Source organism: Streptococcus sp. ALY_208 (assembly GCF_058314295.1).
This window is the reverse complement of sequence record NZ_JBZFUI010000003.1, coordinates 1-211,243: the sequence shown is the minus strand read 5'-3', so window position 1 is coordinate 211,243 and position 211,243 is coordinate 1. Positions and strand designations below refer to the sequence as shown.

Below are 211,243 nucleotides of genomic sequence, written 5' to 3'. Positions count from 1 at the left end.
ACTGTTTCCCAGCTAGAGTTAACCTTCCACCCTAGAGGGAGTTTAGCTCAGCTGGGAGAGCATCTGCCTTACAAGCAGAGGGTCAGCGGTTCGATCCCGTTAACTCCCATTAGATTAAGTAATGAAACGTTAAGGATTTTAGTTTGAGTAGACTTACTTAATAAGGTCCCGTGGTGTAGCGGTTATCACGTCGCCCTGTCACGGCGAAGATCGCGGGTTCGATTCCCGTCGGGACCGTAGACTCGTTAGCTCAGTTGGTAGAGCATTTGACTTTTAATCAAAGGGTCACTGGTTCGAGCCCAGTACGGGTCATTCTAGCGGGTTTGGCGGAATTGGCAGACGCACCAGATTTAGGATCTGGCGCTTAACGGCGTGGGGGTTCAAGTCCCTTAACCCGCATCATAATAGGCCGGCTTAGCTCAGTTGGTAGAGCATCTGATTTGTAATCAGAGGGTCGCGTGTTCAAGTCATGTAGCCGGCATTTGCGAACGTGCTTTAATATTATTACTAAAAAGAGAATCGATCGTCGATTCTCTTTTTTATTTGTATATAATGCAGTCTTTCTTTAATCTTTTAGATATTCCTGATAAATTGATAACTTATTGTCTAGATTTTGTATGTAATCTTGCAACTCTGATGTTTTATTGATTAAGTACTGTCGGTGCTCTTGCAAGAGTTTGAACCGCTTATCTATAGTTTGTGGTCCCTGATATCTCAGATCCGCATATTGTTTAATGTATTTTAAAGGCATTCCCATTGCCTTTAGGCGCTTGATGAAGTTAGCGAATTCTAAGTCCTGTTCCTCAAATTCTCTAATACCATTGATTCGATTTGCTTTCAGAAATCCTTGTTTTTCATAATAACGTATAGTTGATTCTGTAAGCCCTGTTTTTTTAGCAAATTCTCCGATTTTCATTTAATTGTTGACTTAAACCTCACTTTAAGTTTTACAATTACTATATCACAATTATATGGTATTGTGAAATTAGCAGAAAAGAGAAAAAACATGGTACAAGATCGCTTTACTATTGGGCTTAGGAAACTAAGAGAGATTGATGGCTCTCTTGGATTAGAATTTAAAGAGAGTTTGGATAAGATATCACCAGATTTATCTAAGATGGTAATTGAATTATTTGGTGATGTTTATACTAGAGAAGGTTTGTCGCTTAGAGAGAGGGAGTTGATCGCCATTTCAACATTACTGGCTATGGGGGATTGTGAAGGGCAATTACGCATGCACACATCTGCGGCTCTAAGAGCTGGTGCTACCAAGAAAGAAATTACTGAAATCCTTCTTCAAGATATCAATTATTGTGGTATTCCTAGAGTGTTAAATGCTGCCAAAATCATTCTGGAAGTGTTTGAAACATTTTAAATTATTATAAGACTAGTGGTAGATAACGATAACTGGGTATCAATATGGTTTAACGGTTAATATTTATAGCTTTATTATGGGGGAAGGTAATGAGTAAATAAAGTAAAAGCCAGAGCCTTATAGGCCCTGGCTAATATTATAGACTAATAATAACAAAGAATTTATTAGTCTTATTTTAAATAATGGGTGAAGCGACTAATTAGAGACTTTATCGACTTTTGAGTTCTAAGTATCTCTTGTACCAGATTTTGATATAAGACTCTGAGAAAGGTCCTTTTTCGTTATTGATCCAATCTACTAAAATTTTAACATTCTCTTTTAATATAAAATCTATATCTTCAGAGTAGTGCATCTCTTTTTTATGCTCTTCATATTCATCGACATCTAAAAGTTTTTTTTCATGATTTTCAAAAACTTTAACATCTAGATCATAGTCGATATATTTAAGAGCCTCTTCATCCATAACGTAGGGACTGGCAAGATTACAATAGTAAGAGACTCCATTGTCTCGTATCATTGCTATGATATTAAACCAAAACTTCTTGTGAAAATAAACTATAGCAGGCTCCCTGGTAACCCAGCGCCTACCATCGCTTTCTGTTACCAGAGTGTGATCATTAATGCCAATGATTGCATTTTCGGTTGTTTTTAAAACCATTGTATCTCGCCAAGTTCGGTGTAAGCTACCATCATGCTTATAACTCTGAATAGTGATAAAGTCGCCCTCTTTTGGTAATTTCATGGCAACTAACCTTCTAATAAAATTTATTCCTTATTAGTGTAACATAATTTGAGGGAAAAATCATATTTATAGATATTCCCTGAGGGCTGAGTTTATCGCATCAAAGTCAAAACCTTTTCGTGCTAAGGCTTGAGTTACCATTTGTTTTAGTTTATAGCCATCATATTTTTTTTGGTACCTTGGCAGTAATTTTTCAATTTGCTTATAGAGTAATTCTACCTCAGTTTCATGATCCTGATTAATATCAAGGCTTGTTATCATCTGTTTAATCTGAGAAGAATTAAAGCCTTTATGATAAAGTGTTTGACTGATTTTTTCAATTAAGGCATGGTGAGGAAGTTTGTTTTGATATTTTTTGATAAGTTTTTTAGTTAATTTATTGAGTAAAACGTCAAAATCTTCCTCCTCTAAGAGGTCTTGTGTAATAGTTTGAGGGATCCCTTTTTCCTTTAACTTTTGGACAAGAATTAAAGGGCCTTTATCACCGTTATAGCTATTTTGCTTAATATAATATTCAGCATAGGCATGATCATCAAGCCATTTATCAGCTTGCAAACTAGTAATTATTTTTTTAATAGCTTCTGAATCAATTTCATGTTTATCTAAATAGTCTTGAACTTCTTTTTTTGTGCGTTGTTTAAAAGAAATATAGTATAAAGCTAGATCTTTTCCATATGAGAATTGTGCGTAAGTCTGAATTTCTTCTAACTCTTTTTCACTGATTTCTTTTCCCTTAGATAGCATAAAGTGTACCAGAGTATCTTCTGTAATATACAAGACAATCTGGGTATCTGTTTCCATCTGAAAGAGACGCTTTTTCTTTTCCAATTTGGTTATTTTCATAGGTTTATTATATCAAAAATGATAAAATATAAGGTACTGAGCTTTTAGAGTTAATGAGGGTGAATAGTGTGAATTTGAAAGTAAAGCAAAGAGTACCCCTGAAAATCAAGCGTATGGGGATTAACGGCGAAGGTATTGGATTTTATAAAAAAACACTAGTGTTTGTTGATGGGGCATTAAAGGGAGAAGAGGTTTATTGTGAAATAACAACTATCCGTCGAAATTTTGCTCAAGCAAAAATTATCTCTATCAACAAACCTTCACCCTTTAGAGTTGTACCAGAGTGCCCAATCTATGACCAGTGTGGTGGCTGTCAGATCATGCATCTACGCTATGATAAACAGTTAGAATACAAGGATGATGTGATTAGACAGTCCTTGAAAAAATTCAAACCAGAAGGATTTGAAGCATTTGAAATTCGCTCCACAAAAGGCATGGATAATCCAACCCATTACCGTGCTAAGTTACAGTTTCAGACACGTGCATTTGGTGGAAGCGTGAAAGCGGGGCTGTATGCGACGAATTCCCATAGACTTGTCCCTTTAGAAAACTGTCTGGTTCAGGATGAGCTTACTCAAAATGTCATCAATACGATTACTGAGTTGCTTGATAAGTACAAAATCCCAATTTATAATGAGCGTAAAATTCCTGGTGTCAGAACGGTCATGGTACGTAAGGCAGAAAGAAGTTCTCAGCTGCAGGTCATTTTTGTTACGAGCTGTGATATTCGTTTAAGTGGTCTAGTGAAGGAACTTCGCATAATCTATTCACAGCTTGTAACGGTGGCCGTTAATTATAATAACTCAAGGTCTAGTGAAATCTACGGTGATAAAACAGAGATAATATGGGGACGTGATAGTATCGAAGAAGGAGTTCTTGATTATCATTTTTCGCTATCACCTCGTGCCTTTTATCAGCTTAATCCCGAACAAACCCAAGTGCTGTATAGCGAAGCTGTTAAGGCTTTGGATGTTTCCTCAGAAGATGACCTGATAGATGCTTATTGTGGAGTGGGTTCTATTGGTTTAGCCTTTGCAGGTAAGGTGAAATCTGTCCGTGGCATGGATATCATTCCTGAAGCCATTGAAGATGCAAAAAATAATGCCTTAGCTATGGGATTTAACAATACCTACTATGAAACTGGCAAGGCTGAGGATCTGATTCCTAAGTGGTATGAAGAAGGATTTAAGGCTTCTGCTTTAATCGTTGATCCTCCTCGCACTGGCTTAGATGAAAAGTTACTAAAAACTATTACAGTATTCAAGCCGGCTAAAATGGTCTATATTTCGTGTAATGTATCAACCTTGGCCCGTGATCTAACCGTTCTATCAAAAATTTATGACCTGCATTATATTCAATCGGTTGATATGTTTCCTCACACAGCCAGAACGGAAGCTGTTGTAAAATTAACCCTGAAACAAGGGAATTGAGCTAGGCGGAAATCCTAACAAATCCTTATTTGACAAGGGTTTTGAGGGGACAGATTTTGACACCATTGTGATTTTGTGATATGATGAGGCGAGAAAGTAGAGTAAAGTATGTATCGCGTATTAAGTATAGATGATGAGGTCGTCGTATTAGCAAATTCAGATGGCCAGGTCAAAAGAATTAATCGCTCCTCTTTCAACTTTGAGCCTAGGCTAGGTGATCGAGTCGATTTATTTTTCGATGACTATAATGATGTCATAGCTACTAGAGCCAAGCTGGTAGAAGATGGAGCGTCCTCAAGAGGTGTCCGTTCAGCACTCTTGCAAGGAATTTTTGATTTATTTACTGAGGTTTTATCCATTCACAATGATCAAGTGGGAAATTTGAAAAAGATCATTTCTCAGTTGTTTATCGCTTTTTTCATGTCTTGGGCTCTGATTGGCGTTGTTATAGTAGAAGTCATCATTTTTATTGAATCAGTAATTTTGTTAGCCTATCAGGCCTTTCTAGTAGTAGTGCGATCTCTGTTTGCTTGGATTTCAAAGCGATTAGATGGTCATGATAATAAGCCATCTGAAGATCATTCTTATCCAAATAGGAATTATGATGCCGGTTATGATAGAGATGACGAAGATAATTACATTGTTGATTTAGATACCCTCGAGTTATCAGCAGATGACAGGGATCATATGAATGATGATTATTAAGGCGATTGGAGTGATCCAATCGTTTTTTACAGCCTGCCTTAACCTTTCTTTATGGGGGAAATTTTGCTAAAATGGTAAAGAAATAAACATTAATAGAGGTAAACTATGTCTAAATTTTTAGTTTTTGGTCACCAAAATCCTGATACGGATGCTATTGCATCGTCCTATGGGTGGGCTTATTTGGAACGGACAGCCTTTGGGCGTGATGCTGAGGCTGTTGCCCTTGGTGAACCAAATGAGGAAACAGCATTTGTTCTCGATTATTTTGGTGCAGAAGCACCACGTGTGGTTGAATCCGCTAAAGCAGAAGGCGTTAACCAAGTTATCTTAACAGACCACAATGAATTCCAGCAGTCGATTTCAGATATCCGTGAAGTGGAAATTGCCGCTGTTATCGATCACCATCGTGTAGCTAACTTTGAAACAGCTAATCCCCTTTACATGCGTGTTGAGCCAGTTGGATCAGCTTCTTCGATTGTTTATCGTGCCTTTAAAGAAAACAATATTGAAGTGCCAAAAGAAGTGGCAGGCCTTCTCCTATCTGGCTTGATCTCAGATACACTCTTGCTCAAATCTCCAACGACTCACGAGTCAGATCCCCAAGTGGCTAAGGAATTAGCTGAAATTGCTGGCGTCAACTTAGAAGAGTATGGCTTAGCCATGCTCAAAGCAGGGACCAACCTTTCAAGTAAGTCAGCAGAAGAATTGATTGATATTGATGCCAAAACCTTTGAGTTAAATGGCAACAATGTGCGCGTGGCACAAGTCAATACAGTAGATATTGCCGAAGTTCTAGAACGCCAACCTGATATTGAAGCTGCTATCAAGAGTTCCCAAGAAGCTAATGGTTACTCTGATTTTGTTTTGATGATTACAGATATCCTCAATTCAAACTCAGAAATTTTAGCCCTGGGTAGCCATATGGATAAGGTTGAAACCGCCTTTAATTTCAAATTAGAAAATAATCATGCCTTCCTCGCTGGAGCAGTTTCTCGTAAGAAACAGGTGGTGCCGCAGTTGACAGAAAGTTTTAATAACTAATAAGAATCCCCAAAGGTAGATTACCTCTGGGGATATTTTTATGGAGATAACTATTGCTAGAAATACGAGTCGTGATTGCTAATAGGATAGTCGGGATCACCTTATGCTATAGGATGTCTAAAAAAGCCTTGTGCATACGATAAGTGAAATCAGTAAGATCTTCACTGGGACCGTGTTCAATAGTCCATTTCATCAATGAGCGAACAATAGAGGCATAGAGTTGAGTTAAGAGATCTAAAGGAATCTTACTAGGAACATTCTCTGAACGTAAAAGCTCATTGATATAGAGCTGGCAGAGCTGATCAAACCGATCTTCAAAGCCTTGTTGATTTTCCAAGGGTGTTTTTAACAAAGCCTTGAGGAGGTCTGTATGCTCTTGATAAAACTGGTAAATATCTTCTAGAAAATATCTTAATCCCTTATTGCCAAGAGAGTCCTCGTACTTGGCAGCGAATTTTTCCTGAAGCGGCTCTAAAGTCTTTGTAATCAGTTGTTCCAATAGGTCATACTTATCTAAATAGTGGCTGTAAAAGGTAGAACGGCTGATTAAGGCTTCTCGGCAAATGTCTTGAACAGTTAAAGTATAAAAGCCCTTATCCAGAATTAGAGTGACAAGTGCGGACTCGATGTCCCTTTTGGTCTTGAGAATACGGATATCTTGCGTCATATAATTGTCTCCTGTTTGTTGCTTATCAGACAGTTTTCATACATAATGTACGATTTCCTACAAATTATAGGAAAGTATCCCTTGCCTGTCAACCTTATTCCCCTTATACTAGTGGTATTGATGAGGAGACATCGTATGAATATTTTAGTGGTTAATGGGCATCCTGATAGAGAAAGTTTTAGCCAGTCTATCTATGAAACAGTGATAGCAAACCTAGATTCTGCCCAACATCAGGTAAAAATGTTAGAGCTTAGTCGATTGCACTTTGATCCTGTTTTACGTTATGGCTATCGCAAGCGCATGCCAGAGGATGAGACCATACTTTTATCGCAAGAGCTCATTCAATGGGCTGATCATTTCATCTTTATCTACCCCATATGGTGGAGCGGCATGCCTAGCCTCATGAAAGGCTGGATTGATCGTACCTTTACTCCGGGTATTGCTTATTCTTCTAATACCGAGGGGAATTTCATCTGGAACTACCTGCGTGGCAAACAATTTCGTAAACTTCTAAAAGGAAGAACGGCGGATATTTTTGCGACCTCTATGGCTCCCAGTTGGTGGTATAAACTCTTTTCAGGATGGATCAGTGTACCAGATAGTTATGGAGTAGCAGCCCTAAAAAGTGCTGTTCTCAATCATTGCGGTATTAAGACACGCCGAGTGATGGTGCTGGGCAATATGGGACGTGCAACTTGTACGATGGAAAAGCGTCAACACTTTTTAAAAGAAGTTGAACAAAATATACAAAAATTATAGCTTGAAAATTGTCATAAACGACCGAAGCAGTCCTTGCTTCGGTTTTTTCTTGCTAAACATAGAGGAATGAGATATACTTTCCTCAACAACTAACCACTGGTTAGTTGTTGAGAGATCAATGTTCCATAAGAAAGCAGAAACGATGATGAAACAGACTTTTTACCAAGTGGCAACAAAATATACAGCTAAAAAATATCATATCAGTCCTCATATTTTTAAAGTGAGGTTTGATTTATTAATCTTTCCAGTTAGTATCTAGATTGTGGAAAATCAGGGATCCTACTTTTTAATCGATACAGGCATGGGGAATATGGCACCGTATGCTGTGGAGACTTATTTGGGTAGTAAGCCATTGGCAGCGGTCTTTTTAACACATGGTCATTCGGATCATGTGGGAGGAATTGCCCAGCTCAGGGATCTATATCCAACCCTACCTCTGATGATAGACAAAAGAGAGCTGCCTTACGTTTCGGGGCAAAAGCCTTATCCAAGACGTAAAAAGGTGGAGTCCGTAGCTTTTAATACCAATTGGCTGGAAGATTTGAACAGTGAGAGAGCAAATTATCTCTTAGCAGATGCAGGGCTGATACCCATTTTTACGCCTGGACACTCACCGGGTCATACCTGCTACTACCATGCAGAAGATGATGTTTTAATTGCGGGAGATTTACTGACAACTAGCCGATTGGGACGTCTTAAACCGCCGATGAAAGCCTTCACGGCAGATATGCCTCAGGCTCTAAAGACAGCTCATGATCTTTTGCAGACCTATTCACAAACCTTGATCAGTGTCTGTCACGGAGGAGAGGTTGCCAATGCCCTAGAAGAAATGGAGAAGCGTAAATGGTATCAGAAAAAATAAATCAGACTAAGGAGAGTATTCTGGCTGCTGCCCAAAGCTTATTTCAAGAAAAAGACTATCAAAACGTGGGGATACGAGAGATTGCTAAGCGTGCAGGTTGTTCACACACAGCCATTTACCTCTATTTTAAAAATAAGAGTGAGATTCTCTATGAGGTGGCCCATAAGCCCTTAGAAAAGCTGTATCATACCTTATTGGCTCTGGAAGATCAAGACTTGACACCCAGTATAAAATTATTGAAAGGAAGCCATATCTTCATACAGTTTGGCTTCGACCACTATAATTCTTTTTCCCTGCTTTTTCTGGATGATGGTGAACGTGTGGATCAAGAGCAATTTACCTATCCCATTAGTGAGCTGCGGATGAAGAGTTTTCAACTTTTGAAAGAGACTGTTATGAGTTTACTGAGTCCTGATTTGACGCAGGAGCAGATCATCAATATTGTACGTGGTGTCTATCTTTTTCTCCAAGGCATGGTAACTAATTATGCAGATGGTAAGACCCGTTATAATGAACGTCTGCGCACTATCGTAACAGACTATTTAACCTACACGATTATTCAGAAAAGGAAAGAATAATATAAATGACTCATTCTTATTTATTAGTTATTGATATGCAAACAGATTATGTTGGAAAGGGAAGATATCGCTCCAATCCCCAATTACTGTCGGCGATTAATGATAAAATAGCCAGCTATCCTGAAGATCATGTGATTCATATTGTCAATCGTTTCTGGTGGGAGCTGAGTAGGAAGCCCAAGGTATTTGCTCAAGGTTTGTCGCTTGTATCAGATCACATATTTGAAAAACGTCGGGCATCTTGCCTCAGCAATACCGCCCTCTTGGCTTTCTTAAAGGAAAGAGAGGTCAGAAAGCTGGAAATTGTCGGTGTCGATGGTAATGATTGTGTTAAAGCATCTGCTCTAGCAGCAGCTCGTTCCGGGTTCAAAGTAACTTTAGATGTAAAATGTATTGGGGTTGCCAATAAAACCAAATTCACAAAAACAAAAGAAAAATTGCTGGCAGCAGGAGTTTCTTTTGCGAACTAGAAAGAAGACAGGCTTAATGTCCAGTATTATGATTAGCCTTCGCTTTCTGCTAAAAGTGCTAACACTTACGGGCTTACTAGGCGGTATTTTAACTGGAAAACCTTGGGCAGTCAAAATCGGTTTTGCCTTTTTAGGATTACTAGTGGTACTAGTCTGGAGCTGCTATAGTGCACCTAAATCACCACAAGTATTGACTGGGATTCCTAAGCTAGAACTGGAAATTTTTATTTTTGGACTTGGATCAGTAGGAGCCTTCGTACTTTATGGGAAAGAAGGGATGGGTTACTGCTATATGCTGACTGCTTTATGTGATCTGCTGGGTATCTATCTGCTAGGCCTAAATCAGTATTGAAATTAAAAAACACCCTTAATCCTTTTTACGGATTAAAGAGTGGTTTTTAGGAGTCATGGACTAGTTTTTTAAATAATTGTTGCGGTAATACGAAGATATCCTTGGCGACAATCTTAAAATAGAGAGAAAAGAAGTGGCCTATAATTGCTAGAAGAAATTTGCGCTTAAATTTTGATAAGGCCATAAATTGCCTGAGAACAGCTATTAAGGTTTTGGGAGATAAATCTCCCAAGTTTTCAATATTTGAGTGGAATAGAAGATCGAAAGAGTCATCGAAAGATTTCTGCAGGTACCGTGGGTTTAAATTGTCCAGCCATATATTGAGGGCACGATTGACCTGCAGGCTTCCCTTGGTGACACTTGCAAGGCGGCTAAATGCTTGATTCCCAATCTGCCATGTGAAGGTATCGTGCTGAAAGAGACCAGGCCCCCAAGTTTTGCTGTGAACAACGATAGTTCTATAAGGATTTTCGAGTAGCTGGCCGACAACAGAATCTTGAGGAATAAAGGCTGTGATGCGCTGCTGAAGCGTGTCAAATGACTTTTTGGGGATCATACTTGGATGAAGACCAGGAGAATCATAGGTGTGGATTGCAATAAGTTTATTTTGATCCTTTGGGGATAAGGAACTGCCTGCAAAGATAGCAAGACTACCGCCTTTAGAATGCCCTGATAAGATATAGTGACCATTTAAATGGTTGATGGCCTGCTGCAGATACTGAGAAGCTGCAGTTTGGGCAGGAATTTCTGCCTTGTAAGTCATATAAAAACTTTCTTTCCAGCCAATTAGACTATCATCTGTACCTCGAAAGGCAATCAAAAATAGCTTGGACATGAGCTGAAAAGTTATAGCTGAGAACTGCTTTTCTTCTTCTTTATCGACATCATCAATAAAGGCACAGGCGATAATATTTTGATAGCGTTTGGCCGTCATGACTTTTTTCAAGAGATTAATACGATTTTTACAAGCAGTGGGAGAAAAAGGTTTGGAGCCATATTTTTTGAAAAAGGCTCTGGCTAACTCTCCTAAAGCTATGCCCTTTGATAAATCAAAACTCTGGCTTAGCAGTTCATTGAAAGGGAGGTAGCCTACTTCCGTGAGGACTAGGTAATCTATCTCATTTAGTGGACAATCATCAAAAGTTTGATCATGGATAGTATCAAGATAATTAAGCAAATTAGCCATCGTCTCTCCTCCTTTTATAAAAGGAATTATATCATACTTTTACCTAATCTAAACCTGATAACCCCAGCCTTTCTAACCAGCATTTGAATGAGTCGATTGTGATTTGATATAATTGATAACAGCTAATAATAAGCTAATGTTCTTACCCTTTTAAGCGCTTCTCTGTCTGAATGCTTAGAAGGTTATGCTGCTTAATAAGTTTAAAAGAGAAGAGGAAACTCATGATTCGTGTTTTTAATCCAGACAAGCTGACTGCTCAGCCGTTTTTTCAGGAGTTGATAAATTACCTTGATAAGCACAATCAGGTAACTCTGAGGCAAATCAAGAAGGACTTCTACCAGGTAAAGCATTTGGAGCGCCATTTAGAAGAGTATATACAAGCTGGTTATATTAGCCGGTATGAGCGTCGCTATGATCTGCACCTACAGCTGATAGAAAGTGAAGATCAGCTGCAAAATATCCAGTTAGATGATCTTTTAATGATTGATACGAATAGCCCTGCTTATGAGAAATTATTGACCTTTGAGTTTCCCACCTATCTAGCAAACACTACTAATCAAGCTGTTGTAGTGGAGCAAACTGATTTTGCTAGGGAGCGTTTGACGCTGTCTAATTATTTTTACAGGCTTCAAGCGGGTTATCCCCTGTCTTCAGCTCAGCACGTTCTCTATAACGTTTTAGGAGATGTTAATCCTGAGTATGCCCTCAAGTATATGACAACTTTTCTTTTAAAATTTGAGCGTAAGGACAGGGTCAAGCAAAAACGACCAGATATTTTTGTCAAAAGCTTGGTGATCTTAGGCTATATAAAAGAAGTGGGGCCGCAGACCTATGCGCTCATGATAGACTTTGATCATGAGGACTTGAAGTTTTCGGTCAGTTAAAAAACGGACACTTGTACTGAGCCGCAAAAGTTAAATGTTTCTACCTAACTTTTGTGGCCCAAGTCATTTCCAGTCCGTTTTTCTTTATTTTATTCTTTTTCAATAAACATAAGATATAAAAAGTAAGGCGCCCCGATAATAGCAGCAATAATACCAGTTGGGATACCAGTACCGATAAGGAGGAGACGGCCAATGGTATCAGCAATCAGTAGAAGAATCATACCAACCATCATAGCGGCAGGGAGATTGATTTGATGCTGACTGCCCAGCCAACGTTTAGTTATGTGGCCTGAGATCAGGCCGATAAAGGTAATATTTCCAATCAGAGCAACACTGAGAGAAGCCAAAATAGTAGCCATTACTAGGGTGATCAGACGTTCTCTCTGAAGGTTTAAGCCGAGGGCTAGAGCAGTTTGATCATTGAGATTCATGATATTAAGAGAACGGCTGCGGCTAAATGTGACTCCCCATGCTAACAGCAGCAAGGGCGAAAAAATAGCTAGACTGGCCCAATCATTACCAGTGATCTCTCCACTGAGCCAGGAGATAATATACTCCATCTTATTGTTATCACTTTTACTAATAATAGCAATCATGATTCCAGATAGCATGCTGGACATCCCAACACCTGTAATAATCAATCGAGTTGGACTGATATTCCGATTCCGATTGAGAGAGATCAGGTAGACGATAAGGATGGCAGACAGACCACCTACGATGGCTAAAAGAGGTAAACTCCTTGATGTTGTCAGATCATTTTGATCCAAGACACTGATAGTGATAACCATGGCTAGACCTGCTCCAGCATTGATCCCTAAAATACCAGAATCCGCTAAGGAATTCTTAGTTAGAGTTTGCAGTAGACTGCCGGCTAGAGCGAGTGATCCGCCCCCAATAATACAGGCTAGGATACGAGGCAGTCTAATCTGAGTGATAATAAAGCTAGCAGCAGAATCACCCTGTCCTACTAAGAGTTTGAAAATATCTACAGGACCCGTCTGTGTATAACCTAGTGAGAGGGCTAGTAAGATTATCAGGACTAAAAGAATCGTCAGTAGTGCAAAGTTTTTGATAAGGCTAACCTTTGGCGTCATAGATTACCTCCCCTTCGGACTAACCATAAAAAGCAGGGTAAGCCGATGATACTGGTGAGCGAGCTAATAGGGACTTCTGTTGGTGGATTAAGCACTCGGCTGACCAGATCGACATAGAGCATAAAGGTAGCCCCAGCTAAGGCAGATAGAGGCAGTAAACTGCGATAATTTCTAGCGATAAAGACCCGCATAAAGTGAGGAATAATGAGGCCAATAAAAGCAATCGAACCTACTAAGGCAACAGCTCCTGCCGAAAGTAGGAGCACAATACCTAGTAGACAAAAGCTGATGATATTGGTGCGCTGTCCAAGCGATCGAGAGACCGTTTCGTCGAGGCTGAGGATAGTTAACTGGTGAGATAAGCCCTGTGCTAGAAAGAGTCCCGCAATAATAACTGGAGCAATGATTGTCAACATTTTCCAATTAATCTGAGCCAGACTACCAGCCTGCCAACCAATAACACTGGTCTCTAAATTGAAATAGAGTGTTAGAGCCTGTCCGATCGATGAAAAGAGCATAGAGACCATAGCCCCAGCTAGGATGAGACGAATAGCATGGTATCCCTTGCCTGGCTGATAGGCAAGACCAAATACGAGAAAGGCGGTCAGAAAAGATCCCAATAGGCAAAGGACAAGGATGAGACTATAATGCAGACTACCAAAAATAGCATAGCCTATAATAAGTGCCAGACCAGCTCCAGCATTGATCCCTAAAAGACCGGGATCGGCGATTGGATTGCGTGTAACCCCCTGCATAATAGCCCCCGATTGTGCCATAGCAGCTCCCACTAGGGTCGCAGCCATTAAGCGTGGTAAACGAAGGTCTATAATAACATCTTGATCAGCTGAATCGGTCAGGGGATGTATCAGGACTTGCAGCACTTGATCTTGAGAATAGTTAATAGCCCCAAAGCGCAATGAGAGATAACTGGCACAGATAAATGCCAAGAGCATAACGAAAAAAACAAGCCACACTTTACTTGGCTTATTTTTTAGCTTTTTTCGATGGATAAGATGAATCGAAAACATGGGCGGGTTCCTTTTAGTTTTGTACCTTCTTGACAGCCTCCACAAAAGCAGGGAGTTGTTTATCTAAAGACATAGGATCAGAGAAGTAAAAGAGTGATTCATCCACTTCAAGGACGTGGTTATTTTTGACCGCAGGAATATTTCTCCAAACATCGCTTTCCTTGAGTGAGCTAGCTGAATTTTTAGTAGACTGACTGACATTAAGGATAGCGTAGTCGCCAATATAATCACCAAGTACCTCTTGTGAGACACCATAATAACCTGTAGAAAAGACATCGTTCTGAACTTTTTGTGGCGCTTTATAGCCGAGAGCATCATAAATTAATTCACCGCCACGGCCCCAGTTATTACCGTAAAGATAGATATCCTTGTCATAAAAATCCATAACGGTAAAGGTGCTAGATTTCGCTAAATAAGGATCTAGCTCTTTTTTAGCTTGGCTAACTTTGGTTTTCCAGCTGTCCAGCCAAGATTTAGCTTCTTTTTCCTTATCAAAAATCTTTCCTAAATCTGTCATGACTTGTAGGTAATCCCGTTTACCGTATTCAATGACAAGAACAGGCGCTATTTTCTTGAGCTGCTTAATATTCTTATCTGTTGAAAAGACTATGATAAGATCAGGATTTTCAGCTGCAATGGCTTCCGTATCCTCTGAAGTTAACTTCTTAGCTTTTTTTAGCTTATCACCGAAAGCAGGATTGTCAATCTCATTGTCTAGTGAATAGCTGGAAACATCAACACCGAGTTTGAGGAGATAGCCGGTATAAGAATAAGCAAAATTAACAACCTTCTTAGGGTTCTTAGGAATATCACCGCTATAACTATAACCAGTGATTTTAGGCATGGATGAGAGTTCAGCTTGCTTATCTTGCTTGTTCTTACCGCAAGCGACAAGAACAATAATAGCAAGTAGAGCAAATGCAGTCAGTAATGTTTTTTTCATGGCAGCTCCTTCTTTATGATTTAGCTAATTGATAGGTTAATAATATAGGACGTTGATGAACAGGATCTTGGGCTAGCTGGACCTCAATATTGAAGATATCCTTGAGAATATCTGGTGTCATGATAGCTTCAACCTCACCTCGATATTTTATCTGTCCTGCCTTCATGGCTAATAAATAATCGGAAAAGCGGGCTGATAAATTGAGATCATGCAGCACCATGATAATGGTTTTCCCCATCGTCTGATTGAGTTTTTTCAGAAGCTCAAGGATTTCCAACTGATGGTTCATATCTAAATAAGTCGTCGGTTCATCTAAAAAAATAGTATCCGTATCTTGTGCGAGAGCCATAGCAATCCAGACCCGCTGACGCTGTCCACCAGAGAGGTTGTCCACCAGCTCATTAGCATAGGTAGTGACGTCAGTAGCTTCCATAGCCCAATGAATCTTGGTGAGATCCTCTTGAGTCAAGCTACCGAGATAACGTTGGTGGGGGAAGCGACCGTAAGAGATCAAATCATATACAGTGATACCTTGGGTAGCTTCTAAGACCTGAGGGAGGAGCGCTATCTTTTTAGCGATAGCCTTAGTAGGTAAAGATGCAATATCTTGACCATCTAAGAAAATATGACCGCTTTTAATACCTTGAATGCGAGTTAAGGACTTGAGTAAGGTAGACTTACCACAACCATTAGCACCGATGATGGTAGTAATCTTTTCTGGTGCAATCGATACAGAGAGGTCTTCGATAATGCTTTTTTTATCGTAAGCGACCTGAATATGATCTGCCTTGATTGTAGACATAGACCTCTTCTTTCTAAGGCCACTCTAGCGACTAGATAACGCTAGCAGCCGTCTATTTTAAAAGCAATAATAACTAAAATAACTTGATTTTCAAGGCTTATAAAACTGAAAATCTTTTCACATTATAGCATAGATGACTGAATTTTTAAACGATTTTTATAAATGATCAAGGAACAGGAAAAGCTAATCCCCGCAAGGGATTAGCTTAATTAGAATCATTCTAAATAGAGAGATTATGGATCATATTTATAAATATTTTTTAGCTACTGCCAAGTCACCTTCATAGGCTTCACGTCTGCCATTGATGATCTGAAAAGCATCGGCCCCCTTACCAGCAATAATGACCGCATCCTGATTATTGCTGGTTTGGCTCATGGCCTGCTTGATCGCCAATTCTCGATCCACTGTGATAGTGACGGGTCTGCTGATATAGCCAGCAATTTCTTGAGCGATAGTGTAAGGATCTTCCTTGTTTGGATCATCAGCTGATAAGATCACCTGCAACTCAGGATAGGAGTTGATGACGGCTCCAAAGTCAGCTCGTCGGCTTTCGCCCTTATTGCCAGGTGCTCCTAAAATCAGAGTAACCTGGCCGGTTTGATGCTGAGTGACAACCTCTAGGAGTTTTTGCAAACTATCTCCATTGTGGGCATAGTCTACAAAGATCTTGGCGCCATTAGCTTGAGTGAGGACCTCCATTCGTCCTGGAACCCTAGTAGCAGAGATCGCTTGTTTAATATCAGCAGGACTAACGCCTAGACGCAAGCAAGCTAAGCCAGCTGCTAAGGCATTTTCTTGATTGAACTCCCCAATTAGTTGGATGTCATAGTGGTCAGCTAAAAGCCCGCTGGCTTGAAATGAAAAGGCATGGCTTTCTATGATCTGATTATCAGACAAAGGACCATAAAAATCATGAGGTTGATTTGCCACTTGATCACGAACGATAGCAAAGTGACTCATGCCAGCATTCACCACAACTGCCTTGCTGTGCTTCATCAGTAAACGCTTGTGATAGAAATAATCCTCAAATGTAGGATGCTCGATAGGACCGATATGGTCAGGACTGATATTAAGAAAAACACCAACATCAAACGATAAACCATAAACACGCTTAACCAAAAAGGCTTGACTAGAGACCTCCATGATCAAGTGCGTACGCCCATTATCGACTGCCTCGGCCATCATCCTAAAAAGATCCAAACTCTCTGGAGTCGTCAAGGTAGATTTAAAAAAATTTTCCCCATCTAATGTGGTATGCATGGTTGACAGCATGGCAGGCTTGTGACTTTGCTTAAGCATGTTAAAGGCAAAATAGGCAGCCGTTGTTTTTCCCTTAGTCCCTGTAAAGGCGAGGAGTTTTAACTTATCTTGTGGATTGCCGTAAAAAGCCATAGCAATCAGACTCATAGCCTGCTTGACATCATTGACTAATATAGCTGGAATACCAACCTCATAATCTTTCTCAGCGATATAAAAGGTAAGCCCAGCTTCGACAGCTCCTTCCAGATATTCCTTCTTAAAGGTAGCACCTTTGACAAAAAAGAGGGTGTCTGGCTGGCACTCACGGCTATTGTAGCTGATGCTAGAAAAAGTCCGTGATTCCCAATCATAATAAAACTCACCATTATGACTAATATCTCTAAAATTTTGATCTTGCTTGAGAATATCAAGCACTTGTTTTATGCTAATCATAGCTTCTATTTTAGACTGAATGCTCCAGTTTTACAAGTCACTGGCAAAAGTTTATAATAAAACGAATCCCTTTTTAAGAAAGAAGAGAAATGTCTGAAACAAAACAATTAACCCAGAGTCAAAAGATGGTCAGTGGGACCCTATGGTCGACTATTGGAAACACCAGCAGTCGTCTTCTAGGGGCGCTCTACATCATCCCTTGGTATGCCTGGATGGGAAACTATGGCAGCCAGGCCAATGCTCTCTACGGTATGGGCTATACGATCTATGCTTATTTTCTACTCCTATCGACTACAGGGCTGAATGTTGCCGTATCTAAGCAGATTGCCAAATATAATGCTCTTGGCAAAGAAGACCATTCGATTCACTTAATCAAGAGTTTCTTAAAGGTTATGGTGATTGTTGGTCTGATTTTTGCGGCGATTATGTATCTAGGAGCTCCCTTATTTGCAGCATTCTCAGGTACAGGGAAAGAATTAGTACCGGTTATTCACAGTTTGTCCTTTGCTGTTCTGGTTTTTCCAGCCATGAGTGTTATTCGAGGAATATTTCAGGGATATAGTGACTTCAAGCCCTTTGCCATGAGTCAAATGTTCGAGCAGATTATCCGGGTGATCTGGATGTTGCTGACGACTTATATGATCATGCAGATGGGATCGGGCGATTATATCAGTGCAGTGACCCAGTCTACGTTTGCAGCTTTTATTGGGATGCTTGCAAGCATGCTTGTCCTAGTTTATTATCTAAAAAAAGCTGGTCTCTTAACCAAGATTCTTGCGAAAACTGACGAGACGATTGCAATAGATACCTTGGGACTGATGAAGGAAACACTCATTTCTGCCGTTCCTTTTATCGTGACAGGCTCAGCTATTCAGACTTTGCAGTTGATTGATCAAGGTACCTTTAGCAACACCCTAGCTGCCATTACAGACTTAACCAGAACAGATCTTAAAGTACTCTTTGCCTACCTATCAGCTAATCCTAGCAAGATCAATATGATTCTAATTTCTGTTGCGACTTCTATCGGTGGTGTAGGAATTCCAATTTTGACAGAATCTTACGTCAAAAAAGATAGCGATGGCTTAAAGAAGCTGGTAGTCAATAACCTTCAGATGGTATTGGTTTTCATGTTTCCAGCTGTTGTGGGAAGCTTGATCTTAGCTAAGCCAATCTATATTATATTTTACGGACCATCCGAGCAGATTGCTCTCAATCTCTTTATGGGGGTCATGGCTCAGACGATTTTTTTAGCCATCTATTCCCTTTTAGCTCCGATGCTTCTCGCTCTTTTTGAAGGCCGTGCAGCTATACGCTATTTCTTGCTAGGAATGGCGATTAAGCTGGTCTTTCAATTTCCAACACTTTATGTCTTTGGGGTTTATGGGCCTATTTTATCGACGATTATTGCCCTCTGGGTGCCTATTGTCCTTATGTATTTCAAGGTTCAAGAAGTCACAGAATTTAAGCATACTGACGTCTGGCAATCAGTTAAGACAATTAGTTGGATGACAGCTGCTATGGCGGCGGCCGTTCTATTCGCTTATCTGCTTTTGAATCTCTATTATCCAGCTCAAGGTCGTCTCTTGAGCTTGATCCATCTGGTTCTTCTAGGAGGCATGGGAGTTTTGATCTATGCCTACCTTTCTCTCAAAACGAGACAGATTGATGGTATTATTGGTAGCCGTGCAGACAGCTTAAGAGCACGTCTACATATCAGATGATTAAACCGATTAAGAAAATACAAGAAAAAGATTGCAACAGAAAGCTGCAATCTTTTTTGTTATAGGGGGCGTTTATAGCTGATTATCAGAAATAAGTTAGTCAGCACCTCTATTTTTGGCCATGAAATCGTGCTAGAATATTAGGAAATGAGGAGGTCTTTTATGACAAAAAGAGATTTTAAGTTGGCAACCCTACTAGCCCATGCTGGGATCAACTCTGACCACGAAACGGGAGCTCTGGCTTCTCCAATCCATTTTTCAACGACCTATCAGCACCCAGAATTTGGACAATCGACAGGTTTTGACTATACTCGGACCAAAAATCCCACACGAGCAACCTTGGAAAGCACATTGGCTGTGATTGAGAAGGCCAACTATGCTATTGCGACAAGTTCAGGAATGAGTGCCATCGTCTTAGCTATGGAAATTTTTCCGGTAGGCAGCAAGGTTGTAGCGGCGCGTGATCTATATGGGGGATCTTTTCGTTGGTTCAACGACAAGGAAAAAGAAGACCGCTTTTTCTTTACCTATACTAATTCACAAGAAGAAATGCTAGAGGCGATCAGTGAGGATACTGATCTTGTCTACATCGAGACACCGACCAATCCCCTCATGATTGAATTTGATATTGAAAAGATAGCGAAATTAGCCCATGAAAAGGGAGCTAAAGTTGTAGTAGATAATACATTTTATAGTCCTATCTACCAAAATCCAATCCCATTAGGGGCAGATATTGTTGTTCACTCTGCGACGAAGTATCTAGCAGGACATAATGATGTCTTAGCGGGTGTGGTGATCACTGATCAAAAAGAACTCTACGAAAACCTCCTCTATAATCTCAACACAACTGGTCCTAATCTTTCTCCATTTGACAGTTATATGCTGATGAGAGGGTTAAAAACTCTGAAATTGCGTATGGAGACATCAACAGAAAATGCCAGACAGATTGCGAACTTTCTAGAGAGCTCACCAGCTGTTAAGGAAGTCCTCTATACGGGCAAAGGCGGTATGATTTCTTTCAAGGTCGTTGATCAAAGTAGGATTCCCACTCTTATCAATCGTTTAGAGGTCTTCACCTTTGCAGAAAGTCTAGGCGGTGTTGAGAGCTTAATTACCTATCCTGCAACTCAAACCCATGCGGATATTCCAGCGGAAGTCCGCCAGTCTTATGGGTTAACAGATGATCTATTACGATTATCCATCGGTATCGAAGACGTTGAAGATCTGATTGCAGATCTCAAGCAAGCACTAGGAGGATATGATGACTAAATATGATTTTACAACCCTTCCCAATCGCTTAAACAATCACTCGGTCAAATGGAAGGAGGTTGAAGCTGATAAAGACTTGCTACCTCTTTGGGTGGCTGATATGGATTTTGTAGCCTTTCCAGAGATGATAGCAGCTATACAAAACTACACAGATTTTGGAGTCTATGGCTATCCCTACGTCTGGGACGAGGTGCTCGAAGCTATTGAGAATTGGGAAAAAAATGAACATGCCTATCATTTTGATCGCAGTGCCCTAGTTCTTGTTGAAGGAGTTGTCCCAGCTATTTCAATAGCTATACAGGCTTTTACCCAGGAAAATGATGCGGTTCTCATCAATACTCCTGTTTATCCTCCCTTTGCACGCTCTGTCAAGCTCAATAATCGTAACCTCATTGAAAACCCTTTGGTAGAGCGCAATGGCCACTTTGAAATTGATTTTACCCAGCTAGAAAAAGATATCCTAGAAAACGATGTTAAACTCTATGTTTTCTGCAACCCCCATAACCCGGGTGGCCGTGTTTGGTCGGCAGAAGAAATCGCCAAGATCGCTGAGATCTGCAAAAATCATGGCGTCTTGCTCATATCAGATGAAATTCACCAAGACCTAGCACTCTTTGGCGCCAAGCATCATAGCTTTAACACAGTGGGTGATTACGCTGATTTCACGGTCATCCTCTCTAGTGCAACAAAGACCTTCAATGTTGCAGGAACCAAGAACAGTTTTGCCATCATTGAAAATCCTGAGTTACGTGCCCAGTTTAAACAACGTCAACTCGCTAATAATCAGCACGAAGTACCAACGATCGGTCTGATTACGACACAGACAGCTCTGACTAAAGGAAAAGCATGGTTGGAGCAATTAAAGCAAGTCCTCGAGCAAAATATTACACTAGCTGTGGATTACTTACAGGACAATACTAAGATTAAAGTCATGAAACCAGAAGGAACCTATTTGATTTGGTTAGATTTCTCAGATTATGGCTTATCAGAGGAAGAACTACACCGCAAAATAAAGGAAGAAGCAAAGTTGATTTTGAATGTGGGAACCACATTTGGACCAGGAGGAGAGCAGCGTGCCCGCCTAAATGTCGCAACACCAAGGGCAGTGGTTCAAGAAGCTGTAGAGCGCCTAGCAAAAGTCTTCCCTAAATGATTAAGGGATAAGGCTACCCAACTACTGCATCAATTTTGTAAATCTTGAATTATGTTAATGAGTCTGGACTTTTGTCTCAGACTCATGATTTTTTCTGCACTACCTTAAAAATGACACAGGATTTGGTATAATAGAGAAAACATAGAAAGAAGAGACTAATTATGGGAAAATTTCAAATCATTGCGCACCCGCTTATCCAACACAAGTTATCAATTCTTCGCAGGGAGGATACTTCGACCAAGCATTTTCGTGAATTAGTAGATGAGATCGCTATGCTTATGGGCTATGAAGTCTCCCGAGATCTCCCCTTAGAGGATGTGGAGATCCAGACCCCCATTACCAAGACAACGCAAAAGCAACTAGCTGGTAAAAAGTTGGCCATCGTTCCTATTCTCCGTGCAGGTATCGGAATGGTCGATGGGTTAGTGAGTCTTGTTCCAGCTGCTAAAGTTGGACATATCGGGATGTACCGTGATGAGGAGACCCTGCAACCAGTTGAATATCTTGTGAAATTGCCAGAAGATATCGATCAACGTCAAATTTTCTTAGTTGATCCTATGCTAGCAACAGGTGGCTCAGCTATCTTGGCCGTTGATTCTCTGAAAAAGCGTGGTGCGACAAATATCAAGTTTGTCTGCTTGGTTGCAGCACCAGAAGGGGTAAAAGCGCTTCAAGAAGCTCATCCAGATATTGATATATACACAGCAGCTCTAGATGAAAAATTGAATGAAAATGGCTATATTGTCCCAGGACTAGGAGATGCAGGGGATAGACTGTTTGGTACCAAATAACCCCAAGTAAAAGAGACTGAGAGTCTGGACTTTGGTTCCAGACTCTTTTCGTTCAAAGATTTTGATAGGACGAACATAATCGGTACTTTTTCTTTCTTGCTTGATCTCATTTACATTTCTATTTTCTTAAGGAATAATAGTTTTTATTTGACCAAAATTGACCATTTAGGTATAATGTGACTAATCATTTAGACAAAAGGAGATTACATTACTATGATTCCTGTAGTTATTGAACAAACCAGCCGTGGTGAGCGCTCTTATGATATTTACTCACGCTTATTGAAAGATCGCATTATCATGGTGACCGGTGCAGTTGAAGATCAAATGGCAAACTCTATTATTGCCCAACTACTCTTCTTGGATGCTCAAGACAATACAAAAGACATTTACATGTATGTCAATACACCTGGTGGTTCTGTATCGGCTGGTCTTGCGATTGTTGATACGATGAATTTTATCAAATCAGATGTTCAAACTATCGTGATGGGGATGGCGGCATCAATGGGAACTGTCATTGCTTCGTCGGGGGCTAAGGGAAAACGTTTCATGCTTCCTAATGCAGAGTACATGATTCACCAACCAATGGGAGGTACTGGTGGAGGTACGCAACAATCTGATATGGCCATTGCCGCTGAGCATCTATTAAAAACCCGTAATAATTTGGAACAAATTTTAGCGGATAACTCAGGTCAATCCTTGGAAAAAGTCCATGTTGATGCTGAGCGTGATAATTGGATGTCAGCTCAAGAAACTCTTGAATACGGTTTTATTGATGAAATCATGGAAAATAATGCCCTGAAATAAAAAGGCATTCCAAGATTGACAATATAAGCCTTCTTATAGCAAAATGACCTAAGACGATCAAGTAATAGGTCATTTTTTGTTATAATGGTAGCATGTTAAAAATCAATGAGGACTTATTTGCGATTGATGATCAGATTGATCAGCTAGTGGCTGCCCTTTTAGAAACCCCTCAATTTAGGCGATTTCAAGAGGCTAAGCGAGCTTTTGAAGCAGACAACATGCTGCAACAATCCTTAGAGGAATTCAAACAGTTAAAGAATAGCTATGAAGAGGTGGCTTCTTTTGCCCAGTATCGACCGGAGATTGGGCAGCTAAAGCGCCAAATGTTACAGAAAAAAAGAGCCTTGGATCTGGCGCCTCTGACGCAAGAATTGAGAAATAGTGAGCTGGACCTGCAGGAGCTACTAGCAGAGATTACCAAGGCGTTAACAAAGGCTGTCGCAAAAGATATTTTTGTCGATACAGGATTACCTTTAGTGCCTAGAAAGCGACCGCATGGCTACAACCCAGACCAACATATAAGGGAGAAAGGAGGGAAATGATGTTCCAAAAACAAGAAAGACGAGGGATCTTTGTCTATCTTTACTATAATAGAGAAGCCAAGAAGCTCCAGCAATTTGGTGATATTATCTATCATTCTAAACGCTTTCGTTATGTGCATCTTTACTGTGATGCCTCGGATCTGAAAGCTAGTATTGCCAAGCTAAAATCCCTCAAATATGTCAAGCGTGTTCGAGTGTCAAACTTAGACGGAATTGATCAAAATTTTGTGGGCAACTTATATCGAGCGGATCAGGAATTGCAGCAGCAAAACTCCTAGGGCACGCCCTTGGCTGCCTGCTCAGATCAGTGCCTCCCGCTTAATAATCTATCAGTAAATGACAAAATGTCTGAACCTAGGAAGATTGACCTAGGTTTTTTAATGCAAAATTCTATAGTTTAGCAAAAAGAGCAGACCTCTTGACAATTGTCTGATAATTCTGTATTCTATGAAAAGACTTTTAACATCAAGCTTAGGCTTTCTAAGCCCCTGTTTTTCACCCCTCTAGGCTATCTTAGCTGAGGAAAGTATATAGAAGTGATAAGGAGAATAATCTAATGTATAAAAAGATTATCGCTACAAGTGCCCTTCTTTTAGCGTCGATCATCTTGGTAGCCTGTGGGAAAACACCAGATGTCACAAGCAGTGCTGAAGGGACTAAGATTGGAGATACCATTAAGATCGGTGTCGATATGGAGTTGACTGGTCCCGTATCTGCCTACGGGGCAGCTGAATACAACGGTATCAAGCTTGCTGCTAGCGAGATCAATAAAGCTGGTGGTATTGAGGGTAAAAAGATTGAACTTGTCGCCAAGGACAATAAATCTGAAAATGCAGAAGCCTCCACAGCTGCGACCAACTTGGCTGTTCAAAGTCAGGTCAACGCTATCATAGGCCCGGCAACATCAGGTGCCGTAGCGGCGGCCTCGCTCAATGCTCAAAAAACGGGTGTTCCCTTACTATCGCCAAGTGGTACCCAAGATGATCTTACAGTTGAGGAAAAAGATGGCAAACAGACAGCTAAACAATTTGTTTTCCGCACAACTTTCCGTGACAGTTTTCAAGGTGAAGTTCTAGCTCAGTATTCTTATCAAGATATGAAGGCTAAGAAAGTCGTTCTTTTTTACGATAACTCCAGTGACTATGCCAAGGGTATCGCTGATGAATTCAAAAAGACTTACAAAGGGAAGGTCGTAGCGACCAAGACATTTGCTGCCAAAGATACAGACTTTCAGTCTAGCTTGACCAGCATCAAAAATCTTGATTATGATGCTATTGTTATGCCTGGTTATTATACGGAGACAGGACTGATTACCAAACAGGCTCGTGATATGGGGATTGATCAACCAATCTTAGGACCTGATGGATTCAGTGATGCAACCTTTGTAGATCTAGCTGGTAAAAAGAATACAACTAATGTCTACTATGTCTCAGGTTACTCAACTAAGGTCAACTTATCAGACAAGGCTGGATCCTTTATCGATAATTTTAAAGAGAAAAATGGCCAAGATCCAAACATGTTTGCAGCCCTAGGCTACGACTCAGTTTATATGATTGCAGAAGCAGCCAAAGGTGCTAACAATTCTGTTGAGTTAGCTAAAAATTTATCGAATTTAAAAGACTTTGAAGGTATCACTGGTAACATGACAATTGATAAGCTCCACAATCCTATCAAGTCAGCTGTTATGGTAAAACTAGAAAACGGAGCTGAAAGCTCAGCAGATGCTGTTACCGTTAAATAATCGTCACTACTAATTGACTAAAAACACTAGAAAGTTTGGTATATTATGTTAGAACAACTGGTTAATGGTCTAGTCTTGGGGAGTATTTATGCTCTCTTGGCACTAGGATATACCATGGTCTATGGGATTATTAAACTCATTAACTTTGCTCATGGGGACCTTTTTATGATGGGAGCCTTTATCGGCTATTATGCCATAAATGGGCTTCACATGAACTTTTGGCTGGCCTTGATTTTTTCAATGATCGTCACCGCTATTCTTGGGATGTTGATCGAATTTTTGGCCTACCGACCACTGCGTAATTCGACGCGCATTTCTGCCTTGATTACAGCTATTGGGGTATCCTTCCTTTTGGAATATACCATGGTTTATTTCTTTGGTTCCAATACCCGCTCTTATCCTGAAACTATCCATAAGGTTAATTATGATTTCTTGGGTATCTTCCAAATTTCAAATATTCAAATCTTGATCGTGGTTGTCGCTATTATTTTAATGATCGCACTACAATTAATTGTCAAGAAAACTAAGATGGGGAAAGCCATGCGAGCTGTATCTGTGGATAGCGATGCCGCTCAGCTAATGGGAATTAATGTCGATACCACTATTAGCTTTACCTTTGCGCTTGGCTCAGCCATCGCTGGTGCCTCGGGTGTCCTATTTAGTGTCCTGTATGGATCCATGGAGCCACTCATGGGAATGATCCCAGGAATCAAAGCCTTTGTTGCTGCAGTTCTTGGCGGTATTGGTATCATTCCTGGTGCAGCACTTGGTGGTTTTGTAATCGGTATTTTGGAAACCCTAGCCAATGCTCTGGACCTATCAACTTATCGAGATGCTATTGTATATGCTGTTTTGATTATCATTCTTTTGGTTCGTCCAGCGGGTATCCTTGGTAAAAATGTGAAAGAGAAGGTGTAAGACATGAAAAAGACTCTAAAATTAAATCTTATCTGGCTTGCCCTTATTGTTGCAGTTTTTGCAGTTCTCCAAATCTTAGCCAGCACTGGTATTTTAAATCTCTACTATATTCAAATTTTGATGGGGATAGGTATTAGTATTTTGATGGGATTGGGGACCAATTTGGTCCTTGGATTCTCTGGTCAGTTTACCTTGGGTCAGGCTGGTTTTATGGCTATAGGTGCCTATTCGACAGCCATTATCACATCCAAATATCCCACCTATGATGGCTTTTACTGGTCTATGTTGGTAGGAATTATTATTGCCGCAGTAGTGGCTGTGATCTTTGGTGTACCAACCCTACGCCTCAAAGGGGACTATCTTGCTATTGCGACCTTGGGTATGGCAGAGATTATCCGTATAGTAATTATCAACGGTGGCACACTGACCAATGGTCCCGCAGGACTGACAGGGATTTTGCCCTATACATCTTGGCAAGTGATCTTCCTATTTGTTGTTGGGATTACGATCTTAGTGCTCAATTTCTTAAGATCGTCTACAGGACGTCAGATTATCGCAGTTCGTGAGGATGAAATTGCAGCTGAATCTATGGGCGTCAACCTTACTCGTCAAAAAGTCCTGGTCTTTGTCATGGGGGCTATCATTTCAGCGATTGCTGGTTCTCTCTATGTTAGCTATATCGGAACTGTAGTTCCAAAAGATTTCACTATTATGAAATCTATTGATTACCTCATCATCGCTGTTATGGGAGGACTGGGCTCTATCACAGGTACCATCATCGCTGGTATTGTTCTGGGAATCTTAAATATGTTCTTGCAAAATTTCTCAGACCTCCGCATGATTATTTACTCATTGGCTCTGATTTTGGTCATGATTTTCCGCCCAGGCGGTCTGCTAGGTACAAAAGAATTTATGCTATCACGCTTCTTTAAAAAGGATAAGGAGGGCAAACACTAATGGCACTTCTTAATGTAAAAAACTTGACCAAAAATTTTGGTGGTCTGACTGCTGTTGGTGATGTGACCATGGAGCTCAATGAAGGAGAGCTAGTAGGTCTTATCGGGCCCAACGGTGCTGGGAAGACAACCCTTTTCAACCTTTTGACTGGTGTCTATGAGCCAAGTGAAGGGACGGTTACTCTCGATGGTGTTTTACTCAATGGGAAGGCACCTCATAAGATTGCTTCACTAGGGTTATCACGTACCTTCCAAAATATTCGTCTCTTCAAAAACATGACGGTTTTGGAAAATGTCTTGATTGGTTTTGCCAATCATAATAATCCTCATCTTTTGGCCTCCTTCCTACGGTTGCCAAAATTCTATCAAAGTGAAGAGAAGCTCGAGCAGAGAGCCTTAGAATTGCTCGATATTTTTGATCTAGCAGATGATGCCCAAACCTTGGCTAATAATCTTCCCTATGGTCAACAAAGACGGCTGGAGATTGTCCGTGCCCTAGCAACTGAGCCTAAAATTCTATTTCTCGATGAGCCTGCTGCAGGTATGAATCCACAGGAAACAGCAGAGCTAACGGCTTTGATTCGTAAGATCAAAGAAGAATTTGGCATCACTATTATCCTGATTGAGCATGATATGAACCTAGTGATGGATGTGACAGAGCGCATCTATGTTCTTGAGTATGGACGTTTGATTGCCCAAGGAACACCAGAAGAAATCAAAACTAATAAACGTGTTATTGAAGCTTATCTCGGAGGTGAAGCCTAGTGTCTATGTTGAAAATTGAAAACCTCTCAGTTAGCTACGGTGCCATTGAAGCCGTCAAGGATGTTAGCTTTGAAGTCAATGAAGGTGAGGTTGTTACTCTTATTGGTGCCAATGGTGCGGGTAAAACGTCTATTTTACGCACTATTTCAGGCTTGGTTCGCCCGACGTCAGGGACTATTACTTATCTTGACAATGATATTAGCAAAACACCTGCTCGTAAGATTGTAGCAGATGGTCTAGCCCAAGTTCCTGAGGGACGCCATGTATTTTCAGGTCTAACCGTCTTGGAAAATTTAGAAATGGGAGCCTTTCTTAAGAATAATAAGGAAGAAAATCAGCGCAATTTAGAAAACGTTTTTGAACGTTTTCCGCGCTTACAAGAACGTAAGAATCAAGATGCTGCGACCCTCTCAGGAGGTGAGCAACAAATGCTAGCCATGGGACGTGCTCTCATGAGTCAACCCAAATTGTTGCTGCTAGATGAGCCATCCATGGGATTAGCACCCATCTTTATTCAAGAGATATTCGATATTATCCAAGATATTCAAAAACAAGGCACTACTGTTCTTTTGATTGAGCAAAATGCCAATAAGGCTCTTTCAATAGCTGATCGTGGCTATGTTCTAGAAACAGGAAAAATCGTCCTTTCAGGAACAGGCCAAGAACTGTTAGAATCTGATGAAGTCCGTAAAGCCTATCTCGGAGGCTAGTCGTAAAAGCCAAGGGCAATGCTCTTAGGCTTTTTTCTTACCTTCAAATGGGACGTGTCCTAAGAATAGTTTGCCCTCTTGAATATTTAGTAAAATAAGCTATAATGAAAATAAGTGAAATAAAAGGGAGTATATAAAAGTATGAGAGAAAAGAAAGCTAGACTGAGTAAGAGTGAAACCTTCTACCTTATAGCGAGTATTGTATTAGCCATGATGATTGCAGGCTTGTTTTTTATGGTGAGAGGTGAAACCGAAGTAGCACCAGCTAGCTCAACCTTAACATCCTCTCAAACCTTAAGCACGTCATCAAGTGCAGAAAAGGTCAGTAAAAAAGATATCGAAAAAGATTTAAAGGATCTAGAAAACAATCCAAGTAGTAAATCAGCTGAAGCTCTTCAAAAAAAGATCGATACTATTGAAGACAAAAAGCTTAAAAAAGAGATGCAAGGCAAGCTAGACCTAGTGCTGGCAGAGATTGCGGTATCTGATGCAAGTAGCAATCCAACCCAAACGAGTATTCAAGAAGCTCAGGAAGCCATCGATAAGTTAGCATCATCCGATGAGAAGACAGACTTGCAAGGCCAGCTGGATGCCATTAGCGGTGCGGGAAGTACCTCAGATCCAGCAGCCAACTATCAGGGAGAAGTGCCTCAAGAATCTCAAATACCTGTCGAATAGTCCTGCATCTCAATGAAAAATTGTAAAAAAGTGACCAAGATTGGTCACTTTTTTACTCGATTTTAACTCTATTTTATACTTCTTAAAGTAATATTATTATTAGCCCAATTATACTGGTACGAAGTACTGGGGTAACTACTTGGAGTAGATGAAAATTTCAGGTATAATAAATACAATATCCTATGGAAGCCGGAGAAACGTAATGTCTAATTACCGCCGTCGTAGTCGTCAGACTCAGAAAAAAAGAAATTTTAGTACACATTTCTTTATCAACTGTTTACTGTTTGTCATCTTTACCATGATCTCTGCCATCACTATTTATACAATATTCAAGTATAAATTCTTGGCTGTTAACTTTCTCAATATCATTATCACCCTATTTTTAGTCTTAATAGTGTGTCTGACAGGCTATCTCCTATTGAAAAATAAGAGACCAACTTTGAATAGTTTTTTGTTGGTCATTTTTACTGGTATAGTAGCAACTGCGTTTTTAGGCATGAACTCTCTAGTAGGCTTTGTTGGCAATTTGAATAATTCAGCAAAATACTCTGAGGTGACCATGCAAGTAGTAGCCCTAAAGGGCAGCGGTATTGATAGTCTGGATGATATTAAGGAGGCTGAAGCTCCTATTCAGACAGATGGGACCAATATTGATGAGTTTGCTAAGCAGATTAAGACAGATACCAATAAAAATCTAACAATGACGCATGTAGATTCTTATGCCAAAGGCTATGAACATCTGACAGATGGATCTGCTAAGGCCATTGTTCTAAATAGCGCCTATGCCGAACTTCTCAAAGAACAAGATAAAAATTACAAAGATAAGATCAAGGTTATCTATGAAGCCAAGGTTCAAACAGCAACAGCAGTAGATACCCAACAACTTAAAGGAGATTCCTTCAATATCTATGTATCTGGTATTGATACCTATGGTCCCATCAACTCAGTTTCACGATCAGATGTCAATATCATTATGTCTGTCAATCTCAAGACCAATAAAGTTTTGCTGACCACCACACCTCGTGATGCTTACGTGACGATTCCAGACGGCGGTCAAAATCAAAAAGATAAGCTGACGCATGCTGGTCTCTATGGCGTTGAAACGTCCATGAAAACCTTAGCTAATCTCTATGATACAGACATTGACTACTATGCTCGCCTCAATTTCACTTCTTTTATCAAACTAGTCGATGTGATTGGAGGTATTGAAGTCTATAATGATCAAGCCTTTACCGCTCATACTGATAAGGACTATACATTTGAAAAAGGCAATGTTAAGCTAGACTCTAAAGGAGCTCTCGCCTTTGTCCGTGAGCGTTATAGCCTAGAAAATGGAGACAATGATCGTGGTAAAAACCAAGAAAAGGTTATTTCTGCTATCATCAATAAATTAGCCAGCGTTGACTCAGCCTTTAATGCGGGTACCATTGTTGAAAATCTGCAGGATTCCATTCAGACCAATATGCCTGTTCAAGATATTATGACCATTGCCAACAATCAGCTGGGTTCAGGAACAAAATTTCAAGTGGACTCTCAAGCAGTGACAGGTACAGGCTCCACAGGAAAACTACAGTCCTTTGCTATGCCTAATGCTTCCCTCTACATGATGGAGCTGGATCAAAACAGCCTTTCCTCTGCTAAATCAAAGATTACCGATGTTTTAGGAGGTAAATAAAGGTGATTGATGTTCATTCACATATTGTCTTTGATGTCGATGATGGTCCAGATACATTGGAGGAGAGTCTGGCGCTTATTGCAGAGAGCTATCGACAAGGTGTCCGAACCATTGTATCAACCTCTCACCGCCGAAAAGGAATGTTTGAGACCCCAGAGGAGATTATCAGAGCCAATTTTAAAACAGTTGAGAAAGCAGCCTTAGAGCGCTTTCCTGATCTGAAGCTCTATTTCGGCGGAGAGCTCTACTATACTGAGGACCTCCGACAAAAATTAGAAGATGGGGAGGTTCCTACCATGGCTGGAACACGCTATGCCTTGATAGAGTTCAGCCTAACAACTCCCTGGCGTGATATCCATACTGCCTTGACCAAGGTGCTCTTGCTAGGAATTACTCCGATTGTGGCTCATATCGAACGTTACAATGCCTTAGAAAAGAGAGAAGATCGCGTTCAGGAATTGCTGGACATGGGCTGCCTGACACAGGTCAATAGTAATCATGTGCTCAAACCAAAATGGTGGGCAGATCCAGAAAAGCAATTTAAAATTCGTGGTCGCTATTTTTTGGAAAAGAACCTCATCACCTGTATCTCCAGCGATATGCATAATCTAGATAAGCGACCTCCCTATATGGCACAGGCCTATGCAGAAGTCGAAAAAAATTATGGATCGACTAGAGCTCAAGTCCTCTTTCACGACAATATGTCTGCCCTACTAAAGGACTTAACAAATTAAAGGAGTTTTTATGAATTTAAAAGACAATGATGCATCGTTTGAGATTGATGTATTCGGACTAATACGTAAGCTGTGGGAACGCAAATTTTTCATTATTTTTATTGCCCTCTTATTCGGCTTCATTGCCCTCTTTGCCAGTGCCTTTATTCTTCCCAAAGAATATACGGCTTCAACACGTGTTTATGTTGTTAATAATAACAAACAAAACGAGTCGACCGTCAATTATCAGGATATTCAAGCAGGAACTTATTTGGTCAATGACTATAAAGAAATCATTCGGTCTCAAGATGTCCTAGATGAAGTGATTAGCGAGCAGCATTTAGATATGAGTGCAGAAGAGTTAGCAGACCGCATCACTGTTGATGTACCGACAGATACACGTTTGATTACGATTTCCCTCAAGGATCACAATCCCCAAGAGTCTAGCCGCTTGGCCAATGCTGTTCGTGACGTTGCCATCAAAAAAATAAAAGAGGTGACCAAGGTTGACGATGTCACTGTTGCACAGATGGCAAAAGTTCCTGATGCACCGACCTCACCAAACATCAAACGCAACCTTGTTATCGCCGTCTTTGCAGGAGCCTTCCTGACGATCCTTGTCTTGATTGTATTTGAAGTGCTAGACGATCGCATTAAATCTGGAGATGATGTTGAAAAAATGCTTGATCGTACCCTTCTTGGTGTTGTCCCTGTTGTATCAGATCTATAAGGAGAAAACATGGCCTATTTAGAATTAACGAGTAAAAAAGAAAAATTAATCGATGCAGCAGAAGAGTACTATAACTCTATTCGTGCCAATATCCAATTTAGCGGTAGTCAGATCAAGGTGATCACCCTGACATCTGTTCAACCTCAAGAAGGAAAATCAACCACAAGCTCAAGTCTAGCGGTATCTTTTGCACGTGCTGGCTACAAAACCCTCCTCATTGATGCAGATACCCGTAATTCGGTGATGTTTGGTTCTTTTAAGCCAGACGGGCCTGTAAAGGGACTGACTGATTTTCTAACGGGTTACTCAAACTTGCAAGAGACCATCAGCCGTACAAGTGTCAAAAACTTATCTATGATCCCAGCTGGACAAGTTCCTCCCAATCCCACAGCGCTTTTCCAAAGCGAAAACTTCAAACGAATGATTGCAGCTGTAAAAGAGAACTATGATTACATTCTCATTGATACCCCTCCTATTGGAAAGGTCGTTGATGCTGCCATTATTGCCCAAGAGTGTGATGCCTCAATTCTTGTCACTGAGGCTGGTGCTATCCGCGCTCGCTTCGTGAAAAAAGCCATCGAGCAGATGGAAAAAAGCGGCTCACAATTTCTTGGTGTGATTTTAAACAAGGTTGATGAACGCTCTGAAAACTATGGCGGCTACGGTAACTATGGTAGCTACGGAGATTACGGCCAAAGCTGAGCAGCAGATGATTAAGCTATTCTTAGCTTCTATAGAAAAAATAAGGGCAGTGTCCTTTATTTTTTTGTGCTTAAAGACTTTCCGCCCTCCTATTTTTTGATATAATGAGTGACAATAAAAGATGCCAAGGCATCGAGATAAGGAGATCTAATATGGAGCGTGCGATATTTGCAGGAGGATGTTTTTGGTGTATGGTGGCTCCCTTTGAAGAGCTAGAAGGGATTTTATCTGTCCGATCTGGCTACACGGGTGGTCATGTTGAAAACCCATCTTATGAAGACGTCAAAGCGCATAAGACGGGGCATACTGAGGCTGTCGAGATTATTTTCGATGGGACTCAAGTATCCTACAACGATTTGGTAGAGCTCTATTGGGCTCAGACTGATCCGACGGATGCCTTTGGACAGTTTGAAGACCGAGGAGACAACTATCGTCCGGTAATCTTTTATACAACGCAGGAGCAAAAAGAGATTGCTGAAGCATCTAAGGCTAGACTAGCAGCATCAGGGCGCTTTAGCGATCCGATTGTTACCTCGATCGAGCCAGCCCAGCCTTTTTATTTGGCTGAGGATTATCACCAAGAATTTTATAAGAAAAATCCTGAGCGTTACGCCGAATCGAGCAGAATTCGCCATGAGTTTTTGGAGGCCAACTGGAAGTGAGAAAATCATTTTATACCTGGCTTATGACCCAGCGAAATCCCAAATCAAAGGAGCCTGTAGCTCTCCTAGCGGATCTAATTTTTGAGGAGTCCACCTTTCCCAAACATACAGATAATTTTGAGGAAATCAGCCGCTATCTGGAAGACCAAGCAAGTTTTAGCTTTAATCTTAGTGACTTTGACCGCATTTGGGAGGATTATTTAGCGCATTGATACTTGCAGCGACAAAAATCGATAACTGAAATAGCGATGCCGATTTTGTTGCCTAGCACTGTTGCATCAGTCTGGTAAATTGATAGCAAGGACTAGAGAGCCTGAGATTTTGTCTCAGGCTCTTTTGTATCAGCGCTGGCGCGTGATTTTTCATATGAAATAAGGTATAATGTGACTTAATAATCATAGTGAAAAGAGGTCCCGTATTTGCAAGAGCATTCTGTTGACATCAAGCTAGATCATCCTGATGATGCCATGTCTTTATTTGGAAGTAATGAACGTCATCTCAAGCTCATTGAAGAAAATACTGGTGTTGTCATCCATGCTGGAACGGAATGGATTCAGATACTTGCTGATAGTGAGGAAGCGCTCGAGCTAGCAAGGCTGACCATACAAGCCCTTCTGATACTAGTGGGAAGAGGCATGTTGATCAATACCTCAGATGTTGTGACAGCTTTAACCATGGCCCAAAATGATGAGATTGATAAGTTTGTCGCCCTCTATGAGGAAGAGATCATTAAAGACAATTATGGTAAACCAATCCGTGTCAAGACACTGGGGCAAAAGGTTTATATAGACAGTGTCAAAACACATGACGTAGTCTTTGGTATTGGACCCGCTGGGACTGGTAAGACCTTCTTGGCAGTCACCTTAGCTGTCACAGCACTCAAGCGAGGGCAGGTTAAGCGAATCATTCTGACACGCCCGGCTGTTGAGGCAGGTGAGAGTTTAGGATTCTTACCAGGAGATCTGAAGGAAAAGGTAGATCCTTATTTGCGTCCTGTCTATGATGCCCTGTATCAAATTCTTGGTAAGGAGCAAACCAGTCGTCTTATGGAGCGTGATATTATTGAGATTGCGCCTTTAGCTTATATGCGTGGCCGTACCCTAGATGATGCCTTTGTTATTCTCGATGAGGCTCAAAATACGACTGTTATGCAGATGAAGATGTTTCTAACCCGGCTAGGTTTCAACTCTAAGATGATTGTCAATGGAGATACCAGCCAGATCGACCTTCCCCATCGTGCTAAGTCAGGATTGATTGATGCCACTGAAAAATTGAAAGGTATTAGCCAGATAGACTTTGTCTATTTCTCAGCTAAGGATGTCGTCCGCCACCCAGTCGTCGCAGAAATTATCAATGCCTATGAGGCCCCAAGTGCAGGCAATACCGATGCAAGTGCCGAAAATGTATAAGACTAAAATCAAATCACATACTAAAAATTTATTAATTAAGAGATGCAGTTAAAAATAGAGATGATTTTAATCATCTCTATTTTTTGTTGCACTTTATTCTGTATGGAAAAACTTCTAAAAATCGGTTTATTATGATTTTTTTCCGAAAATTTTTAAATATACTGTAGGTTATATCAAGGGATTGTGTTGTAGGTGAGCACACCGATTATCAACAATTTTAGATTCAGATCAGATTTTTGTCCTAGAGCATGGAAGATTAGTTGGACAAGGGACTCATCAAGAATTATTGGAATCTGTACCCTTATATAGGGAATTGGCAAAAGAACAATTTTTAGTTTGAGGTATATTATGTTGAAAAATATTGAAATAAAAGGAATAACAAAACATTATAAATTTGGAGATATTTTAAAAAATGTCACATTTACAGCAGAAGAAGGTAAAGTTACAGCCTTTTTAGGACCCAATGGTGCTGGAAAAAGTTCCACTCTAAGAATTCTTCTTGGCTTGGATAGAGCTACTTCAGGGTCAGCGCTAATTGGCGGAAAAAGATATTCTGAAATTTCTTTTCCGCTTCTGACAGTGGGAGCTTCGTTTGATGGCGTAGGCGCTCCAGGAGATCGCACAGTAAAACAGCACCTAAAAATTGCAGCAGTTAGTAATGGTATTGAATTGTCAAGAATATCAGAAGTATTAAAAATGACAGATATTACGCACAAAGCTCAGGCGAAGATTAATAGTTTGTCTTTAGGAGAGGGACAGCGTTTAGGAATTGCTACAGCCTTATTAGGAGATCCCCAGTACCTTATTTTAGATGAGCCGACTAATGGGTTAGATCCCAGTGGTATTCGCTGGTTTAGAAATTTTATTACTGAGCAGGCAAACAGTGGTAAAACGGTATTATTATCCTCTCATATTCTTTCTGAAGTAGAAGCTGTAACAGATCAGGTTGTATTTATTAATAAAGGTTCTATTGTGGCTAACGGAGAGTTACAGGAACTGCTTGAAGGACACAGTAGTTTAGAAGAAGTGTTCTTTAGTTTAATAGGAGGAGACTATGAAAGATAATATTATGAAATACAGTCTTCTTGCAGAGTTTTGGAAGATTATCTATAGTAAGGCGACAATGGTTGTATTACCGATTATTTTGATTGTACAGCCCCTTCTAGCTTATATTAGTTCTAGACAATTGTTATCCGTCGGTTTGGATGCGAAGCCTGAAGCACAGAATGGTTTACTGGAAGCCGTTCCTCCAATTGAATTTTTTGGATTTGATTCTATTCTAATAGGATTATTTGCTATGATTATTTTGGGTGCAGTGTTAGGTGGCTCAGAGTACCATAATAATAGTTTACGCACTACCCTATTACAACAACCAGATAAGAATACATTTTATTTATCAAAATTGATAGCTACCCTATTATTTGTTTTTGCCATTTCCATTTTATCAATAACTCTATCAATAGCTTTAAGTCAATTAGCTTTAGGGAGTCATGGATTAAATCCCATTATCTTAAACGCTAAAGAATGGTATTTCATCACTTTAAGTTCCATATCTTGGACACTATTAACCATCTTATCTTATGTGATAGCGTTCTTAACGAAAACATCAATTGTCTCCCTCATTTTTTTAATCCCACAACTTTATAATTTAGGAACTTTTTTGGCAGACAGAGTACAGTTAGCACGATTATTGCCAGTTTCTCTAGGACAAGATTTAATTGCGACAACTCCAACCAGACTAACTTCGCCCCCTTTAGTCAGTATTGCCTGCTTAAGCCTATGGATTATTTTGTTTGGAACCGTAGCTAAGATTAAATTTACAAAAGAGGATCTGGGAGGGGAATAATGGCGATAATAAAAAGCGAATATTTAAAACTTATTTATCATAGATGGATAGTGCTGACGGCATTAGTGACAATTTGTATGGTGCCAGCTTTTGTTATATTTTTACATGAAACACCAAATAAAATTTCTGAGAGCTATGTTATAAAACAATTTTTAGAGAGCTACTACCTGGGGCAAGCTGGTGTAATTGTTATTTCTATCATGTATATAGGACAAGAATTTGTAAGCTCTGCTCTACGGACATCATTGCTAACAGTACCCAATAGATTAAAATTCTTGTTCTCCAAACTATTCGTTTTAATTTCTGTAATTATCTTACTGTGGGTAGTGATAACACTATTCACAACAATCATTACGAAACTCTACTACAATATAGATATAATTCAAGATATTTGGATTTCTACTGTTCAGATTTCAATAGCATCACTTAGTTTAATTCTTATTTGCAGTTGTTTAGTGGTATTGACACAGTCAATAGTACTTTCAGCGGGACTATCGTTATCATTTTTACTTGGATTAGGTCAAATGCTCTTACAATTTAATAATATCTTCCTATATTTCCCTATTATCTCCACCATGAATTTATTTTTACCAGTAGCAAGCTCTCCCTATCTTCCTTTGGAATCAGGACTGTCGATACAAGCTATTTGGGCACTGGCATTACTAACTTTATCTTGTGTAATGTTCATGAGGCGTTCTATTCGATAATGGTAAACTCTGTATTTTAAATTTTGTGGTAATATTTAGCTATGGAAACTAAACGAAATTACAAGATCCTAGTGATAGACGATGATGATAGTATTCTTCGATTGATAAAAAACGCTTTAGAACGTTCCGACTTTGAAGTGACAGCATTGCTAGATCTTGAAAATATTGATATTTGCCAGTTTATTGGCTACGATCTTATTTTATTAGATATCATGATGCCAATCAATGGTATTGAAATTTGTGAACAGATACGTGAAAAAATTGAGGTTCCAATTATATTTATCACGGCTAAAAGCCTAGAGTCTGAGGTATTGAGAGGAATTAAAGCAGGTGCAGATGATTATATAATCAAACCTTTCAGCATTGCAGAGCTAGTCGCAAGAGTGAACATGCATATTCGTAGAGAAGAAAGACGAAACTCCATAAAAAGAGAACTGATATTTGGAGATATCTTAGTCGATAAGGTAAACCAAGTATTATCTGTAAAAGGAGGGGTTGTCCCACTGACTAAAAGAGAATTTATCTTGATTGATACTTTAGCAAGTAATCCTAAAAGAATTTTTTCAATGGAGGAACTATATGAAAGAATCTATCCTACAGAGTCAGAAGTTCAATTCCGTTCAATTACAGAGTTTATTTACCAAATTCGATCCAAATTGAAGCCTTTTTCAATCATTCCGATAAAAACGCAGTGGGGAGGCGGTTATCGATGGAACGAAGACTAGACTTTCAGGGATTGATTAGCAAGGTAAAATGGAAAATCATCAGACAATTTAGCTTAAATCTAATTATTGCTTACATTATTCCAATATCCACCGTTTCATTAGATGTTAGAGTACAATCCCATTCATTAGGTAGGGAAATGATGGAGCTATTTTTTAACGTATTTTCTTGGATATATATTTGTATCTCTTTAATAATCATTGTCGTTGTTAATACAAAATATGCGTTGAAAATTGTCAAAAGGGAAATGGATACAGTTTATCGTAGCAGTTCAGAGCTGAATCCGTCCGACATCTCTCCTCGATTAACTCTTTATGAATTTATAGAGACCAATAAGCATATAGAAGAAATGAAAGCTAAAATTAAGGATATGATCCAAATTGAGAAAGATCAAAAAGAAGATCTTATTTTTAGAGTATCAGCAATGGCACATGATTTAAAAACCCCTTTGACAGTCATCAAGGGGAACTCGGAACTGTTAAATTCCTCAGATTTATCTGACATGGACAGACAATGCCTTACTGATATTGAAAAAGCAAGTGTCCAACTTGAAAAATATTTCAACCAATTAATTAGTTACTCTAAAACGCTGCATAATGATAAACTATCATTGGTCCCATATAATCTACAAAAATTTAAAGAAATTATTCGACAAGAGAGTCAATATTTATTAACGGAAAATATTGAAAATACGTTTTCTGATCACTTATATTCAGATAAGCAGATATCTATTGATCTTGATTTGATAATTCGAGCTGTTACAAATGTTCTTAATAATGCCATAACTTATGCAGATAATAATCATAAAAGGGTAGAAATAACGCTCACAGAAGAGGAAAATTACTTACTAATTGAAGTTTGGAATAATGGTTCAGAATTTTCTAAAGAAGTACTAAGTAATTTCGGTAAACTGTTTTATAGAGAAGATGCTAGCAGAAACTATCAAGCAGGCCATTTTGGAATTGGTCTGGCATTTGTAAAGCAAGTTATGCACCTTCATTCAGGAGAGCTCTTGTTACAAAACGATGGTCAAGGCGCACTAGTCAAGTTGGTATTACCAATCGTTAGTCAAGATAAGGCTTTAGAAACCGTGAACCATAATGATTTGTTTACTGTCAAAGATCAAAAATGAACGATGTAGGACTCATAACAACAGCTTATTAGTTAAATCTTGAATAATACTAACGAGTTTGGGCTTTTGTCTCAGGCTCGATTTTTATACCTATCTTGATCAGGACGGTTGCTTATCGCTACTGTTGAGAAAGTAACAATCACAGCCTGAGCCATGACACGACTCAATCGTGCGAGGAGACAATCCTTCTAGGGTCTTAGGCTATTAATCTCTTTTTATGCTATAATAAAGATTGAAAAGATGGGGATAAAGCAATGTATATTGAAATGACTGACGAGACCAAAGAAGTCTCACAAGAACTGATGAGTAAGATTACGGACATGCTAAACTTTGCAGCACAGAAATTGGGCAAGGACAATAAGGAAATGGCTCTTACTTTTGTGGATAATAGCACTATCCATAAAATCAATCTAGAGTACCGTGGGATGGATCGTCCAACTGATGTTGTCAGCCTAGAGTATAAGCCTGAGATACCAGTCCTCTTTTCTGAGGAAGACTTGGCTATGGATCCAGATTTGGCTGATATGATGGAAGACTATGATGCTTATATAGGAGAGCTATTCATATCAGTAGATAAGGCCCATGAGCAAGCAGAGGACTATGGTCACAGCTTTGAGCGTGAGATGGGTTTCTTAGCTGTACATGGCTTTCTTCACATTAATGGCTATGACCACTATACTCCCGAGGAAGAAAAGGAAATGTTCACCCTACAGGAAGAGATTTTGACAGCTTATGGACTTACGAGAGACTAATTCCCCTAAAAAATGGAAAAATAGAACCCTGACGTCGAGTTTGGAATTTGCCTTAACTGGGATAGTGACAGCTTTTAAAGAAGAGCGCAATATGCAAAAGCATGCGGTCTCAGCAGTACTAGCTATCCTAGCAGGTCTGATTTTTAGAATCTCAGCGATAGAATGGCTGTTTTTACTATCAGCTATCTTTTTGGTCATCACCTTTGAGACGATCAACTCTGCTATAGAAAATGTTGTGGACTTAGCCAGTAATTACCACTTTTCCATGTTGGCTAAAAATGCTAAGGACATGGCAGCGGGTGCTGTTTTAATGATCTCAGCCTATGCGGTAGTGACGGGAATGATTATTTTTATTCCAAAAATTTGGGAATTTCTATTTCATTGATAAAAAATGACAAGATGAATAGTCTTAGAAAGGGCTGAGTACTAGCTTGAGCTAGACTCGATAATAATATGTTTAAATCAGGATTTGTTGCCATTTTAGGGCGACCAAATGTTGGGAAGTCCACCTTCCTAAATCAAGTCATGGGGCAAAAGATTGCCATCATGAGCGATAAAGCACAGACAACCCGCAATAAAATTATGGGAATCTACACTACAGAAAATGAGCAGATTGTCTTTATTGATACGCCGGGGATTCATAAGCCAAAGACCGCCCTTGGCGATTTCATGGTCGAGTCAGCTTATTCGACTTTACGTGAAGTAGAGACGGTCCTCTTTATGGTACCAGCTGACGAAGAGCGAGGCAAAGGAGATAACATGATTATGGAGCGGCTCAAAGCAGCCAACATCCCCGTAATCCTAGTGATCAATAAGATTGATAAGGTCCATCCTGACCAGCTTCTGGAAAAGATTGATGACTTCCGGTCCCAGATGACTTTCAAGGAAGTTGTACCGATTTCTGCCCTTCAGGGCAATAATGTGGATACCCTTTTGAACCTTCTCAAAGATAATTTAGAAGAAGGCTTCCAATATTTTCCAGAAGATCAGATTACCGATCATCCAGAGCGATTCTTAGTCTCTGAGATGATTCGTGAGAAGATACTGACCTTGACTGAGCAAGAAGTTCCGCACTCAGTTGCCGTGGTCATTGAGTCTATGAAGCGTGATGAAGAGACCGACAAAATCCATATTCGTGCGACTATTATGGTTGAGCGTGATAGTCAAAAAGGGATTATCATTGGTAAGCAAGGCGCCATGCTAAAGAAAATTGGCAAGATGGCCAGACGTGATATTGAAATCATGCTAGGAGACAAGGTCTATCTCGAGACCTGGGTTAAGGTCAAGAAAAATTGGCGGGATAAAAAGCTAGACTTGGCTGACTTTGGTTATAACAAAAAAGAATACTAATCATAAGGAGAGTTTGGACTTTGGCTTCCAGACTCTTATTTTGAAGGGAGAATGCCATGCCTGAGTTACCTGAAGTGGAGACTGTTAGACGGGGGCTAGAGCGTCTGCTTGTTGGACGGACATTTCTATCTGCTGACTTTAAGATTCCAAAGATGATCAAGACTGATCCTGATCAGTTGAGGCTAGAGTTACCCGGACAAGTATTACTGGCCATGCGCAGGCGAGGGAAGTACCTAATCTTTGATTTTGGTTCCTACCTATTGATCTCCCACTTGCGTATGGAGGGCAAGTATCTGCTCTTTTACGATCAGGTTCCAGCGAATAAGCACTTTCATGCCTTCTTTAGACTGGATAATGGTGCGACTTTAGTCTATCAAGATGTTCGAAAGTTTGGTACCTTTGACTGGTTGGTCAAAAATCAGGAAGACGCCTATTTTCTAAGCAAGAAATTAGGTCCTGAACCCCAGCAAGATGTCTTCAAACTAGCCCCTTTTGAGCGTGGGATATTAGCGTCTTCAAAGCCTATCAAGTCCCTGTTACTCGATCAACGACTGGTCGCTGGACTGGGAAATATTTATGCTGATGAGGTGCTATGGGCAGCTGGAGTGCATCCAGAATCCCCTGCTAAGAGTCTCAAAAAAGCCCAGATCAAGAGACTCCACGATGAGATTATTAGGATTTTAGACTTAGCTATCAAAAAAGGTGGATCGACCATTAGAACCTATCGCAATGCTCTTGGTGAAGATGGCACTATGCAGGAAGAACTGCAGGCTTATGGCAGGGCAGACGCCCCCTGCCCGCGTTGTGGAAGGCCCATCGTAAAGATTAAAGTAGGGGGACGGGGCAGTCACTACTGTCCTAAATGTCAGAAAAAATGAGTAAAATTATTGGAATAACAGGCGGTATTGCCTCTGGGAAATCAAGGGTAAGTGCTTATATTCGTCAAGCAGGCTATGAGGTAATCGATGCTGATCAAGTCGTCCATGAGTTGCAGGCAAAGGGCGGTATTCTCTATCAAGCTCTAGTTTTTACCTTTGGAACAGCTATCTTGCAAGCAGACGGTCAACTGGATCGCCCTAAACTCTCAGAGATGATTTTCTCAAGTCCAGCGAATCAAGAGAAGTCTGCTAAGCTTCAAAATAAGATTATCCGTGAGGAGTTAGCTAAACGAAGAGATCGCTTGTCCGAAACCCAAGCTATCTTTTTTATGGATATTCCCCTCCTGTTTGAGTTAGAGTTTGATAGCTGGTTTGATGAGATTTGGCTGGTTAGCTTGGAGCCTGATAAGCAGATTGAGCGCTTAATGGAACGAGATAACCTCACGAAAACTCAAGCCCTAGAGCGTCTGGCAGCGCAGATGTCGTTAGAACAAAAACGTAAACGCTCTCACAAAATTATTGATAATAATGCCAGTTTAGAAAGGACCTACGCCCAGCTAGATCAGTTGTTGGAGAAAATCTAGAAAGCTTGGCTAGGGCCCTGGCACAACATGTGCTATAATATGGACGAAGTGTTTAAGAAAGAAGATGATGACCTATTAGTAAGACCATTAATTGGCGACAAAATTTAAGAGTAGCTTGGTTTGGCAACTTTCTGACAGGAGCCAGCTTTTCTTTGGTCATGCCCTTTATGTCCCTGTTTGTAGAGCAGCTGGGGGCGAAACCAGGTATGGTTGAATTATATGCTGGTTTGTCTGTTTCCTTATCAGCCCTCGCCTCAGCTCTTGTTGCCCCCATTTGGGGGAAGCTAGCTGATCGCTACGGCCGAAAACCCATGATGATCCGAGCCAGCCTAGTCATGGCCTTTACTATGGGCGGGCTGGCTTTTGTCCCCAATGTCTTTTGGCTATTGCTGATGCGTCTGCTCAATGGTATGTTTGCTGGCTATGTCCCTAATTCCACAGCTCTTATCGCCAGCCAAGCACCACAGAAAAAATTAGGCTATGCGCTTGGAACCCTAGCTACAGGGGTAACTGCAGGGACCCTAATTGGACCTCTGTTAGGAGGCTACTTTGCAGATTTATTAGGGATTCGTAATCTCTTCTTATTTGTGGGGGTTCTCCTGATTATCCTGAATGTCATGACCATTGTTCTGGTCAAAGAAGATTTCAAACCTGTCCACAAGAATCAAGAACTTGCCACTAGGGAACTATTGAGACAAGTAAAGGATGGCCAGGTTTTATTGGGACTCTTTGTAACCAGCATGATTATTCAGATTTCCGCCCAGTCCATTGCCCCTATATTGGCGCTTTATATCAGACATCTCGGCCAAAAGGAAAATCTATTATTTGTATCAGGTTTAATCGTGTCAGCTATGGGTTTCTCCAGTATGCTATCGAGTTCTTTTCTGGGGAAGATTGGCGATCGTATCGGTAATCACCGCCTCTTACTCTTAGCCCTGTTTTACAGTTTTTGTATGTATTTGTCCTTTGCTCAGGCCAAGACACCCTTGCAGTTGGGGCTTTTACGCTTTATGTACGGTTTTGGGACAGGAGCCCTTATGCCTAGTGTCAACTCCCTGCTCACCAAGATTTCTCCCAAAGAAGGCTTATCACGGATCTTTAGTTATAATCAGATGTTCACGAATATCGGACAGGTGGTAGGTCCTTTTATCGGATCCAGTGTTGCTGCAGGACTAGGTTACTTCTGGGTTTTTTATATCACTGCCCTGATTGTTTTCGTCAATTTTAGTTGGAGCTTTATCAACTTTAGACAGTATTTGAAGGTTAAGGAAATAGCGTGAGGATAAAGATAAATTTAAAGTGTAGTTCTTGTGGTAACAAAAACTACCTGACCAGTAAAAATAAGACAAGCCATCCAGAAAAAATTCAGGTACCCAAGTACTGCCCTAAAGAGCGAAAAGTGACCCTGCACCTTGAATCTTGAGAAGTATTATGGTAAACTACCTAAGACTATAGTGGAGGAAAAGCGATGTACAACATTTTACTAACTGCTTTGCTAGTTATATCTGTGGTTTTAATTATTGCTATTTTTATGCAGCCTCAGAAAAATCCAAGCAGCAATGTATTTGATAACAGCGGTTCAGAAGCTTTGTTTGAACGCTCAAAAGCGCGTGGGTTCGAGGCCTTTATGGAGCGCTTTACAGCCATCATGATCTTCTTGTGGTTGTTGGATGCCCTAGTTCTTGCTATCCTATCAAGTAAGTAATCACAAAAAAGAGCCCGGCCCAGTCAGGCTCCTTTTTTTGATAAGGATTTGTCGATCCTGAGTTTTTTAAAAGTAGGGATCGATCCAATCGTCACTACCAAAGCGAGCTAAAAGTTATAGCATCCTTACCAAATTGATGAGATATACTTCCTCCCTAAAATAAGAAAGAGTACCATGAAAAACAAAATAATTGAGTATTTAAAAGAAGCTGGAAAGTCTAGCGTTAATGAACTGGCTCAAGCTTTAAATATGGCAGGAGCCGACCACTTTCCAGAGTTGATTAAGATGCTCTCCAAGTTAGAGAGTCAGGGACAATTGCGCTTTCACAAAGATGGATCGGTCGGTCTACGTAGAAGCGAATCCCAAAGCAAAAAGGAAATAACCGTCCAAGGTATATTTCGGGCGAATAAGAATGGCTTTGCTTTCCTCCATGTCAGTGATGATGAAGAGGACATGTTCATCGGTCGTAATGATGTAGGTCATGCTATTGACGGGGATACTGTAGAGGTTGTTATCAAAAAGCCAGCAGATCGCCTGAAAGGTACTGCTGCGGAGGCTCGGGTAGTAGATATTGTCGACCGTGCTATCAAGACAGTAGTCGGTAAATTTACCCTGGATGATGAACATCCGCAGTATGCAGGCTACATCACGTCTAAAAATCAAAAAATCACCCAAAAAATTTATATCAAAAAAGAACCTCTTGCCCTCGATGGATCTGAGGTTGTTAAGGTGGCTATTGATAGATACCCAACCCGTCATCACGATTATTTTATCGCTCACGTCCTTGACATCATTGGCCATCAGGATGACGCTGGTATTGATGTCCTTGAGGTATTGGAATCGATGGACATTGTCTCGGACTTTCCGGAGGAGGTCATGGCTGAGGCTGCAGCGATTCCAGAGGCACCTTCACAGACTGATATGGAAGGCAGACTCGATTTGCGTGATGAGATTACCTTCACCATTGATGGCAAGGAAGCTAAGGACCTAGATGATGCTGTCCACATCAAAAAGCTACCTAATGGGAACTATGAACTAGGGGTCCACATTGCTGATGTATCTTACTATGTCACCGAAGGTTCGGCTTTGGATCAGGAAGCCATAGCCCGGGGGACATCGGTCTATGTGACGGATCGTGTCGTTCCTATGCTGCCAGAACGTCTGTCAAATGGTATCTGCTCTCTTAATCCTAATGTGGACCGCTTAACCCAGTCAGCCATTATGGAGATCAATCCTCAAGGGCGTGTGCTCAAACATATCATTACTCAGACAGTCATTAAGACAACCTTTCGGATGACCTACTCGGATGTCAATGAAATGCTGGCAGGCAACCAAGCTGTCATTGAGCAATTTAAGCCCATTATGGATTCTGTGAGCTATATGGCTGAGCTTCATAAAATCTTAGTAGACATGCGCCAACGCAGAGGTGCCTTGGATTTTGACCGTTCAGAGCCTCGCATTTTAGTCGATGACAAGGGGCAGCCGACAGATATCGTCTTGCGTGACCGTGGTATTGCTGAACGGATGATTGAGTCCTTCATGCTAGCAGCCAATGAGTGTGTGGCGGAGCACTTTGCCAAAGCGGATCTTCCTTTTATCTACCGTATCCATGAGACACCAAAGGCAGAAAAATTGCAGAAGTTTATGGACTATGCTTCGCTTTTTGGGATACCTATCTATGGAACAGCAACCAGTCTCAGCCAAAAATCGCTTCAGGAATTTATGGCTAAGATCAAGGGAGAATCAGGCTATGATGTCATGTCTCTGATGTTACTGCGTTCTATGCAGCAAGCTCGCTATTCTGAGCATAATCATGGTCACTACGGCCTAGCTGCTGAGTACTATACGCATTTTACCAGTCCTATTCGCCGTTATCCTGACCTCTTGGTCCATCGTATGGTCCGTGAATATGGCCAACTGACCCAAGAGAAAAAAGAGCACTTTGAAGAGGTTATCCCAGAATTGGCGACATCGTCTTCTGCCTTGGAGCGCCGTGCTATAGAGGCTGAGCGTACCGTTGAAGCCATGAAAAAGGCTGAGTACATGGAAGAGCAGGTGGGACAAGAGTTTGATGCTATTATTGCCAGTGTGGTCAAATTTGGTCTTTTTGTCGAGTTGCCAAACTCTATCGAGGGGCTCGTCCATATCACCAGTCTCCCTGAGTTTTACCATTATCATGAACGGACCATGAGTCTTCAGGGAGAACGGACGGGTAAGGTGTTCCGTATCGGTCAGCCTATCCGTGTTCGCCTGAGTAGGGCTGATAAAGAAACAGGCGATATTGATTTTGAATACCTGCCAAGTGACTTTGATATTGTAGAAAAAGTAGACCATCAAGCCCGTCGTGCCCGTGAAGAAAAGGCTCGTGAATTCCGTAGTAATCGTTATGGATCCAAGCGTCGTCGCAATGATCGAGGGTCTGGTGATAAGGATAAAAAGACCAATAAGCCTCGATTTGATGACCACAAAACCTCTAAGAAAAAACCAGATAAGCGCAAAAATCAAAACCGTCCCCACAATGATCATAAAGGTCGTGAAAATGGACGGCGTCGTAAGAAAAAACGCTAAGATTAGAGAGGATGATGGATAGTTATGGCTAAAAATAGCCCAGACAGCAAGGCCTTGGCGCAAAATAAAAAAGCTAGGCATGATTACACCATCGTCGACACGATTGAAGCTGGTGTAGTTTTGACAGGAACTGAGATTAAATCCGTTCGCGCCTCTCGGATTCAGCTAAAAGATGGCTATGCTCAATTAAAAAATGGGGAAGCCTGGCTGGTTAATGTCCACATTGCGCCCTTTGAGCAGGGAAATATTTGGAATCAAGACCCAGAGCGCACCCGTAAGCTCCTTTTAAAAAAACGTGAAATCACTCACCTGGAGCAGGAGTTAAAAGGAAGCGGCATGACCCTGATCCCTTTAAAAGTTTATATCAAGAGGGGCTTTGCTAAGATTCTCTTAGGCTTAGCCAAAGGGAAACACGATTATGATAAGCGAGAAACCATCAAGCGCCGAGACCAAGAGCGTGATATTAAGCGCGTCATGAAGAATTTTAATCACTAAAACCCCAATTCCTTATGGAAAGGAATTGGGGTTTTTTGTGAAATTCAGAGATGATCATCAGTAGAATATTGAAATGAAATTGTCTGATGAGATTATTTTTATATCCTTAGTAAAGTCTCAATTCATTGACATCATACTCGACAGATGGGTCATAAGAATTGTGTCTGAGGGTGACATTTTTAACATCGTCAATCGTTTGGGTACCAGCCAGTTGCATGACCATTTTGAGTTCATCATTGAGTTTTTCAAAGACTTGTTGGACACCGATACTGCCACCGAGTGCCAGTCCATAGATAGCAGGACGGCCCAGAGCAACTAGATCGGCACCAGAAGCCAGCGCCTTGAAGATATGCTGACCACGACGGATACCAGAGTCAAAGACGATAGGAACACGCTTATCAACAGCCTCGGCGACTTCTTGGAGAGAGTCGAAGGCAGCAGGTCCACCATCGAGCTGGCGCCCACCATGATTGGTTACCCAGATACCAGAAGCACCGGCACTGAGGGCGATCTCGACATCTTCCTTGGACTGTGGTCCCTTGACATAGACTGGCAGTCCAGAATACTGGGCGATAAACTCAACATCCTTAGGAGATAGCGCTTGTTTAGCTGACTTATAGACATAGTCCATAGTTTTACCAGCACCGTCAGGTAAATATTCCTGAACGATTGGCATACCAATCGGAAAGACAAAGCCGTTTCTAGCATCAGTCTCCCTATTGCCACCGACAGTGGCATCAGCCGTTAGGACAATGGCCTTTATGCCTTGAGCCTTGACACGATCCATGATATGACGATTGATACCATTATCTTTTGAAAAGTAAAATTGGAACCAATGTGGTGTACCCTGTAATGCCTCAGTAATCTCAGGAAGATCTGTCGAAGAATAAGAGGAAGTCGTATAGAGGGAGCCAAAGGCATGTACACCCTTGGCAGAGGCGACTTCTCCTTGAACATTGGCTAACTTATGTGCAGCAACCGGAGCCATAATCAAGGGTGACGATAGATTATCGCCATCAAATACAGTCTCCGTAGAAGGATTTTCCACGCCACGCAAGGTGTGAGGTACAATCAATTTATGGTTGAATGAGCGAATATTTTCATGCAGGGTGAAGGTATCCCCTGCACCGGATGCAATATAACCAAAGGCTCCTTTAGGAATAACCTTTTGAGCCATTTTTTCCAAATCAAAGGCATTGATAAAATCGATAGGCCCTTGTGCACTGCTTGTATAGAATGCCATAACTGACACCTCCTAAATCATAATCAGATAGAAATTTTCACGTTTACAAGAAAACGTTTACAAAACCTATTCAAAGAGATTATAGCATGCTTGTGAAATTGACACAAGCACTAGCTTACAAATTTCTTATCTTAATGAAGAAAGCCTATTAGTCCGGCATTTGAATGCTATAAAAAGCGGAGTAAATTTTTGACGCACATGCAAAAAAGCAGTAAACTAACTTCACTATATAAAGAAAAGAGGTAGGCATATGACACAAGATAATGCACAAGACCTGCGTCAGCGTATTGGTGACCTCTCTTATGAAGTCACGCAAAATGCAGCAACAGAGCGTGCCTTTACAGGTGAATATGATGAGTTCTTTGAAAAAGGGATCTACGTCGATATTGTGAGCGGTGAGCCTTTGTTTGCATCAACGGATAAATACGATTCTGGCTGTGGTTGGCCAGCCTTTACAAAACCTATCGAAAATCGTATGGTAACAAACCACGAAGATCTTTCTTATGGTATGCGACGTATTGAGGTGCGCAGCCGTGAGGCTAACTCTCATCTCGGTCATGTCTTTAATGATGGGCCAGTAGATCGTGGAGGTCTACGCTACTGCATCAACTCTGCAGCCCTCAAGTTTATTCCCTATGAGGATATGGAGCAAGAAGGCTACGGCGATTATAAAGCTATTGTCGAGTAAGACTAGAAAGGGTGTATGACGATGAAAACAATTTATCTAGCTGGTGGCTGTTTCTGGGGTGTTGAAGGTTACTTTGACCTGCTTGATGGCGTCCTTAGCACCCGTGTTGGTTATGCCAACGGACAATCAGAGGTAACCTCCTACGAATTGATCGATGCTACTGATCATGCTGAAACAGTAGCCGTGACTTATGATCCTGAGCGTATCAGTCTAAGTGAGCTTTTGCAGCACTATTTTCGTGTGATTGATCCCTTCTCAATCAACCGTCAAGGTAATGACATCGGTCGTCAATACCGCACCGGTATCTACTATGTAGATGAGGAAGAGCGTACCGCTGCTCAGGCTATGATGGATCAAGTTAGCCGTGAGCATGGAGGCCGTTCTCTAGCTGTTGAGCTTGAGCCCTTACGCCATTTCTTAGATGCTGAGGAGTATCATCAAGATTACCTCAAGAAAAATCCCAACGGCTATTGCCATATTGACTTAAATCTGGCAAAGGTACCGCTGACAGATCCAACGGCCAGCTAAGAGCGATAAAGATTACAAGAAAAGAGAGAGGGACAGCAACCAATCATGTTAAGAAGTTTGATTGTCTTTGCTCGACCTGTGCCTAGCAGATAAAATGGACCAAATAAATAAGGCTGAGAACTTTTGTCTCAGCCTATTTTTTTACTAAAGATTAGCTATCAATTTTCTATCATTAATCTTCGAAGAATTGGCTCAAGCGGATGACTTCAGTTTTATAGCCATCTGGATCTTGAACAAAGTAAAACATATTTTCTTTACCAGGAAGCCCCTTGATATCAGTGACTGTATAACCGGCTTGAACATGTTTATCATGATAGGCTTCCAGATCATCAACGCCAACAGCGATATGACCGTAGCCATCACCAAGGTCATAACCTGGGTGACCATAGTTGTAAGTCAATTCAAGCTCATAGCTTTCATCACCTTCGAGAGCTAGATAAACGATAGTAAACTCATACTCTGGGAAGTCCATACGACGAACTTCTTTGAAGTCAAAAGCTTCAGTGTAAAATTTGATAGATGCGTCTAAATCTTTGACACGAATACAAGTATGTAAAAATTTCATAAGAAATCCTTTCTAAAAATACTGAGTGAAACCAGCAGTTCCATAAGACTAGCAAGGGTTAGAAAAAAGAACCTCCCTGTCACCTGCTTGACCTGCCTGCTAAATACATTTAGTCTTTAGCTTAGTCTAGCCAAGTGATAACCTCTTCACGTCGTTTACGACTGCGAGGGTGCTTAGGATCTTTTAGACGATAGCCAAAGGATATCATGCTGGCGATCCCTTCTTGATTCGGATTGATGAGCTTGTGTTTGGCTAGAAGAGCATTGACCTCCTTGTAGTTGAACCCTTCTATAGGACAAGAGTCAATCCCCATCAGGGCAGCTGTAGTCATCATATTACCCAAGGCGATGTAGGTTTGCTTGGCTGTCCAGTCAAAGAGCGCGCGTGGATCATCTGCTATCTCCATGTCTCTAGTCTGGAAATCCTTATAAAGAGAGAGGCGGCTCTCTACCTCATCACCTTCAGTAAAACCACGGCGAATCAGACTATCACGCATGGCTTGACTGTCGTAACGCGCCTGCCGTTCAGCTAGGAGCAAAACAAAATGACTGGCTGTGTCCAGTTGCGAACCAGCTCCCCAGGCAATAGGTTTAAGCTCTGGAGCTAGCTCTCTGATATGCTGGCGATCCAAGACAATAAAGCGCCAACCTTCAAGCCCAACCGATGATGGACTGAGCCAAGCAGTGTCTAGAATGGTTTCCATATCTGTCCGAGAAATTTCTTGATCCTTGTATACACGAACAGCGACACGATGATCAAAAGCTTCTCGAATCTGTGATTTGACGGAATCTAATACCATGTGAGACCTCCTTTTCTTAACCCTTGTTATCATATCATTTTCTAAAATACCTGCCAATAATTTAAGACTAATGTGCTAAGATAGAATAAGAGGCTAAAGCATGACTAGGCTATTTGTCTTAGAGATAGGTAGCATCTAGGTAAGACCAGCTCTAATTGAGCACTATTGACTGTTAGAGTGTTTTTCTCCTACCAGAGGTAAGAGCCTCTCAAGTCACTGTTAATATGAAAAGTGTACAGTTTACTGCTGTCAGCTCGATCGGTGCCACCTACCATTTTTGTAGGAGTCAGAGCTAAATAAGTTGTCAAAAAAGAAGGAGGATTATGCAAAATCAGCGCAAGGAGTTTGGTTATTTATCCAGCTCCATATTAAAAAATGTCTTTTTAGGAATTTTAGTAGGTCTGTTGGGCGGCTTTTGCGTGAGTCTATTTCGTCTTTTGATCGAGGTCATATTTGATCATATCCAAGAGATTTATCATCTCTCCCACCAGTTTCCTTGGTTACTGGCAGGATTGTTCACTCTCTACCTGGTTTATACGCTGGTTTCTGGTCGCTTGATGAGCGAAGAACCAGATATCAAGGGATCAGGAATTCCACAGGTTGAAGCGGAGCTCAAGGGGCTCATGCATCAGAACTGGTGGTCTATATTATGGCGGAAATTTTTAGTCGGTGTCTTTGGCATTTCCAGCGGCTTGATGTTGGGACGTGAAGGTCCTAGTATTCAGGTCGGTGCTGTGATGGGCAAGGGAATAGCCCAATGGCTCAAGCTCAGTAAAATCGAAGAGCGAACCCTGATTGCTAGCGGTGCTGCTGCAGGAGTATCGGCAGCCTTCAATGCCCCAATTGCTGGCCTTCTTTTTGTCGTTGAAGAGGTCTATCATCATTTCTCCAGTCGAGTTTGGATAACAGCCTTGTCTGCTAGTCTGACGGCTAATATTGTATCGATGCGTGTCTTTGGACAGACACCTGTCTTAGCCATGTCATCAGATCTGCCCCTGCCCCCTCTCTCTAATTATCTCATTTTCCTTCTGATGGGGATTCTACTTGGGATTCTAGCCTACCACTATGAGTGGGTCGTCTTGAGAATTACCTTCTGGTATCAAAAGCTAGGCCAGCTCCTACATCTAAAGAGCCGCTATCATAGTATTCTCGCCTTTATAGCCATTTTACCTTTAGGCTATCTAGCTCCCCAGCTCTTAGGCGGAGGTAATGGATTTATCACCTCATTGGCGACTACATCTAGTTCCTTATTTTTACTCCTAGCTTGGTTTGTCATTCGTTTTATTTATAGTATGGTCAGCTATGGATCAGGCCTACCTGGAGGCATTTTTCTACCTATCTTGACCCTGGGAGCCTGTCTAGGAGCCTTGATGGGCAAGGGGACGCTTCTTCTTGGATGGAGTGATTCTGCTAGTTACCCCCTCTTTATTATTTTGGGAATGAGTGCCTACTTTGGCGCCATTTCCAAGGCTCCTTTGACAGCTATGATTCTGGTCTGTGAAATGGTAGGAGATTTACGCCAGCTCATGGCCTTAGGGACAGTAACTCTAGCGGCCTACATCGTCATGGATCTCATGGGCGGTGTGCCTGTTTACGAGGCTATGCTAGAAAATTTACTAGCTGGCGCCAAGGCCAAGATAGAAGATTCAGATCTGACCTGGATAGAGATTCCTGTAACGGAGCGAATAGCTGGAAAGGCCATCTATCAACTCGATCTCCCTAAAGAAGTATTGATTACGAGTCAGCGTGAAAACGGCAAGTCTCATATCGTCTCAGGCAGTACCCAGCTCATTCTAGGCAACACGATTAATGTCGTTATGCCAGAGGACAAGATTGATCAGGTCAGAGAGTTATTATTGAAGGAATGAGGCAAACATTACTCATTAAAAAAGCCAACCCTGTACTTTACCAATAGAATAGATTCAAAAATAAGGCTGGAATCAAAGCCCCAGCCTTATTTTTTAGCAATGAAAATATGATATTAGCAGATGCATCAGTGTAGTAGCCCCTATGAGCTTACTAAAGGAGAGGCAATAGTTATCACTTCCTCATCCTAACTCGACATAGTGAAGTTCTTTAGGTGTAAAGGTAAAGGGTTGGAAGCTGTTTTTACCAACGCTTCCGCAGTCCTCAATACGGACTCCAGCCTTACCAGGCACATAGATACCTGGCTCTATCGAGAAGCACATCCCTTCTTGGAGGATGAGATCGCTGCTTGCTGAAATAGACGGATACTCATGGACTTCAATGCCGATTCCGTGTCCCAAGCGATGATTGAAGTATGGGCCATATCCAGCCTTTTCAATAACCTGACGAGCTGCTGCATCAACCTCACTAGCGAGGACGCCTGGCTTGATCATATCTTGAGCAGTGAGCTGGGCTTCTAAACAGACCTTATAGATCTCTTCTTTGATAGGATCAGGCTTACCAATAGCCACAGTTCGTGTCATATCAGAAGCATAGCCCTCATACATAACACCAAGATCAAAGAGAAGAAAATCATTATTCTGGACGACATTGGTACCTGGGACACCGTGGGGATTGGCAGCATTGCTGCCTGAAAGAACCAAGGTGTCAAAACTCATCTGACTGATCCCTTTCTTTTTGAGTTCGTACTCTATAGTGGCAATCAAATCCATCTCGGTTACCCCTTGCCTAATGGCATCGATACCTACCCTTATAGCATAATCAGCATAGACTCCAGATAAGAGGAGTTTTTGGATCTCATCTGGGCTCTTTATCAAGCGCATCTGGTTGATAAAAGGAGAGATATCAGAAAAGTGCCCCAGAAAGATAGACTGAAGACCGTGGGATTTAGTGAGATTGAGGTGGTCAAACTCTGTAAAAATGATATGATCTTCCAATCGAGGTAGCCCCTCGCTCATTTTTTTCCAAGGATTCTCCGCATCATCATAGCCAATAACAGTAAAGCTAACAACGCTCCTAGCCCTAGCAACCTCTAAGGCAGGTACAAAGAGGACAGGCTCAAGATCACTATAGACAAAGAGAAAGAGCTGCCGCTCATGAGGATCACAATCAAATCCGGTTAAATAATTAATCGTCACAGGATTTGATAGGATAGCCAAGCGAGCCTCATTGGCGATAAGGTAATCTTGTAACTGATTTAATGCTGACATAGGAAACCTCTTTTCATAACGTGATTGATCCAGTCTATTCTTTCAAAATACTCCAAAAAAATCAAGGTTTAGATAGAAAAAGCACAAGGATGGTCAGATTAAGATGGTTTCTGATTTTATCAAAAAAAATTGAAAGTGTTTACAAAATGTGTTAATATACATTTGAAAGCGTTATTTTCATATAAGAAGGGAGATTCCCATGAATACAGATGAAACGATTACGATCTATGATGTTGCCCGTGAAGCAGGTGTCTCTATGGCTACGGTCAGTCGTGTAGTTAACGGTAATAAAAATGTCAAAGAAAATACCCGTCAGAAAGTCTTGGCTGTGATTGAACGCCTAGACTATCGTCCCAATGCTGTCGCTCGCGGGCTAGCCAGTAAAAAGACCACGACTGTCGGTGTTGTCATTCCCAATATTGCTAATAGCTATTTTTCTATCCTAGCAAAAGGGATCGATGATATTGCAACCATGTATAAGTACAATATTGTCCTAGCTTCTAGTGATGAGGATGGTGACAATGAAGTGGCCGTGATCAATGCGCTTTTTGCCAAGCAAGTTGACGGTATTATTTTTATGGGGCACCATTTGACGGACAAGGTCCGCCTTGAATTTTCACGCTCACGAACGCCCGTTGTTCTGGCAGGAACAGTTGATTTGGACCAGCAGTTTCCAAGTGTGACGATCGATGATTGCTTAGCGACCAAAGACGTTGTTGAAGAACTTGCCCAACGCCATGCAGCCATTGCCTTTGTTTCTGGTCCCTTGATCGATGATATCAATGGTAAGGTGCGTCTTAAAGGCTATAAAGAAGGCTTGGCAGACAAGGGTCTAACCTATAGCGAAGGACTAATTTTTGAGGTTAAGTCCAACTATGATGAAGGCTTTGCCTTAGCTGAGCGTGTGATCAATTCTGGAGCAACAGCAGCTTATGTGGGAGATGACGAGTTGGCAGCAGGTTTACTCAATGGTCTCTTTGCAGCTGGAAAGTCTGTCCCAGAAGATTTTGAGATTATCACCAGCAACGACTCCCCTATCGTCAAGTTTACTCGCCCCAACTTGAGCTCGATCAACCAACCAATCTATGATTTAGGTGCTGTCAGTATGAGAATGCTGACTAAAATCATGAATAAGGAAGACTTAGATGAGCATCATATCATCCTTAATCATGGTATTACCAAACGCAGCTCCAGTCTCTAATACTAACAAGTGTCCTGTGATGAGGCACTTTTTTGTTTGACTCGCTTTTCTAGCTTACGAGTACGTATTTTTAGCATGAAGTCATGAATTTTCTAGTAAAATAAGCTATAATAAAAACATGACAGAGCAAAAATTAAAGGTAAATATGTTAAGTTCGAGTGAAAAAGTTCCTGGTCAAGGGGTATCAGGTGCTTATCGTGAGCTGGTTAGCCTCTTGAAAAGAGAGGCTCAAGATCAGCTCGAAGTCACAGAAAATTTACCTATTAAGGCAGATATTACCCATTATCATACCATTGATTTAAATTACTATTTAGCGAGCTTTCGGAGAAAACGCAGTGGACGCAACATCGGTTATGTCCACTTTTTGCCGGATACACTTGATGGGAGCTTAAAGATTCCTAAGCTTTTCCATGGCATCGTCAGCCGCTATGTAACTAGTTTTTACAATCGTATGGACCACTTAGTGGTTGTCAACCCAAGCTTTATTCAAGATTTGGTAGACTTTGGTATTCCTAGAGAAAAAATCACTTATATTCCTAACTTTGTCAACAAGGAGAAGTGGTACCCTCTGAGTGAAGCGGAGCGGACTAGCTATCGGCAAGAACAAGGCTGGGACGATCGCTTTGTCGTCCTAGGTGCCGGTCAGGTGCAAAAGCGAAAAGGAATTGATGATTTTTTGGCGCTGGCCAAAGAGCATCCAGACCATTTATTTGTGTGGGCAGGTGGTTTTTCCTTTGGAGGCATCACAGATGGATATGAGGCCTATAAAAAAATCATGGCTAATCCCCCTCATAACGTCCGCTTTCCAGGGATTGTCAGTCCCAAGGAAATGCGCCAGCTCTACGGAAGTGCAGATTTATTTATCCTACCTAGTTATAAGGAGCTCTTTCCTATGACCATATTGGAGGCTGCCAGTTGTGGTGTTCCTATCATGCTGAGAGATTTGGAGCTCTATCATGATATTTTAGAAGGCATGTACTACCCAGCCAAGGATGTAGAGGAAATGAGTCAGGGCTTAGTCCAGTTGACCTCAGATCATTCGGCTCTTGCAGACCTGCAAGCATCAGCCAAAATTATTTCTCAGACCTATTCGCAAGAGAGGCTTCTAGAGACTTGGTTGTCCTTTTATAAAGAACAAGCGCAGGCTGGTAGGCAGAAAAAATAAACAGGATTGAAAAAGATGAGAATTGGATTATTCACAGATACCTATTTTCCCCAAATTTCAGGAGTCGGAACCAGCACGGCAACGCTCAAATCTGTTCTTGAGGAGATGGGACATGACGTTTACATATTTACAGCAACAGATAAAGGACTTAAGCGAGATGAAGATCCAACCATTATCCGTCTTCCTAGCGTACCTTTTGTCTCTTTTTCTGACCGCCGTGTGGTTTATCGTGGTCTAGTAACCACTTACAAGATTGCTAAGGATCTGGACTTGGACATCATCCATACGCAGACAGAGTTTAGCTTGGGCTTATTAGGAAAATGGGTAGGGGCCGCCCTGCGCATTCCAGTAGTTCATACCTACCATACTCAGTATGAAGATTATGTGGATTACATTGCTAATGGTAAATTGATTCGTCCCAGCATGGTCAAATATATCGTCCGAGGATTTTTAAGTGACCTAGATGGTGTGGTTTGTACCAGCCGCATTGTTCTCAATTTATTGGAGGACTACGGTATAAAGATTCCTAAACGAATTATTTCTACAGGCATTCCCTTAGAAAACTATGATAGTCAGTTGGTGTCGCAAGAGCAAGTGGCCCAATTAAGGGCAGATTTGGGGATAGCTCCCGATGACAAGGTGCTCCTTAGCCTATCTCGGATATCCTCTGAAAAAAATATCCAAGCCGTTTTAGCTGCTATGCCAAGAGTATTGGTCCACAATCCTCATGTTAAGCTGGTTGTTGTTGGCGATGGTCCCTACTTAGAGACACTTAAAGAGCAGGTCGAGGATTTATCCATCAGTGACGCTGTGATTTTTACTGGAATGATCGCTCATGAAGAAACAGCGGTCTACTATAAAGCGGCAGATTTCTTTATTTCTGCCTCAACCAGTGAAACCCAAGGGCTGACCTATATTGAGAGTCTCGCTATGGGGACGCCGATCATTGCCCATGGCAATCCCTACCTTGATGATCTGATCACTAATCGGATGTTCGGCCATCTTTTCTATCAAGAGCAAGATCTTCCTGAGGCGATTCTGGAAGCTATAGCTAGGACGCCAGAGATGACACCGGTACAGCTGGAGAAGAAGCGCTACGAGGTTTCAGATAAGCATTTTGGGCAATCGATCTATGAATTTTACCTAGATATCCTGATTTCCTACCAGAGCAAGCGACCGAGCAAGGTATCGTTGACGATTGAAGGCAGTGCGACAGATCGTACCCTTCGTCTTGCTAAATCGGCAGTTATCCTACCAACCAAGGCAGTCAAGACAACTGTCAGTACCTCACGGAAAGTTGTCAAGGCTCCAGCAAAACTGGTTAAATCTATTTGGGATTTCTTGGACTAGACCTACTAAGTAATAAGACGTCAAAATTTAAGTGGAAACGATGCTGGCTAAGCTGTTTTACGCAGTTACCCTTGCTATTTTTTACCAGATTGATATAATATTAGGCGAAGATATGTTTTCTGCGGTTGATTTTTTACAGAGAGTACTTGCTTGGTGGAAAAGTACAGATCTAGCAGGAAATACTCCTTCCTAGATTTTATGCAAACATAAAAGGGTGGTCCCCTTATCACCAAACATGAGGTTCATGACTTTTTGTCGTGAATAAATGAAGGTGGAACCACGTTGCGACGTCCTTTGAGGATGTCGTATTTTTTATGTTTATATTTTGACAGTTACCTTGGGTGATTACGCAGCAATCTGATAGTCTGTTTCAAAGCCTTGCGTCATAATAGTCTCTTGGGAGCGACGAAGTCGGTTGCTTGCGTGCCGACCACTTAAGGCAGCTGTAATAAAAAAGAATTTTATAAAAGGAGACAATAATGATTAAAATTACTTTTCCAGATGGCGCCGTGCGTGACTTTGAATCTGGCGTGACAACTTTTGAAATTGCACAATCAATCAGCACTTCTCTGGCTAAAAAAGCTTTAGCTGGTAAATTTAACGGTAAGTTGATTGATACGAATCGTGCGATTACTGAGGATGGTGCGATTGAAATCGTAACCCCTGACCATGAGGATGCTCTTGCCATCCTGCGTCACTCAGCTGCTCACCTCTTTGCTCAAGCAGCACGCCGCCTCTTCCCAGATATTCATTTGGGTGTTGGCCCAGCTATCGAAGATGGCTTCTACTATGATACGGATAATAAAGACGGTCAAATCTCAAATGAAGACCTGCCTCGTATCGAAGAAGAAATGAAGAAGATCGTCAAAGAAAACTTCCCATCTATTCGTGAAGAAGTGACAAAAGATCAGGCGCGTGAAATCTTTAAAAACGATCCTTACAAGCTAGAACTAATCGAAGAACATTCTGAAGACGAAGGTGGGCTGACTATCTACCGTCAAGGGGAATACGTTGACCTCTGCCGTGGACCACATGTGCCTTCAACTGGACGCATCCAGGTTTTTCATCTGCTCAACGTAGCAGGAGCCTATTGGAGAGGTAACAGCGACAATGCCATGATGCAGCGAATTTACGGGACAGCTTGGTTTGACAAGAAAGATCTAAAGGCTTATCTCAAACGCTTGGAAGAAGCTAAAGAGCGGGATCACCGTAAGCTTGGTAAAGAGCTTGATCTCTTTATGATTTCTCAAGAAGTTGGACAAGGTTTACCTTTCTGGCTGCCAAATGGAGCAACAATCCGTCGTATCTTAGAGCGCTATATCACCGATAAAGAATTGGCAGCTGGCTATCAGCATGTCTACACACCACCAGTAGCATCTGTTGATCTCTATAAGACTTCAGGACACTGGGAACACTACCGTGAGGACATGTTCCCGACCATGGATATGGGCGACGGGGAAGAATTTGTTTTACGGCCAATGAACTGTCCGCACCACATCCAGGTTTATAAGAATCATGTGCGCTCCTATCGTGAATTACCGATTCGTATTGCTGAGCTTGGTATGATGCACCGTTACGAAAAATCTGGTGCCCTTACAGGCCTGCAGCGGGTACGGGAAATGACCCTCAACGATGGTCATACCTTCGTTGCCCCAGAACAAATCCAAGAAGAGTTCCAAAAAACCTTGCAGCTGATTATCGATGTCTATGAAGATTTCAATCTGACGGACTACCGTTTCCGCCTATCCTACCGTGATCCTAAGGATACCCACAAGTATTATGATAATGACGAAATGTGGGAAAATGCCCAAGCTATGCTTAAAGCGGCTATGGATGATATGGAGCTAGATTACTTTGAAGCAGAAGGAGAAGCTGCCTTCTACGGTCCTAAATTGGATATTCAGGTCAAAACTGCCCTTGGTAATGAAGAAACCCTCTCAACTATCCAGTTGGACTTCCTCTTGCCAGAGCGCTTTGATCTCAAATATACAGGTGCTGATGGCGAAGAACACCGCCCTGTCATGATCCATCGTGGAGTCATCTCTACTATGGAGCGCTTTACTGCTATCTTGATTGAGACTTACAAGGGTGCCTTCCCAACCTGGTTAGCACCGCAACAAGTTACTGTAATCCCAATTTCCAATGAAGCACATGCAGACTATGCTTGGGAAGTAGCAAAGACTTTGCGTGACCGTGGTATCCGTGTTGAAGTAGATGAGCGCAATGAAAAAATGCAGTATAAGATTCGTCAAAGTCAAACGCAAAAAGTTCCCTACCAATTGATTGTGGGAGACAAGGAAATGGCCGACAAATCTGTCAATGTTCGTCGCTACGGCAGCAAGCAGACCCATACCGAAGCTTTGGATGAATTTGTTGAAAACATCTTAGCGGATATTGCAAGAAAATCACGTCCAGAATAACCCCAAGACTTTGAGTGACTAATATGAGCAAGCTACCTTTGAAACAAAGTGTTTGAAGGTAGTTTTTTCGTTATCCTCAAAATGGTTTCTCATGATATAATAGTGGCGTCAAACTAGGATAAGAAAGGATTTTCGATGAAGTACAATCAACTAGGACATACAGATATGAAGATCAGCGAGGTTAGCCTAGGAACTTGGGCTCTTGGAGGAGATTGGGGTAATGTTGCCGAAGAGACATCCCTCAAAGCTCTCCATCATGCTGTGGATTCTGGGGTCAATTTTTTTGATACAGCAGATGTATATGGCAGTGGTCGCAGTGAGGAGATCATCGGCCAAGTATTAAAAGAACGTTCGGAAACAATCTATGTTGCAACTAAGTTCGGCCGTCGTGACAACTTTGCGGATCTTGCAAATTTCACCTATGACAAGGTGAAAAGCTACTGTGAGGATAGCCTAAGCCGCTTAGGAGTAGAAGCCATTGACCTTTACCAGATTCACTGCGCTAGTACAGAAGTTTTAGAAGATCAAGGGGTCTTTGCTGTTTTAGAGGATCTCAAAAAAGAAGGAAAAATTCGCTATTATGGAGTCAGTGTTGAGACTGATGCCCAAGGTCTTTTTGTCCTTGAAAACACCAAGGCCAGCAGCCTCCAGGTTATTGTCAATATCTTGCGTCAAAAACCAGTCGACCAGATGATTGCCCAGGCAGCTAAGCAAAATGTCGGCATCCTAGCCCGGGTACCGCTTGCTAGCGGTCTTTTGACAGGAAAATACAATAAAGACAGTCAATTCCCAGCCAATGACCACCGTAACTTTAATCGAGATGGTGCCGCCTTTAATGTCGGTGAGACCTTTGGCGGACTTCCCTTTGACAAGGCTATTGAGCTAGTAGACAAGCTAGCATGGATCAAGGAAGGCCGTAACAGTATGGCAGATGCAGCCCTGAAATGGATCCTGCAACAAAAAGGGATAACAGCTGTTATCCCAGGCTTTAAATCTATCCAGCAGATTGACACTAACCTTCAAGCCGCAGCTACCAAACCCTTTAGCCAAGAGGAGCTAGATCGTTTATCGACTTTCTATTGGCAAGAAGTCCACGATTTTATCCGTGGAGATTATTAAAGTGACAAGTTTTATTGTAACAACCAGCCTGAGACAAAATCCTAATCTGGTGGTTCAAGCCAAACGACTAGCTTGTGAGCAGAGGGCTATCTATATTGAGCGCCGGAAGTTATCACTAAGTAAGTTGATTAGCAATTATGGCCCAGCCTTGATTGTTTACCAAGATAAGTTGCTTTTTGTTCATACAGATGGAGCTCAGCTGTATTTTCACCCAGATACAGCCATGCTGAGAATGAAAGCCCCGCACGATCCCTTACTTGATCTCCTAGGGAAAGCCCCCCTGACGATTTTAGATACAACGATGGGGTTGGCTAGTGATAGTCTCCTTATGGCTAGCGCTGGTCATCAGGTGACAGCTCTAGAAGCTAGTCCCTTGATTCACTTGATCATTAGCCATGGGCTCAAGCATTTTGTTTCTGGCAATAAGCGATTAGATCAAGCAATGCGCTCACTAACATCCTATAACCAAGAAGCACTTGATTACATGATGACCCAGCCTGCCCAGTCAGTAGATGTAGTTTATGCTGATCCTATGTTTTCAAGCAGTATTCAGGAATCCCAGAATTTAGAAGGAATAAGGCCACTGGCTAAAGGAAACAGCCTCACTCCAGACTTTATCAAACAGGCTAGACGTCTAGCCAGAAAAGCGGTTATTATCAAAGCTCACTTTAAAGACACCATCTTTGAAGACTATGGTTTTGACCGTCAGGTGCGAAAAAATCAAAAATTCCATTATGGTATAGATAGGATCTGTTAGATTCCTTTAGATTTAATAATATCATCAAAAAATCCTTCTGCTCATTAGTTAGCAGAAGGATTTTTTAGACAGCTACGCAGAACTAAGATGTCTCTTGAGCCTTGGCTCTGGCTTTACGTCTGGCATGGAAATTCAGCCTTGGAATAATGAAGCAGACCCCAGCAAATATAGCTGCAAGGATCAAAGAAGAATGTCTAGTAGCGTACATAGCCAAGCAACCAATGGCTAGGACTCCCATGTAGGGAAGATAATTATTTCGAGCAAAGCGATAAAGCCTACGATTATAGATAGAAGTGGCATAGAGTGATGGATAAAAAATCGCTAGTCCCCCCAAAAATAAGCCCAAACCGTAGATCATGTGCTTAGGATCTGATAGACTTTCGATACCACCTGTAACCAAGTTGATAGCAATAATCATCAAAAGGTGACTGTAGATCAAGACCAATCCCCTTGTCTCTTGATGCCGGTTAATAGTCAGATAAGTCTGGGAAATATAAGCCACAAACATGAAAGAAATCCCCGTAAAATAAAGGACCCCCAGAATGGGAGATTGATAGAGAGGATAGGTTCGAATTAGACCAGTAACGGTCTCACCAAAGGTGATGATCATCAATAACTGGAAGCGCTCTACTAAGTGGGGAAAATTAATCCGCCGAATATCAAGAGATTGTTGAAAGAAAAGGGGAAGTAGCCAAGTCGCTAGCCAGAGCAGTAAAAAACGAGGATCATGATAATCAAACAGGCGGAAAACACCACTGACCAAGATAAGAGAACTGACATAGACTAGTAAAATCACTAATCGTTTGATAGAAGCAAGCATATCAGTATTAAAGCCAATTTTTCTTCCACGTAGGTAGTACTGACATAAAATGATAGCATGGGCTAGGAGCAAGAGACCGTTATAGATGAGATATTCTTTAATCGTGTAGTGGCGCAGCCCTAGCATGAGGCCAAAATTACCAGCAATAAACATGGCAGGGATATTGAGATAGATATCCATCATATCAGATTCGCCATACTTATTGAGATAGATGGTTTGATAGACCCAGATAGACATTAAAAGGCTGGTCGATACGACAAAAGACGTCAAAAGTCCAAGATTGATTGAGTCAGTGTGCAAAAAATTAATCAAACGAGATATGGCTAGAACAAAGACAAGATCGTAAAAGAGCTCATAATTGGTGACACGCTTGGCGGTAATTTTTGACATAACCCCTCCAGATTAAATAGGTTCTTTCTGATAAGAAGTATCATTCCATCTCAGGAGTGTGAAATGCTTGCCATCTGGGCTATCTAAAATAGTCAGACTAGCATTATCCAATCCTCCTTTTTGGCGTAACTCCCCAGGTTCTCCTCCTAGGAGGTAGTTGATAGCAGCAGTGAAGCAAGCACCGTGTCCAACTAATAATACTTTTTGATCCTTATCGTAATTCAGATCAGCCACGAAATCAGCGACACGTCTGGTAGCATGATAGACAGATTCTGCTTCAAAAAGCTCATTGTTGAAGCGCAGGAGATTGGTCCGAAAGGCTGTCATTTGATCCGGATAGATGGCTGATAAGAGGGAAAATTTTTGTCCCTCTAAACGGCCCAGATTCCATTCACTTAGGGCTGGTGTTGTAATGATAGCTGTCGGATGATGATTTTCCTGCATAATCAGATGGGCAGAAGATAAAGCACGATTGAGAGGACTCGAGTAGACTTGATCAAAGACAGTATCTGATAAATACTGTCCCAGTTCCTCAAGGATGATCGAGGACTCGGCTAAGAGCGGAGAATCTCCTCTAGCTCCCTGAAACCGCCCTTCCAGATTCCATTGAGTTTTTCCATGTCTGACAAAATATAACTGCATACCTACTCCTTAATATCAGCAAATTCAGCTGAGACAAAATCAGCTAGTACTTGAGAATCAATGCGAATAGAGCGCTTAAGCTCTCCTGCTGATACAATCATCTGCCCCATCTCAAGAGCAACAGTATCGATGTAAATAGGAAAATGGTGCTTTTGACGGATCCCAACAGGATTATTAGCACCATGGACATAGCCTGTTGTTTTTTCGAGGTCCTTTTGAGGAATCATATGAACCTTTTTATTGCCAGATATCTGGGCCAACTTTTTTTCAGAAAGGTGCTCAGTGATGGGAACAATTCCGATAATAGGGCCTGTCTTATCACCGATCAAGGCCAAGGTTTTAAAGATTTCATGGCGCTCGATGCCCTGTGGAAGTTCCCCATCTAAGCCATTAAAATCCAAGGAATCATGTGCGATTTTTGCCTTATCCAAAATTTGATCGACTAGTGTTTTTTTGATTTTTTTCTTTTTAGCCATAGTTAGTCCTTTCTTTGTCATGATAATCAGTCATATTATATCATAAGACTGATAAGAAAATTGCGCTCCCAGACCTTGGTTTAAAGCTACAAAAACGTCAGGCTAAGTTGAAACTTAGTCTGACGTTTGCGTTTAATCTTTTTTATTAGCTGTACCAAATAATTTTTTATAAATGTCTTTGGGTTTTTTATTGGGATTGATTTGATTGAGATCTAAGACATTATCAAATCCTGGTAAAACACCTTGTGAGGTATACTGATGAAGATCGTAGTCAATGTCCGTGATTGGGGCTGCTTCGTAGTAACCTGAGTCAGAACCATAGGTAGGTAGCCAGACAGAATCAAACTTATCCACCGAGATCTCTTGCTCCAACATAAAATAAGGACCAATATAAATCCCAATGTTTTTAGCACCGAGATCCTTGAGCTCGTCTCTAAAGGCCTCAACCCCTTTATTCATATCTGACATGGTCTCTTCTTCCACATCGATCCAATAGTAGGTAGGCTTGTAAGGAGACGCCTTCTCGTAGAAAATACGGGCTTCCTCACGCATCTCTTTTTCAGAACTTCCAAGGGCATAACTGTAAACAGCTACAGGAACATCTCGTTTTTGGAATTCTTCAATATGTGTCTTAAAGGATTTATCGATACCTGTAGAATGGGCAGCATTACTATCTTTAGTAATCTGTGAACCTCCAAATACACGAACAATAGCACCAGAAATATTTTTGGAAAGAATATCATAATCTATTTGTTCGGGAAGCTGCCAACCTGAGACATCGATGATAGGCATTAAACTGTCGTCATCATTAGAACTTGTCGAAGATGATGCCGTCTGATTCATAGAGGTACTAGCCTGGGGAATGTTATTTTTTGCAGCTGCCAAACTGTGATTTTCAGATGAAATTTCCATTACAGCAAGGCAACTGATAAACAAACCAATTAGGGTCAGAAAGACATAAACGACAAGAGGTTTTAATCTTCTTCTCATTATCCTTATTGTAGCGTAATTATTGCCAAAAATCAAAGTACTAGATTTTTTCAAAAAATATATTGAAAAACTAAGACTACGGTTATATCCTAGACAGGTGTCGAGCATCTTCCACTTACAAAAAGAATGGAATACTTGGATAAAAAAGCAGAAAAATGCCTAACTTTCTGATAAAATAGGGTACAGGAAACTTTAAGTGAGGGAAAACGATGACCGGCTTCAAGCTGATTGCAACAGATATGGATGGAACTTTTTTAAGAGAGGACAGCAGCTATGATCGTGAAAGACTAGCTAAGCTCCTACCTAAGTTCAAAGAAAAAGGACTTCTTTTCACCGTTGCTAGCGGACGTTCCATGTTAGCACTCAAAGAGATTTTCAAAGGATTTGAGGATAGCATCGCCTTTGTTGCTGAAAATGGTTCCTATGTTCAGTACCAAGATCAGATCCTCTTTGAAGCTAAGATGGCTCCCTCCCTCTATCGTCGGCTAGCCCAGACACTAGAAGACTTGCCAAATATGAATGGTTATATGTTCTCTGGCTTAAAAGGAGCCTACGTTTTAGAAGGCGCCAGTCAGTCTTATATGGATCATATGTCCCTCTACTATGAAAATATTCAAAAGATTGCTAGTCTAGATGATATCGATGATGACATCTTGAAACTGACTGTAGATTTTACAGAAGATACTGTCAGGGAGCGTGAGGAGTGGATTACACAAGAGTTCCAAGGACTGACAGCTCTGACCACAGGCTTTGTTTCTATGGATATTATTCTAGACCATGTGGACAAATCTGTTGGTCTTAAGGGGATGTGCCAGCATCTAGGAATAGAATCCAGTCAGATTTTGGCCTTTGGTGATAATATGAATGATTATCAGATGATGCAGCTAGCTGGTAAGGCTATCGCAACAGCAAATGCTAGAGACGAGATCAAGGCTATCAGCCATGAAATCATTGGTCATTGCAACGACCAGGCAGTGCTCACCTATATGGAAAGTTTGGTGAGTTAGATGTCAGACATACGCCTTATTGCCCTGGATTTAGATGGGACTTTGTTCAACGCAGAAAAAGAGGTCACAGCTGCCAATCGTCAGGCTATCTTAGAGGCAAAGAAAAAAGATGTGAAGGTCGTGATTACTACAGGTCGCCCTTTAGCAGCTATTGGAAATCTACTAGACCATCTTGGTCTACTTAGTGATGATGCCTATAGTATTACCTTTAATGGTGGTCTGGTACAGAAAAATACCGGTCAAGTACTATCCAAGAAATGCTTGAGCTTAGATGAGATCCAACAAATTCAGTCTATACTTGAGCCTCTTGCCTTGCCCGTAGATATCTTGAGTGACGATCTGGTCTACAGCCTAGCCAGTCAAGGCAAGCATTCTAACTATCCTCAAGCTAATCCCTTGCTATCCTTTAGAGAGATTCTGAGTTTAGATCAGCTGCCGATAGATAGAGATTATAATAAAATTGTCACGGTCTGCGATCAAGACTATCTAGATCAACGACTAGATCAACTTCCAAAGCATCTCTACCAACAGTTTGATGCCTTCAAGTCCAGAGAGATTATCTTTGAAATCATGCCCAAGGGTGTAAATAAGGCTGCTGGACTCGAAATACTGTGTCAGCGACTGGGAATCTCCAGGCAGCAAGTGATGGCCTTAGGAGACGAAGCCAATGATGTCAGTATGCTCAAGTGAGCAGGTCTGGGTTTAGCTATGGCTAATGCCACCCCCTTAGCTCAAGCTGCTGCAGATATTGTGATAAAGTATTCAAATGAGAATTCAGGCGTCGCTCGAGCGATCAGCCAGTATGTATTATAAATTTTAAGGAGAAGATTATTATGGGTTTATTTGATAGATTATTTGGTGGGAAGAAAGAAAATCAAACATCAAGCAGTGAGGAAATACAGCAGTCACTATCTGAGTCTCTGTCGCAGTCACCTGAAAGGTCTCAGGCAGCAACTTCATCTGCCCTTGACACTTCAGAAATTGACTCCCTATCAGAACTGCTAGATAGTCAGGAAGCATCACAGTCAATGAGCCATTCAGAAGTACCGTTTGTAGATCCAGAGTGGGTAGATAAGGTCTTGGACTCTAATAACTTTATGGCAGATTACAATGCGGTGAAAGCCTCACTCGCTGAGGAGACAGGTCTGATTTCAGAAGAAGAAAAGAGATCAGAAACTGACCAGGCAGTATCCTCAGAGGAAAGTAGCCAGTCCCAAGATTGGCCTGCTTCAGAAGAAGCTCCCAGTAATCACAAGGAAGCTGATATAGAGAACCAAATAGAAGCGGCAAATGACACTCCTGCACAGTCAGATGATTATCACGAAACAGAGCAAGAAAAATACCAACGGACACTCAAAAAAACTCGCAAAGGCTTTGGTGCTCGTCTAAATGCTTTCTTCGCTAATTTCCGCAATGTAGATGAGCAATTTTTTGAGGATCTTGAAGAGCTCCTGATCTTATCTGATGTTGGCGTACAGGTAGCAACAAACCTAGCAGAAGAGCTTAAACATGAAGTTAAGTTAGAAAATGTGAAGAAATCGGAAGATGTTCGTCGTGTTGTCCTTGAAAAACTAGTCGACATCTATGAAAAAGATGGCCAATACAATGAGCGTATCAATTTTCAAGATGACTTGACGATTATGCTCTTTGTTGGAGTCAATGGTGTGGGTAAGACAACATCGATTGGAAAATTGGCTCATAAATATAAGGCTCAAGGTAAAAAAGTTATGCTGGTAGCCGCTGATACCTTTCGTGCGGGGGCAGTTGCCCAGTTGGTAGAGTGGGGTCAGCGAGTAGATGTCCCAGTTATTACTGGCGGCGAGAAGGCAGATGCTGCCAGTGTTGTCTTTGACGGTGTTGAAAAAGCAGTCCAAGAGGGTGTTGATATTCTGATGATTGACACAGCGGGTCGCTTGCAAAATAAAGACAATCTTATGGCAGAGTTGGAAAAAATTGGACGCATTATCAAGCGTGTCGTTCCAGAGGCCCCACATGAAACGCTTCTCGCCTTAGATGCTTCGACTGGTCAAAATGCGCTCAGTCAAGCCAAGGAATTTTCAAAGATTACCCCTCTGACAGGTATTGTTTTGACAAAACTAGACGGTACAGCCAAGGGTGGTATTGTCCTAGCTATCCGTCAAGAATTAGATATTCCAGTGAAGTACATCGGTTTTGGTGAAAAAATTGATGATATCGGTGAGTTCCATTCATCTGATTTTATGCAAGGCCTCCTAGATGGTCTCCTCTAAGCAGAGATGATAAATTAGTAGTGGTATACTATTTATTTAAATCCATAAGAAAAGCCTGTCAAAAAGACAGGCTTTTCTTATATCGGCTCATTTATGTGGAGAATAAAATGAGCGTCAATGAAGTAGTAGTTATTAGGATGTAATATTAGTGGGACGCTAGAAAACTTATAAGGTCAAATTAGGAAAGAATAATTACATTGGAAAAGAATGAAAGTTATCTAGACTTGCAACAACTAACCTTACATCTGGAATAATTGTATCTTAATATTAAAAAAAGCAAAGAGGAATATCCTCAAATGCTATTTTTTTATCATAAAATGTTTTTAATGATTTTATGAAGAAGCTAAAAGGTACGATAAACATAAGGATTGTCTGGCTTAGGGACAGTGTGATCTTGACTAACATTCAGAACAGGTAATGTCTGATCAAGTTCCTTATTGTATTCCAGGTGTAGTTTTCCGGTGACCTTGACCCAAGTATTATCGGGATAGTTGGATGTCAGATTACTTGTTGAAAGTCCGTAAACTCCGGAATCGGCGATGCAATGGATAATACCGAAACGAAAGAGGAATTGATGGTTTTTTTGAGAGGGATCGTCAAAGATAAAGCCAGTGTAGGTGATAGTCTTATCAACAAAGCGATCAGGATAGAGGTAGATAAGTTCCATGACTTCCATATAATTCTCAGTCGTAATAGTGATCTGATCCTGTTTAAGGTAGGGTTTTAGCTCTTTTGTCATCTCTGCCTGATAGGCTGATGAAGTAAAATAAGCAGAAGTATCTGGTTTTAAATATTGAACCGTGGTGCCATCATCACTGGTACCACGAGTAGATTCAGCTGCTAGTGGGAAATTGTAACCCTTAGCTGAGACAGTGGTGGAATCGAGACTAACTGTAGGCACCAAGATCCCAACGAGGATAGGAAAAGCCAATGCTCCGACACTTACTGCCTTAGCAAGAAAGCCATGCAGATGGCTATGAACCTTTAGTTGTTTCACCCAAATAATCAGCTGTACTATAGCTAAAACGAAGGATAAAATCATAGAGAGATAGGCTAAATAGGTATAGTGTGTATTGATATATTGACTCAGCTTACCAGTGAGATAGAGGTACATGCTGAGTTCAAAATAACCTGCTAATATTAAAAATCGTAGCATCTATAAGGCTCCTACAATCAGAGTGTAAAGTATAATGACTAGACTTGAAAGACCGACGAATTGACCAATAAATCTAGGTTTAAAAGATTTAGCCATCATCATAAGATTTTTGATATCAACCATAGGCCCTATGAGCAAGAAAGCTAAAACAGGTCCAGCGCCAAAGGTCGATAAGAGGCTAGCACCGATAAAGGCATCTGCTTCGCTACATAGTGACAAGACAAAGGCCAATAGCATCAAAACCAAGATAGCTAGGAAGGGGGAACTTCCTAAGGTCCGAAGAAAATGAGTTGGGAGGTAGATCTGCATACCAGAAGCTACCAAGCTCCCAAAGATAAGGTAACGCCCCGTATCGAAAAACTCATCAATAGCATAGACTAGAGCTTTAAAGATCTTTTGTCTTTGTGTGAGCAAACTGACATCTTCTTGTGGATGCGCCTGATAAGTCTGACTTAAAATATGCTCATCTGTAAAAAAGCCAAGCAAAATACCCAGACAGCTAGCCACCAAGAGAGCACCTACCAAGCGCAGACTTACGATATAAAAAGAATTTCCGAAGGCGGTATAAGTCGCAAAGAGCACAATAGGATTGATGATAGGAGCTGTTGCTAGAAAGGGAACAGCTGTATAGCTTGGAACCTTCTTTTCTAAAAATCTCGTCACGATAGGCACAATACCGCATTCACAAGAGGGAAAGACAAAGCCAATCAGACTACCAAAAAGGATCCTAAAAAATTTGTTCTTGGGCAGATAGCGGTTGACTAGATCAGGAGTTACATAGATATGGATACAACCAGCTAAAATCGATCCTAGTAAAACAAAAGGCAGTGCCTCAATGATGATAGACAAGAAGATGGCTAACCATTGAAGGACACTGTCTGGTAAGTGATTAAAGATACTCATTTGTCTGCTTGATCTTTCTTCTTGTCAGCTTTAGAATCTTTACCACCTTCAAAATCAGGAAAGCTAGCAAAGCCCTCTAGCATCTTTTCCAGTTGATCATTTTTCTTATACTCAATAGCCATAAATGCCTCCTTTAGTTTTCTATATTATACTATATTTCAGATTCAAATTCTTGATTTAATCATAGAGGACGGTCAATCAAGAATAATCAGGATTAAAGCCCTCATTTTTTGGGGAGTCAAATGGTAGAGTTTGAATCAAAGGGCGTTTATTGAGAAAATTTAGTTATTTTTTAAAATATTTGCCTGAGTTTGCTATAAACGGAGCTTTTTCTATGGTATAATAAAAAATGACAAAACGATTACGAGGAATCAAAAAGTAATGAATCAAAAAGAATGGATGGATCTGTTTCAGTCGGTCAATGGACGTATGCCGACCGATGAAGAAGTGCAAGCAGCACGACAAGCAGGAATCTGGGGAGGCGAAACAATCGCTGAACCTCAGATGCCACAAGCAAATGCCGCTCAATCATCTATTCCATCAGATGATAAAGCGCCGAGTGCTTTTGACAGACAACAGCCGATCAAACGTGCTACTTTTGGCGGTGTTTTTCAAGCACCATCTGCTCAAGCGACTTCTACCCCCCACTCTTATACAGTAGGCGCACACCAAAAGAAGAGTGTGACTACCGTTTCTGTGCCAACTCCCAAATATAATCGCAAGGCAAAAATCGCTAAGATATTTGCGGTAGTGTTGGTCTTTTTCTCGCTGATGTCAGCAGTAGCCGGCGGTGCAGCTTGGTGGCGTTATAGCTCAGCTGATATCACCGGAACTTGGGAATTGACCCGCTGGGACTACTACAATAGAGAGAGCAGCAAATGGATTGATGTCATTGCCAATTATCAGGATAATGATTTCACCTATGCAGACTATATCACCATTGATGACAAGGGAAACTTCCAAGAAGATTCTTACTACTATATCAATGATCATAAAGATCAGCCTTATCTTTCTTTGGGAAGCTACCTAGACGATGAGTACATCGTTAATCAATGGGATAAGTCTATTGAGATTAATAAGTCGCCGACCCTATTTAAACAGCGGGTCAGAGATACACTGGAAAAAGACTTAAGCGGTTACTATGACTATGTCAAATCCGCTGATGTTAATGAAGACATCCGTAGCCTAACAGACAATCTAAACTTCACCCGAACTTATACGGTCAAAGGGGAGACACTAACCATTTTAACCAAAGATGTCAATGATCGAACTATATCTAAGGCAGTCTATAAGCGTCTTTCAGATGATGATGCAAAAACCCTAGTAAGTACCTTTGAAGAATTCAAATCCTTGTTTGAAAAGAATTATCATATCAAATAAAAGACGAGTCTGGAGCCTAGTGGCTCCAGACTCTCACTTTATGACAGTCTTCCTATTTAACAAGTATTTTCCATGTTTGACTAGGTCCTAGTCATTCTCTTTAGGACTTACGGATAAATCAAAGTAATGAAGTTGATTGTTTAGAGAGGAATAGAAGGAGTGGTATGAAACAAGAAGAATGGATCCGTCGCTATCGTGATCTGAATGCTCAAGAGCCTAGCGCTGAGGAGATAGAGGCAGCCGTAAAAACAGGTGCTATAAGCACGTCGAGCTCAGAACAATCTCTACAAACAATAAAAAGTGATGACGAAAAGAGTGTAACCCTAAGGTCAAATTTCAAGTCCTTGAGCCAAAACAGATTTTTTCCACCAAAATCTTATACTGCCTTGTTAAAGTTTTTAGCAGTAGTCGTCTATGCTATAGTGGCTATCGCAGCTTTCGTGATTACAGGTCTTTACTGGAAATCCTACAATGATGCCAATATAGAAGGAACATGGGAGCAAACGACTTTAACTTATTATGATGCCCAAAGCGACTCGTGGAAAGATGCCTTCAAAGCAGCCAGAAATAATGACTATACTTACTTAGGCCTCCTGACAGTTGATGAGGAGAGACATTTCAATGAAACAGGGCTCTATTATGCTTTACAAGGGACCTTTGAAGACTACCCTGTGGTGACAGTTAAGAGTTATCTAACGGATTTTTATAGAGTCAATCAATGGAATAAAACAATAGAAATTGATGTATCCAGTAAAGCCTTTGAAAAAAATACTAAAAAAATTCTCAATACCAAACTGAAGAGTTACTACAAACGTGCACCTGATGTCAATCTAAAGAAGGATGTGGCTAGAGCCAAACTCCTCTACACCTATGATATTAACTACCGTATCGATGGAGATCATCTGACCATTTATACAAGAAATGCTGCAGGTAAGCTAGTGCGTAAAGCCACCTATAAACGTATTACCGGAAAGCGTTTGAGCAAGGTCAAAAAAATTCGTCAGCATATTAAATCAAAGTTTGAGCATAATTATATGATTAATCTTAAGGCAAAATAAGACGATCTAGCTCGGATAAATAACTCCTCTCTGGCTCTAGGATCCCAGTATTCCACCTTTTGTGACTAGCTAAATTGTGGTATAATAAGCGTCGATAACGCTAAGATTCATAGGACAAAACCTTGAAATATAAAGGCGATCGTCCATGTAGAATCGAAAGGAATTCACATGTCTAATAAAACATTTTATGTCACGACCCCTATTTATTACCCATCGGGGAAATTGCACATTGGTTCAGCTTACACAACGATTGCTTGTGACGTTTTAGCACGTTACAAGCGTTTGATGGGCTACGATGTTCGTTATTTGACTGGTCTTGATGAGCACGGTCAAAAGATTCAGGACAAGGCCCAAGAAGCTGGCCTAACCCCTCAAGATTATGTTGATGAAATGGCAAAGGGAGTCAAGGAGCTTTGGAAGCTCTTGGACATTTCCTATGACCAGTTTATCCGCACGACAGATACCTTCCACGAAAAGACAGTTGAGCAGATTTTTGAACAATTACTTGCTCAAGGAGATATTTATTTAGGCGAATATACAGGTTGGTACTCAGTTGCAGATGAAGAGTTCTTTACAGAAAGTCAACTATCCGAAGTCTTTCGAGATGAGCAAGGAAATATGATCGGTGGGATTGCTCCATCTGGTCACCAAGTTGAAAAGGTTTCAGAAGAGTCTTATTTCTTTCGCATGAGCAAATATGCAGACCGCTTAGTTGCCTACTATAAAGAACACCCAGAGTTTATCCAGCCAGATGGTCGGATGAATGAAATGCTCAAAAACTTTATCGAGCCGGGTTTGGAAGATTTAGCAGTATCCCGGACAACCTTCACTTGGGGAGTCAAGGTTCCTTCTAATCCTAAACATGTTGTCTATGTTTGGATCGATGCACTTTCTAACTATATTACAGCTTTAGGTTATGGTCAGGAAAACCATACCGACTTTGACAAATTCTGGCACAATGATGAGGATCATGAAGTCCTCCATATGATTGGTAAGGATATTCTACGTTTCCACTCGATTTACTGGCCAATTATGCTGATGGCACTTGACCTGCCCCTACCAACTCGCTTAGTCGCCCATGGCTGGTTTGTCATGCAAGATGGTAAAATGTCTAAATCCAAGGGCAATGTAGTTTATCCAGAGATGCTGGTTGAGCGATTTGGTCTGGATCCTTTGCGCTACTACCTGATGCGCTCCCTACCTGTGGGGTCAGATGGGACCTTTACTCCAGAGGATTATCTTGGTCGTATCAACTATGAGTTGGCTAATGACCTGGGCAACTTGCTCAATCGTACCATTGCTATGATTAACAAGTACTTTGATGGTCAGGTGCCTGCCTATGTGGAAAACGTTACGGATTTTGATGCTGACTTGGCCAAGGTAGTCGCAAAAAACCTCTCAGACTATCATAAACAAATGGAAGCTGTTGATTTCCCACGGGCCTTAGATGCTGTATGGACCATCATCTCTCGAACCAATAAGTACATTGATGAAACAGCTCCATGGACCCTAGCAAAAGAAGAGGCTGATAAAGAAAAACTGGCCTCAGTCATGGCGCATTTGGCAGCAAGCCTACGGGTGGTCGCTCACTTATTGCAGCCTTTTATGATGCAGACCTCAACAGCTATCATGGAGCAGCTAGGACTCGGTCAAAACTTCCAAATGCAAGACCTTAAGCTATCAGGCTTCCCGGACAATACGCAAGTTGTTGCTAAAGGAACCCCGATCTTCCCCCGCCTTGATATGGATGAAGAGATCGCTTATATTAAAGAGCAAATGGCATCCAATCAACCACAAGTCGAAAAAGAGTGGATTCCTGAGGAGGTTGAGCTGAAATCAAGCAAGGCCGATATCAAATTTGACACCTTTGATGCTGCTGAAATTCGTGTCGCAGAAGTCAAGGAAGTCAAAAAAGTGCCAGGTTCTGATAAGCTTCTTTGCTTCCGCCTAGATGCTGGTGATGGAGAAGATCGTCAGATCCTATCGGGGATTGCTAAATTTTACCCTAATGAGCAAGCACTAGTTGGTAAGAAACTTCAAATTGTCGCCAACCTAAAACCACGTAAAATGATGAGGAAATACATTAGTCAAGGAATGATTCTCTCAGCTGAACACGATGGCAAACTGACCGTTCTAACGGTGGATCCATCTATTCCAAATGGCTCTATCATCGGATAATATTCAAAAAGAGAGTGGGACAGAAATCAATAATTCGAAGTATTTGATTTCGTTGTCTCACCTCCGCACAGTTGGTTAGGATAGCCGCTATCACTTGCATGGCAAGGGATAAGGATATCCAACCAACCACTGCGCCTAGCAAATAAAATTGACCAAATAAATAAGGCTGAGAACTTTTGTCTCAGTCTCTTTTGAATTTTAAAACGTTCACTTGACCAACAGCATAATACCGCAGATACAAAACAAAAGGGAAATAGAGATATTAAGGCTCAGGCAGATGAAATTACCAGTGCTAATCCTAGGATAGTGGATGAGTGCACTAAACCCCATTCGTCTAGGTAGTAAAAGAGAGACAGTAGATAGCACTATACAAGCAGGTGCAGTAAAAACACAGAACCATAGCCAAACTAAACTGATGGCTGACAAAAATGAAAACCAATAAGATGGATTAGACGACCTGAAGTTTAAGGCAAAAGCAAGGAGTAAAATAAAGGCCATAAAAGCATTAAAAGCAGTGAGTCCAAAACTGATAAATGCTAACATCTTAGGACTTTTTAGTAATAGCAGACTAGGACGATAGGTATTCATGAGAAGCATAACCTCTTATATTAACTGAATAATAGTAGAGTTATTGGAGTGATAAGAAAAAGCGAAATAGAATTAAGAATGATCAGAATAATATTTGAAATCTCGGTAAAAAGATTAGTTGGTTGTCCGAGTGTTTTAGTCCTTCGATAAACGTTGAGGCTTATAATAGATAAAATCAAACTATTAACTATAGCTACAAAGCTCAGAATAAAAACAACATAGAAAGTTAAAAGTAAAGGTGCAATCTCAGCAAGTGCAAACAAGATAGTAATGATTGGGAAGATCTCGGATATCTCGTCTGGTGGATGCTCATGTACAGGAAATGTATCAAGATAGAAAACTGCTATAATGGTAAGCAAGATCGGGCTGAGAAAAGATAACCAGGCAATAGAGGTCAGAATATTAGCAATAGGAAAAGATTTCGGAACAGATGTAGATGAGCCTGGGTAGATAGGTTTAGAAATCGAAGGAGTCATACGCATATATAGCTCTCCTTTAGGAAGATTAATATTAATATAGGAATGTATACAGGATTTTACCTTAGTGTAACAGACTACAATCTGGGAGTCAACAAAAATTAACAAAAACTTAAAAAATAAACATCCTAAGGCTGGAAAAAATCAGCGCCTAACAGCGAGAGCTCTAAAATGGTCGACCTAATTCCGATGATAAAGAAATCACCAAAGAATACGCACCAAAACCTGACGATGCCTTGACATCATGTTAAAATAAGAAAAAAGATATGGAGGTGTTCCGATGCATTTAGCTTTATTAGGGACAGGCATGATTGTAAAAGAGGTTTTACCCGTACTAGAAACAGTTGATGGTATTGTATTAGAGGCAATCTTATCAACTCCCCGATCAATAGAGACGGCAGAACAGCTAGCTGAGCGCTACAGCATCCCACAAGCAACCAGTGATTACCAGGAGGTTTTAGTCAATAAAGCTGTGGATACAATCTACATCGCAACCCCTAATCACACCCACTATGACTATGCTAAAGAAGCCCTAAAAGCAGGTAAGCACGTGATCTGTGAAAAGCCTTTTACCATGACTAGCCGAGAGTTAGAGGAATTAACAGAAATCGCCAAAGCCCAAGGATGTTTTTTATTTGAAGCTATCACCAACCAATACCTAGATAATTTTTATGTCATGAAAGAGCATTTAGATGATATTGGAGATATAAAGATTGTAACCTGCAATTATTCCCAGTATTCTTCACGCTATGACGCCTTTAAAAGAGGAGAGATCGCACCTGTTTTTAATCCAGAAATGGGCGGTGGAGCCCTGCGTGACCTCAATATCTACAATATCCACCTTTTGGTCGGTCTCTTTGGGAAATCCCAATCAGTCAATTACTTAGCCAATGTAGAGCGTGGTATTGACACTTCGGGCGTATTGCTAATGGACTTTAAGGACTTTAAGGCAGTCAGTGTCGGTGCTAAAGATTCTTCGGCAGAAATCCGCTCAACTATCCAAGGAACCAAGGGATCTATAACCCTGCTGGGACCAAGTAATAGCATGCCAGAAGTTTACCTAACGCTAAATGGTCAACCCGCTCAGAATTTGACAATTAAAGATTCACATCATCGTATGTACCAAGAGTTCGTCGCTTTTCAGAAGATGATGGCGCAAAACGATCACATAGCAGCAACTAAGGCACTGGATCACAGTCGTCAAGTTATGGCAGTACTGGATCAAGCTGTGACTAATTTCTAAAGAAAAAAGTGGAGGGGAGTCAACCGGTAGTGGTTAGCACCTCATACACTGTACATGAGTAAGACTCTTGGCAACTAGAAAGTCATACTCCCCACCGCTGCGCCATTCTGGTAAATCCAGAAGCAATACAAACAAGTCCTAACTTTTGTCCCAGACGCTTTTCCCTAGCTGATTTATGACAGATGACCTAGGAAAACCCCCGAAAATGTGATAGACTATTAGCGATTATAAGAGTAAAAAAGTGTGCCCAAGCCCACTTTTTTGAAAGGAAATTCAACTATGTCAAACTATGCTATTATTCTAGCAGCAGGTAAGGGAACACGTATGAAATCTGATTTACCCAAGGTCCTGCATAAGGTTGCAGGGATTAGCATGCTAGAGCATGTCTTTCGCAGTGTTTCAGCGATTTCACCAGAAAAAACAGTGACAGTTGTTGGTCACAAGGCCGATAAGGTTCAAGAAGTCTTGGAGGGGCAATCTGCCTTTGCACTGCAAACTGAGCAGCTAGGAACTGGACACGCAGTGATGATGGCTGAAAAGCATCTTGCTGGCTTAGAAGGACATACCTTGGTTATCGCTGGTGATACTCCTTTAATCACAGGAGATAGCCTAAAAGAGCTGATCCAGTTTCATATCAATCACAAAAATGTAGCGACTATTTTAACAGCGACCGCACAGGATCCTTACGGCTATGGTCGGATTATCCGAAATAAAAATGGTGAGGTCACCAAGATTGTTGAGCAAAAGGATGCTTCAGAGTTTGAGCAGCAGGTCAAGGAAATCAATACAGGAACCTATCTATTTGACAACAAGCGCCTGTTTGAAGCCCTTAAAGATATCAATACAGACAATGCCCAAGGTGAGTACTATCTAACCGATGTGATTGCTATTTTTCGTGAAAATGGAGAGAAAGTCGGAGCCTTTACTCTGGAAGATTTCAATGAAAGCCTCGGCGTCAATGACCGTGTCGCTCTTGAAACAGCTGAGCGTGTGATGCGCCAGCGCATCAACCACAATCACATGGTCAACGGGGTCACTTTCCAAGATGCAGAACGCACCTACATAGATGTAGATGTCCAGATAGAGCCAGATGTCCTCATTGAAGCCAATGTCACCCTAAAAGGCAATACTAAGATTGCCAGCCAAGTTGTACTAACCAATGGAACTCAGATTATCGACTCTGTCATTGCTAAAGGGACTGTCATTACTAATTCTGTAATAGAATCTTCTATTATTGAAAACGATGTTACCATCGGGCCCTATGCCCATCTACGCCCAGACTCCCACATTGACGCAGGTGTTCATATTGGAAACTTCGTCGAGGTTAAGGCGTCCCATCTCCAATCAGGTGTCAAGGCAGGCCACCTCACTTATATTGGTAATGCAGAGGTTGGTCAAGGGACAAATTTTGGTGCGGGAACTATTATTGCTAATTATGATGGTAAGCATAAATTCCAAACCAAAGTGGGAAATCATGTCTTTATTGGCAGCAACTCGACGCTGATTGCCCCTCTTGAAATTGGGGATGGTGCTTTGACAGCAGCTGGTTCAGTTGTTTATGAAGATGTTCCGACAGACAGCATTGCGATTGCCCGTGGCCGTCAGGTCAATAAAGAAGGCTATGCTCAAGACAAACCCCATCATCCTTCTCAGCATTAAGGAGTAGATTCAATGGATTTTGAAGAGAAGACCCTCTCAAGACAAACAATTTTTGAAGGACAAGTGATTACAGTCGCCAAGGATCAAGTCAGCCTACCAGATGGACAAACCTCCTACCGAGAATTAGTCTTTCACAAGGGAGCCGTAGCTGTTTTAGCCTTAACACCTGAAAATAAGGTGATTATGGTCAAACAGTATCGCAAGGCTATTGAAAACATCTCGCTTGAAATACCTGCAGGTAAGTTGGAAAACGGTGAGGCAGGTTACGAAGATCAGGCTGCTCTGCGTGAGCTGGAAGAGGAAACTGGTTATACAGCAGGAAAACTTGAAAAATTATACGATTTTTATACCGCTATTGGTTTCAGCAATGAACGTATAAGGCTTTATTTGGCCAAGGATCTGATGAAAGTGGAGAACCCGCGTCCCAAAGATGAGGATGAATTCATAGAGCTTCTGGCCTTGAGTCCTGATGACTGTCTGAGAATGATAGACAAAGGAGAAGTGGTGGATGCTAAGACCCTAATAGCCTTGCAGTATCTAGCTTTGCACCCAGAAATCTTAAGATAAAGGAGTTGTCATGGCAAAACCATTACTAACCGATGAGATTATTGAGAATGCCAAGCGCAATCAAGCCTTGGAGTCTGACGATAGTTATTCTCAAGATACACAGATCTATCTGGACATGGATGATATTGTCTATGAAAAAGGTTACACCTATAAAAGTCGTCGCATTGAGAATGCTAAGCGAAATGCTTTTCAATCCAAGCTCAATAAGATTTTACTCATTGTTATTGTCTTATTGGCTCTATTGATTTTTGCTATATTTACTTGGTAAAATCGCCCCACTAATAAAGAAAATGAGGGATCTATGAAGTTTGGAATTATTGCTGCCATGGAGCAGGAACTCAGATCATTGGTTGCTGCCTTAGAAAATAAGTCACAAGAAGTAGTGCTGGGACATACCTATTATAGTGGAAACCTTGGTCAGCATGAGCTAGTCCTAGTGCAATCGGGTGTCGGCAAGGTTATGTCAGCTATGTCAGTAGCTATTTTGGTAGATCATTTCCAGGTGGATGCTCTGATTAATACCGGATCCGCAGGAGCCGTAGCACCAGATATCGCAATTGGTGATGTGGTTATTGCTGATCGATTAGCTTATCATGATGTAGATTTGACAGCATTCGGCTATGATTATGGACAAATGTCTATGCAGCCTCTGTATTTTGTAAGTGACCCTAATCTGGTTGCTGGTTTCAAATCTATGCTAGAGAAGCATCACCTAACTAGTCACCTGGGCCTGATTACCACGAGTGATAGTTTCATTGCAGACCAAGGAAAAATTAATCAGATCAAGAAGTATTTCCCTGATGCTTTAGCCGTAGAGATGGAAGGCGCTGCAGTCGCTCAAGCTGCAAAAGCTGCAGATAAACCTTTTATCGTTATTAGAGCCATGAGTGATACAGCTGAGCAAGATGCAAACCTTACCTTTGAAGAGTTTATTATCGAGGCAGGCAAACGCTCAGCCCAAGTACTCATTGACTTTATGGAGAGGTATAAGGGGGCGGTTTAAGGGAAGTCATCTTTAGAAGAGCGAATCCAAGTCTGGATTCGCTTTTTATACCTCAAGAGTCAATATCTAAGAAAAAGTGGAAAATCAACCCACTTCTAGAAATTTTATGATATAATACTTTCTGAATAATTCTGCCCTTGTGCCCTTATTGCACAGTTTAGCAGTCTATTATAGGAAAAAAGAACAGAAAGTTAGAGAGGTCGAGTGAATGGCTAGGAATGGCTTTTTTACAGGATTAGATATAGGAACAAGCTCGATTAAAGTATTGGTGGCCGAATGGGTTGATGGCCAAATGAATGTCATTGGGGTTAGTAATGTCCCAAGTTCAGGTGTTAAAGATGGCATTATTGTAGATATCGAAGCTGCGGCCAATTCTATCAAAGAAGCTGTGGAGCAAGCAGAGGAAAAGGCTGGCATTAATATCGATAAGGTCAATGTCGGTCTTCCAGCTAATCTCTTACAGATCGAGCCAACGCAAGGTATGATTCCAGTCATTACGGAATCAAAAGAAATTAAGGACGAAGATATCGAGCGTGTTGTTCAGTCAGCTTTGACGAAGAGTATCACGCCAGAGCGTGAAGTAATTTCCTTGGTTCCTGAGGAATTTATCGTTGATGGATTCCAAGGCATTCGTGATCCTCGAGGCATGATGGGGATCAGACTTGAGATGCGTGGCTTGATCTATACAGGGCCAAGTACAATCCTTCATAATCTACGTACAACTGTAGATCGTGCTGGTATCAATGTTGAAACCATCATCATCACCCCTCTATCGCTTTCCAAGTCAGTTTTGAATGAGGGTGAACGTGAGTTTGGTGCGACAGTTATTGACATGGGTGGTGGTCAAACGACAGTTTCTTCCATGCGTGCCCAAGAACTACAATACACCAATGTTTACGCAGAAGGTGGAGACTTTGTCACAAAAGACATTTCAAAAGTGCTGCAGACATCTATTCAAACAGCAGAAGCTCTCAAATTTAATTTTGGAACAGCTGATTTGGCAGAGGCTAGTGAAACTGAAACAATGCCTGTTGAATGTGTAGGTAGTGATGAGCCGGTAGAAATTTCTGAGCATTATTTGGCTGAAATTATTTCAGCACGTGTTCGTCACATTTTTGATCGTGTCAAACAGGATCTCGATCGTGGACGCCTGCTAGATTTACCCGGAGGAATTGTTTTAGTTGGCGGTGCAGCCATGTTACCTGGAGTTGTTGAGCTAGCTCAAGAAGTCTTTGGAACTCAAGTGAAATTACATATTCCAACCCAGGTTGGTATTCGAAATCCTATGTTCGCCAATGTGATTAGTCTAGTTGAATTCGTTGGTGTTATGAGTGAAGTTGATATTATTGCGCAGGGTGCTGTTCTTGGTGAAGAACTCTTACGTCGTAAACCGGTGGTGCCAGTTGCACCAGTTTCTGGTCCGCAAGTGGCTCCTGCTCAGCCAGCGGTTGCACCAGCTCAACAGCAACCAGTAGCCCCATCAACTGACTTTACAATTCCAGAGCCGATCCAAGAATCAGCTCCAAAACCACAGCAAGAAAGTAAGCCAAAAGCTAAAATGGGCGACCGTGTTCGTGGCATCTTTAGCGGTATGTTTGATTAATTTGAAGTGAGGATCTAAAATGGCATTTTCATTTGATACAGCATCAGTACAAGGTGCGGTCATTAAAGTTATCGGTGTCGGTGGTGGCGGCGGAAACGCTATTAACCGCATGATTGAAGAGGGTGTTTCAGGGGTTGAATTTATCGCTGCTAACACAGATATTCAAGCCCTAAGTTCATCAAAAGCTGAAACGGTCATTCAATTAGGACCTAAGTTGACACGTGGACTAGGTGCTGGAGGTCAACCTGAGGTTGGTCGTAAAGCTGCAGAAGAAAGTGAAGAAGTTCTCGCTGAAGCTTTACAAGGCGCTGACATGGTCTTTATTACTGCCGGAATGGGTGGAGGCTCTGGTACTGGTGCTGCCCCAGTTATTGCACGTATTGCTAAGGGCATCGGTGCACTGACGGTGGCTGTAGTGACTCGACCGTTTGGTTTCGAAGGAAACAAACGTGGAAATTTTGCCATCGAAGGAATCAACGAACTTCGTGAGCAAGTAGATACTTTGCTAATTATTTCAAACAATAACCTTCTGGAAATTGTTGATAAAAAGACACCGTTACTTGAAGCTCTGAGTGAAGCTGATAATGTTCTTCGCCAAGGTGTTCAAGGGATTACGGACTTAATTACGAGCCCAGGCTTGATTAACCTTGACTTTGCCGATGTTAAAACAGTCATGGCTAATAAAGGGAACGCTCTTATGGGAATTGGTATTGGTACCGGCGAAGAGCGCATCATTGAAGCAGCTCGAAAAGCGATTTACTCACCACTGCTTGAGACAACTATTGATGGTGCTGAAGATGTCATCGTCAATGTTACAGGTGGTATGGATATGACTTTGACAGAAGCAGAAGAAGCCTCAGAAATTGTTGGGCAGGCAGCAGGTCAAGGTGTCAATATCTGGCTTGGGACATCAATTGATGATTCTATGAAGGATGAAATTCGCGTAACTGTTGTGGCAACAGGGGTTCGCCAAGAAAAAGCTGAACAAGTATCTGGTTTTGCTAAGCCATCATCTTACCGTCAAGCACCGGTTGCTCAAAATGATATGAATGGGCAAGCAGTGGCTCCAGAACGTCGAGGGGCAGGCTTTGATTTTGATATGGCTGAGCATCGTGACATGCCACAAGCTCCAGCTCGTCCTCAGCAGCCTCAGCAATCTGCTTTTGGAGATTGGGATTTACGTCGTGATACAATAGCACGCCCAACGGAAAATCAATTGGACAGCCAATTAGATGTCACCTCATTTTCACCGTCTGAAGTTAACACAGGCGATGATGAGTTAGAAACACCGCCATTCTTTAAAAATCGTTAATCATGGATTTGTTTAAAAATAAAACTCAAGTTTTTGAGTCGGTGGCACAGGCAGCCCGTCAGGCTGATAGAGATCCATCAGAGATTTCTATTATTGCTGTCACTAAATATGTAGACGCCTCCGTTGCTCAACAGCTAGTAGATCAAGGAATTAAGCATATCGGCGAAAATCGTGTCGATATGTTTCTTGATAAGTACGCAGCTCTCAAAGACCATCATCTAACTTGGCACTTGATTGGTACACTTCAAAGACGCAAGGTTAAAGATGTCATCAACTATGTGGACTATTTCCATGCTTTAGATTCAGTGAAATTGGCTCAAGAAATACAAAAAAGAGCAGATCACTCGATTAAGTGTTTCTTACAAGTCAATATATCAGGAGAAGAGAGTAAGCACGGGTTTAGAGTAGATGAGATAGATTCCGCTATTGAAGCCCTCGCTGCATACGACAAGATTAAGATTGTTGGCCTAATGACAATGGCTCCTTTAGATGCTAGTGACGAAGAGCTGGAGTCTATTTTTAGACAGACAAACGAATTACGACAAGTACTTGCGGAGAGAAAGATAAAGAATATGCCTTTCGATGATTTGAGTATGGGGATGAGTAGAGATTTTGCTGCTGCTATCCAAAATGGATCAACCTTCGTTCGAATTGGAACTTCATTCTTTAAAAACTAGGAGAGAATTATGGCTTTAAAAGATAGATTTGAAAGAATCGTTTCCTACTTTGATACGGATGATGCCAGCGAAGTAGTTGAAACACCAGAGGCAGAGGGAGCAAGAGAGATTCAACCTCAATCTGTATCTTCTTCCTTGCAACAACCTCAGCAAGAGGATCAGCGTCAATCACTAAGAACTACAGCTTCTCAGCCCCAACGTCTTCAAAGAGAGCGAGCTGCTGTGCCTATTTCGGTAGAACGTCCACAGCCCGTCTCTCAGCAGGACCGCCAGTTACAGGAGGAAAAGATTAAAACTATGTCATCACGTTCTAATGATGTCTCAGTGCCATCTGCTAATGGCACTACAATTGCTCTAAAATTTCCACGAAAATACGAGGATGCTCAAGAGATAGTTGACCTGCTTATCAATAATGAATGCGTACTGATTGATTTCCAATATATGCTTGAAGCTCAAGCCCGCCGTTGTCTTGATTTCATTGACGGAGCTAGTCGAGTCCTTTATGGGAATCTTCAAAAAGTTGGATCATCCATGTATTTGTTAACACCAAAAGATGTTGTTGTTAACATGGAAGAAATGAATCTATCAAATGCAAACCAAGATGTTTCATTTGATTACGATATGAAACGTAGATAAGACCAGTGACATTAATAGTTTTAGTGGGCCATTTGTTGATAAGAATCATTAGTTTTGCCCTTATTATAAACGCATTGCTATCATGGATTCCAGAAGCTAGGTCATCAAAAATCGGTCAGAGCCTTGAAGAATTTCTAGCCCCTTTATTGAATCCTGTTAGGAAACTGGGTTTAGAATTTGGAGGTTTAGATTTTTCAGTAGTAGCACTTTTGCTATTATTACAAATTCTTGATCGCCTCTTACAAGGACTACAGAATTTTTAATATGGCAGAACGTGATATTTATCAGCACTTCCGAAAGGAAGAAAGAACCTTCATCGATAAGATGTATGACATTGTTCATCGAGTTGAATCGACTTATAGCTATCAAGTGACCGAGTTTTTAGACCCTAGGCAAGTTCAGATTGCAAAGAGCATCTGTGCTCAAATGGGGTTAGCATGCTATGTTTCGAGTGATTTTATTGCGATGGAATATGCTAGGCTGATAGTAGCACCGGACTATTATACAGTAGACTTTGAAGATTTTGAGCTAGCACTGATTGATATTTCTTACAATGCTAAGTTTAATCATCTTACTCATTCACAAGTGATGGGCAGTCTGCTCAATCGTTTGGGAATACAACGATCAGTTTTTGGAGATATCTTGCTGCAAGATGGTCAGATACAAGTCATCATCAATCGCTCACTAGTTGACTATTTTACAACAGTGAAAAAGATTGCTAAGGCTAGTGTTTCGATCAAGGAAGTAAGTTTTAAACAGATCATTCAAAGAGAAATCACCAACGCCAAAGTAGTCAATATAGTGGCATCTAGTAGACGTCTAGATAAAGTCATTGCAGCAGTTTTCAATATTTCTCGTTCTCAGGCGACTAAATTAGTTGACCATGAAAAGGTCAAACTCAACTATGCTGTAACAACAAAATCAGCAGAAGTACTAGAATTGGGAGATTTAGTAAGTGTTAGGGGATTTGGTCGATTTGAACTGAGTCAGGACAATGGACTTTCTAAGAATAATAAGCATAAACTGATTATCAACAAATTTTCGAGAAAATGAAATCACAGCAATGTGATTGAGCTTTAAAAGATAAGAGGCTCTTTAGAGCAGTATTTTATAGGGATAATAAATAAGGAGGAATGATATGGTAGTGCCATCACGCGATATCAAACACATTACATTTCACAGAAGTTTTCGTGGTTATAGCGAACAAGAAGTTAAAGACTTTTTAAACAAGTTAGCAGATGATTTTGAAGAATTGGCTGAAAAAAATCGTGAGTTAGAATCACAAATACAAAATTACGAAGAAAAGCTAGTTTACTACGAAGAGATGAAAGAATCACTCAGTCAGTCAGTTATTCTTGCGCAAGAAACGGCTGAGAAGGTTAAGCTATCAGCTAATACTCAAGCAACAAATCTATTGAGCAAGGCTAATTATGATGCTAATCAATTAATTGACGAGGCTAAAAAACGTGCGAGTGATATCTTACGGGATACCACTGATCAAGCTAAAAGTGTTGCTATCGAGACAGAGGCTTTGAAGCGTCAAAGTCGTGTTTTCCATCAACGCTTGATGAGCACGCTTGAAGGCCAGTTGAATATGATTAACTCTCAAGAATGGAATGAGTTGCTACAACCAACAGCAGTCTATCTCCAAAATTCTGACGAAGCCTTCCGTGAAGTGGTTGAGCAAGTGCTAGACGAACCGGCTGAATCAAATGGGATTATTGATGAATCACATTTAGCTGCGGAACCTGATGTCGCTGGTGATGCTACGCGTCAATTCACGGGTGCAGAGATGGATGAGCTTCACCGACGTGTTGAAGAAAGTAGTCGTATTTTAGAAGAAACCCAACGGATTGATCTAGGTGAAATAACTGCTGCTCTAGACGCTGCTGAGAATGGGATGCAAGATGTCGAGGCAGTTCAAGCACCTCAGGTTGATCTAACACCAGAACAAGAAACAGAAGAAACCAACACGGTCGTTATTGAAGATACGACTGAGCGTTCAGCAAGCGATTTAGCGGCTGGACATACGCAAACTTTTAAATTAAATATTCAAGACTAATGGAAACACGGGGACAATTCGATATTATCAGCGAGTAGGAGATGGTGTGAGTCCTACAATCTCTCGAATTGTCATCATCATTCCAGAGTTTTCTATCTGATAGGTAGGATAGAAGGTTGATTACCTTATCATCATTTAAAGGGATTAGGCGCTTAGCTTGCCTAATCTGAACTAAGGTGGTACCGCGAGCTTTCGTCCTTTATGTGATGAAGGCTTTTTATTTTTTACTCGTGGTAATCATAGTTGAAAAAATACTGTTAAGGCTTAAAAGGAGGCAACATGAAATTAAAAGAGACATTGAATCTAGGTAAGACAGCCTTTCCTATGCGGGCAGGTCTTCCCAATAAAGAACCGCAATGGCAAGCTGCTTGGCAAGAGGCAGGAGTGTATCAAAAGCGTCAGGAGTTAAATGCGCATAAACCAAGCTTTTTCCTTCATGATGGGCCTCCCTATGCTAATGGAAATATTCATGCTGGCCATGCCCTGAACAAGATTTCTAAAGATATCATCATCCGCTCTAAATCCATGATGGGCTTTCGTGCTCCCTATAATCCAGGTTGGGATACGCATGGTTTGCCAATCGAGCAAGTATTGGCTAAGAAGGGTGTTAAACGTAAAGAAATCGATCGAGCTGAATACCTCAAAATGTGTCGTGATTATGCGCTTTCTCAAGTTGATAAGCAACGTGAGGATTTCAAACGCTTGGGTGTATCGGCTGATTGGGATAATCCTTATGTCACCTTGACACCAGATTATGAAGCTGCCCAAATTCGTGTATTTGGTGCAATGGCTGATAAAGGATATATCTATCGGGGTGCTAAACCGGTCTATTGGTCTTGGTCTTCAGAATCTGCACTGGCTGAAGCAGAAATTGAATATCATGATTTGGTGTCGAATTCACTTTTTTATGCCAACAAAGTTCGAGATGGCAAGGGTGTTTTGGACAATAATACCTATATTGTTGTATGGACAACAACTCCCTTTACTGTAACAGCTTCAAGAGGATTGACAGTAGGAGCTGACTTTGTGTATGCAACTGTCGAAGTTGAAGGAGATGATCGCAAGTTTGTCTTGGCTGAAGAATTACTGCCAAACTTAGCGGAAAAATTTGGCTGGAAATCTTACAGTGTTGTAGAGCGGCACACGGGTAATGAATTAGAGTATATCACGACAGATCACCCTTGGGATACTGCTGTAGAAGAAGTCGTTATGCTAGGTGAGCATGTCACCCTTGATTCCGGAACAGGTATTGTCCACACAGCACCAGGATTTGGTGAGGATGACTATAATGTTGGACTCAAATACAACCTGGAAATTTCTGTAACAGTCGATGGACGTGGTATCATGACGCAGGAAGCTGGGCCAGATTTCCAAGGACAGTTCTACGATAAAGTTCTTCCAACGGTTGTTGAAAAATTGGGAGACCTGCTTCTAGCTCAAGAAGAAATTTCTCATTCTTACCCATTTGACTGGCGGACTAAAAAGCCAATTATATGGCGAGCTGTTCCACAGTGGTTTGCTTCAGTTTCAAAATTCCGCCAAGAGATCTTAGATGAAATTGATAAGACAACCTTCTCACCATCTTGGGGAAAAACACGTCTCTACAATATGATCCGTGATCGAGGTGACTGGGTTATTTCTCGTCAGAGAGCTTGGGGAGTACCGCTGCCTATCTTTTATGCTGAAGATGGGACTGCCATCATGTCCAAGGATGTAACAGATCATGTAGCTGATTTATTTGAGAAACATGGATCCGTGATCTGGTGGGATTGGGAAGCCAAGGATCTCCTACCAGAAGGCTATAGCCATCCAGGTTCACCCAATGGTGAATTTACCAAAGAAACAGATATCATGGACGTCTGGTTTGACTCAGGTTCTTCATGGAATGGCGTCATGAATCAGCGTGAAGACCTAGGTTATCCTGCAGATCTCTACTTAGAAGGATCTGATCAGTACCGTGGATGGTTCAATTCTTCCTTGATTACTTCTGTTGCAGTCAATGGGCATGCTCCTTACAAAGCCGTCTTGTCCCAAGGATTCGTTTTGGATGGTAAGGGAGAAAAGATGTCTAAATCACTTGGAAATACAATTCTTCCTAGTGATATTGAAAAGCAGTTTGGTGCCGAAATCTTACGTCTATGGGTATCAACTGTTGATACTAGCAATGATGTCCGTATCTCCATGGATATCCTGAAACAGACATCCGAAAGCTATCGTAAAATCCGTAATACCTTGCGCTTCTTGATGGCCAATACTTCAGACTTTACAAAGTCAGATGCAGTAGCCTACGAGGATCTTCGACCTGTTGACCAATACATGACAATCAAGTTCAATAATTTGGTCGCAACTATACGAGAGGCTTACAATCAATACGATTTCATGGCTGTTTATAAGGCAGTCAACAACTTCTTAACGGTTGATTTATCAGCTTTCTACTTAGATTTTGCGAAAGATGTGGTTTACATTGAAGCAGCCGATAGCCTAGTCCGCCGTCAAATGCAGACTGTTTTCTATGATATTCTTGTGAAGATCACTAAGCTCTTGACCCCAATCCTTCCGCATACGGCAGAGGAGATCTGGTCTTATCTGGATCAAGAGGATGAAGAATTTGTCCAGCTAGCTGAAATGCCAGAAGTAGAAAACTTTGCTGGTCAAGAGCAGATTCTTGAAACTTGGGAAGCCTTTATGACTCTGCGGACACAAGCTCAAAAAGCTTTGGAAGAAGCCCGTAATGCTAAAGTTATTGGTAAGTCTTTAGAAGCTCATTTAACCATCTATGCAGATGCACAGATAAAAGCTCTCCTAGATAGTCTAAAGAGTGACATTGCCCAGTTATTGATTGTCTCACAATTAACAATTAGTGAAGAAAATGCTCCAGAATCAGTAGTAACCTTCGATGGAGTAGCCTTTGGAGTAGAGCATGCGTCAGGTGATGTCTGTGATCGCTGCCGCCGCAACGATCAGACAACGAAAGAACGTAGCTACCATGCAACAGTTTGTGACCACTGTGCAGAGATTATTGAGAATAATTTCCCAGAAGCCCTTGCTCAAGGTTTTGAAGTGACTGATAAATAGCCAATATCACTAGCCTTTCTAGGCTGATAAACCGTTTAAGTTGGGCGGTTACAATCCCAATGACAAAAAATAAATCAGCAGTGTCCCTTGTTGCTAAGCAGATTGTGCAGGAGTAAAATTAAGTCAGATTTTATCCCCTTACCTGAATCTGGTGAATTCTATATAAAACGAAAAGGCTTGGAGCTAAGCTCCAGGCCCTTTGGTTTTGTTTACAAATAAAAGTATCTAGACACTTGTCCAGATACCTAATGGCTCATTACTGTTTTGTAGGAATCGAAATTTCAATCAGTTTTTCAGTATGACTAGATTGAATTTGTCCAGGAATAATGATGTCAGGATCAATTTTACGCTTAAAGAAAAATTCACGAATAGTCTCAATTTCATTATCTTTGATGGCACGGTGACGGTTGGAAATGATAAGCTCATAATGACCAGGCGCTTGAGAGAAAACGACATCACTGTTACCAGCAGAGTAGACTTCAACAAGGGTAGCATCGGTATTAGTTAATTGATTGCGCACTAAGGTGGGGTGGCTGCTAGTTGTATTGATAAGTCTCATAGTAATCTAATCTCCTCTAACTGACGGACCAAGGGCAATCTGTAAAGATAGGTACAATCAAAAATCTTTTCAGCCTGCCTGAGGTATTCCCTTTGATTTATATACAACCATTATAGCACTATTTTTCAAATTGGTTGGGGATCTTTAGTTGTCATGGTCAATTTTCCACTGCTGGATCCCCCACTTATGACTGCCTCTTTTGAGTTTTTCAATCGCTTGATCGATAGGAAACCAGGCTAAATGATTGAAATCTTCCAAGGGTTGACTGATCTGCGTAAAATGAGTGACCTCATAAATATAGGCTGGATTGTAGAAGTAGGTATCACGATGGCTAGAATAAAAGTATTCATCTGCCTGCCCATAGTAAGAACCGATCTGAGCGCTAAAACCAAGCTCTTCAAGCAATTCCCGATTGAGAGCCTGCATGTGATCTTCATTGGCTTCAATCTCACCACCAGGCAGGAACCAAGCACCATTTGGAGCTTGAACTAGAATAATCTCAGTGCGATCCTGATTTGGAATGACCGCATAAACACCATAGCGCTCAACATAGTCTTGTCCTTCCAGTTTTTGACCAAATATAGGTTGCCGATTCATACGAGCACCTCGTTTCTAAAAGTATTATCGTCCCTTTCATTATACCAAACTTTTAGATGAAGGCCAGTGCTCATAAAAAGAAGCTTAAAACCTACTTGGATCTAAGCTTCTTTTTATTTTGTATTAGTTATCAGACTGAGTAATAGAGCTAGTTTCTTTAGGCTCATCAATCGATTTTTCTTCCGCTTTTTTAGCAGCCTTGATCACAATATTGCCATTTGATGTCATGACCGCTTTAAAATTGTGTTCCTGAGGATTTTCAAGGTAAAAATCGGTAATAGCATCTTCGATATGATCTTGAATTGTACGACGTAATGGGCGAGCCCCCATCTTAGGATCGTAACCAAGATCAACTAGTTTTTCCTTGACTTTATCGGTCACTTCCAAGTGAAGAGAATTACTTGCTAAGCGTTTGTTGACATCAGCAAGCATAAGATCAACAATGTGCAGAAGGTTATCCTTGCTGAGAGACTGGAATTCGATAATACCGTCGAAGCGGTTCATAAATTCTGGACTGAAGAAATTGCTCAATTCACCAAGAACAGAGTTAGTCCGTCCCTCACGGGCAGCACCAAAACCAACTGAAGCCTCAACCTTACCAGTACCAGCGTTAGAAGTCATGATGATAATAGTATCTTTGAAGCTGACAGTCCGTCCTTGACCATCAGTCAAACGGCCATCATCCAGTACTTGTAAGAACATATGCATAACATCAGGATGGGCTTTTTCAACTTCATCTAAGAGAATAAGAGAATAAGGATTTCGACGCACTTGCTCGGTTAATTGACCGGCTTCTTCATAACCGACATATCCTGGAGGAGCTCCGACAAGTTTAGCGACAGCGTGTTTCTCCATGTATTCAGACATATCGAAGCGAATCATACTATCTGCAGAACCAAAGAGCTCAATAGCCAATTGTTTAGACAGTTCAGTTTTACCTACACCGGTAGGACCAACGAAGAGGAAACTACCAATTGGTCGATTTGGAGAACCTAGGCCGACCCGATTACGGCGTATTGCCTTGGCAATCTTATCGACAGCATCATCTTGACCAATGACATGAGATTTGAGATCATCAGCCAGGTTGACCAGCTGCGATTGCTCTTTCTCTTTTAATTCACCGACTGGAATATTAGTTTTTTGCTCGATGATGGCTTCAATATGCTTTTCAGTAATAACTGGAATCTCTTGATCAGTCAACTCATGCTGCTGCATTTCTTTATACTTGGCGATTTGATCACGGAAATAAGCTGCCTTTTCAAAGTCTTCATCACGCGTTGCCTGAGCTTTGAGATTTTCTGCCTCAATCAAACGCTTATCGATTTCTTTTGGATCGACAAAATTGAGGGTCAAATTCATCTTAGAACCGGCTTCATCTAGTAGATCGATTGCCTTATCGGGTAAGAAACGATCCTGAATATAGCGGTTGGAAAGAACAGCCGCAGCTTCAATAGCGTCGTCGGTATACTTGACGTGGTGGTAATCCTGGTATTTAGGCTGGATACCACGTAGAATAGTGATCGTCTCTTCCACTGTTGGTTCGTCTACTTTAACTGGCTGCATACGACGTTCAAGCGCCGCATCCTTTTCAATGATACGGTATTCGTTGAGAGTTGTAGCCCCAACCAACTGCAGTTCACCACGTGCTAGAGCAGGCTTCAAGATATTACCGGCGTCCATGCTACCATCACTGGTACCACCTGCACCGACAATTTCATGGATTTCATCAATAAAGAGAATGACATCTCGACGCTGACGAATTTCTTCCATAAGTTTTTGCATCCGCTCTTCAAACTGACCACGAATGCCTGTTCCTTGAACTAGGCTGACGACATCCAGACGAATGACCTGCTTATTCTGCAGTTTCTGTGGCACATTGCCCTCGACAATTTTTTGGGCTAAACCTTCGACTACAGCCGTTTTACCCACACCAGGTTCTCCGATTAGGACAGGATTATTTTTGGTACGGCGATTTAGAATTTCAATAACACGCACGATCTCTTGATCACGTCCAATGACAGGATCAATATTACCCTGACGTGCGATCTCTGTAACATTAATACCGAATTCTTCTAAGAGACCTTGAGGTTGCTTAGGAGCTTCTTGTTGAGGACGCCGTCGGTTACCTTGTCCTCCTCGATTTCCACCATTACCACCAGATCCAGCTTGGGTTGGCGGTGTATTGGGTAAATCTTGGTTGAAAGCACGAAAGTTATTTAAATCTCCGAAAAAGTCATCAAAGAAAGATTCCATAGATTGATTACTTGGATTTTGGTTGATGAGATTTTCAGGATCAGACTTCATAATTTGATAACAGTTTTGGCAAAGATCAATCTGCTTTTGCTGCCCATTAACATTAGTATATAGATGAATGCTAGCATCATTGAGATTACAATTTTGACATAACATAGGAATACCTCCTGAGGATTGACTGGCCTCTATAGTCAATAAAGGTCAAATCTTATGATGTCATTATATCATTCACAGGTTAGAAAGCAAGTAAAAAGATCGGAAAATTAGCAGTCGATAGAAGAGAGTGCTAAAACATCAAGATATGTATAAAATTCAATAAAATCTTGACAAAATTTGATAAAATGCTAATATTTATGTATAAAAATACAAAAACGAGGAAAGAATATGGCTAAGTCATTTTTAAAAGAAGTAGATTTCACCAAAGCAGAGCTGCTAGAGTTAATCGATCAAGCCGCTAAGTTTAAGCAACTAAAAAAGGATAAACAAGTCCACAGGTACCTAGAAGGACTAAATATTGCCCTGATCTTTGAGAAAGCTTCGACCAGAACTCGCTCAGCCTTTACAGTAGCAGGCCAAGATTTAGGAATGCAGGTGACTTACTTAGGTGCAAATGAAATCCAACTAGGCAAAAAAGAATCTGTAAGGGATACGGCTAAAGTCCTAGGTTCTATGTTTGATGGCATTGAGTACCGTGGCTATAAGCAAGACGATGTAGAAGATTTAGCAACCTACTCAGGCGTGCCTGTCTGGAATGGCCTGACGGATATCTGGCACCCGACCCAGATGATCGCAGATTTTCTGACCATAAAAGAAACATTCGGCCATCTGGATGGTTTAAAACTGGTTTATATGGGAGATGGACGCAATAATATGGCCAATTCTCTGTTAGTGACCTCAGCTATTTTGGGAATAGATTGTAAAATTATTGCTCCTGAATCTCTGCAGCCTGAGCAAGCCATCATTGACTTGGCTCATCAGCATAATACAGGCTCCGAGCTAGTTATAACAGATGATGTCGCAGAAGTTAAGGGAGCAGATATTATTTATACTGATGTTTGGGTATCCATGGGAGAAGAGGTCGATTTTAAGGATAGGATCGATCTACTGTTGCCTTATCAGGTTAACCAAGAGTTAATCATGGCTGCTGAAAATCCTGATCTTATCGTCATGCATTGCCTGCCAGCTTTTCACGATACGCAGACGATTATCGGTCAAGAGATCTATGATAAGTATGGCTACAGTGAGCTAGAAATTACAGACCAAGTCTTTCAAAAATATAGTCCCTACATTTTTCAGGAGGCTGAGAACCGTATGCATGCGATCAAGGCTATTATCTATAATTCTTATAAAAGTGATTAAGAGAGGCTAAACGCTTCTGAAATTTACAGATGTTTTAACCTTTCATCTATGACAATAACAGACTTTATGGTAAAATAAAAAAGATTAAAACATATTGGGGCTAGCTTCGTTATAAAAGCTGTGTCTTAGCTAAGGAGAAACGATATGGAATCACATTTGGTGAGAATTATTGATCGTCTTCAATTAATGGCCACTGATGGTAATAATTTGAAGCGTAATTTTGAGCGCGAAGGTGTTGTCGTAGCAGAAGTATCATTTGCTAACGATCCAGAAAATGGACCGGTCTTCACATTGCGTGATGTCAATGCCCGTGAAACATATACATTTGACAGCATTGACCTCATCGCTATGGAAATCTATGATCTTATTTATTAAATAGATAAGCTAGAAATAGTATTCCGACAGACTCTCACAATGAGCATTAGCCATCAAAAGAGAGTCGGACAAAAAACTGTTAACAAGTCTGGACTTTTGTCATGGACTTGTTTTTTATTTTTTATCAATAGTTATTGTATGTTTATACAAATTATGCTAAACTATATACAATAATTCATCCTTATTACTGCTCTTTTGGATGAATATAACTAATCTCTATACCAACTAATGTTTTGGCTTGCATAGAGAGACCATCAGCATAACAAGGGGAATAGTCTAGTGAACTTTGATTTTTCATTTTTACCCAAATATTGGGGTTACTTCAATTACGGCGTTATCGTCACCATTGCCATTTCTATCTGTGTGGTTTTGTTTGGGACCATCCTAGGTGTCTTGGTCGCCTTGGCCAAACGCTCACAGAGCAAGATTTTAAACTGGATCGTTAGTCTTTATGTGTGGGTCTTTCGTGGGACACCAATGGTTGTTCAAATCATGATCGCCTTCTTATGGATGGATTTTAAAAATGCCCCTTCTATTGGATTTGGAACCGTTGAGTTAGACTTTTCACGTTTGATCCCAGGGGTTATCATCCTATCACTGAACAGTGGTGCCTATATTTCTGAGATTGTGCGTGCAGGTATTGAGGCTGTACCAAAAGGTCAGCTGGAAGCTGCCTACTCCCTAGGGATCAAGCCAGCTAAAGCTATGCGCTATGTGGTACTGCCACAAGCATTTAGAAATATTCTTCCAGCCCTAGGCAATGAGTTTATCACTATTATTAAAGACAGTTCCCTGTTGCAAACGATCGGTATTATGGAATTGTGGAATGGAGCACAGTCTGTGATGTCATCCACCTATATTCCGCTTGAGCCCCTCTTGTTTGCTGCATTCTACTACCTCGTATTGACAACAGTTTTGACGGCTGGTCAAAAGGCACTTGAAAATCGCCTTGGGAAAGGACAAAAATAATGACAGAGACCTTAATTTCAATTAAAAATCTGCACAAGTATTTTGGAGACAACCAGGTGCTAAAAGGAATCGACCTGGAGATCAATAAGGGGGAGGTCGTTGTTATTATCGGCCCGTCCGGTTCTGGTAAGTCAACCTTTCTTCGGACAATGAATCTCCTCGAAGTTCCTACTAAGGGTACAGTCAGCTTTGAAGGTGTGGATATTACAGATAAGACTAACGATATTTTCAAGATGCGTGAAAAGATGGGGATGGTTTTTCAACAGTTCAATCTCTTTCCCAATATGACCGTACTAGATAATATCACACTGGCACCAACCAAGGTAAAGGGACAAACTAAGAAGGATGCTGAGGATAAGGCCTATGAATTGCTTGATAAGGTAGGTCTTAGAGATAAGGCAAAGGCTCATCCTGTTTCTCTGTCTGGTGGTCAGCAGCAACGTATCGCGATTGCACGTGGATTAGCTATGGATCCTGATGTCCTTCTCTTTGATGAGCCAACATCAGCCCTCGACCCTGAGATGGTTGGTGAAGTTTTAGCTGTTATGCAAGATTTAGCTAAGTCAGGTATGACGATGGTGATCGTAACCCATGAGATGGGATTTGCTAAGGAAGTAGCGGATCGGGTTATCTTTATGGATGGTGGTAGCATCATTGAACAAGGAAGTCCTGAGCAGGTCTTTGATGAAACCAAGGAAGAGCGGACCAAGGACTTCTTGGGCAAGGTACTATAATTTATGTGTTATAGAGAGTAACTAAGCTAAAGAGTCTGGGACAACAAAATCAAAACCGTGATTGTCTAACGGTTTACTGATTTTTGTCCCAGACTCTTTTTTTGTGTATAATATAAAGACAAAACTAAGGAGAGAGGGTTCTATGACAGCAAAGAAAATGGATGGTAAAGCGCTGGCCCAGAAAATGCAAGATCAGCTGGCTGAAAAAGTAGAGCAGATGGCTACTAATGATGGAGTTGTTCCTGGCTTGGTCGTTATCCTGGTTGGCGATGATCCTGCTAGCCAGGTCTATGTAAGAAACAAGGAGCGTGCCGCTCAAAAAGTGGGCTTTAAAAGCGAGACTCTCCGACTTCCAGAAAGTATTAGCGAGGCAGACTTGCTAGATACTATTAAAGGTTATAATGAGGACGACAGTATCCATGGTATTCTCATCCAACTCCCTCTACCAGCACATATCAATGACAAAAAAGTTATTTTGGCAGTTGACCCAGACAAGGACGTCGATGGTTTTCACCCCATGAATACAGGACATCTATGGTCTGGACGGCCGATCATGGTACCTTGTACTCCAGCTGGCATCATAGCCTTGCTAGAGGAATACCAGGTAGCTATCGAAGGCAAGCGTGCCGTGATCATTGGACGTTCCAATATTGTTGGTAAACCCATGGCACAGCTCTTACTAGACAAGCATGCAACTGTGACTTTGACCCATTCACGCTCGCAGAATCTAGAGGATGTTTGTCGCCAAGCCGATATCTTGATCGTAGCGATCGGCCGTGGTCATTATGTGACTGAAAATTTTGTCAAGCCAGGAGCTGTTGTGATTGACGTCGGTATGAATCGCAATCAGGATGGTAAACTTATTGGCGATGTTGACTTTGATGCAGTTTCAAAGATTGCCAGCTTTATAACACCAGTACCTGGAGGTGTCGGGCCTATGACGATCACTATGCTTCTGGAGCAGACCTACCAAGCAGCCAAGAGACGTATGGAACAATGAAAATAGATGATACAATTCTAAAAAGAGTGATTCAGCCTCGACAAGTAAAGAGCCACAAAGGAAGCTATGGTCGAGTCCTCCTAATTGGTGGATTTTATCCTTACAGTGGTGCCATTATCATGGCAGCGCTGGCAACAGTAAATAGTGGAGCAGGTCTAGTCACCGTTGCAACACAGCCCCAGACAATACCATCCCTACATGCTCTACTGCCTGAGGCTATGGCTTTTGACGCTGAAGATAGAGAGCGCCTAGAGAAACAGATTCGTCAAGCTGATGTCCTCCTAGTCGGACCAGGATTGGGTGAAGCAGACCTTGCCCATCAGGTTTTAAACACTGTCATAAATGAGGTAGACACTCACCAGAGTCTCGTTCTTGACGGATCTGCTCTCAATATGATTGCGCATCAAAGTATGGATAAATGGCCCAGCTCCAATCTGATCTTAACCCCTCATCAAAAGGAATGGGAGCGCTTATCAGGCCTGGCGATAGATCAGCAAACCCCACTTGCCAACCAGCAAGCTCTAGAGGCTTTTCCGCCAGAGACTATCTTAGTCGCTAAGTCTCATCATACCAGTCTCTACCAGCTGGGAAATCCTCAAGCAACTATTACAGTTGGCGGTCCCTACCAAGCAACAGGAGGCATGGGGGATACCTTAGCAGGGATGATAGCTGGTTTTCTAGCCCAGTTTACCAATAATACATTTGAAAGTGTTGCAGCTGCAACCTATCTACACTCAGCTATCGCTCAGGATCTATCAAAGGATCACTACGTCGTTCTACCAACTCAGATCAGCCATGAAATTACCAGATGGATGAAGGACTATAGCCAGCTGTCATAGACTAAATATGAGGGCTTTTAGGATCAAAACAATCAGATAAGCCATCATCACAAAGGGAAGGAAGGCCAAGGGCCCTTTCTTTTTTTGGATAAATAAAACGATAATTCCTATCAAACTAGCCACCTCCACAACCCAAAGCAATTCTCTAAAAGGGACAAAGAACCCCATTAAACCGAGATAATAAAAGTCTCCAGATCCTATGCCTAAGGGCAGCAGCTGACTCAAAAGCGCTAAGAGCAGTAAAGCTATACTGAGTACCTGCCAAGGCGTAAAGAAGCCGACTCCCAAAATAGCTAAGAGAATCAGGATAAAAGGATAGGCATGCTCTCTTAAATCATAGAGACTCAGTACTAATCCAAGGCCGAGCAAAAAGACCTGATACCACTCCAAAAAGTCCAGCCATCCTAGGCAAAAAAGCCATCCCATAACTCCTTCTAAAAGACTATAGGAAACAGGAAATTTATGATGGCAGTAACGGCATTGAAAATGGTTAGCACACGCAGATAAAATAGGAATAAGATCTAGGGGAGCTAACCTATGTTGACAGTAGTCGCAGTGACTGGCAGGTGTCACGATGGAATGCTCAGGAAAACGATCAACTAAGACCCCGCTAAAAGATCCTAAACTAGCGCCGAAGAAAAATATTAAAATGATAGCCATACTTATTTATCCGCAAATGGATTTTTCCTTGCAATATTTTTTTGCTTTGCTACAATAAGGGTGGAATTATTTATAATGATTCTAAATAAGAAGACCTTTTCAAACAGTAGGTTTCGATCTACTGAGCTTATAATCTAATGGAGGATTAACGATGACTGAAGAAGTAATTTTAGCTAACTTGCAAAATACAGATCTAGCAACGAACGATGCTTATGCTAAAACAAAAGCTGTTTTAAACCAATCGGTAGCTGATCTGTCTAAGGCTCTGTCTATTGTCCACCAAGTTCACTGGTATATGCGAGGCTCAGGATTTTACTACCTACACCCTAAAATGGATGACTTGATGGATGCTCTGAATGATCACCTCGATGAAATTAGTGAGCGCTTGATCACTATTGGTGGTGCTCCATATTCGACACTCAAAGAGTTTGACCAAGCATCAAACCTCGAGGAGCAAGTTGGCTCATTCGATAAGACAATGTCTGAAAACTTAACTCGTGTCGTTGACGTTTACAAATACTTGTCAAATCTCTATCAAGTCGGCTTAGATATTACAGATGAAGAAGGCGATGCCCCATCCAATGATATCTTTACAGCAGCACAAGCAGAAGCACAAAAGACCATCTGGATGCTTCAGGCAGAAATCGGCCAAGCACCAGGTTTATAAGATAATAAAAGGGCAGATGTCAGATCTGCTCTTTTTTGCTGCCAAGAAAAGTAAAAATGAGACTGTTGAAAACGGTCTCATAATTTGTTACAATCAAGGTCATGAAAACCCTATATGATGTTCAACAACTACTAAAAGGCTTTGGTATCATCGTTTATCTGGGCAAGCGGCTCTACGATATTGAAATGATGAAAATTGAGCTAGAAAGGCTCTATCAGGGAGGCTTGCTAGATCAGACAGACTACTTGGAAGCCGAGTTGATATTGAGACGTGAGCACAGACTGGAATTAAGAAGAAGTAAGGAGTGAAGACAAAAATGTCAAAAAAATTACTGGGGATTGATCTAGGTGGAACAACGATCAAGTTTGGTATCGTCAGTCAAGCTGGTGAAATTCAGGAGAAATGGGCGATTGAAACCAATATCTTAGAAGGCGGACGCCATATTCTGCCAGATATTATTGCCTCGATCAAGCACCGTTTAGACCTCTATCAGATGACAGCACAAGACTTTGTTGGCATTGGCATGGGTTCACCTGGTGCAGTAGACCGTAAGGCCAAGACAGTCACAGGTGCTTTTAATCTCAACTGGTCTGAGCTCCAAGAGGTCGGTGCCAAGATTGAAGCAGAAATAGGCATCCCCTTTGCTATCGATAATGATGCCAATGTAGCTGCTCTTGGTGAAGCCTGGACAGGTGCTGGTGGCAATCAGCCAGATGTGATCTTGATGACCTTGGGAACAGGTGTAGGTGGTGGAATTATTGCAGATGGTCACTTAATTCATGGTGTGGCTGGTGCAGCTGGCGAAATCGGCCATATCAATGTCGAACCAGAGGGTGGTTTCGAGTGTACTTGTGGTAACAAGGGCTGCCTAGAAACGGTGGCTTCTGCGACAGGTATTGTGCGTGTGGCACGCCAACTAGCAGAGAGCTACGCCGGAGATTCCCCTATCAAGCAGGCTATTGATAATGGAGAGACAATTAGCAGCAAAGAGATTTTCCAAGCTGCTGAGAAGGGAGATCTTCTTGCAGACAGGGTCGTTGAGAAAGTTAGTTTTTATCTGGGCTTGGCAGCTGCCAATCTCAGTAATACCCTCAATCCGTCTGCTCTTGTATTAGGAGGTGGTGTATCGGCTGCTGGTGAATTCTTGCGCAGTCGTGTAGAATCTTACTTCTTACAGTTTGCCTTTCCAGCTGTTAAGACCTCAACAAAAATTAAAATTGCTGAGCTAGGTAATGATGCCGGTATCATCGGTGCGGCTAGCCTAGCCCGTCAATTAAACGCTTAAAGGAGTTATTGGAGCTATGTCATCACAAGTGATTAATTGGATTTTGACCATTCTCATCATTCTAGCTTTTATTGGCTGGGCGCTTTGGCGTTATTTATCAATCCGTCGTGCCGCTAAATTTATCGATAATGATGAGTTTAAAACACTCATGCATCAAGGACAGGTCATTGATATCCGCAGCAGTGCACAATTTCATGATAAGCATATCCTAGGAGCTAGGAACTTCCAAATGACCCAGTTCAAAGAGTCACTTTCAGCCCTGCGCAAGGACAGACCTGTTCTAATTTATGATAATGTTCGCACCCAAGGAATTCCAAAAGCTGTTACGCTCTTAAAAAAAGGCGGGCTTTAGAGATATTTATGTCCTGGAATCGGGGTTTGAAAATTGGGACGGCAGGACCAAGTAGTTCTGCTAAAATCTCCCTAATTTTTTAACTTATAAATGTCTTGAGTTTTGCATCTTGTCAGAATTTAGCAGTTATGCTATTATAGACAGGTAGCCGCTATAGTTAAATGGTATAATAGAGCAATGGTAATGCTCCGTTCCGAGTTCGATTCTCGGTGGTGGCAGTAAGTAAGATCTGGTAATCACGGGTTACTAGATTTTTTTGTATCAAGAGGAGATAGGCATGAATTTCGATCAACAATTTTTAAAAGACTTTGAAGAATGGATCAATACCCAAGTGACAGTCAATCAGGCAGCCATGGAAGCTAGTAAAAAGGTTTGGGATGAGGACAAAGACCAACGTGCCAAAGATGCCATGGTCCGCTATGAAAGCCGCCTAGATGCTTATGAATTTATCCAAGGGAAGTTTGCCAACTACCATCAAGGCAAGGGCTTCCACGATCTTCCAGATGGACTTTTTGGTGAAAAACGATACTAAATGAAAAGAGCCAAGCTAAAAACATCCATTTTTTAGATCAATAGCCTTGAAAAAGCCCTAGTTATCGCATTTTCTCTGCTTAAAACTATTTATTTTTTGATAAGAAACTGCTATACTAGGGAAGTAAATAAAAGTTTTTTGGAGAAAGACATGTCTAAGAAGAAAAATCGCAAAAAAGCATTGAAATTACAAATGAAGCGCCAAGGTCTGCTTAAATCAACAGCACCTGTAGCTCAGCCAGCTCCTGCCCCTAAGGCTGCTCCTCAGCAAGATCTTGCCCCTAAAGCTACTGCAGGTTCATTGGATGAGTTTGCTGCTTCAACAGCCGTTGCTGATATCCGTGCCAACCTTGTAGAAACTCTCTATGAAGCAGGAATCACATCAGCAGCTGATTTTGCGAACTGGACTGAAAAAGACCTGCTTGGTCTCAAGGGTATCGGGCCAGCAACAGTCAAGAAATTGCAAGAAAACGGCGTTAGCTTCAAAGCCTAAAAGAAGCCCCCTATCAGAGGAGTAAGAGCAGGTATCTGTCACAGAGAGCGGTAGCCGTTGAGAAATCCGTACAGATAGCTCTTGCGGGTTGCTGATAGATCACAACTGTATAATTAAGCTGCAGAAAAAGACTGGCTCTATCAGCTCGTTTTTTCTGAATGTGGGTGGTACCGCGGATTATAGATTCGTCCCTGTCTAACTAATGTTAGGCAGGGATTTTTATATAGGTCGCTGAGCCGTTAAGCCCTTCAAAGAGAAATAAGTGGTCTGACACAGTCCACTAACCAAACAGAAACTGCTATTGTAGGAGGTGATTATGGACCCAAAAAAGATACTCGACACTACCCGTCGCTATGTCAGAGAGCGCCTAGAAGGTGAGGGAAGCGGTCATGACTGGTGGCATATTGCGCGTGTTACTAAGACTGCTCTGACTATTGGGCGTGCTGAGCATGCTGACCTCTTCATCGTTGAGATGGGAGCGCTGCTACATGACATGGCTGACAGCAAGCTCTTTGATGAAGGCAAAGCTCTGTCTGAGGTTGAGAATTTTCTAACTGAGCAAGGATTATCACCAGTCCAAATCACTGAAATCACCAGTATCATGACAGGGATTTCCTATAAGGGAGGGCACAACACCGTCCAGCTTTCCCTAGAAGGTCAGGTTGTTCAAGATGCCGATCGTCTCGATGCTATCGGCGCTATCGGCATTGCCAGAACCATGGCTTATTCGGGCCATAAAGGCCGATTGATTCACGACCCGACTATGGCACCTCGAGAAAACCTGACCTTAGAGGATTACCGCAAGGGCGAGGACACCGCCATCATGCACTTCTACGAAAAGCTCCTCAAACTCAAAGACCTCATGAATACAGCTGAGGGGAAACGCCTAGCCCAAGGTCGCCACGAATTTATGGAAAGCTACCTCCAGCAGTTTTATGCTGAATGGGAAGGGGAGAAATAAGAAGGAGAGTTAGAAACTTATGCAAATTTTGCACAGGTTGAACTGTTCGAAAAAATCGAACAGTTGAATACTATATGTGAGAAGAAAATGGATATGTCATGAGAAAAAGTATGAAGTTTTTAAATAGATTTTTTAAAAAAAGAGTTGAAAAAGTCACTTCATTCAATGATGTAAGTCGTGGTTCATCAATAAGATTATTTTTAGATGTCCCTTATTCTGAAAAAGATGAAGCTAAGAAATTAGGAGCTAAATGGAATGGAGTAACCAAAAAATGGTATACAGATGTAGAAAGAGAAGATTATATAAAATTCTCTAAATGGCTCTTAAACCATAGTGATGATGTAATTATTGCCATAGACTATCTACACATTATTGAAGGGCAAAGCCATTGTTGGAAATGCAAAAGCTTAACTACTGTTGTTGGATTAGGGATTGGTGAATATATACATATATATGGAGAGCCTGATGATGCAGAATTTGAAATTGTTGAAAATTCTGCCATGTCAGGTGAAGAAATTCATCTTTCCTGGTCAGATAACGAAAAAAATATTCCCCCTAAGATTTTAGATTATTTGAAGAAGAATTATTTTGTAAAAACGATGTATTCCAAAACAATGGGCGAGAAATGTTTGGCTAACTATTGCCAACATTGTGGGGCTTTACAAGGAAATTATTTTTTATTTACCGAACCAGATAGTGTCTTATCTTCTTGTGTAGATGGAAATGAGCTGATACAAAGAATGAGTAAATTAAAAATAAAACTAATTCCGATAGAAGACGATTTAATATTAAATTGGGACATAGGATTATGCGATAATGATTTTGCTTATCTAGAATATGGCATAGTAGAAGAATTGGTTTTGTCTACAGAGACAGATAATGAATTTGTTTCATATGAAGAACTTTATAAAATATCGGAATAATAAAAGGAGAATAATTAATGTCAAAACAACTTTCACCAAAATACAATCCAGCTGAGGTTGAGGCTGGGCGTTACCAAACTTGGTTAGACCAAGATGTTTTCAAGCCGTCTGGCGATAAGAAAGCACACCCTTACTCAATCGTGATTCCGCCGCCAAATGTGACGGGTAAACTGCACCTGGGTCATGCTTGGGATACCACGCTTCAAGATATCATCATCCGTCAGAAGCGCATGCAGGGCTTTGATACCCTTTGGCTGCCTGGCATGGATCATGCGGGTATTGCCACTCAGGCCAAGGTCGAAGCTCGTTTGGCTGACGAAGGCGTGTCTCGCTACGACCTCGGTCGTGAGAAATTCTTGGACAAGGTCTGGGAATGGAAGGACGAATATGCCGCAACCATCAAGGAGCAGTGGGGGAAGATGGGGATTTCTGTCGATTACTCACGTGAGCGCTTCACCCTTGATGAAGGCCTGTCAAAGGCTGTTCGTAAGGTCTTCGTTGAGCTTTATAAAAAAGGCTGGATCTACCGTGGTGAGTTCATCATCAACTGGGATCCCAAAGCTCGTACGGCTCTGTCTGACATCGAGGTTATCCACAAGGATGTCGAAGGCGCCTTCTACCACATGAACTACATGCTGGAAGATGGTTCACGCGCCCTTGAGGTCGCAACCACCCGTCCAGAAACCATGTTTGGGGATACAGCTGTCGCAGTCAATCCTGAAGACCCGCGTTACAAAGACCTGATTGGACAAAATGTTATCCTGCCAATCGTTAATAAGCCAATCCCAATCGTGGCTGATGAACACGCTGATCCTGAGTTTGGAACCGGTGTCGTTAAAATTACGCCTGCTCATGACCCTAACGATTTCTTGGTTGGTCAGCGCCACAATCTGCCTCAAGTCAATGTCATGAATGACGACGGTACTATGAATAAACTGGCTGGTGAATTTGTCGGCATGGATCGCTTCCAAGCCCGCAAGGCTACGGTTGCTAAATTAGAAGAAATCGGTGCCCTTGTCAAAGTCGAAAAAATGACCCACTCAGTCGGTCACTCAGAGCGTACTGGTGTTATGGTTGAACCTCGCCTGTCTACTCAATGGTTTGTCAAAATGGATCAGCTGGCTAAAAATGCCATTGCCAACCAAGATACAGATGATCGTGTGGACTTCTATCCGCCACGTTTCAATGATACCTTCCTCCAATGGATGGAAAACGTCCACGACTGGGTTATCTCCCGTCAGCTCTGGTGGGGCCACCAAATCCCTGCTTGGTACAATGCTGATGGCGAGATGTATGTCGGAGAAGAAGCACCGGAAGGTGACGGCTGGACACAAGACGAAGATGTCCTTGATACTTGGTTCAGCTCGGCTCTCTGGCCCTTCTCAACCATGGGCTGGCCTGATACTGATAGTGAAGACTTCAAACGCTATTTCCCAACGTCAACCCTTGTCACAGGTTATGACATCATCTTCTTCTGGGTGTCCCGCATGATTTTCCAATCCTTGGAATTCACTGGCCGCCAGCCTTTCAAGAATGTCCTCATCCACGGTCTTATTCGCGATGAGCAGGGACGTAAGATGTCCAAATCCCTCGGAAACGGTATCGACCCCATGGATGTTGTCGATAAATACGGTGCCGATGCCCTGCGCTGGTTCCTCTCAAACGGCTCTGCGCCGGGGCAAGACGTCCGCTTCTCTTACGAAAAAATGGATGCTGCCTGGAACTTCATTAACAAAATCTGGAACATTTCCCGCTACATCCTTATGAACAATGAAGGTTTGACTTTGGACCAAGCGACAGCTAATGTCGATAAGGTTGCTGCGGGGACAGCAGGAAATGTCACGGACAAATGGATTCTCCACAACCTCAATGAGACCATTGGCAAGGTTACGGAAAACTTTGACAAGTTTGAGTTTGGAGTGGCTGGTCATCTCCTCTATAACTTCATCTGGGATGAATTCGCCGACTGGTACGTGGAGTTGACCAAGGAAGTCCTCTACAGTGACAATGAAGACGAAAAAATCATCACGCGCTCAGTCCTCCTCTACACACTGGACAAGATCCTGCGTCTGCTGCATCCAATCATGCCGTTTGTGACGGAAGAAATCTTTGGACAATATGCAGATGGCTCAATCGTGACAGCAGCCTATCCAACGGTTAATCCTGCTTTTGAAAATGAGGCTGCGCATAAAGGCGTGGAGAGTCTCAAAGACCTGATCCGTTCAGTGCGAAATAGCAGAGCCGAAGTCAACGTGGCACCAAGCAAACCAATCACTATCCTTGTCAAAACCAGCGACAGCGACTTGGAAAGCTTCTTCAATGCTAATGTCAACTATATCAAACGCTTCACCAATCCTGAAAAACTTGAAGTCAGCTCAACCCTTGAAATACCGGACCTTGCCATGTCAGCGGTCATCACAGGTGCTGAAATCTTCCTGCCGCTGGCAGATCTTCTCAACGTTGAGGAAGAACTGACCCGCCTCAATAAAGAGTTAGCCAAATGGCAGAAAGAACTGGACATGGTCGGCAAAAAACTCAGCAACGAAAAATTCGTCGCCAACGCCAAACCCGAAATCGTCCAAAAAGAGCGCGACAAACAAACCGACTACCAAGCCAAATATGATGCGACAGTAGAGCGGATTAAAGAGATGGAGAAGCTTGAAAAATAAGATTTGCTTATCACCCATCAACCCCATGTTCAAAATGAGCATGGGGTTTTAATTGATGATATAAAAAATAGTGGGTCATCAGTAAGAAAAGAAATATGTGTTTTAATCAGCTTTAGAGAGATTTATTTTATATATTTTGTTGATTACTTTGTATTTTAGATTCAGTATGATATACTTTTACTGTAAAAGGAGTTAGATGCCTAAATGTTAAAAACACAAGAAATAGCTAAAAAATACGACATTACTAGACAGACATTAAATAACTGGATCCAACAAGGAAAAATATCTCGTCCTCAAAAGAATCATCGTTCAGCCTATGTTTGGAGTAAGGAAAATGAGAAAGAAATTATCTCTCTGATTTCTGAAGGTGCTTCGGCTTTTTATATTGCCAAAAAACAAGAGAGACTACAAATAGGGAACAGACGCTATCTTGGTAGTAAACAAAAAATGTTAGATTTTATTAATACTGTAGTAACTGAGAACTTATCAGATATAGAAAGTGTTGCAGATGTTTTTGGAGGGACTGGAGTTGTAGCTGACTTGTTTAGAAAACAAGGTAAAAAAGTTATCGTAAATGATATTCTTTATAGTAATTTTGTCTCTTTCCATACTTGGTTTTCAAATGAAACTATAGATATTGGTAAGGTTTCCCATATCATTGATGAATTAAATAATCTGAAACCAAAAAAGGGATATGTATATAAAAATTTTGGTAATTCTTATTTTTCTAAAGAGAATGCTCAAAAGATAGATGCTATTCGTGAAAAAATAGAAACGTACAGATCTTTAAATCAGCGAGAGTATTTTATGATATTGACTAGCTTACTTTATGCAATAGATAAAGTTGCAAATACAGTTGGTCACTATGATGCTTTTAGACAAAAAATGGATTCTCATAATCCAATATTTTTAAGAGTACCGGAATATAATCAAAATCATAAAAATGAAATTTTCAATAGAGATGCTAATGAACTTGTCAAAGAAATTTATGCTGATTTAATTTATATTGACACTCCATATAATTCCAGAGGTTATGAAAATGCTTACCATGTTTTAGAGAATATAGCAGAATGGAAAAAGCCTGATGTTGAAGGTGTAGCTAAGAAAGCAATTAATCGTTCTGAAAAGGGATCAGACTATACAAAAAGTAAAGCCCCGCAAGCTTTTGATGATCTAATTCAAAATATAAATGCAAAATATATCTTAGTAAGTTATAACAACATGAATAAGAAGGGAAATTCAAGGTCTAATGCTAAAATTTCTAACGAGGAAATTATTGAAAGCTTGGAAAAACGTGGGCGGGTTTTTGTGTTTGAAACAGAGTTCACACCATTTACAACTGGTAAATCAAAGATTGTAAATCATAAGGAATTACTCTATTTATGTGTTGTCAGACCTACTCTTAGAAAAGTGAAACGAGAATTTATCAAGAGTGCATTGAATTACACTGGCGGAAAGTATAAACTTCTACCTCAGCTATTACCGCTATTTCCAGAAAAATATAACAAATTCATTGATTTATTTGCTGGTGGAGCAACAGTTGCGTTGAATACAGCAAATCTAAATAACGATAAAAAGAAGAAATATATTATTAATGATATTAATTCTGAAGTTATAGATTTTTATAAGTATTTATCTAAGTACAAAGATATTAATAAATTTTTAAATAAAGTTGATAAAGCTATTGAATATTATGATCTATCTAATACGCAGAAATATGGTTACGCTTATTATGGAATGAATAGTTCTTCTGGTCTTGGACAGTACAATAAGGAAAAATTTTTAAGATTACGGAATGACTATAATTATAAACACTATGAAATGTTTGATAAAGAAATATTATTTTACTTACTCATTATTTTTGGATTTAATAATCAAATCCGCTTTAATAGCAAAGGTGAATATAATCTACCTGTTGGGAAACGTGATTTTAACCAGAGTATGCGCACAAAAATCATTGATTTTTATGATCTTTTAGCCAATTATGACATCACAATTAAGAATCAAGATTTCAGAAAAACGATCAATCAAGTTAAAGATGGTGATTTTATTTACGCAGATCCTCCATATCGTATTACAACTGCAACCTATAATGAAAACGGAGGATGGTCTCTAAAAGACGATTTGGAGTTATTTGCTTATTTAGATACGGTTGATAAAAAGGGAGCATATTTTGCGTTATCGAATGTTGTTATTCATAATGGCAAAGAGAATAAAGAACTGATGAGTTGGGCTTCTAAATATAATCTACATGTCCTAGATCATCATTACAATAATAGTAATTACCAATCTAAAGCAAAAACGAGTAGAACTGTCGAAGTTTTAATTACAAATTATGATTCGAAAGGAAAGTAATGAAATTAAAAGAGCAAACAAGTATCTTTAATATGGGTGATACTAGTATTCGTGTAAAAGAAGTGGTTCCAATTTATAAACAAGTTCTAAAAACACTAAATACTCATAACCTTTCTTATTCAGTTTGGGATAATGTTAGCCAAGATAAATTTTATCGTTCTGTTTTATCTGATTTTACTAAAATTGAAGAGGAAGAAGGAACTAGCCTTTTTGGTAATTTAAATCGAAAAGAAACAAAAGGATTAGACAAGCGTGGTCGCACCTTGACAAATGCTTTAGTTAAACTGGGATTTATCGATGCTAATCGTAGCTTATCTCCTGTGGGCATTAGATATATTTCTAGTGATGACGTTAAAATTGATAAGCTGGAAAAACTGTTCGGTTTAACAACGGATAATATAACTTATCTACGTCAGTTATTAAAACTTCGAATCTATGATAGTCACTCTAATAAGTATTTTTATAATTTTCGCTTTGCACTTGCTTTCTTAAGTAAGTATGATAAGGTTCCGATTAACGATTTTTTGTGGATTTTAGAAAGCATCAAGCCATCATTCTCAAAAGCTAAAATTGAAAAAATTATTGATAACTACGAATCTGTTTTCAAAAATACTAAGACTTTTGATCAATACCGTGATGAAGAGTTTTCTGATGATATTTTGCTTACGGATAGAGTAATTGAAGCTCACAATATGTTTGAAAATAATGATTTTACAGATGAGAATTTCAAAAGATTATTTCCTAACCGAAAAAGTAGTAACAAGAGTCTAAAATATAAGCACTTTGTTTTAACTTTAATTGATTTTCTTGAAAATAAAACTGAACAGAAATTAGAACCTCTTCTTGAAATTTCAAAAGAGAATGATATCAAGAAAGCTTTTGGTGGTGGGAAGGTGCTTTTTGATACGAAGCAAGGGGATTCTATCCAAGAGTTTTTAGATAGAAATGATGAAAATCCATTGTTATCTGGGAAATATTTTGAGATTTATCTTGTTTTTGCTTGGTCGAAACATAATGATTTGATCCGAGAATACAGTGATATGTGCAAGCGTATCTTCTCCTTGTCCGGTATTATTAGTTTTAGTCAAGGTATTGCTTCCCTAGGTCAGTCTTGGCTTGTTCCTAAAATTATCAAATCTATGGGAGCAAATTTCATTCTGTCTGGCGAAGAAAGTTATGAAAACTACGAAAATGATTTAAATAGTCCATTTTATCAAGATAATTCCTTGATGACCATTTTAGATATTACAGGTCAACAAGTCGAGGAAATTGAGAAGTCTATTGCTCAGGAATTTGGAATTTTAAATGTTTCTAACATTCAAGAATTTATTGCAGATAGACAAGAACAAGAATTTAGGAGATTTATCGAAAAAGAATTTACTACTTCAAAAGTTATTACTATTTTAGAAGCAATTTCACAAAGGAATGACAAAAAAGTTCAAGAACTTGTGACTGATAATGCCTTAATTCCTACTATCTTTGAATATATTCTAGCTATTGCTTGGTATCATATTTCAAATAAGCAGTTTGCCTTAAGAAAATCAATGCAGCTGACGTTTTCAGCTGATAATCTCCCTTTATCACATGCTGGCGGGAACAAAGGGGATATTGAAATTGAGTATCCTGATAAGATGTTGTTGCTCGAAGTAACTTTAATGGATAAATCTACACAGAAGCGTGGAGAGCTAGAGCCTGTCATTAGGCACTCTGTAAACTTAGCTTTGTCTACAGAGAAGCCCCTTCAAACTATTTTTGTGGCGAATGAAGTTGATAATAATGTGGTTAATATTTTTCGAGCAACATCTTTTATTCAGCTTGATGGAACTTTAGCTAAGGGTAGTGTCGACGGTCTGAATATTTTTGCTTTGACTATTTCAGAAATTATCTCTATTTTGAAACGTAATCTTGGAGAAGACTATTTATTGGATAAAATCAGATCTCACTATAATTCAAAGCCTCATAAAGTTATAAATGGCTGGAGAGAGACAATAGTAGAAGAAGTTTTAGAATAGAAGAGTTTTTCATACTAATTGATAAAAAATTTCAGAGCTGTTTAGCGTAATTATAAATAAGCATTTTATCAAATAAAGCACTTTATATATTAAACGTGACAAAAGTTAACGAACTTTTAATTTACAATATATTATTGGATTATAAATTATTTGACTTGTTCACTCCTCTCAAATTGTAGTAAAATATAACTACAAAATAAAAATTTAAAGGGAGTGATTTCATGGCTGTACCAACTTCAGTTCGTTTGTCGGATGAGTTAAATGAAAAACTGACTTTGTGGACGAGTTCCCACAATATTAGCAAGTCCGAATTTATTGCGCAGGTTTTGGCAGAAAAATTGGAAGATCTCTATGATATCCAGGAAGCTGATTTGGCTATGCAAGAGTGGTTTGATGATGGACAAGTGACCTACTCTCATGATGAAATGATGAAGCGTTATGGCTAAATATCAGGTTCGCTATGCTTCGACCTTTTTCAAGGCCATGGATAAACTGGATAGGGGAACACAGAAGGTGATTGCCAAATAAATTGATAAACAGTTGGTAAATGTTGACTTTCCCAAGGTGTCAGAGAAATACCTAACGAGAAATCCTTCAGGTTATGTCCGTTTTCGTGTAGGTTCCTATCGAATCATTGCTCAGGTTGATGATGAAAAGTTTATCATTATGAATGTCCATGTAGCCAAACGATCAGAGGTTTATAGATTTAAGGGGAAAAATTAAAACCAAGTCCATCTTATTATGGGCTTGGTTTTGATTATCCTCAAAACTCCAACAGCAAGTGTCTCTTTCTTACAAAATTGTAAGAATGCAGAGCCAAATTGTAAGGTTCAGGGAGGAAATTTTCGGTAAACTAAAGGTGGTTAAAGATAAGAAGTCCATTTGGCTCACTCCAGCTGCATGTTGAGAGTCATTTTGGCTTATCATAAATAGAAAAGAGGCTAGCAATGCTATTAGAAATTAATCATCTCAAGAAAGTTTTCCGCACGCGCTTTTCCAAGGAAGAGACCCATGCGCTGCAAGATGTCGACTTTAAGATTGATAATGGCGAATTTATCGCCATTATGGGCGAGTCGGGTTCTGGTAAGACCACGCTTTTAAATATTCTGGCGACCCTAGAGAAACCAACGGAAGGCTCCGTCATGCTTAATGGTCGTGATATTACTAAGATCAAAGAGAGCCAGCTGGCTAGTTTTCGGCTGAAAAATCTAGGCTTTGTCTTTCAGGAGTTTAACCTGCTGGATACCCTTTCTGTAAGAGACAATATCTTTTTGCCTCTGGTCTTGGATAGAAAACCCTATCAGGAAATGAATCACCGTTTAAATGAACTGGCTCCCTTGCTCAGGATCCAAGAATTATTGGACAAGCGCCCTTTTGAGCTATCCGGTGGGCAAAAGCAAAGAGTAGCCGTAGCTAGAAGCCTTATGGCCAATCCTCAGGTTCTGCTAGCTGATGAACCTACAGCAGCCCTAGACTATCGTAACTCGGAAGACCTGCTCAATCTTTTTGAAACTATTAATTTGGATGGTCAGACCTTGCTCATGGTCACCCACTCGGCCAATGCTGCAGGTCATGCCAAGCGTGTTCTTTTCATCAAGGACGGTCGGATTTTCCACCAGCTCTACCGTGGTGAGAAAAGCAATAAAGATTTTAGTAAGGAAATTTCGCTAGCCATGTCAGCGCTACTAGGAGGTGAGTAGGATGTTCTATCTAAAAATGGCTGTTCGCAACCTCAAAAACTCCACGAGTCAGTACGGCCCCTTCATGCTGGCCAGCCTCCTGCTTTTCTCCCTGCTTTGTTCATCGTGGCTGATTTTACTCAGCCCTATGGGAAAAGAGATGAGCACTGGAGCTACGACCTTGGTTTTAGGACTTTTTGTCCTGACCATCTTTTCTATCATCATGGAGCGCTATAGTTACAAGATCTTACTCAAGCAGCGCAGCCGTGAATTCGGACTCTACAATATGTTGGGAATGAACAAAACCCAAGTCAGTTTTATAGCGACGCTGGAGCTGGGGATCATCTTTTTGGGATTAACTCTCATAGGTTCTGTCTTCAGTGCCGTTTTCTCAAAGTTTCTCTACCTCATTTTTGTCAATATTATCGACTATAACAGGCTTAATTTAAAACTGACCTTCCTGCCCTTTATTCTGACCATTCTGATTTTTGCAGGGATCTTTCTAGTCTTGGAGCTGACAGCCCTCTGGCATATCAGAAAGTCTTCTCCCTTAAACCTTTTCAGTAAGCAGGAGCAAGGGGAAAAAGAACCTCGTGGTAATATTATCCTAGCAGCAGCTGGACTCTTATCACTGGGTTGGGCTTACTATCTCGCTTTAACATCTACCGATTCTGCAGCTCTCGTGGTCCTCTACCGTTTCTTTATCGCTGTACTATTGGTTATTGCAGGGACCTATCTCTTTTACATCAGTTTTATGACTTGGTACCTCAAGCACCGTCGTAAAAACAAGGCTTATTACTACCAGCCCGAACATTTTGTGACCACCTCGCAGATGATCTTTCGCATGAAGCAAAATGCGACAGGGCTAGCCAGCATCACCCTGTTAGCGGTCATGGCTCTGGTCACCATCGCCACCACGGTGTCCCTCTACAGCAATACCCAAAATATAGCTAGAGAGACCTTCCCAAAATCTGTTCGAATTAGGTATAGTACCAAGGATGCTGATGGTCGTAAACAGCTGCAAGCAAATGTTCTAGACAAATTGGATAAATCAGACAAGAACCTGATAGACTATACAACCAATATGATATTTATGCCCGTAGGCAAACAAAAGTCTATCCAAGTGACGGCTGATACTATCTCTCAAGGTGCTATAAAGCAAGGGTTTATCTATGTTATCACCCAATCTGATTTCCGTAGATTAGGAAACGCTCTCCCCCATCTGAAAAAGAAGCAAGCAGCCTTCTATATCCAAAAGGGGAACAGCCAGCTAAAAAGCCTTGATCTATTTGATCGGCACTACGACGTTGTCAAAAACTTTAAAGATGTGAAGATGCCAGACGCTACAACGACCTACAATTCAGGTGTCCTAGTCGTCTCCAATCGCCAGGAAGCCAAGGCTATAGTAGCAGCTTACAATCCCTACCTATCTAAGATGACAGCAATTAGTGAAAATTATACAGCCTATCTGGATTTATCTGATAAGGAGATCAAGAAAGTTGCGCCAGATGGCAACAATAGCATTATTGGTGATGATGGGATCTTGGACACGCGCCAAGACTACCTAGCAGAAGGCTATAGGATATTCGGCGGGCTACTCTTCACAGGTGTCCTTCTAGGCAGCAGTTTCATTTTGGGCTTAGCCCTGATTATCTACTATAAACAATATTCTGAAGGGCATGAAGACAAGAAGTCCTATCGTATCTTGCAAGAAGTCGGTATGAGTGAAGGACAGGTAAAAAAGACCATCAATTCACAAATTATCCTTGTCTTCTTTATGCCCCTGGCCTTTGCTGCCTTGCACTTTGTCATGGCTATTCCCATGCTTAAGCAGCTGCTTCTAGCTTTTGGTGTATCCAGCTCCAATCTGGTCTACCTTGTCAGCCTTATAACGGTTGCGCTTATCGCTTTGATCTACTTTATCATCTATCGCTTAACCAGTCGCACATACTACCGTCTGATTGAGCGCTAATCTCAAAGAATTACTCCCTGGGCTTCTGGGTCGGCAGTTTCGACTCAGGGCCTTTTATGTTAAAATGACTAATAATCTCCCTAGAGAAATTAGCTTTAGAAAGGACGCCTATGAATCAGTCCAAAGGGAAAATTTATCTGGTTGAAGATGATCCGACCATCGTATCGCTCCTTAGCCAGCATTTATCAGACCGCTATCAGGTGGCCAGTGTCCGCAATTTTCGTGATGTCCGTCAAGAAGCTGAAGCGTTCAAACCTGATCTCATATTGATGGATATTACCCTGCCTTATTTCAATGGCTTTTATTGGACAACAGAGATTCGCAAGTCCATGACTCTGCCTATTATCTTTATCTCCTCTAGCGACGATGAGATGGACATGGTCATGGCACTCAATATGGGCGGTGATGATTTTATTGCCAAACCTTTTTCGCTGCCCCTTTTAGATGCTAAAATCTCAGCTTTTCTACGCAGAGCCCAGCAGTTTACGGCTGATGTTCTGCATATAGGTGAATTTAGTCTGACACGTGACGGTCTTTTGTCTAACGGTGATAGGCAGGTGACCTTATCACCAACCGAAAATAAGATTTTAACCATTTTACTTTCCCACAAGGATCAAGTGGTTTCCAAGGAAGAATTGCTGGAAAAGCTCTGGGAAAATGAGAGTTTTATCGACCAAAACACCTTAAATGTCAATATGACCCGTCTGCGTAAAAAAGTCAGCCCCTTGGCTTTCAACCATATCCATACAGTGAGAGGAGTAGGCTATATCATCAAATGATTAGGAAATTTATCAAGGAATATGGGCTTTGGTATCTGATATACGCTCTCATGGTTGTCCTCTTCCTTTTGAACTTTTGGCTCTACCATTTGCCTCTGATCTATTTTATCAATACGCTAGCTTTTAATACTCTGATGTTTCTTGGCTTTAGTCTCTGGCTTTATAGCCGTTTTTCCAGCAAGTTAAAACAGCTAAATAATACTGCGGTTCATGTTGAACTGTCGGATTTTAAAAGATGGCAGTCCCCTAGTGACAAAAGTTACCAGGCTATTATCGCTGATCTAAAAGCCAAGGAAGCTGAGATCCTATTGGATACAGTGCAAGACCGCAATCGTCTAGAAGCCATGATTAAAATGTGGTCCCATCAGATGAAGGTGCCGATCTCTGCTCTATCGCTTATGGCCCAAACTCAGCAGCTGGACAAGAACGAAGTCGAGCAGCAACTGCAACGGCTCCAAAACTATCTCAACACCTTATTAGCCTACCTAAAATTTAGCCAGTACAATGATGACTTTCGTTTTGAGAAGACTTCTGTGCGAGAGCTCTCTGTCGATCTTGTTAAGACCTATCGCACCCTCTGCCTTGCTAAAAATCTATCGGTGAGCATTGAGGGTGATTGGCAGGTCGAGACGGATAAAAAATGGTTGACCTTTGCCCTAGCCCAGATTCTGGACAATGCTATTAAATACTCCCATGACGATAGCCAAATCACCTTGACCATGACTGAGCAAGGTATATCTATCAGTGACCAAGGAATAGGGATATTACAGGAAGATCTTCCCAGACTATTTGAAGAAGGTTTTACAGGCTATAATGGTCACGAGCACCAGAAGGCTACAGGGTTAGGGCTCTATATGACCAAGCAAATCTTGGACAGGCTTGGCTTGACTATTGCGATTAGCAGTCAAGTTGGTCAAGGAACCAGCGTTCAAATCACAAGATCATAACCCCCCGTACAAAAACCGCTTCCCAAAGGTTAGAGATAATTTTATCCTTTAGAGAAGCGGTTTTTAAAGATGAAAAGTCAATCCAAACTAGCGTAGGTAGTCAGATTTTAATTTGGCTATGAGATCAGCTAGATAACTTTCCTCACCATAACCACGTTGCCTGAGTCCACTTTCTGCACAGTCCAAGACACATTGGCTAAGGGCGTGAATATCTTTTAAATAGTGTGACTCAAGTCTTGGTTTTGAGAAGTAGCGTCTCATAGCCCTGTAGTCATGATCAAAGGAGTGAAACAGCGGCTCATCCCTGAGGAGATCTTTGAGACGATTTAGATTGGCCATAAGACCTAAGTGAAAGGCAACAGGAACAAAAGACTGATCGAGTGCTTGAGCACAGGTGCTACGGAATTCAACAGTCCCCCGCCTAGTCAAGTCCTGATAGTGGTAGGCGCGGTGCCAGCGAAAATCTTCGGGACGAGGGACGATGACGTGTTGACTACCATCAAGAGCATAGGCTAAGACGCTCTCTTGAGCTAAAAAGTCTCTAGCACGAATCGGTGAAAAATAATAAATCTGACCATCACGCTCAACCGTGTATATCGAACTGAGCTCCAGCCAATCCAGATAGTCTTCTGTATCGGCAAACTCTCGTGGAAAAATGCCGACATTTTCTTCATAATAACCGTGCATAGATTGTTCCCAGAAAATATCTCTAGAAATCAAGGTGTCCCAGTCTGCACCGTCAAAGGGCGAATTGGCAAAAAGATAGGCCTTGACGGCTTCGACCTTGTTAAACGCATTGAGCACGTCTAAATAGTTAGCTGCCGTCACATCCAGCTGAACCTGATTGCCGCAGATAAAGCCTCCATAGTCTGGAAAATGGTGAAAGTCAGCTCTTTCTAGGGTCTTGCCAAGTTGTAAATAGCGCATGAGCATGAGGTAGCGAGAAGTCTTGATGGGACTATTATCATTCTCAGCCCAGCTTGGATGGATACCTTGTCCTTGGAGAGCATGACCTCTTTCTGCTAGCCAAGGCTGGATGAGGGCCAGATAGTCCTTGAAGCGTCTCTCGATCTCTTCAATGCTTTCTGCTTTTTCAAAGGCAAACTCGATCACATTATAGGAAAATTCAAAGACGATATGGTCCTGACTGGGACTGTGAATCAGCTCTATAGCATGTTCATCTTGGTCACGTTTTCCAATCGTAAAAGCCTCTAACCCTCCAAGGTAGTCAAGGAGAGCCTTGGTGACATTAGTATTAGTCGAGGATTTATCCAGGCTAACAATGGGAAATTCAAATTCAACACCAATAAAGAGACGAGAATCTGTTTTTAGTCTAGTGAGATAGTTTTCTTGTAGTAGTTTTCGTGCATTTATCATTATTAGTCCTACCTTTGTGCATGTGGGTATCTATTACCGACCATTATAACAGAAAAATAAAGTTGCTAGGGCCAATGGGGATAAGAGATTGGACTAAGTCAAACCTTATCCCCTATCTTAGAAGAAATTTTATCTATAAAACTGCTAGGAGAACACCTTTTTTTATGATAAAATAAATAGGATAAGGTCAAGTGGAGACACGGCTATTTTCCTTAAGAAAGAGTGGAACTCCCTCATCTATCAGTATAGATGTTCCTTTCATAGTTCTAGGGAAAATACCGCTAGTGTCAATCATCACTTAAGATATGATAGAAGGAGAAGGAAATGGTAGAACCAAAGTATAAGCGCGTGCTGATCAAGCTCTCAGGCGAAGCCTTGGCAGGGGAAAAAGGTGTTGGTATCAATCTTCCTACCGTCCAAAAGATGGCTAAGGAAATCGCAGAAGTCCATGAGTCTGGCGTTGAGATTGCCTTAGTTATCGGTGGAGGCAATCTCTGGCGTGGAGAGCCAGCGGCCGATGCTGGTATGGATCGTGTTCAAGCCGATTATACAGGTATGCTTGGTACTGTCATGAATGCTCTGGTTATGGCTGACAGTCTCAAGCAGGTTGGCGTTGATACACGTGTGCAGACAGCTATTGCCATGCAGTCTGTAGCAGAGCCCTATATCCGGGGGCGTGCCCTTCGTCATCTAGAAAAAGGGCGCATTGTCATCTTTGGTGCTGGCATTGGATCCCCCTATTTTTCAACCGATACCACCGCAGCCCTTCGTGCAGCGGAAATCGAAGCTGATGCCATCCTAATGGCTAAGAATGGTGTTGACGGGGTTTATAATGATGATCCACGTAAAAATGCGGATGCTGTTAAGTTTGACGAACTGACCCATGTCGAAGTCATCAAGAAAGGGCTCAAGATTATGGATGCCACCGCAGCAACCATGTCCATGGACAATGATATTGATTTAGTAGTCTTCAATATGAATGAGCCAGGCAATATCAAGCGTGTTGTCTTTGGTGAAACCATCGGGACAACAGTTTCAAATAACCCATCAAAATAAGCATAAGGAGAGAAAACATGGCAAACCCAATCGTAGAAACTGCAAAGGAACGTTTTACCCACTCACATGATTCCCTTGGTCGGGAATTTTCTGCTATCCGTGCTGGCCGTGCTAATGCTAGCCTTCTGGATCGTATCGAAGTGAAGTACTATGGTGCTCCTACTCCTCTAAATCAGCTAGCTTCCATCACTGTGCCAGAAGCACGTGTTCTCTTGATTTCACCTTTTGATAAGGGATCTATCAAGGATATCGAGCGTGCTATTAATGAGTCTGATCTTGGGATTAACCCCGCTAATGATGGCTCTGTCATCCGTTTGGTGATTCCAGCTCTGACTGAAGAAACTCGTAAAGAGTTAGCCAAGGAAGTCAAGAAGACTGGTGAGAACGCTAAAATTGCCATCCGCAATATCCGCCGTGATGCCATGGATGAGGCTAAAAAGCAAGAAAAAGCCAAAGAAATCACAGAAGATGAGTTGAAGACTCTGGAAAATGATATCCAAAAAGCGACGGATGAAGCGATCAAGAAAATTGATAGCATGATTGCTGAGAAGGAAAAAGAAATCCTAACAGTTTAATAATCAAAAAGATAGCCTGAGGCAGTCATGAACGTCTCGGGCTTTTTCAAGAGGATATAAGATGAATAACTTACTAGCGCAGACCATCATGGCTATGGTCACAGATGAAAATGACAGATTTTACTTTGCCCAAAAAGATGGGCAAACCTTAGCCCTAGATAAAAGTGAGGGAGAGTATGCCCTTGGTGATATGGTCCAGGGATTTGCTTATATGGATCAGCACCAAAAGTTGCGCCTGACCACACTTCCTATCACAGCGTCCCGTGATGGCTATGGCTGGGGTGAAGTGACAGAGGTTCGTCGTGATCTAGGTGTCTTTGTTGATACGGGACTTCCTGACAAGCAAGTCGTAGTATCCTTGGATGTCTTGCCAGAACTCAAGGAACTCTGGCCCAAAAAAGGGGATAAACTCTATGTCAAGCTAGAGTTGGATAAAAAAGACCGTATTTGGGCTATACCAGCAGATCCAGAAGTCTTCCAACATATAGCCAGACCAGCCTATGATAATATGCACAATCAAAATTTACGAGCGATTGTCTACCGCCTAAAATTATCTGGAACTTTTGTCTATCTGCCTGACAACAATATGTTGGGCTTCATCCATCCCAGTGAACGCTATCAAGAGCCTCGTCTGGGTGAGGAACTTCAGACCCGTGTTATTGGATTTAGACAGGCAGATCGTACACTTAATCTGTCATTGAAACCACGTTCATTTGAAATGTTAGAAAATGATGCCCAAATGATTTTGACCTACTTAGAGGCCAATGCAGGATTTATGACCCTCAATGATAAGTCCTCACCTGAGGATATCAAGGCGACGTTTGCTATTTCTAAGAGTCAATTTAAAAAGGCGCTAGGCAGTCTCATGAAGGCAGGAAAGATCAAGCAAGATTCATCAGGGACAGAGCTCCTGTGAGAAAATCCTGCTCGCCTGCTTCTTAGAGCTGTCTTAGTGCCGTCGCTAGATAAAGCCTAAACCAGCTAAGGTAGCCTGATATGAGGTAGGTGATAATTATTTTTTATCACCTTGATAAGTTATAAATATTTGTAGTCCTTTTGTAAAGGTGCTATGATTAATTCACTATATAACTAGAGGAGAAGTAATATGAAGCTTAAAAATATTTTGAAGATCAGTGCTGTTGCAATGGCTTCTGTTGCCATCTTGGCAGCATGTAGTTCAGGCAAGTCATCTTCTAATTCCGAAAAAGAGAAAGTTATCTTCGGGACAGTAGGGACTACTCGCCCCTTCTCTTACTCAGAAAAAAAGGGCGAGTTGACTGGTTACGATATTGAAGTCGCAAAGGCTGTCTTTAAGGATTCTGATAAGTATGAAGTAGAATTCAAAAAATCGGAATGGTCATCGCTCTTCACCAGTGTCCAGCAAGGTAAATTCCAAATGGCAGGTAATAATATTAGTTACAATGAAGAACGTAAGAACTTCCTCTATTCTAACCCTATTGCCAAAAATCCTTTGGTCCTAGCGGTTAACAAGGATAGCGGTATCAATAGTATTGATGATATCACTGGTAAGTCTACACAGGTTGTTGCTGGGACATCAACAGCTTCTATGCTAGAAGACTACAACAAGAAGAACAGTAATGATCAAACCAAGGTAAGCTATACCAAGGAAGATATCAGTCAAATGCTGAGCAATGTCAACAATGGTAAGTATGACTATAAGATCTTTGAAACCCAATCAGTTAAATCAATTATCAAAGAACAAAACCTTAAAGACATTAAACTGATCGACTTTGATACCAAAGATATCGGTGCTGATATTAATGACTCTGTTTATTTTGTCTTTGGAAATGATCAAAAAGACCTTCAAGACTTTGTCAATAAGCGTTTGGTAGAGCTTCAAAAAGATGGCACCCTGGCTAAATTATCTAAGAAATACCTAGGTAAGGAAGACTATGCACCAGTAGCCGATGAAATGAAAGTCCCTACAAAATAATAATTAATAATAGCGAGGTAGGAATCAATCCGTTTAGGATATGATCCTCCTTGTTTTTTTATTTTCAATAGTTATTCTCCCTATTCTTCTGCCTAGAGAGGTCCTATAGTTTTTACCTATATGTATATACAATTATAAACAATTTGAAAGGACAAGAGGGCTGTGGGATAATAGGGACATAACTAATAGAAATGGAGACTAGCTATGACCTTTAAAAAATTTTTAGGTGCCTTTGGGCTCATCGCCCTAGCATCCATTATTCTTGTAGCTTGTGGTAATAAAGAAAGCGATAAAAGCACCCTGAGAGTCGGTGTTATGACTCTGGATGAAGTGTCTAAACCTATCTGGGATCAGGTTGCAAAAGATGCTGAGAAGGAAGGAGTCAAATTAGAGTTCGTAGAGTTTGCAAAATACTCTGAACCTAATGATGCGCTAGACTCTGGTGATATTGATGTCAATGCCTTCCAGACCTACGACTTCATGAATGAGTGGAACGATACTCATAAGACAAATATCGTTTCTGTAGGTGATACTTTGATCAGCCCTATCCGCCTCTTTTCTAAGACCAAAGGTAATAAAGCAGTTTACTCTGATGTCAAAGATATCCCAGATGGTGCTAAAATCGGTTTTAACAATGAAGCGTCTAATCAAAGCCGTGCCCTCTTCCTCCTAGAGTCAGCTGGCTTGATTAAATTATCAACCAAAGAAGGGGACCTAGCAACAGTCAAAGATGTCACTGATAACCCACACAACTTTGATTTTACAACAGTTGATGGCGGTCAGCTTCCTAAGATTCTTCGCAGTGGTGATGTCGATGCTGCCGTTATTAATAACTCTTACGCTCAAGCCTCTAAAATCGACTACAAGACAACGATCTATACTGAAGATGTCAAAGGCGAAAGCTCTAAGAAATTTATCAATGTCATCAGTGCCAATGGCGATTGGAAAAAATCAGACAAGGCAGATGCTATCAAGACCTTAGTCAAGGTCTATCAAACGAAGAAAATTGGTCAATTAATTAGTGAATCATCAAATGGTGTTGATGTTCCAATCTGGAAGGGTGCCCCAGATACAACAGCATCAAGCAAGTAACAGCACCCTAGACGATACAATAGAGGTCTGGGACGGTTCGTCTCAGCCTCTATTTCGTGTTTTATGAGGAGAAAGCATGACAGTTTCCAGTCCAGATGAGCAGATTGAAAAATTTAGAAATGACGATATTGCCCAGCATTATTTTGAAGTCCTGCGGACCTTGATTGCCAAAAAATCTATTTTTGCTCAGCAGATTGGTTTAGCAGAGGTGGCAGCTTATCTAGGAGAGATTTTTTCCAGTGTTGGTGCCCAAGTGACCATCGATGAGTCCTATACAGCTCCCTTTGTTATGGCCAAATTCAAGAGTCCAAGAACAGAGGCGCCGACTATTATTTTCTACAATCATTATGATACAGTTCCGGCTGATAGCGACCAGCCCTGGACCCACGATCCCTTTACCTTGAGCATTCGAGATGGTTATATGTATGGGCGGGGTGTTGATGACGACAAAGGACATATTACGGCTCGTCTGACAGCCGTACGCAAGTACCTCCGTGAGGAGGGAGAGCTGCCGGTTAACATCACCTTTATCATTGAGGGAGCAGAAGAGTCAGCCTCTACGGATCTGGATAAGTATTTAGAGAAGTATCGCAATGAACTTATACCAGCCGATCTTTTGGTATGGGAGCAGGGAATAAAAAATAGCTTAGGCCAGTTTGAAATTTCAGGGGGCAATAAAGGAATTGTGACTTTTGATCTCAGTGTTGAGAGTGCAGAAGTAGATATTCATTCTAAATTTGGTGCCGTGATTGAATCAGCTCCTTGGTATTTGATCAATGCCCTTCAAAGTATGCGTGACCAATCAGGTCGCATCTTAATCGATGGGATCTACGACAAGGTCATTCCTCCGACTCAGCGAGAGCTGGATCTAGTGGAGACCTATGCCATTGAAAATGGGGAGCATCTCCATAAATTATATGGGCTGCGCCTCCCTACCCTTAAGTCAGAAAGACGTGATTTTCTAAAGACCTACTATTTTGAGCCAGCCTTATCCATCGAAGGTATCCAATCAGGATATCAAGGTCAAGGGGTCAAGACAATTTTACCCTCTCAGGCTAGTGCCAAGATGGAGATGCGTCTGGTGCCCGGCTTGACACCGGATTATGTCCTAGGATGTATCAAAGCCCATCTCAGAGATAAAGGATTTGATCGTGTCAAAGTGATCTATACCCTGGGTGAGGAAAGTCACCGCTCAGATATGTCCGCCGATGCTATTATTCGTGTAACAGAGCTGGCCAAGCAATTTTATCAAGCTGGTATCTCTATCTTACCGACCTCTGCAGGTACTGGTCCCATGCACAAGATGCACCGAGCACTTGGTATTCCCATGGCTGAGTTTGGTCTTGGCAATCCCAACAGCCGTGACCATGGGGGAGATGAGAATGTCTCCATTGCGGATTACTATACCCACATAGAATTGATTAAGGAGTTAATAAAATCTTATGAATAAACCCATTATATCCTTAGAGCATATTGATATCACCTTCCACCAGAAAAAACGCATCATAGAAGCCGTCAAAGATGTCTCAGTTGAGATTAATCAAGGAGATATCTATGGTATTGTCGGCTATTCTGGTGCTGGGAAATCGACCTTAGTTCGAGTCATCAACCTCTTGCAGATTCCAACTGCTGGAAAAGTGACAGTAGCAGGAGATGTTCTCTTTGATCAACAGGAAGTTTCCTTTAAAGGGACTGCTTTGCGCCAAAAGCGTCAGGATATTGGTATGATCTTTCAACATTTCAATCTCATGTCTCAAAAAAATGTACGAGACAATGTCGCTTTTGCCCTCAAGCATTCCCATTTGAGTAAGGAAGAAAAGGCTAAAAAAGTCGAGGATCTCTTACACTTAGTTGGGTTAGAAGATCGCTCAGAAAATTACCCTGCCCAGCTTTCAGGGGGGCAAAAACAGCGGGTAGCCATTGCACGTGCCCTAGCTAATGACCCTAAAATTTTGATTTCAGATGAATCGACCTCTGCCTTGGACCCTAAAACGACTAAGCAAATTCTGGCCTTGCTAAAGGATCTCAATGAAAAACTCGGTTTGACGGTCGTCATGATCACTCATGAAATGCAGATTGTCAAGGATATCTGCAACCGTGTAGCCGTTATGCAAAATGGTCACCTGATCGAGGAAGGCAGTGTTTTGGATATCTTTGCTAATCCAAAAGAAGAGCTAACTCAAGACTTTATCAAGACAGCAACCGGTATTGATGAAGCACTGGACAAGATTAACCAGCAAGAAGCTGTTGAAAATCTGGCTGCAGGAGACTATCTAGTGCGCTTACGCTATGCAGGTGCCTCAACGGATGAACCCTTGCTTAATACCATTTACAGAGAATTTCAGGTCACAGCCAACATTCTCTATGCCAATATTGAAATCTTAGACAATACGCCTGTGGGTGAGATGATCGTCGTGCTGTCTGGCCAGCAGGTCTCAGAAGCACTCAAGGAGATTGAAAAATCAAACGTTAGTGTTGCCATTCTGAAAGGAGATCGTGCATGATGGATTGGATTAAAACATATTTGCCAAATGTCTATGATATTGGCTGGACAGGTGGCTTAACTGATGGTTGGTGGGATGCTATTAAGGCAACCCTCTATATGACTTTTTGGGGCTTTCTCATCGGTGCGACAGCCGGTCTGATCGCAGGGTTATTTTTAGTCTTGATGGGTCCTCGTGGTGTGATTGCTAACCGTCCTATCTACTGGATTTTGGACAAGTTCGTTTCGATCTTTAGGGCTATCCCCTTTATTATTTTAGTAGCAGTTTTAGGTGGTTTCACTAAGGTACTGGTGGGCTCCACCATCGAAGCTACTGCAGCGATTGTTCCCCTATCTTTTGCGACTTTCCCATTCTTTGCTCGTCAGGTACAGGTGATCTTTTCTGAGTTAGACTCAGGCGTCATCGAAGCCTCTCAAGCGAGTGGAGCCAACCTCTGGGACATTATCAAGGTCTACTTAAGCGAGGGACTACCAGAGCTGGTTCGTGTTTCTACTGTGACACTGATCTCAGTTGTTGGTGAGACAGCCATGGCAGGAGCCATTGGTGCTGGTGGTTTAGGAGATATGGCTATCAATATTGGGGATCAGTATAACCAAACGGATGTCACTTTAGTAGCGACCCTGCTGATTTTATTGATTATCATCATTATCCAATTTTCTGGTGACTGGCTTTCACGAAAGATCAGCCACCGTTAGTCTCGCTAGAAAGGCCATTAGGCCTTTTCTTATGAAAATGAGATTGACCTGCTACTAGAATTATATTATGATTAGAGGGTCTATAGTGAAAACTTTCTGATAATAGGCATTCGATAAATAAGGAGATCTTCTGATGAAACATATCTTTACAGTCTGGAATCGTACCAGTCTGCTCAAGCGCATCGCTATCGGTGTCCTGCTAGGTGCTATTCTAGGGATTGTTGCCCGTAAGGCTACGATTATTGGACTTTTAGGTGAGCTATTTGTAGGTGGACTTAAAGCGGTAGCACCGCTCTTAGTGTTTGCCCTCGTGGCCAATGCTTTATCGCAAACACGCGAGGGTCAAAAGTCCAATATGTTGACTATTGTCTTACTCTACCTATTTGGGACCTTTGCAGCGGCCTTGAGCGCCGTTGTTTCCCATTATATCTTTCCTATCACTATCCCTCTTTCAGAGCAGGCAGCGAAAGCTGCCTCCGACGTAGCTCAGTCGCCTAAGGGCATTGGCTCTGTTTTTCAGTCCCTTCTTTTAAATATGGTAGACAATCCAATCAATGCCATTGCCCAAGCAAACTATATCGGTGTTTTAGTTTGGGCTGTTGTCTTTGGATTTGCCATGCGTACAGCCAGTGAGCACACCAAGGATTTGCTCAATACCATGGCTGAAACAACCAGTCAGGTGGTGCGGTGGATCATTAACTTAGCCCCCTTTGGTATCCTCGGTTTAGTTTTTAAGGCCATCGCTGAAAATGGTGTCGGAATCCTCTCCAAGTACGGCGTTTTGATCCTAGTCCTGGTTGGTACTATGATCTTTGTAGCCTTGGTAGTCAATCCTTTAATTGGATTTGTCATGATGGGACGAAATCCCTATCCTTTGGTTCTGCGCTGCCTGCGTGAGTCTGGGATTACAGCCTTTTTCACACGCTCATCTGCGGCTAACATTCCTGTAAATATGAAGCTCTGTGAGGACCTAGGCCTAGACCCAGATACCTATTCAGTGTCTATTCCGCTAGGATCTACAGTTAATATGGCGGGTGCAGCTATCACTATCAATATCTTGACACTGGCTGCTACAACCACCCTTGGTATCCATGTTGACTTTCTGACAGCCCTTCTTCTCAGCGTTGTCGCAGCAATTTCAGCCTGTGGTGCTTCTGGAGTGGCTGGGGGATCCTTGCTCTTAATCCCAGTAGCCTGTAGCTTATTTGGGATTGATAATGATACAGCCATGCAAGTTGTGGGAGCTGGTTTTATCGTTGGTGTTATCCAAGACTCGTGTGAAACAGCCCTTAATTCGTCAACAGATGTTTACTTTACAGCAGTGGCTGAATACTCTTCTTGGAAGAAAAAAGCTGCTTAAACTATAAAAAAGAGGCTGAGACAAAAGTTCTCAGCCTTATTTATATGGTCAATTTTATTTGATACGTTTCAGAGCATCATATTTTTCAAAGGTATCAGAACCAGTGACAGCAATCAGAATAGCCTGATCTGTAAAAGTAGTATCAGGTGATAGATCTGTTTGCAAATCCCCCTTGGGATTGAGGCGATAACCGATGACATTGAGGTCGTATTTTTGGCGAAGATTGAGCTGGCTAAGAGAATGATTCTTCCAGGATTGAGGCAGTGTGAACTCTAGCAGGCGTAAACCATCCTCTATATAAAAGATATTTTGGATATGCTCACGCATCAGATTAGCGGCTAAACGCAGGCCTGTTTCTCGTTCAGGTGAGATGACCTGATCTGCCCCTATTTCATGCAGAACCTCCTCAAAAGTACTACTTTTAGCTTTGGCAACAATATAAGGAACCTGCAATTTTTTACAGTGCATAAGAGCTAATACTGAACTTTCCAAATGATTACCTGTAGCGATAATAACCTTCTGGCACTCTGCAATACCTGCATTCTTGAGGGTGTCAAGATCAGTGATATCGCCGATAATAGCCTTGCTAACCTTATCAGCTAAAGGTTCGACATGCTCAGGATTGTTATCAATAGCGATGACTTCTTGACCAGATGCCGCTAATTTTTCAGCAGCAGTGGAGCCAAAGATACCTAGACCCAAGACTCCAATGATGTGTTGTGACATAGCGTCCTCCTTATCCTAATGTGAGATCTGTTTTAGCGTAGTTAATGGTTGTCATAGTCTTTTGACGTAAGCTGAGAAGAACAGTGATCGGACCGACACGTCCAATAAACATCAAGGCCATGATGACCCAACGTCCCCCTGCTGAGAGATGACTAGTAATATCCATAGAGACTCCCACAGTAGCTAAGGCACTGCAGACTTCAAAGAGTAAGCGAAAGGGTGAGAGATCAGGCTCCAGCTCTAACAGGACAACATAGGCACTTAGTAAAACCCCCAAGAAAGCCACCAAGATAGTCATAGCCTGCTTGATGAGCTGGGTTGAGAGGGTTCGATGATAAACACTGACCTTGCTCTGTCCCAAAAATTCTGCCCGAATCACTAAAAAGACGATAGCTGTGACAATCAGCTTTATCCCTCCAGCCGTACCGCCGGGAGCTCCACCGATCAGCATTTGAATCATAAAGAGAACATTGGAAGAATGTCCAGCTTGCGTGTAGTCAATCGTAGCAAAGCCAGCTGTCCGTATGGTTACAGTCTGAAAGAAGCTGACCAAGACTTGCTGGCTCCCCTTGAGATTAGCTATAGTTGCTGGATTATCCCTTTCGAGTACCCAAGCCAAAAGACTTCCTCCTAGGAGAATTACAGCTGTCATGGCTAAGACCAGGCGGGTCTGGACGCTTAGTTTTCTCAGAGCTACTTTAAGCTGACGAGGTTTTTGAGAGAGATAGCCTTTTGTCAAGTCGATCAAGGCCATCCAATTCTGAAAGCCAAAACCTCCAGCAAAGATAGCAAAAGCAACTGCTAGATTGATGACCCAGTTGAGCTTATAATTGATGAGACTGCTGTTGCCTAGGTTATCAAAGCCAGCATTACAAAAGGCAGAGATGGCTAAAAAGAGGCTGTTGAAGATCCCGTGTCCTAGACCAAAGCGTGGAATAAAATCAACCATTAGTGTCAAAGCTACCAAGGCTTCTAAGCTAAAAGTGATTTTATAAATTCGAAAGAGATGCTCCTTCAGATCAGCATTTGAGTTATTACCTATAGAGGATTGGAGGAGCTCCTGATCTCTAAGCGAGAGCTTGAGGTTGATACTATAGTAACCCACTGCAATCAAACTCACCAGACCAAGTCCACCGATCTGCATCAGTAGCATGACTAGGAGCTGACCAAGTCCATTGTAGACTTCTCCGACAGCAAAGACAGATAAGCCCGTGACACAGACCATAGAGACCGTATTAAAGAGATGATCTAAATAACTAGTACTAGGAGCTTGGTCATAATGCATGATTGGCAAGGACAAAAGAAGACTACCGATTAGAATGACAGCCAGAAAACTCAAACTAATCATCTGAACGATAGAAAGGTGTCTGAAAAACTTAGTCATGACCTGGCTCCTTAGAGTGGTTTTTTATTAGGCATACCAGCACGGCGTGGGTATTTATTGGGAGTTTCCTTTTTCTTTTCAACCACCGTGATAGTACGCTTGTCCCCGTTTGGCAGTTGATAAGTGCTATTGTCAAGTACTTGGCTAAATAAGGCTGAAAGAGCTGTCTTAGCCTGGCTGACTTCTTCATCAGCAGCTGCCGCCTTGAGAGCGATTAACTGCCCCTTGACCTTGAGAAAGGGAATGGTCAACTCAAGTAGAACCTGCAAGCGAGCAACAGCGCGAGCAGTAACCAAGTCATACTGAGCACGAAAGATTTTGTCTTTCCCGAAGTCCTCAGCGCGTCCATGGTAGAAGTGGACACCTGATAAGTCCAATTCCTCAGCTAATGTCTTAAGGAAGGTGATACGCTTGTTGAGCGAGTCAATAATGGTCACTTCAATCTCTGGACAAAGAATTTTCATAGGCAGACTGGGAAAGCCGGCACCAGCTCCTATATCTAATAACTTAATGGAAGAATTGCTGATACGTCCTTGAAGCACCGGTGCTAGTGAATCATAGAAATGCTTGAGATAGACCTCTTCCTCATCAGTAATGGCAGTGAGGTTGATCTTTTCATTCCACTCAATGAGTAGGTGAAAATAGCGGTTAAACTGCTCTTTTTGATGGTCGGTAATATCAAAGCCATCCTCAGCTAGACGCTGATAGAATTCTTGGGGAGTCATAATTTTACCTTTCTTATATCGTGATCGATCTCTCTTATTCTATCATTTTTTTAAAAGACATGATATCTTTCTAACCCTAGATGATACTAGCGGTAAGAAAGGGATAAATAGCACTAAAAAACTTTATATTACTACTTAGCATGGTATAATGAGAGGAATAGGGAAACAACTATAATTACCCTTATGGAGGAAAACACATGATACCATGGATTATTTTAATCATTCTTATTGTTCTCGTTATTTTTGCTGTCATTAGTTACAATGGCTTAGTACGTCTGCGCATGCAGACCAAAGAATCTTGGAGTCAAATTGATGTTCAACTCAAGCGTCGTAATGACCTGATTCCCAATCTTATTGAAACAGTGAAGGGCTACACAGCTTATGAAGAAAAGACCCTCACTCAGATTTCTGAATTGCGCACCCAGGTAGCTAAGGCTCAAACACCAGCAGAAGCCATGCAGGCCAGTGATGCCCTGACAAGACAAGTTTCTGGCATCTTTGCAGTGGCAGAAAACTATCCAGATCTAAAAGCTAACACGAGCTTTGTCTCTCTTCAAGAAGAGCTAGCCAACACAGAAAATAAGATTTCTTACTCACGTCAGCTGTTTAATTCAACAACCGCTAATTACAATACCAAGTTGGAAACCTTCCCTAGCAGTATCATTGGGAAACTCTTTAACTTTAAACCCTCACAATTTCTTGAAACAGCCGAGGAAGAAAAAGCTGTGCCAAAAGTTGATTTTAATTGAGGTCTAGCCTATGCTCTATCAACAAATCGCCTCAAATAAACGCCGCACTTATCTATTGCTGCTCCTATTTTTTAGTCTATTGAGCCTGATTGGTGCAGCAGCGGGTTATCTCTGGCTAGGCTCCAGCTATGGCGGTGCCATAATTGCTTTTGTGATCGGCTTGATCTATGCGGCTTCTATGATTTTTCAATCTACCAATGTGGTCATGTCCATGAATGGTGCCAGAGAGATTAGTCCCAAGGATTACCCAGATTATTATCATATCGTAGAGGATATGGCGCTCGTTGCACAAGTCCCCATGCCCAGAGTATTTGTTATCCAGGATCCATCTTTAAACGCCTTTGCGACAGGCTCATCACCAGATAATGCTGCCGTTGCTGCAACGACAGGTATTCTGGCAGCCTTGAATCGTGAGGAGTTGGAGGGAGTGATCGGTCATGAAATCAGCCATATTCGCAATTATGATATCAGGATTTCAACCATCGCAGTGGCGCTAGCCAGTGCGATTACCCTGATCTCAAGTATTGGAACGCGTATGCTTTGGTGGGGTGGTGGCACCTCTCGTCGCTCTAACGACAATAATAACAATAGCGGTAGCCTCGGTGCCTTGATGCTGGTCTTTTCATTAGTAGCGCTGATTTTAGCCCCTCTAGCAGCCAGTTTAGTTCAGTTGGCGATTTCCCGCCAGCGTGAATACTTGGCAGATGCCAGTTCAGTTGAATTGACCAGAAATCCCCAAGGCTTGATCAATGCCTTGCGCAAATTAGACCAATCCCAGCCCATGAGCCATCAAGTTGATGATGCTAGTGCTGCTCTCTATATCAGTGACCCTAAGAAAAAAAGAGGGATGCAGGCATTATTCTTTACTCACCCACCGATAGAAGACAGAATTGCCCGCCTGCAAAAATCATAATCTTTACAGCAGTATGTCGATTTAGAGAAACTTGCTGACATGTAAAGAAATTGCAAACTATTTCTGTTATATTAAAGGGCAATAGCGCTGGATCCAATCAACCCAGATTTAAAATACAGGGATTACTTGATTGTTAAGGAGAAGACATGTTTTATACGACGGAATTAAAAAAGAACCCAGATGGGATTCACTTCGATGAACAGCTTGCTATCGAAGAGGAGTTGAAAAGGCGAAATTCGGACATCTCGGCAGTGAGAGATGTAGTAGCTAAGGGATTGGTCAATTATGATGACGGCCTTTTCTTGCTAAACTATGACCTCTCCTATACACTGACTCTCCCGTCAAGCCGCTCTATGACACCAGTAGAGTTAGCGATGTCCTTTTTTGTATCAGAAGTGTTTATTGAAGGTTCAGATGTCGCCTCCAAGCAAGAATTAGTCGATGATGATCTGGTCTTAATACTAGAGTCAGATGAGATTGATTTAGCTGAGAGCGTTATGGATAATATTCTTTTGAATATTCCTCTCAAGGTATTAACAGATGAGGAAGCTGCAAGTGATACGCTCCCTTCCGGACAGGATTGGACAGTATTGACCGAATCGCAGTACCAATCCCTTCAGGAAGAGAAAAAGGCAGCAAGCAATCCCTTTGCAAGTTTGGATGGCTTGTTCAATGATGAATAGATTTAGGATTTATAAATGGTGTGGAAGTGTTATCATTAGACATTTCCGCTTTTAACCATAGATTAGGAGATTATGAAATGGAGGTTGACGATGGCTAAGAGAATCCTTATGATTGAAAACGAGAGGCCAGTCTCTCGTTTAGTATCGCTGAAGCTACAAGAAAAGGGCTACCAAGTAAAAACGAGTCAGGCTAGCCAAGATGGGCTAACGACAGCTTTTAACAAGGGTGTTGAACTGATCTTTATTGATCACAATCTCTTGGATGATCAAACTTTTGGACAGCTTAATCAGCTAAAAAAAGAGCGAAGGATAGCCATCGTGATCTTGGTAGACAGAGATGGTTTATCCAGTCTGCCCAAGCAGGTAGAATCTCTGTCTGATGGGCTCTTAGTTAAGCCATTTACTGTCGAAGAGGTATTAGCCCTTGTTGAGGAACTTTTATCCCAAAGGGTCCCTCAACAATCGCATGCTGTCTCCTCCTATCGTGATTTGATTCTAGATGAATCCAACCGTGCTGTTATTCGTCGAGGAGAATCGATTCCCTTGACAAACCGTGAGTATACCCTCTTATCCACCCTGCTAAAAAACCGTAATACCGTTATGGGACGTGAAGAACTATTGGATATCGTATGGGGCCAAAGTGAGGGCACCGTTGAAACCAATGTTGTCGATGTCTACATTCGCTATATTCGTGGAAAGATCGACATTCCAGGAGAGGAATCCTATATCCAAACGGTTCGCAGTAGAGGGTATGTCATAAAAGGATGAAAAAGTCCTTCAATACGAGCTTGACCTGAGTGTCCAGCTTTTTTTATACCCTAAATTATGGTACAATAAGCTACCAGAAAAGAAGATAGGATGGGGATTGTATGCGTTGTCCCAAATGTAATCATAATAAATCCAGTGTTATAGACAGTCGTCAGGCAGATGATGGTCAAACAATTCGACGACGTCGTGAGTGCGATAACTGTGGTGCTCGCTTCACAACGTTTGAGCGTATTGAGGAGATGCCACTCCTAGTGGTCAAAAAAGATGGTACCAGAGAGCAATTTTCCAGAGATAAGATTCTCAATGGCATCATCCAAAGTGCCCAAAAACGCCCGGTCTCAAGTGATGATATCGAAAAAGTTATCAGCCGAATTGAGCAAAAGATCCGCAGTGCATATGACAGCGAGGTATCCAGTGAAGTCGTCGGAAACTTAGTGATGGATGAGTTGGCGGATCTTGACGAAATCACTTACGTACGCTTTGCCAGCGTCTATCGTAGTTTCAAGGATGTCGATGAGATTGAGGATCTCCTACAAGAGATTACCAGTCGTGTTCGTAGCCGCAATAAAAATAAAGGATAAGCATGAAACCGATTGATGATTTTTCTTTTTTAAAGAATAATCAAGTCAGCCGAGATATGACCAACTTGATTCGTCTCTACCTGCCTATTGTGGGGAGTGATGCAGTGATAGTCTATCAGTATCTGACTAGTTTTTATGATGATGGCAAGAGGCGCCATAAAATTTCAGATATTTTAAATCATACTCTTTTTGATCTGCCGCGTTTTGAGAAAGCTCTGGCTATTTTGACTGGGATGGATTTGGTGACCTTGTATAAGGATTTAGACCACTACCTTATTAAGCTCAAGGAGCCCTTGTCTGCTGATCAATTTCTATCTCATGCTGTCTACCGCAGATTGTTAGCTAGCCATATTGGGGATCTAGCTGTTTCAGAGCTTCTTCCCGAGGACTTAGCTCAAAGAGACCTTCAGGATCTTTCTAAGAAATTCTCAGAAGTCTTCTCTGACAAGGGAGATATTGACCTCCAGCCCACACGCATGAAAAATGATTTTGATCTGGAGAGTTTCAAGCAGCGCATGCTGGCAGACGGCCTCAGCTTTAACCAAGAAAAGCAGGATGTTATTGCACTGTATAACCTATCTGAACGCTTTAAGTTAACCTGGTTTGATCTTTATCAGCTAGCCAAAGATACAGCCAGTCGGCATAAAATCATGCCAAAACGTATCCTGGCCAAGATTGAGCAGCCTCAAGAAGCGGCGCTATCAGATTTGACTCAGCAGGAACAAATCGTTCTAAAGGAAGCCCAAACAACATCGGCTGATCATTTCTTAGCCAAGATAAAACAAGGCCGGCAAGCCATGGTGGTGACCAGTGATGAGCGGAAAATTTTAGCGGAATTAGCTGAAATGAGCTTTTTAGATGAAGTGATCAATATCATGGTTCTCTATACTTTTAATAAAACCAAATCAGCCAATCTCAATCGTCGCTATATCATGAAGTTGGCCAATGACTTTTTGTATCAAAAGATCAAAACGGCCCAATCGGCTATCCTCAAAATGAGAGAGAATCAGTCTCAGTCCTCTGCTAGTGCTAGTAAGCAAAAACCTCAAAAGAAGGGCAGCAGTGTTCCTGAGTGGAGCAATCCAGATTTCAAGGAAGAGACCACACCAGAAGACCAGAAAAGACTGGACGATATGAAGCGTCAGATGTTAGCCAAATTAGGAAAGGGGGATGACTAGATGGAACCTGTAGGAAAAACTATAGCCGAACAAATGAGTGGTCGTATTAATCTTGATGAACTGACCAATCAGATTATGACGGATCCTATTATTGCAGCCTTTATCGCAGAACATCAGATGTCCCAAGAGCAAATCAAGCGCAGCTTACCGAAGTTTAACCAATATCTAGGTGAGCGCTTTAAGTATCAGACTGCAGATCAATCCTACAGTGCTAAAGGCTATGAGCCTATCCTTGTCATGAACGAGGGTTATGCGGATGTCTCTTATCGTGAGACCAAGGCCTTAAAGGAAGCACAAACTCAAAAAGCTATTGCAGATCGTATCCAGGTTGTCAGTCTGCCTAAATCCTATAAAACAATTACTTTTGAAGAAGTGGATTGGACTGGAAGTCGTGCCCAAGTACTAAAAGACTTAGTAGAATTTGTAGCCAATTATCCTGATCCCCAACAAAAGGGACTCTATATCTATGGTGATATGGGAATTGGTAAATCCTTCATGCTAGCAGCTATGGCTCACGAGCTATCGGAGAAAAAACAGGCTCAAACGACGCTGCTTCATTACCCTAGCTTTGTGATTGATATCAAAAATGCTATCACTAGCGGCAGTGTCAAAGATGAAATTGATGCTGTTAAGTCTGTACCAGTCCTTATATTAGATGATATTGGAGCGGAACAGACGACATCTTGGGTACGTGATGAGGTCTTGCAGGTTATCTTGCAGCATCGTATGCTTGAAGAATTACCAACCTTCTTTACGTCAAATTACAGCTTTGACGATCTAGAGGCTAAGATGGGAAATATCCGTGGAACAGACGAAAGTTGGCAGAGCAAGCGTGTGATGGAGCGGATACGCTATCTAGCAAAACCAGTCCATCTCCAAGGAGAAAACCGTCGCTAAATACAAAGTACAGATAGATTCAGAAAGGAAAGCAAATGGCTTTACCAACAGTTGCTATTGTAGGGCGTCCTAATGTTGGAAAATCGACCCTCTTTAACCGTATTGCCGGTGAGCGTATCTCTATTGTCGAGGATGTTGAAGGTGTCACACGTGACCGGATCTATACCAAGGCTGAGTGGCTCAATCGCCAGTTCAGCCTGATTGATACAGGAGGAATTGATGACGTAGATGCTCCTTTTATGGAGCAGATTAAGCACCAGGCTAATATCGCTATGACAGAGGCCGACGTTATTGTCTTTGTGGTCTCTGGTAAAGAAGGCGTGACGGATGCAGATGAGTATGTCGCAAAGATCCTCTACCGAACGCACAAACCTGTGATATTAGCAGTCAATAAAGTAGATAATCCAGAGATGCGCAGTGACATTTATGATTTCTACTCATTAGGACTTGGGGATCCCTATCCGGTATCCTCCACGCATGGTATTGGCACCGGTGATATTTTAGATGCTATTGTCAACAATCTTCCAACCGAAAAGGAAGAGGAAAATCCTGATATCATACGTTTTAGCCTGATTGGACGCCCTAATGTAGGAAAATCCAGTATTATCAATGCTATGCTAGGCGAAGAGCGGGTCATCGCCAGTCCTGTTGCTGGTACTACCCGTGATGCCATCGATACAGATTTCGTGGATAGCCAAGGCCAAGAGTACACCATGATTGATACAGCGGGCATGCGCAAGTCTGGTAAGGTTTATGAAAATACTGAAAAATACTCTGTCATGCGCTCTATGCGAGCTATCGATCGCTCAGATATCGTCCTTGTTGTGATTAATGCACAAGAGGGCATCCGTGAGTACGATAAGCGAATTGCAGGTTTTGCGCATGAAGCTGGGAAAGGAATTATCCTTGTCGTCAATAAATGGGACACCCTTGAAAAAGACAGCCACACTGTTAGTCAGTGGGAGGCTGATATCAGAGATAATTTTCAGTTTCTTTCCTATGCCCCAATCGTTTTTGTTTCGGCTAAGACCAAGCAGCGCTTGAACAAACTACCAGAGCTCATTAAGCGCATTAGTCAAAGTCAAAATACTCGCATTCCATCTGCAGTCCTCAATGATGTGATCATGGATGCCGTAGCCATCAATCCAACACCGACAGACAAGGGTCGTCGTCTTAAGATTTTTTATGCTACTCAGGTAGCTGTCAAGCCACCGACTTTTGTGATCTTTGTCAATGAAGAAGAACTCATGCACTTTTCTTATTTGCGCTTTTTAGAAAACCAAATCCGAGAATCTTTCGAATTTGAGGGGACACCGATCCACCTTATCGCACGCAAACGCAAGTAGTTTTGTAAGAGAAGGATATTCATTATATTTTAGTAAAAAGGGTCAGAAGCCTAACAAAGGCATCTGACCCTTTTTTACGAATGATAAGGAGAAAAAGTCGGGGCTTCCTTGATGGAAAAGCCCTCGTTTGCTATAGTAAAAGAAATAGTCGAGCAGATAAAGGAGACAATAATGACAACAGTTAAAGGACTCTTAGTTATGGATGTGGACTCCACTCTAATAGAAGAAGAGGTCATTGATTTATTAGGTCATGAAGCAGGGCTAGCAGATCAGGTGGCTCACATTACTGCGCGTGCCATGCAAGGCGAGTTGGATTTTAAGCAAGCTCTAGCAGAGCGTGTTGCTTGCCTGAAAGGGCTGCCACAAACTATTCTAGATAAGGTTTATACCCAGATCCATCTAACACCTGGCGCTAAAGCTTTGATTGAGGAAATGCATGAACGTGGTTATAAAATTGGTCTGGTTTCTGGAGGATTTCATGAGACGGTTGATCGTTTAGCCAAGGAACTGGGCATTGATTATGTTGAGGCCAATAGTCTAGAAGTTGTCCAAGGGAGGCTGACCGGTCGTACTCAGGGCACAATTGTAACGAAAGAGGTCAAACTGCAAAAACTTAAGGAATGGGCGGACAAGAATCATCTGTCCCTCTCCCAAACGATTGCAATGGGAGACGGTGCTAACGATCTCCCCATGATCCAAGCAGCAGGGATCGGGGTTGCTTTTTGTGCTAAACCGATTGTCCAACAGCAAGCAACCTACCATATTGAGGAGCGAAATCTCTACAAGCTAGTAGAGCTGATTGATCACATTAAAAAAGGATATGAGTAAGCCGTGCGAAAAAAGCATGATCCTAAATTTCCTTATTCTCTTACTGCTTAGGCTCAATCTCCAACTAATCCCTGTCGCTGCAATCTCAATGCCTAACGGCTAGATAGGCAGGTTACTGAGTAATCAATTTTTTTCATTATCGATTTCTGCTTCCTTGCTCTGATAACGATTATAGCTGGGTGTTTGAACAAAGGGGATAATAGGCAGTGGCTTATCAGGTAGTGAGGCTAGGCTTTTTTCTAGCCATTTCATGTCATACCAATGTCCAAACTTGTAACCAGACTGATTAAAGCTCCCGACAATTTTGTAGCCCAAATGTTCATGAAAGGCCAAACTGGTATTGTTGAGATAAGGGTCTTCCTCAGTTGTCGTTGCAATACAAGCCATGCTCTTTAGGATTCCCTGTTCTTGTAAAGCCTCTTCGATAGCTTGGTAGAGACGTTTACCTGTTCCCCTTCCCCTTGCATCTGGCGCTAGATAGATCGTAACCTCTGCTAACCATTGGTAGGCAGGACGGCGGTGAAAGGCAGAAGCGTAGGCATAGCCCAAAATATGATTCCCCTCTTGGGCGACCAAATAAGGATAAGTTTTAGAAATATTAGCGATGTTGAGCCGAAATATATCTAGGTCAGGTGAATGATAATCGAAAGTAATAGCAGTATTTTGCACATAAAAATTGTAAATTGCTAAAAGATCCTGAGCATCGCTTTCTTGAGCAAGGCGTATAGTGATTGCCATAATCTGTTCTCCTTGATAAGCAAAAAGGATAATACCTTAGTCGTAGTATAACATAAAGCCCCAAAAGACACTATTTTTGTGTGAACTCCGTATAGATTTGGTATAATCAAGGGATAAGTTATCTTAAAAGTAGATTGGAAATGTGATATGGTACGATTGATTCCTGGTCGGATACGCAACGAAGGAAATGCCTTATCTCAAGCGGGAAAGGTGACCATTTTATCAACAGTAGATAAAATTATTAAAGCCCAAGTAGATGGCTTAACCTTAACCTTTGACTTCGATGATGACCAGATGGACTGTAGCTGTGATCTCTTTAGGGAGAAGAATTATTGCCAGCACATTGCAGCTGTAGAGCATTATTTGAAAACGAGTCCTGAAGGCCAAGAGATCTTAGAAAAATTCAATAGTGAGGATCAATACCAAAAGCATCAAGAAAATCTCTTTTCCTTTGGGAACCTCTTTTTAGATGGTCTATCAATCAATGATGACGACAGCCTGAAATATCGCCTATCAGTAGTGGGCGAACAAGATGATTATCACGCAACCATCTGGTGGACATTCTATATCAATCGTCTTCCTGATAATAGACGTTATGTTATCAGAGACATCAAAAGTTTTTTAAAAATCATTGACCAAGAAGATCATTACCAAATTGGAAAAAATTACTTTGAATCGTTGTCTTATTTGAATTTTGATGAAGCAAGTCGAGAGGTTCTTGATTTTTTGAATCGTTTGATTCCTGACGAAGAGATCAGTCGTTTAGACTATCTCCTTCCTAGTAAGGCCAGATACCTTGCTCTTCCTGCAGGCTTCTTTGAGGAGGGCGTCCACCTCTTGCAGTCACTCTATGACTTTCAGGTCAACATCAACCAGCAAGAGTATAAATCTCTACAATTTAAGGAGCTGGAAGGTGAAGATGGCCTTTACACCTTTAAAGTAGAGGTTCATCAGCAATCGATTGAGTTAATTATTGTTGAGAAATTTCATCAGGATTTCTTTGAGCAAACCTACCTGCTCCACCGCAACACCTTTTACCATCTCAACCATAAGCAGATCAAGCTAGTAAAGGCACTAAAAACCTTGGTTATCGAGGCGGATCTTAATAAGCATGTTTACCTGGGTTTAGAGGATCAAGCCAAGCTGGCTGCCAGTCTCCTAGATTTCTCAGAAATTGGTTTAGTCCAAGCACCTAAAACCTTTCAAATTCGTGATTTTAAGCCACTATTTCAGTTAGACCTATCCGATAATGGTGACGTTCTTCTCAGGCTAACCTATGATTATAACGGCATTCAGGTATCAGATAAGTCTACCTTATCCAATCTGCCTTTTGCAAGTAATTTTAAGCACGAGGAACAAATTAGACGCCTTATAGAAAGCCAAGGTTTTACTGGCTATTTTAATGCTCGCCGTCAGCCTCTGGAAGGAATAGAGCTCTATCAATTTTTCACCCAAACCATTCCACGTCTGTCAAAATTTGGGGATGTTGAGCTGAGTCAGCGCCTAGAAGATCTCTACTTGACAGAGACGCCACAAGTCTCTGTAACGACTAGTGCAGGTTTATTGGATGTCTCCTTTGATTTCTCTAGTTTGGAAGAGGGAGATATCGACCAGGCTATGAACGCTCTGACACAAAATCAACCTTATTTTATCAATGCTAAAGGACGCTTAGTTGTTTTTGATGATGAAACCAAACGCATCAGCAAATCCCTAAAAGATCTTAGAGCTAAAGCAGCAGGTAGAGGGCATCTATCCTTATCAACCTTGTCGGCTTTTCAATTAACTGATACCCTTGAATCATTCAGTCGTGTCGATTTTTCGGAAGATTTCAAGCAATTAGCCCATGACTTGACCCACCCCCAAGATTTTGACATCAGTGGAGTCAGCGTCCAAGCAGAATTGAGGGATTACCAACTGACAGGGATTAAATGGATGTCTATGTTGGATCATTATGGCTTCGGTGGTATTTTAGCTGATGATATGGGACTGGGAAAAACCCTTCAAACCATTGCTTTTTTGAGTTCACGTCTGACAGGGCAATCAAGAGTTCTCGTCTTAGCTCCCTCTAGCTTGATTTATAACTGGAAAGATGAATTTACTAAGTTTGCTCCGCAGATAGATGTCGCTGTGGCCTATGGTCCTAAGGACGATCGTCTGGCAGATATTAATCAAGGGCATCAAGTCACTATCACCAGTTATGCCTCCTTTAGGCAGGATTTTGAGACCTATAAAGCCAGTCATTATGATTATTTGATCATGGACGAAGCCCAGGTGATGAAAAACACCCAAACCAAGATTGCTCAAAATCTACGGGAATTTGAAGTAGGTAACTGCATTGCCCTTTCTGGAACCCCCATCGAAAATAAGCTACTGGAAATATGGTCCATTTTCCAAATTGTACTTCCAGGACTTCTTCCTAATAAAAAAGCTTTTCTCAAGCTTGAACCAAAGGAAGTCGCCAAGCTGATCACTCCCTTTATTTTACGTCGTCGCAAAGAAGAAGTTCTTCCTGAGCTGCCAGATCTTATTGAGACGACTTATTACAATGAATTAGATGACCAGCAAAAAGCTATTTATCTGGCCCAGCTACGTCAGATGCAAGCCGATATTCAACAGGCGAGCGATAGTGAGTTAAACAGCCAGAAGATTCAAATTTTAGCTGGTATTACTCGACTGCGCCAAATCTGTGATACACCAGCTCTTTTTATGAATTATAAAGGTGAGAGTGGTAAAATTGATAGTCTAAGACAGCTCCTACTTCAGATCAAAGAGAGCGGCAATAGAACCTTGATCTTTTCACAGTTTAGAAATATGCTAGATATTGCTGAAAATCTATCTGAAGAACTAGGGTTGGGAACCTATAAGATTACAGGTTCGACACCATCCAAGGCACGTCAGGAAATGACCAAAGCTTACAATAATGGGAGCAAGGACGTTTTCCTGATTTCTCTAAAAGCAGGAGGTGTAGGCTTGAATCTTACCGGGGCAGACACGGTCATACTCATCGACCTCTGGTGGAATCCTGCGGTTGAGATGCAGGCGATCAGCCGAGCTCATAGGATCGGTCAACAGCAAAATGTTGAGGTCTTCCGATTGATTACTAGAGGAACTATAGAAGAGAAAATCTTAGAACTGCAAGAATCCAAGCGCAACCTTGTCACAACGGTTCTAGATGGTGACGAAAGCCGAGGCAACATGAGCATTGAAGAGATCAAGGAAATTTTAGGGATCAGTTCCTAATCATTTTGACATGCTCATGATTTAGGGTATAATAGAAGCGTTAGTGTCACGCTAAGGATTTGGCAGGAAAGGAGTGACTATGGTTAGAAAAAAACGACAGTTCCCCTTGGTAGCAGATGAAGAGTTAGTCATCTCCTCACCCCCAAGGATGGAGCTTTACGATAACAAAGATCTGATTAATAATATTCATGGAGATTATGCAGGTAAGACCTATCCTGAAAATCATGAGCTAATCAGCCAAGAACCAACAGCCACAGCCCAGGTGCCTAAGGCGTCCTCCATTAGTCAAAAGCCTGCAAAGACCGAAGAAAAATCTTATGCTGAGATTGTACGTGAGCAAGCCAAACAAGACCTCAAGCGTAAGCGTCAGACACAGATTGCTCAGGAAACTAAAATTCCGAGCAAACTCAGTTTTCAGCGGCGAAAAAATCAGCAGAACTCTGACTCCCAACTCCCGACTGCCTTTTTTAATGGACGTAAGGCCAATGCTAGACATAAAGAAGAGCTGCCGACTGATCGTTTGACGAGGCTCAGTCGCAAACTTCATCAGGAGAGTTATATTTTAGCAGAGATTCCCAAGGTCTATCATGAGCCTAGTAATCCATCTGCAAAAAAACATACAAAAAACAATTATGACTTCTTGAAACGAAGCCAAATCTACAATCAAAAAGAGACTCAAGAGCGCCGCAGTCATCAAATTGCTAAGGAGCTCAATTTGATGTTTGACAGTGAGTATTAGAAAAGAGATCGCATGACTAAAACTTATCATTTTATTGGTATTAAAGGATCAGGGATGAGTGCTTTGGCCTTGATGCTCCATCAAATGGGACACAAGGTGCAAGGCTCCGATGTGGACAAGTACTACTTTACACAAAGAGGGCTAGAACAAGCTGGTATCACGATCTTACCTTTTGATCAAGCCAATATCACTAGTGATGTCGAGCTGATTGCAGGGAATGCCTTTAGACAAGATAACAATATTGAAATAGCCTATGCTATGGAAAAGGGCTACAATTTTAAACGTTATCATGAATTCCTAGGTGAGTTTATGAATCAGTTTATCAGTCTTGGCGTGGCAGGTGCTCATGGTAAAACCTCGACCACAGGCCTGTTAGCTCACGTCTTGCGTAACATCACAGATACCTCTTACTTAATTGGTGATGGTACAGGACGTGGTTCCGCCAATAGTCAGTACTTTGTTTTTGAGTCTGATGAGTATGAGCGCCACTTTATGCCTTATCATCCAGCCTACTCTATTATTACTAATATTGACTTTGACCATCCTGACTATTTCACTTCTATTGATGATGTATTCAGTGCTTTCAATGATTATGCTAAGCAGGTTCAAAAAGGTCTCTTTGTTTATGGTGAAGATCCCTACCTAAGAAAAATTACGGCCAAGGCCCCTATCTATTACTATGGCTTTGAGGATACGGATGACTTTGTCGCCTATGATATTGTTCGTACGACCAATGGCTCTGATTTCAAGGTTAAGCATAATAATGAAGAGCTAGGTAGTTTCCATGTACCTGCCTTCGGCCGCCACAACATCTTAAATGCGACAGCAGTTATTGCTAATCTTTACGTGGCAGGCTTTAATATGAACCTGGTCGCTGAGCATCTCCGAAGTTTTAACGGTGTTAAACGTCGCTTCACGGAAAAAATTATTAATGATACAACTATCATCGATGACTTTGCTCACCATCCAACTGAGATTATCGCAACCTTGGATGCTGCTCGTCAAAAGTATCCTTCCAAGGAAATTGTCGCTATTTTCCAGCCCCATACCTTTACCCGTACCATTGCCTTACTCGATGAGTTTGCAGACGCTCTCAATGAGGCAGATAGCGTCTATCTAGCTCAAATTTACGGCTCAGCCCGTGAGAGTGACAAGGGTGATGTTAAGGTTGAAGATTTGGCTGACAAAATCAAGAAACCTGCCAAGGTTGTTACCGTAGACAATGTATCACCGCTGCTAGATCATAATAACGCTGTCTACGTATTTATGGGAGCTGGGGATATTCAACTATACGAACGCTCCTTTGAAGAACTGATTGCAAATCTAGCCAAAAATACCCAATGATAAATAGGGCGAGTGGATATCCACTCGCTTTTATCAAGACTAGAAAGGAGAATGATCTTATGCTAAGCATCAGACAGGTAGATAGTGATGATTTAGGAGAAATAATTGATATCGAAATGGCTAATTTTTCTGACCAAGAAGCGGCAAGCCCCCAAGTGCTGGCTCAGCGTATGAAGTACCTCCCAGATACCTTTTTAGTGGCTGAGCAATCCGGTCGACTTGCTGCCTATATCGTAGGTCCGGTTGGGCAAGAACGCTACTTAGACGATCAAATATTTACCCAAGTGACTTCTAATCCCAAGACAGGTGGCTATATCCAAGTTCAATCTCTGTCAGTAGCACCGTCCTACCAAGGCCAAGGTCTGGGGACAGCTTTACTCGCAGCTATGAAAGATTTGGCTGTTGCTAAAGGGCGTTTAGGCATTACCTTAACCTGTCATGCAGACTTGATTGCTTATTATGAGGCAAATGGCTTTAGTGATGAGGGAGAATCTGATTCGACACATGGTGATCAAAAATGGTTCAACATGGTCTGGGACAACCCGCATTTAAAGGCTTAGCCGCCAAGATTTGCATTTGTCATTAAATTTAGATATAATGGCGACTGATAATTATGAGGAGGAAAAGCTTTGACTGATTTGAATAAAGGACGATCAAGGTCTGAATCTGAAAATTTCAAAGAACAGATTTTGAGCGAATTAGAAGAGGCAAAGCAGGAGAAAGGCCTCTATAATGATGGTAGAAATCAATCTACTGCAAGCAACGTTAATGGCTATGGTCAGCATAAAAATAATTCTGAATTTGATTGGCAGGCTGCTGCTAACCAGCTCAAAGAAAATGAAGCAGGTGCGACTGAAAAGCAAGCATTTGCACAGCCTCAGACTACCCCTCAACAAAGGGAAGGTCAATTATCATCAGAAATCTCTGGTCTTAAGCCAGATAGCAATATCCTCGGAAACGATAATTTAACAGAGATATTAGCCGCAACCAAGCCATCTCATCCTCAAGATGATGAGATTGAAGATGTCGATCTATCAGGCTTTACAGTTCCAATTCCTATCACAGACATTAGATCGGCTATTGATGAGGCTGAGACGGTTGATTCTGATCAGACATCGGTCGTAACAGTATCACTGCCCGATCCGGTCGATAGTGGCAGTGTCATACCAACTGACAGTTCATACGATTCTCCAGCTGATAGTGTTGACGAAGTAGATCAGGCTCAGTCGCCTGATCAAGAGGACAAAGAAGATGAAGCGGTGACGGATGAGGAAGGCTCGACAGATCTCTTTGACGGACTGAAGCGGAGAGCTGCTAAACGTGAGAAGAAAAAACGCCTAGCCAAGCGCATTAGTTTTTGGTTTATTACAGCCATTGTTCTAGTGCTTTTGGCAGGAGGAGCCTACGGAACTTACTATGTTAAATCTAGTCTTGAACCGCTAGATAAAAAAGCGAGTAAGTATGTTTCTATTGAGATTCCGTCCTCGGCTTCCAGCAAACAAATTGGACAGATCCTAGAAGATAATGGCATTATCAAAAATGCTGATATTTTCAATTACTATACCAAGTTTAAAAATATCAGTAACCTTCAGAGTGGCTTCTACAACTTTAAGGCTAGCATGAGTATCGATGATATCATCAAGCAACTGCAAAGTGGCGGAACTGCTAAACCGACAGATCCGTCAGCAGGTAAGATTATTATTCCAGAAGGCTATACTATTGAGCAGATTGCTACAGCGATCGAGAGCAATGACCAGACAAAAACTAAAGGCGATAAAACGCCTTATAGCTCTAAAGAATTTCTCAAGCTGATGAAAAATGATGCTTTTATCAAAAAGATGAAGGAGAAGTATCCTAAATTATTAGCAGATATACCAAATAAGAAGGATGCTACTTATCAGCTAGAAGGCTATCTCTTCCCAGCAACTTATGACTATAGCAAGGATCTTACCTTGGAAGGTTTAGCAGAGCAGATGATTGCAACCATGGATACTTACTTGACGGATTATTACGATCAAATTGAAAGCTCGGATTATTCTGTCAATGAAACCTTGGCTTTGGCTTCTTTGATAGAAAAAGAGGGACAGACCGATGAGGATCGTCGCAATATAGCCAGTGTCTTTTATAATCGTCTGAAAGCAGATATGCCTTTGCAATCTAACATCGCTATACTCTATGCGATGGGGAAACTGGGTGAAGAAACGACCCTAAAAGAAGACACGAAAGTCAATACCAATATCAAGTCTCCATATAATATCTATAAGCACAAAGGTTTGATGCCTGGACCGGTTGATAGTCCTAGCCTCTCGGCTATTAAAGCTGCTGTTAATCCGGCTAAAACCAAGTATCTCTACTTTGTGGCAGATGTAGAGACAGGTACTGTCTACTACACAGACAATTACAAGGAACATCAAAAAAATGTTGAGACCTACGTCAATAAAAAAGTCTCTAAAAAATAAAGCCGCTTAGGCATTCAGAAAAATAGAAAAGAGAAAGAAAATGGCAGAAAAAACCTATCCGATGACTCTCGGAGAAAAGGAAAAATTAGAACAAGAATTAGAGGAGTTGAAATTAGTTCGTCGACCAGAAGTGGTTGAACGTATCAAGATCGCACGTTCTTACGGTGACCTCTCTGAAAACTCAGAGTATGATGCAGCCAAGGATGAGCAAGCCTTTGTCGAAGGTCAAATTCAAATTTTAGAAACAAAAATTCGCTATGCCGAAATTATTGATAGTGATGCAGTTGCTTCGGACGAAGTTGCTATTGGTAAAACGGTTGTCGTTCAAGAAGTAGGAACAAGCGATCAAGATACTTACTCTATCGTTGGCTCTGCTGGTGCCGATGTCTTCTCAGGTAAGATTTCAAACGAAAGTCCAATTGCACAAGCCCTTATCGGAAAAAAAGTTGGAGAAAAGGCTGTAATTGAATCCCCAGCAGGTAGCTACGAAGTTGAAATTCTTACGGTCAGTAAAACAGAAGAGTAAGTCCTATTGACACCATAAAATGAAAGGAATCCGGAAAGTCTCTTCCGAATTCTTTTTTTATGCCTGTTATTTCTTTTTAAGTTTTTCTTTAGTTTTATTTTTGCTAAAATAGACATAATGAAATATTTGGAAAGGATACAGTATGTCCATTGTGATGACGCTCATGCCCAAAATTCTTTGGATAGGAGCAGGCATTTTTATCGTTGGCTATATTTGCAAAAAACAGCCTCAAAAGCTGGAACAGTATCGAACAGGACCAGCCTTGTTGGGGATCTTATTCTTAGCCGTTGTTTTAATAGAAGTGTTAGATCCTATCAACTATATAATAGCCATGATGTTGGTCGGCTTGTTTATGTTCTTGCAAACTTTACAGAGAATAAGAACCTCCCCTAAAGTTTTCTTTTGGGTATACTTTTTATTGAGCTTACTAGAACCTTGGAGGTAAGAGTGTTTTCACAATGTTCGATTAACATTCAAATTTGAAATATAAATTGGTAATTAATATTTAAGGTCAGAAGGTCATTAAACACAGTGGTAAGCATACGAACACTACATAGGGAGAGCCGGTCGAGATAAACTAAACAAAATAAAAACCAGCGTATTTAAACACTGGCTTTTATTTTATAGACTTATATCTTTAATTAAAACAGATGGTCGTATTTTTATCCGTGCACTATGTAGCTACACCGTATCCTAGGCACCGTATCCTAGGCCTGCACCAACAGCTCCGACTCCAGCACAAGCTGCAAGCGCATATGGATGCCATACTCCACTTGTAGAACAGTAAGTAAATCCAGAAGCTGCCCCACCTGCAATTCTAAGTGCTGTATCAACAGCTTTATTCTTTTTACCACCAAAAATATCTGATAGTTCATTATTAGTTAAATTTGTATAATTAATTGAATGTAATTCCATAATATCCTCCATTATGACTAAAAATTATTGTTAACTTGGCCAAGCAACATAGCTAGTATACTAAAATTTTTAGCATATGATCATTTTTTACTCAAAATGTTAATTTAAATACCTGAATGGCTAAAAATTCCAAAATAAACTACCGTTCAGGCAATAAAAACGACCATTCAGGCAAAGTTATACAATTTGACTTACAGAGATTTTTAGGTAAAAATCAAAGATAGTTATGATACAAAATTATAAAATATCTCATAAACGATTTTAGAAGATTCAAAAGTAAAAAATATTAACTTATTAACTTTTAAATCTTTATTGTTAAATAACTCAAAGACATTAAGTACAATGTTTGTAATTATCAAAGCTTGGAAAAACTTCAAGAAATTCATAACATTTACCACACTTTGAATATCAAAAAAGAAAAGACGAACTTCGTCTTCTCTGGTACTTAGACTACAAGTCCTCCCTACTACAGTTGACAAATAGCTTGAGATTATTATTTACGATTTTGTTTACCAGCATTTCGCTTTTTATTTTGATTAGTAATAGCCTGAGCAGATTGCTTTGGGGTCACATCCTTACGAGCCTTTTGACTTGCCTGAGGCATTTTTGGAGGGTTATTTTTAAATTCTTCTGCCACTTTTTTCTTCATATGAGGCTTGATGAAAAAGATGGTTAGTAGTTGTTGAAATGCAGAGAAGATTCCACCGACTAACCAATAAAGAACAAAAGCAGATGTTGATGCAAAACCAAAGATAACCATAAAAAGTGGCATCATATAGGTAGTAGAACCAACCTGTTCACGCTGCTCAGGTGGCATCTGACGCACAGACAACCAAGATTGGAATAGATAGAGCAAGGTAATGATGGCCATCAACAATAGATCCCTCTGTCCCAAATTGAACCATAGAAAGTTTTCTTTGTTAATGCCAGGGGTATAACGTATAGCCCAATATAAGGCTGAGAAGAAGGGAAACTGAATCAGGAAAGGCAAACAGCCCATACCGCCTAGGAGACTGATACCGTTAGCACGATTGGCTTCTAGCAACTCAGCATTAGCCGCCATTTTTTCTTCTCTAGTCTGAGCTTCTTTAATACGCTTATTGATAGGTTCAAAAATAGGAGCCAGATGTTCACGCTTAGCAGTCTGATAGGCAGCACCAGATGATTGCTTAAGACTAAGTGGTAAAATAATCAGGCGAACAATGACAGTAACCAGAATAATCCCCATTCCCAAACCCAAGCCAAGGTGATCAGCGAAGTAGGTGATCAAAGATGACATGGGCTTACCAAGGAGATTCCAGATGGTACCGACAGGTTTGTGATGTTCATCGGTACGAACACATCCTGATAAAAGCAAGAGCAGGCTCAGAGAGAATCCTGTCAAGAGTAAACGTTTATGTATGTTTTTCACATTAATTTCCTTTTGTTTTAATAATACTGTACTATTTTACTGTTTTTTAGAGGATTATACAATAGTTCTTAAGTTGGAATTTTAATTGGCCATCCGAAAATCAGTATAGTCTTGAAAATTAGCTAGGCTGACATCAACGTAAGAAACTTTAGCCCAAGTAGAAGGTCCCTTGCGGACACCATGAATAAATTTAGCCATCTTACCAGCATCTTCTGATTGAGCTAATATCTCAACAGTACCATCATCGTTATTCCACACACGACCATAAATATCCCCAATTTCGAGAGCAAGTGTATAGGTAGCATAGCGAAAGCCGACCCCTTGTACACGTCCAGAGACGACTAGTCTTACTTTTTTCATAAAAATTCCTCCTCGGGACCTAGCAGATAATAGGCGTAATTATGATATAATAGCTATATGATTATTATATCGTCAAAATCCAATAATCTCATCAAAAAAACTAAGAAGTTGCTTCAAAAAAAGCACCGCCAGACTTCCTACCTAATCGAAGGTTGGCATCTCTTTGAGGAGGCGGTAGCCAATCAGGCTAAGATAGAGCAGATTTTCATAGTTGAAGAACAATGGGATCGATTGGAGGATGAATTTTCTCAAGTTACCCTTGTGACACCGGAGGTTTTAAAAGAACTCAGTCAGAGTCCTACCCCTCAAGGAATTGTTTGTCAGGTAGCACTTGAGGACTCGACGCTTCCGGATCGTTTAGACGGTTCTTATCTCCTCCTGGAGGATATCCAAGATCCTGGAAATGTTGGTACGATGATTCGGACAGCTGATGCTGCTGGTTTATCAGGCGTGCTCATCACAGATAAGACAGCAGATATCTACAGCCCAAAGACCTTGCGCTCTATGCAGGGCAGCCATTTCCACCTTCCCATCTATCGGGCTCCCATTCGGGATTTACTAGATCTGATTAGAGGATCTAAAATCAGGCTAATTGCAACGACTCTGGCAGAAAATTCGGTAGATTATCAAGCACTCAGTCCTGAGGCAAACTTTGTCCTTGCGATGGGAAATGAAGGACAAGGTATCACTGAGAATCTGGCGGTACAGGCTGATGTTTTGGCACATATTCCCATGCCTGGACAGGCAGAAAGTCTTAACGTAGCTGTAGCAACGGGGATCATGCTATTTTGGCTGATCGAGAGAAGCAATAAGATAAGGAGAGAATGATGACAGAAAGTTATAAAGAAGATAAGGAATTTATGGAGATAGTCGGACATTTGATCGACAATCCCAAATTTCAAAAGCTAGATGACATAACGCATCATTACCATTCCACACGCATGAAGCATTCGATCAATGTTGCCTATACCAGCTTTAAGGTATCTCGCAAGTTGGGCTGGGATGCCAAGGCGACAGCACGTGGAGGACTCTTGCATGATTTCTTTTTCTATGATTGGCGAGATACAAAGTTTAATAAAAGTCATGCCTGGGTACATCCCCGTATTGCCGTTAAGAATGCTAAGAAATTAATCAACCTCTCTAAAAAAGAAGAGGATATTATCCTCAAGCACATGTGGGGGGCGACAGCTGCTCCCCCTCGCTTCAAAGAGTCTTATGTAGTTACCTTGGTTGACAAATATTGGGCGATTAAAGAAGGAATCTACCCTCTTCGTCAAAAAATTAAAAATCGGAAACGCTTCAAGCGAAAAGAACTTGGTTCACATCACCATTGAGCCAGTTAAATAAGGAGATAAAAATATGGAATCATATCGTACAAACACATTAATCACACAGACTGATACGGGTCTAAATCGTTTTTATGCAAAAATTTATGGCATGGTAGGTTTTGGTATTGCTATTACCGCTATTGTATCCTACCTGATGCTTGGACCATTTATAGATAATACCCTGATGGTCATGGTCACCGCCCCTTATATTTATTACTTGGCGACTTTTGGAGAGTTAGGGCTTGTCGTAGTAGCCAGTATCGCAGCACGCAAGAATAGTCCCTTATCCTTGCCCTTGTTCTTGATCTATTCAGCCCTTAATGGTTTTACTCTAAGTTTCTTATTGCTCAGATTCACCGGTACGACTATTGCAGGTGCTTTTATTAGCTCATCACTAGTATTTTTTGCTATGGCCTTGATTGGAGCAACGACTAAGAAAGATTTGTCAGGCATAGCTAAGGCTGGAATTGCTATTCTGATTGGGATCATCATTGCTGGAGTTGTCAACATCTTTTTGGGATCAACGCTATTACAATTTGGTTTAAGTGCTTTGACCGTTATCGTATTTGCAGGGCTTATCGCCTACGATAATCAACTGATCAAGCAAGTCTATGGACAAACGCGTGGTCAAGTTTCAGATGGCTGGGTGATTTCTATGGCGCTCAATCTTTACTTAGATTTTATCAATCTCTTTATCAATATCTTGGGATTGTTTGGCAGCAACGATTAAGCATATAAAAAAACTGGGAAAACATCCCAGCTTTTTTATATCGTAGGAAAAGTATGAAAGACAAGTAACTCCTTTAGTCAGGACAAGCAGATCAACTCTTAACTTTCTCGATAAAGGACTTGCTCTGTGAATGCTTGCTTACCGGATTCATCTAAAATATCGGTAGTAGGGATAACCATACGATCTTTATCCTGATCAGAACTGTCTTTTCCATCTTGGAAATGACGATCAGGAATTTCTTGACCAGCCTTGTAGATCAGGACAGGTAGGCTAGTTCCATCTTCCAGATAAACCGTCATCAGTAACTCACCCTTACCATCTTGAGCAACTTCAATATTGCCACCGTTACCAGCATAGTCAGCTTGACCATCAACCGTGATAGTCAAGCTGCGTCCAGTAGCATCGGACCAGGTACCAACAATACCGGTATAATCTCCAGCTACAAGGGCCTCATCATCGATAGATGATTTTGGGGTAGATGGTTTCTTTTTTTTATCAGTATCCGAGGCTTTATTCTTAGAGCTAGAAGCTTTTGTCTTGCTTGTGCTCTTGCTAGCTTGAGACTCCGTTGCAGGCTGAAACTCACTCTGGCTATTAGCCTGTTTAGCATTTGAGCCGTCTTGGGATGGCTCACTGGTCATAGCCCAAATACAAAATCCAACCAGAAACAGTGCTAACAGTGCAAATACTGTCCGTAAAAAATTCTTCATGGTACCCTCCTCACATAATCTTACTATTTTTTTCTCACCATGTAAAAAAGTAACTGGACTTTAATAGGCATTTCCGCAAAAAAATTTTTAGAATCGTGTTATAATGTTAGTCAATACTAATAAGAAATGAGGATAACAATGTCTAAGGATATTCGTGTTCTACTTTATTATAAATATGTACCGATTGAAAATGCTCAGGAATATGCCAAGGTTCACTTGGAATTTTGTAAATCAATTGGTCTCAAAGGACGTATATTGATCGCTGACGAAGGGATCAATGGGACAGTTTCTGGTGATTTTGAAACCACTCAAAAATATATGGACTGGGTGCACTCTGATGAGCGCTTTGCAGATCTTTGGTTCAAGATTGATGAAGAGCCTAAAGATGCTTTCAAAAAAATGTTTGTACGTTACAAGAAAGAAATTGTCCATCTAGGTCTTGAAGATAATGACTTTGACGAGGATATCAATCCACTTGAGATAACTGGTGAATACTTAAATCCAAAGCAATTCAAAGAGGCTCTTCTTGATGAGGATACCATTGTGCTAGATACCCGTAATGATTATGAGTATGACCTTGGCCATTTCAAGGGAGCAGTGCGTCCTGATATCCGCAATTTCCGTGAACTACCACAATGGGTCCGTGATAACAAAGAAAAATTCATGGAAAAACGTGTAGTAGTCTATTGTACTGGTGGTGTACGCTGTGAAAAATTCTCTGGCTGGATGGTCCGTGAAGGATTCAAGGATGTTGGTCAACTTCATGGCGGTATCGTGACCTATGGTAAAGATCCTGAGGTGCAAGGTGATCTTTGGGAAGGTGCCATGTATGTCTTTGATGACCGAATCTCAGTGCCGATTAACCGAGTTAATCCAACGGTTATCTCTCACGACCACATTACTGGTGAGCCATGTGAACGCTATGTCAACTGTGCCAACCCTTTCTGTAATAAGCAAATCTTTATGACAGAAGAAACAGAAGACAAATATGTCAGAGGCTGCTCTCCAGAATGCCGTGCTCATGAGCGCAACCGCTATGTTGAAGAACACGGACTGACTCGTGAAGAATGGGCAGCTCGCCTAGAAGCTATTGGTGAACAGTTACCAGAAGCAGTCAAAGCTTAACATGTCAAATATGGCTTGTATATAAAAGAGGGGCTGGATCAAAAATTTTTTGTGATAGTTTCTCTTTTTTTGTTAGCCGAGTGACAACTATTGCCTCTGGCTTCCCCTGCTTTGTTTTCTTAGTAGAAATTGCGTAAATTTAGGAGGGGAAGAAAATTTCATAAGCATGAATAAATATACATTTTCTCTTGCAATCCAGAAGTCTTTAGTGTAGAATGGTATAAAACAAAGCGTTGAAAGAAAAAGTTTGAGTCTATAGACAGAGAACGCTAGTAGCTGAGAAAGCGTACCAATCTCAAACGACACATTCTTGAGTGCAGATGCGAAATTGGTTTAGAGTAGTATCTGACGGGTAGTTTCGTTATCAACTGGAAGTCGCCAAATAGTGACTTCATGAGGAGTGACAGGTGACTGTCATTCGAATCAAGGTGGAACCACGTGGAAACGTCCTGGCAAAAGTTTTTTTGCGAGGGCGTTTTATATTACGCTTTAAAAATATAAGGTGATAGCTAGAAAGAGGGTGGAGAGATGATAAAAGGTTTACGTCAAGTTGATCCTTATGTTGCTGGTCGTCAGCCTGAAGATCAGGATATGATCAAACTCAATACGAATGAGAATGCCTATGGGCCTAGCCCAGCAGTTTATGAGGCACTAGCGGAGTTCAAGGCTGAAGATCTACGTAAATATTCCAGCTTGACCCAAGAAAGTTTACGTTACCGTCTAGCCCAACAATTAGGGGTTGATACCGATCAAATCATTGTGGGCAATGGCTCCGATGATATCCTGTCCATGGCCTTTCTAGCTTTTTTTAACAGTGATGAGCCGGTTTTGTTTCCAGATTTGACCTATGGATTTTACAAGGTTTGGGCTGAACTTTATCACATCAACTATCAAGAAATTCCCTTAAACGATCGATTTGAATGGGTGATAGAGGATTATATTGCAGCTAATGGTGGCATTGTACTGGCAAATCCTAATGCACCGACAGGTATCTACAAGAGCTTAGAAGCCATCGAAAAAGTTCTACAGGCCAATCAAGATGTGGTGGTTATTGTTGATGAAGCCTATATTAGTTTTGGGGGGGAGTCAGCTCTTTCTCTGCTAGATAAGTATGAGAATCTCTTTATCACCCGAACTTTCTCAAAAGATGCTTCCTTAGCCGGACTGCGAGTAGGCTATGGCATAGGAAGTCCTAAACTGATGGCTGTTATTAATGCAATCAAAAATTCTATCAATCCTTATAATGTCAATGCTATCGCCGAGAGTCTGGCCTGTGCAGCTATCGACTCTTGGGACTACTATCGCAGGAATTGTCGAAAGATTATGAAAACAAGGGACTGGTTTATCGGCGAACTCAGGGCGATAGGCTACCATGTTCTTCCTTCTCAGACCAATTTTGTCCTAGTAGAACCTCAAGGGGTGCCGGCCAGCAAACTGTTTGACATCCTATCTTATAACAAGATATATGTCCGTTATTTTCCAAAAGTAGAACGCCTGAAGAATTTTTTACGGATCTCCATCGGAACAAGAAGGGAAATGGAGCAGGTGCTGGAAGTTATCCACCAGACATTAACACAGAAACAAGAGGACTAGCTGATGAAAAAAACAACCTTACCTATTGGAATGCATGATAAATTATTTAAACGAGCCAGGGCCATGTATGATATGGAGCGCAGCATCAGCGATCTCTTGATGGCTCAGGGCTTTAATCGAATCGAAACACCGACCCTAGAACACTTTGAAGTTTTTGGTGATGAGATAGTTCCCAACCATTATCATCTTTTTGATAAAAAAGGTGAGCTCCTCAGTCTGCGTCCCGATATCACCAGTCAGATCGGTCGTGTCATAGCCTCTACTAATATCCAACCTCCCATTAAATTCTCCTATTCTGGTAAGGTCTTTTTAAACAATGAGGAAATGCGCGGCTTAGCTAATGAGCATACCCAGGCTGGTATTGAAATCATTGGATTTCCAGTATCGGAGGCGCTTAGCGGAGCAATCTTTTCTGCCAAAGAAGCCTTAGATAGGGTTGGTGTAAAGCATTATCAGTTCGAATTTTCTCATGCCAGAATTCTGCAGACGATAGTTGCTTCCTTGAACCTTTCCGATAGCCAGGCTTCTCATTTTGCCCAGCTGATTCGTGATAAGAATATCACAGGTCTCAATGAATTTACGAGACAAGAACCAAGTGAATTTGATCGCTTGATCCAAGAGCTCCCCTTCCTTTTTGGGGAAACCAGAGCCGTATTAGATAGGGCACGCCAACTGACCAGCAATGAAGCGCTGTTAACAGCCTTAGATAGCTTGGAAATCCTGACCTTAGGTCTCAAAGATACCTTAGCTAAGACCACCCTAGATTTGGCCCAACTGCCTAGCATGCCTTACTATACAGGGATGATGTTCAAGGTCTTCGGAGATAAGGTCCCAGATGCCTTTATCTCGGGGGGACGCTACGATAAGCTCTTTGAGAGATTTGGAGCCAGTGAGCTGACAGCGGTCGGCTGGGCTATGGATATTGATTCGATTTACCAGGCTGTACACGATGATTTAACGTTTGGAGGTGAACATAAATGACAGCTAAACCAATCACCATTGCTCTGACCAAGGGGCGTATCGAAAAAGATGCACTTGCCTTGTTGGAGAATGCAGGCTTTGATATGTCCTTCATGGCTGATAAGGGGCGTCATTTGATTTTTGAAAGTCCAGATCAAAAGTTTCGTTTCCTTTTAGTCAAGGCACCGGATGTAACGACCTATGTTCGTCACGGTGTTGCCGATATTGGGATTGTTGGCAAAGATGTTTTGATTGAGCACCCCAACGGTTACTTAGAGATGCTGGACTTAAATTTTGGCCTTTGTAAATTTTCCCTTGCCTCAACAGATTCCTACGATCCGGAAGACCATAAGCGCAAGCGCATTGCGACTAAGTATCCTAGGGTTGCAACTGACTATTTCAATCAGAAAGGTGAAGATGTCGAAATTATTTCTATCCAAGGTAGTGTTGAAATTGCGCCTGTCCTAGGCTTGTCCGATGCTATTGTGGATATCGTTGAGACAGGTAATACCCTGGTGGCTAATGGTTTGCAGGTTTACGAAGATATTTGCCGCATTTCAGCACGTTTGATTGTCAACGAGGCAGCGCTGAAAAACAATGAAGATCTGCTACCATTTATCCGCCGAATTGAGACAATTGTTGGAAGTGAGGAGGTTCCTTTTCAATGAAACGATTAACAGGAACGAATGACGAAATTGCAGCGCTTCTCTATGAGGAGCAGTTGGCCTTGAGCCAAGAAAACACTGACGTTGAAGAAACGGTCAAGCATATTATTAATGAGGTGAAAGAGCGTGGTGATCAGGCTTTGCGTGACTACAGTCAGGAGTTTGATAAAGTCAGTTTGACCACCTTTGAAGTGGGGCAAGATTTGATCGACCAAGCCTTTGAAGAAGTGGATAAGGATGTGCTGAGCGCTCTTGAAAATGCTAAAGACAATATTGAGTCCTACCATCGCCAGCAGGTGGAAACTGGCTTTGAGGATCTACCCAGTCAAGGTGTTCTGCGTGGTCAACTGATCCGACCAATTGAGCGTGTCGGTGTCTATGTGCCTGGTGGAACAGCTGCTTATCCTTCCTCTGTCTTGATGAATGTCATTCCAGCTAAGATAGCTGGCGTCAAAGAGATCATCATGATCACCCCGCCTCAGGACCATTTTGTTCCAGCTATTCTGGTAGCTGCCAAACTAGCAGGTGTCGATAAAATTTATCAGATCGGCGGAGCTCAAGGTATTGCTGCTCTTGCTTACGGGACAGAGTCTGTTCCAAAGGTCGACAAGATTACCGGTCCGGGAAATATCTTTGTAGCAACGGCTAAGAAGCAAGTTTTTGGTCAGGTTGGCATCGATATGGTAGCAGGTCCATCGGAAATCGGGGTCATTGCCGACGAAACAGCACTGCCTGAGTATGTGGCGGCTGATTTACTATCACAGGCGGAACACGATGTACGCGCTCGTGCTATTCTTGTAACCGATTCGCTAGCCTTAGCAGATGCGGTGGAAGTTGAGATCGAAAAACAGCTCAAAGACTTGCCACGTCAAGACATTGCTCGTCCATCTATCGAAAACAATGGCCGCATTATTGTTGCTCCAGACAAGGACAGCATGTTTGAACTTATGAATCTAGTAGCGCCTGAGCATCTAGAGCTTGCTCTGGAACATGCCTATGATTATCTGGATCAGGTTCACAATGCTGGATCAGTCTTCCTTGGCCACTACACTAGTGAGCCGATCGGAGACTACTATGCAGGAACTAACCATGTGCTTCCGACAACAGCAACCAGCCGTTTTTCTTCAGCACTTGGGGTGTACGATTTTGTCAAGCGCATACAATATACCCAATATAGCAAGAATGCAGTCAACCTTGCCGAACACGATATCACGACTCTCGCCTACGCTGAGGGACTGCAAGCTCACGCTAAAGCTATTGAGACAAGACGTAGCAATCAATAAGATAGAAAGAGGACTGTATGAGACAAGCCAGTATTGAACGCAATACCTTAGAAACAAAAATTAAATTGAATCTCAACTTAGACACCCAAGAACCAGTTGCCATTGATACAGGAGTTGGCTTTTTTGATCACATGCTGACCTTGTTTGCCCGCCACAGCCGCATAGCGCTAGAGATCAAGGCAGATGGTGATCTTTATGTCGACAGTCATCACACGGTTGAAGATGTTGGTATCGTTCTTGGTCAAGCTATCAAGGAAGCTCTTGGAGACAAGAAAGGTATCAAACGTTACGGTACGAGTTTCGTACCCATGGACGAGACCTTGGGGATGGCAAGTTTGGATCTATCTGGACGTAGTTACTTGGTCTTTGATTGTGAATTTGACAATCCTCGGTTGGGGAATTTTGATACAGAATTAGTAGAGGAATTTTTCCAAGCCCTAGCTTTCAATCTTCAGATGAATCTGCACCTTAAGATTCTCCATGGGAAAAATACTCATCACAAGTCAGAAAGTCTCTTCAAAGCGACTGGTCGTGCTCTACGTGAAGCCATTACGATTAACCCGGATATTCATGGGGTGAATTCAACTAAAGGCATGCTCTAAATTTTTGTAACGGATAAAATGGGGGTCTTATGAAGATAATTGTTATTGACTATGATGCAGGTAATACAGCTAATGTTCTTCGAGCCCTGCATAAATTGGGGATAGAAGCAGAACTGTCAGCAGATTTCAAAAAAATTCTAGCAGCAGATGGCTTGATTTTGCCGGGAGTCGGAGCTTATCCGACTGCTATGGCCGAGCTGGAAAAGCGAGGTCTGGTAACGGCTATCAGTAAAGCGGTAGCCAAAGGAACCCCCTTATTGGGGATCTGTCTGGGCATGCAAATTTTGACAGAAAGAGGCTTGGAGCACAATGAAACCAAGGGATTAGGTTTTATTCCAGGTGTTTGTCGAGCAATCCCTGCCAACCAGGAAAGACCGGTTCCGCATATGGGTTGGAACGAATTAACTCTCAGACAGGAAAACGCCATGACTAAAAGGCTTGGGAATCAGGCCGTCTATTTTGTTCATAGTTACTATACAGATGTACCTGAACAATACATTGATGTCACGGCTGATTATGGTCTGGATATTCCTGCCATGATCCACAAGGATAGGGTATTTGGTGTCCAATTTCACCCGGAGAAGTCAGGAGATGTGGGCTTAGGGATTCTTGAAAAATTCGTGAGCCTGTGTAACTGATGGAAATAAACTATAGAAAGGACTTGAGTTCGAGCTAAAAACTTGGAGTTTAGATAAGTCGTCTAAGGAATGAGGATTCCTTGCCGCTTTCCTAAAATTCCCTCGCTTTTAGACGCTCTCACATCTTATATTATGCAAATTCTACCAGCAATTGATATTAGAGATGGAAAAGCTGTCCGTCTGTTCAAAGGAGACTTTAATCATCAGACAGTCGTTAATCCGAATGTGCTTGAACAAGCTCAGATTTTTAAAAAGGCAGGGATACAATTCATACATGTAGTGGATCTGGATGGTGCTTTGGAGGGTCGTGCAACTAATCGTGATTTAATTGCCAAAATCAAGGACACTTCTGGCCTAAGAGTTGAAGTCGGTGGTGGGATACGCACTGTGGAGCAGATCGAAGATTATCTTTCAGTTGGAATTGATCGTATCATCATCGGCTCTATGGCAGTCAAGGATCCATCTTTTGTCCAAGCAGTTATAGAGCGCTTCGGCCCCGAAAAGATTATTGTCGGTATTGATGCTAAAAAGGGTTTCGTAGCAACAGAGGGCTGGCTTGAAACGAGTACCGTTGACTATCTGACTTTGGCAAAAACTATGGAAAAAATGGGAGTACGCCTCTTTATCTATACAGATGTAGACCGTGACGGAACGCTGACAGGCCCTAATTTAGAGCATTATCGCAACTTAGTCGCTGAGTTGGATCAAGCGCAGATCATCGCATCAGGAGGAATTGCGCAAGCTAGTGATCTCAAGGCGCTTGAGGCTATCGGAGTAGCAGGGACTATTGTGGGGAAAGCCTACTACAATGGTCGTATCAGTCTAGATGAATTAAAGATGTTTGGAGGTTAGTATGCTCAAAAAACGAATTATTCCCTGCCTAGATGTCAAAGATGGCCGTGTCGTCAAGGGCGTTAATTTTGTGAATCTGACGGATGTTGGTGATCCAGTTGATGCAGCACGTGCTTATTACCAAGCCGGTTGTGATGAGTTAGTATTCCTGGATATTACAGCGACACATGAGGAACGCAATACCACCGTTGATATGGTCAGAGCAGTTGCTGATCAGGTCTTTATTCCCTTTACTGTAGGCGGAGGTATCCGATCGGTTGAAGATATGAACAAGATGCTCAAGGCAGGTGCTGATAAGGTAGCTGTTAATTCATCAGCTGTGGCTAATCCTCAACTGATCAGTGACTGTGCTCAAAAATTTGGAAATCAATGCGTCGTGGTGGCAATTGATGCTAGAAAAGAAGCAGATGGCAGTTGGCATGTCTATGTAGCAGGCGGCCGCAAGGATACCGGCAGGGATTTGCTTGACTGGGTCAAAGAAGCAGTCAGTCTCGGGGCGGGGGAAATCCTCTTGACCTCCATGGATAAAGACGGCACAAAATCTGGCTTTGATTTGGACATGCTCAAGGCAGTAGCTGATGCTGTAGAAGTTCCCATCATTGCCTCAGGCGGTGCCGGAAATATTGAACATATAGTAGAGGTTTTTGAACAAACCCCAGCGACTGGTGCCCTAGCAGCCTCAATCTTTCATTTTGGACAGATAAGTCTCGCAGATACCAAAAAAGCCATGTTGGAGCATGGTATCGAGGTAAGATTATGACAGATACTAAACTGGATTTTGCTAAGCAAGATGGGCTGCTCCCTGTCATTGTCACAGATTATCAGACAGGACAAGTGCTCATGTTAGCATATATGAATGAGGAAAGCTACCGACTAACCCTCAAAACCAAGCAGATGCACTATTGGAGTCGCTCGCGTCAGGAAATCTGGCACAAGGGGGCTACATCCGGACATTTCCAATATGTCAAAAACTTAAAGACAGACTGTGATTGCGATACCTTGCTTGCCAGCGTCGAACAAGTCGGTGCAGCCTGCCATACCGGTTCATATTCTTGTTTTTTCAATACGATCTACCAAGACAATCAAGATTAGACTTAAAAGGAGAAGACCATGTTAGAAACACTCTACCAAGAAGCAAAAGACCGCAAGGCTAATCCCAAAGAAGGATCCTATACTAACTACCTTTTTGATAAAGGTCTGGATAAAATCTTGAAAAAGGTCGGTGAAGAGACGACTGAAGTCGTTATCGCAGCTAAAAATACAGATAAAGAAGAAATTGCCAATGAAACAGCGGATCTGCTCTATCATTTAGCCGTTATGCTGGTTGAAACAGAAGTAAAACCAGAAGATGTTGAAGCGGTTCTTAGAGCCCGTCAGGGTAAGACATCCAATGTTCATGACCGCAAGGAAATAACAAATTATTAAGACTCTTAGTCCGAGAGAAAGGAAAACCAGATGCGAGATAATCACCTGCACACTTACTTTTCCTATGATTCAGATGCCAATTTTGAAGATTATCTGGAAAATTATGAAGGTGAAATTGTGACGACTGAGCACTATGACTTATCCAATCCTTACACCGAGCAAGACGATATCCCAGATTATGAAGCCTATAGTTTGAAAATTGACCAGCTCAAACAGATCTATGGAGATCGTATCAAGCGCGGCATCGAGATCGGTTATTACCAGCCTAGAGAAATGGATATTCTAAACTTTTTAGAAAACAAGGAATACGACCTCAAATTGCTATCTATCCATCACAATGGAACTAATGACTACCTAGATGATGAGGTCGCTGATCGTGATAAAAATGAGATTATTCAAGAGTACCTTGATCTCTTAGAAACTGCCATTGGACGAGTAGATGCCCATGTGTTAGCTCATTTTGATTATGGCTTTCGTCTCTTTGAGGTCTCTGTCGATGAGCTGAAAAACTATCAGGACCAGCTTATGCGTATCTTTAAAAAGATGATTGACCGTAATATGGCTTTTGAGCTCAATGCCAAGAGTATGTATCTCTATGAGCATGAAGAACTCTATGACTATGCTCTCACTCTATTGACTCAATTAGGATGTCACACCTATTCTTTAGGATCTGACGGGCACAAATTAGAACACTTTCGCTTGAAATTTGATGCCATCCAAGCCCTTTTAAAAAAGCATGGCATTAAGGATGAGCAAATTTTGGGATAAAATGATAAAGAAAAGGACTGAAATAAATTTTTCAAGTCCTTTTCAACTATTTCTATTCGTCCTGAAATGTTATAGATGCCTCACGGCCTTGTAAAAAGCACCCCACCAAAATCTATTCAGATTTCAGACAGGGTGCTGTCGTTATTTTTTGAATGGCCAAATGGCTCAGTAGATTAGATTGGTCTAGCGTGCGATACGGCGGCGTGCAGCTTTCTTGCGATTTTCCTCGATAAAAGCAATTTTCTTTTCTTCAGGTTCGATGACCTTTTTTTGAACAGCAAATACTGCACCAGCTACAGTAGCTGCAGTACCGATGATACCTGTTGCCAGTCCACGTACGAATGGATGTTTTTTAGCCATAATAAAGCTCTCCTTTTTTCTTATGTTATAATATATACTAGCAAAAATTAGATTTATTTCAAGGAAAAAGATGAAAACAAAAGTAATTGTTATTACTGGGCCAACAGCAGTCGGTAAGACTGCCCTGGGAATTGACTTGGCTCAGATCTTTAATGGAGAGATTATCAGTGGTGATAGTCAGCAGGTTTACCGTAAGCTGGATATTGGAACAGCAAAAGCGACTTTACAAGAGCAGGCTCAAGTGCCTCATCATCTGATTGATGTGCGTGATCCCGATGAGTCCTACTCGGCTTATGATTTTGTACAGGAAGCAAGAGCCGCTATTGAAGATATTCAAGCTAAAGGAAAACTCCCCATCATTGTCGGAGGAACAGGTCTCTACCTCCAGAGTTTGCTAGAGGGCTACCATCTAGGTGGTGAAGTTGATCAAGAAGCTGTTATGGATTATCGTAAAAAGCTCGAATCCCTATCGGATGAAGCGATCTTTTCTCTAATGTCGCAACTAACTGACAAGCCAGAACAGCCTAATCGAAGGCGAATCATCCGGGCGCTGGAGCTCCAAAAGTTTGGAAAGCATTTGAAAAATCAGGCAAGTCCTTATGCGTCTTATATCATCACCTTAAACGATGATCGTCAAAAGCTTTATGAGCGGATCAATCAGCGTGTAGATTCAATGGTAAAAAGCGGACTTCTAGACGAGGCATCCTGGCTCTATGAGACTTATCCAAAATCTCAGGCAGCCCGTGCGATAGGGTATAAGGAATTATTCCCATTTTTTGCAGGGGAAGTGACTTTGCCCGAAGCCATTGATAAGATCAAGCAACATACTCGTCGTTTTGCTAAACGTCAACTAACTTGGTTTAGAAACCGCATGAAGACCCACTTTTATGATATCTCAGAGCCAAATGTTAAGCAAAAAATCACTGAGGAGATCAATAACTTTCTGGCAAAGGAAAGCTAGAAAGTTGTTTGTGAATGCTTCTAGCAAGCGCTTGTTAGATCTTATGGTATAATGAAGGCATTATGGAAAATTCAAATATAAGAGTGATTGCTCAGAATTTGGGCATTAAGATGGATCAGGTTCAATCAGTTTTGAACTTGACCCAAGAAGGCAATACCATTCCATTTATAGCACGTTACCGTAAGGAAATGACAGGCAATCTAGATGAAGTGGTGATCAAATCTATTATTGATACGGACAAGTCTCTGACAGCTTTGTCTGACCGAAAAGAGGCGGTTTTAGCTAAGATTGAGGAGCAGGGGAAACTGACGCCCGAGCTCAAAAAAGCTATTGAGACTGCTGAAAAATTAGCTGAGGTTGAAGAACTCTATCTCCCTTATAAGGAAAAACGCCGAACCAAGGCGACAGTGGCGCGTGAAGCAGGGTTAGCAGAGTTGACTCGTTTACTATTGCAAAATGCCAGCGATCTAGAAGCTAAGGCTGCTAGCATGACTAGCCAGGCCTTTCCAACTGTACAAAAAGCCATATCAGGTGCTGTAGATATTCTTATAGAAGTACTATCAGAGGATAATCGCTTGCGTTCCTGGACCTATAATGAAATCTGGAACTATAGCTCATTGGTATCCATTCTAAAAGACCAAACCCTAGATGAAAAATCAATTTATCAAATTTACTATGATTTTTCTGAAAAGGTAAAGGACATTCAAGGTTACCGAGTTTTAGCGCTCAATCGTGGAGAAAAACAAGGTGTTCTAAAGGTTGGATTTGAGCACAATCTAGACAAGATTATGCGTTTTTATCAAGCACGCTTCAAGGTAAGAAATGCTTATATTGACGAAGCCATCACAAAAACGGCTAAGACGAAAATTATTCCTGCCATGGAGCGTCGAATTCGAACAGAGTTAACCGAAAAAGCAGAGGACGGTGCTATTCAACTTTTCTCCGAAAATCTCCGTCATCTCCTCTTGGTCTCTCCTTTGAAAGGAAAAGTGGTTTTAGGATTTGATCCTGCTTTTCGGACAGGTGCCAAACTAGCTGTAGTGGATGAAACAGGTAAGCTTCTCACGACTCATGTTATCTACCCTGTTCCCCCTGCCAGTCAGGCTAAGATTGCAGCCAGTAAAAAGGAACTTGCGGAGCTTCTTCATAGTTTCAAGGTAGAAATCATTGCTATTGGAAATGGGACTGCCAGCCGTGAAAGTGAAGCTTTTGTCGCAGAAGTGCTTCAAGATTTTCCAGAGGTATCTTATATTATTGTCAATGAGAGTGGAGCTTCTGTTTATTCTGCGTCTGAGCTAGCCCGTCAAGAGTTTCCTGAGTTGACAGTAGAAAAGCGTTCGGCCATCTCCATTGCCCGTCGCTTACAAGATCCTCTGGCTGAGCTAGTGAAAATTGATCCTAAGTCTATTGGTGTTGGTCAATATCAGCATGATGTTAGTCAGAAAAAACTATCTGAGAATTTGGACTTTGTCGTTGAAACTGTGGTGAACCAAGTTGGCGTCAATGTTAATACAGCTAGTCCAGCCTTATTGAGTCACGTCGCTGGACTTAATAAGACAATTTCAGAAAACATTGTCAAATATCGTGAAGAAAATGGGCAACTAACCTCTAGGCAAGAGATTAAAAAAGTCCCCCGTTTAGGGGACAAGGCCTTTGAGCAGTCAGCTGGTTTCTTGCGGATTCCTGATTCCAAAAATATCTTAGACAACACAGGAGTCCACCCAGAGTCTTATCCGGCGGTCAAGGAGCTATTTCAACGTCTTGGAATCGTAGACCTAAATGAAGAAGCTAAGACAAAATTGAGTCATATCGATATTGCCCAGACAGCCAAAGACTTAACTATTGGTCAAGAAACGCTTAAAGATATTATTGCTGATCTACTTAAGCCTGGTCGTGATTTACGTGATGATTTTGAGGCACCAACCCTTCGTCAAGATGTTTTAGATCTCAAGGATCTTAAAATCGGTCAAAAATTGGAAGGAACAGTCCGCAATGTTGTAGACTTTGGAGCTTTCGTAGACGTTGGTGTACATGAGGACGGTCTTATTCATATTTCAGAAATGTCCAAGACCTTTGTCAAACATCCCAGCCAGATCGTTTCAGTCGGTGATATCGTGACAGTCTGGGTTTCTAAAGTTGATGTCGACCACGAAAAACTTAATTTATCATTGGTGGCCCCTCGTGAATCTTAATGACTATGTAAAACGTATTTCAAGGGAAGATTTCGGTCTTCCTTTTAATCATTGGGCTGTTTGGAATCCTCGTCTACGTTCGACTGGAGGCCGCTTTTTTCCAAAGGATGGTCATATTGATTTTAATCCCGCTATGTACGAGGAGTTTGATAAAACTATTTTTCGTGGTATTGTCCGACATGAACTTTGTCATTATCATCTCTATTTTGCAGGTAAAGGTTATAAGCATACTGACACGGATTTCAAACGATTGTTGAAAGAGGTGGAGGGCTTACGCTATGCTCCTAAGAGGCTACAAAGTTATAAGTACCACTATATCTGTCAATCCTGCACCCAGACCTACCAACGTCAGAGAAGAGTCAATACGAATAAATTTCGTTGTGGCAGATGCCAAGGCAAGCTAATCTTGTATAAGGAAGGTTAGTTGAAGGGACAATTTTGTTTTTAAGTTCTAAAAGGGCGACCCAACTGGATCGCCCTTTTAGAACTTAAATAATGGGAAAGAAAATAACATAGTTAGTCAACATCAATAACATCTGCATCTTTGCGACGCCGATGGCTATCCTGATAGTGACTAGTACTCTTAGTATCCTTGTAAGGAAGGAGTATAGCCAGCAAGAGATAGAGAAGGATCGCAAAGCCATCTGTAATAAATGCAAAAATAACATATAAAACACGAACAATAACAATATCCCAGCCAAACTTATCTGCGATACCTGCTAAAACACCACAGATAAGACGACCACGCCGTAATTTATAGAATTCAGTCATAACTTCCGCCTCTCTTGCTAAGCAGTAGTTGAAAAGAAGGTCCTGTTACCCCTACTTTCCTAACTCTATAAGTATTATACTACCTCTAGCAACAAAGGACATCAGCCTCTAGGCTGATTATTTCGTAGACATCTTAAAAAATTTCTTTTTCAGGGGTTCCATGGACATTGAGGCTATAAAAATTGTGTTATAATAAGCCTATTAAAAAAGAAATGAGAGTGCTTATGACAGTTACTGTTGACATGCTAGCTAAGAAAGTTAAGCTAGAAGCTGTTTTTACTAAGCCAGAACATTTAACAAAGGAAATCACCACGTCAGATATTTCTCGTCCAGGTTTAGAGCTGACAGGTTACTTTGATTACTATGCACCTGAGCGTGTCCAGCTTATGGGGATGAAAGAATGGTCTTATATGATGGCCATGACTTCTCATAACCGTTATTCAGTTCTCAAAGCAATCTTTCGCTCCGAAACACCTGCCTTGGTTGTCGCACGTGATCTAGAGATTCCACAGGAGATGCTTAAAGCTGCAGAAGAAGAGGATACTCCCATTTTTCAATCTCATCAAGCGACTTCTAGCATTGCTGGTGAGATGTCCTGGTATCTTAATTCATGCTTAGCAGAACGAACGAGTGTCCATGGTGTTCTGGTTGATATTTACGGTATGGGAGTACTTATCCAAGGTGACTCAGGTATCGGCAAGAGCGAGACTGGATTAGAGCTGGTCAAACGTGGTCACCGTTTGGTTGCAGATGATCGTGTGGATATTTATGCCAAAGATGAAGAGACCTTATGGGGGGAACCAGCTGAGATTTTACGCCATCTGTTAGAAATTCGTGGGGTTGGGATTATCGATATCATGAGCCTTTACGGAGCCAGTGCTGTTAGGAATTCTTCTCAAGTACAGCTCTCTATTTATCTAGAAAATTTTGAGCAAGGTAAGGAATTTGACCGTCTAGGAAATGGCAATGAGGAAATTGAACTGCAAGGAGTTAAAATTCCTAGAGTTCGCATTCCCGTTAAAACTGGTCGTAATGTCTCAGTTGTTATCGAAGCGGCAGCCATGAACCATCGGGCTAAGCAGATGGGCTTTGATGCCACCAAGACCTTTGAGGACCGCCTAACCAATCTGATTACAGAAAATGGTGCTGACTGATGGCAGCTGTTATTGATCCAATCGTTTTTCAATTTGGTCCTATAGCGATTCGCTGGTACAGTATCTGTATTGTAACAGGGATGATTTTAGCAGTCTGGTTGGCAATACGGGAAGCCCCTCGCAAGGGAATGACCTCCGATGATGTTCTGGATTTTATGCTCCTTGCCTTTCCTATCGCCATTTTAGGGGCTCGCCTCTACTATGTTGCCTTTGAATGGCAATATTATCAAAATCACTTTGATGAGGTGTTAGCTACTTGGCAAGGAGGGATTGCTATCTATGGTGCTCTGATAGCAGGAGCTCTGGTTATGCTAATCTTTTCCTGGAAGCGAAAAATCAATGCCTATGATTTTTTAGATATTGCTGCTCCTGGAGTCATGCTGGCCCAGAGTTTTGGCCGCTGGGGGAATTTTTTCAACCAAGAGGCTTACGGACGGGCAGTAGCCCATCTGAATTATCTACCTAAATTTATCCAAGATCAGATGTACATTGACGGCAGTTATCGTCTTCCCACCTTCTTGTACGAATCTTCATGGAACTTACTCGGCTTCCTCCTAATTATGGTAGCTAGACGCCGCCTTAATTTATTAAGACGTGGTGAAGTTGCGTGGTTTTATCTTATTTGGTATGGATCAGGCCGCTTTGTCATTGAAGGATTACGTACAGATAGTTTAATGCTAGGTAGTCTACGCGTCTCCCAATGGCTGTCTCTATTACTCATTTTGCTAGGGCTTAGTTTGACAGTTTATGGTCGAAAAAGTCTAAAACAACCCTTTTATAGTCATCCATCGTCACCAAAAAATATAAAGGAGTAACACATGATCGAAATTTCAGTATTATTGATTGCCTTGGCTTTTATTGCTTTGGTTATCTATCTTATTATTTTTCTTAATAAATTAACTCAAACCTTAGATGATACTAAGCGAACCATTAATGTTTTGACATCAGATCTAGATGTCACCTTGCACCAAACGAATGAATTAGTAGCGAAAGCTAATATTTTAGTTGATGATATCAATGGCAAAGTAGCGACTATTGATCCCCTCTTTGAGGCGGTTGCGGATCTCTCCCTCAGTGTGTCAGATTTAAATACTCAAGCACGTGGTCTAGGAAAGAAAGCAACAAATGTTGGCTCAGGAGCAGCCAAAGTAGGAACAGCTGCAACAGCTCTACGCTTTGCTAGTAAATTATTTAAGAAAAAAAGGAGATAGCGGTATGGGAAAAGTTATTAAAACATTGGTAACAGGAGTAGCTGCAGGAGCAGCTCTAGGCTATGCCTTATCAACTCAAAAAGGTAAGGAAATCAAAGCCAAAAGCATAGAATTAGCCCAAGACTATAAAGAAAACCCTCAAGCCTACCATCATCTGGCCAAGCAAAAATTTGCAGAAGCTGGAGATCTGGCTAGTCATACTTTCCAAAGCTACAAAGAAAAAATTGAAACAGGTGAGCTAACAGCAGATGATCTGGTGGCAGCTGCAAAAGAAAAAGTGCTACAAGCAAGCAGCCTTGCAACAAATCATGCGCAAAATTTAAGGCAAAAAATCACTTCCAAGAAAGATCAAGAAGTCCCATCGCAAGAAGTGGAAACAGCGCTAGAAGAAGCAGATAACAGCGATATTATTATCGACTACGAGGCTGTAAAAAAAGAAGAGACAGATGACTAGATAATAAAAAAAGAAGCCTTTAAAGGCTTCTTTTTTTATTTTTTCATAGATAAGATAAATGTAGCTACCGTAGAAGTGATAGCGACAGACAAGAGAATAGCCAGTGTAAAGGCTACTAAAGTACCGAGACCAAGACTTAAAAAGAGAAAGCTTAGTAGTACTGATGAGATGCAAAAGAGTGTGATACGAGCAAAAAAGAGTAACTCTCTTAATTTAGCACTTTGCGTATCGACTTCGTAAAATTCTTGATAACTAGGTTGATTGGCTTGGTCTTGATGGATATAGCGATCTTGATCGTCTAGTATACGATAATCGCGTTGGCCTTGGGCAGACATATACAAGACTCCTTTCGCTTTAGATTTTAATATCTTAGCCGATTTAGAGGTCAGAAAAGATTATAAAATGTTCTAAGAATGATGCACACCATTCCTTATTTCTGGATAATTCTATCATAAAAATTGAATCCTGTCAGTAGATTTCACAAAATTTGCTAGAATTGAAAGGAAAATTAGATAATTTTAATAATCAAGCTGACGGAGGCCTGATAATTGGGGTAAAATTTGCTATAATAATGACATTATGGAAGACATTATTATAACAGCAACAGCAGACAGTGTACAACAGGCTAAACAATTATTAGAAATCGGCATTGACCGCATTTATATAGGTGAGAAGGCTTTTGGCCTTCGCCTTCCTAAAACATTTTCAGATAAAGAATTACGAGAAATTGCTGATTTGGCACATGCTGCAGGCAAGGAGGTGACCATAGCAGTTAACGCCTTGATGCACCAGGGAATGATGGATGCCCTACCAGAATATTTAGATTTCCTAGAGCAAATTGGTGCTGACTATATCACAGTAGGAGATGCTGGAGTGATCTATATTTGCCAGAGAGACGAGCGTCCCTTTAAGATCATCTACGATGCCTCGACCATGGTAACCTCTAGCCGTCAGATTAACTTTTGGGGTAAGGTTGGTGGTGTTAAGGAAGCTGTATTGGCTCGAGAAATTCCTTCTGCCGAATTATTTGCAATGGCGGAAAATTTGGAAATACCAGCAGAGATCCTTGTCTATGGAGCGAGTGTCATTCATCACTCTAAGCGCCCTTTACTGCAAAATTACTACAACTTTACCCATATAGACGACGAAAAATCTCGTCAACGTGACCTTTTTTTAGCAGAACCAAATGATGGGAATTCTCATTATTCCATCTATGAGGATAATCATGGCACCCATATTTTTGCTAACAACGATATTGATATGATGATGCACTTAGATGAGTTGACAGCGCATGGCTACACTCACTGGAAGTTAGATGGGATTTACTCGCCTGGCGATAATTTTTTAGCTATTGTCAAGTATTTTGTCGAGGCGCGTGATCTCCTCATGGCAGAACAGTGGAGCAAAGAAAAGGCTGAAAATTTTGATAAGGCCATCCATGAGCTCCACCCCATCAATCGAAATCTTGACACAGGGTTCTATGACTTTGATCCTGAGTTAGTGAAATAGGAGGATATTAGAGATGTTTTATGCCTATTTGCGTGGTCTAGTTTCTTTTTTGCTTTGGGTCATCAACGGTAATGCGCATTATCATAATCGTGATAATATCCGCCATGCTAAAGATAACTATATTTTGGTATCTCCTCATCGGACTTTTTGGGATCCTGTTTATTTGGCTTTTGCAACCAAGCCAAAACAATTTATCTTTATGGCCAAAAAAGAACTTTTCAAAAATAGAATTTTTGGCTGGTGGATTCGCATGTGCGGGGCTTTTCCGATCGATCGTGAGAATCCAGGGCAGGAGGCTATCAAGTATCCAGTTAAGATGTTAAAAAATAGCCAACGATCTTTGATTATGTTCCCGAGTGGTAGTCGTCACTCTAATGATGTAAAAGGGGGAGTTGCTGTCATTGCTAAGATGGCCAAAGTTAAGATTCAACCAGCAGTTTACAGCGGTCCTAGATCTTTATCTGGCTTATTGAAGGGTGAGCGGATCGATATGAACTTTGGTCCTGCTATAGATATATCTGATGTTAAACGTCTAAACGATGAAGGGATTGAGACCATCGCTGATCGGATTAACCAGGCCTTTGAACAATTAGATAAGGAAAATGAAATTTATAATAGCCACAAAAAGCTCAATCCCTTGACCTATATTTATCGTCTTCCCTTAGGGATCCTTGCAATAGTATTGATTCTGTTGACGCTCTTATTTAGCTTTTTAGCAAGTTTTATTTGGAATCCAGAAAAGCATCTCAAATAATAGGAGTAGCCTCTGAATCATTTTGGCTTTATCTATGATAAAAAAATTAGGAGCTTGCTCCTAATTTTTTTTATTTTTTACGGATAGATAATTAGAGGATAAGATCTATGAAAAATGAATCTCTATTTTTAAGTTTGGTCTTGCTATTACTGGGTCTGCTGACTCTTATTTTGGGGGTAATTTAAAATGATCAGAGAATGGATTGATTGGTTAAAAGAGCGTAAAATACTTCTAATACTCTTAGGCTTGGTTGTGGTTTTATTAATGGGAATGGCAAGTAATCTTGGTAGCCATAAAAATTCGGAAAGTTTGACAAGTTTGTCTTCTATACCAACAGCGAGTTCTAGTCTAGCTGCTAATTCTAGCAGTAAACAGGGGATGGATATTGTGGTTGATGTTAAAGGAGCAGTAAAGCATGAGGGTGTCTATAAATTACCATCAGAGAGTCGAGTAACAGATGCGATTGCCAAGGCGGGAGGATTTACAAAAGAGGCGGATAAAAGGTCTGTCAATTTAGCTCAAAAATTAGAGGACGAAGCTGTTATTTATGTCGCAAAAATAGGAGAAGAAGTAGCCTTGCCCTCACAAGATCAGTCTGGTTCTCAACATTCAGGAGAACCTGGGAGCAGTAGTGATAAGGAAAAGGTCAATCTAAATACTGCAACAGCACAAGAACTACAGACTATCCCAGGTATCGGGGAAAAACGAGCTCAAGATATCATTAACTATCGAGAAGAAAAGGGTGGCTTCACTCAGGTAGAAGAATTAAAAAATATTTCAGGCATCGGTGATAAAACCTTCGAAAAGATCAAAGATGAGGTAACGGTGTGATAACCAACCTTAAAATTCAGCCGATTTATTTGGCTATTCTAGCTATTGTGACTTGTTATTATATTATAGTGGGTTATCATTTCCTACTGGTTTTAATCATAGGTCTTGTTTGGTTTTTGTTTAGACAGTTATCATTAAAATCAGCTAGTAGGATCCTCATCATTTGGTTCGCTTTTATAGGCGCATGGTATGGCTATCATCACTACAGAATTCAGCATTATCAGACGGCACCAGAAATAGTCAATGATATAAGAATTATTCCAGATACGATTCGTATCAACGGTGATCAGCTTAGTTTTCTTGGACAGACTGGAAATCGACGTTACCAGGTGTATTATCAGTTAGAGAATCGAGAGCAAAAGAACTTTTTTGAAAAATTAGATACCCCTTTAGATTTGCAAATTTCTAGTGAGGTGGAGGAAGCAAGTCCGATTAGAAACTTTAATGGCTTTAATTATCGCTCCTACCTCTATTATCAAGGAATTGACAGGGTAATAACGATTACTCGTATAAATAAGGTCACTCGACCCAAGCGCCTGAGTAATTTTGAACGGTTACACAAATTAAGACGACAGGCGCTTTTATATTGTCAGCAATCTTTTCCAAAACCAATGTCAAACTACATGACGGGTCTCTTACTAGGGGAATTAGATAGCTCTTTTGATTCGATCAAGGAGCAGTACAGAGATCTAGGTATTGTTCATTTGTTCGCCCTTTCAGGGATGCAGGTAGGATTTTTTATCGCCTTATTTCGTAGATCCTTGCTGCGTATAGGATTACGAGACGACTGGGTTGACTATAGCCAAGTGGTTTTTTCAGTTTTTTATGCTGCTATGACAGGATTTGCGGTCTCAGTTATCCGTAGCCTGCTTCAGGCTATGTTCAGGAGATTTAATATTAAAGGACTCAATAATTTATCCTTGAGTATAGGTGTGATGTTTTTCATTCAGCCTTACTTCTTGATGACAGTTGCTGGTGTCCTGACTTATGCTTTTGCTTTTTTGATGGCTATTTTGAACACAAATTATCTGGTAAATTTTTTTGAACAAATTCGTGAAGGCGCTAAATTATCTATGGGAACTTTACCGTTATTAACATTTGTATTCAGTACCTTTCAGCCTTTTTCTATTATCCTAACACTAGTATTTTCCTTATTATTTGATTACGTGCTGTTACCATTATTATTGTCGGCCTTTTTCCTGCGTCCTTTATTATCTATGGATATTTTTAATGGATTATTTGTTTGGTTGGAGAAAATCATTGGTTTCTTATCCTCTTTTTTGATTAAACCGTGGATAATAGGTAAACCAAGCCCATTTATTTTAATAGTTTTGATAGGATTACTGTCTGTTTTATACGAATTATGGTCGAAAAAGTTAGTACGTTGGCTTTTATTATTTTTAGTTGGTCTCGTTTTTATAAGTGTTAAGCACCCTTTAACGAATGAGGTTACTATGATTGATGTAGGACAGGGAGATAGTTTATTGATCAGAGATAGCTGGGGGAAGACCCTTCTAGTTGATACAGGAGGACGACCAGAGCTTAAGAAACAAGAGCCCTGGAGGAAGCGCCAGTTGTCCAGTAATGCTTCTAAAACCCTAATTCCTTATCTAAAGAGCAGAGGAATTTCTCAGTTAGATCAGGTTTTACTAACGCATAGTGACAGTGATCACACAGGAGATATAGATGATTTAGCAAAGGAAATAAAAGTGAAGGAATTTCTAGTAAGTCCAGGTAGTCTTACAGACCATGCGTTTAAAAAGAGACTGGTGCGTTTAAACATTCCTGTTAAAATTTTAAGAGCAGGTGACAGGTTGCCTATCATGGGGAGCCATTTGCAAGTGCTCTCACCTTGGGAAGTGGGAGATGGCAGCAATAATGATTCTGTGGTCCTTTATGGAAAGCTACTAAACCAGCATTTTTTATTGACAGGAGATTTGGAGAAATCAGGCGAGGAAGCCTTGATGGCTCGTTATCCGAATTTACCGGTAGATGTCTTAAAGGTTGCTCATCATGGATCGAAAGGATCCTCTAGTCAGATGTTTTTAAATAAAATATCACCCAAGATTGCATTAATATCTGTAGGTAAGGATAATCGATACCATCACCCAAACCAAGAGACTCTAAAGCGTTTGCAAGCAGTTGGAAGTCATATTTATCGTACAGATCAACAAGGTGCCATTCGTCTTATCGGTTGGCGACAGTGGCGAATTCAAACGGTTAGAAGGGATTAATGGATAAGTATTTTTTAATAGGATTGCTATAAGATTGAATTTAATGGTGAATTATGCTATTCTATGAACATCTATTTTATTTAGGAGATCATTATGTTTACAGCTTATTCTCAATATTGGAAGAACATGTTGGACTTTAAAAGTCGATCAAAACGCTCGGAATTTTGGTGGCCATTTTTAATCATTAGTATTTTCCGAATTAGTTTTTATCTAATGCTATTGCTTTCATTGCTGTTACCATTCTTCAGAAGACAAGAAGAGTTGAAAGAGGCTGCTCTTTCAGATGAAGGTCTAACTATATGGTCTAATTTGTCCCCAGGCATTATTTTTGTGATAGTGGTTTGGGTTCTATTAGAACTTGCCCATATTTTACCTGGTCTTACAGTGGCTATTCGTCGCCTCAAAGATGCCGCTTTTCATTGGACTTTTAGCTTTTTATTTGTGGCTTCCTACATTTGCGGTCTCGTGGCAGTTCTTACTCCATCAGCCGCTTTGCTATGGTTTATCCTTGCGGGTATTGCTATGGCACCGGCAGTAGTTCTCTGCGCTTTTCCAAGCCGTGAAAAAGCGGTGAAGCCAGCTGTTCCTACTTATGTACAAGCTCAACCTCAAGTGACTCCAGTAATGCCAAATGGCACAATGGCAGCACCTGGTGCTAGGCCGTTAGCGCCAACGCAAGCAATGCCCCAACAGCAACCTATGCAGCCTCAGGGACAACCTTCCTTTGCTCAACCGCAAGCTGCTGCTCAACCTTCTCAGTTCCAAGGAATGCCTCAACAAGCAGTTCCTCAGCCAATGGATCCAGTAGCAGGGATGCCACAAAATCCACAAAATCCACCGCAAGGGTAGGATATCGGTAATCTTTAATACTGTTTGTAAGTTTTAAAAGACTGAAATAAATGAGAAAAGCTTAGCCAAAGGCTAAGCTTTTTTTATTGATGCTATAGGGGAAAACCTGTGTAGAAATATGCTATAATGGCAACATGATAGCAATTGAAGAAGTAGCAGCAATAACCAAGGAAAAACTTCCTCCGATTACACTGGTTAGTGGAGAGGATTTAGGACAGTACAGTCAGATAAAACAACGATTGTTTGAAAGTATTGGTTTTGATAATAGTGATCTGACTTATTCTTATTTTGATTTTCCAGAATCTAGCTTTGCTGATGCCCAGATGGACTTAGAAAGCTTACCTTTTTTTTCGGATGAAAAAGTTGTTATTTTAGATAATTTAGCGGATTTAACGACGGCAAAAAAATCTTATCTGAATGATAAGGAGCTGCAGCAGCTAGAAGATTATTTATTAAACCCTGTAGCAACAACACGGCTGATCATATTTGCACCTGGAAAGCTAGATGGCAAACGGCGGATTGTTAAATTACTTAAACGAGATGCTAAAATCTTGGAAGCCAAAGAGCTGAAGGAAGCGGAAATCAAGACTTACTTTCAAAAAGTTGCCCACACTCAAGGATTAAGGTTTGAATCACAGGCTTTTGAACAACTACTGATAAAATCTAACTTTGATTTTAGTGATATTCAAAAAAATCTTTTATTTTTAAAGGGCTACAAATCGGATGATCTGGTTAGCTTAGAAGATGTAGTAACGGCTATTCCTAAAACGTTGCAAGATAATATTTTTGATTTGACCCAATTCATACTAAATGGTCGTGTTGAGGAAGCTAGGGAATTGGTGCGTGATCTAAGAATGCAGGGAGAAGACGATATTAAACTATTGGCTATAATGGTCGGACAGTTTCGTCTCTTTCTCCAAGTAAAAATACTATTTCATGAAGGCCGAAACGAGTCCAGTATGCTTACTATCTTATCCGATATACAAGGAAGAAGGATGAATCCTTATCAACTCAGGTTTGCTATCCGAGATAGTAGAAATCTCTCCCTTTCTTTTTTAAAAAAAGCGCTGCAGTTACTCATTCAGACCGACTATGATATCAAACAAGGTAGGTTTGATAAAGATTACTTATTTGATCTAGCTCTTTTAAAATTAGTATCTTGGCAGCAAGCAGTAGATGCTTAATGCTTATCCAGACCTAAGGTATAGGACTAATTCCTTGAAAATTAAGGTGCTTTTCTATAAAATAAGCCTATATATTAGAAAAAAGAAAGAGGTAATCCTTATGGCTATTACTCTACCAGATCTTCCGTATGCTTATGATGCATTGGAGCCATATATCGACGCTGAAACAATGACTCTACACCATGATAAGCACCACGCCACTTACGTTGCTAATGTCAATGCTGCTTTAGAAAAACACCCTGAAATTGGTGAGGATCTTGAGTCCCTCTTAACTGATGTTGAGTCAATTCCAGCCGACATTCGCCAAGCGGTTATCAACAATGGTGGCGGTCATCTTAACCACGCTCTTTTCTGGGAATTGATGTCTCCAGAAAAAACAGAAATTACTTCAGAAGTAGCTGAAGCTATTAATCAGACTTTCGGTTCATTTGAAGCCTTTAAAGAGGCCTTCACAACAGCAGCAACAACACGATTTGGTTCTGGATGGGCTTGGTTGGTTGTTAATGCAGAAGGCAATCTTGAAGTAACTTCTACCGCTAATCAAGATACGCCAATCATGCAGGGTCAAAAGCCAATCTTAGGATTGGATGTTTGGGAACATGCTTACTATCTTAGCTACCGTAATGTTCGTCCAAACTACATCAAGGCTTTCTTTGAAGTCATCAACTGGAATAAGGTTGCTGAACTTTACGCAGCTGCTAAATAATATATTGTTTAAAGCACTCAGGTGCTTTTTCTTTTGTCCTTATTTGTTCAAGTTGCAAAGGGCATCCATCTCATAATAAGATCTTACTCAGACACCTAATTGTAATCATATTTTAAAAAAAATGAAAAAAATAGGCCGTAAGTCTTGAAAAATAGCTAATTTAACTTAAAATAGATATGAGGTAAATTATGTCTAACAAACTTACAATTATTTTGAGTATTATTTTAGCGATTGTCCTTGGATTTCTGGGCAGTTTTTATTTGCAGGATGGAATTGAAACAACTCAGCAAAAACAAGAACTTCAAGCAAATAAGCAAAAGCAGAGAACTGAAAATAAAGTTGTACCGAGGAATAAGTCCGCTAAGGAAAAGCAAGCGGTCATGGAAGCAGATGCTCCAGAGATGGATGCTCTTGGACTTCGTTATGACTATGCCAAACTCAGTTTAGTTGATACGGTAAAAGCTTTTATGACTGAGCAAGGGATTGATGAAAGTCAAGTTGCCTTTTCTTACAAAAATCCTAAGACTAATGAGTCCTTTTCAATGAACGATACTGAGCTGATGACGGCTGGTTCTACCTATAAGCTCCCTTTAAACATGTTGGTTGTTGATGCTGTGGATAAGGGACAGTTTACTTATGAGCAAGAGTTTGACATTACCAAGTTGAACTATGAATATCAAGGCGAGCACGACGCCTATGTTGCTAATTACGGCGGTGCCATGACAATACCTGAGATGCAGTATGGCTCCTTGGTTGTCTCAGAAAATACCCCAGCTTACGGTCTGGCCTCTATTCTTGGAGGGCGTAAGAAGGCTTACAGCCAATTTGATCACTATGGTAAATCTAAGAATAAACAAGTACCTGCCTTTGAAACCAAAGGCAATAAAACAACAACCAGCTACTACATTCAGCTGCTTGATTACCTTTATAAACATCAAAAAAAATATAAGGATGTCCTTAAGTTTATAGGAGAATCCTTCCCAGATGAATACTATAAAACCTTCTTGCCATCTGATTTGACCATTTATCAAAAACCGGGTTATGTTGGAGAGGCCTTGAATGTGGATGCAATCGTTATGGAGAAGAGTCCCTATCTAGTGGCTATCTATACCCGCTATCTAGGAGGATCAACTGAGGAAACAACAGAAGTCAATTCTTATGGTTACAATCAACTAGCTATGCTGACTTATGTCATTAATGAGTGGCACCGTGTCAATATGAACTAGCTCCAATTTCCAGTTTCAAGATGATTTTAGATATGCTATAATAGGGTCACTGTCTTACTTAAAAGTCTATTGGATCATGAAGGAGAAAATAATGACATCTTACCGCGATGCTCAACTGGAAGATATCAAAAATAGAATGTATACCTACCTCACAGTTGTAAGAAATTGGTTCTTGATTTTTCTTATCTTATTCCTAACAGCTTTAGCTTACTGGTGGTTTAATCCTCACAATATCATGGGAGCTGCTTTTAGCTTCACAGCGCTGTTGCCCTTAGCAGCTTTAGGCGTTCAATATGCCAGAGAAAATAATATCTATCGTCAGGAAGCTCCCGCTATCTTGACAGAAGAATTGGATATCGAAACCTATCAAGAAGTCTTAGAAGAAGAAACCCTGGTAACCACTAGGTTCCAAACCAACTGGGATCGTATTATTATTCGCCGTGCTCAATTAGCTTGGCTCAAAGGTGACTTCAAAAAAGCTAGAGAATTTCTAGAAATGATCGCACCTCTCAAGGTGAGAGTATCTGCTAAAGAGCGCACAAGCCTGCTGTTGACTTATTACTTGGTTGACTTTGCTACCAAGGTTTTTGAAGGTGAAGAAGCGAAGAAAGAAATGACCCTGTCTGCTATTAATGATCTGGTCGTCCAAAACGATCAAGAAGAAAAGGAGAAGGCCTTCACAGCTGCAATTATTGAGGCTCTGTCTGCTATTTTGGTCGATCAAGAAGTCCAAGATGATTTAGAGAATCTATCTCCAAGTCATGAATTGGACCAATTACTTCTCGACTACCTGCAAGCAGAAAATGCCTCTCTAAATCACAAAAAAGATGAAGCCAAGAAATTCTATAAGAAAGTAGCCCAAGCCAATAGTTCCCTTTATATGGTTAAAGAAGCTAAGCAGGCAATTAAAAAAATTAAGTAAAAAGAGAGTGGGATGAAAATCAATAAACCGTGAGCACATCACGGTTTTGATTTTCATCGCTCTTTTATTTCTAGTCTCAGGTCTCTGCCGCTTTTCTATTTTTCGGTGACAGGCTTTGGCAGTCTATCCCAGACTGCCAAAAGCCACTGGACTGTTTAAGGAGACGCCTAAAAATAGAAACGCCCCTCGAGATAAAGACTGTCAATCTAGTGAAACCTGGAATAATATTAACGAGTCTGGATTTTATTCCAGACTCCTTTCTCTTTATTTTACAAAATAGTAGCTTTTTGCCGATAACACGATTGCTGGAGTGAAGCTAGAACGAAAGAGAGGACTTATTTTACGAACATAGCATCGCCAAAGCTAAAGAAGCGGTAGCCCTGCTCAATAGCATGCTTGTAAGACTCAAGGACAAATTCTCGTCCAGCAAAAGCTGATACGAGCATCACCAGTGTTGATTTTGGAAGGTGAAAATTAGTAGAAAAGGCATCGACGACTTTGAAGGTGTAACCGGGTTTGATAAAGATGTTGGTCCAACCTGAGTCGGCTTGAATCTCACCACCAAATTTATTACCGATGGTTTCTAAGGTCCGGATAGATGTCGTTCCAACAGCCACTATACGTCCTCCAGCTTTCTTGGTGTCACGTAGGACCTGAGCAGCTTCTTCTGAGAGACTATAGAATTCAGAGTGCATATCATGCTCTTCGATATTATCAACAGAGACAGGTCGAAAAGTTCCTAGCCCAACATGCAAGGTGAGATAAAGCAGTTTCACACCCTTATCTTCAATTTTTTTCAAGAGCTCCTTGGTAAAATGAAGTCCAGCTGTTGGAGCAGCAGCAGATCCATTTTCTTTAGCATAAACGGTCTGGTAGCGCTCACGATCGTCCAATTTTTCATGAATATAAGGAGGTAGTGGCATTTCTCCTAAACTTTCTAAGACTTCAAGGAAAATACCATCATAATGAAATTCAACAACGCGACCACCATGCTCAAGCTCTTGAGTAATAGTAGCTTTCAGTCTGCCATCACCAAAGCTGACAGTGCTACCAAGGCGAAGTCGTTTCGCAGGTTTTGCTAGCACTTCCCACTGATCTCCATCGATATTTTTAAGTAAGAGGAATTCCACATGGCCGTGAGTTTCAGGCTTTTCTCCGTAGAGACGAGCTGGAAGGACACGGGTGTTATTCATGACTAAGGCGTCACCAGGATTTAGCTCGTCAATAATATGATCAAAGTAGCTATCCACCATCGTATGCTTTTCCTTGTCGATAACCAGTAATCTAGAGTGATCTCGCTCTTTTAAGGGTGTTTGGGCAATGAGCTCTTCAGGAAGGTTAAAATCAAAATCATTAGTATTCATCTGTGTCATAGTTCTCCTTTATTTAGCATTCTCATTATACCATGACTCCTAGAATCAATCACCTTTTGCTATAGTCCATGACGTGGTATAATTGGCATGAAGCAAGCTACATGGATAAGCGAACCTTAGCGAGAAGAAAGAAGGAATCCCATGTTAATTAAGACAGTAGACAATCAACTAGAAGGCGCAAGGCTAGCCAAAGATATCTTGAGTCTAGCAATGAAGCAAGGGGCTAAAACAATAGGCCTAGCCACAGGCAGTTCTCCGCTGGCTTTTTATCAAGAGTTAGTCGCTAGTGATCTCGATTTTTCAAAACTGACTTCCATTAATCTTGATGAATACGTTGGTCTACCAGCAGATCATCCACAATCCTACCACCATTTTATGCAGACCCATTTGTTTAGGGCAAAACCCTTCAAAGCTAGCTATCTCCCCAATGGTATGGCTGAGGATTTAGACCTGGAAGTAAAGTCCTATGAGAAGCAAGTAAGAAGACTAGGGATAGATATCCAGATATTGGGAATTGGTCGCAATGGTCATATTGGCTTTAACGAACCGGGGACCCCATTTGATAGTCAGACCCATGTCGTTGATTTGACAGAGAGTACAATTCAGGCCAATAGCCGTTTTTTTGTCAATTCTGACCAGGTTCCCCGTCAAGCTATTTCTATGGGGATTAGTTCGATTCTATCGGCTAAAAAAATCATTCTTTTTGCCTACGGTGAGGAAAAAGCCAGAGCCATAGTTGATACTGTCTGTGGGCCTATAAAGCTAGATGTCCCAGGTAGTATCTTACAAACTCATCCAGATGTCGTCCTCATCCTAGATAGAGCTGCTGCCAGCTTACTACCATCCACTTATGCGAATTGATAAGCTCTTAGGTTTAGCTGGCTATGGATCTAAAAATGCTGTTAAAAAGCTTATACGGAGCCAGCAGGTAACCATAGATGGTCAATTAGTCCGCGATGATAGTCAAAATGCTGATCCGGGCTTGCAGGTAGTAAGAGTAGGGAAGAGGCAAGTTGACTACGAGGCAGAAAGTTATTACTTACTCAATAAGCCCTCAGGTGTTGTGAGTGCTGTCAGTGATAAGAACCATCGGACAGTCATTGATTTGATTGCCAAAGAAGATCAAAGACAAGGACTCTACCCCGTCGGTCGTTTGGATCGTGATACACAGGGGCTTTTATTGCTGACAACTAACGGTCCTCTAGGCTATCGAATGCTTCATCCCCAGTATCATGTTGATAAAACCTACTATGTTGAAGTCAATGGACCCTTACTTTCAGATGCTGAGGATTTCTTTGCAAGGGGAATAATCTTTTTAGATGGTACTAGGACCAAGCCAGCCAATCTTAGGATTTTATCCAGCCATCCAGAATTATCAAAGGCAGAGGTTACGGTATCAGAAGGAAAGTTCCACCAAGTGAAAAAGATGTTTTTAGCTTATGGAGTAAAGGTAACAACGCTCAAACGGATCAGTTTTGGAGGCTTGGAGCTTGGTGACTTGAAATCTGGAGAATATCGACAATTAAATACTCGAGAAAAGAATATTCTAAAAAACTACTTGGGATGAAACCTTGCATATCCTAATGGGTCTGACCTCTAAGACAAAATGAAACTAAGTTATCTGGTCCTTTGACAAAGATAGTGAAAAAGCCAGCTACAAAAGATGGTCGCATTCCGTAAACAAAATGAAAAAACATAGAGAGTTTGGGACAAAAGTGGAAACTCATTTGTCTTGTCCTACTCTCTTTTTTTACGGATAAAATAGGTGAGGAGGACGCTTATGTTAGTAGCTTATGATGCCAAGGGATATTTAATCAATTTGCTTGAGGAATTACCACCTGAGAAACAAAACTTTTTTTGCCCAAGCTGTGGTGGACGCTTAAGGTTAAGGCAAGGGGCGGTCATGCGCCCTCACTTTGCTCATATGAGTTTGAAGGACTGTCTTTTCTATAGTGAAAATGAATCTGCTGAACACCTTTCTTTAAAGGCTCTGCTTTATCAAGCCTTAGTAGTACAAGAAAAAGTTGAAGTGGAGCGAGTGATCCCCCAAATAAAGCAGGTTGCTGATCTCATGGTAAATGATCATCTGGCTCTGGAAGTACAGTGCAGTCGTTTGTCATCAGAACGCCTGAGAGCACGAACTAAAGCCTATCACCTGCATGGCTATCAGGTGCTTTGGTTGCTAGGGAAAAAATTATGGCTCGGTAAAAGACTAGCACCCCTGCATCGTGATTTTATATATTTTTCAGAGAATATGGGCTTCCATCTGTGGGAATTGGATCTTGCAAAGAAGACTATTCGATTAAAATATCTTATTTACGAAGATTGGCATAACCAGGTTCACTATTTGGTTGAAGAGTTCCCTTTAGGGAAAGGACTTATGGATTTTTTCCGCCATCCTTTTCGCTCTCAAAAAATGTCATCCTATCAAGTAGCGATGGATCGAGACCTACTCAGCTACATTCAAAAGCAACTGATAGCTAGAAATCCCAAATGGATGCGTCGCCAAGAATGTGCTTATAATAAAGGAGAGAATCTTTTGACGAAAAAATTGGAGGATTATTTTCCTCAAGTTCGCTTTCCTAAAGGATCCTTTGCTCAAATCGACAGAGCCTTAGACCCGTATGAGGACCAGTTTTTGGACTACTATAAGAGCCAAGCTATGCAGGATATCCAAGTTTTATACCCGCCAAAATTTTATGCTAGAATAAGATCAAAGTGAATTTAGAAAGTAGTAGGGATAGTATATAGCCCTGCAAGAGGTAGCACAATGTCTAGCAATCGTGAGCATATTGATCCCAAAAGACAGTGGGACTTGACGAGTATTTTTGCCAGCGATCAAGATTGGGAAACAGAATTTTCTCAGCTTTCTCAAGATCTTGATCAAGCATCGCATTTATCCGGCCGTTTATCTCGCTCAGCTAAAGATCTTCTTGAGGTAACAGAAACCTATTTAAACTTATCTCGCAGACTAGAAAAACTGTATGTCTATGCTTCGATGAAAAATGATCAAGATACTACAGTGAGTACCTATCAGGAGCTACAGTCCAAAGCGTTTAGCTTATATGCACATTATGCTCAGACCTTTTCGTTTTTTGAACCAGAGTTGTTAGAGCTTCCTTCGGAGACTTATCAAACCTTTTGTCATCAAGAGGCGAATCTTGGCCTTTACCACCATTTTTATGAGAAAATTTTCACCCAAAAATCTCATGTTTTATCTCAACGTGAAGAAAATCTTCTAGCTGGTGCCCAAGAGATCTTTGAGGCTGCAGGTGGAACTTTTGAGATCTTGGATAATGCAGATGTCTTGTTTCCTATGATCACTAATGAAGAGGGGAAAAGTATTGAGCTGACACATGGTAACTTTATCACCCTAATGGAGTCGAAAGACCGTGGGCTCAGACAGAGAGTCTATCAAGCCTATTACAGTATCTATCAACAGTTTCAGCATACTTATGCTAAAACGTTAGCAACTAGCGTTAAGCAGCATAACTATACTGCCAAGGTGCATCACTATGACTCTGCCAGGCAAGCTGCCCTAGCCCATAACTACATTCCTGAACAAGTCTACGAACAGTTGGTGTCTACAGTTAACGACCACCTTTCTCTTTTGCAGCGCTATATGAAGTTGCGACAGAAAATTCTAGGGTTAGAGCAATTAAAAATGTATGACCTTTATACGCCCCTGTCTGAGCTGGACCTCTCTCTGACCTATGAAGAGGCCATCGCTAAAGCTGAAAAAGTACTAGCTGTTTTTGGCCCGGAGTACCAGAAAAATCTCCACAAGGTCTTTCATGAACGATGGATTGATGTGGATGTTAATAAAGGCAAGCGCTCAGGTGCTTATTCTGGTGGATCTTATGATACCAATGCCTTTATCTTACTAAATTGGCAAGATACGCTAGATAATCTCTATACACTTGTTCATGAGACTGGGCACAGTATGCATTCAGTATTTACACGTGAAAATCAACCTTATGTATACGGTGATTACAGCATTTTCTTAGCAGAGATCGCCTCAACGACCAATGAAAACATCTTGACGGAAGTCCTGCTTAAGGAAGCCAAGGATTCTAAAGAACGCTTTGCTCTGCTCAATTACTATCTAGATAGTTTTAAGGGAACAGTCTTTCGTCAGACTCACTTCGCTGAGTTTGAACAGGCCATCCACCTCGCTGATGCAGCTGGAGAGGTTTTGACCAGCCAGTATCTCAACGATCTCTATGCTGAACTCAATGAGAAGTATTATGGATTAGCTAAAGAAGATAACCCTGAAATTCAGTACGAGTGGGCCCGGATTCCTCATTTTTATTACAATTTCTATGTTTATCAATATGCGACAGGATTTGCAGCAGCCAATTATTTAGCACAAAAAATTGTCCATGGAAATGATGATGATAGACAGCACTATCTCGATTATCTTAAGGCTGGTAGCTCAGCCTATCCCCTTGAAGTCATTGCTAAAGCTGGTGTTGATATGACCAAGAGTGATTATTTAGAATCAGCTTTTAAAGTTTTTGAAGAAAGACTGACAGAGTTGGAAACTTTGGTTGAAGAAGGTATCCATAACTAAGATCTGATAGCCTTTTAATCAGCTTGTAGGAAGGTCTTGCAAGCGATACGCTAAATAATTTAGGAAATAAGTCTGTTCTATAGCCTTCTTGATAAAAATACTTAAAGCTATATAAGAAGATTGCCCTATCTAAAACGTTTACATGACTAAAATACTGATAGAGGCGCCATTTTTATGGTACAATGTAAAAGCTAAAATTTTATAGAGATACAGAGGAAAACATGTCAAAACTCAGAGAAGATATTCGTAATGTTGCCATTATTGCCCACGTTGACCACGGTAAAACAACCTTGGTCGATGAGCTTTTAAAGCAGTCGCAAACCTTAGATGCACGTAAAGAGCTTGATGAGCGTGCTATGGACTCAAACGACCTTGAAAAAGAGCGTGGTATTACGATTCTTGCCAAGAATACAGCCGTTGCTTACAATGATGTCCGAATCAATATTATGGACACACCAGGTCACGCCGACTTTGGTGGTGAAGTTGAGCGGATCATGAAGATGGTTGATGGTGTCGTACTGGTTGTTGATGCCTACGAAGGAACTATGCCACAAACTCGCTTTGTTTTGAAAAAAGCCTTGGAGCAAAATTTGACGCCAATTGTTGTGGTTAATAAAATTGATAAACCAGCTGCCCGCCCAGCAGAAGTTGTGGATGAAGTTTTGGAACTTTTCATCGAACTGGGAGCAGATGACTCTCAACTTGATTTCCCGGTAGTCTATGCGTCAGCTATCAATGGAACATCCTCAATGTCTGATGATCCAGCTGATCAAGAAGCTACAATGGCTCCAATCTTTGACACTATTATCAACCATATCCCAGCACCTATTGACAATTCAGAGGAACCTCTGCAGTTCCAAGTATCCCTGCTGGATTATAATGATTTTGTTGGACGTATCGGTATTGGACGTATCTTCCGTGGGACAGTAAAGGTGGGTGATCAAGTAACCCTCTCCAAACTCGATGGTACAACGAAGAATTTCCGTGTTACTAAACTCTTTGGTTTCTTTGGGCTGGAGCGCCGTGAGATCGAAGAAGCCAAGGCCGGTGATTTGATTGCCGTTTCAGGTATGGAAGACATCTTTGTCGGTGAAACAGTTACCCCTACGGATGCTGTAGAACCCTTGCCAGTCCTCCATATTGATGAGCCAACCCTTCAGATGACCTTTTTGGCTAACAATTCGCCTTTTGCAGGTCGAGAAGGGAAGCACGTAACTTCTCGTAAAGTTGAGGAACGCCTTTTAGCTGAACTTCAAACAGATGTTTCTCTCCGTGTTGATCCGACTGATTCACCGGATAAATGGACGGTCTCAGGTCGTGGTGAGCTTCACTTGTCCATTCTCATTGAGACCATGCGTCGTGAAGGCTATGAGCTTCAAGTATCCCGCCCAGAGGTTATCATTAAAGAAATTGATGGGGTTAAATGTGAACCGTTTGAACGGGTTCAAATCGATACACCAGAAGAATACCAAGGTTCTATCATACAAGCCTTATCTGAACGTAAAGGTGATATGCTGGACATGCAGATGGTTGGTAATGGTCAGACACGTCTGATATTCTTGGTTCCTGCGCGTGGTTTGATTGGCTTTTCAACCGAATTTCTATCGATGACACGTGGCTACGGGATTATGAACCATACGTTTGATCAGTATTTGCCAGTCGTTGCTGGTGAAATTGGCGGACGTCATCGTGGTGCCTTAGTTTCTATTGATACTGGTAAAGCGACAACTTACTCTATCATGAGGATTGAGGAGCGTGGTACGATTTTTGTTAATCCAGGTACCGAGGTTTATGAGGGAATGATCGTCGGTGAAAATGCCCGTGAAAATGACCTTGGTGTTAATATCACAACTGCTAAACAAATGACCAACGTACGGTCTGCAACCAAAGATCAGACAGCTGTCATCAAGACTCCTCGTATCTTGACTCTAGAAGAATCTCTCGAGTTCTTAGATGATGATGAGTACATGGAAGTAACGCCTGAGTCTATTCGCTTGCGTAAACAAATCTTGAACAAGGCTGAGCGTGATAAGGCTAATAAGCGTAAGAAAAAGACAGCTGAGTAATGGTGTTCTTACTTCTGGTAAGGAGAGTGCGAGATGTCTTATATTATTGTGGCAATATTGATTGCCCTTTATTATTTCTTTGCGGCACCTAAGTCGATAAAGAATACCATGAATATGATATTGATCATCGGGATCGTAGCTATTCTTTTAGTCCTCTCTATACTTGGATTTGCAAAATTACTCCAATCCCCTCCTGAGGTCTTTCTAGGGATAGTGATGATAGGACTTGGATTTTTTACACTGCGCGATGTCCTGCTCTTATCGCCAAAACCAAATAAACATGCCGAGTATTTTTCTCGCAGCTATCGTTTTATTCGTAATTATTTCAAGGCTAAAGATGATCACTCAAAAAAATAAGTCTGATAGATTCAGGCTTATTTTTTCTGATTCTTATCCAATTTTTAGGGGAACACCTGCTTAGAGGGAAATTTCTTTTCACTGTTAAAAATAGCACAATATTATTTTGAGTTTGGTTTTTGCTGCCCCACACCTGATGGTTTTTGTGTCTTAGTTTCACCTTTATCAGTTGGTTGGGTCACTTTGCCATTGAATCCCATAGCATCAGCTATCCTGATAGCAACATCTGTATCATCAAACTCTCCATCAAACATATAAGCACCTGATCCCATAGCATAAACAGGAACCTTTTCACCTGAATGGTCATTGGTTGACCAAGCTAGTCCTGATTTTTTATCAAGAATACGTGTGGCTGTCACAGACACGGGTACATAGCCACCATAGCTAACATTCTGCTCTTCTGATGGCTTTTTAGATTCCTCAAAAGCAGCCCTCAGTTGATCATACTCTTCTTTGGAGCAAAGCATACGATTATTATCCTTTTCTTCCTGATAAGAGTCTTTATCGGAGTTACTTACCTTTTCAGATGGAGCATCCGCTTCTAATTTAAGACCAAAGAACTCCTCGATGTTATATTTAAACTCCTCAAAAGTCAGTTGTGGATTTTGTTTTAATGCTTCTGTAACAATATTATCAAATTCAACTTGTGAGCCTTTTTGTTTAGTTAATACATCAAAATAAGTTTCATATCCTGTTGAAGCATTCCCAATAGTAAAACCTCCTGTAGCATGGTCAGCTGTCACTACAATCAAAGTCTCATCTGGATGTTCATTATAAAAATCAACTGCCTCCTGAATAGAATTTTGAAAATCGATAACCTCTTCAACAGTGGTCGCACCATCATTTGCATGCTCAGCCCAGTCAATCTTCCCAGATTCTGCCATCATAAAGAAGCCCTCGGGATCATCTTCCATGACTTCAATCCCTTTTGCCACCATGTCACCAAAATCTTGACTCTTTTTAGTTTTATCGATAGCGTAGGTCATTGAGCCTTCATCCTGCAAATCTTCGGATACCCAATAAACCTTTTTGGAATCTTTATTGATTTTCTTGGCATCCTTTTTTGTCTCATAAATCGTATAGCCTTCATCTCTTAGAATATCATATAGATCTCTTTGATTATTAGCTTTACCTGTTCTTTCATTTAATGATCCTCCAGCAAAATAATCAAAATCTGTTTTTGTCATTTGCTTACCAATATCATAGTAAGATTCGCGTGATTCTTCGTTGGCATAAAAACCAGCTGGCGTAGCGTGGTTGAGCGTCACTGTGGATAAGATCCCGACCGATTTTCCTGCTCTTTTTGCCTTCTCTGCGATAGAATCAGATGACTTTTCAAAATCACCAGAAACCCCTAGGGAGTTCGTCTGTGTCTTGTTCCCCGTCGCAAAAGCACTAGCAGTGGAAGCTGAATCAGGAATGAAAGAGTGACAATCGTACTGTGTTTTCAGACCAATCACAGGCATTTCAGTAAAATTCATCAAATCAGGGTACACTTCATCCTTATTTGTCTGTGTAAAACCTTTATAATTTTCTGCTGCTGTCACAGGTGTTATTCCCATACCATCCCCAATAAACAAAAAAACATATTTGGCTTGATTAGTGTTAACTTTTGTGTAGTCTTCGATTTTGGGACGATTAGTATCGTAAAGTTGCACATCTCGTCCGTTTGCAGTTTTTTTAGCTACCTGACTATTATTGACAGCTGTGGTGTCTAGCTTATAGTTACTAATAGCATTATTATTTTGACAGGCTACAAGTAGGCTAATGGACAATAGCAATGCACTACAGCTTTTCACAAGTTTGAATGAACTTTTCATCTGCTGACCTCATTTCTTTATTATTGGTTACTTTAAATCTTATAGGATTATTGAAAATTTTTGAGGAAGTCTCAGTAAACTTTATGTAAAACTGCCATATCTGACCTGCATCTCCAAAAAGTCAGGTAGAAAATCTAACAATTGAGGTGCTTTTAGTGCTCTTTTAAAAACTGATAACAAGAACGGAAAAAACAGCTATTCTTTATCACAAAAGTTCAAACTTATGTCAATATACTAGGAGCTAAACTCCCTTGTATTTACCTTGAAAAAGCATGGGATTAAAGGTAAAATATAAGGAACGATATTAGGTAGAATTGGGTGCAGTATGAAAACTATTACAGATTTTGAAAATAAGAAAGTCTTGGTTCTTGGCTTGGCACGTTCGGGCGAGGCAGCAGCACGTCTCTTGTCTAAGCTTGGAGCTATCGTAACGGTCAATGATGGGAAAGCCTTTGAGGAAAATCCCTCAGCTCAGTCTCTTCTGGAAGAAGGAATTAAGGTCATTTGCGGCTCTCACCCACTCGAACTCTTGGATGAAGACTTTGCCTATATGGTCAAGAATCCAGGCATCCGTTACGATAATCCCATGGTTTCAAAAGCTATAGAAAAAGGTATTCCTGTCTATACTGAAGTGGAGCTGGCTTACCGAGTATCAGACAGCCCCATTATCGGTATTACAGGATCAAACGGCAAGACGACAACAACGACGATGATTGCGGATGTTTTAAATGCTGGTGGTCAATCAGGACTTCTTGCGGGAAATATTGGTTTTCCAGCATCTGAGGTCGTTCAAACGGCTTCAGATAAAGACAGACTAGTCATGGAGTTATCCTCCTTCCAGCTGATGGGGATCGATCAATTCCACCCCCATATAGCTGTTGTGACCAATCTAATGCCAACTCATATTGATTATCATGGCAGTTTTGAAGACTATGTAGCAGCCAAGTGGAATCTTCAAAAGAACATGATTGCCGAGGATTATCTGGTTCTCAATTTTAATCAGGACCTCGCTAAGGATTTAGCTACCAAGACTCATGCCACAGTAGTCCCTTTTTCGACAAATGAAGAAGTTGATGGGGCTTATCTTAAGGAAGGCGGTCTTTATTTTAAAGATGAACGTATTATGGCAGCCGCTGACCTTGGTGTTCCAGGTAGCCACAATATAGAAAATGCTCTGGCAACGATCGCTGTTGCCAAACTATCTGGTATTGACAATCAGGCTATTAAGGAAACCCTAGCCAGCTTTGGTGGCGTCAAACATCGCCTTCAGTCGCTTGGAGAGGTGTCTGGAGTCACCTTCTACAATGATAGTAAATCAACTAATATTTTAGCAACACAAAAAGCTCTATCAGGCTTTGACAATAGTCAAGTCATCTTAATCGCAGGTGGTTTAGACCGTGGAAATGAGTTCGATGAGCTAGTAGCCGATATAAAAGGGCTAAAGAAAATGGTAATCCTAGGTGAGTCTGCTCCACGTCTGAAGCGTGCAGCAGATCAAGCCGGAGTTAGCTATCTTGATGCTAAAGATGTTAAGGAAGCCACACAACTAGCCTTTCAAGAAGCAGCAAAGGGTGATGTTGTCCTGTTGAGTCCAGCTAATGCTAGCTGGGATATGTATAAAAATTTTGAGGTTCGTGGAGATGAGTTTATTGCTGCCGTCGAGTCTCTCAAGGGAGAATAATCATGGCTAAGAAAATTGTTTTTACGGGCGGTGGTACTGTGGGTCACGTAACCTTGAACCTTATTCTTATCCCTAAATTTTTGAAGGATGGGTGGGAAGTTCACTATATTGGTGATAAAAATGGAATTGAGTATGAACAGCTAATCAAGTCTGATCTGGAAGTGACCTTCCATAATATCGCTACAGGAAAGCTGCGTCGCTATTTTTCATTCCAAAATATGTGGGATGTCTTTAAAGTAGCTTGGGGGATCCTTCAGTCAATTTTTATCATTGCTCGTATCAGGCCCAAAGCCCTATTTTCCAAAGGTGGGTTTGTATCTGTACCTCCCGTCATTGCTAGTAAAGTATTAGGAGTGCCTGTCTTTGTGCATGAGTCGGACCTATCTATGGGCTTGGCAAATAAAATCGCCTATAAGTTTGCAACAAAAATGTATACAACATTTGAGCAGCCTCAAACCCTAGTCAAGGCACAACATGTAGGAGCGATTACTAAGGTAACGGACTTTACTTGGACAAGCAAGGACCAAGAAGCCCTAGCGCCTATTAAGGCTCAATTTGATCCGCATCTCAAAACCCTGCTCTTTATCGGAGGGTCAGCTGGTGCCAAAGTCTTTAATGATTTCATTAGCCAAACCCCTGAGCTCAGGGCTAATTACAATGTCATCAATATATCTGGTGATAAGAGCCTCAATAGCTTAGAGAAAAATCTCTATCGTATTGACTATGTGACAGACCTCTATCAGCCCCTAATGAGTCTGGCTGATGTTGTTGTAACACGGGGAGGATCCAATACCATATTTGAGCTCTTAGCGATGAAAAAATTGCATGTGATTGTTCCTCTTGGCAAGGAAGCGAGCAGAGGAGATCAGCTAGAAAATGCAGCCTACTTTGAGAAAAAAGGCTATGCGCTTGAGTTGCCAGAGCCTGAGCTGACCTTTGATAAGCTCCACCACGCTATTGATCAGCTCTTAGATGATCAAGACCAATACCTAGAATCCATGGCACAAACGAAAGAATTGAAGTCGCCAGATGAATTTTATAGCTTGTTGAGCGAGGCTATTACTCATAAGAAATAAGAAGGAGGAAACGTTGGCTAAGACACCCCCAAAAGACTCTAAAAAATATCAAGGCAATCAAGGGCTTACTGAATGGCAAAAGCGTAACCTCGACTTTTTAAAGCAAAAAGAAGAAGAAAAAAAAGAGCAAGAAAAGCTCCAGAAAGAGTTGATAGCTGAAAAACGCAAACGCCTAAAAGACAATGGTAACTCTGACTCAGAAACCATTGGAACGCTGACGCAGCAAAAAAATTCTAAGAAAACAGGCACCGAGCTCAAAGAAAGTCCAGCAAAGACCTCTGGGTCTAAAACAAAGTCTCAATATAAAAAAGCTAAACCCAATAAACCTAGTCATCCCAGAGCACCAAAGTTTCGCCGACGTATGGCCAGCATTCTTGTTCCTGCCATTCTAGGTCTGGTTTTGTCTATTTTTTTCATGACGCCGCTCAGCAAGGTCAAACACTTTGAAGTGAGAGGTGCTAACCAAACGACGGCCCAGGAAGTTCTAAAATCGACAGGTGTGGTGGACGATGCTTATACCCTATCTACTTTTTTAGATAGAGGACAGCTGGAAAAAAATATAAAGCAAAATGATCCTTGGATCAAATCAGCAACGATTAGCTATCGCTTTCCAGTGACTTTCACTATCCATGTCAAAGAGTATAGTATCATTGCTTATGCCAAGTCCGACACTGGCTATCTCCCAATTTTAGAGAGTGGTCAAAGATTGGATACAGTACCTGCCAGTGATTTACCAGATGAATTCACGACGATCAATCTGGAAAACGGAAAGGAATTAACTCTCCTTATTAAGAAGATAATCAAGATGGACCAAGACTTGGTCAGTCAGATTGAAACTATTTCTCTGGCAAAATCTAAGACGACCCCAGATCTCCTGAAATTAACGATGAAAGACGGTAATACTGTCTTAGTTCCCCTATCAAAAATTGATAAGAAATTACCCTACTATGATGATATAAAAGATAAGGTGGGCAGTAATGCGACTATTGATATGGAGGTTGGAATTTACGCCAGTGGTACCAAAACCCAAGATCAAGAAGACCTAGCTGATGAAACATCTGAAGATGGTTCAGACAGTGTCTCAGAGTCCCCAGAATCATCCTCTTCATCCAGTTCCACAGATCCTAATATCCCTGCAAGCTCAGAAACAGATCCAAACTTACCAGATGGCGATGCTCCATCGCAATAGAGGTGGGACGAAAACCAGTATTTTGATTTAGATACTCAAAATTGCTTACATTTTACTAGGACTGAGACCCTTTGATGAGACTAGGAATAAGTGAAAATCAATCAGGTCAATCTCGTAATATAGAACAGAGTGCCAAAGAGTTTGAACGTTTGTCTCAGACTCTTTTTATTAGGCAAGTTTTAAAGAGAGCCTTAATCCAAAGACTCACATTGAAAACCTCCCTCAATTTCGTTATAATGAGTGGGAATTACGACACGTTAGCTAGCTTAGGCAAATGCTATTGCTGAGTAGCTATCTATCATGCAGACTAAAAGATAAAGATAAGGAAAAAGATATGACATTAGAAGATGAGATTAAAAAGCGCCGCACCTTTGCCATTATTTCTCACCCTGACGCAGGGAAGACAACGATTACTGAACAGTTGCTCTATTTCGGTGGAGAAATTCGTGAAGCTGGAACGGTCAAAGGGAAAAAGACCGGCACCTTTGCCAAGTCTGACTGGATGGACATTGAAAAACAGCGTGGTATCTCTGTTACCTCATCGGTCATGCAGTTCGATTATGCTGGTAAGCGCGTCAATATTTTAGATACACCAGGGCATGAGGATTTTTCTGAGGACACCTATCGTACCCTGATGGCAGTAGATGCAGCTGTCATGGTTGTTGACTCTGCTAAGGGGATCGAGGCACAAACCAAGAAACTCTTTGAGGTTGTTAAACATCGTGGCATCCCTGTTTTCACCTTTTTCAATAAGTTAGACCGTGATGGACGAGAGCCGCTTGATTTACTCGAAGAACTAGAGGAAGTGCTGGGAATCGCTGCTTACCCAATGAATTGGCCCATCGGTATGGGAAAAGCTTTTGAAGGGCTTTACGATATTTACAACAGCCGCTTGGAGCTCTATAAAGGAGATGAGCGCTTTGCCACTATCGAAGAAGGAGACAACTGGTTCAGTGCCAATCCTTTCTATGATCAAGCCAAAGAGGATATTGAACTCCTAACTGAAGCTGGCAATGAGTTCTCTAAGGAAGCCATTCTCAAAGGGACCTTAACCCCCGTCTTCTTTGGATCTGCCTTGACCAATTTTGGGGTGCAGACTTTTCTGGATACTTTTTTAGAGTTTGCACCAGAACCGCACGGCCATAAGACAATCGATGACCAGGTGATTGATCCCTTGGACAAAAACTTTTCAGGATTTGTTTTCAAAATTCAAGCCAATATGGATCCACGCCACCGCGACCGTATTGCCTTCGTCCGGATTGTGTCGGGTGAGTTTGAGCGCGGTATGGCGGTTAATTTGACCCGTACTGGCAAGGGAGTCAAACTATCTAATGTGACCCAATTTATGGCTGAAAGTCGTGAAAATGTGGAGAAAGCAGTGGCTGGTGATATTATTGGTGTCTATGATACAGGGACTTATCAGGTTGGAGATACTCTAACTGTGGGGAAAAATAAGTTTGAGTTTGAGCCCCTACCAACCTTTACACCAGAGATTTTCATGAAAGTGTCTGCCAAGAACGTTATGAAGCAAAAGTCCTTCCACAAGGGAATTGAGCAATTGGTTCAAGAGGGAGCCATTCAGCTCTATACGAATTATCAGACCGGTGAGTACATGCTTGGAGCAGTTGGCCAGTTGCAATTTGAGGTTTTCAAATACCGCATGGAAGGTGAGTATAATGCTGAAGTGGTTATGACACCAATGGGGAATAAAACGGTTCGCTGGATCAAGCCAGAAGATTTAGATGAGCGTATGTCCTCCAGTCGTAATATTCTAGCTAAGGATCGGTTTGACCAGCCTGTTTTCCTCTTTGAAAATGATTTTGCCCTGCGTTGGTTTGCAGACAAATATCCAGATGTGGCACTAGAAGAAAAAATGTAAAGACCATAAAGTGAGGATGATAAATATCTGAAAAATTTTTAAGGATATGTTAAAATTGCCCCATAATCTAGTAAGGATATGCGATTATTTCTTAGTGGGGAAGGAGAGAAATAGTCGCTATCCCACAGACTAGACTAGTAGTAGCCAAAAGGGTTTATCCTTTTTCCTATCAGATAGTAGTGTTTAGCTTTTGATAGGATTATGAAGTAGTAGAAGTGGAGTAGTATTATGTTGGAAAAAAAGCAACGATTTGGTTATCGGAAATTATCAGTCGGTTTAGCAAGTGTCGTTTTAGCGACAGCTATATCTGGACTTGGGGGCAGTGTCTACGCAGATGAGCCTAACCAAGGTGCACCAGTCCAGCTTGAATCGACAAATGTGACAGAAGAGTCATCCTCAACGCAACCGGCAGACTCTTCTACCTACCAGACTCAAGGAGAGCTGACTAATGTTCCTGAGAACTCACAAGCTATGCCTGAGCAAAAAACCACAGAGTCAACAGCCCAAGCAGCTCCAATAGACTCAAATACAGTGAACACTAAGGAAGTGCCGACTGTCCAAGCTCCCCTAGAAAATCAAGGAGAAGCTAGCCAAGCAAAACCAGCAGCTCTAAGCCCTAAATCAGTAGCTTCCACCCGCTACAGCAACACATTTGTAGATGATAGCCAAGGAAATTGGTACTATTTGGATGCTAACTGTAATAATGTCACTGGTCAGCAGAATATTAATGGTAAAGATTACTATTTTGAAGCAGATGGTAAGCAGGTCAAGGGTCGGGAAGTTACTATTGCGGACAAGGTCTACTATTACGATGCAGATTCTGGTGAAAAATGGGTCAATCGCTTCCATATGGGGGCCGATGATAAGACTTGGTACTATCACGGTAGTGACGGAGCCAAGGTTTATGGGGCTCAAACCATCGATGGCCAAAGTCTTTATTTTGATCCTGCGACAGGAAAGCAAGCCAAAGGTACTTTTGTAACGATCGACGGTCTTCAATACTACTACGAAGAAACTAAGGGACTTCAGCTTAAAAATACTAGTCGCCAGATTGATGGCTTAGAATACCAATTTAACGCTAATGGTCAAGCCAGTGCTAAAGACAAGGCTAACGTTGTCAATACTAGTCTGGTTATTTATAGTTTTGAATTTGGTCCCAGCGTATCTAAGATAGTCCTGCAATTTGATCGTCCAGTGACACCAGCTGTGATCCATGACCTAGCTAAGGTGACAACAGCAGGAGCTGAGCGCAAGGTTACAAATTCTTATGTGTCTGATGCACGTGGTAATGTGGTCTATCTCAAGGATAGCAATTATGTTACCTTAGAGTTAGAAGTACCTTACGACCAAAATAATGCAGCCAACAATGCCTCACCTTTTACATTCGACTTGTCTAAATGGCAAAATCAGTGGGTCAGTGATTATACTGTCACGGTCGATGGTTTAGAAGTCTTAGCACAAGGGACTAGCCGTCACCAAGTCGTTCACTCTAGTCAAAATGCTATTCAAAATCGTATCATGCCAGATACTGAGCGCTTCAATGAGCGTGGTACAGTAGGCCGTTATAACTTTGCCGCCTATGCCCCAACCAGCCTTCGTGGTGGTGAGAAGAATCCTCTAATCATTTGGCTGCATGGTGTTGGTGAAGCAGGTAGCGATATCACTATTCCACTCTTGGCTAATGATGTAGACCAGTTGACCTATAACCCTATTCAAAATCATTTTAGCTCTACTGGAAATGGGGACCAAAAAGGAGCTTATGTTTTAGCCCTTCAATCACCTGCTCAGTGGACCAAGGAAGATACAGCTAGCTTGATGTCTGTCATTAGGGGATACGTTGCTTCTCATCCAGATGTAGATGCTAATCGTATCTATCTGGCTGGACTTTCTAGCGGTGGCGGCATGGTTGCAGAGATGGGAATTGCCTATCCTAACTATTTTGCTGCTCTATTACCGATTTCTGCACCTTTTGACAGCCACCTCAGTCAGAATAATACAGCGATTGATAGTCAGGCGCTCTCAGCCCTTTATGATCAGCCTATGTGGCTCATTCAGACCAGAGCAGATGACACGGTCTTAGCAGATAACAATGCCTTGCCTTTCTATAAGAATCTTCTCAAAGCTGGTGCCCAAAACAAATGGCTCTCTTACTTTGAAAGTAATCAAGGAAGCTTTATCCCAACTGCAACCTATAATGGTCACTGGTCTTGGGTTTATCTCCTCAATGACCAGGTGACGGGTGTACAAAACACAGACAATGCTAAAAACTGGGATCAATATTATGGTATAGTTGCCAGCAATAGAACGCACGGTGGCGATGCTAAGGCAGTCTATAATAACCAAACCTATAACAATGTCTTCGATTGGCTCAATGCTCAGAGACGCTAATGTTTCACTTAATACTTAGACAGACCAGCTGACGGTATCAGGTAGGGATCCAAGCATTAAAAAACAATCAGCCATGAGTGATAAGGGTGCAGGCCATAACTTCTTAGTTATATCAACTCAATCTTACTTTCAATTACTGCACCAATCAAATGAATAACCGTAAAAAGTCTGGAACTAAAAGTCCAGACTTTTTACGGTTATTCATTAAATTCTATATTATTGATAAGAGGGGGAGATAAAGACAGATCAGACCTTGCTTTTTGATAAAGATCAGGTTGGTCGGTAATGATACCAGAGACAGAACTATTGGAAAAGTCTTGTAGTTGACTGGTCTGATTGACAGTCCAAGCATAAATAGGCTTGGACCGTTTATGAGAAATTAGTAGTGCCCAAGGTGTCACAGAAAATTCTTGAACAGCATAGAAGTCTACCGAAGTATCAGGAAGCTTGCCAGCTACAAATTTCATAATATAGCCGGTTTTAGCTTGAGGGATCTGATCTTCCAGTGATTCAATGAGGGAACGATTGGTAGACATGATCTCATGAGTGCTAAATAGATGTTCACGCTTGGCCTGTCTGATAAAAGCTCTCAAAAAGGTGTCAGGATCTGAATGGTAGGGCTTAAGCTCGATAATGAGTTTTTGATGGCTAGCCTTAGCAGCACTTAAAAATTCTCCCAAAGAAGAAAGATGGCTGCTAAAGCCTCTTTGCCTAAGTGTAATAGTCTTGGCCTCCTTCAGAGTCATATCGGAAATATTGCGATTGAGATGGGCCAGACGCCTGAGATTATTGTCATGACTGACGACAAACTGCTGATCTTTAGTCATAACGATATCCATCTCTGAGTAATCAGCACCAAGTTTATGAGCATCTTGCATCGCTTCTATCGAATTTTCGACAGCATTTTTGGTATAACCACGGTGTGCGATAAGAAGTGGAGCTTGACTGTCTCGGTAGTTGGTCTCAAGACTAGACGTGATCAGTCCAAACCCCAATAAGCCTAGCAAGAGAATGGCACCAACTAGATGATATCCTTTATAGGAAAGAGGCTGGCTCAATAGTCTTACGGACACTTTTGCTTGTTCCTGACTTATTAAGCTACAAGCTAATAGTGAAAGTATCCATTTTCCTAGGATTACCAATACACAAGCAAATAAGAAAAAGAAGGGAGCAAGACTATTGATGAGGCTGTGTTGGCTTATCAGATAAGTTACAAGCAGTCGGCAAAAAGTCCAGAGAAAATAAGATACCCCTGTATAGAGGAGGCTGGCTTTGAAGAGTAAGGACTGATGAATACGTGAAAGTGTCCAGCTTTGCTGTAGAGCCTGACTGGGTGTTAAGCCCTTTATTACAGTTAGCGGTAAAAAGAAGAGAAGTCTGATATTGAGGTAAATCAGCACTCCCCAGATCAAACAAGCGATAAAACCTACCACTCCCCCTTGTCCATAAGGAGTTAGCAAGCTAGGGAGATCAAAATCCTTCAGTAGACTCCAGCTGAAGCCTAATTGACTGACAGGAAGAAAGATAAGCAGATAGCTGATACAAATAGCCAACTGCTTAAACAGCCCTTGCCTGGAACCTTGCTGCAATGATTGGAAGCCTGGGTCTTTATCAGGCTTATTATTATCGCTCCTTAAAGATCTAAGCAGGATAATAGCTTCACCTAGACTGATTGCTAAAAGAAGAAAGAGATAGCCCATGAGACTACTTAGAGCTAAGGGATGTTTGAGGATCTCTGGCAGGTCACCTATATCTAATCGCCCCGTATTAGCATAAAGGCTAATACGGCTGATAAGCAAAGACAAAGCGCCCTTAGCCAGATAAGCTCCAAAGACATAAAGCCATAAACTAATTCTTAAAAAATCTAGAGTACGCTTGCGCAGTTCTTTGCCTATATATCGTCCCCATCTTTCGAAGTCGCTCACGATAGACCTCCTTGTCACTCCATTATCAGCTAGTCTAGAAAGATTTGAGGAGACATCTCTGCTAGACCTCTAAGTTATAGCTCAAATAAAGTCATTGACTTTAACAATTCTTCAGGTAATTGTTTTTTCTTATAGGATTGATAGTTTGCCTTGTCCTTGACCAAGTGGTAGCGCTTGGAGAGATTCCAGCTACCACTTGGATTGTATTCGGGATGATCTGAGACAAAGTCTATTGTCAAGTCCCACTCTCTGACATAGCCCAAAGGGCGTGAATGATACGTGATACCATCAATCTTTTGATCCCCGTAAGACCTGTGAGCATGACCAAAGACCACATCCCTAACGCCATAGCGGACAAACAATTCATGAAAACGCTGGCTGCCTAGAAAGGCGTTAAAGGGTCTAAACCGCTCATGTGTCATAGTGAAATTCCGATGAGGCACAAAGTGCATAGCAACAATCAAGCGGCTGGTATCTAGCTCCTTTAACATATTCTCTAGTCTATTCAAGATCCCATCCACAATATCAGGATCGTCAGCCTGACGTGTGAGTCTGCGGTCAAACCAAAAAGTACGCTTGAGCCGGAGAATATCGTCTAGATTATCTGGGGAAAAAGAATAATCATACCAACCATGAAAACTTAACAGTTGACGTTGACCAATCTGGTAAACCTGATAATCAAGACGATTGATGGTCGACTCATCTAAATCTAGCATATCGTGATTTCCGAGATTGTGACTTATTTCCAGATGTTGAGACAAAAATGTCAGAAAAGGCTGGGTGATATCGTAATAATGATTGCTGATATCACCGGCTAAGTGGAGGTGTGTAACCTCTTGTTCTTGTAATATCTTTATCAGAGTTTGGATCTCAAAATCTCCAAAACGATTGAGGTCAATATGTAAATCGCTCATAATAGCAAGTTTTTTCATGGCTTATATTCTAGCAAAAAAACGCCCTAAAAGATATGACTGACTTTGGTTGAGTGGGATTGATCTGTGGCACATGGCAAATTTAGCCCCTTTGTGGTAGAATAAAACAGTTACAATGAGAGTGGGACTCAATCAGTCAGTCATTATAAAATGACGATTTTGATTTTGTTGCCCCAGCTACTGCATTAATTTTTTAATCTAAAATAATGCTAAGGAGTCTGGACTTTTATCCCAGCCTCAATAAAAGATAAAGGAGTGCAACCCTATGGAAGTGGCTGAAATCCGCCAAAAATTAGTAGATAATCAAGAGAAGTTGACTAGCTTCAGGAGGTCTCTTTGACTTAGAAGGTCTAGAAGAAGAGATTGCCCTGCTTGAAAATCGAATGACTGAGCCAGACTTTTGGGATGACAATACTCTTGCCCAAAAGACATCACAGGAACTCAGTGAGCTCAAACAAACTTATGATACCTTTAACCAAATGGTTGAATTATCCGAAGAGTCAGAGCTTTATATGGAAATGCTTGAGGAAGATGCCAGTGTTCAAGCTGAGCTTGAAAGCGTCCTCGAAAAGTTGGATAAGATGATGACAAGCTATGAAATGACTCTGCTTTTGTCAGAACCTTATGACCATAATAATGCTATTCTTGAGATCCATCCTGGCTCTGGTGGGACTGAAGCTCAGGACTGGGGAGAGATGTTGCTGCGTATGTACCAGCGCTACGGCAATGCTCAAGGTTTCAAGGTTGAGACTCTTGATTATCAAGCTGGTGATGAAGCTGGTATCAAGTCCGTGACCCTCTTATTTGAAGGTCCCAATGCTTATGGTCTGCTCAAGTCTGAGATGGGTGTTCACCGTCTGGTGCGCATATCACCATTTGACTCTGCCAAACGCCGTCATACCTCTTTTACCTCGGTTGAGGTTATGCCGGAGTTGGATGATACTATTGAGGTTGATATCCGTGACGATGATATTAAGATGGATACTTTCCGCTCAGGTGGTGCTGGTGGACAAAATGTCAATAAGGTCTCAACCGGTGTGCGTTTAACCCACATTCCTACTGGTATCGTCGTAGCTTCTACTGTTGACCGGACTCAGTATGGAAACCGGGATCGTGCTATGAAGATGCTCCAAGCCAAGCTTTATCAAATGGAACAAGAGAAAAAAGCAGAGGAAGTTTCTGCCCTCAAAGGGGATAAAAAAGAGATCACTTGGGGCAGTCAAATCCGCTCTTATGTCTTTACCCCCTATACCATGGTCAAGGATCATCGTACAGGCTATGAAGTTGCCCAGGTAGACAAGGTCATGGACGGGGACATCGACGGCTTTATTGATGCTTATCTCAAGTGGCGGCTCGAAGACTAATGTTATACAGAAAGGAATATTATGGCACTGATCGAACTTAATAAAGTGGTCAAGCGTTACGGCCGTGGGGATGTCGCTCTACGAGACATCACTTTGACAATCGGCCAAGGAGAATTTGTCTACCTAGTGGGACCATCAGGAGCTGGGAAATCCAGTCTTATCCGTCTTCTCTACCGTGAGGAAGAAGCGAGTCGTGGAACTATCAAGGTTGGTCAATACCGTCTCAATAGGATGAAAAAACGTCAAATTCCTATCCTGCGTCGCTCTATTGGCGTGGTTTTTCAGGATTATAAACTACTAAACAACAAAACAGTTTATGAAAATGTAGCCTTTGCTATGGAGGTTATTGGTGAACGTCGTAAGGTGATTAAGCGCCGTGTGAAAGAAGTCCTCAAGTTAGTCGGGCTTCAGCATAAAGAGCGCTCATTTCCAAGACAGCTATCAGGTGGTGAGCAACAACGTGTTGCTATTGCCCGTGCTCTAGTCAATAAGCCCCGTGTTCTCATTGCAGATGAACCGACAGGGAATCTGGATCCTGAGATTTCTGAGGAAATTATGAATCTGCTGGAGCGCATCAATGAGCAAGGAACGACCATTATCATGGCTACCCACAATAACGTCATTGTTAATGGACATAGGCACCGTGTCATCGCTCTAGAAGACGGCAAGGTTGTCCGAGATCAAGAAGGAGGGGAGTACGAATACGATGATTAGAAATTTCTTCCGACATTTACGCCAATCCATGGTCAATATCCGCCGCCAAGGCTGGATGAGCTTCTCAGCCATTTCCATGGTCAGCGTTACCTTGACTGTCGTAGGTATCTTTGTTGCCCTCTTATTGAACCTCAATAAATTGATTGATGATGTCGAAAAGAACATGGTCATCAATGTTTACCTTGAGACCAATGTCTACGACAACAACAAGTTGGATGCTGATGGTAATCAAAATAAAAAATACCATGTGATCTATGACCAGCTCAAGGCTGTTGATGGCGTAACAGAGATTACCTACTCTACACGTGATGAGCAGCTAGAAAAGCTCACCAAAAATCTAGGAAAAGTATGGGGGTTTGATTCTAGCAATAATCCCCTCTACAATGCCTATATCGTCAAGGTAAATTCCTACGATAAAATGGAAAAAATCACAAAAAAATTTAAAACAATTGAAGGTGTTAATGACGCCAAATATGCTGACTATGATGTTGAGAAACTAGCGGATCTTTCTAATAGAATAAAATTCTGGGGACTAGCAGGAGTCGTTCTCTTTATCCTTGTTGCAATTTTCTTGATTTCAAATACGATTCGCATCACGATCATGTCACGTAAGGACGATATTATCATTATGCGTTTGGTAGGTGCTAAGAATTCTTATATTCGTACGCCCTTCTTTTTAGAAGGTGCTTGGATTGGTCTACTAGGCTCTATCCTACCAGCAGGAGTCCTTTTTATTGGTTACAATATTGCCCTAGCTTCCTTCCAGAATAAATTGAAAGGAGATAATTTATCGCTCTATCCGACAGACCCTTATCTCTTTTATTTAATTGGTGCTCTAGCTGCGCTAGGTATTATTATCGGCTCTTTAGGGTCAATCTTGTCTATGAGACGCTACCTTAAAGCTTAGTAGACAGTAACCATTTTCATTCAATAATTTTCTAAGCAGTCTTGATCAAGGTCAAGGCTGCTTTTTTCATGAGTGAGATAGATAGGAAAAGGCCAGCTCTACCTTATTTTTATTGAAATCGTATTGTTTCATTAGTGAAAATAGTGTAGAATAAACTGTGTCTTAAAATGGTTTAAAATGATGATAAATGATCACGGTTACCTTTTGATGACAGTTGACTCTTTGTACTAGATCAGACTTTTAGCTGGTCTAGTCGATAATTTTTAAGGAGATTTATTATGAACAAACAGGATTGGATGGAGTACTTTGAAGCGTTAAATGGGCGTATGCCCTCACAAGAGGAGATCGCTCAGGCGATTGCTGCAGGTGAATTTGTGGATGACAACCCAGTAGACCAACCTGTAGCCCCTCAAGAAATGCCTCAGCAACAGGCGTCTCAGTTTACACAAGATCAGGTGCCAACTCAACAACAAGCGCCTCAGTTTGCGCCAGAGCAAATGGCAGCCCAACAACAAGCGCCTCAGTTTACACAAGAACCGATGGCAGCTCAGCAACAAGCGCCACAATTCACACCAGAGCAAATGGCAGCTCAACAGCAGGCTCAGTTTGCGCAATTAACACCAGAACAGCAGCAGGCCTATTACCAGCAGCAAGCTATGGCTGGACAAGTTCCTCAATATCAAATGCCAGCCCAGCCAGCTCAACCATCTGCCTTTGGTATCGCTGTTAAGGATTATTTTACTTGGTTCCTCAATGGCTTTAAAAATCCTCAAGCTAAGTCTGAAGACAGCCACTTTGCTTTCGGTTTAATAACATTAGTACCCGTAGCCTTGTTTGCTAGTTGGGCACTGGTTAATTTTATTCGTCGATTTATCTTCTCAATCCTTAATTCTATTGAATTAGAGCTTCAAGATACTATTCCTAATGCTGCCCGAGATACTATTTCATCAGAATTCGGATTTCTCAAATTCTTGCTCTTCTTTATCATCTTTTATATCTTCTATACACTTATTATGGTCATGCCAGTGGTCTTTAATCGTGAGACTGGTAAGACTTTTATGCAGAAAGTTGGTCAATATTTCTCATATACCCCAATTCTTTTGATTTTAAACTTTTTGGGATTTCTTGTGACTTTTTTGGTTCCAAAGCATCTAATAACTGAAACCGGCGATTTGTCCGAATTAAGTAGTCTTTCCTCAAGTTCAGACCTTTCAACCGTAATGGAAAAAATACCGGCTTTGAAATCTGTCCTTAACAGTGCTTATTTCTTAATTTTCTTGATTGGTTTAGGACTCATCATTATTTTTATCGCTTTGATTAAAAATATGTCTCATGTGACCTTTGGCAAGGTGAATAACTTCTACGTTTCGATTCTAGCTGCCCTTGTATTTGTCATTGTTTACTATATTGTCTATAAAATTACAGGATCAATGATTGCAGGTGGATTTGAAGAAATTCTTCAAGCATTTAATGATTACTAATATATAAGGCGGTTTAACCTATGGCAACGAAAGAAAGATGGGCTGATCTCTTCGAGAGTGTCGTCGGTCGTAAGCCTACTCCACAGGAGTTTATGAAAGGCAAGGAGACGGATTTCTCTCCTCGAGAAATTCGTCGGATTGCTGGTTTAGATAGCAATTCAGAAAACCTTTCCAATTCTCAAAGCTCTGATCTAACTGGAAAGAGCTTTTATGATGTATCAGATCGTGCCTCTTCTCAGTCAGTAGCCAGTCCCAGCCCTGGAGGATCAAAAGGTTCAACGGCTCAGGATGCTTGGATAAATGCTTTTCGGAAGTATGTAGGCCGATCTCCTCTGCCAGAAGAATTTTTACTTGGTAAGGCAGCTAACTTTGACTTAACTACTATCAACCAGTTTGTTCAGCCAAGGGCAGTAGCAAAGCCTAAAAAATCAATCTTACATCGTGTCATGGTAACCTTTTTGGTCGTGTTGAGTTTGGCATTAGTCTCTTCGTTTATATATGGTCATCAGTATTATTCAAGAGAGGCTGTGGCAGACCGCTACTTAAAGGTGGCTGGCAAAGATTTTGACAAACAAGTAGATTATGAGGTTTGGTCAGATACGAAAAAATCGGTCAAATCCTCTGAATTGACCTATGTTGATAAAAAATCTGTTAATACAACGACTGATAAAGCCATGCTGCTATCTGGTAATAGTATGGTGAAGTCTGGACATGAATTTTTCATTTTTCCCAAATGGCGAGTGGCAGTCAAACCAGTTAATGCTACCCTACAAACGAACACCAAAGATCTTAACATTAGCATCAACGATATAGACTATGGGAAGTCAGATTCTGCAGATTACAATAAGGTAGTCGAGCGCCTCTATCCTGGGACTTATAACTTCCTAGCTTCTGGAAAGGTCAAAGGCCAGGACATTGAGGTTAGCTCTCAAAAAGACTTAACAGAGGATCAGACTATCGCCCTAGATATTAAGTACTTGAGTTTTAAGATTTCAAGTAACATCAGCGATGGTAAGGTCTATATTGGCAGTAAGAGTGTCGGAACACTTAAGGATGGTCAATATACAGCTGAAAAGTTACCTGTGATGGACAGCGCTTCGGTTTATGTAAAAAAAGACTTCAGTGATGGTACCAGTCTTAAAACCAGTGCCACTAAAATTTCAGATATTTCTGATGGAGACACCTTAACCATGGAAGTATCAGACATTTTAACTAGGGATACGGCTGATGATCTTATGACGGAAGCCTACAGTTTAATGGATTCTTACGCTGATAATGACAATACCACACCGGATGATTTGTCTGATATCTTTAAGGGCGGCACAGAAAATGGTATGTACAAAGACTTAAAGACCATGATTGATGACAATACAGTAAATGCAAAAAATAGAGCAGCAGACTGGATTAATTTTTCAAATGTCGATATTACTACAGTCACACAAACAGGTGCAACGAACTATACGGTGGACTATACAGTAACCGTTGAGTTTGGTTATTCAGCCGATGAAGATCATGAGACCTCAGGTACTATTAAGGAAAAGCTTTCTTGGTCCTCCAAGATTTCCTATGATGAAGCCCTGGATTCCGATAGTGATTATCTATATAGCTATGAAGATTTTTCTGGTTATATTATCACTGATAAGAATGGAACTTCAAAAAAACTGAGATCAGAAGACACAGTGGAGTAGAAAAAGTTTGGAACCTAAGAGTTCCGGACTTTTTGCTTTATGTTAATGCTATAATAAAGACAAATGATTAGCGGATTGCCCCCCCTAATGACATAGTAATAGTGACAGCACAGGAAAGATTGGAAGGGATAGACTATGAACTACGCACTTGGAATCGATTTAGGAACTACTAATTCGGTTATGGACACCGCTTATTCGGAGTGACTAACCAGCTGGACAAAATCCCAGGGACAATGGCTAAATACAATATCCCTGTTGAAGATTGGGCACTTGATCTTTTTAAAATGGATCAAGATAAGATCTGGCATGGTTATCTGATTCTGGCCCTCCACGCCTTAGTCTATGCCCTAGTCTTTGTGTTAACCTTACAGTTCAAAAAGGAGAAATCGAGATGACTAGAGATGAATGGGTGACAGAGTTTCAAGTCCTAAAAGGACGTAAACCAACTTTTCAAGAATTTACAGAAGCTTCAAAAAATGGGTTTCCACCCCTCTCTAACCCGAGTGATAATAAGCCTTCAAAAAGATTCAGTCCGAGCATTATCATCAAGACTTTTATCATCGTATTTTTAGCTGTTTTCGGCTATATTATTGGCTTTTTATTTATGTGAGGCTAAAGGATGAAACAGAATAAAAAATTTATTGCATTAGCTATGATCATCTTCTTGATTTTCATGGCTTTTGGTAAGTATCAACAGACAATAGCTCTAGCAGATATCCATACGCTCTATGCAACTGATGTGATAGATAAGCAGACAGGAGAACGGGTAACCTTTGAGATTAGACGTTCCAAGGACGACACTTACCAAGTCAAAAATACTAGTACTGGACGGATCTACGAGACCAAAGATGTCTCCAGATCGGGCAGTGCTGTAAGAATTACCCTACCTGATAATCAAGGCGATATCGTCATCAAAAAAAATCTCAACCCAGCTAGTGATCCGACAGTGAATGTGGAGAATTCTAAAAAATATAAGCAAGTTGAAGGTAGCAGTAGGGTTACTAAAGACAGTACAAAGGCTTCAGAAAAATCAGCAGATACTTCTTCATCAACAACGACCTCAGAAAAGATAACCAAAGTTGAGTTGACAAAAGAAAATGAAGAAAAAGTAATCAGCCAATTTGGTGATTGGTTATTTAATAGCCATTATGCCAAGGATAGTGTAGTGACACGTAGTAAGTACGGAGAGATTCTTGTAGTTAGTAATCCTTCAATCGCTTTCTTGATGGCTAAAACCTCAGATGGTCAGGAAATTATGACCCGTCTCCAGAGATATATCCAAGGATCCCTAAATGATCTGCCAGATACTGATATCTATGTTGATGGTAAAGCATCTGATAAAGAATCCCTATTGTCTCAAAAAGACAGTCTTGATTTGACTCTCTTAGGGAATGATCTTACTAGTGATCAAGCCCAGGACTATCAATCGACAGCAGTCTTTCGGCTCTATACTCTAAAAGATAAAACCCATCAGCAATTTGCCTCTGCTACAGATGAATCAAGCCGTTTGATTAACAAAGATGAACTAGCTGATGATCAAAATACAATGGCAGGAAATTTTGGCTATAATGATCTCTATGATACTCAGGTAGATCATAGCAAGGACAGCTATGAAATCCTTTTAGCAACAGATGGAACGGTCTATCTCACCAAAGACTATTGGTATGAGTCAAAAGCATTGGATTACACTTATGAGAAAGCTCCTGAGGATATGCAGGATGCTTATCAAAATCTGATCAAGAAATATGCTGAGAGCACCAGTCATAGCCAGAGTACAGATAGCCAAGCCCAGAGTAAAATTTTTCCAACAGATCTGATTGGCAAATGGGAGGGGGATGCAGGTGAACAGGGCACACAAACCATGGAGTACAAGAAAGATGGCACGGTTATAAAAACGATCAAGAGTAGTAAGGACACCTACCAAGCAAAAGTGACTAAGGTTGAAAAAGTTTCGGATAATCTGTATCGCTTTGCAGACGGTGAAGATATTGGCAATGCCCTGCCTACCCTTGGCCTGGGAGGTGCTGGATTTGATGCAGAATATGGCTTCAAGTTAAACGATGATGGCACTCTGACCTATGTGCAATGGACTGGCCCCCTAGATTCAGAATTTGATGCGTCAACTTATAAGTACTCAGAATTTGATGATGCTGTCTTTAAAAAGACTAAATAGCCTAGAGCTGGTTTTGTTCTACTTTTACCGTGACATCTCACCCATCTAAAACATCCTAATGAGTTTGGACTTTTTGCTCCAAACTCATTTTGTATCTTGTCCATTTGCTACAAGTAACAAGGTATATGGCAAATCTCATATCAGTTTTGTAACTAATTTTTTATCTTTTGATAAATTTTACTAGTAAAATCTATCAAAAGACTTGCATAACTCTTAAAGTATCAGTAAACTAGTATCATATGAGACTAGTTAGGAGATTTCTATGGACAGTATCAAAAGTGTGATGACGGTCGCTCAATTACATGCGACCCAA

209 protein-coding genes, 6 tRNA genes and 5 pseudogenes are annotated in these 211,243 nt (G+C 41.2%); 178 read left to right on the top strand and 42 right to left on the bottom strand.

Annotated features, from left to right (window positions below):
* Nucleotides 1-36 precede the first annotated feature (36 nt).
* The 5 genes from AC4HAI_RS04605 to AC4HAI_RS04585 all read left to right on the top strand — a co-directional run bounded on the left by AC4HAI_RS04605 (nucleotide 37) and on the right by AC4HAI_RS04585 (nucleotide 481).
* Nucleotides 37-109: transfer RNA gene (locus AC4HAI_RS04605), tRNA-Val, on the top strand.
* 55 nt (nucleotides 110-164) lie between these two features.
* A tRNA-Asp gene (locus AC4HAI_RS04600) sits at nucleotides 165-237 on the top strand.
* A 2-nt stretch (nucleotides 238-239) separates the two neighbouring features.
* A tRNA-Lys gene (locus tag AC4HAI_RS04595) sits at nucleotides 240-312 on the top strand.
* A gap of 5 nt (nucleotides 313-317) precedes the next feature.
* Nucleotides 318-399, top strand: a tRNA-Leu gene (locus AC4HAI_RS04590).
* A 9-nt stretch (nucleotides 400-408) separates the two neighbouring features.
* A tRNA-Thr gene (locus tag AC4HAI_RS04585) sits at nucleotides 409-481 on the top strand.
* Between the two features lie 84 nt (nucleotides 482-565).
* Here AC4HAI_RS04585 and AC4HAI_RS04580 read toward each other — a convergent pair.
* The gene (locus AC4HAI_RS04580; RefSeq protein ID WP_491110614.1) at nucleotides 566-916 is read right to left on the bottom strand and encodes a MerR family transcriptional regulator; all 351 of its coding nucleotides are present in this window, start codon (nucleotides 914-916) and stop codon (nucleotides 566-568) included.
* A gap of 90 nt (nucleotides 917-1,006) precedes the next feature.
* Here AC4HAI_RS04580 and AC4HAI_RS04575 point away from each other — a divergent pair, with 90 nt between their 5' ends.
* Nucleotides 1,007-1,375 (top strand): carboxymuconolactone decarboxylase family protein, encoded by a 369-nt coding sequence (locus AC4HAI_RS04575; RefSeq protein ID WP_491079652.1) that lies wholly within the window; start codon nucleotides 1,007-1,009, stop codon nucleotides 1,373-1,375.
* Nucleotides 1,376-1,583: 208 nt separating this feature from the next.
* On the opposite strand, the gene ntdP is transcribed toward AC4HAI_RS04575, so the two are convergent.
* Both ntdP and recX read right to left on the bottom strand, forming a co-directional pair.
* The gene (gene ntdP / locus AC4HAI_RS04570; RefSeq protein ID WP_491079651.1) at nucleotides 1,584-2,117 is read right to left on the bottom strand and encodes a nucleoside tri-diphosphate phosphatase; all 534 of its coding nucleotides are present in this window, start codon (nucleotides 2,115-2,117) and stop codon (nucleotides 1,584-1,586) included.
* Between the two features lie 66 nt (nucleotides 2,118-2,183).
* Nucleotides 2,184-2,960, bottom strand: a complete 777-nt coding sequence (recX, locus tag AC4HAI_RS04565) for a recombination regulator RecX (protein ID WP_491110613.1) — start codon at nucleotides 2,958-2,960, stop codon at nucleotides 2,184-2,186.
* A 68-nt stretch (nucleotides 2,961-3,028) separates the two neighbouring features.
* Between recX and rlmD the strand changes: the two genes are divergently transcribed.
* The 3 genes from rlmD to AC4HAI_RS04550 all read left to right on the top strand — a co-directional run bounded on the left by rlmD (nucleotide 3,029) and on the right by AC4HAI_RS04550 (nucleotide 6,136).
* Nucleotides 3,029-4,390: a 23S rRNA (uracil(1939)-C(5))-methyltransferase RlmD gene (rlmD, locus tag AC4HAI_RS04560; RefSeq protein WP_491110612.1), complete on the top strand. Its 1,362-nt coding sequence runs from the start codon at nucleotides 3,029-3,031 to the stop codon at nucleotides 4,388-4,390.
* A gap of 108 nt (nucleotides 4,391-4,498) precedes the next feature.
* Nucleotides 4,499-5,095: a hypothetical protein gene (locus AC4HAI_RS04555; RefSeq protein ID WP_491079648.1), complete on the top strand. Its 597-nt coding sequence runs from the start codon at nucleotides 4,499-4,501 to the stop codon at nucleotides 5,093-5,095.
* A gap of 105 nt (nucleotides 5,096-5,200) precedes the next feature.
* Nucleotides 5,201-6,136: a manganese-dependent inorganic pyrophosphatase gene (locus AC4HAI_RS04550; RefSeq protein ID WP_491110611.1), complete on the top strand. Its 936-nt coding sequence runs from the start codon at nucleotides 5,201-5,203 to the stop codon at nucleotides 6,134-6,136.
* Between the two features lie 106 nt (nucleotides 6,137-6,242).
* On the opposite strand, the gene AC4HAI_RS04545 is transcribed toward AC4HAI_RS04550, so the two are convergent.
* Nucleotides 6,243-6,803 (bottom strand): TetR/AcrR family transcriptional regulator, encoded by a 561-nt coding sequence (locus AC4HAI_RS04545; protein ID WP_491110609.1) that lies wholly within the window; start codon nucleotides 6,801-6,803, stop codon nucleotides 6,243-6,245.
* A 135-nt stretch (nucleotides 6,804-6,938) separates the two neighbouring features.
* On the opposite strand from AC4HAI_RS04545, the gene AC4HAI_RS04540 reads away from it, so the two are divergent.
* From AC4HAI_RS04540 to AC4HAI_RS04520, 5 genes are all read left to right on the top strand, one after another.
* On the top strand, nucleotides 6,939-7,562 hold the full coding sequence (locus AC4HAI_RS04540) for an NAD(P)H-dependent oxidoreductase (protein WP_491110607.1): 624 nt from the start codon (nucleotides 6,939-6,941) through the stop codon (nucleotides 7,560-7,562).
* A 262-nt stretch (nucleotides 7,563-7,824) separates the two neighbouring features.
* Nucleotides 7,825-8,424: an MBL fold metallo-hydrolase gene (locus AC4HAI_RS04535; protein ID WP_491110606.1), complete on the top strand. Its 600-nt coding sequence runs from the start codon at nucleotides 7,825-7,827 to the stop codon at nucleotides 8,422-8,424.
* Nucleotides 8,406-9,002: a TetR/AcrR family transcriptional regulator gene (locus tag AC4HAI_RS04530; RefSeq protein ID WP_491110605.1), complete on the top strand. Its 597-nt coding sequence runs from the start codon at nucleotides 8,406-8,408 to the stop codon at nucleotides 9,000-9,002. Before AC4HAI_RS04535 ends, AC4HAI_RS04530 begins: the two co-directional genes overlap by 19 nt.
* A 5-nt stretch (nucleotides 9,003-9,007) precedes the next feature.
* A complete protein-coding gene (locus AC4HAI_RS04525) occupies nucleotides 9,008-9,472 on the top strand; it encodes a cysteine hydrolase family protein (RefSeq protein WP_491110603.1) in 465 nt (154 codons plus the stop codon).
* Nucleotides 9,462-9,824: a YrdB family protein gene (locus AC4HAI_RS04520; RefSeq protein WP_491110602.1), complete on the top strand. Its 363-nt coding sequence runs from the start codon at nucleotides 9,462-9,464 to the stop codon at nucleotides 9,822-9,824. The genes AC4HAI_RS04525 and AC4HAI_RS04520 overlap by 11 nt, the downstream gene beginning before the upstream one ends.
* Nucleotides 9,825-9,870: 46 nt before the next feature.
* On the opposite strand, the gene AC4HAI_RS04515 is transcribed toward AC4HAI_RS04520, so the two are convergent.
* Entirely contained in the window at nucleotides 9,871-11,010 is a 1,140-nt protein-coding gene (locus tag AC4HAI_RS04515) for an Mbeg1-like protein (RefSeq protein ID WP_491110600.1), read from the bottom strand.
* A gap of 221 nt (nucleotides 11,011-11,231) precedes the next feature.
* On the opposite strand from AC4HAI_RS04515, the gene AC4HAI_RS04510 reads away from it, so the two are divergent.
* A complete protein-coding gene (locus tag AC4HAI_RS04510; protein ID WP_491110599.1) occupies nucleotides 11,232-11,894 on the top strand; it encodes a DUF1803 domain-containing protein in 663 nt (220 codons plus the stop codon).
* A gap of 89 nt (nucleotides 11,895-11,983) precedes the next feature.
* Here AC4HAI_RS04510 and AC4HAI_RS04505 read toward each other — a convergent pair whose 3' ends face one another.
* From AC4HAI_RS04505 to AC4HAI_RS04485, 5 genes are all read right to left on the bottom strand, one after another.
* Nucleotides 11,984-12,988 carry a FecCD family ABC transporter permease gene (locus AC4HAI_RS04505; RefSeq protein WP_491110598.1) on the bottom strand — a complete coding sequence of 335 codons (1,005 nt, stop codon included), beginning with the start codon at nucleotides 12,986-12,988 and terminating at the stop codon, nucleotides 11,984-11,986.
* Nucleotides 12,985-14,016 carry a FecCD family ABC transporter permease gene (locus AC4HAI_RS04500; protein ID WP_491110597.1) on the bottom strand — a complete coding sequence of 344 codons (1,032 nt, stop codon included), beginning with the start codon at nucleotides 14,014-14,016 and terminating at the stop codon, nucleotides 12,985-12,987. The genes AC4HAI_RS04505 and AC4HAI_RS04500 overlap by 4 nt, the downstream gene beginning before the upstream one ends.
* Nucleotides 14,017-14,029: 13 nt before the next feature.
* Nucleotides 14,030-14,959: an ABC transporter substrate-binding protein gene (locus AC4HAI_RS04495; RefSeq protein ID WP_491110595.1), complete on the bottom strand. Its 930-nt coding sequence runs from the start codon at nucleotides 14,957-14,959 to the stop codon at nucleotides 14,030-14,032.
* Between the two features lie 13 nt (nucleotides 14,960-14,972).
* Nucleotides 14,973-15,761 carry an ABC transporter ATP-binding protein gene (locus tag AC4HAI_RS04490; protein ID WP_491079635.1) on the bottom strand — a complete coding sequence of 263 codons (789 nt, stop codon included), beginning with the start codon at nucleotides 15,759-15,761 and terminating at the stop codon, nucleotides 14,973-14,975.
* Nucleotides 15,762-16,007: 246 nt separating this feature from the next.
* Nucleotides 16,008-17,453, bottom strand: a complete 1,446-nt coding sequence (locus AC4HAI_RS04485; RefSeq protein WP_491079634.1) for a UDP-N-acetylmuramoyl-L-alanyl-D-glutamate--L-lysine ligase — start codon at nucleotides 17,451-17,453, stop codon at nucleotides 16,008-16,010.
* Nucleotides 17,454-17,542: 89 nt separating this feature from the next.
* Here AC4HAI_RS04485 and AC4HAI_RS04480 point away from each other — a divergent pair, with 89 nt between their 5' ends.
* The 35 genes from AC4HAI_RS04480 to smpB all read left to right on the top strand — a co-directional run bounded on the left by AC4HAI_RS04480 (nucleotide 17,543) and on the right by smpB (nucleotide 48,132).
* On the top strand, nucleotides 17,543-19,174 hold the full coding sequence (locus tag AC4HAI_RS04480; protein ID WP_491110593.1) for a putative polysaccharide biosynthesis protein: 1,632 nt from the start codon (nucleotides 17,543-17,545) through the stop codon (nucleotides 19,172-19,174).
* Nucleotides 19,175-19,336: 162 nt separating this feature from the next.
* Entirely contained in the window at nucleotides 19,337-20,443 is a 1,107-nt protein-coding gene (locus AC4HAI_RS04475; protein ID WP_491110591.1) for a cystathionine gamma-synthase, read from the top strand.
* The gene (locus tag AC4HAI_RS04470; RefSeq protein ID WP_491110590.1) at nucleotides 20,436-21,596 is read left to right on the top strand and encodes a MalY/PatB family protein; all 1,161 of its coding nucleotides are present in this window, start codon (nucleotides 20,436-20,438) and stop codon (nucleotides 21,594-21,596) included. Before AC4HAI_RS04475 ends, AC4HAI_RS04470 begins: the two co-directional genes overlap by 8 nt.
* 161 nt (nucleotides 21,597-21,757) lie before the next feature.
* Complete coding sequence (upp, locus tag AC4HAI_RS04465) at nucleotides 21,758-22,387, top strand: uracil phosphoribosyltransferase (protein WP_491079630.1); 630 nt, start codon at nucleotides 21,758-21,760, stop codon at nucleotides 22,385-22,387.
* 213 nt (nucleotides 22,388-22,600) lie between these two features.
* Entirely contained in the window at nucleotides 22,601-23,191 is a 591-nt protein-coding gene (locus tag AC4HAI_RS04460) for an ATP-dependent Clp protease proteolytic subunit (RefSeq protein ID WP_491079629.1), read from the top strand.
* Nucleotides 23,192-23,283: 92 nt separating this feature from the next.
* The gene (locus tag AC4HAI_RS04455; RefSeq protein ID WP_491110588.1) at nucleotides 23,284-23,733 is read left to right on the top strand and encodes a YlbF/YmcA family competence regulator; all 450 of its coding nucleotides are present in this window, start codon (nucleotides 23,284-23,286) and stop codon (nucleotides 23,731-23,733) included.
* Nucleotides 23,733-24,011: a DUF2129 domain-containing protein gene (locus AC4HAI_RS04450; protein WP_491079654.1), complete on the top strand. Its 279-nt coding sequence runs from the start codon at nucleotides 23,733-23,735 to the stop codon at nucleotides 24,009-24,011. The genes AC4HAI_RS04455 and AC4HAI_RS04450 overlap by 1 nt, the downstream gene beginning before the upstream one ends.
* A gap of 278 nt (nucleotides 24,012-24,289) precedes the next feature.
* Entirely contained in the window at nucleotides 24,290-25,474 is a 1,185-nt protein-coding gene (locus AC4HAI_RS04445; RefSeq protein ID WP_491110586.1) for an ABC transporter substrate-binding protein, read from the top strand.
* Nucleotides 25,475-25,519: 45 nt separating this feature from the next.
* Nucleotides 25,520-26,392 (top strand): branched-chain amino acid ABC transporter permease, encoded by an 873-nt coding sequence (locus AC4HAI_RS04440; protein WP_491079626.1) that lies wholly within the window; start codon nucleotides 25,520-25,522, stop codon nucleotides 26,390-26,392.
* A gap of 3 nt (nucleotides 26,393-26,395) precedes the next feature.
* Nucleotides 26,396-27,349, top strand: coding sequence for a branched-chain amino acid ABC transporter permease (locus tag AC4HAI_RS04435; protein ID WP_491110584.1), 954 nt, complete (start codon nucleotides 26,396-26,398; stop codon nucleotides 27,347-27,349).
* Nucleotides 27,349-28,113, top strand: a complete 765-nt coding sequence (locus AC4HAI_RS04430) for an ABC transporter ATP-binding protein (protein ID WP_491079624.1) — start codon at nucleotides 27,349-27,351, stop codon at nucleotides 28,111-28,113. Before AC4HAI_RS04435 ends, AC4HAI_RS04430 begins: the two co-directional genes overlap by 1 nt.
* Nucleotides 28,113-28,823 (top strand): ABC transporter ATP-binding protein, encoded by a 711-nt coding sequence (locus AC4HAI_RS04425; protein WP_491110583.1) that lies wholly within the window; start codon nucleotides 28,113-28,115, stop codon nucleotides 28,821-28,823. The genes AC4HAI_RS04430 and AC4HAI_RS04425 overlap by 1 nt, the downstream gene beginning before the upstream one ends.
* Before the next feature lie 141 nt (nucleotides 28,824-28,964).
* On the top strand, nucleotides 28,965-29,501 hold the full coding sequence (locus AC4HAI_RS04420) for a hypothetical protein (protein WP_491078727.1): 537 nt from the start codon (nucleotides 28,965-28,967) through the stop codon (nucleotides 29,499-29,501).
* A 202-nt stretch (nucleotides 29,502-29,703) separates the two neighbouring features.
* Entirely contained in the window at nucleotides 29,704-31,176 is a 1,473-nt protein-coding gene (gene cpsA, locus AC4HAI_RS04415; protein WP_491078728.1) for an LCP family glycopolymer transferase CpsA, read from the top strand.
* A 2-nt stretch (nucleotides 31,177-31,178) separates the two neighbouring features.
* Nucleotides 31,179-31,910 carry a capsular polysaccharide biosynthesis protein Cps4B gene (gene cps4B / locus AC4HAI_RS04410; protein WP_491078729.1) on the top strand — a complete coding sequence of 244 codons (732 nt, stop codon included), beginning with the start codon at nucleotides 31,179-31,181 and terminating at the stop codon, nucleotides 31,908-31,910.
* 10 nt (nucleotides 31,911-31,920) lie between these two features.
* Nucleotides 31,921-32,619, top strand: coding sequence for a Wzz/FepE/Etk N-terminal domain-containing protein (locus AC4HAI_RS04405; RefSeq protein ID WP_491078730.1), 699 nt, complete (start codon nucleotides 31,921-31,923; stop codon nucleotides 32,617-32,619).
* Between the two features lie 9 nt (nucleotides 32,620-32,628).
* Nucleotides 32,629-33,321: a tyrosine-protein kinase gene (locus AC4HAI_RS04400; protein ID WP_491078731.1), complete on the top strand. Its 693-nt coding sequence runs from the start codon at nucleotides 32,629-32,631 to the stop codon at nucleotides 33,319-33,321.
* A 152-nt stretch (nucleotides 33,322-33,473) separates the two neighbouring features.
* Nucleotides 33,474-33,983, top strand: a complete 510-nt coding sequence (msrA, locus tag AC4HAI_RS04395; protein ID WP_491078732.1) for a peptide-methionine (S)-S-oxide reductase MsrA — start codon at nucleotides 33,474-33,476, stop codon at nucleotides 33,981-33,983.
* Entirely contained in the window at nucleotides 33,980-34,195 is a 216-nt protein-coding gene (locus AC4HAI_RS04390; RefSeq protein WP_491078733.1) for a YozE family protein, read from the top strand. Before msrA (AC4HAI_RS04395) ends, AC4HAI_RS04390 begins: the two co-directional genes overlap by 4 nt.
* Before the next feature lie 207 nt (nucleotides 34,196-34,402).
* Entirely contained in the window at nucleotides 34,403-35,392 is a 990-nt protein-coding gene (locus AC4HAI_RS04385; protein ID WP_491078734.1) for a PhoH family protein, read from the top strand.
* A 348-nt stretch (nucleotides 35,393-35,740) separates the two neighbouring features.
* Nucleotides 35,741-36,457, top strand: coding sequence for an ABC transporter ATP-binding protein (locus AC4HAI_RS04380; protein ID WP_491110582.1), 717 nt, complete (start codon nucleotides 35,741-35,743; stop codon nucleotides 36,455-36,457).
* The gene (locus AC4HAI_RS04375; protein WP_491110581.1) at nucleotides 36,447-37,238 is read left to right on the top strand and encodes an ABC transporter permease; all 792 of its coding nucleotides are present in this window, start codon (nucleotides 36,447-36,449) and stop codon (nucleotides 37,236-37,238) included. The genes AC4HAI_RS04380 and AC4HAI_RS04375 overlap by 11 nt, the downstream gene beginning before the upstream one ends.
* Nucleotides 37,238-37,945 carry an ABC transporter permease gene (locus tag AC4HAI_RS04370; protein WP_491110580.1) on the top strand — a complete coding sequence of 236 codons (708 nt, stop codon included), beginning with the start codon at nucleotides 37,238-37,240 and terminating at the stop codon, nucleotides 37,943-37,945. The genes AC4HAI_RS04375 and AC4HAI_RS04370 overlap by 1 nt, the downstream gene beginning before the upstream one ends.
* A 41-nt stretch (nucleotides 37,946-37,986) precedes the next feature.
* Nucleotides 37,987-38,670, top strand: coding sequence for a response regulator transcription factor (locus AC4HAI_RS04365; protein WP_491110579.1), 684 nt, complete (start codon nucleotides 37,987-37,989; stop codon nucleotides 38,668-38,670).
* Nucleotides 38,655-39,800, top strand: a complete 1,146-nt coding sequence (locus AC4HAI_RS04360) for a sensor histidine kinase (RefSeq protein WP_491110577.1) — start codon at nucleotides 38,655-38,657, stop codon at nucleotides 39,798-39,800. Before AC4HAI_RS04365 ends, AC4HAI_RS04360 begins: the two co-directional genes overlap by 16 nt.
* 254 nt (nucleotides 39,801-40,054) lie before the next feature.
* Nucleotides 40,055-40,552 (top strand): rRNA maturation RNase YbeY, encoded by a 498-nt coding sequence (gene ybeY / locus AC4HAI_RS04355; RefSeq protein WP_491078735.1) that lies wholly within the window; start codon nucleotides 40,055-40,057, stop codon nucleotides 40,550-40,552.
* Nucleotides 40,533-40,937: a diacylglycerol kinase family protein gene (locus AC4HAI_RS04350; RefSeq protein WP_491078736.1), complete on the top strand. Its 405-nt coding sequence runs from the start codon at nucleotides 40,533-40,535 to the stop codon at nucleotides 40,935-40,937. Before ybeY ends, AC4HAI_RS04350 begins: the two co-directional genes overlap by 20 nt.
* 68 nt (nucleotides 40,938-41,005) lie before the next feature.
* A complete protein-coding gene (era, locus tag AC4HAI_RS04345; protein WP_491110576.1) occupies nucleotides 41,006-41,902 on the top strand; it encodes a GTPase Era in 897 nt (298 codons plus the stop codon).
* Nucleotides 41,903-41,958: 56 nt separating this feature from the next.
* Complete coding sequence (gene mutM, locus AC4HAI_RS04340) at nucleotides 41,959-42,780, top strand: DNA-formamidopyrimidine glycosylase (RefSeq protein WP_491110575.1); 822 nt, start codon at nucleotides 41,959-41,961, stop codon at nucleotides 42,778-42,780.
* Nucleotides 42,777-43,364 (top strand): dephospho-CoA kinase, encoded by a 588-nt coding sequence (gene coaE / locus AC4HAI_RS04335; protein ID WP_491110574.1) that lies wholly within the window; start codon nucleotides 42,777-42,779, stop codon nucleotides 43,362-43,364. The genes mutM and coaE overlap by 4 nt, the downstream gene beginning before the upstream one ends.
* A gap of 86 nt (nucleotides 43,365-43,450) precedes the next feature.
* A complete protein-coding gene (locus AC4HAI_RS04330) occupies nucleotides 43,451-44,644 on the top strand; it encodes a multidrug efflux MFS transporter (protein ID WP_491110620.1) in 1,194 nt (397 codons plus the stop codon).
* Complete coding sequence (rpmG, locus tag AC4HAI_RS04325; protein ID WP_491110573.1) at nucleotides 44,641-44,787, top strand: 50S ribosomal protein L33; 147 nt, start codon at nucleotides 44,641-44,643, stop codon at nucleotides 44,785-44,787. Before AC4HAI_RS04330 ends, rpmG begins: the two co-directional genes overlap by 4 nt.
* Before the next feature lie 45 nt (nucleotides 44,788-44,832).
* Complete coding sequence (gene secG / locus AC4HAI_RS04320) at nucleotides 44,833-45,069, top strand: preprotein translocase subunit SecG (RefSeq protein ID WP_491078741.1); 237 nt, start codon at nucleotides 44,833-44,835, stop codon at nucleotides 45,067-45,069.
* Nucleotides 45,070-45,243: 174 nt separating this feature from the next.
* Nucleotides 45,244-47,637 (top strand): ribonuclease R, encoded by a 2,394-nt coding sequence (gene rnr / locus AC4HAI_RS04315; RefSeq protein WP_491110572.1) that lies wholly within the window; start codon nucleotides 45,244-45,246, stop codon nucleotides 47,635-47,637.
* Nucleotides 47,638-47,661: 24 nt separating this feature from the next.
* The gene (gene smpB / locus AC4HAI_RS04310) at nucleotides 47,662-48,132 is read left to right on the top strand and encodes an SsrA-binding protein SmpB (RefSeq protein ID WP_491110570.1); all 471 of its coding nucleotides are present in this window, start codon (nucleotides 47,662-47,664) and stop codon (nucleotides 48,130-48,132) included.
* A gap of 106 nt (nucleotides 48,133-48,238) precedes the next feature.
* On the opposite strand, the gene lctO is transcribed toward smpB, so the two are convergent.
* Complete coding sequence (gene lctO, locus AC4HAI_RS04305) at nucleotides 48,239-49,375, bottom strand: L-lactate oxidase (RefSeq protein ID WP_491110568.1); 1,137 nt, start codon at nucleotides 49,373-49,375, stop codon at nucleotides 48,239-48,241.
* A 250-nt stretch (nucleotides 49,376-49,625) separates the two neighbouring features.
* Here lctO and msrB point away from each other — a divergent pair, with 250 nt between their 5' ends.
* Entirely contained in the window at nucleotides 49,626-50,063 is a 438-nt protein-coding gene (gene msrB / locus AC4HAI_RS04300; RefSeq protein ID WP_491110566.1) for a peptide-methionine (R)-S-oxide reductase MsrB, read from the top strand.
* 21 nt (nucleotides 50,064-50,084) lie between these two features.
* Nucleotides 50,085-50,576 (top strand): annotated as a pseudogene (gene msrA, locus AC4HAI_RS04295) (peptide-methionine (S)-S-oxide reductase MsrA); the annotation flags it as partial.
* 187 nt (nucleotides 50,577-50,763) lie between these two features.
* On the opposite strand, the gene gloA reads toward msrA (AC4HAI_RS04295), so the two are convergent.
* Complete coding sequence (gloA, locus tag AC4HAI_RS04290; RefSeq protein ID WP_491110565.1) at nucleotides 50,764-51,156, bottom strand: lactoylglutathione lyase; 393 nt, start codon at nucleotides 51,154-51,156, stop codon at nucleotides 50,764-50,766.
* Nucleotides 51,157-51,277: 121 nt separating this feature from the next.
* On the bottom strand, nucleotides 51,278-51,955 hold the full coding sequence (locus tag AC4HAI_RS04285) for an NAD(P)H-dependent oxidoreductase (RefSeq protein ID WP_491110564.1): 678 nt from the start codon (nucleotides 51,953-51,955) through the stop codon (nucleotides 51,278-51,280).
* Nucleotides 51,956-52,278: 323 nt separating this feature from the next.
* Between AC4HAI_RS04285 and AC4HAI_RS04280 the strand changes: the two genes are divergently transcribed.
* Nucleotides 52,279-53,823, top strand: a complete 1,545-nt coding sequence (locus tag AC4HAI_RS04280) for a ClC family H(+)/Cl(-) exchange transporter (RefSeq protein WP_491110563.1) — start codon at nucleotides 52,279-52,281, stop codon at nucleotides 53,821-53,823.
* A 180-nt stretch (nucleotides 53,824-54,003) separates the two neighbouring features.
* Here the strand turns inward: AC4HAI_RS04280 and AC4HAI_RS04275 are convergent, their stop codons facing one another.
* On the bottom strand, nucleotides 54,004-55,092 hold the full coding sequence (locus AC4HAI_RS04275; protein WP_491110562.1) for a M24 family metallopeptidase: 1,089 nt from the start codon (nucleotides 55,090-55,092) through the stop codon (nucleotides 54,004-54,006).
* A gap of 199 nt (nucleotides 55,093-55,291) precedes the next feature.
* Between AC4HAI_RS04275 and ccpA the strand changes: the two genes are divergently transcribed.
* The 6 genes from ccpA to AC4HAI_RS04245 all read left to right on the top strand — a co-directional run bounded on the left by ccpA (nucleotide 55,292) and on the right by AC4HAI_RS04245 (nucleotide 63,104).
* Nucleotides 55,292-56,293: a catabolite control protein A gene (ccpA, locus tag AC4HAI_RS04270; protein ID WP_491110561.1), complete on the top strand. Its 1,002-nt coding sequence runs from the start codon at nucleotides 55,292-55,294 to the stop codon at nucleotides 56,291-56,293.
* 118 nt (nucleotides 56,294-56,411) lie between these two features.
* Nucleotides 56,412-57,458, top strand: coding sequence for a glycosyltransferase family 4 protein (locus tag AC4HAI_RS04265; protein WP_491110559.1), 1,047 nt, complete (start codon nucleotides 56,412-56,414; stop codon nucleotides 57,456-57,458).
* 15 nt (nucleotides 57,459-57,473) lie between these two features.
* Nucleotides 57,474-58,808 (top strand): glycosyltransferase family 4 protein, encoded by a 1,335-nt coding sequence (locus AC4HAI_RS04260; protein ID WP_491078757.1) that lies wholly within the window; start codon nucleotides 57,474-57,476, stop codon nucleotides 58,806-58,808.
* A 479-nt stretch (nucleotides 58,809-59,287) separates the two neighbouring features.
* Nucleotides 59,288-61,228, top strand: coding sequence for a threonine--tRNA ligase (gene thrS / locus AC4HAI_RS04255; RefSeq protein ID WP_491078758.1), 1,941 nt, complete (start codon nucleotides 59,288-59,290; stop codon nucleotides 61,226-61,228).
* 135 nt (nucleotides 61,229-61,363) lie between these two features.
* Complete coding sequence (locus AC4HAI_RS04250) at nucleotides 61,364-62,347, top strand: aldo/keto reductase (RefSeq protein WP_491078759.1); 984 nt, start codon at nucleotides 61,364-61,366, stop codon at nucleotides 62,345-62,347.
* Between the two features lies 1 nt (nucleotide 62,348).
* A complete protein-coding gene (locus AC4HAI_RS04245; protein ID WP_491078760.1) occupies nucleotides 62,349-63,104 on the top strand; it encodes a class I SAM-dependent methyltransferase in 756 nt (251 codons plus the stop codon).
* Between the two features lie 82 nt (nucleotides 63,105-63,186).
* Here AC4HAI_RS04245 and AC4HAI_RS04240 read toward each other — a convergent pair whose 3' ends face one another.
* The 4 genes from AC4HAI_RS04240 to AC4HAI_RS04225 all read right to left on the bottom strand — a co-directional run bounded on the left by AC4HAI_RS04240 (nucleotide 63,187) and on the right by AC4HAI_RS04225 (nucleotide 66,422).
* Nucleotides 63,187-64,314 carry a low temperature requirement protein A gene (locus AC4HAI_RS04240; RefSeq protein ID WP_491110558.1) on the bottom strand — a complete coding sequence of 376 codons (1,128 nt, stop codon included), beginning with the start codon at nucleotides 64,312-64,314 and terminating at the stop codon, nucleotides 63,187-63,189.
* Between the two features lie 12 nt (nucleotides 64,315-64,326).
* On the bottom strand, nucleotides 64,327-64,956 hold the full coding sequence (locus tag AC4HAI_RS04235) for a histidine phosphatase family protein (protein ID WP_491078762.1): 630 nt from the start codon (nucleotides 64,954-64,956) through the stop codon (nucleotides 64,327-64,329).
* A 2-nt stretch (nucleotides 64,957-64,958) separates the two neighbouring features.
* Entirely contained in the window at nucleotides 64,959-65,432 is a 474-nt protein-coding gene (locus AC4HAI_RS04230) for an aminoacyl-tRNA deacylase (protein ID WP_491110557.1), read from the bottom strand.
* 132 nt (nucleotides 65,433-65,564) lie between these two features.
* On the bottom strand, nucleotides 65,565-66,422 hold the full coding sequence (locus AC4HAI_RS04225; RefSeq protein ID WP_491078763.1) for a glycoside hydrolase family 25 protein: 858 nt from the start codon (nucleotides 66,420-66,422) through the stop codon (nucleotides 65,565-65,567).
* A gap of 209 nt (nucleotides 66,423-66,631) precedes the next feature.
* On the opposite strand from AC4HAI_RS04225, the gene AC4HAI_RS04220 reads away from it, so the two are divergent.
* From AC4HAI_RS04220 to ftsY, 3 genes and pseudogenes are all read left to right on the top strand, one after another.
* Complete coding sequence (locus AC4HAI_RS04220) at nucleotides 66,632-67,429, top strand: Cof-type HAD-IIB family hydrolase (RefSeq protein ID WP_491078764.1); 798 nt, start codon at nucleotides 66,632-66,634, stop codon at nucleotides 67,427-67,429.
* A pseudogene (locus tag AC4HAI_RS04215) lies at nucleotides 67,430-68,242 on the top strand (Cof-type HAD-IIB family hydrolase). It abuts the gene before it with no gap.
* A gap of 20 nt (nucleotides 68,243-68,262) precedes the next feature.
* Nucleotides 68,263-69,678 carry a signal recognition particle-docking protein FtsY gene (gene ftsY, locus AC4HAI_RS04210; RefSeq protein WP_491110556.1) on the top strand — a complete coding sequence of 472 codons (1,416 nt, stop codon included), beginning with the start codon at nucleotides 68,263-68,265 and terminating at the stop codon, nucleotides 69,676-69,678.
* Between the two features lie 343 nt (nucleotides 69,679-70,021).
* On the opposite strand, the gene AC4HAI_RS04205 is transcribed toward ftsY, so the two are convergent.
* The 3 genes from AC4HAI_RS04205 to AC4HAI_RS04195 are packed head-to-tail and all read right to left on the bottom strand — an operon-like array spanning nucleotide 70,022 to nucleotide 71,859.
* Entirely contained in the window at nucleotides 70,022-70,834 is an 813-nt protein-coding gene (locus AC4HAI_RS04205) for a TIGR03943 family putative permease subunit (RefSeq protein ID WP_491110555.1), read from the bottom strand.
* Nucleotides 70,835-71,737: a permease gene (locus AC4HAI_RS04200; RefSeq protein WP_491110554.1), complete on the bottom strand. Its 903-nt coding sequence runs from the start codon at nucleotides 71,735-71,737 to the stop codon at nucleotides 70,835-70,837.
* Entirely contained in the window at nucleotides 71,734-71,859 is a 126-nt protein-coding gene (locus AC4HAI_RS04195) for an SPJ_0845 family protein (protein ID WP_491110553.1), read from the bottom strand. The genes AC4HAI_RS04200 and AC4HAI_RS04195 overlap by 4 nt, the downstream gene beginning before the upstream one ends.
* A gap of 259 nt (nucleotides 71,860-72,118) precedes the next feature.
* Here AC4HAI_RS04195 and AC4HAI_RS04190 point away from each other — a divergent pair, with 259 nt between their 5' ends.
* The 3 genes from AC4HAI_RS04190 to metG all read left to right on the top strand — a co-directional run bounded on the left by AC4HAI_RS04190 (nucleotide 72,119) and on the right by metG (nucleotide 76,353).
* Complete coding sequence (locus tag AC4HAI_RS04190) at nucleotides 72,119-73,117, top strand: hypothetical protein (RefSeq protein ID WP_491078770.1); 999 nt, start codon at nucleotides 72,119-72,121, stop codon at nucleotides 73,115-73,117.
* Nucleotides 73,118-73,281: 164 nt separating this feature from the next.
* A complete protein-coding gene (locus AC4HAI_RS04185) occupies nucleotides 73,282-74,175 on the top strand; it encodes a hypothetical protein (protein ID WP_491110551.1) in 894 nt (297 codons plus the stop codon).
* 168 nt (nucleotides 74,176-74,343) lie between these two features.
* Complete coding sequence (metG, locus tag AC4HAI_RS04180; protein ID WP_491078772.1) at nucleotides 74,344-76,353, top strand: methionine--tRNA ligase; 2,010 nt, start codon at nucleotides 74,344-74,346, stop codon at nucleotides 76,351-76,353.
* Between the two features lie 608 nt (nucleotides 76,354-76,961).
* Here the strand turns inward: metG and AC4HAI_RS04175 are convergent.
* Entirely contained in the window at nucleotides 76,962-77,423 is a 462-nt protein-coding gene (locus tag AC4HAI_RS04175; RefSeq protein ID WP_491110549.1) for a hypothetical protein, read from the bottom strand.
* Between the two features lie 274 nt (nucleotides 77,424-77,697).
* Between AC4HAI_RS04175 and AC4HAI_RS04170 the strand changes: the two genes are divergently transcribed.
* The 14 genes and pseudogenes from AC4HAI_RS04170 to ileS all read left to right on the top strand — a co-directional run bounded on the left by AC4HAI_RS04170 (nucleotide 77,698) and on the right by ileS (nucleotide 91,254).
* Nucleotides 77,698-78,660, top strand: coding sequence for a Gfo/Idh/MocA family protein (locus AC4HAI_RS04170; RefSeq protein WP_491110548.1), 963 nt, complete (start codon nucleotides 77,698-77,700; stop codon nucleotides 78,658-78,660).
* A 279-nt stretch (nucleotides 78,661-78,939) separates the two neighbouring features.
* Nucleotides 78,940-80,319 (top strand): bifunctional UDP-N-acetylglucosamine diphosphorylase/glucosamine-1-phosphate N-acetyltransferase GlmU, encoded by a 1,380-nt coding sequence (gene glmU / locus AC4HAI_RS04165; RefSeq protein ID WP_491110547.1) that lies wholly within the window; start codon nucleotides 78,940-78,942, stop codon nucleotides 80,317-80,319.
* Nucleotides 80,320-80,331: 12 nt separating this feature from the next.
* Nucleotides 80,332-80,886, top strand: coding sequence for an NUDIX domain-containing protein (locus AC4HAI_RS04160; protein WP_491078776.1), 555 nt, complete (start codon nucleotides 80,332-80,334; stop codon nucleotides 80,884-80,886).
* A gap of 10 nt (nucleotides 80,887-80,896) precedes the next feature.
* Nucleotides 80,897-81,154: a cell wall synthase accessory phosphoprotein MacP gene (macP, locus tag AC4HAI_RS04155; RefSeq protein WP_491078777.1), complete on the top strand. Its 258-nt coding sequence runs from the start codon at nucleotides 80,897-80,899 to the stop codon at nucleotides 81,152-81,154.
* A gap of 33 nt (nucleotides 81,155-81,187) precedes the next feature.
* Nucleotides 81,188-81,889, top strand: coding sequence for a 5'-methylthioadenosine/adenosylhomocysteine nucleosidase (locus AC4HAI_RS04150; RefSeq protein WP_491078778.1), 702 nt, complete (start codon nucleotides 81,188-81,190; stop codon nucleotides 81,887-81,889).
* Between the two features lie 208 nt (nucleotides 81,890-82,097).
* A pseudogene (gene ftsA, locus AC4HAI_RS04145) lies at nucleotides 82,098-83,285 on the top strand (cell division protein FtsA); the annotation flags it as partial.
* Entirely contained in the window at nucleotides 83,283-83,492 is a 210-nt protein-coding gene (locus AC4HAI_RS04140; RefSeq protein WP_491110618.1) for a cell division protein FtsA C-terminal domain-containing protein, read from the top strand. The pseudogene ftsA and the gene AC4HAI_RS04140, both read left to right, overlap by 3 nt.
* Before the next feature lie 19 nt (nucleotides 83,493-83,511).
* A complete protein-coding gene (gene ftsZ, locus AC4HAI_RS04135) occupies nucleotides 83,512-84,804 on the top strand; it encodes a cell division protein FtsZ (protein WP_491078779.1) in 1,293 nt (430 codons plus the stop codon).
* A gap of 2 nt (nucleotides 84,805-84,806) precedes the next feature.
* Nucleotides 84,807-85,481: a YggS family pyridoxal phosphate-dependent enzyme gene (locus AC4HAI_RS04130; RefSeq protein WP_491078780.1), complete on the top strand. Its 675-nt coding sequence runs from the start codon at nucleotides 84,807-84,809 to the stop codon at nucleotides 85,479-85,481.
* A 9-nt stretch (nucleotides 85,482-85,490) separates the two neighbouring features.
* Nucleotides 85,491-86,117 carry a cell division protein SepF gene (locus tag AC4HAI_RS04125; RefSeq protein WP_491078781.1) on the top strand — a complete coding sequence of 209 codons (627 nt, stop codon included), beginning with the start codon at nucleotides 85,491-85,493 and terminating at the stop codon, nucleotides 86,115-86,117.
* A gap of 5 nt (nucleotides 86,118-86,122) precedes the next feature.
* The gene (locus tag AC4HAI_RS04120) at nucleotides 86,123-86,380 is read left to right on the top strand and encodes a YggT family protein (RefSeq protein WP_491110546.1); all 258 of its coding nucleotides are present in this window, start codon (nucleotides 86,123-86,125) and stop codon (nucleotides 86,378-86,380) included.
* Nucleotide 86,381: 1 nt separating this feature from the next.
* Complete coding sequence (locus tag AC4HAI_RS04115; protein WP_491078782.1) at nucleotides 86,382-87,170, top strand: YlmH family RNA-binding protein; 789 nt, start codon at nucleotides 86,382-86,384, stop codon at nucleotides 87,168-87,170.
* Between the two features lie 85 nt (nucleotides 87,171-87,255).
* Entirely contained in the window at nucleotides 87,256-88,179 is a 924-nt protein-coding gene (locus AC4HAI_RS04110) for a DivIVA domain-containing protein (protein ID WP_491078783.1), read from the top strand.
* Between the two features lie 279 nt (nucleotides 88,180-88,458).
* The gene (gene ileS, locus AC4HAI_RS04105; protein ID WP_491078784.1) at nucleotides 88,459-91,254 is read left to right on the top strand and encodes an isoleucine--tRNA ligase; all 2,796 of its coding nucleotides are present in this window, start codon (nucleotides 88,459-88,461) and stop codon (nucleotides 91,252-91,254) included.
* A 256-nt stretch (nucleotides 91,255-91,510) separates the two neighbouring features.
* Here the strand turns inward: ileS and AC4HAI_RS04100 are convergent, their stop codons facing one another.
* From AC4HAI_RS04100 to AC4HAI_RS04090, 3 genes are all read right to left on the bottom strand, one after another.
* Nucleotides 91,511-91,813: a DUF1827 family protein gene (locus tag AC4HAI_RS04100; RefSeq protein WP_491078785.1), complete on the bottom strand. Its 303-nt coding sequence runs from the start codon at nucleotides 91,811-91,813 to the stop codon at nucleotides 91,511-91,513.
* 144 nt (nucleotides 91,814-91,957) lie between these two features.
* On the bottom strand, nucleotides 91,958-92,410 hold the full coding sequence (locus AC4HAI_RS04095; RefSeq protein ID WP_491078786.1) for an NUDIX hydrolase: 453 nt from the start codon (nucleotides 92,408-92,410) through the stop codon (nucleotides 91,958-91,960).
* A 123-nt stretch (nucleotides 92,411-92,533) separates the two neighbouring features.
* Nucleotides 92,534-94,819, bottom strand: coding sequence for an ATP-dependent Clp protease ATP-binding subunit (locus tag AC4HAI_RS04090; RefSeq protein ID WP_491078787.1), 2,286 nt, complete (start codon nucleotides 94,817-94,819; stop codon nucleotides 92,534-92,536).
* Between the two features lie 228 nt (nucleotides 94,820-95,047).
* On the opposite strand from AC4HAI_RS04090, the gene argF reads away from it, so the two are divergent.
* The 6 genes from argF (at nucleotide 95,048) to AC4HAI_RS04060 (ending at nucleotide 99,939) form a co-directional block, all read left to right on the top strand.
* A complete protein-coding gene (gene argF / locus AC4HAI_RS04085) occupies nucleotides 95,048-96,022 on the top strand; it encodes an ornithine carbamoyltransferase (RefSeq protein ID WP_491110545.1) in 975 nt (324 codons plus the stop codon).
* A gap of 144 nt (nucleotides 96,023-96,166) precedes the next feature.
* Nucleotides 96,167-96,397: a YkuJ family protein gene (locus tag AC4HAI_RS04080; protein ID WP_491078789.1), complete on the top strand. Its 231-nt coding sequence runs from the start codon at nucleotides 96,167-96,169 to the stop codon at nucleotides 96,395-96,397.
* A gap of 279 nt (nucleotides 96,398-96,676) precedes the next feature.
* Nucleotides 96,677-97,366 carry an amino acid ABC transporter permease gene (locus AC4HAI_RS04075; RefSeq protein WP_491078790.1) on the top strand — a complete coding sequence of 230 codons (690 nt, stop codon included), beginning with the start codon at nucleotides 96,677-96,679 and terminating at the stop codon, nucleotides 97,364-97,366.
* Nucleotides 97,366-98,100 carry an amino acid ABC transporter ATP-binding protein gene (locus AC4HAI_RS04070; RefSeq protein ID WP_491078791.1) on the top strand — a complete coding sequence of 245 codons (735 nt, stop codon included), beginning with the start codon at nucleotides 97,366-97,368 and terminating at the stop codon, nucleotides 98,098-98,100. Before AC4HAI_RS04075 ends, AC4HAI_RS04070 begins: the two co-directional genes overlap by 1 nt.
* 142 nt (nucleotides 98,101-98,242) lie before the next feature.
* Entirely contained in the window at nucleotides 98,243-99,100 is an 858-nt protein-coding gene (locus tag AC4HAI_RS04065; RefSeq protein ID WP_491078792.1) for a bifunctional methylenetetrahydrofolate dehydrogenase/methenyltetrahydrofolate cyclohydrolase, read from the top strand.
* Nucleotides 99,097-99,939, top strand: a complete 843-nt coding sequence (locus tag AC4HAI_RS04060; protein ID WP_491110544.1) for an NAD(P)H-hydrate dehydratase — start codon at nucleotides 99,097-99,099, stop codon at nucleotides 99,937-99,939. Before AC4HAI_RS04065 ends, AC4HAI_RS04060 begins: the two co-directional genes overlap by 4 nt.
* Here AC4HAI_RS04060 and AC4HAI_RS04055 read toward each other — a convergent pair.
* Complete coding sequence (locus AC4HAI_RS04055) at nucleotides 99,934-100,599, bottom strand: prepilin peptidase (RefSeq protein WP_491110543.1); 666 nt, start codon at nucleotides 100,597-100,599, stop codon at nucleotides 99,934-99,936. The genes AC4HAI_RS04060 and AC4HAI_RS04055 overlap by 6 nt on opposite strands.
* A 151-nt stretch (nucleotides 100,600-100,750) precedes the next feature.
* On the opposite strand from AC4HAI_RS04055, the gene AC4HAI_RS04050 reads away from it, so the two are divergent.
* The 18 genes and pseudogenes from AC4HAI_RS04050 (at nucleotide 100,751) to AC4HAI_RS03965 (ending at nucleotide 118,224) form a co-directional block, all read left to right on the top strand.
* Nucleotides 100,751-101,266: a Dps family protein gene (locus AC4HAI_RS04050; protein WP_491078795.1), complete on the top strand. Its 516-nt coding sequence runs from the start codon at nucleotides 100,751-100,753 to the stop codon at nucleotides 101,264-101,266.
* A gap of 101 nt (nucleotides 101,267-101,367) precedes the next feature.
* The gene (locus AC4HAI_RS04045) at nucleotides 101,368-101,574 is read left to right on the top strand and encodes a YqgQ family protein (RefSeq protein ID WP_491078796.1); all 207 of its coding nucleotides are present in this window, start codon (nucleotides 101,368-101,370) and stop codon (nucleotides 101,572-101,574) included.
* An 8-nt stretch (nucleotides 101,575-101,582) separates the two neighbouring features.
* The gene (locus AC4HAI_RS04040) at nucleotides 101,583-102,551 is read left to right on the top strand and encodes an ROK family glucokinase (protein ID WP_491078797.1); all 969 of its coding nucleotides are present in this window, start codon (nucleotides 101,583-101,585) and stop codon (nucleotides 102,549-102,551) included.
* 16 nt (nucleotides 102,552-102,567) lie between these two features.
* A pseudogene (locus AC4HAI_RS04035) lies at nucleotides 102,568-102,958 on the top strand (rhodanese-like domain-containing protein).
* Between the two features lie 92 nt (nucleotides 102,959-103,050).
* Nucleotides 103,051-103,121 (top strand) — tRNA-Thr (locus AC4HAI_RS04030).
* A gap of 59 nt (nucleotides 103,122-103,180) precedes the next feature.
* Nucleotides 103,181-103,435, top strand: a complete 255-nt coding sequence (locus tag AC4HAI_RS04025) for a DUF1912 family protein (protein WP_491110541.1) — start codon at nucleotides 103,181-103,183, stop codon at nucleotides 103,433-103,435.
* Nucleotides 103,436-103,585: 150 nt separating this feature from the next.
* Nucleotides 103,586-103,927 (top strand): helix-hairpin-helix domain-containing protein, encoded by a 342-nt coding sequence (locus AC4HAI_RS04020; RefSeq protein WP_491078800.1) that lies wholly within the window; start codon nucleotides 103,586-103,588, stop codon nucleotides 103,925-103,927.
* A 316-nt stretch (nucleotides 103,928-104,243) separates the two neighbouring features.
* The gene (locus AC4HAI_RS04015) at nucleotides 104,244-104,888 is read left to right on the top strand and encodes an HD domain-containing protein (RefSeq protein ID WP_491110539.1); all 645 of its coding nucleotides are present in this window, start codon (nucleotides 104,244-104,246) and stop codon (nucleotides 104,886-104,888) included.
* A 110-nt stretch (nucleotides 104,889-104,998) separates the two neighbouring features.
* On the top strand, nucleotides 104,999-105,811 hold the full coding sequence (locus tag AC4HAI_RS04010; protein ID WP_491110537.1) for a DUF5710 domain-containing protein: 813 nt from the start codon (nucleotides 104,999-105,001) through the stop codon (nucleotides 105,809-105,811).
* Between the two features lie 17 nt (nucleotides 105,812-105,828).
* Nucleotides 105,829-108,480, top strand: coding sequence for a valine--tRNA ligase (locus AC4HAI_RS04005; protein ID WP_491110536.1), 2,652 nt, complete (start codon nucleotides 105,829-105,831; stop codon nucleotides 108,478-108,480).
* 204 nt (nucleotides 108,481-108,684) lie between these two features.
* Entirely contained in the window at nucleotides 108,685-110,835 is a 2,151-nt protein-coding gene (locus AC4HAI_RS04000; protein WP_491110534.1) for a Dam family site-specific DNA-(adenine-N6)-methyltransferase, read from the top strand.
* A complete protein-coding gene (locus tag AC4HAI_RS03995; RefSeq protein ID WP_491110533.1) occupies nucleotides 110,835-112,847 on the top strand; it encodes an AlwI family type II restriction endonuclease in 2,013 nt (670 codons plus the stop codon). The genes AC4HAI_RS04000 and AC4HAI_RS03995 overlap by 1 nt, the downstream gene beginning before the upstream one ends.
* A 221-nt stretch (nucleotides 112,848-113,068) precedes the next feature.
* Nucleotides 113,069-113,293 carry a type II toxin-antitoxin system RelB family antitoxin gene (gene relB, locus AC4HAI_RS03990; protein WP_491110532.1) on the top strand — a complete coding sequence of 75 codons (225 nt, stop codon included), beginning with the start codon at nucleotides 113,069-113,071 and terminating at the stop codon, nucleotides 113,291-113,293.
* A pseudogene (locus AC4HAI_RS03985) lies at nucleotides 113,286-113,570 on the top strand (type II toxin-antitoxin system RelE family toxin). Before relB ends, AC4HAI_RS03985 begins: the two are co-directional and overlap by 8 nt.
* 224 nt (nucleotides 113,571-113,794) lie before the next feature.
* Nucleotides 113,795-114,547 (top strand): ABC transporter ATP-binding protein, encoded by a 753-nt coding sequence (locus tag AC4HAI_RS03980; protein ID WP_491078807.1) that lies wholly within the window; start codon nucleotides 113,795-113,797, stop codon nucleotides 114,545-114,547.
* 1 nt (nucleotide 114,548) lies between these two features.
* On the top strand, nucleotides 114,549-116,498 hold the full coding sequence (locus tag AC4HAI_RS03975; protein WP_491110531.1) for an ABC transporter permease: 1,950 nt from the start codon (nucleotides 114,549-114,551) through the stop codon (nucleotides 116,496-116,498).
* A 110-nt stretch (nucleotides 116,499-116,608) separates the two neighbouring features.
* Nucleotides 116,609-117,277, top strand: a complete 669-nt coding sequence (locus tag AC4HAI_RS03970; protein WP_491078809.1) for a response regulator transcription factor — start codon at nucleotides 116,609-116,611, stop codon at nucleotides 117,275-117,277.
* Nucleotides 117,274-118,224, top strand: a complete 951-nt coding sequence (locus tag AC4HAI_RS03965) for a sensor histidine kinase (RefSeq protein ID WP_491078810.1) — start codon at nucleotides 117,274-117,276, stop codon at nucleotides 118,222-118,224. Before AC4HAI_RS03970 ends, AC4HAI_RS03965 begins: the two co-directional genes overlap by 4 nt.
* A gap of 87 nt (nucleotides 118,225-118,311) precedes the next feature.
* On the opposite strand, the gene AC4HAI_RS03960 is transcribed toward AC4HAI_RS03965, so the two are convergent.
* Entirely contained in the window at nucleotides 118,312-119,601 is a 1,290-nt protein-coding gene (locus AC4HAI_RS03960; RefSeq protein ID WP_491110529.1) for a glutamate-cysteine ligase family protein, read from the bottom strand.
* A 324-nt stretch (nucleotides 119,602-119,925) separates the two neighbouring features.
* On the opposite strand from AC4HAI_RS03960, the gene pyrH reads away from it, so the two are divergent.
* The 9 genes from pyrH (at nucleotide 119,926) to sstT (ending at nucleotide 128,837) form a co-directional block, all read left to right on the top strand.
* Entirely contained in the window at nucleotides 119,926-120,657 is a 732-nt protein-coding gene (pyrH, locus tag AC4HAI_RS03955; protein WP_491078812.1) for a UMP kinase, read from the top strand.
* A 17-nt stretch (nucleotides 120,658-120,674) separates the two neighbouring features.
* Entirely contained in the window at nucleotides 120,675-121,232 is a 558-nt protein-coding gene (gene frr / locus AC4HAI_RS03950; RefSeq protein WP_491110528.1) for a ribosome recycling factor, read from the top strand.
* Between the two features lie 61 nt (nucleotides 121,233-121,293).
* Nucleotides 121,294-122,148: a CvfB family protein gene (locus AC4HAI_RS03945; protein WP_491110526.1), complete on the top strand. Its 855-nt coding sequence runs from the start codon at nucleotides 121,294-121,296 to the stop codon at nucleotides 122,146-122,148.
* Between the two features lie 189 nt (nucleotides 122,149-122,337).
* A complete protein-coding gene (locus AC4HAI_RS03940) occupies nucleotides 122,338-123,186 on the top strand; it encodes a transporter substrate-binding domain-containing protein (protein ID WP_491110525.1) in 849 nt (282 codons plus the stop codon).
* Between the two features lie 204 nt (nucleotides 123,187-123,390).
* Nucleotides 123,391-124,278, top strand: a complete 888-nt coding sequence (locus tag AC4HAI_RS03935) for a MetQ/NlpA family ABC transporter substrate-binding protein (protein WP_491110524.1) — start codon at nucleotides 123,391-123,393, stop codon at nucleotides 124,276-124,278.
* Between the two features lie 76 nt (nucleotides 124,279-124,354).
* Nucleotides 124,355-125,728 carry a M20/M25/M40 family metallo-hydrolase gene (locus tag AC4HAI_RS03930; RefSeq protein ID WP_491078817.1) on the top strand — a complete coding sequence of 458 codons (1,374 nt, stop codon included), beginning with the start codon at nucleotides 124,355-124,357 and terminating at the stop codon, nucleotides 125,726-125,728.
* Entirely contained in the window at nucleotides 125,721-126,782 is a 1,062-nt protein-coding gene (locus tag AC4HAI_RS03925) for a methionine ABC transporter ATP-binding protein (RefSeq protein ID WP_491110522.1), read from the top strand. Before AC4HAI_RS03930 ends, AC4HAI_RS03925 begins: the two co-directional genes overlap by 8 nt.
* Entirely contained in the window at nucleotides 126,779-127,477 is a 699-nt protein-coding gene (locus tag AC4HAI_RS03920; RefSeq protein ID WP_491078819.1) for a methionine ABC transporter permease, read from the top strand. Before AC4HAI_RS03925 ends, AC4HAI_RS03920 begins: the two co-directional genes overlap by 4 nt.
* Before the next feature lie 133 nt (nucleotides 127,478-127,610).
* Entirely contained in the window at nucleotides 127,611-128,837 is a 1,227-nt protein-coding gene (gene sstT, locus AC4HAI_RS03915; RefSeq protein ID WP_491078820.1) for a serine/threonine transporter SstT, read from the top strand.
* A 54-nt stretch (nucleotides 128,838-128,891) separates the two neighbouring features.
* On the opposite strand, the gene AC4HAI_RS03910 is transcribed toward sstT, so the two are convergent.
* Genes AC4HAI_RS03910 through rsmG form a run of 3 tightly spaced genes read right to left on the bottom strand, consistent with a single transcriptional unit; the run spans nucleotide 128,892 to nucleotide 131,672 of the window.
* On the bottom strand, nucleotides 128,892-129,563 hold the full coding sequence (locus tag AC4HAI_RS03910; protein WP_491078821.1) for a potassium channel family protein: 672 nt from the start codon (nucleotides 129,561-129,563) through the stop codon (nucleotides 128,892-128,894).
* A gap of 10 nt (nucleotides 129,564-129,573) precedes the next feature.
* Nucleotides 129,574-130,947, bottom strand: coding sequence for a TrkH family potassium uptake protein (locus tag AC4HAI_RS03905; RefSeq protein WP_491110520.1), 1,374 nt, complete (start codon nucleotides 130,945-130,947; stop codon nucleotides 129,574-129,576).
* An 11-nt stretch (nucleotides 130,948-130,958) separates the two neighbouring features.
* On the bottom strand, nucleotides 130,959-131,672 hold the full coding sequence (gene rsmG, locus AC4HAI_RS03900; RefSeq protein WP_491110519.1) for a 16S rRNA (guanine(527)-N(7))-methyltransferase RsmG: 714 nt from the start codon (nucleotides 131,670-131,672) through the stop codon (nucleotides 130,959-130,961).
* A gap of 197 nt (nucleotides 131,673-131,869) precedes the next feature.
* Between rsmG and AC4HAI_RS03895 the strand changes: the two genes are divergently transcribed.
* The 9 genes from AC4HAI_RS03895 to serB all read left to right on the top strand — a co-directional run bounded on the left by AC4HAI_RS03895 (nucleotide 131,870) and on the right by serB (nucleotide 139,615).
* On the top strand, nucleotides 131,870-132,421 hold the full coding sequence (locus AC4HAI_RS03895; RefSeq protein WP_491078824.1) for a LemA family protein: 552 nt from the start codon (nucleotides 131,870-131,872) through the stop codon (nucleotides 132,419-132,421).
* 10 nt (nucleotides 132,422-132,431) lie between these two features.
* Complete coding sequence (gene htpX / locus AC4HAI_RS03890) at nucleotides 132,432-133,334, top strand: zinc metalloprotease HtpX (protein WP_491078825.1); 903 nt, start codon at nucleotides 132,432-132,434, stop codon at nucleotides 133,332-133,334.
* 146 nt (nucleotides 133,335-133,480) lie between these two features.
* Nucleotides 133,481-134,017, top strand: coding sequence for a YceD family protein (locus AC4HAI_RS03885; RefSeq protein WP_491110516.1), 537 nt, complete (start codon nucleotides 133,481-133,483; stop codon nucleotides 134,015-134,017).
* Between the two features lie 90 nt (nucleotides 134,018-134,107).
* Nucleotides 134,108-134,785 (top strand): response regulator transcription factor, encoded by a 678-nt coding sequence (locus AC4HAI_RS03880; RefSeq protein ID WP_491110514.1) that lies wholly within the window; start codon nucleotides 134,108-134,110, stop codon nucleotides 134,783-134,785.
* 101 nt (nucleotides 134,786-134,886) lie between these two features.
* Entirely contained in the window at nucleotides 134,887-135,366 is a 480-nt protein-coding gene (gene nrdR / locus AC4HAI_RS03875; RefSeq protein ID WP_491078828.1) for a transcriptional regulator NrdR, read from the top strand.
* A gap of 2 nt (nucleotides 135,367-135,368) precedes the next feature.
* Nucleotides 135,369-136,544 carry a DnaD domain protein gene (locus tag AC4HAI_RS03870; protein ID WP_491110512.1) on the top strand — a complete coding sequence of 392 codons (1,176 nt, stop codon included), beginning with the start codon at nucleotides 135,369-135,371 and terminating at the stop codon, nucleotides 136,542-136,544.
* Nucleotides 136,545-137,441, top strand: a complete 897-nt coding sequence (gene dnaI, locus AC4HAI_RS03865; protein ID WP_491110511.1) for a primosomal protein DnaI — start codon at nucleotides 136,545-136,547, stop codon at nucleotides 137,439-137,441.
* Nucleotides 137,442-137,476: 35 nt separating this feature from the next.
* Nucleotides 137,477-138,787: a ribosome biogenesis GTPase Der gene (der, locus tag AC4HAI_RS03860; RefSeq protein ID WP_491110509.1), complete on the top strand. Its 1,311-nt coding sequence runs from the start codon at nucleotides 137,477-137,479 to the stop codon at nucleotides 138,785-138,787.
* A 171-nt stretch (nucleotides 138,788-138,958) separates the two neighbouring features.
* On the top strand, nucleotides 138,959-139,615 hold the full coding sequence (gene serB / locus AC4HAI_RS03855; protein ID WP_491110507.1) for a phosphoserine phosphatase SerB: 657 nt from the start codon (nucleotides 138,959-138,961) through the stop codon (nucleotides 139,613-139,615).
* 123 nt (nucleotides 139,616-139,738) lie between these two features.
* Here the strand turns inward: serB and AC4HAI_RS03850 are convergent, their stop codons facing one another.
* Complete coding sequence (locus tag AC4HAI_RS03850; RefSeq protein WP_491110505.1) at nucleotides 139,739-140,353, bottom strand: GNAT family N-acetyltransferase; 615 nt, start codon at nucleotides 140,351-140,353, stop codon at nucleotides 139,739-139,741.
* 147 nt (nucleotides 140,354-140,500) lie between these two features.
* Between AC4HAI_RS03850 and AC4HAI_RS03845 the strand changes: the two genes are divergently transcribed.
* The 7 genes from AC4HAI_RS03845 to AC4HAI_RS03815 all read left to right on the top strand — a co-directional run bounded on the left by AC4HAI_RS03845 (nucleotide 140,501) and on the right by AC4HAI_RS03815 (nucleotide 149,106).
* Nucleotides 140,501-143,593, top strand: a complete 3,093-nt coding sequence (locus AC4HAI_RS03845) for a pilus expression-regulating Snf2 family helicase (RefSeq protein WP_491078834.1) — start codon at nucleotides 140,501-140,503, stop codon at nucleotides 143,591-143,593.
* 79 nt (nucleotides 143,594-143,672) lie between these two features.
* Nucleotides 143,673-144,332 (top strand): divisome accessory protein ZapJ, encoded by a 660-nt coding sequence (gene zapJ / locus AC4HAI_RS03840; RefSeq protein ID WP_491110503.1) that lies wholly within the window; start codon nucleotides 143,673-143,675, stop codon nucleotides 144,330-144,332.
* A 12-nt stretch (nucleotides 144,333-144,344) separates the two neighbouring features.
* A complete protein-coding gene (murC, locus tag AC4HAI_RS03835; RefSeq protein ID WP_491110501.1) occupies nucleotides 144,345-145,676 on the top strand; it encodes a UDP-N-acetylmuramate--L-alanine ligase in 1,332 nt (443 codons plus the stop codon).
* 59 nt (nucleotides 145,677-145,735) lie between these two features.
* Nucleotides 145,736-146,236 (top strand): GNAT family N-acetyltransferase, encoded by a 501-nt coding sequence (locus AC4HAI_RS03830; protein WP_491110500.1) that lies wholly within the window; start codon nucleotides 145,736-145,738, stop codon nucleotides 146,234-146,236.
* Nucleotides 146,237-146,305: 69 nt separating this feature from the next.
* On the top strand, nucleotides 146,306-148,135 hold the full coding sequence (mltG, locus tag AC4HAI_RS03825; protein ID WP_491110499.1) for an endolytic transglycosylase MltG: 1,830 nt from the start codon (nucleotides 146,306-146,308) through the stop codon (nucleotides 148,133-148,135).
* Nucleotides 148,136-148,175: 40 nt separating this feature from the next.
* The gene (gene greA, locus AC4HAI_RS03820; protein ID WP_491078838.1) at nucleotides 148,176-148,661 is read left to right on the top strand and encodes a transcription elongation factor GreA; all 486 of its coding nucleotides are present in this window, start codon (nucleotides 148,176-148,178) and stop codon (nucleotides 148,659-148,661) included.
* 142 nt (nucleotides 148,662-148,803) lie between these two features.
* Nucleotides 148,804-149,106, top strand: a complete 303-nt coding sequence (locus tag AC4HAI_RS03815) for a hypothetical protein (RefSeq protein WP_491078839.1) — start codon at nucleotides 148,804-148,806, stop codon at nucleotides 149,104-149,106.
* 248 nt (nucleotides 149,107-149,354) lie between these two features.
* Here AC4HAI_RS03815 and AC4HAI_RS03810 read toward each other — a convergent pair whose 3' ends face one another.
* The 3 genes from AC4HAI_RS03810 to AC4HAI_RS03800 all read right to left on the bottom strand — a co-directional run bounded on the left by AC4HAI_RS03810 (nucleotide 149,355) and on the right by AC4HAI_RS03800 (nucleotide 151,347).
* A complete protein-coding gene (locus AC4HAI_RS03810; RefSeq protein ID WP_491078840.1) occupies nucleotides 149,355-149,576 on the bottom strand; it encodes a Blp family class II bacteriocin in 222 nt (73 codons plus the stop codon).
* A gap of 493 nt (nucleotides 149,577-150,069) precedes the next feature.
* Nucleotides 150,070-150,987 (bottom strand): membrane protein insertase YidC, encoded by a 918-nt coding sequence (yidC, locus tag AC4HAI_RS03805; RefSeq protein ID WP_491078841.1) that lies wholly within the window; start codon nucleotides 150,985-150,987, stop codon nucleotides 150,070-150,072.
* Nucleotides 150,988-151,068: 81 nt separating this feature from the next.
* The gene (locus AC4HAI_RS03800) at nucleotides 151,069-151,347 is read right to left on the bottom strand and encodes an acylphosphatase (RefSeq protein WP_491078842.1); all 279 of its coding nucleotides are present in this window, start codon (nucleotides 151,345-151,347) and stop codon (nucleotides 151,069-151,071) included.
* A gap of 57 nt (nucleotides 151,348-151,404) precedes the next feature.
* Between AC4HAI_RS03800 and AC4HAI_RS03795 the strand changes: the two genes are divergently transcribed.
* From AC4HAI_RS03795 to AC4HAI_RS03785, 3 genes are read left to right on the top strand one after another with little or no spacing between them, the layout of a single operon-like run.
* On the top strand, nucleotides 151,405-152,175 hold the full coding sequence (locus AC4HAI_RS03795) for a TrmH family RNA methyltransferase (protein WP_491078843.1): 771 nt from the start codon (nucleotides 151,405-151,407) through the stop codon (nucleotides 152,173-152,175).
* Entirely contained in the window at nucleotides 152,175-152,681 is a 507-nt protein-coding gene (locus AC4HAI_RS03790; RefSeq protein ID WP_491078844.1) for an HD domain-containing protein, read from the top strand. The genes AC4HAI_RS03795 and AC4HAI_RS03790 overlap by 1 nt, the downstream gene beginning before the upstream one ends.
* Nucleotides 152,682-152,706: 25 nt before the next feature.
* Nucleotides 152,707-153,405 (top strand): Bax inhibitor-1/YccA family protein, encoded by a 699-nt coding sequence (locus AC4HAI_RS03785; protein ID WP_491078845.1) that lies wholly within the window; start codon nucleotides 152,707-152,709, stop codon nucleotides 153,403-153,405.
* A 98-nt stretch (nucleotides 153,406-153,503) separates the two neighbouring features.
* Here the strand turns inward: AC4HAI_RS03785 and AC4HAI_RS03780 are convergent, their stop codons facing one another.
* Nucleotides 153,504-154,115: a DUF6287 domain-containing protein gene (locus tag AC4HAI_RS03780; RefSeq protein ID WP_491078846.1), complete on the bottom strand. Its 612-nt coding sequence runs from the start codon at nucleotides 154,113-154,115 to the stop codon at nucleotides 153,504-153,506.
* A 138-nt stretch (nucleotides 154,116-154,253) separates the two neighbouring features.
* Between AC4HAI_RS03780 and trhO the strand changes: the two genes are divergently transcribed.
* The 12 genes from trhO to AC4HAI_RS03720 all read left to right on the top strand — a co-directional run bounded on the left by trhO (nucleotide 154,254) and on the right by AC4HAI_RS03720 (nucleotide 164,026).
* Nucleotides 154,254-155,240, top strand: coding sequence for an oxygen-dependent tRNA uridine(34) hydroxylase TrhO (trhO, locus tag AC4HAI_RS03775; protein ID WP_491078847.1), 987 nt, complete (start codon nucleotides 154,254-154,256; stop codon nucleotides 155,238-155,240).
* Nucleotides 155,241-155,768: 528 nt separating this feature from the next.
* Complete coding sequence (gene hisC / locus AC4HAI_RS03770; protein ID WP_491110498.1) at nucleotides 155,769-156,833, top strand: histidinol-phosphate transaminase; 1,065 nt, start codon at nucleotides 155,769-155,771, stop codon at nucleotides 156,831-156,833.
* Nucleotides 156,834-156,836: 3 nt separating this feature from the next.
* A complete protein-coding gene (locus AC4HAI_RS03765) occupies nucleotides 156,837-157,814 on the top strand; it encodes an ATP phosphoribosyltransferase regulatory subunit (protein WP_491110497.1) in 978 nt (325 codons plus the stop codon).
* Nucleotides 157,811-158,461 carry an ATP phosphoribosyltransferase gene (gene hisG / locus AC4HAI_RS03760; protein WP_491110495.1) on the top strand — a complete coding sequence of 217 codons (651 nt, stop codon included), beginning with the start codon at nucleotides 157,811-157,813 and terminating at the stop codon, nucleotides 158,459-158,461. Before AC4HAI_RS03765 ends, hisG begins: the two co-directional genes overlap by 4 nt.
* Nucleotides 158,458-159,741, top strand: coding sequence for a histidinol dehydrogenase (hisD, locus tag AC4HAI_RS03755; protein WP_491110493.1), 1,284 nt, complete (start codon nucleotides 158,458-158,460; stop codon nucleotides 159,739-159,741). The genes hisG and hisD overlap by 4 nt, the downstream gene beginning before the upstream one ends.
* Before the next feature lie 17 nt (nucleotides 159,742-159,758).
* Complete coding sequence (hisB, locus tag AC4HAI_RS03750) at nucleotides 159,759-160,343, top strand: imidazoleglycerol-phosphate dehydratase HisB (RefSeq protein WP_491110492.1); 585 nt, start codon at nucleotides 159,759-159,761, stop codon at nucleotides 160,341-160,343.
* Between the two features lie 29 nt (nucleotides 160,344-160,372).
* Entirely contained in the window at nucleotides 160,373-160,981 is a 609-nt protein-coding gene (hisH, locus tag AC4HAI_RS03745; protein WP_491110491.1) for an imidazole glycerol phosphate synthase subunit HisH, read from the top strand.
* A 132-nt stretch (nucleotides 160,982-161,113) separates the two neighbouring features.
* The gene (gene hisA / locus AC4HAI_RS03740; protein ID WP_491110490.1) at nucleotides 161,114-161,833 is read left to right on the top strand and encodes a 1-(5-phosphoribosyl)-5-[(5-phosphoribosylamino)methylideneamino]imidazole-4-carboxamide isomerase; all 720 of its coding nucleotides are present in this window, start codon (nucleotides 161,114-161,116) and stop codon (nucleotides 161,831-161,833) included.
* A gap of 1 nt (nucleotide 161,834) precedes the next feature.
* Nucleotides 161,835-162,593 (top strand): imidazole glycerol phosphate synthase subunit HisF, encoded by a 759-nt coding sequence (gene hisF, locus AC4HAI_RS03735; RefSeq protein ID WP_491078855.1) that lies wholly within the window; start codon nucleotides 161,835-161,837, stop codon nucleotides 162,591-162,593.
* Nucleotides 162,590-162,925, top strand: coding sequence for a phosphoribosyl-AMP cyclohydrolase (gene hisI, locus AC4HAI_RS03730; RefSeq protein ID WP_491078856.1), 336 nt, complete (start codon nucleotides 162,590-162,592; stop codon nucleotides 162,923-162,925). The genes hisF and hisI overlap by 4 nt, the downstream gene beginning before the upstream one ends.
* Nucleotides 162,926-162,943: 18 nt before the next feature.
* Nucleotides 162,944-163,258 carry a phosphoribosyl-ATP diphosphatase gene (hisE, locus tag AC4HAI_RS03725; RefSeq protein ID WP_491078857.1) on the top strand — a complete coding sequence of 105 codons (315 nt, stop codon included), beginning with the start codon at nucleotides 162,944-162,946 and terminating at the stop codon, nucleotides 163,256-163,258.
* A gap of 30 nt (nucleotides 163,259-163,288) precedes the next feature.
* The gene (locus AC4HAI_RS03720; RefSeq protein ID WP_491078858.1) at nucleotides 163,289-164,026 is read left to right on the top strand and encodes a PHP domain-containing protein; all 738 of its coding nucleotides are present in this window, start codon (nucleotides 163,289-163,291) and stop codon (nucleotides 164,024-164,026) included.
* 183 nt (nucleotides 164,027-164,209) lie between these two features.
* Here the strand turns inward: AC4HAI_RS03720 and AC4HAI_RS03715 are convergent, their stop codons facing one another.
* Entirely contained in the window at nucleotides 164,210-164,386 is a 177-nt protein-coding gene (locus AC4HAI_RS03715; RefSeq protein WP_491078859.1) for a DUF3042 family protein, read from the bottom strand.
* 70 nt (nucleotides 164,387-164,456) lie between these two features.
* On the opposite strand from AC4HAI_RS03715, the gene miaA reads away from it, so the two are divergent.
* From miaA to AC4HAI_RS03700, 3 genes are all read left to right on the top strand, one after another.
* Entirely contained in the window at nucleotides 164,457-165,347 is an 891-nt protein-coding gene (miaA, locus tag AC4HAI_RS03710) for a tRNA (adenosine(37)-N6)-dimethylallyltransferase MiaA (protein ID WP_491078860.1), read from the top strand.
* Between the two features lie 62 nt (nucleotides 165,348-165,409).
* Nucleotides 165,410-167,539, top strand: coding sequence for a Tex family protein (locus AC4HAI_RS03705; protein ID WP_491078861.1), 2,130 nt, complete (start codon nucleotides 165,410-165,412; stop codon nucleotides 167,537-167,539).
* Nucleotides 167,529-167,963 carry a SprT family protein gene (locus tag AC4HAI_RS03700; protein WP_491110489.1) on the top strand — a complete coding sequence of 145 codons (435 nt, stop codon included), beginning with the start codon at nucleotides 167,529-167,531 and terminating at the stop codon, nucleotides 167,961-167,963. Before AC4HAI_RS03705 ends, AC4HAI_RS03700 begins: the two co-directional genes overlap by 11 nt.
* A 92-nt stretch (nucleotides 167,964-168,055) precedes the next feature.
* Here AC4HAI_RS03700 and AC4HAI_RS03695 read toward each other — a convergent pair whose 3' ends face one another.
* Nucleotides 168,056-168,310: a PspC domain-containing protein gene (locus AC4HAI_RS03695; RefSeq protein WP_491078863.1), complete on the bottom strand. Its 255-nt coding sequence runs from the start codon at nucleotides 168,308-168,310 to the stop codon at nucleotides 168,056-168,058.
* A 224-nt stretch (nucleotides 168,311-168,534) separates the two neighbouring features.
* Here AC4HAI_RS03695 and hprK point away from each other — a divergent pair, with 224 nt between their 5' ends.
* The 4 genes from hprK to AC4HAI_RS03675 are packed head-to-tail and all read left to right on the top strand — an operon-like array spanning nucleotide 168,535 to nucleotide 171,129.
* Entirely contained in the window at nucleotides 168,535-169,464 is a 930-nt protein-coding gene (hprK, locus tag AC4HAI_RS03690) for an HPr(Ser) kinase/phosphatase (protein ID WP_491078864.1), read from the top strand.
* A complete protein-coding gene (gene lgt, locus AC4HAI_RS03685) occupies nucleotides 169,464-170,279 on the top strand; it encodes a prolipoprotein diacylglyceryl transferase (protein WP_491110487.1) in 816 nt (271 codons plus the stop codon). Before hprK ends, lgt begins: the two co-directional genes overlap by 1 nt.
* A gap of 3 nt (nucleotides 170,280-170,282) precedes the next feature.
* The gene (locus AC4HAI_RS03680) at nucleotides 170,283-170,675 is read left to right on the top strand and encodes a DUF948 domain-containing protein (RefSeq protein ID WP_491078866.1); all 393 of its coding nucleotides are present in this window, start codon (nucleotides 170,283-170,285) and stop codon (nucleotides 170,673-170,675) included.
* 4 nt (nucleotides 170,676-170,679) lie between these two features.
* Nucleotides 170,680-171,129: a YtxH domain-containing protein gene (locus AC4HAI_RS03675; RefSeq protein WP_491078867.1), complete on the top strand. Its 450-nt coding sequence runs from the start codon at nucleotides 170,680-170,682 to the stop codon at nucleotides 171,127-171,129.
* A 35-nt stretch (nucleotides 171,130-171,164) separates the two neighbouring features.
* Here the strand turns inward: AC4HAI_RS03675 and AC4HAI_RS03670 are convergent, their stop codons facing one another.
* Nucleotides 171,165-171,464: a DUF3270 family protein gene (locus AC4HAI_RS03670; protein WP_491078868.1), complete on the bottom strand. Its 300-nt coding sequence runs from the start codon at nucleotides 171,462-171,464 to the stop codon at nucleotides 171,165-171,167.
* A gap of 244 nt (nucleotides 171,465-171,708) precedes the next feature.
* On the opposite strand from AC4HAI_RS03670, the gene AC4HAI_RS03665 reads away from it, so the two are divergent.
* The 9 genes from AC4HAI_RS03665 (at nucleotide 171,709) to AC4HAI_RS03625 (ending at nucleotide 181,344) form a co-directional block, all read left to right on the top strand.
* Nucleotides 171,709-172,638 carry a peptidase U32 family protein gene (locus tag AC4HAI_RS03665; RefSeq protein WP_491078869.1) on the top strand — a complete coding sequence of 310 codons (930 nt, stop codon included), beginning with the start codon at nucleotides 171,709-171,711 and terminating at the stop codon, nucleotides 172,636-172,638.
* Nucleotides 172,639-172,651: 13 nt separating this feature from the next.
* The gene (locus tag AC4HAI_RS03660) at nucleotides 172,652-173,392 is read left to right on the top strand and encodes a lysophospholipid acyltransferase family protein (protein WP_491078870.1); all 741 of its coding nucleotides are present in this window, start codon (nucleotides 172,652-172,654) and stop codon (nucleotides 173,390-173,392) included.
* Between the two features lie 186 nt (nucleotides 173,393-173,578).
* Complete coding sequence (locus tag AC4HAI_RS03655; RefSeq protein ID WP_491078871.1) at nucleotides 173,579-174,223, top strand: helix-hairpin-helix domain-containing protein; 645 nt, start codon at nucleotides 173,579-173,581, stop codon at nucleotides 174,221-174,223.
* On the top strand, nucleotides 174,220-176,457 hold the full coding sequence (locus AC4HAI_RS03650; protein ID WP_491078872.1) for a DNA internalization-related competence protein ComEC/Rec2: 2,238 nt from the start codon (nucleotides 174,220-174,222) through the stop codon (nucleotides 176,455-176,457). Before AC4HAI_RS03655 ends, AC4HAI_RS03650 begins: the two co-directional genes overlap by 4 nt.
* Nucleotides 176,458-176,550: 93 nt before the next feature.
* Nucleotides 176,551-177,306, top strand: a complete 756-nt coding sequence (locus AC4HAI_RS03645; RefSeq protein WP_491078873.1) for a DUF805 domain-containing protein — start codon at nucleotides 176,551-176,553, stop codon at nucleotides 177,304-177,306.
* Between the two features lie 134 nt (nucleotides 177,307-177,440).
* Entirely contained in the window at nucleotides 177,441-178,490 is a 1,050-nt protein-coding gene (gene holA, locus AC4HAI_RS03640) for a DNA polymerase III subunit delta (protein WP_491078874.1), read from the top strand.
* A 100-nt stretch (nucleotides 178,491-178,590) separates the two neighbouring features.
* Entirely contained in the window at nucleotides 178,591-179,196 is a 606-nt protein-coding gene (sodA, locus tag AC4HAI_RS03635) for a superoxide dismutase SodA (RefSeq protein ID WP_491078875.1), read from the top strand.
* 188 nt (nucleotides 179,197-179,384) lie between these two features.
* Nucleotides 179,385-180,422 (top strand): serine hydrolase, encoded by a 1,038-nt coding sequence (locus AC4HAI_RS03630; protein ID WP_491078876.1) that lies wholly within the window; start codon nucleotides 179,385-179,387, stop codon nucleotides 180,420-180,422.
* Between the two features lie 88 nt (nucleotides 180,423-180,510).
* Nucleotides 180,511-181,344 carry a hypothetical protein gene (locus tag AC4HAI_RS03625; RefSeq protein ID WP_491078965.1) on the top strand — a complete coding sequence of 278 codons (834 nt, stop codon included), beginning with the start codon at nucleotides 180,511-180,513 and terminating at the stop codon, nucleotides 181,342-181,344.
* Between the two features lie 335 nt (nucleotides 181,345-181,679).
* On the opposite strand, the gene queA is transcribed toward AC4HAI_RS03625, so the two are convergent.
* Nucleotides 181,680-182,708, bottom strand: a complete 1,029-nt coding sequence (gene queA / locus AC4HAI_RS03620) for a tRNA preQ1(34) S-adenosylmethionine ribosyltransferase-isomerase QueA (protein ID WP_491078966.1) — start codon at nucleotides 182,706-182,708, stop codon at nucleotides 181,680-181,682.
* A gap of 150 nt (nucleotides 182,709-182,858) precedes the next feature.
* On the opposite strand from queA, the gene nagB reads away from it, so the two are divergent.
* From nagB to AC4HAI_RS03590, 6 genes are all read left to right on the top strand, one after another.
* Nucleotides 182,859-183,578: a glucosamine-6-phosphate deaminase gene (gene nagB, locus AC4HAI_RS03615; protein WP_491078877.1), complete on the top strand. Its 720-nt coding sequence runs from the start codon at nucleotides 182,859-182,861 to the stop codon at nucleotides 183,576-183,578.
* Nucleotides 183,568-184,284: a pseudouridine synthase gene (locus tag AC4HAI_RS03610; RefSeq protein ID WP_491078878.1), complete on the top strand. Its 717-nt coding sequence runs from the start codon at nucleotides 183,568-183,570 to the stop codon at nucleotides 184,282-184,284. The genes nagB and AC4HAI_RS03610 overlap by 11 nt, the downstream gene beginning before the upstream one ends.
* A gap of 213 nt (nucleotides 184,285-184,497) precedes the next feature.
* Nucleotides 184,498-185,439, top strand: coding sequence for a competence protein CoiA (locus AC4HAI_RS03605; RefSeq protein ID WP_491110485.1), 942 nt, complete (start codon nucleotides 184,498-184,500; stop codon nucleotides 185,437-185,439).
* Between the two features lie 48 nt (nucleotides 185,440-185,487).
* A complete protein-coding gene (gene pepF, locus AC4HAI_RS03600; protein WP_491110483.1) occupies nucleotides 185,488-187,290 on the top strand; it encodes an oligoendopeptidase F in 1,803 nt (600 codons plus the stop codon).
* 221 nt (nucleotides 187,291-187,511) lie between these two features.
* Nucleotides 187,512-189,356: a translational GTPase TypA gene (typA, locus tag AC4HAI_RS03595; protein ID WP_491110482.1), complete on the top strand. Its 1,845-nt coding sequence runs from the start codon at nucleotides 187,512-187,514 to the stop codon at nucleotides 189,354-189,356.
* 33 nt (nucleotides 189,357-189,389) lie between these two features.
* Complete coding sequence (locus AC4HAI_RS03590; protein WP_491078882.1) at nucleotides 189,390-189,713, top strand: DUF3165 family protein; 324 nt, start codon at nucleotides 189,390-189,392, stop codon at nucleotides 189,711-189,713.
* Nucleotides 189,714-189,814: 101 nt separating this feature from the next.
* On the opposite strand, the gene AC4HAI_RS03585 is transcribed toward AC4HAI_RS03590, so the two are convergent.
* Nucleotides 189,815-191,533, bottom strand: a complete 1,719-nt coding sequence (locus tag AC4HAI_RS03585; RefSeq protein WP_491110480.1) for an alkaline phosphatase — start codon at nucleotides 191,531-191,533, stop codon at nucleotides 189,815-189,817.
* A gap of 325 nt (nucleotides 191,534-191,858) precedes the next feature.
* Here AC4HAI_RS03585 and murD point away from each other — a divergent pair, with 325 nt between their 5' ends.
* The 5 genes from murD to AC4HAI_RS03560 all read left to right on the top strand — a co-directional run bounded on the left by murD (nucleotide 191,859) and on the right by AC4HAI_RS03560 (nucleotide 199,746).
* Complete coding sequence (gene murD / locus AC4HAI_RS03580) at nucleotides 191,859-193,214, top strand: UDP-N-acetylmuramoyl-L-alanine--D-glutamate ligase (RefSeq protein ID WP_491110479.1); 1,356 nt, start codon at nucleotides 191,859-191,861, stop codon at nucleotides 193,212-193,214.
* A 2-nt stretch (nucleotides 193,215-193,216) separates the two neighbouring features.
* The gene (locus AC4HAI_RS03575) at nucleotides 193,217-194,290 is read left to right on the top strand and encodes a UDP-N-acetylglucosamine--N-acetylmuramyl-(pentapeptide) pyrophosphoryl-undecaprenol N-acetylglucosamine transferase (RefSeq protein ID WP_491110477.1); all 1,074 of its coding nucleotides are present in this window, start codon (nucleotides 193,217-193,219) and stop codon (nucleotides 194,288-194,290) included.
* Nucleotides 194,291-194,303: 13 nt separating this feature from the next.
* Nucleotides 194,304-195,479: a cell division protein FtsQ/DivIB gene (locus tag AC4HAI_RS03570; RefSeq protein WP_491110476.1), complete on the top strand. Its 1,176-nt coding sequence runs from the start codon at nucleotides 194,304-194,306 to the stop codon at nucleotides 195,477-195,479.
* 334 nt (nucleotides 195,480-195,813) lie between these two features.
* Nucleotides 195,814-197,358, top strand: coding sequence for a peptide chain release factor 3 (locus AC4HAI_RS03565; protein WP_491110475.1), 1,545 nt, complete (start codon nucleotides 195,814-195,816; stop codon nucleotides 197,356-197,358).
* Between the two features lie 225 nt (nucleotides 197,359-197,583).
* Entirely contained in the window at nucleotides 197,584-199,746 is a 2,163-nt protein-coding gene (locus AC4HAI_RS03560) for a PHB depolymerase family esterase (protein WP_491110616.1), read from the top strand.
* Nucleotides 199,747-199,943: 197 nt separating this feature from the next.
* Here AC4HAI_RS03560 and AC4HAI_RS03555 read toward each other — a convergent pair whose 3' ends face one another.
* Nucleotides 199,944-201,671 (bottom strand): glycerophosphodiester phosphodiesterase family protein, encoded by a 1,728-nt coding sequence (locus tag AC4HAI_RS03555; RefSeq protein WP_491110473.1) that lies wholly within the window; start codon nucleotides 201,669-201,671, stop codon nucleotides 199,944-199,946.
* A 74-nt stretch (nucleotides 201,672-201,745) separates the two neighbouring features.
* Complete coding sequence (locus tag AC4HAI_RS03550) at nucleotides 201,746-202,603, bottom strand: metallophosphoesterase (RefSeq protein ID WP_491110472.1); 858 nt, start codon at nucleotides 202,601-202,603, stop codon at nucleotides 201,746-201,748.
* Nucleotides 202,604-202,868: 265 nt separating this feature from the next.
* Between AC4HAI_RS03550 and prfB the strand changes: the two genes are divergently transcribed.
* From prfB to AC4HAI_RS03510, 8 genes are all read left to right on the top strand, one after another.
* Nucleotides 202,869-203,967 (top strand): peptide chain release factor 2 gene (gene prfB / locus AC4HAI_RS03545; RefSeq protein WP_491110470.1). Its coding sequence is split into 2 segments (ribosomal slippage): nucleotides 202,869-202,940 and nucleotides 202,942-203,967, totalling 1,098 coding nucleotides; the frame shifts between segments, so codons are not numbered across the junction.
* Nucleotides 203,968-203,988: 21 nt separating this feature from the next.
* A complete protein-coding gene (ftsE, locus tag AC4HAI_RS03540) occupies nucleotides 203,989-204,681 on the top strand; it encodes a cell division ATP-binding protein FtsE (RefSeq protein WP_491078891.1) in 693 nt (230 codons plus the stop codon).
* Nucleotides 204,674-205,588, top strand: a complete 915-nt coding sequence (gene ftsX / locus AC4HAI_RS03535) for a permease-like cell division protein FtsX (protein WP_491110468.1) — start codon at nucleotides 204,674-204,676, stop codon at nucleotides 205,586-205,588. The genes ftsE and ftsX overlap by 8 nt, the downstream gene beginning before the upstream one ends.
* A 278-nt stretch (nucleotides 205,589-205,866) precedes the next feature.
* A complete protein-coding gene (locus AC4HAI_RS03530) occupies nucleotides 205,867-207,069 on the top strand; it encodes a hypothetical protein (RefSeq protein WP_491110467.1) in 1,203 nt (400 codons plus the stop codon).
* 20 nt (nucleotides 207,070-207,089) lie between these two features.
* A complete protein-coding gene (locus AC4HAI_RS03525; RefSeq protein ID WP_491110466.1) occupies nucleotides 207,090-208,757 on the top strand; it encodes a zinc ribbon domain-containing protein in 1,668 nt (555 codons plus the stop codon).
* 233 nt (nucleotides 208,758-208,990) lie between these two features.
* The gene (locus tag AC4HAI_RS03520; protein WP_491110465.1) at nucleotides 208,991-209,152 is read left to right on the top strand and encodes a hypothetical protein; all 162 of its coding nucleotides are present in this window, start codon (nucleotides 208,991-208,993) and stop codon (nucleotides 209,150-209,152) included.
* Nucleotides 209,149-209,367 (top strand): hypothetical protein, encoded by a 219-nt coding sequence (locus tag AC4HAI_RS03515; protein ID WP_491110463.1) that lies wholly within the window; start codon nucleotides 209,149-209,151, stop codon nucleotides 209,365-209,367. Before AC4HAI_RS03520 ends, AC4HAI_RS03515 begins: the two co-directional genes overlap by 4 nt.
* Before the next feature lie 9 nt (nucleotides 209,368-209,376).
* Complete coding sequence (locus AC4HAI_RS03510; protein ID WP_491110462.1) at nucleotides 209,377-210,930, top strand: hypothetical protein; 1,554 nt, start codon at nucleotides 209,377-209,379, stop codon at nucleotides 210,928-210,930.
* The last annotated feature ends 313 nt before the right edge of the window (nucleotides 210,931-211,243 follow it).

Bases quoted from the DNA above. Each gene is read 5' to 3' on its own strand.
- AC4HAI_RS04580 (WP_491110614.1), bottom strand. From the start codon at position 916: ATGAAAATCGGAGAATTTGCTAAAAAAACAGGGCTTACAGAATCAACT.
- AC4HAI_RS04575 (WP_491079652.1), top strand. From the start codon at position 1,007: ATGGTACAAGATCGCTTTACTATTGGGCTTAGGAAACTAAGAGAGATT.
- ntdP (WP_491079651.1), bottom strand. From the start codon at position 2,117: ATGAAATTACCAAAAGAGGGCGACTTTATCACTATTCAGAGTTATAAG.
- recX (WP_491110613.1), bottom strand. From the start codon at position 2,960: ATGAAAATAACCAAATTGGAAAAGAAAAAGCGTCTCTTTCAGATGGAA.
- AC4HAI_RS04555 (WP_491079648.1), top strand. From the start codon at position 4,499: ATGTATCGCGTATTAAGTATAGATGATGAGGTCGTCGTATTAGCAAAT.
- AC4HAI_RS04550 (WP_491110611.1), top strand. From the start codon at position 5,201: ATGTCTAAATTTTTAGTTTTTGGTCACCAAAATCCTGATACGGATGCT.
- AC4HAI_RS04545 (WP_491110609.1), bottom strand. From the start codon at position 6,803: ATGACGCAAGATATCCGTATTCTCAAGACCAAAAGGGACATCGAGTCC.
- AC4HAI_RS04540 (WP_491110607.1), top strand. From the start codon at position 6,939: ATGAATATTTTAGTGGTTAATGGGCATCCTGATAGAGAAAGTTTTAGC.
- AC4HAI_RS04530 (WP_491110605.1), top strand. From the start codon at position 8,406: ATGGTATCAGAAAAAATAAATCAGACTAAGGAGAGTATTCTGGCTGCT.
- AC4HAI_RS04525 (WP_491110603.1), top strand. From the start codon at position 9,008: ATGACTCATTCTTATTTATTAGTTATTGATATGCAAACAGATTATGTT.
- AC4HAI_RS04515 (WP_491110600.1), bottom strand. From the start codon at position 11,010: ATGGCTAATTTGCTTAATTATCTTGATACTATCCATGATCAAACTTTT.
- AC4HAI_RS04510 (WP_491110599.1), top strand. From the start codon at position 11,232: ATGATTCGTGTTTTTAATCCAGACAAGCTGACTGCTCAGCCGTTTTTT.
- AC4HAI_RS04505 (WP_491110598.1), bottom strand. From the start codon at position 12,988: ATGACGCCAAAGGTTAGCCTTATCAAAAACTTTGCACTACTGACGATT.
- AC4HAI_RS04500 (WP_491110597.1), bottom strand. From the start codon at position 14,016: ATGTTTTCGATTCATCTTATCCATCGAAAAAAGCTAAAAAATAAGCCA.
- AC4HAI_RS04495 (WP_491110595.1), bottom strand. From the start codon at position 14,959: ATGAAAAAAACATTACTGACTGCATTTGCTCTACTTGCTATTATTGTT.
- AC4HAI_RS04490 (WP_491079635.1), bottom strand. From the start codon at position 15,761: ATGTCTACAATCAAGGCAGATCATATTCAGGTCGCTTACGATAAAAAA.
- AC4HAI_RS04485 (WP_491079634.1), bottom strand. From the start codon at position 17,453: ATGATTAGCATAAAACAAGTGCTTGATATTCTCAAGCAAGATCAAAAT.
- AC4HAI_RS04480 (WP_491110593.1), top strand. From the start codon at position 17,543: ATGTCTGAAACAAAACAATTAACCCAGAGTCAAAAGATGGTCAGTGGG.
- AC4HAI_RS04475 (WP_491110591.1), top strand. From the start codon at position 19,337: ATGACAAAAAGAGATTTTAAGTTGGCAACCCTACTAGCCCATGCTGGG.
- AC4HAI_RS04470 (WP_491110590.1), top strand. From the start codon at position 20,436: ATGACTAAATATGATTTTACAACCCTTCCCAATCGCTTAAACAATCAC.
- upp (WP_491079630.1), top strand. From the start codon at position 21,758: ATGGGAAAATTTCAAATCATTGCGCACCCGCTTATCCAACACAAGTTA.
- AC4HAI_RS04460 (WP_491079629.1), top strand. From the start codon at position 22,601: ATGATTCCTGTAGTTATTGAACAAACCAGCCGTGGTGAGCGCTCTTAT.
- AC4HAI_RS04455 (WP_491110588.1), top strand. From the start codon at position 23,284: ATGTTAAAAATCAATGAGGACTTATTTGCGATTGATGATCAGATTGAT.
- AC4HAI_RS04450 (WP_491079654.1), top strand. From the start codon at position 23,733: ATGTTCCAAAAACAAGAAAGACGAGGGATCTTTGTCTATCTTTACTAT.
- AC4HAI_RS04445 (WP_491110586.1), top strand. From the start codon at position 24,290: ATGTATAAAAAGATTATCGCTACAAGTGCCCTTCTTTTAGCGTCGATC.
- AC4HAI_RS04440 (WP_491079626.1), top strand. From the start codon at position 25,520: ATGTTAGAACAACTGGTTAATGGTCTAGTCTTGGGGAGTATTTATGCT.
- AC4HAI_RS04435 (WP_491110584.1), top strand. From the start codon at position 26,396: ATGAAAAAGACTCTAAAATTAAATCTTATCTGGCTTGCCCTTATTGTT.
- AC4HAI_RS04430 (WP_491079624.1), top strand. From the start codon at position 27,349: ATGGCACTTCTTAATGTAAAAAACTTGACCAAAAATTTTGGTGGTCTG.
- AC4HAI_RS04420 (WP_491078727.1), top strand. From the start codon at position 28,965: ATGAGAGAAAAGAAAGCTAGACTGAGTAAGAGTGAAACCTTCTACCTT.
- cpsA (WP_491078728.1), top strand. From the start codon at position 29,704: ATGTCTAATTACCGCCGTCGTAGTCGTCAGACTCAGAAAAAAAGAAAT.
- AC4HAI_RS04405 (WP_491078730.1), top strand. From the start codon at position 31,921: ATGAATTTAAAAGACAATGATGCATCGTTTGAGATTGATGTATTCGGA.
- AC4HAI_RS04400 (WP_491078731.1), top strand. From the start codon at position 32,629: ATGGCCTATTTAGAATTAACGAGTAAAAAAGAAAAATTAATCGATGCA.
- msrA (WP_491078732.1), top strand. From the start codon at position 33,474: ATGGAGCGTGCGATATTTGCAGGAGGATGTTTTTGGTGTATGGTGGCT.
- AC4HAI_RS04380 (WP_491110582.1), top strand. From the start codon at position 35,741: ATGTTGAAAAATATTGAAATAAAAGGAATAACAAAACATTATAAATTT.
- AC4HAI_RS04375 (WP_491110581.1), top strand. From the start codon at position 36,447: ATGAAAGATAATATTATGAAATACAGTCTTCTTGCAGAGTTTTGGAAG.
- AC4HAI_RS04370 (WP_491110580.1), top strand. From the start codon at position 37,238: ATGGCGATAATAAAAAGCGAATATTTAAAACTTATTTATCATAGATGG.
- AC4HAI_RS04365 (WP_491110579.1), top strand. From the start codon at position 37,987: ATGGAAACTAAACGAAATTACAAGATCCTAGTGATAGACGATGATGAT.
- AC4HAI_RS04360 (WP_491110577.1), top strand. From the start codon at position 38,655: ATGGAACGAAGACTAGACTTTCAGGGATTGATTAGCAAGGTAAAATGG.
- ybeY (WP_491078735.1), top strand. From the start codon at position 40,055: ATGTATATTGAAATGACTGACGAGACCAAAGAAGTCTCACAAGAACTG.
- AC4HAI_RS04350 (WP_491078736.1), top strand. From the start codon at position 40,533: ATGGACTTACGAGAGACTAATTCCCCTAAAAAATGGAAAAATAGAACC.
- era (WP_491110576.1), top strand. From the start codon at position 41,006: ATGTTTAAATCAGGATTTGTTGCCATTTTAGGGCGACCAAATGTTGGG.
- mutM (WP_491110575.1), top strand. From the start codon at position 41,959: ATGCCTGAGTTACCTGAAGTGGAGACTGTTAGACGGGGGCTAGAGCGT.
- coaE (WP_491110574.1), top strand. From the start codon at position 42,777: ATGAGTAAAATTATTGGAATAACAGGCGGTATTGCCTCTGGGAAATCA.
- secG (WP_491078741.1), top strand. From the start codon at position 44,833: ATGTACAACATTTTACTAACTGCTTTGCTAGTTATATCTGTGGTTTTA.
- rnr (WP_491110572.1), top strand. From the start codon at position 45,244: ATGAAAAACAAAATAATTGAGTATTTAAAAGAAGCTGGAAAGTCTAGC.
- smpB (WP_491110570.1), top strand. From the start codon at position 47,662: ATGGCTAAAAATAGCCCAGACAGCAAGGCCTTGGCGCAAAATAAAAAA.
- lctO (WP_491110568.1), bottom strand. From the start codon at position 49,375: ATGGCATTCTATACAAGCAGTGCACAAGGGCCTATCGATTTTATCAAT.
- msrB (WP_491110566.1), top strand. From the start codon at position 49,626: ATGACACAAGATAATGCACAAGACCTGCGTCAGCGTATTGGTGACCTC.
- gloA (WP_491110565.1), bottom strand. From the start codon at position 51,156: ATGAAATTTTTACATACTTGTATTCGTGTCAAAGATTTAGACGCATCT.
- AC4HAI_RS04285 (WP_491110564.1), bottom strand. From the start codon at position 51,955: ATGGTATTAGATTCCGTCAAATCACAGATTCGAGAAGCTTTTGATCAT.
- AC4HAI_RS04280 (WP_491110563.1), top strand. From the start codon at position 52,279: ATGCAAAATCAGCGCAAGGAGTTTGGTTATTTATCCAGCTCCATATTA.
- AC4HAI_RS04275 (WP_491110562.1), bottom strand. From the start codon at position 55,092: ATGTCAGCATTAAATCAGTTACAAGATTACCTTATCGCCAATGAGGCT.
- ccpA (WP_491110561.1), top strand. From the start codon at position 55,292: ATGAATACAGATGAAACGATTACGATCTATGATGTTGCCCGTGAAGCA.
- AC4HAI_RS04265 (WP_491110559.1), top strand. From the start codon at position 56,412: ATGACAGAGCAAAAATTAAAGGTAAATATGTTAAGTTCGAGTGAAAAA.
- AC4HAI_RS04260 (WP_491078757.1), top strand. From the start codon at position 57,474: ATGAGAATTGGATTATTCACAGATACCTATTTTCCCCAAATTTCAGGA.
- thrS (WP_491078758.1), top strand. From the start codon at position 59,288: ATGATTAAAATTACTTTTCCAGATGGCGCCGTGCGTGACTTTGAATCT.
- AC4HAI_RS04250 (WP_491078759.1), top strand. From the start codon at position 61,364: ATGAAGTACAATCAACTAGGACATACAGATATGAAGATCAGCGAGGTT.
- AC4HAI_RS04240 (WP_491110558.1), bottom strand. From the start codon at position 64,314: ATGTCAAAAATTACCGCCAAGCGTGTCACCAATTATGAGCTCTTTTAC.
- AC4HAI_RS04235 (WP_491078762.1), bottom strand. From the start codon at position 64,956: ATGCAGTTATATTTTGTCAGACATGGAAAAACTCAATGGAATCTGGAA.
- AC4HAI_RS04230 (WP_491110557.1), bottom strand. From the start codon at position 65,432: ATGGCTAAAAAGAAAAAAATCAAAAAAACACTAGTCGATCAAATTTTG.
- AC4HAI_RS04225 (WP_491078763.1), bottom strand. From the start codon at position 66,422: ATGAGAAGAAGATTAAAACCTCTTGTCGTTTATGTCTTTCTGACCCTA.
- AC4HAI_RS04220 (WP_491078764.1), top strand. From the start codon at position 66,632: ATGACCGGCTTCAAGCTGATTGCAACAGATATGGATGGAACTTTTTTA.
- ftsY (WP_491110556.1), top strand. From the start codon at position 68,263: ATGGGTTTATTTGATAGATTATTTGGTGGGAAGAAAGAAAATCAAACA.
- AC4HAI_RS04205 (WP_491110555.1), bottom strand. From the start codon at position 70,834: ATGCTACGATTTTTAATATTAGCAGGTTATTTTGAACTCAGCATGTAC.
- AC4HAI_RS04200 (WP_491110554.1), bottom strand. From the start codon at position 71,737: ATGAGTATCTTTAATCACTTACCAGACAGTGTCCTTCAATGGTTAGCC.
- AC4HAI_RS04195 (WP_491110553.1), bottom strand. From the start codon at position 71,859: ATGGCTATTGAGTATAAGAAAAATGATCAACTGGAAAAGATGCTAGAG.
- AC4HAI_RS04190 (WP_491078770.1), top strand. From the start codon at position 72,119: ATGAATCAAAAAGAATGGATGGATCTGTTTCAGTCGGTCAATGGACGT.
- AC4HAI_RS04185 (WP_491110551.1), top strand. From the start codon at position 73,282: ATGAAACAAGAAGAATGGATCCGTCGCTATCGTGATCTGAATGCTCAA.
- metG (WP_491078772.1), top strand. From the start codon at position 74,344: ATGTCTAATAAAACATTTTATGTCACGACCCCTATTTATTACCCATCG.
- AC4HAI_RS04175 (WP_491110549.1), bottom strand. From the start codon at position 77,423: ATGCGTATGACTCCTTCGATTTCTAAACCTATCTACCCAGGCTCATCT.
- AC4HAI_RS04170 (WP_491110548.1), top strand. From the start codon at position 77,698: ATGCATTTAGCTTTATTAGGGACAGGCATGATTGTAAAAGAGGTTTTA.
- glmU (WP_491110547.1), top strand. From the start codon at position 78,940: ATGTCAAACTATGCTATTATTCTAGCAGCAGGTAAGGGAACACGTATG.
- AC4HAI_RS04160 (WP_491078776.1), top strand. From the start codon at position 80,332: ATGGATTTTGAAGAGAAGACCCTCTCAAGACAAACAATTTTTGAAGGA.
- macP (WP_491078777.1), top strand. From the start codon at position 80,897: ATGGCAAAACCATTACTAACCGATGAGATTATTGAGAATGCCAAGCGC.
- AC4HAI_RS04150 (WP_491078778.1), top strand. From the start codon at position 81,188: ATGAAGTTTGGAATTATTGCTGCCATGGAGCAGGAACTCAGATCATTG.
- ftsZ (WP_491078779.1), top strand. From the start codon at position 83,512: ATGGCATTTTCATTTGATACAGCATCAGTACAAGGTGCGGTCATTAAA.
- AC4HAI_RS04130 (WP_491078780.1), top strand. From the start codon at position 84,807: ATGGATTTGTTTAAAAATAAAACTCAAGTTTTTGAGTCGGTGGCACAG.
- AC4HAI_RS04125 (WP_491078781.1), top strand. From the start codon at position 85,491: ATGGCTTTAAAAGATAGATTTGAAAGAATCGTTTCCTACTTTGATACG.
- AC4HAI_RS04115 (WP_491078782.1), top strand. From the start codon at position 86,382: ATGGCAGAACGTGATATTTATCAGCACTTCCGAAAGGAAGAAAGAACC.
- AC4HAI_RS04110 (WP_491078783.1), top strand. From the start codon at position 87,256: ATGGTAGTGCCATCACGCGATATCAAACACATTACATTTCACAGAAGT.
- ileS (WP_491078784.1), top strand. From the start codon at position 88,459: ATGAAATTAAAAGAGACATTGAATCTAGGTAAGACAGCCTTTCCTATG.
- AC4HAI_RS04100 (WP_491078785.1), bottom strand. From the start codon at position 91,813: ATGAGACTTATCAATACAACTAGCAGCCACCCCACCTTAGTGCGCAAT.
- AC4HAI_RS04095 (WP_491078786.1), bottom strand. From the start codon at position 92,410: ATGAATCGGCAACCTATATTTGGTCAAAAACTGGAAGGACAAGACTAT.
- AC4HAI_RS04090 (WP_491078787.1), bottom strand. From the start codon at position 94,819: ATGTTATGTCAAAATTGTAATCTCAATGATGCTAGCATTCATCTATAT.
- argF (WP_491110545.1), top strand. From the start codon at position 95,048: ATGGCTAAGTCATTTTTAAAAGAAGTAGATTTCACCAAAGCAGAGCTG.
- AC4HAI_RS04080 (WP_491078789.1), top strand. From the start codon at position 96,167: ATGGAATCACATTTGGTGAGAATTATTGATCGTCTTCAATTAATGGCC.
- AC4HAI_RS04070 (WP_491078791.1), top strand. From the start codon at position 97,366: ATGACAGAGACCTTAATTTCAATTAAAAATCTGCACAAGTATTTTGGA.
- AC4HAI_RS04065 (WP_491078792.1), top strand. From the start codon at position 98,243: ATGACAGCAAAGAAAATGGATGGTAAAGCGCTGGCCCAGAAAATGCAA.
- AC4HAI_RS04060 (WP_491110544.1), top strand. From the start codon at position 99,097: ATGAAAATAGATGATACAATTCTAAAAAGAGTGATTCAGCCTCGACAA.
- AC4HAI_RS04055 (WP_491110543.1), bottom strand. From the start codon at position 100,599: ATGGCTATCATTTTAATATTTTTCTTCGGCGCTAGTTTAGGATCTTTT.
- AC4HAI_RS04050 (WP_491078795.1), top strand. From the start codon at position 100,751: ATGACTGAAGAAGTAATTTTAGCTAACTTGCAAAATACAGATCTAGCA.
- AC4HAI_RS04045 (WP_491078796.1), top strand. From the start codon at position 101,368: ATGAAAACCCTATATGATGTTCAACAACTACTAAAAGGCTTTGGTATC.
- AC4HAI_RS04040 (WP_491078797.1), top strand. From the start codon at position 101,583: ATGTCAAAAAAATTACTGGGGATTGATCTAGGTGGAACAACGATCAAG.
- AC4HAI_RS04025 (WP_491110541.1), top strand. From the start codon at position 103,181: ATGAATTTCGATCAACAATTTTTAAAAGACTTTGAAGAATGGATCAAT.
- AC4HAI_RS04020 (WP_491078800.1), top strand. From the start codon at position 103,586: ATGTCTAAGAAGAAAAATCGCAAAAAAGCATTGAAATTACAAATGAAG.
- AC4HAI_RS04015 (WP_491110539.1), top strand. From the start codon at position 104,244: ATGGACCCAAAAAAGATACTCGACACTACCCGTCGCTATGTCAGAGAG.
- AC4HAI_RS04010 (WP_491110537.1), top strand. From the start codon at position 104,999: ATGAAGTTTTTAAATAGATTTTTTAAAAAAAGAGTTGAAAAAGTCACT.
- AC4HAI_RS04005 (WP_491110536.1), top strand. From the start codon at position 105,829: ATGTCAAAACAACTTTCACCAAAATACAATCCAGCTGAGGTTGAGGCT.
- AC4HAI_RS04000 (WP_491110534.1), top strand. From the start codon at position 108,685: ATGTTAAAAACACAAGAAATAGCTAAAAAATACGACATTACTAGACAG.
- AC4HAI_RS03995 (WP_491110533.1), top strand. From the start codon at position 110,835: ATGAAATTAAAAGAGCAAACAAGTATCTTTAATATGGGTGATACTAGT.
- relB (WP_491110532.1), top strand. From the start codon at position 113,069: ATGGCTGTACCAACTTCAGTTCGTTTGTCGGATGAGTTAAATGAAAAA.
- AC4HAI_RS03980 (WP_491078807.1), top strand. From the start codon at position 113,795: ATGCTATTAGAAATTAATCATCTCAAGAAAGTTTTCCGCACGCGCTTT.
- AC4HAI_RS03975 (WP_491110531.1), top strand. From the start codon at position 114,549: ATGTTCTATCTAAAAATGGCTGTTCGCAACCTCAAAAACTCCACGAGT.
- AC4HAI_RS03970 (WP_491078809.1), top strand. From the start codon at position 116,609: ATGAATCAGTCCAAAGGGAAAATTTATCTGGTTGAAGATGATCCGACC.
- AC4HAI_RS03965 (WP_491078810.1), top strand. From the start codon at position 117,274: ATGATTAGGAAATTTATCAAGGAATATGGGCTTTGGTATCTGATATAC.
- AC4HAI_RS03960 (WP_491110529.1), bottom strand. From the start codon at position 119,601: ATGATAAATGCACGAAAACTACTACAAGAAAACTATCTCACTAGACTA.
- pyrH (WP_491078812.1), top strand. From the start codon at position 119,926: ATGGTAGAACCAAAGTATAAGCGCGTGCTGATCAAGCTCTCAGGCGAA.
- frr (WP_491110528.1), top strand. From the start codon at position 120,675: ATGGCAAACCCAATCGTAGAAACTGCAAAGGAACGTTTTACCCACTCA.
- AC4HAI_RS03945 (WP_491110526.1), top strand. From the start codon at position 121,294: ATGAATAACTTACTAGCGCAGACCATCATGGCTATGGTCACAGATGAA.
- AC4HAI_RS03940 (WP_491110525.1), top strand. From the start codon at position 122,338: ATGAAGCTTAAAAATATTTTGAAGATCAGTGCTGTTGCAATGGCTTCT.
- AC4HAI_RS03935 (WP_491110524.1), top strand. From the start codon at position 123,391: ATGACCTTTAAAAAATTTTTAGGTGCCTTTGGGCTCATCGCCCTAGCA.
- AC4HAI_RS03930 (WP_491078817.1), top strand. From the start codon at position 124,355: ATGACAGTTTCCAGTCCAGATGAGCAGATTGAAAAATTTAGAAATGAC.
- AC4HAI_RS03925 (WP_491110522.1), top strand. From the start codon at position 125,721: ATGAATAAACCCATTATATCCTTAGAGCATATTGATATCACCTTCCAC.
- AC4HAI_RS03920 (WP_491078819.1), top strand. From the start codon at position 126,779: ATGATGGATTGGATTAAAACATATTTGCCAAATGTCTATGATATTGGC.
- sstT (WP_491078820.1), top strand. From the start codon at position 127,611: ATGAAACATATCTTTACAGTCTGGAATCGTACCAGTCTGCTCAAGCGC.
- AC4HAI_RS03910 (WP_491078821.1), bottom strand. From the start codon at position 129,563: ATGTCACAACACATCATTGGAGTCTTGGGTCTAGGTATCTTTGGCTCC.
- AC4HAI_RS03905 (WP_491110520.1), bottom strand. From the start codon at position 130,947: ATGACTAAGTTTTTCAGACACCTTTCTATCGTTCAGATGATTAGTTTG.
- rsmG (WP_491110519.1), bottom strand. From the start codon at position 131,672: ATGACTCCCCAAGAATTCTATCAGCGTCTAGCTGAGGATGGCTTTGAT.
- AC4HAI_RS03895 (WP_491078824.1), top strand. From the start codon at position 131,870: ATGATACCATGGATTATTTTAATCATTCTTATTGTTCTCGTTATTTTT.
- htpX (WP_491078825.1), top strand. From the start codon at position 132,432: ATGCTCTATCAACAAATCGCCTCAAATAAACGCCGCACTTATCTATTG.
- AC4HAI_RS03885 (WP_491110516.1), top strand. From the start codon at position 133,481: ATGTTTTATACGACGGAATTAAAAAAGAACCCAGATGGGATTCACTTC.
- AC4HAI_RS03880 (WP_491110514.1), top strand. From the start codon at position 134,108: ATGGCTAAGAGAATCCTTATGATTGAAAACGAGAGGCCAGTCTCTCGT.
- nrdR (WP_491078828.1), top strand. From the start codon at position 134,887: ATGCGTTGTCCCAAATGTAATCATAATAAATCCAGTGTTATAGACAGT.
- AC4HAI_RS03870 (WP_491110512.1), top strand. From the start codon at position 135,369: ATGAAACCGATTGATGATTTTTCTTTTTTAAAGAATAATCAAGTCAGC.
- dnaI (WP_491110511.1), top strand. From the start codon at position 136,545: ATGGAACCTGTAGGAAAAACTATAGCCGAACAAATGAGTGGTCGTATT.
- der (WP_491110509.1), top strand. From the start codon at position 137,477: ATGGCTTTACCAACAGTTGCTATTGTAGGGCGTCCTAATGTTGGAAAA.
- serB (WP_491110507.1), top strand. From the start codon at position 138,959: ATGACAACAGTTAAAGGACTCTTAGTTATGGATGTGGACTCCACTCTA.
- AC4HAI_RS03850 (WP_491110505.1), bottom strand. From the start codon at position 140,353: ATGGCAATCACTATACGCCTTGCTCAAGAAAGCGATGCTCAGGATCTT.
- AC4HAI_RS03845 (WP_491078834.1), top strand. From the start codon at position 140,501: ATGGTACGATTGATTCCTGGTCGGATACGCAACGAAGGAAATGCCTTA.
- zapJ (WP_491110503.1), top strand. From the start codon at position 143,673: ATGGTTAGAAAAAAACGACAGTTCCCCTTGGTAGCAGATGAAGAGTTA.
- murC (WP_491110501.1), top strand. From the start codon at position 144,345: ATGACTAAAACTTATCATTTTATTGGTATTAAAGGATCAGGGATGAGT.
- AC4HAI_RS03830 (WP_491110500.1), top strand. From the start codon at position 145,736: ATGCTAAGCATCAGACAGGTAGATAGTGATGATTTAGGAGAAATAATT.
- greA (WP_491078838.1), top strand. From the start codon at position 148,176: ATGGCAGAAAAAACCTATCCGATGACTCTCGGAGAAAAGGAAAAATTA.
- AC4HAI_RS03815 (WP_491078839.1), top strand. From the start codon at position 148,804: ATGTCCATTGTGATGACGCTCATGCCCAAAATTCTTTGGATAGGAGCA.
- AC4HAI_RS03810 (WP_491078840.1), bottom strand. From the start codon at position 149,576: ATGGAATTACATTCAATTAATTATACAAATTTAACTAATAATGAACTA.
- AC4HAI_RS03800 (WP_491078842.1), bottom strand. From the start codon at position 151,347: ATGAAAAAAGTAAGACTAGTCGTCTCTGGACGTGTACAAGGGGTCGGC.
- AC4HAI_RS03795 (WP_491078843.1), top strand. From the start codon at position 151,405: ATGATTATTATATCGTCAAAATCCAATAATCTCATCAAAAAAACTAAG.
- AC4HAI_RS03790 (WP_491078844.1), top strand. From the start codon at position 152,175: ATGACAGAAAGTTATAAAGAAGATAAGGAATTTATGGAGATAGTCGGA.
- AC4HAI_RS03785 (WP_491078845.1), top strand. From the start codon at position 152,707: ATGGAATCATATCGTACAAACACATTAATCACACAGACTGATACGGGT.
- AC4HAI_RS03780 (WP_491078846.1), bottom strand. From the start codon at position 154,115: ATGAAGAATTTTTTACGGACAGTATTTGCACTGTTAGCACTGTTTCTG.
- trhO (WP_491078847.1), top strand. From the start codon at position 154,254: ATGTCTAAGGATATTCGTGTTCTACTTTATTATAAATATGTACCGATT.
- hisC (WP_491110498.1), top strand. From the start codon at position 155,769: ATGATAAAAGGTTTACGTCAAGTTGATCCTTATGTTGCTGGTCGTCAG.
- AC4HAI_RS03765 (WP_491110497.1), top strand. From the start codon at position 156,837: ATGAAAAAAACAACCTTACCTATTGGAATGCATGATAAATTATTTAAA.
- hisG (WP_491110495.1), top strand. From the start codon at position 157,811: ATGACAGCTAAACCAATCACCATTGCTCTGACCAAGGGGCGTATCGAA.
- hisD (WP_491110493.1), top strand. From the start codon at position 158,458: ATGAAACGATTAACAGGAACGAATGACGAAATTGCAGCGCTTCTCTAT.
- hisB (WP_491110492.1), top strand. From the start codon at position 159,759: ATGAGACAAGCCAGTATTGAACGCAATACCTTAGAAACAAAAATTAAA.
- hisH (WP_491110491.1), top strand. From the start codon at position 160,373: ATGAAGATAATTGTTATTGACTATGATGCAGGTAATACAGCTAATGTT.
- hisA (WP_491110490.1), top strand. From the start codon at position 161,114: ATGCAAATTCTACCAGCAATTGATATTAGAGATGGAAAAGCTGTCCGT.
- hisF (WP_491078855.1), top strand. From the start codon at position 161,835: ATGCTCAAAAAACGAATTATTCCCTGCCTAGATGTCAAAGATGGCCGT.
- hisI (WP_491078856.1), top strand. From the start codon at position 162,590: ATGACAGATACTAAACTGGATTTTGCTAAGCAAGATGGGCTGCTCCCT.
- hisE (WP_491078857.1), top strand. From the start codon at position 162,944: ATGTTAGAAACACTCTACCAAGAAGCAAAAGACCGCAAGGCTAATCCC.
- AC4HAI_RS03720 (WP_491078858.1), top strand. From the start codon at position 163,289: ATGCGAGATAATCACCTGCACACTTACTTTTCCTATGATTCAGATGCC.
- AC4HAI_RS03715 (WP_491078859.1), bottom strand. From the start codon at position 164,386: ATGGCTAAAAAACATCCATTCGTACGTGGACTGGCAACAGGTATCATC.
- miaA (WP_491078860.1), top strand. From the start codon at position 164,457: ATGAAAACAAAAGTAATTGTTATTACTGGGCCAACAGCAGTCGGTAAG.
- AC4HAI_RS03705 (WP_491078861.1), top strand. From the start codon at position 165,410: ATGGAAAATTCAAATATAAGAGTGATTGCTCAGAATTTGGGCATTAAG.
- AC4HAI_RS03695 (WP_491078863.1), bottom strand. From the start codon at position 168,310: ATGACTGAATTCTATAAATTACGGCGTGGTCGTCTTATCTGTGGTGTT.
- hprK (WP_491078864.1), top strand. From the start codon at position 168,535: ATGACAGTTACTGTTGACATGCTAGCTAAGAAAGTTAAGCTAGAAGCT.
- lgt (WP_491110487.1), top strand. From the start codon at position 169,464: ATGGCAGCTGTTATTGATCCAATCGTTTTTCAATTTGGTCCTATAGCG.
- AC4HAI_RS03680 (WP_491078866.1), top strand. From the start codon at position 170,283: ATGATCGAAATTTCAGTATTATTGATTGCCTTGGCTTTTATTGCTTTG.
- AC4HAI_RS03675 (WP_491078867.1), top strand. From the start codon at position 170,680: ATGGGAAAAGTTATTAAAACATTGGTAACAGGAGTAGCTGCAGGAGCA.
- AC4HAI_RS03670 (WP_491078868.1), bottom strand. From the start codon at position 171,464: ATGTCTGCCCAAGGCCAACGCGATTATCGTATACTAGACGATCAAGAT.
- AC4HAI_RS03665 (WP_491078869.1), top strand. From the start codon at position 171,709: ATGGAAGACATTATTATAACAGCAACAGCAGACAGTGTACAACAGGCT.
- AC4HAI_RS03660 (WP_491078870.1), top strand. From the start codon at position 172,652: ATGTTTTATGCCTATTTGCGTGGTCTAGTTTCTTTTTTGCTTTGGGTC.
- AC4HAI_RS03655 (WP_491078871.1), top strand. From the start codon at position 173,579: ATGATCAGAGAATGGATTGATTGGTTAAAAGAGCGTAAAATACTTCTA.
- AC4HAI_RS03645 (WP_491078873.1), top strand. From the start codon at position 176,551: ATGTTTACAGCTTATTCTCAATATTGGAAGAACATGTTGGACTTTAAA.
- holA (WP_491078874.1), top strand. From the start codon at position 177,441: ATGATAGCAATTGAAGAAGTAGCAGCAATAACCAAGGAAAAACTTCCT.
- sodA (WP_491078875.1), top strand. From the start codon at position 178,591: ATGGCTATTACTCTACCAGATCTTCCGTATGCTTATGATGCATTGGAG.
- AC4HAI_RS03630 (WP_491078876.1), top strand. From the start codon at position 179,385: ATGTCTAACAAACTTACAATTATTTTGAGTATTATTTTAGCGATTGTC.
- queA (WP_491078966.1), bottom strand. From the start codon at position 182,708: ATGAATACTAATGATTTTGATTTTAACCTTCCTGAAGAGCTCATTGCC.
- nagB (WP_491078877.1), top strand. From the start codon at position 182,859: ATGTTAATTAAGACAGTAGACAATCAACTAGAAGGCGCAAGGCTAGCC.
- AC4HAI_RS03610 (WP_491078878.1), top strand. From the start codon at position 183,568: ATGCGAATTGATAAGCTCTTAGGTTTAGCTGGCTATGGATCTAAAAAT.
- AC4HAI_RS03605 (WP_491110485.1), top strand. From the start codon at position 184,498: ATGTTAGTAGCTTATGATGCCAAGGGATATTTAATCAATTTGCTTGAG.
- pepF (WP_491110483.1), top strand. From the start codon at position 185,488: ATGTCTAGCAATCGTGAGCATATTGATCCCAAAAGACAGTGGGACTTG.
- typA (WP_491110482.1), top strand. From the start codon at position 187,512: ATGTCAAAACTCAGAGAAGATATTCGTAATGTTGCCATTATTGCCCAC.
- AC4HAI_RS03590 (WP_491078882.1), top strand. From the start codon at position 189,390: ATGTCTTATATTATTGTGGCAATATTGATTGCCCTTTATTATTTCTTT.
- AC4HAI_RS03585 (WP_491110480.1), bottom strand. From the start codon at position 191,533: ATGAAAAGTTCATTCAAACTTGTGAAAAGCTGTAGTGCATTGCTATTG.
- murD (WP_491110479.1), top strand. From the start codon at position 191,859: ATGAAAACTATTACAGATTTTGAAAATAAGAAAGTCTTGGTTCTTGGC.
- AC4HAI_RS03575 (WP_491110477.1), top strand. From the start codon at position 193,217: ATGGCTAAGAAAATTGTTTTTACGGGCGGTGGTACTGTGGGTCACGTA.
- AC4HAI_RS03565 (WP_491110475.1), top strand. From the start codon at position 195,814: ATGACATTAGAAGATGAGATTAAAAAGCGCCGCACCTTTGCCATTATT.
- AC4HAI_RS03550 (WP_491110472.1), bottom strand. From the start codon at position 202,603: ATGAAAAAACTTGCTATTATGAGCGATTTACATATTGACCTCAATCGT.
- ftsE (WP_491078891.1), top strand. From the start codon at position 203,989: ATGGCACTGATCGAACTTAATAAAGTGGTCAAGCGTTACGGCCGTGGG.
- ftsX (WP_491110468.1), top strand. From the start codon at position 204,674: ATGATTAGAAATTTCTTCCGACATTTACGCCAATCCATGGTCAATATC.
- AC4HAI_RS03530 (WP_491110467.1), top strand. From the start codon at position 205,867: ATGAACAAACAGGATTGGATGGAGTACTTTGAAGCGTTAAATGGGCGT.
- AC4HAI_RS03525 (WP_491110466.1), top strand. From the start codon at position 207,090: ATGGCAACGAAAGAAAGATGGGCTGATCTCTTCGAGAGTGTCGTCGGT.
- AC4HAI_RS03520 (WP_491110465.1), top strand. From the start codon at position 208,991: ATGGCTAAATACAATATCCCTGTTGAAGATTGGGCACTTGATCTTTTT.
- AC4HAI_RS03515 (WP_491110463.1), top strand. From the start codon at position 209,149: ATGACTAGAGATGAATGGGTGACAGAGTTTCAAGTCCTAAAAGGACGT.
- AC4HAI_RS03510 (WP_491110462.1), top strand. From the start codon at position 209,377: ATGAAACAGAATAAAAAATTTATTGCATTAGCTATGATCATCTTCTTG.